Source organism: Thioalkalivibrio sp. ALE21 (genome assembly GCF_003208255.1).
Lineage (GTDB): Bacteria > Pseudomonadota > Gammaproteobacteria > Ectothiorhodospirales > Ectothiorhodospiraceae > Thioalkalivibrio > Thioalkalivibrio halophilus.
In genome coordinates, this window is sequence record NZ_QKMA01000001.1 from 1 (window position 1) to 226132 (window position 226132).

Below are 226132 nucleotides of genomic sequence, written 5' to 3' on the forward strand. Positions count from 1 at the left end.
TCAGTTCATCGACGGCATCGAGCAGACCGAACCGACCAACGACGAGGAATCCTCCATCACCGACCGGAGCGCCGCCTGAACCAGCGATCACTCATACACCAGACTTGACCATAACTCGCTGTTGAGATTGAACCGGCAGTGGAGGTTGTCCAGACGTCCGGTAACGGTCGTGCCCTCGATCTCGATCGGGATGGGGGGTGACTGGCAACCCTCCCACGGCAGTTCCGTCAGGTCGCGCTGTTCTTCCAGCAGATGGATTGCGACGGCTTCCGCACCCCGATTGAGCTGGCGCGCGCGGTCCTGTTCCTGCAGCAGGGTCGCGCGATGGATCTGCTGCTGGTCGCGCAGGGCCATGGTGGCGGCGGTGACCGTGGCGATGGCGACCACCAGCAAGGCGGTGATCAGGGCGGCCCCGGCCTGGCTTTGATGCCCGGGGCGCATCATGGTCGTGCCCCGGTCAGCGGGATACGGCGTTCGATCTCGCCCAGGCCGGGGACCTCGAGACGCACCAGGACCATCGCGGGCAGGCTCGCCTCGTGGCCGGTTTCCAGCGGTGGCCAGGCATCGATTTCCTCCCCGGTGCGCGGGTGCAGGAAATCGAAACGGACCCGTGGTGGTTCGGCATGCCTGTCCTCGCCGGGTTGCGGGGGAAGGAAACGACGCCGCCGTTCGCTTTCTTGCGGGGCCCCGTCCACGCTCGGCCAGGTGATGCGCTCCAGGCCTTCCTCGCCGATCCGCCAGGCCACGCGTCCCAGGCGTTCGTGGCCCCCCAGGCCCGCGCGCACGAATTCGAGCTGCTGCGGGTCGGTGACCGGGCTGTAGCGTAGCGGGGGTTGGCGATCTCCGAACCCGTCGCGCGGGCGCAGGGGCACCGCATGGCGCAGATCGCGCTCGAGGGTGGCCAGGGTGATCTGGAGGTCGGCGAGCCGACGGGTCTGTTCGCGCGTGGCTTCGTCCGCATCGAGCACGCTGCGCAAGCCGCCGATCGCCAGGAGACCGACGATCCCGAAGATCCCCACCGCCACCAGCAGCTCCAGCAGGGTGAACCCGTCCGCGCGGCCTGGCCCGCGTGTGCGTACGCACTGGCTGCGTTCAGGGCAGTGCATAACCGGTCTCGCGCCCCAGCGGGTGATCCGGATCGCCGCCGGTCGGCCATACCCGGATCTCGATCCGGCGTACCGGTGGCAGCTCCAGCGGGGCGTCGAACTGGCGGTTTTCGATCTCCACCCGTGCCTCCCATTCGCGCCCGGCCAGGGTCTCGGAAGTTCGGCGGGTTCCCGGTTCCGCCGGCAACAGACCCGCTTCGTAGTCGGCAAGCACGTTGGCCGCGACCCACTCGGCGAGGGCGCGCTCCTGCAGATAAGCGGTGTTGCGCGCGTGTTCGCTGCCGGCCTTGATCAGCGCCCCGAGCGCCACGGCGAGCACCACCAGGGCCACGAGCAGCTCCAGCAGGGTGAAGCCGCGGCTGCCCATCACCGGTTCTCCCGATCCATGCGGACCCGGCGTGTACCATCGCTGTGCAGGCGCAGCGAGGCTTCATCGCCCGCGCGCTGCAGGATCAGTTCGAACGCCTGGATGTCGCCGGCACTGTTGATGGTGATGAGGTTTTCCTCGGGGCGCTCGCTCAGGCTGGCGCGACGGTCGTCGATCCACAGGCGGGGCTCCAGGCCCAGCGATCCCAGATCACGAGGCGCCAGCGGACCTTGCTCTACCGGGACCCAGGTGACCTGGCGGTCGTCCAGCCACTGGCGTTCGAGGACGGCAAGTCGTTCACGGGCGACCCCTATCGCCAGTGGCTGGCCGGTCAGCAGCGCCTGATCGCGGGCGAGTTCGATCTGTCCGGCCAGCTGGTGTCCGGTTTGTTCCAGGGCTCTTCCGCCCAGCTGGCCGGTGGACAGAAGCGCAGCGCCGGCCAGCACGCCGATGATGACCATCACCACCAGGACCTCCAGCAGGGTGAAACCCGTAACTTGCCGGGCCCGCGTCACAGGTCGTCGATGTTCCAGTTGCCGATCTCGCCTTCGATGCCCTCGCCACCACGCCGCCCGTTGGCGCCGAAGCTGAACACGTCGAAGTCGCCGTGGCGTCCGGGATGCAGGTACTGGTATTCGTTGCCCCAGGGGTCGTTCGGCAGTCGGTCCATGTAGCCGCCGTCACGATACTGGGCGGGTTCGGGGCCGCTCGTCGGTGGCTCCACCAGCGCCTCCAGACCCTGGTCGGTGCTGGGATAGCGGAAGTTGTCCAGGCGATAGAGATTGAGCGCGGATTCGATCGTCCGGATGTCCTGCTTGACCTTGGTCAGGCGGGCATCGTCCGGCCGGTCCATCACGCGCGGGACCACGATGGCGGCGAGGATGCCGAGGATCACGACCACCACCATGACTTCGATCAGGGTGAAACCGGTATTGCGACGGGAGTGTTTCATGGCTCTAGTTCACCAGCTGGTTGAGTTCGAATATGGGCAGCAGTATCGCCAGGACGATGGTCAGCACCACCCCGCCCATGGTCAGGATGAGCAGTGGTTCGAACAGCCCCATGCTCAGGCTGATGCGGGATTCGACCTCCTGCTCCTGGGTTTCGGCGGCGCGTTCCAGCATTTCGGTGAGATTGCCGCTGGACTCGCCGCTGCGGATCAGGTGGACGGTGATCGGGGGAAAGAAACCCGTGTCCTCCAGAGCCCGGCCGATGCTGCTGCCCTCGCGGATACGCAGCGACGCGTTCTCGATCGCGGTGCGCATGGGCCGGTTGGAGACTACCTCGGATCCGGTGCGCAGGGCCTCCAGCAGGGACACCCCGCTGGCTGACAGGATACTCAGGGTGCGCGCGAAGCGTGCCGTATTGATGCCGCGGATCAGACGCCCCACCAGGGGGAGGTGCAGCAGCAGGCGGTGGTACTGCGTGCGCGGGCCGGGGTGGCGCAGCGCCCAGGCCAGCAGTCCGGTCAGGGCCGCCAGGACGATCAGTCCCGCCAGGCCCCAGTCCCGCAGGGCATCGCTGGTGGCGATCAGCCCCCGCGTGATCGCCGGAAGCTCCTGGTCGAGCCCGTCAAAGACCTGGACTACTTCGGGCACCACGTAGACCACCAGGCCGACGGTCACCAGGATGGCGACCACGGTCAGGGCGATCGGGTAGATCAGGGCCAGCAGCACCCGCTGGCGCAGCGCGTGCCGGCTCTCCAGATATTCGGCAAGGCGTTCCAGTACCCGGTCGAGGTGCCCCGAGGCCTCGCCCGAGGCGACGGTGCTGCGGTAGATCTCGGGGAACACCCGGGGAAAGCCGGCCAGCGCGCTGGCCAGGGAGTGTCCCTCCATGACGCGAGTGCGCACCGCATGCAGGATGTTGCGCACCCGCGGTTTTTCGCTCTGGCGTGCGACGGTGGCCAGCCATTCCTCCACCGGCAGCCCGGCACGCGCCAGGGTAGCCATCTGCCGGGTGGCCAGGGCCAGGTCCAGGGGGCCGATGTGCCCCCGGCCGCCGGTCGCGGAACGGCCAACGGTGGCCGGCCGCGGGCCGGCATCGTCGATCTCGCGCAGTTCCAGCGGGGTCAGGCCGTCGCTGCGCAGCTGCGCCCGCACGCTGCGCGCGGTGTCCCCCTCGGTGACACCCTTGCGGGTGCGTCCCCCGGCATCCAGGGCCTGATATTCGAATGCGGGCATGGCGTCAGTCCTCCTGGGTGACGCGCAGCATTTCCTCGAGGCTGGTGGTGCCGTCGAGGACACGGCGGCGGGCGTCCGCGCGCAGGCTGTGGCTGTGCTGCCGGGCGGCCCGGGTCATTTCCTGTTCCCCGGCGTTGTCGTGGATCAGGCCGCGCAGGGTGTCGTCGATCTCCACCAGTTCGTAGATCCCGGTCCGGCCGCGATACCCGAGCTCGTTGCAGGCGGGACAGCCGCGGGGCCGATGGAGCGTGGGTGCCGGGTCGTCGCCGGGGTCTTCCAGTCCCAGCAGGGCGCATTCGCGAGCGCTTGCGGGATACGGCTCGCGGCATTCGGGGCACAGGACCCGCACCAGGCGCTGCGCCAGGATGCCGTTGAGCGTCGAGGACAGCAGGAAGGGCTCGACGCCCATGTCGCGCAGGCGCGTGACCGCCCCGATCGCGGTGTTGGTGTGCAGGGTGGAAAAGACCAGATGCCCGGTAAGGCTGGCCTGTACCGCGATCTGCACGGTTTCCAGATCGCGGATCTCGCCGACCATGACCACGTCGGGATCCTGCCGCAGGATGGCGCGCAGCCCGCGTGCGAAGGTCATGTCGATGCGGCTGTTGATCTGGGTCTGGCCGATCCCGTCGAGGTAGTACTCGATCGGGTCTTCCACGGTGAGGATGTTGCGGCTGCGGTCGTTCAGTCGCGTGAGGGCGGCATACAGGGTGGTGGTCTTGCCGGAGCCCGTGGGGCCGGTGACCAGCACGACGCCGTGCGGCCGCGTGACAATCCGCTCCAGGACCGCGTGGGTCTGTGCCTCCATGCCCAGATGGGCCAGGTCCAGGCGTCCGGCCTGCTTGTCCAGCAGTCGCAGCACGATGCGTTCGCCATGGCCCGAGGGCAGGGTGGAGACGCGCACGTCCACCGGCCGCCCGGCGATGCGCAGGGAGATGCGGCCATCCTGCGGCAGGCGCTTTTCGGCGATGTCCAGACGGGCCATCACCTTGATGCGCGAGACGATGAGAGGTGCCAGCCCTGCCGGAGGGGTGAGGACCTCGCGCAGTATCCCGTCCACGCGCATGCGCACGGCCAGGCGGTTCTCGAACGGTTCGACATGGATGTCGGAGGCGTTCTCGCGGACCGCCTCGGTCAGCAGTGCGTTGATCAGCCGGATGATGGGGGCATCGTCCTCGGTCTCCAGCAGGTCCCGGGGCTCGCCCAGCGATTCCGCGACACTGGAGAGGTCGAGGCTGTCGTCCAGTCCTTCCATCGACTGCATCGCGTCCGAGGAACTGGACTCGTAACGTTCGCGCAGGCGCCGTTCGAAGGTGGCCTCGTCAACCGGGTGCAGACGCAGCGGCTCGGCGCTGCGTCGCCGGAGCTCGGCCAGTCCCTCGGGGTCCGCTCGTGGATGGAGAATGATTTCCCGCTCGCCGTCGCGGACCTCGCCCGGAACGGCGCCGACGCGCCGGGCGAAGCCGTAGCCGACGCTGAAGTCGTCTTCCGTGCTCGGGTCGGGGGCCTGTTCAGTCAGCATGGTCGGTGGCGTAAGCCGGATGCAGTTCTTCGAAGGCCGGGGGCAGCTCGGTCAGCCGGTCCCATTGCGGCAGGACCGGTGTGGTGTCGCCGCGGCCCCGGGTGCGGGCTCGTTCGCGCAGCTGTTCGGCGCGGATGAAGCTGTACTTCTCGCTGGTGAGTTCGGCGCCGTCGGCGCTGTCCCGGACGATGCGCGGGTGGAGGAAGACCATCAGGTTGCGTTTTTCGGTCTGGTTGCGGTCGGCGCGGAACAGCCGGCCCAGGCCCGGGATATTCCCGAGCCCCGGGACGCCGGCTTCCTGGTCGGTCTGCTGCTCCTCGATCAGCCCGCCGAGGACCAGCATGTCGCCGTCATCCACCAGGACATGGGTGGTCAGTGTGCGGGTGTTGGTGATCAGGTCGGCGGCACCCGCGGTGCCGGGCGCCAGCTGCGAGACCTCCTGTTCGATCTCCATGCGCACCGCGTTGCCCTGGTTGATCTGCGGACGCACGCGCAGCTTGACCCCCACGTCCTCGCGCCGGATGGTGTCGAAGGCCTGTCCGGAGTCCTCGATTGAGCGCCCGACCACGAACGGTACGTTCTGGCCGACCACGATCTCGGCCTCCTCGTTGTCCAGCGTGAGAAGGCTGGGGGTCGAGAGGATGTTGGTGGCACTGTCGCGCTGCAGCATGTTCACCAGACCGGCAATGGCGTTGTTTCCGGACTGGCCCGCGCCGCCGACCGTCAGCCCGTCGCTGAGCCCCGGCGGGCTGGCCACCTCGCCCCCGAGGTAGGCATCGATCCCGGCAGCCAGATCGACGATGCCGGTCTGCCTCTCGGAGAAGCTCAGGACTCCGGCGGCGCTGCTGCCGATCGCGCCCCACTGGACGCCCAGTTCCTCGACCCGGTCGGAGGAAACCTCCGCGATCACGGCCTCGACCAGGACCTGGGCGCGCCGGATATCGAGTTGGTCGATAATGTCGTCGAAATCACGCAGGCGCTCCGCCGGGCCCGAGGTGACCACAGCGTTGGTGCTTTCGTGGGACTCGATGTGAACGCGCGGGCCGTCGCCGTCCTCGGTTTCCATGCCCGGATCGTGCTCCGCGATGCTGCGCAGCAGTTCCGCGACGGTTTCCGCGCGGGCATAGCGCAGGTAGTGCACCCGGGTATTGCCCCGATGAACCTCGCGGTCCAGCTGGGCGATCAGGCCGCGCATGCGCAGGCGGTCGGTTTCGTCCCCCGACAGGATGATGGCGTTGCTGCGCGGGTCGGCCTGTGCGCGGGCATCCTGGAGCTCGCCCGGGCGTCCCGGCATCAGTTCGCGCAGGTGTTCGGTCAGGTCCCCGGCGCGTGCATGTTCGAGCTCGATGACATCGAACTCCGTGTCCATGGGGCGATCCATGCGTTCGACGATCCGCTGGAGGCGGCCATGTGGCCGCTCTGGGGGAGGAGAGGGCGCAATGCGGGCACCAGCTGGGTGACGTCGACATGGCGCGCCTGGATGACGTGGGTGACGATCGACGCACCCCGGGTGTCCGGGGCTTCGGCATCCGGCGTCAGCAGGGGCGTGGGCTCCTGCGTGGTCTGACCATCCGGGATGATCCGGGTCGCGCCGTCACCCTCCACGGCCGCGAAGCCATGGATATCCAGGATCTCGTGAAACAGGTCCTCGAGTTCGTCACGCGCGACCGGACGGCTGGAAACCACCGTGACTTCGCCCCGCACCCTGGGATCCACGATGAAGTTGGTGCCCGTTTCTTCGGCCACCAGATCGATCAGGTTGTGGATGTCGGTGTCGCGCAGGTTGAGCGTGAGTGTGTCGGCGGCCAGCGGCGCGGCCGGGGTGGCCAGCAGGGCCGCGGTCAGCCATGCGCTGGCGAGGGACGGGCGGAGTCTCATTCGGTAAACTCGATGCTGAGCGAACGGGCCTGGCCGTCGCGTTCGACGGTGATGTCGACCCGGCGCGCGTCCTGCAGGTCCGCGAGCAGGGTTTCGGGGTCCTCGATCGCGGAGATCTCTCGCCCTCCGACCGAGGTGATGATGTCGCCGGGGCGCAGGCCGGTTCGCTCGAAGTCGCGCCGATTGCGCGTGGGCCGGACTTCGAGTCCGGCCAGCGATCCCTGGCGAATGACGGGGCGGGCGCGTACGGCGTCCATGACCCGTTCGGGATCGTTGAGCCAGCGGTCGCGACTGATACGACCGTCGGCAGAACTCGTTGCAGGCGAAGGCTCCGCACTCCGGTCCGCACCGTTGCCCGCGATGCGCGGATCCTCACCGCGTGGCAGTCGCAGGATCTCGTGTCGGCCATCCCGCAGCAGCACCACATGATCGGGGTGCACCTGGTCCAGCGTGGCCATTTGCTCTCCGATGGTATCGTCGGGCCGGTAGAGCTCGATGTCCCTGCCGCCAGCCGCGATGAACGCGGTTCCGTCGCCATGGCCATCGGCCAGGACACCTTTCAGATCCAGCTGCAGCCGGGTTTCGGGCGCCTGTTCGACTGGCGCGGGCGTGGCGGTTTCGAGCGGGCCGAAAGGTTCATGACGCGCGCTGCGACTGAATCCTGAAGCTCGGTCCTCGCCTGCTTCCGTCGTCGCGCTGGCCGGTGACGAAGAATGTGTGGTGTCGGTGGGTGCTGCGGCGGGATCCGGGGGTGGCAGAACCCCCTCCGGGGCAAGCATCAGCCATACCAGCCCGGCCGTCATCCACGCCAGCATGACCGCCAGCGCCAGGTTGAGCAGGCGGGGCAGACGCGTGTGCATGAACGTTCCGGAATCCGCAATCATGTCCCCGAGTTTACCTGAGCCACAGGGACGTCACAGCCTCATTGAACAGTGTTTCCTTGACCACTGTGACGAGGAGGGAACGCTGACTGGCGGGGTGGCTGGACAGCCCCCCGGGCTTTTGCGACGGTAGCCGGCACGACGACGGACAGCGGCAGGAGCGGGCGTGGAGGCGAGCGAGGAACTGCAGCCAGGGATGGTGGTGCTGCACGGCAACCGGCTGGAGTCGCTGCGCTCGCTGGTGGTCGAGTGGGTGCGGCGGGCGCCGCCGGCGCCGCTGGAGAACGAGACCATCCTGGTGCAGAGCAACGGCATGGCGCAGTGGCTGCGGCACGCGCTGGCGGCCGATCCGGATGCCGATCCGCCCGGCTGCGGGATCGCTGCGGCGCTGGACATGCAGCTCCCCTCGCGCTTCATCTGGTCCGCCTATCGCGCGGTGCTGGGCGCCGAGGCGGTGCCGCTGGAATCCCCGTTCGCCAAGCGCCCGCTGCTGTGGCGGTTGATGCGCCTGCTGCCGGCGCTGCTGCAGCGCCCGGCCTTTGCCCCGCTGGCCGAATTCCTGCGTGACGACGGCCCGGAGGCGGGCGGCGACCTGCGCAAGCGTTACCAGCTGGCCGAGCGCCTGGCCGATCTGTTCGACCAGTACCAGGTGTACCGCGCCGACTGGCTGGCGGACTGGGCCGACGGCCGTGACGTGCTGCGCGGGGCGCGCGGCGAGGAGCCCGAACTGGCCCCGGAGCAGCGCTGGCAGGCCGAACTGTGGCGGGCCCTGCTGGACGACGTGGGCGACGAACAGGCGTGGGTCAGCCGCTCCGCGGTGCACGAGCGCTACATGCGGGCGGTGGGGGATCTCGAGCAGCGCCCCGCGGGAGTGCCGCGGCGGCTGATCGTGTTCGGCATCTCCTCCATGCCGGGGCAGATCCTGGAGGCGCTGGAGGGGCTGGCGGGCGTATGTCAGATCCTGGTCTGCGTGCACAACCCCTGCGAGCACTACTGGGCCGACATCGTGGCCGACCGCGACCTGCTGCGCGCCCGCCGCCGGCGCCAGGCGCGGCGCCCGGACATGCCCGAGGTGCTGGACGAAACCACGCTGCACAGCCACGCCCATCCGCTGCTGGCTGCCTGGGGGCGTCAGGGGCGCGACTACATCGCCTTGCTGGATGAACACGATGAGCCGGCCGCCCGCAACCGCGTGCTGGAGGGGCTGGACTGGGAGCGCATCGATTTCTTCGAGCCGCACGGCGAGGCCTGCCTGCTGCACCAGCTGCAGGAGGACATCCGCGCGCTGCGCCCGCTGGGCGAGACCCGCGAGGCCTGGCCGCCGGTGGACCCGGCCGACGCCTCGGTACGCTTCCACGTCGCGCACAGCCCGCTGCGCGAGGTGGAGATCCTGCATGACCGCCTGCTGGCACTGTTCGACGCCGACCCCGACCTGCGCCCGCGCGACGTGATCGTGATGGTGCCGGACATCAACGTGTATGCCCCGTACATCGACGCGGTGTTCGGTCAGCACGGGCCCGACGAACCCGGGCACATCCCCTACACCCTGGCCGATCAGGGGCCGCGCGGGCGCGACCCGGTCCTGATCGCGCTGGAACGCCTGCTGGCCCTGCCCGAGAGCCGCATCGGCGTGAGCGAGGTGCTGGACCTGCTGGACGTGCCCGCGGTGCGGCGGCGTTTCGGTCTCGGCGAGGACGATCTGGCGGCATTGCACCGCTGGGCCGAGGCCGCCGGCGTGCGCTGGGGGCTGGATGCCCGCCAGCGCGCCGGCCTGGGGCTGCCCGAGGGGCTGGAGCAGAACACCTGGCGCTTCGGCCTGCGGCGCATGCTGCTGGGTTACGCGGTGGGCGACGGCGAGGCCTGGCAGGCAATCGAGCCGTTCGCCGAGAGCGGCGGACTGGCGGCCACGCTGCTGGGGCCGCTGGACCACCTGATCGAGGCGCTGTCCGGGGCCTGGGAGGCCCTGCGCCGCGCGCAGAGCCCGGAGGACTGGGCCGCCTGCCTGCACGGCCTGCTGCAGGATTTCTTCCAGGGGCACGACGAGGACGAGCTGCTGAGCCTGCGGCGGCTGGAGGACGCCCTGGAGCAGTGGCGCGAGGACTGTGACGCCGCCGGTCTGACCGAGGCCCTGCCGCTGACCGTGGTGCGCGAGCAGTGGCTGGCGAGCCAGGAGGAGGCCGGGGTGGGGCAGCGCTTTCTCGCCGGGGCGGTGAACTTTGGCACCCTGATGCCGATGCGCGCGATCCCGTTCCGGGTGGTCTGCCTGCTGGGGATGAACGACGGAGATTATCCGCGGCGCCCGACGCCGGTGGATTTCGACCTGATGACCCGCGACTACCGCCCCGGCGACCGCTCGCGGCGCGAGGACGACCGCTACCTGTTCCTGGAGGCCCTGCTGTCCGCGCGTGACCATCTGCATGTCAGCTGGGTGGGGCGCAGCGTGCGCGACAACGAACCGCGTCCGCCGTCGGTGCTGGTGGCCCAGCTGCGCGACCATCTGGCAGCCGGCTGGCAGCCGGCGGGCGAGGCGTCCCTGCTGCAGCAACTGACGATCGAACACCCGCTGCAGCCCTTCGCGCCGGCGAATTTCCCGCCGGCGGGCGAGGCTTCTGCGCATTTCACCTATGCCGCCGAATGGGAGGCGGTGCATGCCGCCCCGGCGGCGGGCGTTGCGCAAACGGACGCGCCGGCGGAGGACGAAACCCTGCCACCCCCCGCGCCGGAGGCGGAGGACGCCGTGCTCGGGCCGGAGACCCTGGTGCGGCTGCTGAAGGACCCGGTCGAGGTGTTCTTTGGCCAGCGTCTGGGCGTGCATTTCGACGAGGACCCGGGCGCGACCGAGGACCTGGAGCCGTTCGGCGTGGCGGGGCTGGAGGGTTGGCAGCTGCGCCAGCGGCTGGTGGCCACGGCCCTGGAGGACGGCGAGATCGAGGCGGACGAGGACGCGCAGGCATGGCTGCAGCGGCGCCGTCCGACCCTGGAGGCGGAATCCCGTCGCCTGCTGCGCGCCGGGCACCTGCCGCTGGGGGCGGCCGGCGAGCTGCAGCGCACGGAACTGATCGGGGACGCCGAACGACTCCTGGAACGCATCGCCGAACCTTTGCAGGCCTTCCCGCGGCGGGCCCCGGCGCTGCCGGCGGTGCGCGTGGCGGCGGCCGGCTGGCAGCTGGAGGCCCTGCCGGCCGCGCTGCGGATCCCGCCGGAGGGCGCTCCGCAGGAGGCGGCCCTGCAGCTGGAATCCACGGTCAGCCGGCTGAAGGACAAGAAGGCCTGGCGCATCGACAAGCTGACGGGCGCCTGGGTGCGTCACCTGGTCGCCTGCGCCGCGCGCGCCGATGTCGAGACCCGGCTGGTGGGCCTGGATACCGAGTGCCGTTTCGTGGCCCTCGACCGGGCCACCGCCCGCGCGCATCTGGAGACCCTGCTGGAAGGCTGGGCCGCCGCGCTGGAACGCCCGCTGCCGCTGGCGGCCGCGGTGGCCGGGGCCTGGCTGCGGGCCGAGGATGAAGACCGGGATGCGCACGCGGCCGCGCTGCGCGTGCTGGAAGGGGACGGCTACCACGAGGCCGGTGAGCTGGCCCGGCGCCCGGCGCTGGCGCGGGCCTGGCCGGATCCGCAGGCATTGCTGGCGGACCCGGCGATGGCGTACTGGGCCGAGCGCCTGTATCGCCCGCTGTTCGACAGCCTGAGCACCGGGGAGGAGACGGCATGACCCACGCGCCCGGGACGGACACCCACGAGGACGTGCGCAAGCTGGATCCGCTGGCGCTGCCCCTGCACGGCTCGCGGCTGATCGAGGCCAGCGCCGGTACCGGCAAGACCTACACCATCGCCGCGCTGTACCTGCGTCTGGTGCTGGGACACGGCCCGTTGCCCGAGGGCTGCGGGGCGCTGACGCCGCCGCAGATCCTGGTGATGACCTTCACCGAGGCGGCGACCCAGGAGCTGCGCGAGCGCATCCGCGACGGCCTGGCCACCGCCGCGCGGGTGTTCCGCGCCGAAGCCCCGGAGCAGGTCGCCGGCGCCGAACCCGTCCACCTCGATCTGCGCGCGCAGTGGCCGGACCCGGACGAACGCGCGGGTGCGGCTCGGCGTCTGGAGGTGGCCGCCGAGTGGATGGACGAGTCGGCGGTATCCACCATCCACTCCTGGTGCCAGCGGGTGCTGCGCGAACACGCCTTCGCCTCCGGCAGCCCGTTCCGTCAGGAGCTGGCGGCTGACCAGCGCGAACTGCTGGCCGAGGCGGCGCGGGACTTCTGGCGCAGTTTCATGTATCCGCAGAGCGTCGATGCCCTGCTTTTGCTGCGCGGGGCCTGGGGCGCCAGCCCCGAGGCCCTGCTGGGCAAGGTGCGCGCGCTGCTGGGGCGGGTGGAACCGCTGCCGCCGGCCACCGAGGCGCTGACCACCCCGGACGGGCTGAACGCCTGGCTGGGTGATCGCCTGCAGCGGCTGGCGGCGATGAAGCAGCGCTGGAACGAGGACCGCGAGGCCGTGGAGGCACAGTTCCGCCAGCTGCATCGTGACGTGCTCAACGGGACCAGATACAAGAACCCCGAGCAGCTGCTGGAGGCGATGCGCGAATGGGCGGATACCCCGGGGCTGCTGCAGCCGCGCATCGGCGGCAGCACTCCGCTGCTGGAGCGCATGAGCGCGGCCGGCATGGCGCAGGAGGGGTTTCGCAAGAAGGGCCAGTCCCTGCCCGCCGACCTGCATCCGGCGTTCATCGCGCTGAACGACCACGCCGAGGTCTGTGCCGACGAGAGCGAGCGCCTGCTCAAGGCCGCGGCGGCCGCGATCGACCGGCGCTTTCGCCGTGCCCAGCAGCAGCGCGCGCAGATCGGCTTCAACGACCTGCTCACCCGCCTGCGCGACGCCCTGTACGGTCCCGACGGCGAGGCCCTGGCGCGTACCCTGCGCGAGCGCTTCCCGGTGGCCCTGATCGACGAGTTCCAGGACACCGATCCGGACCAGTACCGGATCTTCGACAAGGTGTACCGCATCGAGGAGAACCCGGACGTCACCGGGCTGCTGCTGATCGGGGACCCCAAGCAGGCGATCTACCGCTTCCGCGGGGCCGACATCCACAGCTACCTGCGTGCTCGCCACGCCACCGCCGGGCGGCATTACACCCTGCCGAAGAATTTCCGCTCGGTGGAATCCCTGGTGGCCGGCGTCAACCACCTGTTCGCTCGTGCCGAGGCCTGGCCCGACGGCGCGTTCGGTTTCGGGGGCGGGGAGCTGCCGTTTCATCGGGTCAAAGCCCGCGGCCGCTCCGAGACCCTGACGGAACACGGCACCGCGCTGCCCGCGCTGACCCTGTGGCAGGCCGGCGGCGACGAGCCGGTGGGCATCCGCGACTGGCGGGCGAGTGCCGCGGCGGCCTGCGCCAGCCGCATGGTGGAGCTGCTGAACGGCGGCGAGGACGGTCACACCGGCTTCGTCGAGGGCGGGGACGCGGGCGAGGCCCGCTTCCGCCCCCTGCGCCCGCGCGACATGGCCGTGCTGGTGCGTGATCGCAAGGAGGCCGCCGAGATCGAACGTGCACTGCGCGAGCGGGGCGTGCGCAGCGTGTACCTCTCGGGCGGGGATTCGGTCTACACCACCGCCGAGGCCGGGGACCTGCTGCGCTGGCTGCGCGCCTGTGCCGAGCCCACCAGCGAGCGGCTGCTGCGTGCGGCCCTGGCGACGCCGACCCTGGGACTGCCGCTGGCGGAGCTGCACCGGCTGACCGTGGACGAGCTGCGCTGGGAGGCGCGGGTGGAACAGTTCCGCGCCTATCGCCGGCTGTGGCAGGCGCGCGGGGTGCTGCCGATGCTGCGCGCCCTGCTGCACGATTTCGACGTGCCGCGTGCCCTGCTCGCGGACGAGGGCGGCGAGCGCGCGCTGACCAACCTGTTGCATCTGAGCGAGCTGCTCCAGGAGGCGGATGCCGAGCTGGACGGCGAGCAGGCACTGATCCGCCACCTGGCCGAGCATCGCGATGCGGATTTCGCGCCCGGTGACGAGCAGATCCTGCGCCTGGAGAGCGACGAGGACCTGGTCAAGGTGGTCACCCTGCACAAGTCCAAGGGCCTGGAGTACCCGCTGGTGTTCCTGCCATTCGTCTGCGGTTTCCGTGAGGTGACCAGCAAGGACGTACCGTTCCTGGACCGCTCGCCGGGCGCGGCCCCGCAGTGGCGGTTTCACATGGACGACGCGGCGAAGGAACGCCAGCAGCGCGAGCAGCGCGCCGAAGATCTGCGTCTGCTGTACGTGGGCATGACCCGCGCCCGCCACGCCTGCTGGATGGCGATCGCGCCCGTGCGCCACGGCAACCGCAAGGATAGCGATCTGCACCGCACGGCCGTCGGCTACCTGCTGTTCGGCCCGGAGGGCGTGGAGCCGCCGGCGCTGGCCGCGCGCATGGAGGAACTGCGCGACGACGAAGGCCATGTGCGGGTGGAGCCGCTGCCGCCGCCGGCGGCCGAACGCTGCCGCGCGGGCGAGGCCGCGCCGGCCACCGGGCCCGCGCGGGTCCCGCGGCGCCGGGTGCGCGAGCCCTGGTGGGTGGCCAGCTACAGCGCCATCGCACGGCGCGAGGAGCCGGGCCCGGACGACAGTGCCGCGCTCGCCGATGCCGGCCCCGATGCCCCGGATACCGCCGAGGAGGACATCCTGCGCGAGGATGCCGGTGGGCGTGACCTCGACGCGGACAGCGATCGTGAGTCCGGGGCGGTGACCACGGCCCCGGCCGGCGGGCACCACGATTTCCCGCACGGCCCGGAGCCCGGCACCTTCCTGCACGGGCTGCTGGAATGGGCCGGCGAACAGGGCTTTGCGCGGGTGGCGGGGGATCCCGCGCGTCTGCACGCCGAGGTCGCGCGGCGCTGTGGTGCCCGCGGCTGGGACGACTGGGTGCCGGTGCTGGAGGGCTGGATGCACGACCTGCTGGCGGCCGAGTTCCCGCTGGACGGCGCTGCGGGGTTCTCGCTGGCGGGGCTGGACAGCTATCAGGCCGAGCTCGAGTTCCTGTTCGAGACCCGCTGGCTGCACAGCGACACCCTGGATGCGGCGGTGCGCCGTGATGTCCTGCCCGGGGAGTCGCGCCCGCCGGCCGGGCGCAAGTGGATCAACGGGATGCTCAAGGGTTTCGTCGATCTGGTGTTCCGGCACGGGGAGCGTTATTACGTGGCCGACTACAAGTCCAACCGCCTGGGGGCCGGGCCGGAGGCCTATACCCCGGCGCAGCTGAACGCGGCGGTGCTGGATCACCGCTACGACCTGCAGCTGGTGCTCTACACCCTGGCGCTGCACCGCCTGCTGAAGGCCCGCCTGCCCGGCTACGACTTCGACACGCACATGGGCGGCGGGGTCTATCTGTTCCTGCGCGGGGTGGATGCGCCGGGGCGGGGCGTGTTCCATCAGCGCCCGCCGCGCGAGCTGATCGAGTGGCTGGACCGCGCCTTCGCCGAAGGTCCGGATCGCCCGGCGGTGCGCTCCACGGAGGCCGGGGCATGAGCGCGCCCGCCGCGGCGCGGCCGGATGCCGCCGGCGTGCTCGCGCGTCTGGCCGAATGGGAACAGGCCGGCTGGCTGCGCGGCGTGGACCGCGCGCTGGTGCGCCTGCTGCACGAGGAACTCCCGGAGCTGGATCCGCTGGCCCTGCTGCTGGCGGCGCTGGCCAGCCATCAGGCCGGGCGCGGGCATGTGTGTCTCGATCTGGACACGCTGCTGGAGGCCCCCGACCGCACCCTGGCGCTGCCGCCCGAGGGCGAGGCGGCCACCGCGGTGCTGCCCTCCGAGGCCCTGCGCGGAACCACCCGGGCGGAACTGGAACACGCGCTGGCGGACGCGCGGCTGTGCGCCGACGACGCGCCGGGCGCCAGCCCGCTGGTGCGTGCCCGGGGCCAGCTCTATCTGCGCCGCTACTGGGAGGCCGAGCGCCGGGTGGGCGAGGCGGTGCGCGCGCGGCTGGAAGATGCCCCCGCCTGGCGCGAGGCCCTGGATCCCGCCCGCACCCGGCAATGGCTGGACCGGCTGTTCCCCGCCACGGCACCGGGGAGCGGTCCGGACTGGCAGCGCATTGCCTGTGCCCTGGCGGCCGGCAGCGGCTTCGGCGTGATCACCGGCGGTCCCGGCACCGGCAAGACCACCACCGTGCTGCGCCTGCTGGCTCTGCTGCAGGGCCTGCAGGGCGACGGCGAGGCTTTGCGCATCCGTCTGGCCGCGCCCACCGGCAAGGCGGCCGCGCGGCTCAATGCCTCGGTGGGCGGGGCGCTGGACCGCCTGAACCTCGAGGCCCTGCCCGACGGCGAGCGCCTGCGCAGCCGCATCCCCGCCGGGGTGGTGACCCTGCATCGGCTGCTGGGGGCGCGACCGGGGGCGCGCGGCTTCCGCCATGATGCGGCAAACCCGCTGCCGGTGGACGTGCTGGTGGTGGACGAGGCGTCGATGATCGATCTGGAACTGATGGCCGCGCTGGTGGAGGCGGTGCCGCGCCACGCGCGCCTGATCCTGCTGGGTGATCGCGACCAGCTGGCCTCGGTGGAGGCCGGCGCGGTGATGGGCGAACTCTGTGCCCGTGCATCCGACGGCCATTACACCCCGGAGACCGTGGCCTGGCTGACGGCACATGCCGGTGCAGAGATCCCGGCCGCGCTGCAGGACGGCGCCGGCCAGGCACTGGACCAGCACGTGGTGATGCTGCGCCACAGCCATCGTTTCGATGCCGACAGCGGCATCGGCCAGCTGGCCACTGCGGTCAACGAGGGCCGGGCCGGGGAGGTGCGCCTGCCCACGCCCGATGGCGCGGTGGATCGGCTGACCCTGGAGGCCGGCGACGGGCGTGGCTGGCTGGCGCGGGTGCTGGATGGCGACCCGCAGCGCGAGGCTGCCGGGTATCGCCATTACCTCGAGGCCCTCGCGCGGCTGCGGCCGGCCGGCGGAGCCGCGCGCGGTGCATGGGGGGACTGGGCGCGCGAGGTGCTGCAGGCGCACGGGCATTTCCAGCTGCTGTGCGCGGTGCGTCGCGGCCCCCGGGGGCTGGAGCAGCTGAACCGCCGCATCGCGGCGGCACTGCGGGAGCGGGGCCTGCTGGCGGGCGAGGGGACATGGGTCGAGGGCCGGCCGGTGATCGTGACCCGCAACGACTACGCCCTGGGCCTGATCAACGGCGACATCGGCATCGCGCTGGCCGTGCCACGCTGGCTGGCCGCGGGCGAGGACGGGCCGCAGGGCGACGCAGCCACCTCCGGGCCGGAGTCGCGGGTGCTGCGGGTGGCCTTCCTCGCCACCGACGGCCGGGTGCGCTGGATCCCGCCCAACCGCCTGGAGGGCGTGGAGTCCGCCTTCGCCCTGACCGTGCACAAGGCGCAGGGCTCCGAGTTCGACCACGTGGCCCTGATCCTGCCGGACACCGACAGCCCGATCCTGACCCGCGAGCTGGTCTACACCGCCATCACCCGCGCCAGCCGCCGTTTCACCCTGCTGGAACCCCGCCCCGGCCGCCTCGAAACCGCCGCGGGCCGCCGCATCCGCCGCGGCGGCGGCCTGCACCGCTGGCTCGAGAGCAGTCCGTGACGGTGAATGCCGTGACAGGCGAGACGAGATAGAGTGTGACGCGACGCGAAAGGAGGTCGTAATGGCGGATCTGGATGTGCGCTGGAAACAGCGCCTGACGAATTTCCGGCGGGCCCTGGCACAGCTGGAGAGTGCCGTGCGTCTGGCGCAGCAGCGCGAGCTGTCGGATCTGGAACGCCAGGGGTTGATCCAGGCCTTCGAGTTCAATCATGAGCTGGCCTGGAACGTGATGAAGGATTATTTCGCCTGGCAGGGCAATACCGCGATCACGGGCTCGCGCGACGCGATCCGGGAAGCCTTTGCGAAGGGGCTCGTCGAAGATGGCGAAGGCTGGATGGAGATGATCCGCAGCCGGAATCTGACGGCCCATGCCTATAACGAGAAGGTGGCCCGCGAGATCGCCGAGCAGGTGGTGTGGCGCTATCACGCGCTGTTCGATGCGTTCGCGAGGCGCATGGGCGAGCTGGAAGGGCTGGCATGACGGCAGCGGCCAGTGTTACGAAGTTCGGGTTGCCGGCCGATGTGGTCATGCGCCTGTGCGCGGTGTTCGCCGGCTGGCCGGAGATTACCGGCGTGTTATTGTACGGCTCGCGCGCGAAGGGGACCTGGCGCAAGGCCTCGGATATCGATCTGTGCCTGCAGGCGGATACCCTTGGCGTGCGCGACCTTCTCCGGATCGAGGGCGAGATCGATGACCTGCTGTTGCCGTGGAAGGTGGATCTGTCGTTGTGGCACCAGATCGAGGAAGAAGACCTGCGCGGGCACATCCGCCGTGTGGCGGTGGAGCTGTGCCCTTCGGACATCCTCGCCGGGTGAAGCTGCCCGCACCTCGCCCGGGCATCGGGGTGGATAACCCCTCGGCGGGCGCGGCCGCCGTGGAAATCTCCCGGGGTGTCTCGTACCCTCCGGGGTCGTTCGCCCATCCCGATCCGGAGACACCGTGGCCGATATCCTGAATCCGTACGCCGACGATCAGCCCGAGTCGAAATACATCGTGCTGCGCGCACGCAGTGGCCAGGAGGTCTCCGCCAACTTCACCCTGCAGGACCGGCGGGGGCGCCAGAGCGCGGCGGAGTACCTGTTCCACCTCTACTCCACCATCAAGGAAAAGGTGGGCGAGCCGACCCTGGACACCGCCGCACCCTCGCCGGACGACCAGGACGCCATGCAGCGACTGATCCTCTACACCGCCGGGGCCCACGACACCATGTTCGGCACCTTCAATGCCTCCACGGAAATGCCGGAGGAGGAGCGAAACGAGTTCGTGGAGCTCTTCCTGCTGGCCTGCGCCACGGTCATCGAGGGCAAGCGGATCACCATCGACCTCCAGCGGGGCCTCATCGACGCCGAGGCGGCCTGATTTCGAGGGAACCCTGAGCCGTCCCCCGTAGCGGGCGGACCCGGGGTCCCGTACCGAAAGGGGACCCGGGATGACGCCGAGGACGCTTACGGGCAAGCGTGGACGACCCTCTCGCCCTCCCCGGAGAACTCGATACCGTCCCTCTCGTACTCGACGATGACCCTGAGCGAGCCTTCCTCGCCATATTCAAGTTCGGAATCGAAGTCGATCTCGTATTGATCGCTGAACAGCAGGCTGGTCACTTGCTGAAAGACCTGCTGAAGGTTTTCGTCACCTGCCGCTTCGTAGAACAGGCCGCCCGTCTCGCGCGCGAGCTTTCGCAGATGGTCTTCGTCGAAGTCGCCGAACCCGATGGTGAACACGGGGATGCCGGCCGCGTTGGCCAGTTCGATCGCATCGTCCACATCGGCGTCGGACTCGTTGTCCATGCCGTCGGTCTGGGAGATGATGGCCTTGCGGTCCTTGTCGCGTTCGGTGGTCCGCTCGATGGCCTCGACGGTGGCGTCGTACAAGGCGGTGCGACCGCCGGCACCGTCGGGTTCCTTGTCGATCGCGGCTTCCAGCACGCCTTTGTCCGAAGTGAACTGCGGGGTCATGAGCTCGACCTCAGTGGCGTATTTGATGATGTCTGCTTCATCCTCGGACAGCATCGCGTCGACCAGTAACTTTGCTCCCTCTTCCATGTTGGATACCGCGCCGGGGACGTCGGTGATACTGGCGCTGTAGTCCATGGCGACGCTGAACGCGAGGTTGGTGAAGCTTTCTTCGATCCAGGTGACGTGGACCGGTTGGGATTCCATGCCGGAGCTCTCCACCAGCGTGAAATTTGCAGGGTCCTCGTGCAGCCCCTTGACCGGGTATCCCGCCTGATCGATGACGGAAATATAGGCTTTGTCCAGCTCCCCCGGGCACGCGTTGACCTGGTTGACCTGGACGTTGAGATCCGGATCAATATGGGCATATTCGCCGTCCAGGCTGGCGGCATGCCCGACCGAGGGGGCGTTGGGATCGTCGCTCTCCACGATCAACAGCGCCCGGTGCTCGCCGAAATTCTGCTGGCCGGGGCCGAATGCCACCGCAATGGTGCAGCTGTCGCCGGGGTCGAGTGTCAGGCTCAGCGCGTCGCAGGGGGCGTCACCACCGCCCTGGTCCAGGATGAAGGCGTTCGGATCCTGCCCTGCCAGATACATGTTCGAGATGTCGTAGGACGTCGAACCTTCGTTGCTGATGGTGAATTGCCGCGGGGGCGTGTGTTCCTGGTTGCCCTCCGTAACGACTCCGAAGTCGAAATGTTCGGGCAGTACGTTGACGTCGGTCGAGTCGTCCCCTCCGCTACTGCCACCGCTACTGCCGCCGCTACCGCCGCTGCTTCCGCCGCCCCCTCCGCCGCCGCAGCCAGTCAGGCCGATTGACGCAGCCAGCAGGGCCGGAACCAGGAGTCGGGACTGTCCGATATCAAACCTCATGGTGTTCTTCTCCATCGATGTAGGGGGGACGGTGCTGTTGGAGAAGCCGGCCCATCCGTCCGGCGGCCAGGTTCAGCATCGCAAGCCTTTTCGGAAGTTGCCCCTGCGGGTTTTGTGAAACCGTTCTCTCGGGGGTTCCTGTCCAATGCCCTAGCAAGCCTCAGGCCAGAGAAGATCACCTTCCTGTTTTCAGTAACTTGGTGAGTTGGCTGCGAACGGTTACGAACCGGGATGTAAAATGCGCGGACAGGCTGAGGCTTGTTTGCCCTGCAGGGGCGAGGCAGGCAGCCGCGGTGCGGTACCGGATGCAGTATTCATCCCGGGGCGTCGTCGAAGTCGAGGGCGTGCCTCCCGCCGGCCAGTCGGTGGCTTCCGTGCGCTCCCGCCTGCTCGCACGGGTACCAAAAACGGGACCGGTATTCGGACTCCATTCGAGGAATGGGGCGATGACGGCGTAAACCGGACGGACAGATCGAGATTCAAGATGAGGGGCGCGAGCGCAAGCGAGTGGTGGGCCCGGTTGGGTGGAGGCCGGTCGCGTAGCGACGCGAAGCATGGCTTCGCGAGGCCGGAACGGCGTGCGCCGACAGGCGCGCGACAGGGATAGTCCGACCTGCCCGGCGCGAGCGCAAGCGAGTGGTGGGCCCGGTCGGACTCGAACCGACGACCAAGGGATTATGAGTCCCCTGCTCTAACCAACTGAGCTACAGGCCCGGGTGCTCGGGTGGGTTCGCAGCGGGGCCGCAAACGGATGCGGCGCCATTCTACCCCGAGGGGGCAGGGCGCCGCATAGTGGAGGGGCGGCCCGTCTGCGGGACGGGCGCGAGGTACCGGTTATTCGGCGTCCATGTAGGTGCGCAGCAGTTCGGCGCGGGTCGGGTGGCGCAGCTTGCGCAGGGCCTTGGCCTCGATCTGGCGGATGCGCTCGCGGGTCACGTCGAACTGCTTGCCGACCTCCTCCAGGGTGTGGTCGGTGTTCATGTCGATGCCGAAGCGCATGCGCAGGACCTTGGCCTCGCGCGGGGTCAGCGTGGACAGGATCTCGCGGGTGGCCTCGGTGAGGCTTTCCTGCGCGGCGGACTCGGTCGGGGAGGCGACCTTTTCGTCTTCGATGAAGTCGCCCAGGTGGGAGTCCTCGTCGTCGCCGATCGGGGTCTCCATGGAGATCGGTTCCTTGGAGATCTTCATCACCTTGCGGATCTTGTCCTCGGGCATCTCCATGCGCTCGGCCAGCTCTTCCGGCGTGGCCTCGCGGCCCATCTCCTGCAGCATCTGGCGGGAGACGCGGTTGAGCTTGTTGATGGTCTCGATCATGTGCACCGGGATGCGGATGGTCCGGGCCTGGTCCGCGATGGAGCGGGTGATGGCCTGGCGGATCCACCAGGTGGCGTAGGTCGAGAACTTGTAGCCGCGGCGGTATTCGAACTTGTCCACCGCCTTCATCAGGCCGATGTTGCCTTCCTGGATCAGGTCGAGGAACTGCAGGCCGCGGTTGGTGTACTTCTTGGCGATGGAGATCACCAGGCGCAGGTTGGCCTCGACCATTTCTTTCTTGGCGCGGCGGGCCTTGGCCTCGCCGATGGACATGCGGCGGTTGATCTCCTTGATCTCGGAGATGCTGAGGCTGGCCTCGCGCTCGATCTCGGCCAGTTTCTTCTGCGTGCGCACGATGTCGTCCTCGAGATCACCGAGGGCGTTGACGTACTTGCCCTTGCCTTCCTTCTGGACTTCCTGGATCCAGTTGAGGTTGGTCTCGTTGCGCGGGAAGCCGTCGATGAAGGTCTTGCGCGGCATATGCGCCTGGTTCACGGCCATGTCCATGATCCGGCGTTCGTGCTTGCGGATCCGGTCGATGGTCGTGTGCAGTTCCTGGGTCAGCTGGTCGACCACGCGCGGCACCAGCTTGAACTCCATGAAGTACTTCGCGGTTTCTTCGCGCGCGGTGGCATACGCTTCCATGTCGCCGGCCTCGAAGGCGGCGTGGGCGCGGGCGTGCAGTTCGCGCAGTTTCTCGAAGCGCCGGCGGGCCTCTTCGGGGTCGGGCCCGTTGTCCACCGGCTCGCCGGCCTCTTCGTCGGCTTCGTCCACGGCCTCGGAGATGGCGTCCAGTTCGGGCGAGGCGGCCTCTTCCTTCTTCGGCTGAGGCTGCTCCTTGACGTCGACCTCTTCGGCCAGGCCACGGGCGACGGCCTCGCCATTGGTGCCGTCGGGCTCGATGAAGGACACCACCAGGTCGGTCAGGCGGCTGCCGTTCTCGACGATCTGGTCGTAATCCTTGATGAGCTTGTCGATCGCGCCGGGATGGTGGGCCAGCGCGAACAGGACCTGCATCAGGCCCTCTTCGATGCGCTTGGCGATGCGGATCTCGCCCTCGCGGGTGAGCAGCTCCACGGTACCCATCTCGCGCATGTACATGCGCACCGGGTCGGTGGTGCGGCCGAAGTCGCTGTCGGCGGAGGCCAGCGCGGCGACCGCGTCCTCGGCGTCTTCGTCGGCGGACACCGAGCCGTCGGACAGCAGCAGGCTGTCGGCGTCCGGGGCCTGCTCGTGGACTTCGATGCCCATGTCGTTGATCATCGCGATGATGTCTTCGACCTGGTCGGAGTCGATGATGGTTTCGGGCAGGTGGTCGTTCACCTCGGTATACGTGAGGTATCCCTGCTCCTTGCCCTTGGCAATGAGTTCCTTGAGCTGGGATTGCTGCTCTTCACGGTTCATCGCGATCTGATCTCCGAGGTTCGTCGTTCGGCTTCGAAAAGTGAACCCTGCATTATAGCAGAAGTGTCTTATATTGCTCGCCCCGTGAGGCGCGCGAAAAATGGTTCGTGCAATCAAGTGGATGCGGGCACGAACGGGGATTTCAAGGGGCCATGGGCTGCGGCTGCGGCTGCGGCGCGGTCTCGCCTTCAGCCCTGCAGGATGGAGGTGAGACGCGCGAGTTCGTCGCGTTGTTCCGTATCCAGACTCCCGGAAGCGGTGAGTTCACGGATGCGTTCGCGGCAGTGGCGCCGCAGCAGCTGGTCGGCGGCGTCCAGTGCGACCTGACGGGTCATCCCGTCTTCGCCGTCGTGCAGCTCGGCGCTGGCCAGCGACAGCAGGCGTTCGAAGCGCGGGTGTTGGCGGAATCGTTCCAGCAGCCGCGCGGTATCCGGCCGCGGCTGCTCGCCCAGGGCTTCCAGCAGTCGGCCGAGGGTGCCGGAAGCCTCGCCGCTGGCGGCCGCCAGCTCGCGCAGGGCGGGTGTGTCCCAGTCCAGTTCCGGGTGCTGCAGGATGCGCGCGAGCAGGGCGGCCCACAGGGTCGTGCTGCGGCGCCCGCTCGAAGGCGCGGATTCGCCGCGGGGACGACTGACAGGCGGGCCGTACGGCGAAGGCGTTTCTTCGGGAGGGCTCGCAGGGCCGGTTGTGGCGCGCCCGGCGGCCCCTGCGGCTGCGTAGCTGGCGCTGCCGCTGGCCGTCTCGGTCTGCAGCTGTTCCTCCAGGCGCTCGCGCGGGAGGTGGCTCTCCTCGGCGACGCGTTCGCACAGCAGTTCGCGGAACAGCGGATCGCGTGCGGTGGCGATGCGGCGCACCGCGGCGTGGGCGAAATGCGTGCGCCCCTCGGCAGTCTCGGTGGGGTGCTCTTCGCGCAGCAGCCGCACCAGGGCCTCGGACAGCGGCAGGGCCTGCTCCAGCAGCCGTTCCCAGGCAGCGAGGCCTTCGCGGCGCACCAGGCTGTCGGGGTCGTCGCCCTCGGGCAGGAACAGGAAACGGACTTCGCGCATGCCCTGCATCACCGGCAGGGCCTGTTCCAGCGCGCGCGAAGCGGCGCGGCGTCCGGCGGCGTCGCCGTCGAAGCACAGGGTCAGGTGGCCGACCTGGCGGAACAGTACGTCGAAGTGGCTGCGTCCCAGAGCCGTCCCCATGCAGGCGACGGCCCGGTGGTAGCCGCTGCGCGCCAGCGCGACCACGTCCATGTACCCCTCGACCACCACCAGGTGATCCAGCCGGGTCTGCGCGCGGCGGGCCTCGAACAGGCCGTAGATGGTCTGTCCCTTGTGGAAGACCGTGCTCTCGGGACTGTTGAGGTACTTGGGCTCGCCGTCGTCGATCAGGCGCCCGCCAAAGCCGGTGACACGCCCGCGCCGGTCGCGAATGGGAAACATGATGCGGGCGCGGAAACGTTCGCGCAGGTCGCCGTTGTCGCGGCGCGCGGCGAGGCCGGCATCCACCAGCTGCTGCGGGGAGAAGCGCTCCGACAGCGTCTGCAGCAGGCCCGATTTCGGCGCCCAGCCGAGGCGGAAATCGCGGGCGGTGGCGCCGTCGATGCCGCGGTTCTTGAGATAGTCGACCGCGCGCGGGGTCTCGCGCAGCTGGCGGACGTAGTAGTCCGCGGCGGCCTCCAGCGCGGCGTACAGTGGCCCGGTGGTGTCCTGGCGCGGGCCGTCGTCGTTTTCGCGCGGGACCTCCAGGCCAGCCTGTTCGGCGAGCTGTTCCACCGCCTCGGGAAAGGCGAGGTTCTCGTAATCCATCAGGAAACCGATGGCAGTGCCGTGCACGCCGCAGCCGAAGCAGTGGTAGAACTGCTTCTGCGGGGATACGTAGAACGACGGGGTCTTTTCGCCGTGGAACGGGCAGCAGGCGGCGTATTCGCTGCCGGCCTTCTTGAGGCTGACGCGCCGGCGCACCACCTCCACGATGTCGGTGCGCTCGAGCAGCTCGTCGATGAATGCCTGCGGGATACGGCCTGCCATGGTCCTCGTCGCCGGACGGGGGAGTCCGCCCCGGGGCCGGGGCGTGGCCGAGCATGATACCGCGCCCGCATCCGCAGGGACCATTGGCCCGCCGGAGATAGCGGTTGGAGCGCCGTATCGCGCAGAGGGCTGCGCTCCTACCCCCCACCCACACAGGGGGCGGGCCCGGGCCGTGGGAGGCCGGCCCTCCGGCCGATCAGGCGCGGGGTCAGCGGTATGGCGGGGCGGAGTCCTCGGCGACGGCGTCGGGGTCGATGCCGGTGTAGAGCTCCTCCACGGGCAGGCTCCATTCCAGCTCGGGGAGCTCCAGGCGGTCCTCGGCGCCGAGGTATTCCGCGGCCCAGCCGGCGTTTCGCCGATAGACCTGGACCGCCGGGCGCTGCTGCTCGACGATCAGGTAGGTGGCGAGGCTGTCGAGCCGGGTATAGGCCAGCAGTTTCTCCCGACGGTCGAGGCGTTCGGTGGCCGGCGAGGCCACCTCGGCAATCACCCGAGGCCGCTCGAGATAGTAGCGGTGACGGTCGTCCGGGTCGCAGCCGACCATGACGTCGGGATAGTAGAACAGCTCGTCGTCACCCAGGCGCAGATGCACCTTCATGTCGGCCATGAAGGTCTGGCACGGACCGCCGCGCAGGGCGGCGTGCAGGGCAGCGAACAAGTTTCCGGCAATCAGGTTGTGATTGCGGCTGGCCCCGCCCATGGCATAGACGGTGCCGTTGACGTATTCGTGCCGGATCTCGGTCTCCAGCTCTCCCTGCAGGTATTCGTCCACCGGCGTGAACGCCCGGGCGTTGGCCATTCCCATCGGCTGCCTCCGTACCACGAATGCCGTGACTGCCTCCCAGTATTGCGCTGCGGGCAGGCCGCGTCCAGTGGCGCACGATGCCGCCCGGGCGTGACGGCTCCGCCCGCAAACAGAACGGGCCCCTTGCGGGGCCCGTGACAGGTCAACGTCCGTTGGCCGGGCCCGCTCAGGCCGCCTGGCGCAGGTTGGCCAGCAGACCGCTGAGTTCGGCGGCCTTGGGTTTGACCAGCCAGAAGGAGCCCTGCCAGCTGTCGAACTGTTCGAGGATCTGGCGGCCCCAGGCGCTGTCCGTCTCGTGCACGAACTCGGTGATGAGTTCCTCGAGATAGTTGCGATGGGCCTCCATGTCCTCGGTGTCGAGGCGGTGCAGGTCGATCAGCTCGTTGTTGATGCGGTCGGGGAAGTCGTTCTCCCGGTCGAGCACGAAGGCGAAGCCGCCGGTCATTCCGGCGCCGAAGTTGACCCCGGTGCCACCCAGGATGGTCATCACGCCGCCGGTCATGTATTCGCAGCCGTGGTCGCCGATGCCTTCTACCACCGCGATGGCCCCGGAGTTGCGCACGCCGAAGCGCTCGCCGGCCTGGCCGGCGGCGAACAGCTTGCCCCCGGTCGCGCCGTACAGGCAGGTGTTGCCCATGATGGTGGTGTCCTGGCTGGCAAAGCCCGAACCTTCCGGCGGGCGGATCACCAGCTTGCCGCCGGTCATGCCCTTGCCGACGTAGTCGTTGGCGTCGCCTTCCAGGTACAGGTGCAGGCCGCCGGCGTTCCAGACGCCGAAGCTCTGTCCGGCCGTGCCCTGCAGGCGTACCTGCAGCGGGGCTTCGGCCATGCCCTGGTTGCCGTGGCGCCGGGCAATCTCGCCGGACAGCCGCGCGCCGATGGAGCGGTCGGTGTTACTGCACTTGTAATGGTGCTCGCCGCCGGCCTTGTTTTCGATGGCGTCGAGCATGTCGGCGACCATCTTTTCTGCCAGCTCGGCCTTGTCGAACGGCTCGTTCTTCGGCTCCTTGCAGAAGCGCGGCTTGTCGTCGAGGTCGCCGGTCTCCAGCAGGCGGTCGATGGCCAGGTGCTGCTGCCGGGGCGTTTCGCCCGGCAGGACTTCGAGCAGGTCGGTGCGGCCGATCAGGTCGGTCAGGCTGCGCACGCCCAGTTTCGCCATCCATTCGCGGGTCTCGCGGGCGACGAACTGGAAGTAGTGCATGACCATCTCGGGCAGGCCGATGAAGTGGTTCATGCGCAGCACCTTGTCCTGCGTGGCGACACCCGTGGCGCAGTTGTTCAGGTGGCAGATGCGCAGGTACTTGCAGCCGAGTGCGACCATCGGCCCGGTGCCGAAGCCGAAGCTCTCCGCACCGAGGATCGCGGCCTTGATCACGTCGAGCCCGGTCTTCAGGCCGCCGTCGGTCTGCAGGCGCACCTTGTCGCGCAGGTCGTTGCCGCGCAGGGTCGCGTGGGTCTCGGCCAGGCCCAGTTCCCAGGGCGTGCCGGCGTACTTGACCGAAGTCAGCGGGCTGGCGCCGGTGCCGCCGTCGTAACCGGAGATGGTGATCAGGTCGGCATAGGCCTTGGCCACGCCCGCGGCCACGGTGCCGACGCCGGCCTCGGAGACCAGCTTCACCGAGACCAGCGCATCCGGGTTGACCTGCTTGAGGTCGAAGATCAGCTGCGCCAGGTCTTCGATGGAATAGATGTCGTGATGCGGCGGCGGCGAGATCAGGGCCACGCCCGGATTCGAATAGCGCAGCTCGGCGATCATCTTGTTGACCTTGTGGCCCGGCAGCTGGCCGCCTTCGCCGGGCTTGGCGCCCTGGGCGACCTTGATCTGCAGCACCTCGGCGTTGACCAGATAGTGCGGGGTCACGCCGAAGCGGCCGGAGGCCACCTGCTTGATCTTCGACATGCGCTCGGTGCCGTAGCGGGAGACGGCCTCGCCGCCCTCGCCGGAGTTGGAGCGCCCGCCGAGGCGGTTCATCGCGGTGGCGAGAGCCTCGTGGGCCTCCGGCGACAGCGCGCCCAGGCTCATGCCGGCGGAGTCGAAACGCGGCAGGATGTCGGCCTCGGACTCGACCTCGTCGACTTCGATCGGCTCGATGTCCTCGCGCGGCTTGAGCAGGTCGCGCAGGGTCGCCACCGGACGTTCGTTCACCAATGCCGCGTATTCCTGGTACACCCCGTAGTCACCGGACTGCACCGCGCGGTGCAGGGTCTGGATCACGTCCGGATTGTAGGCGTGGTATTCCCCGCCGTGGATGTACTTCAGCAGCCCGCCCTGCTTGGGCGCCTTGCGCGGATTCCAGGCACGCTGTGCGAGGATGTCCAGGTCTTCCTCGATATCGGCAAAACGGGTGCCGCGGATGCGACTGGTGGTGCCCTTGAAGCAGGTCTCCACGACCTCGTCGGCGAGACCGACGATCTCGAACAGCTGGGCCCCGCGGTAACTGGCGATGGTCGAGATGCCCATTTTGGAGAGGATCTTGAACAGGCCCTTGTTGATCCCCTTGCGATAGTTCTGCGCCAGGGTAAGGGCGTCCACCCCGGGGATCTCCCCGGATTCGCTCATGCCGTGCAGCGCGGAGTAGGCGAGATAGGGGTAGATCGCGGTCGCGCCATAGCCGATCAGTACCGCGAAGTGGTGCGGGTCGCGCACGGTGGCGGTCTCGATGACGATGTTGGCGTCGGTACGCAGGCGCGCGGCGATCAGGGCGTGATGCACCGCGCCTACCGCCAGCGGCGCGGGGATCGGCCGGCGCTCGCTGTCGATCGCGCGGTCGGACAGGACGAGGATCACGGCGCCATCGCGCACGGCCCGGACCGCATTTTCGGTCAGCTGCTTGATCGCCGATTCGAGGTCGAGGCTCTGGCGGTCGTAATTGAGGTCCAGCCGTTCCACGCGGAAGGCATCTTCGGTCTGATTGCACAGCTCGCGGAACTTCACCTCGGACAGCACCGGGGAATCCGCCACCAGCCGGTGGGCGTGTTCCGGGGTTTCCTCGAACAGCCCCTGCTCGCGGCCGAAGCAGGTCTCCAGCGACATCACGATGCTCTCGCGCAGCGGGTCGATCGCCGGGTTGGTGACCTGGGCGAACTGCTGGCGGAAGTAGTCGTACAGCGAACGGGTCTGCTGCGACAGCACGGCGAACGGGGTGTCGTCGCCCATCGAGCCGACGGCCTCCTGGCCGGCCTCGGCCAGCACGCGCAGGACCTGGTCGCGCTCCTCGAAGGTGACGTCGAACAGTTTCTCGTAGGTCTCGAGACGCGCCGCCGGCATGGGTTCGCCGGAGAACAGCTGATTGTCATCCAGCTGGCTCTTCAGGTGATGCACCTGCGCGCGCAGCCACTGCCGGTAGGGCTGACGCTTGCGGTTGATCTGGTCGATGTCCTCGGGTTGCAGCAGCTCGCCGGTTTCGGTGTCCACCGCCAGCATCTGCCCGGGCTTCAGGCGGCCCTTGGCGACCACGTCCTCGGGGGCGTAGTCGTACACGCCGATCTCCGAGGCCAGGGTGATGTGGCGGTCCTTCGTGATGACGTAGCGCGCCGGGCGCAGGCCGTTGCGGTCCAGGGTGCAGCCGGCGTAGCGGCCGTCGGTCAGCACGATGCCGGCCGGGCCATCCCAGGGCTCCATGTGCATGGAGTTGTACTCGTAGAACGCGCGCAGATCCGGGTCCATGTGCGCGACGTTCTGCCACGCCGGCGGGACCAGCAGGCGCATCGCACGGAACAGGTCCATGCCGCCGGCCAGCAGAACCTCGAGCATGTTGTCGAGGCTTTGCGAATCGGAACCTTCCAGATTGACCAGCGGTTCCAGCTCGGCCAGTTCGGGAAGCAGTTCGTTGGCGAACTTGTGCTGGCGCGCGACCGCCCAGTTGCGGTTGCCCTGCACGGTGTTGATCTCGCCGTTGTGCGCGAGGAAACGGAACGGCTGAGCCAGGCCCCACTGCGGCCAGGTGTTGGTGGAGAAGCGCTGGTGGAACACGCAGATCGCGGTTTCCAGCTCCGGGCGCTGCAGGTCGGGGTAGAACACCGGCAGGTTGGCCGGCATCACCAGACCCTTGTACGACAGTACCCGCGCCGACAGGCTCGGCACGTAGAACACCGGGTCCGAAGCCATCGCCATCTCCGCGCGCCGCCGCGCGACGTACAGGGCGCGTTCGAAGGCGTCGCCGTCCATCTCCGCCGGGGCGTTGACGAACAGCTGGAGGACGTGCGGCTGGGTGCGCAGGGCTTCCGCCCCGCAGGCGTCGGGGTCGACCGGGACTTCGCGCCATCCGGCCAGGGTCAGGCCGCCGCGGTCGAGGGCGTCTTCCACCGCGGCGCGGGTCTCGGCGATCGCCTCGGGGTTGATGAACACCAGGCCGGCGGCGAAGCGTTCCGCCAGCGCGATGCCCGCTTCATCCGCGATCTGGCGCAGGAACGGTTCGGGGGTCCGCATCAGCAGGCCGCAGCCGTCGCCGGTCTTGCCGTCGGCGGCGATCGCGCCGCGATGTGTCAGCCGTTCGAGAGCCCGTATTGCAGTTTCCAGTACCCAGTGACTGGCCTGCCCGTCCATGTGTGCGATGAGGCCGAATCCGCAATTGTCGCGTTCGAATTCGGGGCGATGGAGGGTGCCGGTCAGTCGGGTCTGCTGCATCGATAGGCCTCCGGTCGTGGTGCGTATGCACCAGGCTGGAAAAAGGGGCGCAGGAATATACCGGAATGATCGTGTTCCGGCAAACCGGAGGGTGCAATTACACGCGCAGGTGGAGTGGACAGCCTTGCCCGGGGGGGTCAGCGGCGGGCCGCCTCCTGGACCGAACCGATGGAGCGAATCCAGGTGCCGGCGTCCCGGGCGCTGTCCGGCAGCTCGGCAGCCGCCTGTTCCGCAGCGCCCCGGTCGGGGAAGGCGCCGGCGAGGATCACGACGTAGTCGTTCCCGCCCGTGCGGGTGGGGATGTAGCGGATGCCACCGAGATTGTGGCGGTCTGCGTATTCGCGCGCGGTGTCCATGTCCGGCGCGGCCACCAGCTGGATGGTCATGCGCGAGGCATCCTGACCCTCGAGCCATTCCAGGTCGCCTTGCAGGCGCTCGTCGTCGCCCTCGGCGTCGGCCAGGGCTTCGGTGGTCTGATCGGCCGGCTCCGGCTCCGGCTCCGGCTCCGGCTCGGGTTCCGGCTCCGGCTCCGGTTCGGGCTCCGGCTCGGCTTCGGGGGGCGGGCCCGGCTCTTCCGGTGTCTCCGCCGGTTCGTCGGTGGCTGGCGGGGGCAGGATGGGCTCCGGTTCCAGCCGAGCGATCTCCGGTGACGGCTCTTCCGCTTCGAGGGGCGGATCCGGGGCCGCTTCCCGCTCGTCCGGGCGTTCCGGCAGGGGCAGTTCCACTCGTTCTTCGTGTTCCGGGGCGTGCTCGGGCGAGCCGGTCAGCAGTTGCCACAGCAGCGGCGCGGCGATCCCGAAGGCCACGGTGGCGGCTACGGCGGGAACGAACCAGCGCTGGTTCCAGAACGGTTGTGCTTCGGCCGGTGCGAGAGCCGGCTCCTCCGCTGTCGTTTCCGCGTCGGCGTCCGAGGCGTCGCGCTCGCCGCGCAGGGCGAATGCGGCCGGGGTGAAATCGTCGCCGTCGCGGCTCGCGCGGAGGCTTTCTCCGGGGGCGGGTTCGGCTCCGGATGGAGCACCGGCCTGCTCCTCGGGGCGGGTGCCGGACGGCGCCGCTCCGGATGGCGACGCGGATTCCGCAGCATCCCGCGCATCCCCGGCATTGGCGGTGGCTGCCTGGCCGGCGGACGCGCCCGCGGGGGGCGCAGTCGTGCCCGGTGTCGGGCGACATTTCGCTTCCAGCAGGATCCGCGCCTCGCGGTTGAGGGCGCCCGCGAGCCCCTGGCTGTCGGTCTGCAGGCGCTGCACGGCCTCGCGCGGGAGTAGTGCATCCGGGTCTTCGGCGCCGGCGGCCAGCAGGCGATGACGCAGGTAGGCGGCGGTCTGTTCGAGGTTGAACGCGCGCAGGCTCAGGCGGGTCAGCTGGTCCTCGTCTCCCGGGTCCGGCAGGTACAGGCGGCGGCGCAGGAGTCCCGCGCCGCCGACCAGTACGATGCGCGGTGCGCGACCATGCTGCTCGAGGATCTCCGAGCGCATGCGCAGCAGGTTGTTGACGATGTCGGTGCCCACCAGGTGGGCGTCGTCCATCGCGATCACCGGTACGAATCCGTCGACCACCCGCTGGGCGAGCAGTTCGGTCAGCGAGCGATCGGGGTCATCCGCGTTCTGCGAGCGCAGGTAGTTGCGGATGGTCAGGTCTACCGACTCGAAATGGGTGTTGATGCGTGCCTTGAAGGCGATGAGTTCGTAGCCCTCGGGCAGCATGCCGAGCAGGCGCATCAGCTGCAGGCTGCGGCCGGAGCCGTTGTCGCCGGTCAGCAGAACCACGGCACCGGGGTGCTCCAGAGCCTGTCGTGCGGATTCCAGGACACCGTCCAGCAGCGGATCGGTGTACAGGAAGTCCGCGTCGGGCACCTCCGCGAACGGGTCGGTGCGCAGGCCCAGCTGTTCCAGGCATTGGTCGCGGAGTGCCATGGCGGTCAGGTCAGGGTGCCGAGGTCGAACAGGCGGTGATGTTCGCGGATGGCGTGACGGTCGGTCATGCCGGCGATGTAGTCGGCGATGGCGCGTTGTTGTCCATGCGGATCATCCTCGCTCAGGGCGCGGGCGTGGCGCTGGTAGTGCTCCGGCATCAGGCGCGGGTCGCGGTCGAAGGCGGCGAACAGGTCAAGGATGATCTGGCGCGCCTTGTGCATTACGCCATGGACCTGGTGATGCCGGTAGAGGTTTTCCCGCAGGAAGGTCTTGAGCGTGCGGTTGCGTTCGGCCATCTCCGGGCTGAAGCGGATCAGCGGACCGCTCTCCGCGCGCACGGCGTCGATCGATTCCGGGCTGCTGCTCTCGATCGCGTGGCGGCTGGTGGTGACCAGGTCCTGGACCAGGGTGTCGATCATGCGCCGCACGGTTTCGTGCTGTACGCGGCGGGCCTCCAGCCTCGGGTAGCGCGCGCGCACCGCGTCGAGGCAGTCGCGGAACAGCGGGACTTCCATCAGCTGGTCCAGCTGCAGCAGGCCGGCGCGCAGGCCGTCGTCGACATCGTGATTGTTGTAGGCGATCTCGTCGGCGACGTTGGCCAGCTGGGCCTCCAGCGATGGCTGGCCGCGCTGCAGAAAGCGCACGCCCACCTCGCCCAGGATGCGGGCGTCTTCCGGCGAGCAGTGCTTGAGGATGCCCTCGCGGGTCTCGAAGGTCAGGTTGAGGCCGTCGAAGTCGGCGTAATGCGCCTCGAGGTGGTCCACGATCCGCAGCGACTGCAGGTTGTGTTCAAAGCCGCCATGTTCGCGCATGCAGTCGTTCAGGGCGTGCTGCCCGGTGTGGCCGAACGGGGTGTGGCCCAGGTCATGGGCCAGCGCGACCGCCTCGGTGAGGTCTTCGTTGAGGCCCAGGGCGCGGGCGACGGAACGCCCGATCTGCGCGACCTCCAGCGAATGCGTGAGGCGGTTGCGGAACAGGTCGCCCTCGTGGCTGATGAATACCTGGGTCTTGTACTCCAGGCGGCGAAACGCGCTGGAATGCACGATGCGGTCGCGATCACGCTGGAACTCGCTGCGGTGGCGCGGGGCGTCTTCCGGATGCCGGCGGCCGCGTGTCCGCTCCGGGTCGGCCGCCCACGGGGCGAGGCCGACGCCGTTCGGAGTGCGGGCAATCGAGGCGGTCTCAGGCGGCACGGGCGGTCTCGTCGAGGGTGTGTTGCAGGGCGTTGTCGTCGAACTCGGCGGTCAGCTCGGCGGCGCCCAGCCCGCGCAGCAGCACCAGCCGCAGGCGCCCTTCGCTGACCTTCTTGTCGATCCCCATCAGTTCGCGGAAGCGGGCGGCATCCAGTTCCGCCGGCGGGTAGGTGTCGAGGCCGGCGCGGTGGATCAAGGCCTCGGCGCGCGCGGCGTCGGCCGGGGCCAGCCAGCCCATGCGCGCGGACATCCGGGCGGCCATGGCCATGCCGGTGCCTACCGCCTCGCCGTGCAGCCAGGCGCCATAGCCCATGCCGGTTTCAATGGCGTGGCCGAAAGTGTGGCCGAGGTTGAGCAGGGCGCGGCGGCCGGATTCGCGTTCGTCCGCGGCGACTACTTCGGCCTTGCAGGCACAGGAGCGGCGGATGGCGTGGGCCAGCGCCTCGGGTTCCAGGGCGAGCAGGCGGTCGAGGTGTTCTTCCAGCCAGGCGAAGAAATCCGCGTCCTGCATCAGGCCGTACTTGATGACTTCGGCGAGACCGGCGCGCAGCTCGCGCGTCGGCAGGCTCTGCAGGCTGTCGGTGTCGATGACCACCGCGCGCGGCTGGTGGAAGGACCCGATCATGTTCTTGCCCAGCGGGTGGTTGACCCCGGTCTTGCCGCCCACGGAGGAGTCGACCTGCGCCAGCAGGGTGGTCGGGACCTGAACGAAGTGGATGCCTCGCTGGTAGATCGCGGCGGCGAAACCGGCGATGTCGCCCACCACGCCACCCCCCAGCGCGACGATGCGGCTGCCGCGGTCGAAGCGGGCCTCCAGCAGCCGGGTCAGGATCTGTTCGACCGTCGCCAGCGTCTTGTGCGATTCGCCGTCGGGCAGCTCGATCCACAGGGGCTCGCCGCGCACTCCGGCCGCGGTCAGGCTGGCGCGCAGGCGCTCGCCATACAGTGGCCCCACGGTACTGTTGGTGACGACTGCGACGCGCCGCCCCTCCAGCACCGGAGCGAAATGCTCGGCCCGCGCGGCCTCGCCGGGGCCAATGTGGATCGGGTAGCTGCGTTCGCCCAGTTCGACGTTCAAGATTTCCATGGAGTCATCATAGCGTGCACGTCGCGTGCTCGTAAGTCAGGCTCGCGAACGTGCACATTGATCAGCGTTTCCCGAGTCACGGGCTTTTCCAAAGGGGCTGTCCTGGATTATCATGCTCCGTTCTGCATGGCGGGCGTGTGTGCCGGCCATGGCTTAACGTACACCGTTTCGTCGAAACCAATGCTGTAACCGGAGATTGTATGCCGCACGTTCGAGTCCGCGAAAACGAACCCTTCGAGGTTGCCCTGCGCCGTTTCAAGCGCACCTGTGAAAAGGCCGGTGTGGTGGCCGAAGTCCGCCGCCGCGAGTACTACGAGAAGCCCACGGCCGAGCGCAAGCGCAAGGCGGCCGCCGCGGTGAAGCGGCAGCTGAAGAAGAATTCGCGCGACATGACCCGTCGGCCGCGGCTGTACTGAACTCCGCGGAGCCCCGGCCCGACCGGGCCCGTGGCTCGCGCATGAATCCTTGCGAGGAGGGATGCCGAATGTCGCTGAAGGCCCGGTTGCAGGATGACGTGAAACAGGCCATGCGGGCTCGGGAACGGGACCGCCTGGCGATACTGCGTCAGATTCAGGCGGAAATCTCCCAGTTCGAAGTCGACGAGCGCCGCGACGCAGACGACGACGCCGTGCTCGCGATCCTCAATCGCATGCTGAAGCAGCGGCGCGATTCCATCGAGCAATACCGTCAGGGCGGGCGCGACGATCTCGCCGACCGTGAGGCCGCGGAGATTGCCGTGGTGGAGGCCTACATGCCCGAGCCGCTGGACGACGCCGCGCTGGATGCGGTGATTGCCGAGGTCATCGCCGAGACCGGGGCCGAGGGCCCGGGTGACATGGGCCGGGTGATGGGCGTACTCAAGCCGCGGGTCTTCGGGCGTGCCGACATGGGTGCCGTCAGCGGCAAGGTCCGCGCAGCACTGGGGAAATCTTGACCCCGGACGGGCCCGTGTCAAATGTAGTCCTCGTATGACCTGCCGCGCCGGTGCCGGGCCCTCCGGCCGTTGTGGCCCCGACCCCGTTTCGTTGGAGCGACTGACCCATGGCGACCAATCCGATGCAGTTCCTGGACCTCCCGCGCCAGGACCCCCAGAAGACCCCCGCGGAAATCCGCATCCACGAGTTCGGCGAGATCATCGGCCAGTTCGATCCCGCCACCGCCGGCCAGCAGGCCGGGCGCTGCCTGGCCTGCGGCAATCCCTATTGTGAGTGGAAGTGCCCGGTCCACAACTTCATCCCCAACTGGCTGAAGCTGGTCGAGGAAGGCAATCTGTTTGCCGCCGCCGAGATGTCGCACAAGACCAATTCCCTGCCGGAGGTCTGTGGCCGGGTGTGTCCGCAGGACCGCCTGTGCGAGGGTGCCTGCACCCTGAATGACGGCTTCGGCGCGGTCACCATCGGTTCGGTGGAGAAATACATCACCGACGAGGCGCTGAAGGCCGGCTGGCGGCCCGATCTGTCGGATGTGGTGCCGACCGGCAAGCGGGTCGCGGTGATCGGCGCCGGGCCGGCCGGTCTCGGTTGTGCCGACATCCTCGCGCGCAATGGTGTCGAGGCGGTGGTCTATGACCGTTACCCCGAGATCGGCGGGTTGCTGACCTTCGGGATCCCCCCGTTCAAGCTGGAAAAGAACGTGATCCGCACCCGTCGGGAACTGCTCGAGGGAATGGGCGTGGAATTTCGCCTGAATACCGAGATCGGCCGCGACGTGGAGTTCCAGGCGCTGCTGGACGAATACGACGCGGTCTTCCTCGGCATGGGGACCTACAACGCGATGCAGGGCGGTTTCCCCGGTGAGGATCTGCCCGGGGTCTATCCGGCCCTGCCGTTCCTGGTGTCCAACATCCGCGAAGTGATGGGCTGGGAGCACGACGAGAACGGTTTCGTCGACATGGCCGGGCAGCGGGTCGTGGTCCTCGGCGGCGGCGACACCGCAATGGACTGCAACCGCACCTCCATTCGCCAGGGCGCCACCTCGGTGACCTGTGCCTACCGCCGTGACGAAGAGAACATGCCGGGCTCGCGCAAGGAGGTCGTGCATGCGCGCGAGGAGGGCGTGCAGTTCGAGTTCAACGTGCAGCCGCTCGAGATCGTGGGCGACGACAAGGTCGAGGGCGTGAAGGTCGTGCGCACCCGGATGGGTGCACCGGACGAGCGTGGCCGGCGGCGTCCCGAGCCGGTGCCGGGTTCCGAGTACGTGATTCCCGCCGACCGCGTGCTGGTGGCTTTCGGCTTCCGCCCGTCACCATCCGACTGGTTCGGCGAACACGGCATCGACATCGACGAGGGCGGCCGCGTCCGTGCGCCGGAATCCGGCCGGCACGCCTTCCAGACCGCCAACGAGAAGGTCTTTGCCGGCGGCGACATGGTCCGCGGCTCCGACCTGGTGGTCACCGCCGTCTTCGAGGGCCGCCAGGCCGCCGAAGGCATTCTTGAATACCTCGGCGTCTGAGGACTGCATGGCCCAGGAACTTGAAAACGACCGCCTCCTGCGGGCACTGGCCCGCGAACCGGTGGATCGCCCGCCCGTCTGGATCATGCGTCAGGCCGGTCGCTATCTGCCCGAGTACCGCGAGACGCGGGCGCAGGCCGGCAGCTTCATGAGCCTCTGCCAGAATCCGGAGCTGGCCTGCGAAGTCACCATGCAGCCACTCCGCCGTTTTCCGCTGGATGCCGCCATCCTGTTTTCGGACATCCTCACCATCCCCGATGCCATGGGGCTGGGTCTGTACTTCGAGACCGGCGAGGGACCGAAATTCCGCGATCCGGTGCGCAGCCCGGAAGCCATCGAGCGGCTGCCGGTCCCCGACCCGGAGGATTCGCTGGGCTATGTGACCGATGCGGTGCGTCTGATTCGGCGCGAACTCAACGGCCAGGTACCGCTGATCGGCTTCGCCGGCAGCCCGTGGACCCTCGCCACCTACATGGTCGAGGGGGGCAGCTCGCGCGATTTCGCCGAGACCAAGCGCCTGCTGTATGGCGATCCGCAGGCCATGCATGCGTTGCTGCAGAAGGTGGCCGACGCGGTCACCGAGTACCTGAATGCGCAGATCCGCGCCGGGGCTCAGGCGGTCATGGTCTTCGATACCTGGGGAGGTGCGCTGACACCGCGCAGCTACCGCGAATTTTCGCTGGCGTACATGCAGCGCATCGTCGACGGCCTGATCCGCGAGAACGAAGGCCGTCGCGTCCCGGTGACCCTGTTCACCAAGGGCGGCGGGGCCTGGCTGGAGGCGCAGGCCGACACCGGCGCGGATGGCCTGGGCCTGGACTGGACGATCGAGATCGGCGAGGCCGCGCAGCGCGTCGGCGACCGTGTCGCCCTGCAGGGCAATCTCGATCCCTCCGTGCTGTATGCCCCGGAAGCCGTGGTGCGCGAGGAGACCCGGCGTGTTCTTGACGGCTTCGGTCGCGACACCGGCCATGTCTTCAATCTCGGGCACGGCGTGCACCCGGCGATCGATCCGGATCGTGTGGCGGCGATGGTCGACACGGTGGTCAATTACCGCCGCGCCGACTGAGCCGGGAACGGCACCGAATCACCTCTCCCGCTCCGGGAGGGGTGCGGGCGCATCAGAGGCGTTCCGCCTCGCGACCCTCCGTCAGGAGGCGTTCCACTTCTCCGGCCCCGGCCCGGGCCATGGGTTTGCCGTCCACCGGCGAGGGTGGCGCCTGGCGGATCCCGTCCAGCGGAAAGATCGTCAGTTCGACCTCGGTGTCGTCCGGCCCGCGGAAGGCGATGAAGGGCACGCGCTGCTCGCGGCCCTGCCGGCTGCGGTAGCGGCGCTCGCCGGTTTCGCAGTGGATACCGCGGTCGGCCAGGTCGATCAGCACCTCTTCCACGGTCTCGGCGAATCCGTGCAGATTGATCACCGGGAAGCGTTCGATCATCCCCGTGAGCAGCGGTCCGACCAGGCGCGGCTCCAGATGCGACAGGCGCTGCATCACCTGCAGTGCCGCCGCAAGGCGGTCGCGATACGCCTGGCGGCTCTCGTCGGTCGCGAACAGCCGGCTGCGTTCCAGTGCGGCATCCTGGATTTCGATGTTGGCCGGCATGTCGTGGCGTGCGTCCACACCCAGGTGTTCCGCGGCCTTGCGCTTGGCCAGGCCGAAATCGCGGATGCCCTCGTCGAGCAGGATTCGCCCGGCTTCCTGGGCGAGTTCATGACGCAGTCGGGAGCCGTTGCTGCTCATCGTCAAAATACCGATTCGGGTTGCTGGTCGCGACCGTTGCGGTCGTCCCCCGGAATGCTGCGCGAACGCTCGGGAATTTGCTGCGGGAGCAGCCATTCGGTGGTTGCGCGGCTGTCACCGGCGTCGGGGGCGCGCCCGCCGTCGGGCAGGATGCCCACGCGTACCAGGTCGTCCGGCCGTTCCGGAAGGCTTTCTTCGGTGTCCGCCAGGGCGCTCCCCATGAAGCGGGTCCATATTGGCAGGGCGGCCCGCCCTCCGCTCTCGCGGCGGCCGAGCTCCCGGTTGTCGTCGAACCCGATCCACGACGTCGCCACCAGTTCGCCGTTGAATCCGGCGAACCATGCGTCGCGATAGTCGTTGGTGGTGCCGGTCTTTCCCGCCAGGTCCGAACGGCCCAGCTCCTGCGCCCGCCGTCCGGTGCCGGCGTCCACTACGTGTTTCAGCATGCGGCTCATCTGCCAGGCCACGCCGGGCTCCAGGACCGGCACCGGGTCGCGTTGCTGCAGGACCGTCTCGCCGGTGGACAGCGTCAGGTCCTGCCCGGGCGGGTTGTCGCAGGGCGGCGCGCAGCTGCGGGATGCGGGTGCCTGATAGAGCAGCTCGCCATCCACGGTTTCGATCCGCGAAATGATCCAGGGGCTGTGCAGTCGCCCGCCGCTGGCGAACACGCCGTAGGCGGTGTTCAGCTGCAGAGGGGTGAGTGAACCGGTGCCCAGCACCATGGAAAGGTTGCGCGGCTGGCGCTCCGGGTCCAGCCCGAAACGTCCCAGCTGATCGTGCACGTTCTCAACGCCGATCGTGTCGAGCAGGCGGATCGAGGCGAGATTGCGCGAATGCGCCAGCGCGCTCTGCATCGGCGTGTCGCCCTGGAACTGGCGCGAATAGTTCTGCGGACGCCATTCCGCCCCCAGGGCCGGGTCATCAAACACCATCGGGGCGTCCACCAGCGTGCTGCGTGGCCGGTAGCCCTCGCGCAGCGCCAGGGCATACACCAGCGGCTTGAAGGCCGAACCGGGCTGGCGCTGTGCCTGCACGGCCCGGTTGTAATGGTTGTCGAAAAAGTCGAAGCCACCGGCCAGGGCCAGAATGGCGCCGTCCTCCGGCGACTGGGCGATCAGCGATCCGGTCACTTCGGGTTTCTGTGCCAGTCGCCACCCGGATTCTTCATCCGCCCGGATCCGGATGACGTCCCCGCGCCGGAGGTCCGGTGAATCCGCCCATGCCAGACCCTCGGCTGTCAGTTCGACCTCCCCGATGCGGCCGCCGTCGACCCGCAGGGAGCCGTCGTCGCCGGTCTCCAGCACCGCGGCCGGATAGAGAAGGCGTCCGTGTATGCCCAGGTTTCTCAGGGCGCGTTCGCGGGCGTCGGCCGTGGCCATCTGTTCGTCGGACAGCTGCGTTTCCGGACCTCGAAAACCGTGACGTTCGTCATATTTCAGGAGGCCGGCGCGCAATGCCTGATTGGCGGCCTCCTGATAGTCGGGGTCAATCGTGGTGTGCACCTGCAGCCCGCGCCGATAAGCGTCTTCTCCCCAGAGGTTGACGACGATCCGGCGGGCATCCTCCGCCACCCAGTGAGCGTCGATCTCGGTCTGTGCGGTGTGCCGTTCCGACATCACCGGCCGCTCCACGGCCGCCGCGTGCTCCTCGGCGGTGATGGCGCCGGTGTCCAGCATCCGGCCGAGGACGTAGTCACGGCGGATGCGCGCACGCTCCGGACTGGTCACCGGGTTGGTGGTGGACGGTGCCTTGGGAAGGGCCGCCAGAATGGCGATCTCGTCGAGTTCCAGCTCGTCCAGCGAGCGGCCGAAATACACCCGTGACGCCGCTTCCACGCCGTAGGCGCGCTGCCCGAGGTAGATTTTGTTCAGATAGAGTTCCAGGATCTCGTCCTTGCTGAGTTCCCGTTCCAGCCGGATGGCCAGAAAGATTTCCCGCAGCTTGCGCTCGTAGGTGCGGTCCCGGGTGAGGAAGATGTTGCGGGCAAGCTGCATGGTGATGGTGCTGCCCCCCTGGGTTCGTTCCCCGGTGCTCACCAGATTGACCGCGGCACGCGCCAGACCGAAGACATCGATCCCCGGGTGGCGGAAGAACCGCTCGTCCTCGGCAGCCAGAAAGGCCTGGATCACGGGCTCGGGAACATCCTCGATCTCCACCGGAATGCGCCTTTCTTCCGCGAACTCCCCCATCAGGCTGCCATCCGCCGCCCGGATCTGCAGCGGTGTCTGCAACCGCACCTCGCGTACGGCTTCCGGTTCGGGTAGTGTCGGGGCGTAATAGGCGTACAGCCCGAGCAGCGCCGCCGAGCCGGCGATCACGAGGGTCAGGGTTATGGCCGCCAGAGCGGTGACAGACTTCACAATCCGGTGCATGACTCTAAATTTTGTGGGGGGAAGGTGAGGGATTGCCTTCAGAAGGATTTGCAACCCCGAAAACGTCATGTATATTAATCGTTGCTAGCATTCGAGATTGTAACGCTACCAGCTGCAATCATCGGGGTATACAGGGGGATGTGTGCTGAATCTCGGAAAATCCAGGCCCGCACTGCTGGGCGTTGATGTCAGTTCGGCGGCCGTCAAGGTCCTCGAGCTTGGTCGACACGGAAAGGGATATCGGGTCGAGGCATTCGCCGTCGAGCCGCTGCCGGACGGTGTCATGGTCGACAAGGTCTGCCAGGACACCGAAGCGGTCGGTGCAGCGCTTGGACGTGCAGTCAAACGCTCCGGTTCCCGTCTTAAACAATGCGCGATGACCGTACCGTCCTCGGCCGTCATCACCAAGACCATCCAGCTGTCCGCCAGCCTCAGCGACTCGGAACTGGAAGGTCAGGTGTTCGTCGAGGCGGACCAGTACATCCCGTACACCCTGGAAGAGGTCAACCTCGACTTCCAGGTCCTGGGGCCCAACGAAAAGAACCCTCAGATGCAGGATGTCCTCGTCGTGGCCTCGCGTCGCGAGAACGTGGAATCACGTATCGCCATCGCCGAGGCGGCGAAGCTCTCGGTGGAGCTGGTCGACGTCGAGGCCTATGCCATCGAACATGCCTCCGAACGCCTGATGGAGCATATCCCCGACCGGGAGAACAAGCCGATGGTCGCCATCGTGGACGTCGGCTCGTCGGTGACGGCGGTCTATGTCGTCTCTCAGACCGAAGGTGTCGTGTACACGCGCGAGCAGAATTTCGGTGGCCGGATGCTCACCGAAGAAATCATGCGGCGCTACAACATGAGCTACCAGGAAGCCGGATCGGCGAAGATGAGCGGCGACCTTCCCGCGGATTACGTCAGCGAGGTCCTGGAGCCGTTCAAGCAGACGATGATGGATCAGATCCAGCGGCTGCTGCAGTACTTCTATGTGACCCGGCCCCAGGACACCATCGATCACGTGCTGCTGGGCGGCGGCTGTGCCGCCATCCCCGGAGTGGACGAAATGCTGGAGGAAGTGACCTCCACGCCCGTTTCGGTAGCCAACCCCTTCCGCGGGATGGCGCTCTCCCGTCGCATCAACCAGCAACGCTTCACCAATGATGCGCCGGCCCTGCTGACGGCCTGCGGCCTGGCACTGCGGGGGCAAACATCATGATCTATGTCAATCTGCTTCCCTGGCGCGAACGTGCTCGCGAACAGCGGCGCAAGCAATTCTTCGTCTCGGTCGGCGTGGCCGCAGCGGTGGGTGTGGTGCTGGCGTTCGGCGGTTATACCTACATGGAATCCCTGATCGACCATCAGGAAGATCGCAATCAGGTGCTCGAAGAAGAAATCCGCGAGCTCGACCGCAAGATCGCCGAGATCGAGGAACTCGAAGAGAAACGCGAGGACCTCGTGGCGCGGATGGACGTCATCCAGACCCTGCAGGCGCAGCGTCCCGAGGCCGTCCACCTGTTCGACCAGATGGTGGTGACCCTGCCGGACGGCACCTACGTCAACGAGATCACTCAGGACGGCTCGCGTATTCAGATTCGCGGCCTGTCGGAATCCAACACCCGCATCTCCGCGATGATGCGCAATCTGGATGACTCCCCGTGGCTGGGCAGCTCCAACCTGCAGATCATCGAAACCCGCGAGGAAGGCCGTATCCAGGTGAGGGATTTCCGCCTCGACGCACGGCAGACCCGGCCGGACAATGGCGAGTAGGGAGACTGCCCAATGGACCTGAAGAACCTCAACGAGATCGATTTCAACAACATTGGCGAGGCACCCTGGATCGTCAAGGGGGTGATCCTTCTGGTGATCATCGCCGTGATCCTGGGCCTCACCTACTATTTCGTGATCGACGACCAGCTCAGCGATCTGGAACGGGCGGAGCGCGAGGAACAGCAGCTGCGTGACGAGTTCGAGGATAAGCAGCAGCGTGCGGCCAACCTCGACGATTACCGCGAACAGCTCGCGGAAATGGAAGACATGTTCGTGGAGCTGCTGGAGCTGCTGCCGACCAGCGCGGAGATCCCCAGCCTGCTGGTGGATGTGTCGCAGACAGCGCTGCAGACCGGCCTGGAAATCGAGCTGTTCGAGCCGCGTTCCCACCGCGAGCGGGATTTCTATGCCGAGGTGCCGATCCGGCTGCGGCTGCGGGGCGACTACGAGGAACTGGCCGAATTCGTCAGTGGCGTCTCCTCGATGCCCCGCGTGGTCACCATGCACGACATGCGCATCCGCCGCGCGGGTGACTCGGACTTTGATCTGGTCATGAACGCCGAGGCGCGAACCTACCGCTATCTGGAGGACAACTGATGAGTCGGATCTCCGTCAGCCCCCGGGTACGGATCCTGGCGGTCGCCGTGCTGGGCGCGGGCCTGCTGGGTGGCTGCGCCCAGGACAAGAGTGACCTGCACAACTATATCGCCGAGGTCCACGAACGGCCGGGTTCGGGCATCGAACCGATCCCGACGCTCGAGCCCCATGAGCCCTACCTGTATCCGGGGCATACCCGTTCACCGTTTGACTCCAGCGTGATCGAACAGCCTCAGATCGCGGAGGACGAGGGCGAGCCGGGCGATGCCGAAATCGATCCGGACCGGCCGCGGGAATACCTGGAGAGCTACCCGCTGGATTCGCTGTCCATGGTCGGCACCCTGGAGCGCGACAACATGCGCTATGCCCTGGTACGGACTCCGGACCGCTCGGTGCAGCAGGTCACGGTGGGCAACTGGATGGGCCAGAACCACGGTCAGATCGTCGCAATCACGCCCACCCGCATCGAGCTGGTGGAAGTGGTTCCGGATGCCTTCGGCGGGCACATCGAGCGCGACAATTCCATCGCCTTGCAGCGGGCCGAAGATCGGTAGGATCCCGGGAGAGACAAACATGGAAATGACATATCGGCACAATGCCGGCAACAGCAACAGGGGGCTGAACATGGGATCTTCCATGCGCGCACTGGCGGGCTCCGCGATGGCGGGCCTGTTGTTCATGGCGTCCCAGGGCGTTTCCGCCCAGGAACTGGAGGATATCCGGGCTGCCAGCATTGGCGGTGACCGGGTGCAGGTGAACCTGCAGTTTTCGGACACCCCGCCCGCGGACATCCGCGCCTTCGCGATTGATTCGCCGCCGCGGATCGCTTTTGACCTGCCGGATGCCGGCAGCGTGATGAGTGACCGTCGCAAGGAATTCAACGTGGGGCCCCTGCTGGAGGCCACCGCGGTGGAATCGGGCGATCGTACCCGGGTGGTGCTCGGACTGACGCAGCCCTCCGAATATCAGACGCGGGTGGATGGCAACAACTTCATCGTGACCCTCGGGCGCGGCGTGACCGAAGCCGACGCGCAGGACGAAGCCGTGGCCGAGCGCGTCGGCGAACCCGAGCCGCGGACGACCCGTTCCGCGCGGCCGGTTGAGCTCACCGACATCGATTTCCGTCGTGGCGACCAGGGCGAGGGTCGTGTCGAGGTGGGGCTGTCGCGCAGTGGTGGTGCCATCGATGTGCGTGAACAGGCCGGCCGTATCGAAATCGAGTTCGACCGGGCCGCCATCGACGAGTCGATGGAGCGGCGGCTGAACGTGGTCGACTTCGCCACCCCGGTGCAAACCATCGACACGGTCGCCGATGGCGACCGGGTCCGCATGGAAGTGGCCACCGAGGGCGAGTACGAGGTCGTCTCCTACCAGAGCGACCGGCAGTACGTGCTGGAGGTGGCGCCGATGACCGAGGCTGAACGTCAGGCGCGTGAAGAGGAAGAGCGCGAATTTACCGGGGAGCGCCTGTCGCTGAACTTCCAGGACATCGAGGTCCGCTCGGTGCTGCAGCTGCTGGCCGACTTTACCGACCTGAACATCGTCGTCAGCGACGACGTCGACGGCAACATTACCCTGCGGCTGAACAACGTGCCCTGGGATCAGGCGCTGGATATCATCATGCAGTCCCGCGGCCTGGACAAGCGCATGGAAGGCAACGTGCTGTTCGTGGGGCCCGCCGAGCAGATCGCCGCCCGTGAGCGGCAGCGGATGGAGGCCGAACGCGACCGCCAGGAACTGGAACCGCTGCGCACCGAGTTCGTGCAGATCAACTTTGCCCAGGCGGGCCAGATCGCCGAGCTGATCCGGGGCGAGGAAGACCGCTTCCTCTCCGAACGCGGCAGCATGACGGTCGACAGCCGGACCAACACGCTGCTGGTCCAGGATACCCAGCGCCGGATCGAGGATATCCGCGAGCTGGTGCGGAACCTGGACGTGCAGGTGCAGCAGGTGCTGGTGGAGACCCGCATCGTGATCGCGGAAGACAGCTTCAATCGCGATCTCGGGGCGCGTTTCGGGGTGACCGGCACGCGGACTCGCGGTGATACCTCGGCGGCCGGTACGGGCTCGCTTACGGGCGCAGATCAGGCGCGAGGCGGCAGCCCGGACGACGCGGCCCTGGCCAATCGCCTCGGCTCTTCCCTCCCGGCCGACGCGGCCAACGCGGGCGAGTTCGGGTTCAGTATCCTGCGTCGTGGTCTGCTGCTGGACCTGGAGCTGTCGGCGCTGCAGGCCGAGGGTCGCGGCGAGATCATCTCCTCGCCGCGGGTGGTGACGACCAATGGTCAGCCGGCGGTGATCGAACAGGGCCAGGACATCCCGATCATCGTGCAGGACGAGGCGGGCAACCCGAATACCGAGCTGGTCGAAGCCTACCTCTCCACCGAGGTGACGCCGCAGATCACGCCGAACGGCAACGTGATCATGGACATCCGCGTGACCAAGGATGAACCGGGCGACGTGGTCTTCGACGACGTCACCATCAACCGCCGCGCCGTGGAGACCCAGGTGTTCGTGGGTGACGGTGAAACGGTGGTCCTGGGTGGCGTCTACGAGATCGACAGCAGCGAACAGGTCCGCGAAGTCCCGTTCCTGGCGGACATCCCGTTCCTCGGCAACTTCTTCCGCAACCGTTCCAGCTCGGAGCAGAAGGCGGAGCTGCTGATCTTCGTCACGCCCCGCGTGCTGGACTGAAGAACCCGCCCGGGCCCTGGCGGCCTCCGGTGGGTGACAGCGAACCCGGGATCCACGGATCCCGGGTTTTTTTTGGTCCGGAGTCCCGGTAGCCTGCCCGCATGCAGAACATTGTCCTGGTGGGCCCGATGGGGGCCGGCAAGAGTACGATCGGGCGGGGGCTGGCGGGACTTTTGCGCCGGGCGTTCCATGACACCGATGACGAGATCCGCAAGCGTACCGGGGTGGATATCCCGACCATCTTCGAGTATGAAGGCGAGGAGGGCTTCCGCCAGCGCGAGACCGCGGTACTGGATTCGCTGCTGGAGAAGGACGGCATCATCCTGGCGACCGGCGGCGGCATCGTGGAGCGTCCGGAGAACCGGGAACGGCTGAAAGACGCCTTCGTGATCTATCTGCGGGTGCCGGTGGAAGAGCAGTTTCGCCGGACCCGGCGCAGCCGCAACCGGCCTCTGCTGACCCAGTCGGAGGATCCGAGGGCCCGACTGCAGGCGCTGTTCGAGCGGCGGGACCCGCTGTACCAGCAGGTTGCGGACATGGTCCTGGAGGGCCGCGGGCGCCGGGTGCGGGATGCGGTCAACGGGGTGTGCTCGGCGCTGCAGATGAAGCGTCCGGATCTGTGCGAGCGGCGCGCGGGGTCGGAGTAGCCCGCGCGGTGATCAGTGCCGGGTCTGGCTGCCGCCGCCGGCCACGAGCATGCCTTCGGGGCTGGGGTCGGCGCGGCGCCCGTGAGACGCGTGGTGAAACGCCAGCCGCCAGCCGCCGTCGACGCGCCGCCAGGTCTGGCTGATCAGGATGGTGCCGGTGGGTGCCACGTCGCCCGGCCGGGTGATGGCTTCCTCGATCACCATGCCGAGGCTGTCGTCGGTCTCGAACCGGCCGACGATGCGCGGCTCGATGCCGATGTTGAGTTCGCGCGAGAACACCAGCAGCCAGCTTTCCATCACTTCGGCGGTGCCGCGGTGTGCCCGGGGGCTGCCCGGATGGATGCACACGATATCGGGGCGGTCGGCCCACAGGTCCATCATGCGTTCGATGTCCGCCTCGCGGAATGCCCGGTAGTAGGCGTCCATGCAGGCCTCGACGGCATCGCCGGCCATCAGTGCACGCTCCGGCGGTTCCAGCGCGAGCGGGTGGTTGGATCGGGGCTGGCGTGGTGCAGCACCATGTGCCAGCTCAGACCGTTGAAGCGGTAGGCATTGGTGGCCAGGATCACGCCCCGGAGCTCTCCACCCATGTACAGGTGCTCGTGCAGCACGTGGGTGACCAGGTCGCTGCCGCCGAGCACGGTAAGGCCGGAGCGTCGGATTACGGTGTCTTCCATGCTCGCGAGAATGTCGTCCCAGCTGTCCATGACCAGTTCGATCCCCTGCAGGCGCTCGCCGCCGGGGTGGATGCAGACGCAGTCGGGCGTGTCCTGCCAGACCGCACGCATGGCTTCCGGATCACCGGCTTCGAACGCGCCGTAGAATGCCTCTTCGGCGGCTTCGGGGGAGGAAAATTTCGCCATGGCCGTCCTGTCCTTTGTCCAGATGATCACGAACGCTCCGCGAACGCGAGGGCGGGCTCCTTGCGCCGGATTCTTTCAGTCCCCGGTCCGCGCGGCGAATTCTGCCAGTATCCGCACCGTTGGGGATACGGGAATCCGGGGGCGGCGCTGGTCGCCGGGCGGGCGGAACGTCACAATGGCGCCCCTGCGGTTTCGTTTCCCTGAATCCTCCGACCGGAGCCCCGCCCATGGCGCGCATACTGATGACCGGCATCGTCACCCTCGATCACGTGCTGGATGTCGACACCTATCCCGCCGAGGACGCCGAGGTGCGCGCGGACGCCAGCCGCACCCGGCCCGGTGGCAACGCCACGAACACTGCCGCGCTGCTGGCGCAGTTCGGGCACCGGCCGGAATTGGCCGCGGTGGTGGCGGAGGGGGCTGCCGGTGACGACCTGATCCGGCGTCTGCGCGAGCGCAGGATCCACGACCGCCATCTGTTCCGCCGGCCGGGGGCGACGCCGACCTCGCACATCCTGCGCGCCCGCGACACCGGTTCGCGCACCATCGTGCATCACCGGGATCTCCCGGAACTGGCGGCGGAGGACCTGCACGGCGTCGCCTGGGAGGAATACGACTGGCTGCATTTCGAGGGCCGCAACCCGGAGGTCCTGGCCCGGGTGCTGGCCACCGTGCGCGACTGCGTGTACGACGCCCCGGTCTCGCTGGAGCTGGAGAAGCCCCGCGACGGGCTGGAGGCCTGCATCCCGTTCGCCGACATCCTGATGGTCTCGCGCGACTGGGCGCGGGCGCGGGCGGAGCGCACCGGTGCCGGGGGAGACACGGCGGCGACCTGCGAGGCGGCCCTGCGGGCCCTGATGGAGCAACACCCGGAGGCCATCATCACCGTCACCGGCGGCCCCGCCGGTGCCTGGATCGGGTTCCGCGGCCGCGTGGAGCACTGCGCGCCGACGCCGGGCCTCACGGTGATCGACAGCGTGGGGGCCGGGGATGCCTTCAACGCCGGGCTGATCGATGCCATCGCCTCCGGGGAGCCGCCGGAGCGTGCACTGGTCGCCGCGGTGCGTCTGGCCGAACGCAAACTGGCGCAGGACGGCTTCGACGGCCTGGTCCGGGACTGAGGCCCGGTCTCCCGCGACCAGCGGGATCATCGCACCTAGGGAAACACTGATCAATGTACCAACCCCACGAGCCATTGAAAGCAGGGGCTCGGCCGCCCGTTGTTATCAAAGCCAGGCGCGCACACGGCGTTGCGGTTCCCTTGTGCAGAGTGACTGCACGGCAGTCACCGCGCCTTGTTCGCACGCAAAAGCGACTCGAGCGCGAGCGTGTACATTGATCAGTGTTTCCCTAGGCGTGGCCGACGGTGGTGTCGGTGCTGGCGTGGAAGTACTCGCTGTCGCGGGCCAGTTCGTCGACCAGCTCGTGCAGCATGGCCAGGCGGCTCTCGGCATCGGAGAACGGCGAGCATTCCTCGCAGCGCACGTCGCCGCAGGGCTGGCGGCTGTAGAGCCAGAAGTGCACCGCGCCGGCCAGCAGACCGTCGGCGACATCGCCGGTGTCCACCGCGTCACCGTCCTCGGCAAGGCGGTTGGCCAGGTCGATCAGGCGGCGCGCGGCGTTGTTGTAGCTCTCTTCGGGGCTGTCGGTCTCGTTCATCTCGTATCGGGCTCGCGTTGGCGTTGGGGCCCCGGGAGATCATCTCCGCGGGTCCGCGCCCCAGTTTACCGGGAATTGGCCAGCGACCGAAGGAACAGCGGAATGCGGCGCTCCTCGGGCGAGAGTCCGCCGTGTGCGCCGCGGAAGAACGGGCCTTCGTCATCGGCTGGCGGGTCCACCAGGTAGGCATCGGCCGCGGGCAGGAGGAGGTAATCGCCGGCGCGGGCGTGCAGCTCCGGATGCTCCGGCCCCGGGCCCAGAGTGGGGGCGGGCGTGTCACTGGCCATCCAGGCCTCGCGTGGTAGCAGGGCGATATCGTCGCCGAAGGCCTGCGCGACGGCGGCCTCGAACCTGGCCTCGCGGCCCTCGCGCACGTGGGCCAGCGCGGCGCGCGGTTCGCCGGTCAGGCGGTGCCGCAGGCAGTCCTGCACATCCGGGGCCTCGCGCAGGTCCAGACGGCGTTCCACCGGGCGCATGCCGTGGTCGGCGGTGGTCAGCATCACCGCATCCTCGCCGGCGAGCTGGGCGCAGGTGGCGGTGTAGGCGAGATCCAGCTGCTTCAGGTGCCGCTCCACCTCGGGGCTGCCGGGGCCGTATTCGTGGCCCAGGTGGTCGAGTTCCGACCAGTACACGTAGGTGAAATGCGGCCCCGGATGCGCGCGCACGTGGGCGGCGACACGCGCCGGCAGGTCGCTGATGCCGTCGAACCCCACGAAGCCCGCGCCCTCGCTCATCATACGGTTGTAGGGTGCGTGGCCGATCCACTTCGGGCCGATGAAGGTGCTGGGGCATCCGAGGCGGTCGATGATCCGGTCCGGCTGCACCCGGGCGGCGAGTTCGCGGTGGTCCAGCCGCGCGGGCTGGTCGTCGGCGCCGCGTTCCTCCGCCATCAGCACCGTCAGGGTGCGCGCCGGTTCGGCCAGCCGGGTGTTCCAGCCGAGCAGCCCGTGGTGCGCCGGATGCCGGCCGGTGAGGATGCTGGTGATCGCGGTGGCCGTGGTGCTGGGGAACACCGTCTCCAGCGTGGCGTGGTGGTCGGCCTGCATCAGCGGGGTGTGCCGGCGGTAATCCTCGGCGAAGCCGTCGATCAGCCACAGCACCACGTGGGTATCCGGGCCCAGGGCCGGGTCGATGCCGGCCAGGGCACCGGCATGTGCCGGCGCGTCCGGATTGAGGGACGCCTCGATACGTCCCAGCAGGTCCAACAGCCCCGGCCCGTCGTGGCGGGCACGCAGGATCTCGGTGATGGACATCAGGCCTTCGCGCCGCCGTCACCGCCTTCGCAGGGCGGCGAGTCGGGGATCTGGCCGGCGCGTTCGAACCACTGGTCCGGGTCCAGGGTATGCAACGCCAGCGCGTGAATCCCGCCGGCGAGTTCGTCGGCCAGGGTGCGGTTGACCATGCGGTGGCGCGCCACCAGCTTCTGGTCACGGAAGGCCTCGGAGACGATGGTGACCTTGAAATGCGACTCCGAGCCCGGGGGCACGTTGTGCATGTGGCTCTCGTTCTCCACGGCCAGATGCACCGGTTCGAACTCCGCCTCCAGCTTGGCGGTGATCTGTTCCTGCATGCTCATGGGAGACTCCTGTTCAGGGACGTTATGTCGGAAACGACCCACCAGTCTGCCGGGGTGTGCATCAATGTCCAGATCCGTCGCTGTGGGGCGGGCGTTGCCCGCCTCCCGGACAACGGGATGACGCAGCGCTGTGGAGGGTTATACTGATCGGCTCGTTCATGGGCCGGGAGCCATTGATGATGCCAGTGATGCGGAACGCGGGGGCGGGTGTAACCCCGATTCCCTGCCCCGACCGGTTCGCCTCGTCGCTGAAATGAAACGCGTGCAGCACCTCGACGAGCTGGCGACCCTGCTGGAAGCGGGTGTCGACTGGCAGCGGGCCAGCGGGGTGGTGGGTCTGCCCGCCGGCCGCGCCGATCCGGTGCGCGCGCTGGAGACGGCCGGCTGGATCCGCCCCGAAGAGCGGCCGTTGCTGAAGTCCCTGAAGCTGGCCGGGCGGCTGGATCGCGCCCTGCGACTGCTGGCCGAGCGGCTGCATCGCGAGGAGAACATCGAGCGACGGATCCGCACCGGATTGCTGCTGCCGGCGCTGCTCTGGGTGGTGGCGCTGGTGCTCGCGCCCCTGCCGGCGCTGTTCCGGGGCGTGCTGGATGGCCCCGGTTACCTGTTCGCCGTGCTTCAGCCGCTGGTGGTGACCGGGTTGCTGGTCTGGGCCGCGTTTCGTTTCTGGCGTCCGCTACTGCAGGTGTGGCAGCGCTGGCGGCTGCGGCCCGGGCGCCTGCCCGGGGCCGGCCGGCGGCAGGCGCTGTTGCAGGATCTGGGTTTGGTGCTGGCCGCCGGGGTATCGGCGGATCAGGCCCTGCAGGGCCTGGCCGCGGCGGAAACCGGCGAGCTCCGGCGGCGGCTGAACACGGCGGCTACGGCCTGTGCGGAGGGGCTGCCGATGGTGGAGGCACTGCGGCGCGAGGCCCTGCTGGACCCCGACCGCGAACCCGGGCTGCTGTCCTCCGGCGAGGCGGCCGGCCGTCTGCCCTCGGTGCTGCAGTACCGCGCCCGCGAGCTGGACGGGCATCTCGCCCTGCGTCGCGAGATCGTGGCCGAATGGCTGCCGCGCGGGGTGTACCTGCTGGTGCTGGTCTACATCGGCTACTGGCTGGTGGTCTGAGCCGGCAGGAGCCGCCGCGTCAGGCCTTCTCCGGCGCTTCGGACTGCGGATCGTGGAGGTCGAGATCGACCATCAGCTCGTTGGCCAGCGCCTCCAGATCATCCTGCAGGGTGTCCAGGTCCACGCCCTCCGGCACCCCGATCCGGGCGCGGGCGCGGAACATCGGCTCGCCGGTCATCGACCCCGGTTCGACGGCCGTGTCCAGGTTCTCCACGCCCACGCCGTGACGCGACAGCACGGCGGTGATGTCCTGCACGATACCGGGCCGGTCGTGCCCCATCAGGTCCAGCAGCACCTTGTGCTGCGCGGGGACCGGCTCCGGCACCGGCAGGTCGTCGCCCCGCTGGATGTGGATCTGCAGCCCCTCGCCTTCCAGCTCCCGCATCGCGGTCTCCAGGGCGTCGACGCCTGCGGTGTCGGCCTCCAGCATCACCACCCCCGCGAACTGACCGGCCAGCTGCGCCATGCGGCTCTCCAGCCAGTTGCCGCCGGCCTCGCGCGCACGGGCCGCCACCTTGCTGACCAGACCCGGACGATCCGGGCCGATCAGCGTGAGAATTACCGAAGTCTTCATCGTCGATCTCCTGTCTTCTGGCGTCGCAGCGGATCCACCATCGTACGGCAAGTCCGGGCTGGCGGGTATCGTGGTGCCGGGGCAGGGCGAACGTGTACATTGACCCGGTTTCCCCCGAGCCGCACGGGCGCACCATGATCACCGATCCGCAGGCGCAGCAGGAAGCCGTCTCCACCGGGCTGGAAGGCCTGGACCGGGTGCTCGACGGGCTGCGCATCGGCGATAACGTGGTCTGGCGGGTCGACGACATCGAGGACTACCGCCGCTTCGTCGAACCGTTCGTGGCCGCCGCCCGCGCCCAGGACCGCTCCATCATCTATCTGCGCTTCGGCTCCCACCCGCCGCTGGTGGAGGCCGGTCCGGGGATCGAAGTGGTGGCCATCGACGCCCTGCGCGGCTTCGAGCCGTTCACCCGCCACGTCTTCCGCCTGGTCACCGAGTACGGCCGCGGCGCGTTCTATCTGTGCGACTGCCTGTCCGACCTGCTGGATGCCTGGGCCACCGATCACATGGTGGGCAACTTCTTCCGCGCCATCTGCCCGTACCTGTACGAGATGGACACGGTGGCCTGGTTCGCGCTGCATCCGCACAGCCATTCGCATACCACGCTGTCGCGCATCCGTGAGACCACGCAGGTGCTGCTCGACGTGCGCCGCGCCGGCGACGCGGTGCACGTGCAGCCGGTCAAGGTGTGGCAGCGCAGCTCGCCGACCATGTTCCTGCCGCACCGCCAGTGCGGCACGCAGTTCGAGCCGGTGGTGGACAGCAGCGAGGCCACGCGGCTGCAGGCGTTGCTGGAGGAACAGCGCCCCGGCCAGCAGCACGGGCGGCAGCTGCTGGACTACTGGGATCGCCTGTTCCTCGCCGCCTCCGACGCGCTGGCGGAGGGGACGCCGGCGGCCGACCGCGCCCGGGTACAGGACGAGATCCTGCGGGTGCTCATCGGGCGCGACGAGCGCATGCTGGAACTGGCGCGGCGCCACCTCGGGCTGGAGGAGCTGCTGGCGATCCGCAGCCGCATGGTCGGCAGTGGCTACATCGGCGGCAAGGCCGCGGGCATGCTGCTGGCGCGGCGCATCCTGCTCGCGCAGGACCCGCAGCGCTGGGGGCGGGCACTGGAACCCCACGACTCGCACTTCATCGGTGCGGACGTGTACTACGCCTATCTGGTGCACAACGGCTGGTGGCCGCGGCTGATGCACCAGCGCACCGCGGAGGGCTATTTCGACGAGGCGCACGGCCTGCGCGAGGATATGCTGCACGGCGAGATCCCGCCGGAGGTGCGCCGCGAGCTGGAGCGGGTGCTCGACCATTACGGGCAGTACCCGATCCTGGTGCGCTCCAGCAGCCTTCTGGAAGACGGCTTCGGCAACGCCTTTGCCGGCAAGTACGAGAGCGTGTTCTGCGTGAACCAGGGCAGTCCCGGCGAGCGCCTGGCGCAGCTCGAGGACGCCATCCGCCGGGTCTATGCCTCGACCATGAGCCACGACGCGCTGAGCTACCGCCAGCAGCGCGGCCTGGTGGACCAGGAAGAACCCATGGCGCTGCTGCTGCAGCGGGTCAACGGCCGTTACCACGGGCGCTACTACCTGCCGGAGGCAGCCGGGGTCGGGGTCTCGTGGAACACCTTTGTGTGGGACGGCGCGCTGGACCCGTCCGCCGGGATGCTGCGCCTGGTGCTGGGGCTGGGCACCCGCGCGGTGGACCGGGTCGCGCGCGATCATGCCTGCGTGGTGGCGCTGGACCAGCCCGAGCGGCGGCCGTTTCACAGCCGGGACGAGTTGTACCGCTACTCGCAGCACGCCGCCGACGTGCTCGACATCGAGGCCAACCGCGAGGCCGCCGTGCCCGTCCAGCAACTGGCCGAGACCGCACCGGACCTGCCGCTGAACCTGCTCGGCGAGATCGACCGCGAGGCCGGCCGCCGCGCCCGCGAGCAGGGGCGCGAGGAGCGCCTGTGGCGGGTGACCTTCACCCCGCTGCTGCAGCGCACCGGCTTCGCCCCGCTGATGCGCGACCTGCTCAAGACCCTGGAGGCCGCCTATGCCCACCCGGTGGACGTCGAGTTCACCGTGCACCTGGATGCCGAAGGCAACGCCGGCGTGAACCTGGTGCAGTGCCGCCCGCTCGCCACCCTGGGCAGCGACCTGCCGGTGGAACTGCCGGACGGGGTTGACCCGCAGCGCCTGTTTTTCGCCAGCCAGGGCCGCTTCATGGGCGGCAATCTGGACCTCGCCATAGGGCGCGTCATCCGCGTGGACGGCGCACGCTACGCGGTGCTTTCCCGCCCGCAGAAATACGCCGTGGCCCGCCTGGTCGGTGCGCTCAACCGTCAGTACGCCCGTCCCGAAGACTGCGCCACGCTCCTCATCGGCCCCGGCCGCTGGGGCACCAGCACCCCCGAACTGGGCGTACCCGTGCGCTTCGCCGACATCGACCGCGTGCGCATGCTGGTGGAGGTGGCCGACTCCGATGCCGGCATCGTCCCCGACCTCTCGTTCGGCAGTCACTTCTTCCAGGACCTGGTGGAGGCGCGGATCGCCTACGCCGCGCTGTTCCCCGCCGAACCGGGCTGCGAGTATCACCCCGCCTGGCTCGACGGGTGCCCCGCGCACACGCCCGAGGTCGACCCCGAGGTCGCCCTCGGCGAGCCCCTCGACCCCGCCGTACGCGCCACCGTCCAGGTCCACGACACCCGCGACGCCGCCCTGCGGGTGGTCGCCGATGTGGTGCAGCAGCGCCTGCTCAGCTTCGGGGCCGGTCCGACTTTGACGAGTACGGGGTGACGGATCCGTTCCGTCGACGGAACGAGTCAGTCGGCGTAGATCATGCGGCGGGTCATGCCGCCGTCGGCGGTCCAGATCTGGCCGGTGACGAAGCCGGCGTCCGGCCCGAGCAGGAAGGCGGCGAGGGCCGCGATGTCGGCGGGCTGGCCGACGCGCCCGGCCGGGTGCTGGGCGTGGTCCTGTGCGGACAGGGGCTCGGCCTGTTGCTGGTCGGGGCTGCGGGTGTCGATCCAGCCGGGGCGGATGGCGTTGACGCGGACCTCCGGCCCGGCGCTGATGGCCAGGGCATGGGTGAAGGCGTCCAGCCCGCCCTTGCTGGCGGCGTAGGCCTCGGTGTCCGGCTCGGACTGCAGGGCGCGGGTGGAGCTGATGTTGACGATGGCGCCCCGGCGGCGGCGCAGCAGGGGCAGGGCGTGCTTGGCGAGCAGGAAGGCGCCGGTCAGGTTAGTGTCCAGCCAGCGCTGCCAGTCGGCCAGGTCCAGCCCTTCCAGTGGACCGGAGTGCGGGTCGCTGATGCCGGCGTTGTTCGCCAGGGCATCCAGGCCGCCGTGCCATTCCTCCGTGCGCCGGATGGCCTCGCGGACCTGTTCCTCGTCGCGGACATCCAGCGTCATGGCCCGGGCGGCGGGCCCCATGCGCGCGGCCGCCTGTTCACATTCGCGGCCGTCGATATCGGCCAGCACGACCTTCCAGCCATCCTGCACCAGGCGCTCGGCAATGCCGAGCCCGATCCCGCGCGCCGCGCCGGTGACCAGCGCGACCCGAGAATGACTTTGACGGGGCGTGTGCTCAGACATTCAAGGTCACGGGTGAGCCTTGCTGCCCACGGCTGGCGCGATAGGCGGGGCGACATGAGTCATGCGGTTTCGGTCTCGTGCGCGAGCATGTTCATGATCAGGCGGATCATCGTTTCCTTGTTGTCGGGGTCGGATTCCGCCACCAGCAGGGTCAGGGCGGCCAGGCCCACATCGTTGATCACGGGCTCGCCGGCTGGGCTGATGAGACGGTGATTGCGATGCAGGAAGTCGACGAACAGGTAGGCGGCGCTGCGCTTGTTGCCGTCGGAGAAGGGGTGGTTCTTGATCACGAAGTACAGCAGGTGCGCCGCCTTGGACTCGACCGTGGGGTAGGCCGGTTCGCCGAATACGGACTGGTCCAGGTTGCCCAGTAGCGACTCGAAGCCGTCGCCGCGCTCCTGGGCGAAGAGTTCGGTTGCCTGTTTCTTTGCGACCAGGTCTTTCTTTAGCGTGGCGAGGGCGCTGCGCGCCTCGTCGGGTGCTGGAAGTGTGCCCCCACTCTCGGCCCTGGGCTCGGTCAGCAGGCCCTCGTCGTAGCGCTGCAGCAGCAGGAAGGTCTGGGCGTAGCGGGTGACGATGTCGACCAGCCCGCGACCGGCTTCGACGCCCAGTTCCGGGCTGCGGGCGGTACGGCGCACCAGCTCCAGTGCGGCTTCCAGCTCCCGGGCGTTGGTCTCGAAGCGCTGGCGGTTGAGGGTCCAGCCCCGGGTCAGGTGTTCGCGCAGCACGCGGGTGGCCCATTGGCGGAAGCGCACAGCACGGCGGGAGTTGACCCGGTAGCCAACCGAGATGATGGCGTCGAGGTTGTAGTGCTTGATGCGTCGTGAGACCTGGCGAGCGCCTTCCTGTCGAAGTACCGAGGAATCCTCGGTAGTTGACGGTTCATCGAGTTCGTCGTCTTTGTAGATGTTCTTGAGATGCAGACCGACGTTGTCGGTTGAGGTGTCAAAGAGCTCGGCCATCTGCCGCTGCGTCAACCAAACGGTATCGCGTCCGGTGTCCAGTCGGACTTCCACGATGTGGTCGGCATCATCTTCGTAAATGACGATCGGTGTTTCGTCTTCCCGGGTCATGTCGGATCCTCTTCCTTGAGGGGTTGCTGTTTTATAGCTTGTTCCTGGCTGTGTTTCCTGTCACCAGCTGGCCGGGTGGATGCTCTCACCGTATTACTCGCCTGATGTCGGCGGAAGGTTGTAGAAGGCTCGGGCGGTCGCGGTGGTGTGGGCGGCGAGTTCTTCGGTGGTTTCGTCGCGCAGTTTGGCCACGTATTCGCCGATGTGGGGGAGGAAGGCGGGTTCGTTGCGGCGACCGTTGCCGATCTTCTTGCCGGTGCCCTTGGGCAGGCTGCGTGGCAGCAGGTACGGGGCGTCGGTCTCGATCATCAGGCGGCCGCGCGGGATGGTCGGCACCAGCGGGTGCAGGTGGTGGCCGCGGCGTTCGTCGCAGACCCAGCCGGTGATGCCGATGTGGCAGTCGAGGTCGAGGTATTCGGCCAGGGCGTCGGCCTCGCCGGTAAAGCAGTGCACCACGGCGGCCGGCACCTTGTCGCGCCAGCGGCGCAGGATCTGCGCGAAGTCGTGGTGGGCGTCGCGTTCGTGCAGGAACACCGGCAGGCCGAGATCGGCGGCCAGCTCCAGCTGGGCCTCGAAGGCGATGCGCTGCTGCGGGCGCGGCGAGTGGTCGCGGTTGTAGTCCAGCCCCATCTCGCCCATGGCGACGACGTTGTCGTCCGCGCGGGCGAGGTCACTGAACCGCGCGGCGGTCGCGTCGGTCCACTGCTTTGCCAGGTGCGGATGCACGCCCAGGGTGGCGCGGCAGCAGTCCGGGTACTGGTCGGCGATCTTCAGGCACTTCTCGCTCTGGTGGGCGTCGGCGCCGGTGATCAGCATCCAGGACACGCCGGCCTCGCGCGCGCGCTCGAGAACCTCGTCGCGTTCCTTGTTGAAGGATTCGTGGGTAAGGTTGAAGCAGATATCGATCCATTCCATGCGCGGTATGCTAACGGATTGGACGCACAGTGCCAGTTCCCCGGCTCCGTCATCGCGGAAACCCGGTCGTTACAATGACGGCGCTGGCGTCCGGGTTTGGAGTGGATGCAGCGGCGGCGTGTTAAACCACTGGCAATGTTTTTGATCTGGAGTCTGGAATGCGTGATGCGAACCCCCAGCCGGTCTATCTGAGCGAGTACCAGTCGCCGGCGTTCGAGGTCGAGAATCTGGAGCTGGATTTCGATCTGGCCGCGGCGACCACCGAGGTGACGACGCGCATGGCGGTGCGCCGCAACCCGCAGGCGGCGGAGCCGGGGGCGCCGCTGCGGTTGTACGGCGACGGCGTGGAGCTGGTGTCGCTGACGGTGGATGGCGCGGAGCCGGGCGAGGGCATGCTGGAAGAAGACGCCGACGGGCTGCTGTTGCACGGCCTGCCGGAGGCGGCGCGGCTGGAGATCGTCAGCCGCTGTCACCCGGAGCAGAACACCGCGCTGGAAGGCCTGTACGCCTCCAGCGGCAACCTCTGCACCCAGTGCGAGCCGGAGGGCTTTCGCCGCATCACGTTCTTCCCCGATCGCCCGGATGTGCTGACGACCTACCGCGTGCGCCTGGAGGCGGACCGGTCGCAGTACCCGGTGCTGCTGGCCAACGGCAACCGCGTGGAGGCCGGCGAGCTGGACGGCGGGCGCCACTACGCGGTGTGGGAGGACCCGTTCCCCAAGCCGTCGTACCTGTTCGCGCTGGTCGCCGGGGATCTGGCCTGTCAGCGCGATACCTTCACCACCATGTCCGGGCGCGAGGTGGCGCTGGAGCTGTATGTGGAGGCGCACAACGCCGATCGCTGCGATCACGCACTGGCCTCGCTGAAGCGCGCGATGCGCTATGACGAGGAGGCCTTCGGCCGCGAATACGATCTGGACGTGTACATGATCGTCGCGGTGGACGACTTCAACATGGGGGCGATGGAGAACAAGGGGCTGAACCTGTTCAACGCCAAGTTCGTGCTGGCCAGCCCCGACACCGCCACCGACGACGACTTCGTCGCCATCGAGTCGGTGATCGCTCACGAGTACTTCCACAACTGGTCCGGCAACCGCGTGACCTGCCGCGACTGGTTCCAGCTGTCGCTGAAGGAAGGGCTCACGGTCTTCCGCGACCAGGAGTTCACCACCGACTGCACGCTGTTCGGGGTCAAGCGCATCGACGATGTCTCGCTGCTGCGCGCCCATCAGTTCCCTGAGGACGCCGGGCCGCTGGCGCACCCGGTGCGCCCGGATCATTACGCCGAGATCAACAACTTCTACACCCTGACGGTGTACGAGAAGGGCGCGGAGCTGATCCGCATGCTGCGCACCCTGATCGGGCGCGAGACCTTCCGCCGCGGGCTGGATGTGTACTTCGAGCGCTTCGATGGCCAGGCGGTCACCACCGACGACTTCGTGGCCGTGATGGCCGAGGTCAGCGGGCGCGACCTGACGGCATTCAAGCGCTGGTACACCCAGGCAGGCACCCCGCACGTGACCGCCGCCACCGCGCAGGATGGCTCCACTGGCGAATTCCGCATCAGCCTGGGGCAGTACACCCCGCCGACGCCGGGTCAGGAGCACAAGGAGCCGGTGGTCATCCCGGTACGGGTGGCGATGCTGGATGAAGGCGGGCGGCGCATCCGCGGGCGCCTGGAGGGCGGCCCGGAACAGGATGAATGGGTGCTGGAGCTCGACCGCTCCGAACGCAGTTTCCATTTCGACGAACTCTCGGCGACCCCGCAGGCCGTGTCCTGGCTGCGCGGTTTCTCCGCGCCGGTGATCCTGGAGGCCAACCAGAGCGCGACGACACTCGCCCACCTGCTGGCCCATGACGACGATGCCTTCAGCCGCTGGGAAGCGGCGCAGACCCTGATGCGGCGCGCGATCCGGGCGCGCATCGAGGATGACGCCGCCGACCCGGTGCTGGAGGCGGAGATTCAGCACGCCCTGGCGGCCCTGCTGGAGGATCCGGCGATCGAGCCCGTGCTGCTGGCCACGATCCTCCAGCTGCCGCCGCCGCGCGAGCTGGCGGAGCTGTTCGACTGCGTGGACCCGGTGCGCCTGCGGGCCGAGCGTGATGCCCTGGAGGCGCGGCTGTATGCCCCGCTGGCGGACCGGCTGCGTGATCGCCAGCCGAAGCTGGACGACATCGACAACGGCGCGTTCACCGCCGATGCCATGGGGCAGCGGCGCCTGCGCAACCGCCTGCTGGCATTGCGGGTGGCGGCCGGTGACGAATCCGCGGTGCCCGAGGTGCTGGAGCAGTACCGCAAGGCCCGCAGCCAGACCATGCGCATGGGGGCGTTGAACGCCATCAACGACCTGAACCACGAGGCCCGGGCCCTGCTGCTGGCCGACTTCGAGCGGCGCTACCACGACGACCCGCTGGTGCTGGACAAGTACTTCGGCCTGCAGGCGGCCAGCCAGGTGCCGGGCGGCTTTGATCGCCTGGAGTACCTGCTGCAGCATCCCGGGTTCCGCTGGTCCAATCCCAACCGCGTGCGTGCGGTGCTGGGCCCGTTCATGGCCCGCAACGAACGCCATTTCCACCAGGCCGACGGCGAGGGCTACCATCGCATTGCCGGCTTCGTGGAGAAGCTGGACAGGATGAACCCGCAGACCGCCGCGCGTCTGGTGCAGCCGTTGACCCGCTGGCGCAAGGTGGATCCGGCGCGCGGCGAGCAGATGCGCGCGGAACTCGAGCGCCTTGCCGCCCTCGAAATCTCGCGCGACCTGCGTGACGTGATCGAGCGCGCGCTGGCCGACGCCTGAATCGGCCAGAGGGCTGGCCTCCCACGGGCGCTTGTAGGAGCGCAGCCCCCTGCGCGACCCGCCCGCGCCGGGTCCCGGTCCGGAGGTTGCCGCGTCGCCTTCGGCTCCTCGCAACGACGGGGCTGGAGGGGTTCCCGTCATCGCGAGGCGCGCAGCGCCGTGGCGATCTCCGCGGGTGCCCCCGGCGCCGGATTGCAGAATGCCGGGGTTGCGTCCACAGGGAGCCGCGGGTTGTGGTAGTTTCTTGCGTGGTTACCGGGTGGCACCGCCCCTCGAGACGAGGTTTCGACTGACGTGAAACGGGTCTTCCAACAATTGCTGTGCTGGATGCTGGTGGCGGCGATTGCCGGCCTGCCGGCGGTGGCTGCGGCAGTGGGCATGGAAGACGGTCACGTCGGTCATGCGGCGATGCACGGAACCCCGTCCGCCGATGATCCGCACGCCCGCCACGCGCAGGACCATGCCCATGGTGCCGACCGGCACTACCATCATGGGCATGATCGGCAAGCCGGCCATGCCGATGAGTCGCATCACGATCACCATGCCCCCGCGACATCCGATGCTTCCCATGCCGGCGACCCGCTCGGGTACGTTGACTGCGTGGACGCCAGCTGTCTGGCCAGTTGCTCGGCCTGCGGTCACTGCCAGGGTATGCCGACTTCGTCCGGCACCGATGTCCCGGACCCGGTGAAGCAGGCCATGAGCCTGTATTCCTTCCAGAGCGGTCCGCCCGCGGCCGCGTTGTACCGACCCCCGACCCTCTCCTGATCTGACTGCACCGGCCCGAGTGCCGGAGCTGTCCGCACGTCCGGGTTCCACCCGGTGCTGGCGGATGGCAAGGCCGTGTCGCGCGTTCGCGCGGGATGCGGAATCGAAGTCCGATCAAGGAGATTTTCACGATGCGAGCAACCCGATTGCTGCTCCCCGTCGTGTCGGTGCTGTTCCTCGCCGGCTGCGCGGTCACCGCGCCCGAGCTGGATCGCTCCGACCTGGCGGAGGATGTCTCGGTGCAGGGGATCGACCTGCCCGACTCGGAGATGCCCCGACCCTCCGGCGAGCTGACGCTCGAGGAGGCCATTCATCAGGCCCTGTGGCGCAACCCGCGCATGCAGCAGGCCTACGCCGAACTGGATCTGACGGCCGCCGACGTGGTCGAGGCCGCCCAGTTCTCCAATCCCACCCTGTCGCTGTCGGTAATGCGCCCCGAGGGCGGTGGCGGCAACGAAACCGGGGTCGGTCTGGCCTGGGGGATCTCCGGCCTGCTGATGCGCAGTGCGCGTCAGGACATCGCCGAGGCCCACTGGGAGTCCACCCGTCTGCACCTGGCCGAAGGCATGGTGGCCCTGGCCTCGGACACCGAACGTGCCTGGTATGACGCGGTGGCCGCGCGTCAGCGGGCGCAGGTGCAGGCGCTGGAGACCCGTGCCGCGGACCTGGGCTCGCTGCTGGGCGAACGCTTCTATGACGCCGGCAACATCACCGACCTCAAACGTGCCCGGCTGAATATCCGGGCCGCCGAAGCGCGGTTGAAGCTCGAGGACGCGCGTCAGCGCGAGCGCGAGACCCGTCTGCGTCTGGCGCACCTGATGGGGCTGCCCGGTCACGTCGATGACTGGGAGGTCCCCGGCAAGCTGCCATTGCCGCTGGCCGGCGTGGAGGATCGCGAGGCCCTGGTCGAGCAGGCCCTGGAGCAGCGTCTGGATCTGCGGGCCCTGGATCACGCCCTGGAGGGGCTCACCGAGGGCGTGGCCCTGGTGCGGCGCTATCGCTGGTTAGGGGATATCGAGCCCGGTATCGAGTTCGAGCGCGAGACCGACGGCACCCGCCTGTGGGGCGGAGGCATCTCCTTCACCCTGCCGATCTTCAATCAGAACCAGGCCGGCATCGCCCGTGCCGAGGCGCGGCTGGAGGACGGCGAGGCCCGACGGGCCCAGCTGGAGCAGGCCGTGACCGCCGACGTCCACCAGCACTTCTTGCGGCTGGCCCATCAACGGGACAAGTTCAGCACCAAGCGCTACGAGCTGGTCCCGGCCCGCGAGATCGAGGTGGAGCGCATGCAGGAGCGCGTGAACTTCATGTTCGATGATGTCTTCGATCTGCTGGTGACCAAGCAGGAAGAGCTGGCCGACTGGCAGCGCGCGGTGGCCGCGCTGGGTGACTACTGGCGGGCCCGGGTGGATCTGACCTTTACCGTGGCCGGCGAACTGCCGGGCGGGGCGCCGGGTGACGAGGGCTATCTCGAAACCGACGCGCTGGAGCATGACCCGTCCGCGATGGACCACGACCATCATGACCACGGGGACCACGGGGACCACGGGGACCACGGGGACCACGGGGACCACGGGGACCACGGGGACCACGGGGACCACGAGGATCACGAGGATCACGAGGATCACGACCATGGCGATCACGGTGACCACGGCGACAACGGTCACGGAGGGCATCACTGATGAAACGGCGTAATTTCCTGCTGGCCGCCGGCGCGGCAATGCTGCCGGCAACCACCCTGACCCGGGTGATGGCCGAAACGGGTCACGAGCACCACAACGAGGGCGACGCCACGCCCGGCGAGCGCACCGAACAGGGCTACATGCCGGTGCACACGCCGAACGGCTGGACCCTGCCGTATGAAATGAACAACGGCGTGAAGGAGTTCCACCTGGTCGCCGAGGAGATCGAGCACGAGTTCGCGCCCGGTTCGGTGGCGAAGTGCTGGGGCTACAACGGCACCACGCCGGGGCCGACCATCGAGGCGGTGGAGGGCGACCGGGTGCGTATCTACGTGACCAACCGCCTGCCGGAATACACCTCGGTGCACTGGCACGGCATCCATCTGCCCTCGGGCATGGACGGGGTGAAGGGCGTGACCCAGCCACCGATCCACCCGGGGGAGACCTTCGTCTACGAGTTCGAGCTGAACCAGCACGGCACGCACATGTACCACCCGCATGCCGACGAGATGGTGCAGATGGCGATGGGGATGATGGGGATGTTCATCATCCACCCGAAGGACGGCGAGATCGAGCCGGTGGACCGCGACTACGCGATCCTGCTGCACAACTGGGGGCTGCACCCGGGCACGCGCACGCCGGACCCGTCGATCATGGTCGACTTCGACCTGTGGTCGATGAATTCGAAGGTCTTCCCGGCCATCGACTCGCTGGTGGCGAAGACCGGCGAGCGGGTGCGCATCCGCATGGGCAACCTGTCGATGTGGAACCACCCGATGCATGTGCACGGGGTGTCGTTCGAGGTGACCGGCTCCGACGGCGGGCGCTGGCCGCGCGAGCAGTGGCGCAAGGAGACCACCGAGATCGTCGCGGTCGGCCAGACCCGCGATATCGAGTTCATCGCACCCCCGGGTGACTGGGCGTTCCACTGCCACATGACCCACCACACCATGAACCCGATGGGGCACGGCATCGCCAACCCGCTGGGGGTCGATCAGTCCGGTATCGAGGAAGAGATCCGCAGCATCCTGCCGGGCTACATGGCCATGGGCGAGCACGGCATGGCGGATCACCAGGACCACACCGACGGCGGCCACATGCCGGGCCCGGAAAACACCCTGGCGATGGGCATGGGTCACGGGCCGTTCGGCAACATCGGCATGGGCGGCATGTTCACCCTGGTCAAGGTGCGCGACGACCTCGAACCCGGGGATTTCCGCGACCCGGGCTGGTACTGGCACCCGGACGGGGAGGTGGCCCACAAGGTAAGCGACGACCCCGACTTCGGCAGCCCCGTACGTCGCGGCAAGGTCGCGGATGCGGATTCCGACGGGCTCCCGACCCCCAGCCGCGATGCACACGGGCATCACGGTCACGGAGGCCACGGGGACCACGGAGGACACGGCGGCCACGACGGCCACGACGGCCACAACCACTGAGTTTCCACCGGCGCGGGCAGCCGGGGACGCTGCAAGGCGTCACCCGGTGGCCCGTGGCCGGCGGACTCTGACACGACAAGACTGCACCCGAACAACGAAAAGGATGAAATCATGACGATGATCACGCGCAACACCCTGCTGTCCGGCCTTGCGGCCCTGCTTCTGGCCGTTGCCACCCCGTTGCTGGCCCACGAGGGCGAGATGGGGCAGGTGCCCGATGATGGCTCCACGGTCCAGGGCACCCCCGAGGAGATCGGGATCCACTTCGATGGCGCGATGCGCATCACCCAGTTCGACGTGACCGGCCCGCAGGGTCGGGTCTCCCTTGAGAACCAGCCGGGCAATGAGCCGACCGAGGAATACCGCGTGCGGCCGGCCGGCTCGATGGAGCCCGGCAGCTATGAAGTCCGCTGGCGCGGTCTGGCCCGTGACGGACACATGATGTCCGACACCTTCCGCTTTACCGTGGAAGACTGAGCGGTGGCCTGGCTGTCTGCACTGGCCGGTGTGGATGCCTGGACCGTCGCCCTGATGCTGGTGACGGCCGGATTCCATGCCGGCGCCCTCCTGGCGGCCGGGGCGGTGCTGTTTCGCCTGGCGTTTCCGGGTCTGCCTGATCCGGAGCGGCGGGCGGCCAGCCGCACGGGCGCGGTTGCGGCATGGGTGGCGATCGTGCTGGCCCTGGTCCAGTGGCCGCTGCAGGCGGGGTATCTCGGGGGCGGGAATGTGTCCGCCGCGTTCGATCCGGCGATGCTGGGCATGGTGTTCGAAGGGGCGCAGGGGACCCGGCTGGTGCTGGCGGGGGCCGGCCTGCTGCTGGTGCAGGCGATCCTGCTGGATGCCCGGCGGCTGCCGGGGGTGGGTTACGGCCTGAGCCTGGGTGGCGTCCTGCTGGCGATGCTTGCCTTCGTGCAGGTCGGGCATACGGCCGGCGAACCGCGCGTGCTGCTGGGCGGCCTGCTGATCCTGCACCTGCTGGCGGCCGCGTTCTGGATCGGATCCCTGTGGCCGCTTTATCGCCTGGCGGGACAACCCGCCGCGGATCCGGCGGCCGCCCGCATCCTCGACCGTTTCGGGCGTATCGCATTGTTTGCGGTGGGCCTGCTGGTGCTTGCGGGCGCGGTCCTCGCCGTGCTGCTGGCGGGCGGCGTGACACCCCTGTTCACTACCGCCTGGGGACAGTTCCTGCTCGCCAAGGTGTTGCTGGTGGCGCTGCTCCTGCTGCTGGCCGCGCTGAACAAGTGGCGCCTGGTGCCGGCATTCTCACGGGGTGACACCACGGCACCCCGGCGCCTGCGGCGCAGCATCGCGGTTGAAGGCATGCTGGTCGCGGCCGTGCTGGGGGTGACCGCGATCCTCACGGGCATTACCTCGCCGAACGGCTGAGCACCCGTCCGCCGGAGGGGAGGCTTCCCGCGGTCCGGGGGATCCACAGGGCGGGAGGCGGCGCGGCCGCGCCGCATCGCGCAGAGGGCTGCGCTCCCACAAGGGGGGTATCCTGCACCTCGGGGCGGAGTCAGCGCAGGAGCATCAGCAGGCCGGCGAGGATCAGGACCCCGGCGAAGCCGCGGCGCAGCACCGCGACCGGCAGATGGTGCGCCAGCCAGACCCCGGCGCGTACGCTGATGGCGGTACCCGCGACCACCCCGGTGATGGCCGGCAGGTAGAGATACCCCAGGCTCCATTCCGGGGTGGCCGGGTCGCCGGTGGTCCATTGCGGCAGGGCAAACACCAGGGTCGCGCCGATGGAGATGGGCACCCCGAGGGCCGCGGCCGAACCGATGGCGCGGCGCAGTTCCAGCCCCTGACTGACCAGGAAGGGGGTGGTCAGGGTGCCGCCACCGATCCCGATCAGCGCGGATACCGCACCAATGATGCCGCCCCCGCCCAGCCACACGCCGCGGCGCGGGACCGGGGCGCGTGGAGGCTGGAGGTTGAGCAGCATCCAGAGGCCGATCGCGACCTCGAAGGCACCGAAGATCCGCCCGAGGTGGTCGCTGTCGAGCTGGGTGGCCAGGCCGGCACCCAGCAGGGCCCCGCCGATGATCCCCGGCAGCAGCCGGCGCACGGCCTCGCCGTCCACCCCGCCACGGCGGTGGTGGGCCCGCGCCGACAGCACCGCGGTGGGGATGATGGCGCCCAGTGACGATCCCACGGCCAGCTGCACCAGCCCCGTCTCGGGAAAGCCCAAAACGGTGAAGACCGCGACGAACACTGGCACCAGTACCAGTCCGCCACCGATCCCGAACATCCCGGCGGGGATGCCGGTGATCAGGCCGAGGAGAACGAACAGCACGGCCAGCCCGGAGGGCGTGGCCGCGAGTGGTTCGATCAGGGGCATGCCCGCGCGCCGTCAGCGGGCGTCACGAACCGGGTTCCTCGTCGCGGCGTCCGGAGGTGGCAACCACGATGCCCCGGACGACACCGGCGAGGAACATCACCACGCCGGGGATCCCGAACAGGGCGGCGCGTCGGGCATGTTCGAGGAAGCGCGCCTCGCGGAGGGTGAAGGCCCGCGCGTCTTCCATCCCTTCGGCGAGGATCGTGTACGTCCCCGGTTCCGGGAAGTGGAATTGTCCCAGGGAGACCCGTTCGGTCTGCCCTGAGGTGTACGTCAGGGTGGCCCGCGAAGGCTGCAGCCGGGCGGCTTCGTCCCCGTCCGGCGTCCGGGCGACGACCCGGGTTCCGTCCGGAAGTTGCTCGGGGAACTCGCGGAAGGTCCCGTCGACGTAAGTCCGGGTGTACAGCCACAGGCGATAGTCACCGGCGCGCGGGATCTCCACCTCGGTGCTGCCCGGACCCTCGAAGTCTTTGGCCAGGCCCTGAAAGGCCCCGCTCAGCGCGACCCAGGCCAGCGCCAGAAGGGCCAGCCCGGCCGCGCTCAGGGCGACAGGTCCGCGCATCGGTACCGATCCGGTCGAGGGGGATCAGGCGTCCAGCGCCTTGAAGCACTTGCGCGCGGCCTCGATGGTGGCCTCGATGTCCGCGTCGGAGTGGGCGCTGGACATGAAGCCGGCCTCGAAGGCCGAGGGTGCGAGGTAGACCCCTTCTTCCAGCATGGCGTGGAAGAAGCGCCCGAAGGCCGCGGTGTCGCTGGCGGTGGTGCCGGCGAAATCGGTGACCTTCTCCTCGCTGAAGAACAGCCCGAACATGCCCGGGACCTGATTGGTGGTCAGGGCCACGCCGGCCTCGCGCGCGGCCTCCTCGAAGCCCGCGACGACCTTGCGCGTGCGCTCTTCCAGGTCCTCGTGGAAACCCGGGCGGCTGAGGATGTCCAGGGTGCGGATCCCGGCGGTCATCGCGATCGGGTTCCCGGACAGGGTGCCGGCCTGATAGATCGGCCCCAGCGGGGACAGCTGCTCCATGATCTCGCGGCGGCCGCCGAAGGCGCCCACCGGCATGCCGCCGCCGATGATCTTGCCCAGCGTGGTCAGGTCCGGGGTGACGCCCAGATAGCCCTGGGCGCAGTTCGCGGACACGCGGAAGCCGGTCATTACCTCGTCGAAGATCAGCACCGTGCCGTATTCGTCGCACACCTCGCGCAGGGTCTCGAGGAAGCCCGGCACCGGCGGGATGCAGTTCATGTTCCCGGCGATCGGCTCGACGATGATGCAGGCAATCTCCTCGCCCTTCTCGCGGAAGAACTCGCGCACGCCCTCGGGGTCGTTGTAGCTGAGCGTGCTGGTCAGCGCCGCCAGTTCGGCCGGCACGCCGGGCGAGCTCGGCTGGCCCAGGGTCAGGGCGCCGGAGCCGGCCTTCACCAGCAGGGAATCGCCGTGGCCGTGGTAGTTGCCCTCGAACTTCACGATGCGGTCGCGGCCGGTGTAGCCGCGCGCCAGGCGGATCGCGCTCATGGTGGCCTCGGAGCCCGAGTTGGTCATGCGCACCATGTCCATGGACGGGACCAGCTCGCACATCTTCTCGGCCATCTCGCTTTCCAGCCGCGTCGGGCAGCCGAAGGACAGGCCGTTGTTGCAGGCCTCGCGCACGGCCTCGATCACCTCGGGGTGGGCGTGCCCGGCGACCATCGGACCCCAGGAGCCGATGTAGTCGATGTAGCGCTTGCCGTCGGCATCCCACATGTAGGCGCCGTTGGCGCGGTCCATGAAGATGGGGGTCCCGCCGACGCCCTTGAAGGCGCGCACGGGGGAGTTCACGCCGCCGGGGATCCGGTTTTTGGCGGCTTCAAAGAGGCGAAGCGTTTCCTGCATGGCGGTGTCCTGTCTGGAATGGGAGTTGGGACCTGGGGTCGGGGCCGCGGCCCCGACCGTGCAACCCCGCAACCTTAGCGAGGGGGCGGCGGCGGTGCAAAGAGGTGCTAGGTCGTGCGGAACAGTGCGGCGATGCGGCGGGCGGCGGCCTCGGGGTCGGGGGCGGCGCTGATGCCCTGGATTACCGCGACCATGTCGGCGCCGGCGGCCACCACCTGCGCGGCGTTGTCCGCGGTGATGCCGCCGATCGCGCAGATCGCCACGGCGAGTTCGCGTCGGGCCTGGCGGATCAATTCCGGCGTAGCCCGCACCGCTTCCGGCTTGGTCGGTGACGGAAACATCGAGCCGAAGGCGACGTAATCGGCCCCGGCCGCCTGCGCCGCCCGCGCGCGGGCCAGCTCGTTGTAGCAGGACACGCCGATCACCGCCGCATCGCCCAGCCGCGTGCGGGCCCCGGCCGGGTCGGGGTCGTCGCGCCCCAGGTGCACCCCGTCGGCACCGATGCGCGCGGCCAGCTCCACGTCGTCGTTGACGATGAACAGGGCCCCGGACTCCCGGCACTGGCCGGCCAGTGCCCGCGCCACGGTCTCCTGTGCTTCCTCTTCCAGGTGCTTGTCGCGCAGCTGTACGCAGCAGGCCCCGCCGGCCAGGGCGGCTGCGGCCATGCTCGTGTGGGTCTGCAGCGGATCCGCCCCCGGCGGCGGGGCCGGCGTCACGAAATACAGCCCGCGCAGAGGCGCGCGCTCGATGACGGGCTCGGTCACGGGTTCAGTCATGGCTGGCCGGGCACAGGCGGTTGGGCACGTGCTGGCCCTGTCCGGGGGCATAGCCGGTCTGCACCGCGTGGTTCATGAAGTTCTGCGCCTCGATCACCGCCGGTTCCAGGTCGCGCCCGCGGGCGAGGAAGGCAGCGATGGCCGCGGCCAGGGTGCAGCCCGAACCGTGGAAACCGGCCGGGTGACGCGGCAGTTCGAACATGCGCTGGTGGCCGTCCTCGCGGAACAGCCGGTTGCGGATCGGCTCGTCCTCGCCGCCCTCGTGGCCACCGGTGATCAGCACGTTGCGCGCGCCGCGTTCGCGCAGGGCCGGACCCTGACGCTCCGGGGTGTCGTGTCCGGCCAGGGCCCGCGCCTCCGGACCGTTGGGGGTGATCAGCGTGGCGCGCGGCAGCAGGGTTTCGCGGGTCGCGTCGATCACCGGCTCGGTCGCCAGTTCGCCCCCGCCCCCGGCGACCATCACCGGGTCGAGGACCGTCGGGATGTGCGGGTGTGCCCCCAGCAGCTCGGTTACGGTTTCCACGTTCTCCACCGAGCCGAGCATGCCGATCTTGATCGCGCCCACGTCCAGGTCCGCCAGCGTGGCCTCGATCTGCGCGCGCAGCCGGGCGGCCGGCAGCACGCTGGAGTCGATCACGTTGCGGGTGTCCTGCACGGTGATGGCGGTGACCGCCGTCGCCCCGTGCACCCCCAGCCGGGTGAAGGTCGTCAGGTCCGCCTGCAGACCGGCGCCGCCCCCGGGGTCGGAGCCGGCAATGGTCAGGGCGATGGGGGGATGGGTCATCTCGCGGTCTCCCGTGCTATGGTTCGCGCGCCCCGCGGGCCCGGGGCTGTCCATTCATTCGGGAGTGTACGCAGCATGAGCACGGAGTTCGACGTGAAAAAGGCGCAGCCGCTGCTGGCGGTGGCGCGCGGAGAGGCGGGGCTGACCGCCGAGACGGATGCCGCCCTGCAGGCGCTGGAGGCGGAGCTGAACGCGATCGCCGCCGAACTGCAGGTGGAACACGTCGGGCCCGGAGTGGGCATGGCGGACATGAACGCCGAAGGCGCCTACCGCATCGTGGTGCGCGAGCACGAGCACGACGTAACCCGTTGTGAATGGGGCGTGATGGTCTGCGACGCGGCCGACAACTGCGACTACCGGCCGATGTGGCCGATGTCCGGCACCGGGCGGCTGCGGCGCCGCCAGGTGGTCGAGGCCCTGCCCGAACTGGTGGCCGGCTGGCGTGCCGCGGTGAACGAGGCCGGCCAGGCCCTGACCCCGGGGGGGCAGCGCCTGGTCGCGCTGGACACCGTCTTCAATCCCAACTGAGGGGGAGCCCTCAGTCCAGCGCGATCGGTTCCGGTCCGGCCCGCAGGGTGAGGCGGCTCCAGTCCTGCGCCCGGGCATGGGCGTCCAGGGTCGGGTCCGGGTCCACGGCTACCGGCTGTCCCACCCGTTCCAGTAGCGGGATGTCGTTGCGCGAATCGCTGTAAAAGGTCGCCCGCGCCATGACCGCGTCGGGATCGTCGTGGTGTTGCGCGAGGAAGGCGTGCAGCCGATCCACCTTGCCGTGCTGAAAGCAGGGCGTGCCGGCGACTTCCCCGGTAAATCCGCCGTCGCGTTCTTCGGCGATGGTCGCCAGCAGATGGGGCACGCCCAGGCGCTCGGCGATCGGGCCGGTCACGAACTGGTTGGTCGCGGTGATGATTACCAGTTCGTCCCCGGCCTCGCGGTGGCGCTGCAGCAGCGCGTGGGCGGCCGGTGCGATCATTGGCTCGATGACCTCCTGCATGAAGGCCTCGCGCCACGCCTCCAGCCGCTCGCGGGGCTGCTCCGCGAGCGGGGCGAAGGCGAAGCGGCAGAACTCGAAGATGTCCAGCGTGCCGGCCAGGTACTGCTCGTAGAACCGATCATTCCCCGCGGCGAAGGACTCGCGGTCTACCGCCCCGCGGGCGATCAGGGTCTCGTTCCAGGCGTGATCGCTGTCGCCGGCGAGCAGGGTATTGTCGAGATCGAACAGGGCCAGAGTCATGCGGCATCGTCGCGGGTATGCGTGAAGCCGCGCAGTCTACCCGATCCGGTGAAGCCCACGGTACGGGGGCTGCGGCGGAACGTTATTCGGATCTCAGCCAGTTTTCCACCTGCAGGTCCGGGACGCGTCGGAATTCGCGTTCGTTGCCGGTGACCAGGATGAGCTGCGCTGCCCGGGCGTGGGCTGCGATGGGCATGTCATTCGGACCGATGACGGCTCCGGTCCGCTCCAGGTGCCGGCGCAGATCGGCATATTCATGGTCCGCCGGCGGGTCGAACGCCAGGATTTCCATTGCGGAAAGCACTGCTTCCACCTGGTGCTGGAGTCGCAACGACCCGGCCTTGCGAGCACCGAAACGAAGCTCGGCGGCCACGATGATGCTGGTGCAGACAGACTGTTCCCCCTCCCGGGCAATCCTTTGCATCACCGTGCCGTGTGGATCCCGCACGAGCGCCGAGAGCACGTTGGTGTCGAGCAGATAGCGCGCCATGACGGTGTTCTACAGGGACACGTCGTCCGCCGGAGGCAGGCCCTTGTCCACGTCCGGAAAAGGTTCGTCCAGCGGTTCGAGCTCCGCGAGAACGGCCAGCAGTCCCTTGCGTTTCAAGGGCGTGAGCACGAGCTGGTCACCTTCCTTTCGCAGGATCGCTTCATCCCCTTCCAGTTCCAGCCCCCGGGGGATGCGAAGCGCCTGGTTGCGCCCGTTGCGAAACAGCCGGACGCGACGTTCGGTTTCCATCGAGGATCCTCCGATAGCAGGCATATGCTTGAACATATGCCTCATTGGGGCGAGCTATCAACGGTTTGAACGTGCGCCGGTTCAGCGACGCAGGTCTTCCAGCAACGCCTCCAGCAGCTGTTCCTCGTGCAGGGCGCAGCCGCGGTGTTGCAGCGCGTCCTGCAGGGTGTCGTCCCAGCAGGCGGCCACGGGCCGGGCCCTCAGCGGGCGGTCGGAGAGGGTGGCGTGGGCCTCCAGGGTCGCCGTGTCCATTCGCCATGGCCGGGCGCCGAGGCGCTGGATGACCGCGTTGGCGATGGCGATGCCCGTCCAGTCGAAATCGGCGCGAAACAGCAGCTTCGCCCCGGCGTCGCGGAGCTGCTCCAGCAGGACCCAGACCGCGGCGCGGGGGCGTCCCCAGGTGGCGACAAGCGGCGCACAGTCGGTGCCCAGGCGTTCGGTGGCCTCGGAGACCACGGCGGGGTTCTCGCAGACGTGGACGATCCGGCCGTCGACATCCCACTGCGGCGGCTCGCGGAGCAACTGGCGAAGGGTCAGGTAGAGGGGCTCGGCCGCGGCGCTGTGGGCCTCCAGGGCACGGGCGGTGGCCGTGTCGCCGGTGGCCGGCAGGCGGTGGACCAGCACCGTGCTGGTGATGTCCCCACCGATCAGGATACCGGCGTGGGCCCACAGCGTCCGCTCGTCGGGGTCGTCGTCGCCGACACCGCCCCGCCAGTAGCGGTGCAGGGCGTGACGGACCAGGGCGGCCACCGGCTGCCCGGCGTCCAGCGCGTGGGCGTCACCGAGGCAGTGGGCGGCCAGGGTGCTGCGATTGCTTCCGGGCTGTGGCAGTTCCTCCAGCACCATCAGGCTGCGCTCCAGCAGCTCGCGCCCGCGCGCGGGGTCGCGATTGGCAAGACGTTTGACCAGACCTCGATCGACCACCGACTCCAGCCACTGTGCCAGGTCCGCCGCCGCGGCGCGCGGATGCAGAGCCGCGACCACCTCAACCCAGCGCTGCTGGAGCTCGGTCCGTTCCCGCGCGGGATCCCGCAGGGGGCCGTCAAGGACTTCCAGGGCCTCACGCAGGCTCGGCGCCAGTTCGGCCCGCTGCAGGATCCGCTCCATCTCTGCCAGCGACAGGCGCAGACTGTTCCCGGCGCGTGGCGGACGGCCGAGCAGGCGCTCGACGGCCTCGCGTTCCGCTCCACTCGCCCGGGTCAGGGTGATGGTATCGCCACCGCCACGCAGGATCCGCTCGCGCAGGCGCCGGCGCAGCCGTTCCAGCGCGGCGCCGCCGAGCAGGCGATGGAGGCGCTCATGGTTGACGGACAAGCCGGACTCGCTCCTGTGACCATGCGGTGAAGTCGATAAGTCGGGGCCGGGGAGGTCGTCGAGATCCTGGTGATTGCGGGTCGGCACCCGGAGCCCGTCAACCCGCCGGCGCGTGGTTGCCGTCCCACAGCCGCTCGAAGTCGAAGTCGACGGCGCAGTCGGGAAGCTCGAAACGGTGGCGCTCGTCGCGGAAGTCGCCGACCTTGCGGTAGGCGCCGTCCACCAGACGGTAGACCTTGGCCTTGCGGGCGTCGGGGTAGACCAGGACGTAGTGGCTGACGCCCTCGTCGCAGTAGAGCCGGAACTTGGCCTCTTCGTCCCGCCGCGCGGTGTGCGGGGAGAGGATCTCGAAGATCCACTCCGGGGCACGGGTCAGCCGTTCGCCCTCCGGTGGCTGGCAGAGGACCAATACGTCGGGGCGGACCACGGTGTCGCGGGAGAACTCCACGTCGATCTCGAACAGCGCCTCGCAGCGCGGGCAGTCGTCCAGCGCCCCGGAAAGCTGGGTGAAGATCTTCCCGGCCAGCCGTTGGTGCGTGATCCCCGGCGACGGCACCATGGCCAGTGGCACGCCGTCGATCAGCTCCCAGTCGCCTTCCCAGAGGCGGTAGTCGTCCACCGTATAGTGCTCCCGGTAATGCGCTGCTTCCATGGCGTCCACCCTCTGTGCACGGCTGCCTTTCCCTGAATTGTAGGCCGTAAACCGTCCGCCACTGAAATCCGCGGCGCTCAGAACAGCGCCCCCTCTTCCGGTCCCTCCTCGGAATCGGGCGCCGGTGCGCGTTCGGGGCGCTCCAGCGGGGTGCCGGGCTCGGCCTCGCGGATGCGGCGGGCGCCGTCCCAGCGCCAGCGGGAGACGAACACCGCGTCCACATCGTCGCGCCGTACCAGCTGCGCGATGGCGAGCCCCGGCACCTCCGGGTAGCAGCCCCATTCGCGTTCGGAGGTCATCAGGGCGTCGAGGTCGAACTGCGCCAGCAGGCCCATGCTCTTGGCGCGGGCGTCGTCGTCCACGCCGGCGAAGACCTCGTCGAGCATGATCAGCCGCGGCGCCGCCGGATGGGCACTGCCGTAGTGGCTGGCAGCGGCGGCGAACAACGGCAGGGTGATGACCAGGGCCCGTTCACCCCCGGATGCGGGCCCGTAGGCCGGACGCCAGCGGCCGCTCTGCCAGCGCTCCACGGTGAAGCGGTGCCAGTAGCGGTAGTCGAGCCCCCGCTCCAGGATCTCCGGCAGCGCCGCGCCTTCGTACTCCCGGCGCGCCTCCCGGATGCACAACTGGATGAAGTCCCCCACTGCCTGGCGATCCGACGGGGTCCAGGCGTCCATGCTCTGGCGCAGCAGGCGGTCACGGGTGGCCTCCAGACCCGCCGGGATGTTCAATCCGCCGGCGGTCTCTCCCTCGGCCAGCGGCTGCCAGGCGATGCGCAGACGCATGCCGGTGCTGGTGGGCCGCTGGGCGAGCTCTTCGTTCATCTGCCGCACCTGCCGCTCGGTGGCCGCCAGCCGGTGCTGGAGGTGACTGGCGACCTCGTCGATCAGGTAGTTCTCCACCAGCTCCCGTTCCCGGGCGGTGAGCAGTTCGCGGCGGCGCTCCAGCTCCCGGTCGAGCTCCGCGGCCAGTTCGTCGGGCCCGTGGTGGCGGGACTGGAAGGTGACGCGCACCAGCAGCAGATCATCCTGCTGTTCGATCTGCGCGTCGTGGCCGGGCTGTCGCCCCAGGGCGGTCTGCAGGGCGGTGAAGTGCTCGTGGAGCCCCTTCTGGTGGCGCTGCCAGGCGGCGTCGCCGGCGTCGACATCGGCCAGGGCCTGTTCGAGTCGCCGGGCACGCTGGACCGTTGGCTCCGGGGCCCACGAGGCGTCGTCGTCCACGGTGAGTTCGCCGTCGGTGGCCACCGGCATCAGGCCGGCCTCGGCGAACCGGCGCAGCCGCTGGACGGCGTGCTCGCGACGCTGGTCCAGCTCCTCGAGCCGCTGTTCGGCGTTGGCGATATCGCTCTCCAGCGCACCGATCCGCTTGCTGAGCTCCGTGCGCTCCTGCTGCAGGCGCTCGCGCCGCTCGGCCAGCTCCTGCAGGGTGGCGTCCACCTCGTGGAGCTGTCGTTCCAGCGCCGCCACCTCGGCCCCGATGCTCTCGCAGAGGGTGTCACGGTGGGTCTCGGCGTCCCGCGCCTGGCGCTCGGCCTCATCGCGCTCCCGGGTCGCCACGCGCAGCGCCTCATCGGCGCGCTGTGCCTCTTCCTCTGCCCGGCGCAGCCGTTCGGTCTCACGCCCGTGCACGCGCAGGGCGTCGCGCAGCCCGCGGCAGGCGTCGGCATACTCCGACAGGGCCTGGCCCACGGCCCGGAGCTGGCCCTCGGCGGTGGGCAGGTGCAGTTCGGCGGCCCGTTCATCGCGTTCCTGGCGCGCCTGCTCCGCCTCCCGACGGCGAGCCTCGAGGGTCTGGCGGGCCTGTTCGGTTCGTTCGGTCTGGGCCTCCACGGCACGCAACGCCGCGGCCTCGGCCGCGTGGGCATCCCGCAGCGGGGTGTCGGCGGGGCGGCGAGCCCACTCCTGGTCAAGCCGGTCGCTGCGTTCCGTGATCCCGGCCAGTGCTGCGTCGATCTCCTCCCGGGTGGCGCCCAGTTCGGTGAGTTCGGCGTCGATCTCCTCCAGGCGTGCCCGTCGAGCGGCCTCGCGGGCGGTGTGGCCGATGTAGCGCGCGCACTCCTTGTCCCAGTCCCCCCGGGCGGGCCCGAGCTGCCAGCGTCCGTCGACGGCGACCCAGGCAGGCCCCGGCGCGGCGGCCTCTGCGGGCTCTCCCGCGCCGATGCGGGCCAGCAGCGCCGCCACCCGCTCGGGGCTTACCGGCGGGGCGCCGTCGGGCCGCCGGACGTCCGGGACCAGCCAGCGATCCACTGCCACGGCCGGCTCGGGGGCCTCGGTGGTCAGCAGGGTGTCCCGGACCCCCGCGTCCATTGCTGTGCCCTCCGGCAGGATCCATGCGTCCAGCAGCCCGGCGGCCTCCAGTGCCGCCTCCAGCCCGGCCCGCTCCGCCTCGGGCACCTCGTCCCGGAAATCGACGAGTTGCCATAGCGGCGCCCCGGGGCGCTCCGCCCGCTGTTCGTCGGATCGGGTGTGCGGTGCCGGCGGGGCCAGCTCCTCGCCGGTGGTCAGGCGGGCCCGCTCGGCCTCCAGCGCCTCGATGGATCGGTCCACCTGCTGGCGCTGGTGTTCGCGCTCGCTGCGGGCGCCGGCCAGTTCGGCGGTCAGGGCCTGCCGGCGGGCCTCCAGGGTGTTCTCCGCCGGGTTGCGGTCATCCACCCGGGCCACCCAGTCGGCCAGCTCCGCCAGCACCTGTTCGGCGTCGTCCGGGCGTAGTTCGGTGAGCTCGGCGAGGTACGACCGCCACGCCCCCTGCAATGTCTCGCCGGCCTCCTCGGTGGCCTGGCGGGCAGCCTGGTGGGCCTGCTCGACGCGATCCTGCTCGTCGCTGTGGTGCTGCCAGTCCCCCTGGGCGCGGGCCAGCCGGCGCTCCGCTTCCGCCACGGCGTGGTGGTGCTCCTCGAGCAGGGCCACGGCCTCCTGGCGTCGGCGGAGGATCTCCAGCAGCCGCTCGCGCACCCGCTCCGGGGGCTCCGCCGGGGCCTCCCCGTCGGACGCCCCCTCGGCGGTGAGCCCGAGGCGCTGGATCTGCTCACGATGGGCGGAGACAACCCCGGCGCCCTCGGCGCAGGTCTCCAGACGCGTCAGCACCTCCTCCAGCTCGGTGCGGGCCTGCTCGGCCAGCTGCCGCTGTTCGTCGCGCCGCTGTTCGGTCTCCCGGAGCCGGCTCTCGCTCTCCCGGTGGCGTTCGGCCTGTTGATCGGCGTAGCGTCGCTGCTGCCCGGCGGCCTGCTCGGCGTTGTGCAAGGACTCCGCCGAGCGCATGGCGGGGCTGTCCCGCAGGGTGCGCCGGCGCTGCTCGGCCGCGTCCACCTCGGTGCGCAGGGTGCGCTCGCGCTCGCCGGCATCCGCCTCGCGCTCCCGGGTCTGCTCCAGCTCCTCGCGGGCACGGCCCAGCTGCGCCCGGACGTCTTCGTACTCGCTGTGCGCCGCCCGGACCGCGGCGCTCCGGCGGCGGCCGGCTACGGCGGCGTAGCGGCGGTAGTGCTGCAGAAACTCGGCGACGGCGTCCCGCGCCTGTTCCAGCGCGTCGGCTTCGTCGACCATCGCGTCGAGGCTGCGGTAGGCGTCGGCCACGTCGTTGATCACCCCCTGGTCCAGGGGCGGCAGCGCCTCGGTGAGCGCCCGGGAGAGCCTGGACTCATCGGGCGTCTTGGACAGTTGTGGCTGACGGAGCTGCAGCAGCAGGTCGAGGAGGGCCTCGTAGCGCTCGGCCCCGAGCTGGAAGAACTGCTCGTCCACGGCCCGGCGGTAGGCCTGGGCCTGATCGTAGAGGACGCCGGAATCGTCCAGTGCCTGGGCGAGCCGGTCACGCCCCAGGGTGCGGCCGTCCTCCACCAGGAAGAGCGACTCTCCGGGGCGCTGCGGCGTGATGAAGAACCAGGAGCGTACCCCGCGTTGCGCCACCGCCTTGAGGCCGCAGCCGATGGTCCGGTACTCCGGCCCCGCCTCGCCCATCCGGCCGAACTCGAGCCAGGTGTACCCCTGGCGCTCGCCGGCCTGGCCGAGCAGCAGGTTCCACTCCATGCGCTTGCTCGGATCGCCGTCGGGCTCCACGCGCGCCGGGCTCATCTGGCCATCCAGCAGGAAGGGCAGTGTCAGAGCCATGACCTTGGACTTGCCGGTGCCGTTATTGCCACGCAGCAGCAGGCGGCCGTCGTGGAAACGGAACTCCTCGTGGTCGTAGTGGAACAGGTCGACCAGGCCCAGGCGCAGAGGCTGCCAGCGCTCCCCGGTGGGCTCCGGCAGGTCGCCGGCGGGTCCGGTCGCGGGCGTCGCGCTCATGCGTCGGCCTCCCCGGGCACCAGTTCGGCCTGGGCGCCCTCCGGCGTGCGCGGCTCGTCCACCGCGAAGCGCGCCAGGGCCGGCCTGGCCGATACCCGCCCCTGGTCGTCGATCCGGATCAGGCGCAGACCGCGCAGCTGCTCCACCGCCTGCCGGGCCAGGGGCCGCTCGGAACCGGGTTCCAGGGCGTTGCGCCGCCAGTAGCCGCGATACGACTCACGCCATTCGGCGACACGTTCCGCCAGGTGTTCCAGGGTCACCGGGACCTCCCCCAGGCCGGCCAGATAGGCGGCGATCAGCAGGGTGGCGTGCCCCTCGGTACCCTCGCTGGGGATCTGCCGGTCGGTGAGCGACTGCTGCGGATCGACCATGGCGATCCCCTCGGCGCGGACCTCCGCCACCAGGCCGGTGGCCTCCTGGATCCGCCGGGTGATGGCGCCACGCTGGCCGGCCAGGTACTGGCGCGCCGCATCGTCGAGATCGTCCCAGTAGACCACCGGATCGTCCAGCAGCCGTGCCGTCAGATCCTGACGCAGGGCGCGGTTGCGCGCCTCGTGGTTGTCCGGGACGAAGGGCTCGACGATGGCGCGCAGGCGCGCCTCGAAGTCACCGGGGTCACCGTCGAGCACCACCAGGGACGGCCCCCGCAGGGTCACGAGCAGGGCGGCCAGGACGCGGCGATGGATGTCGTAGAGGACGTCGCCGTCCCGCCCCCGGCGGACGAAATCGTCCTCGTTGCCGGCCACCCGGGACAGCACCCCCAGCTCCAGCAGCAGCCGCACCGTCGCCACCAGGTCGCGGCGCTCGTCGCGACCCTCCAGGCCGAAGTCCAGCCCGGCCGTCTCCAGCGCCGGGTCGGCGGCCTCCTGGATCAGCGCCTCGCCCAGCCGCCCGAGGGTCACCTGGTTGTCTCCCCGCTCCAGGTTGGCCAGCGCCAGGCAGAGCAACGCATAGCGCCGCCGATGGAAGGGCGCGCGCTGGGCGCCGCTGCCGGTAGTGGCCGGCCGGGTGGGGTCGCCGAAATCCGCCGGGCGCTTGTGGAGCCGGGCAAACTCCGACTCCACCTGGAGCTGCCAGCCGGTGTTGGCGGCGAGCCAGTCGCGGAGCTCGGTCTGATGGCGGCGGACCAGCACGAAGGCCGGATGCCGGGCGTCCATCAGCGGATTCAGCAGCAGTGCCCGCAGGGCGCGCTGGCGCTCGTCGGCGCGGTTGCGCTCCAGAACATCGGTGAGTGTGGCGTCGTCGGCCATCAGGGCGCGGACTCCAGCTCGGTGATGCGGATGCGGTAGTCGGGGCCACTGAGGGTGCCGCCCGGCGTGTGCAGTACCGCGTGCGTCTCCGCGCCCAGGGGCTCCATCTCGATGCCCAGGGTGCCGTCGCCGCTGACTGCGGCAATGGGTTGGTCAGGGGCATCGGCGGCCGCCAGCGCATCTCCCAGGAGCTGCAGAAAGAGGCCGAAGGCATCGTGGTCCAGATGGCCCATCTCCGACAGACGCAGCATCTCTCCGGTGGCGAGCCTGGCGCGGGCCGCCCGTGCCTCGGCGGACTCGGCGGAGAGCTGGCGCGCCAGCCAGGCCTTCTCCTGGTCACGGCGGCGCATGCGGGGCGGGGCGCCCCGTTTCTGGTACTGCCCGGTAGCACGCAGACGGGCGCTGATGCGCAGCGGCGGCGCCTCGGACCACGACACGCTGGCCGCAACCCGGCGTTCCTGCCAGTGGGCCAGGGTATCGGCATCGACGCCCAGATGGCGGGCTGGCGTCAGCCCGAAGGCCGCCCGCCACAGGCGGTGGGCGTGATCGTCGTCGGGGCACTCCAGGAACCAGCGGGCCAGGGTGCGGAAATCGGCGGAGCGGTCGCTGCGGCCCAGTCGGCGCTCGTTGAGCCGCTGGATGGCCTCCAGCATCTGCGAGATGGAGCGCCGAGCCTGCGCCCGCAGCAGGCTGGCCTGGGCGCGGCGCTCGGGCTGGTCCAGGAACCACGCCTTCAGCCCTTCCCAGTGGCCTTCCCAGTGCGCCAGGGCACGATCGCGCTCGCTGCGCCGGGCGATCTCGGGGTCGCCACCGCCCGCCAGCTCCGGGGCAATGTCCTCACTGTCGCGCTCGGCGGCCAGGCGCAGCAGCGCCGCGATGGGCCGCTCGCCGCCGGCGTTGTCGTCGAGCCGGCGGATGGCGCCGGCGATCTCCGCCGAGGCGGTGACCAGGTCACCGATGAAGCGCTCGATGTAGTCGATCAGCCGCTCCTTGTAGGCGACCAGGCCCTGCTGATCGTCGCCGCGCAGCTCCAGCGTGCGCGACAGTCCGTTCATGAAGGCCCGGGCGTTCTCCGCCAGATCGCTGAAGACGGCGGTGAGGTCGCGCAGCAACAGATGGGCCTCGTTGGCGTCGGGCACATCCTGGTCGGCCAGCTCCTCCAGCGAGCGCAGCCGCAGGCGCACATCGTCCAGGGCCACCGTCTGCAGCGCGCCGCGCCGGCCCAGTTCGCGGTCGAAGAGCCGCAGCGCGGCCTCGGCGGCCTCGCCGGCGCGGGTGAGCTGGTAGAGATAGCGGGCCCGGTAGAACTCCTCGACACTGGTCACCCGTGAGGTATCGGGATCGGCCTCCAGGTTGCCCCACTGGACCAGCTGGCCCAGGGCACTCTGGACCTCCTCCAGGGCGTCCAGTCCGGCGCGTTGCTGAACGTCCTCCGGGCGGAGATGGACTGTGAAGTGCTCCTTGGCCTCGACGAAGGCGGCCATGATCGCTCGGTAGAGCGGAGCCTTTTCGGCAACGAGGTAGTTGAAGGCGGAGTAGGCTCGTTCGGACATGGGTCGGGGCGCCTTGCTTCGCTTTCGGTGAATGCCCCCTAGGTTACCGCAACCCCGATGATGGTGTCGGGCGGGTCCGCCATCCGCACGAGGACACGCCCGGAGGTCTCGCGCGGCGGGAGCGGCAGTTGTCGCCACGGTGGCGCGCCGCTATCCTCGCCGCCATGAATCTGCACGAATTTCAGGCCAAGGCGGCGTTTCGCGACGCCGGGATCCCGGTGCCCGAGGGCCGGGTCGTCGATCATGCGGACGCCGCGCCGGAGGCCTGGCGCGAGCTGGGCGTCGAACGGGCGCTGGTGAAGGCGCAGGTGCACAGCGGCGGTCGCGGCAAGGCCGGCGGGGTGACCCTTGTCGACAGTGCCGAGGCCGCGCGGGATGCGGCGGCCGGCATGCTCGGCACGCGTCTGGTGACTGACCAGAACGCGCCCGAGGGGCAGCCGGTGGAGCGGGTGCTGCTGGAACCGGCGGCCGACATCGCGCGCGAGTTCTACTTCGCCCTGCTGGTCGACCGTTCTCGCGAGTGCCTGACCTTCGTGGTCTCCGCCGAGGGCGGCATGGACATCGAGACCCTGGCCGCCGAGCGCCCGGAGGCGATCCTGACCCTGCCGGTGCACCCGGCGACCGGGATCATGCCGTTCCACGGCCGGCGCATCGCCGCGGCCCTGGGGCTGGAGGGCGCGGCAGCGAAGGCGGTGGCCCAGCTGGCGACCAACACCCATGCACTGTTCTCCCGCACGGATGCCCAGCTGCTGGAGATCAACCCGCTGGTGCAGACCGGGGACGGCGAGCTGCTGGCGCTGGATGCCAAGCTGAGCCTGGACGACTCCGCCGCCTACCGGCAGGCGGCGCTGGTCGAGCTGCGCGATCCGAACCAGCGCGACCCCTCCGAGGAGCGCGCCCGCGAGCACGACCTCAACTACATCCCGCTGGACGGCTCCATCGGCTGCATGGTCAACGGCGCCGGTCTGGCGATGGCGACCATGGACCTGATCCAGCACCACGGCGGCGAACCGGCGAACTTCCTCGACGTGGGCGGCGGAACCACCGTGGAGCGGGTGACCGCCGCCTTCAAGCTGATCCTGTCCGACGACTCGGTGCAGGCGGTGCTGGTGAACATCTTCGGCGGCATCGTGCGCTGCGACCTGATCGCCGAGGGCATCATCGCCGCGATCCGCGAGGTGCAGGTGGACGTGCCGGTAGTGGTGCGTCTGGAGGGCACCAACGCCGAGCAGGGCCGGGAGGCCCTGGCGAATTCCGGCCTGGACGTGATCCCGGCCGCCGATCTGGACGCGGCCGCGCGCGCCGTGGTGGAGGCCGCCGCATGAGTATCCTCGTTGACCGCGACACCCGGGTGGTCTGCCAGGGCTTCACCGGCAAGCAGGGCAGCTTCCACTCCGAGCAGGCCATCGCCTACGGCACCCGCCTGGTGGGCGGGGTGACCCCGGGCAAGGGCGGGCAGAGCCATCTCGATCGCCCGGTGTTCGACACCGTGGCCGATGCGGTGGCGGCCACCGGCGCCACGGTCAGCATGATCTACGTGCCGGCACCGTTCGCCGCCGATGCCATCTGCGAGGCGGCCGATGCCGGGATCGAACTGGCGGTGTGCATCACCGAGGGCATCCCGGTGCAGGACATGGTGCGGGTCAAGCAGATGCTGGCCGACACCGGCACCCGCCTGATCGGCCCCAACTGCCCGGGGATCATCACCCCGGAGGCCTGCAAGGTGGGGATCATGCCCGGCTACATCCACAGCCGCGGACGCATCGGCATCATCTCGCGCTCGGGCACGCTGACCTACGAGGCCGTGCACCAGACCACCGCGCTGGGGCTGGGGCAGAGTACCTGCGTTGGCATCGGCGGCGATCCCATCCAGGGGCTGGATTTCGTCGACTGCCTGCGGATGTTCCGCGAGGACCCCGAGACCGACGGCGTGCTGATGGTCGGCGAGATCGGAGGCGACGCCGAGGAACGCGCGGCGCGCTACATCCGTGAGGAATTCGACAAGCCGGTGGCCGCCTACATCGCCGGGGCCACGGCCCCGCCGGGACGGCGCATGGGCCACGCCGGGGCGATCATCGCCGGCGGGCAGGGGACCGCCGCGCAGAAGATGGACGCCCTGCGCGGTGCCGGTGCCGTGGTGGCGGAGAGCCCGGCCGAGCTGGGTCAGGCCATGCAGCAGGCCCTGGGCGTCTCCGGTCGCTGATCCCCGCACTTCGAACATGACTGCCCAAGCGCCACGCATCGCCCTGGCCCAGTTCAACCCCGTGGTCGGGGCGCTGGAGACGAATGCCCGGCGCATGCGCGAATTCGTCGAGCAGGCACGCGCCGAAGGCGCCCACCTGGTGATGTTCCCCGAGCTGGCACTGACCGGCTATCCGCCCGAGGACCTGCTGCTGCGGCCCGCGTTCCTGGATGCGGTGGACGCGGCGCTGGAGCGCCTGGCGGAGGCCAGTATCGGCATTGACCTGCTGGTGGGCGCGCCACGGCGCGACGGAGAAGGGCTGGCCAACGCCGCAGTGTGGCTGCGCAACGGCGTGATCCACGCGACGTACGCCAAGCACATCCTGCCCAACTACTCGGTGTTCGACGAGGTGCGCTATTTCCACGCCGGCCACGAGCCCTGCGTGGTTCAGCTGGGCGACTGGCGCCTGGGTGTCACGGTCTGCGAGGACATCTGGCAGCCGGCCCCGGCGGCGCATGCCCGCATCGCCGGGGCCGACGTGCTGCTCAACCTCAATGCCTCGCCGTTCCATCGCGGCAAGCCGGCGGAGCGTTCCGCGGTGGTGGCCGCGCGGGTCGCCGAGACCGGGTGCCCGGTGCTCTACGTGAATCAGGTGGGCGGCCAGGACGAACTGGTGTTCGACGGCCGCAGTTTTCTGCATCCCGGCCCCGGGGGCACGCCGCAGGCCCTGCTGGATCCCTGGGAGGAGGGACTGGCGCTGGTCGAGCTGGAGGCCGGTGACGCCGGACGGCCCCGGCCCGTAGTCGTGGCCCCCGAGGCGGCCGCGCCGCTGCCGCCCGCGCCGGCGGCGGTATCCGAGGCCGACAGCTCCGCGCACGCCGCGGATGCGGAAGTCGCGGATCTCTACGCCGCGCTGGTCACCGGCATCCGCGACTACGTCGACAAGAACGGTTTTCCCGGCGTGATCCTGGGTCTGTCCGGCGGCATCGACTCCGGGCTGACGGCGGCCCTGGCCACCGATGCCCTGGGCCCGGAGCGGGTCACCGCGGTGATGATGCCCTATCGCTATACCGCCTCGATGTCGGTCGAGGATGCCCGCGCCCAGGCCGAACACCTGGGGCTGGATTACCACGAGGTGGCGATCGAGCCGATGGTCCAGGCGTTTCTCGGGGGGCTGGAAACCGCGCTGTCGTCGGTTCCGCCGACGCCCGGCGATGTCACCGAGGAAAACCTGCAGTCCCGCTCGCGCGGGGTAGTCCTGATGGGGCTTTCCAACCGCACCGGCCGCATGCTGCTGGCCACCGGCAACAAGAGCGAGCTGGCGGTCGGCTATGCCACGCTGTACGGCGACATGAACGGCGGCTTCGCTCCGCTGAAGGATGTCTCCAAGCAGTGGGTCTGGCGCCTGGCGCGCTGGCGCAATACCTGCGGCGAGGTGATCCCGCCACGGGTGATCGAGCGTCCGCCCAGCGCCGAGCTGGCGCCGGGGCAGGCCGATTCCGATTCCCTGCCGCCGTACCCGGTGCTGGATGCGATCCTGGAGGCCTTCGTGGAAGAGGAGGCCTCGGTGGCGGACATCGTGGCGCGCGGTTTCGAGCGCGAGACCGTGGAGCGGGTCGCGCGCATGGTGCTGCGGGCCGAGTACAAGCGCCGTCAGGGCGCCCCCGGGGTGCGGGTCAGTCCGCGCGCCTTCGGCCGCGATCGCCGCTATCCCATCACCTCCGGCTACCGCCCGGAATGAGGCCGGTGGTCTGGTACACTCAACCGCACACGATTCGCCCGCGGACGCGGGCGCAGACCGGGGGATTCGCATGAAGAAGATCGAGGCGATCATCAAGCCGTTCAAGCTGGAAGACGTCCGCGAGGCCCTGACCGAGATGGGCATCGCCGGGATGACCGCCACCGAGGTCCAGGGCTTCGGCCGGCAGAAGGGCCACACCGAGCTCTATCGCGGGGCCGAGTACGTGGTCGACTTCCTGCCCAAGGTGAAGCTGGAGCTGGTGGTGGACGATGACCGCGTGGATGCCTGCATCGACGCGATCGTGAAGGCGTCGCGCACCGGGAAGATCGGGGACGGCAAGATCTTTGTCTCCGACATGGATCGCGTGGTGCGCATCCGCACCGGCGAGGAGGGCAGCGAAGCCCTCTGACGGGCCGTCTGTCGCGGGGCGCCGCCGTTCAGTTGAAGAACGGCAGGCGCTCGAAGGCGCGCCACAGGCCGCCACGTTCCACTTCCACCGACAGGTGCTCGCCGCCACGCACCGCCACCGCGGCCTCGGCATCGTTCAGTTCCAGCACGCTGAGGGTCGCGTCGGCGTGGTCATCCAGACCCAGCTCGCGATAGGAGTGGTACAGCACCGACAGCGCCTGCGGCATCACGTCGGCGTTGGGGTAGGTCGCCAGCACGTGGCGCGCGCGCTCGGCGGCAGCCACCCAGGCGGTACGCTCCATGTAGAATTCGGCAATGCGCAGCTCGTTCGCGGCCAGGGTGTTGATGATGAACACCATGCGTGGATGCGCATCGGCACTGTACGGGCTGTCCGGGAAGGTGCGGATCAGCCGGTCGAAGTCCTCGTAGGCGTCCATCAGCGGGCCTTGGTCCATCTCGGTGGGATCCATCGGGAACACGTTGCTGAGGAAGCCCTGGTCGCGGTTGAAGTTGATCAGGCCGCGCAGGTAGTAGGCGTAATCGAGGTTCGGATGACGCGGGTTGAGCTGCTCGAAGCGGTCCACCGCGGCGAGCGCGGGTTCCGGTTCGCCGGCCTTGTAATACGCGTAGGGGATCTCGATCTGCGCCTGCTGGGCAAAGCGTCCGAACGGATAGCGGGCCTCCAGCAGCTCGTAGTATTCCACGGCCTGGCTGTAGTTGCCGCTGTCCAGAGCGGATTTGGCCTCGCTGTAGAGCTGGCTGGCCGACCAGCCGGCCGTGGGATCGGCGCGCCAGCTTTCGCAGCCGGCCATGAGCAGGGCCACAATCAGGATGACGAACACGCGTGGCAGGGTGGAAGCTGGGAGCACGGAAACCTCGTTGCGAACCGTTGTGCGCGGATGAAATCCGGATTCTACACCATTGACGAACATTGACGCGGCCTGCCTCCGGAGGGTGAGGGCATGAGCGAACCACGCCGGGCAACCCTGCCCGAAGAAGAGGCCGGGCAGCGCCTGGATGCGGCCCTGGCGCGCGCGTTTCCCGAGTATTCGCGCAGCCAGCTGGTGCAGTGGCTGAAGGCCGGTGACCTGCGCGTGGACGGAGCGCAGCCGCGGCCGCGCACGCCGGTGCGCGGTGGCGAGGCGGTGGAACTGATTCCGCCGGAGACCCCGTCGCTGGAGGATGCCCCGGAAGCCATCGAGCTGGACATCCTGTACGAGGATGCCGACGTGCTGGTGATCGACAAGCCCGCGGGACTGGTGGTGCACCCGGCCGCCGGTCACCGTCAGGGAACCCTGGTCAACGCGCTGCTGCACCACGCGCCCGAGGTCGGCGTACTGCCGCGCGCCGGGGTCGTGCACCGGCTGGACAAGGACACCACCGGCCTGATGGTGGTCGCGCGCAACGCGCAGGCGCAGACCGCCCTGGTGCGTCAGCTGCAGGAACGCAGCGTGCACCGCGAATACCGTGCGCTGGTCCACGGCCGGGTGATCGCCGGCGGCACGGTGGACGCGCCCGTGGGCCGCCATCCGGTGGACCGCAAGCGCATGGCGGTGAACCCTGCGGGCAAGCTCGCGACCACGCATTATCGGGTCGCCGAGCGTTTCCGCGGCCACACCCTGTTGAACGCGCGCCTGGAGACCGGGCGTACGCACCAGATCCGCGTGCACATGGCGCATCTGCGTCACCCGCTGGTGGGGGACCCGGTGTACGGCGGCCGGCCACGACCGGTGCGCGGGATGGACGAGTCGGCGCGCGAGGCGGTGAACGGATTCCGGCGTCAGGCGCTGCACGCGGCGCGCCTGGAATTCCGTCATCCCGCCACGGGCGAGCCGCAGGCCTTCGAGGCGCCGCTGCCCGCGGACTTCGCCTCGCTGCTGGAGGTATTGCGCGCGGATGCCGCCCACGCGGAGGCGCAGGCATGAACGCCGCTGACGCGCTGCCGGACGAGGCCCTGATCACGCCCGACTGGCCCGCTGCCCCCGCAGTCGGGGCCCTGCAGACCACCCGCGCCGGCGGGATCAGCGAGGGCGTGTGGGCCAGTCTGAATCTCGCGCTGCATACCGGGGACGATCCGCAGCGAGTGGCCGGGAACCGGCGCCGTCTGGCGCAGGCGGTGGCCGCGCGGGGCGTGCCGGGCGCCGAGCTGCACTGGCCGGCACAGGTGCATGGCACGCGAGTGGTGCGCGCGGAAGAACTGGCCGCCGCCGACGCGCCGGTGGAGGCCGATGCGGTGATGACCACCCGGCCGGGCCGGGTCTGCGCGGTGCAGACGGCGGATTGTCTGCCGGTGCTGTTCGCCGGTACCGGCGGGGAGGCGGTGGCGGCGGCGCATGCCGGCTGGCGCGGGCTGGTGGACGGGGTCCTGGAGGCCACGCTGGCGGCGCTGCGCGAGGCCCGTCCGCAGGCGGCCTGGCACGCCTGGCTGGGGCCGGCGATTGGCCCCGACGCCTTCGAGGTGGGCACGGAGGTGCGCGAGCGGTTCCTGGCGGTGCAGCCGGAGATGGCCGGGGCCTTTCGCCCGGCCGCGCGGGACGGTCACTGGCTGGCGGATCTGGCGGCGCTGGCGCGCGATCGGCTGCAGGGCGCGGGCGTGGCCGTGCACGGGGGCGGCGAATGCACCTTCAGCGCCCCCGACCGGTTCTTCTCCTATCGCCGCGACGGCACGACCGGGCGTCAGGCCAGTCTGCTCTGGATCCGCCCGGAGGCCGGAGCCTAGGAACCGGTCGTCGGGTCCTTGGGCTCCCCGGCGGTTCCGTCTTTCGAGGCGGGGGTGCCCGCGGGCCTTGCGGCCGGGTCCACCGGTGCACGGGTGAGCGCCTTCACCGGGATGGCGGGTGGTTCGGCGAGCCGGCCGGCGGCCCGCTCGTCCAGGCGTGTCCGCGCCCATGCGACGTGCTCGCGCACCAGCGGTGACGGGTGTTCGGCGCGCGCGGCCAGGGCCTCGCGCGCCGCGTCGGTGGCCGGTCCGTTGCCGAGGGCCACGGCGAGGTTGCGCAGCCATTGTTCGTGGCCGATGCGGCGGATCGCCATGCCGGTGGTGTGTTCGAGGAAGCTCGCCTCGTCCCAGCCGAACAGCTCGACCAGCGAGGCGCTGTCGAGGCCATGGCGGGCGATGAAGTCCGGTTCGGCCGCGACCTCGGCGAAGCGGTTCCAGGGGCAGACCAGCTGGCAGTCGTCACAGCCGTAGATGCGGTTGCCGATCAGCGGCCGCAGGTCTTCCGGGATCGAGCCTTTCAGCTCGATGGTGAGATAGGAGATGCAGCGCCGGGCGTCGAGGTCGTGCGGGCCGCGGAAGGCCTGCGTGGGGCACACGTCCAGGCAGGCGCGGCAGCTCCCGCAGTGGTCCTCGGCCGGGCCGGGATCGAGCGGCAGCGGCAGATCGGTGAACAGTTCGCCGAGGAAGAACCACGAGCCGGTACCGCGGGCCAGCAGGTTGGTGTGCTTGCCGATCCAGCCGAGCCCCGCCTGCTGGGCCAGGGCCTTCTCCAGCACCGGCGCGCTGTCGGTGAAGGCGCGGTAGCCGTGCGGTGCCTCGGCCTCGATCCGGCGGCCGAGTTCGGTCAGTCGCTTGCGCAGCAGCTTGTGGTAGTCGCGGCCCAGGGCGTAGCGCGAGACATAGGCGCCCTCGGGATCCGCCAGCTGGGCGGCCGGACGCCGGGTGCGTGGCGGGAAGTAATCCATGCGCACGCTGATGATGCGCTGCACCCCGGGAACCAGGGCGTCGGGGTCGTGGCGCAGCGCCGCGCGGTCGGCCATCCATTGCATGTCGCCATGCGAGCCACGCTCCAGCCAGGCGTCCAGGTGCCGGCGATCGGCCTCGGGGACCCGCGCGGGGCCGATGCGCAGTTCCGCGAAGCCGAGTTCGCGCCCCCACTGGCGGATGCGATCGGCGAGTTCGGCGCATTGGCGCGGGTCGGGATGGTCAGGCACGATCGACAGGCCAGCAAGGAGAGGAACGGACATGAATGATGCCCCCGCACACCCGTCCCCGGCCAGCCCCGCGCCCGGCGAGCGGTTGTTCGACACCGCGCGCATGCGCGAGCTGGATGCCACCGCCATGGCCCTGCCCGGGATGGCGCCGGGCGAGTTGATGGACCGGGCCGGTGCGGCGCTGCTCGAGCATCTGCAGGAATGCTGGCCGGGGGTGTCCCGGGTCGGGGTGCTCTGCGGGCCCGGCAACAACGGTGGCGACGGTTTCGTGCTGGCCCGCCGCGCGCGGGCGGCCGGGCTGGAGGTGGTGCTGCATGCGGGGTCTTCGCGGGCGCGGGAGGAGTCGGACGGGAAGCGGGCCCGGCGTCTGTGGGAGGAGAGCGGGGGCGAAATCCACCCGCTGGAGACGTTCGATCCCGCCACTGCGGATGTGTGGGTGGACGCGCTGTTCGGTATCGGTCTGCAGCGTCCGCTGACCGATGTCTACGGCGAGGTGATCGAGCGGCTGAACCGTGCGGACCGGGCGGTGCTGGCGGCCGATGCGCCCTCGGGGGTCGATACCGACAATGGCGCGCTGCGCGGGCAGGCGGCGCGGGCGACACGCACCCTGACATTCATTGCCGACAAGCCGGGGCTGCATACGGGGGCTGCGGTGGACTGCGCGGGCACGGTCTGCGTGGCCACACTCGACCTCCCGCATTCGTTGGCGCAGAGCTTCGCACCGGCGGCGTGGCGCATTGGTCCCGGGCACTGGCGGGCGGGTCTGCCGCGGCGGCGGCCCGGGGCCCACAAGGGGGATGCGGGCCACGTGATGATCGTCGGCGGGGCTCCCGGGTTCGCCGGGGCGGGGCGGCTGGCGGCAACCGCGGCGCTGCGTGCCGGGGCCGGGCGCGTGACCCTGCTGACGCATCCCGAACACGCGGCCTTCGTGTGCAATGACCGCCCCGAGATCATGGTGCGCGGGGTGAGCGAAGGCCCGGAGCTGCTGCGCTGGCTGGAGCGGGCGGACGCGGTGGCCATCGGGCCCGGTCTGGATCAGGGGCCGTGGGGGCGTGAGCTGTGGCTGGCGGCGGCCGATTCCGGCCGCCCGGTGGTGGTGGACGCCGATGCCCTCAACCTGCTGGCGCAGACCCCGCGGCGCAGCGACGACTGGGTCCTGACGCCGCATCCCGGCGAGGCCGGGCGTCTGCTGAACCTGGATGCCGCGGCGGTGGAGGCCGACCGACCGGGGCGACTGCGGGAGCTGGTCGTACGGTTTGGCGGCACCGTGCTCCTCAAGGGGGCGGGGACGCTGATCGCCGACACCGATGACGGACCGTACCACTGTGTCACCGACGGCCATCCGGGGATGGCCACCCCCGGCTGTGGCGATGCGCTCACCGGCGTGATCGCGGCGTTGCGCGGACAGGGCCTGGACGCGCGGGGCGCCGCGCGTATCGGGGCGGGCTGGCATGCGGCGGCCGGGCGCGTCGCGGCGCGGCGCCTGGGGGGCACCGTCGGCATGCTGGCGGGGGATCTGATCGCGGCCCTGCCGGCCGCCGCGGGGGGCGACGATGGTTTTTGACCGGGCGGCCTTCGACGGAGCCCCGGTGGAACTGCCGGATGCGGCCGCCACCGAGGCGGCCGGTGCCGCGCTGGCGGCGGTGCCGGGGCTGCGCACGGTCTATCTGGAGGGCGACCTGGGCGCCGGGAAGACCACCTGGGTTCGCGGTCTGCTGCGGGCCCTGGGGCACGCGGGGACGGTGCGCAGTCCGACCTACACTCTGGTCGAGCCGTACGAGCTGGACTCCCGGAAAGTACTGCATTTCGATCTCTACCGTCTGGCGGATCCGGAGGAACTGGAGTACCTCGGCGTGCGCGAGGCGCACGGGGCCGGGGTGCTGTGGCTGGTCGAGTGGCCGGAGCGCGGTTGCGGCTGGTTGCCGGAGCCGGACCTGCGCATGCACCTCGAGGCACATCCGGACGGGCCGGAGTTCGGACGCCGGCTGTGGCTGGAAGGGCCGGCCGCCGAGGCCGCTCGCGCCGCGCTGGCAGCGGCGCCGGGACAGGAATAGATCTGGGAGTGGCCGGTTTTGCCGAATACCACATGTAGTGGGTAATGGTTCGCGGGGTCGCGCGGGGAATGACGCGGAAGGTTGTGAGGGCACACGCAGAAACCTTGGTATCTTCCTAAAAATTCGCGACATTCCGGGTTGCTTTTTTAGAGGATCTGTCCACAATAAGAGTGGAGTCCCTGACCAGCCGGGGTGTGTGCGTGGGCCATCACCGTTCCGACATCGATCCGAATCGCCGCCAGATCCTGCGCGCCCTGGGTGCACTGGGTCTGGCGACGCTGCCCCTGCCGGCGGCGGCCGGGGCGCGCGTCGAGCGCCTGCGCATGTCCGTGGACGGAGAAACCACGCGTCTGGTCTTCGACATGGAGGGCGAGGCCGAGTACGAGGTGTTTCGCCTGCAGTCGCCGGAACGGCTGGTGGTGGATCTGACGAACGCCAGCACCGATGCCAGCCTGGAGGTCAATGATCACCCGCGTTCGGTGATCGACGGCGTGCGCCACGCGCCGCGCAACGGTTCCGATCTGCGCGTGGTCCTGGATCTGCGCGAGGCCGTGAGCCCGCGCAGCTTCCAGCTGATGCCGGCTCAGGGCGCCCCGCACCGGCTGGTGCTGGACCTGACGCGCAGCGGCTCGGCGGGCACGCGGGTGGAAGCGGGGGAGGAGCGCGAACCGCGTCGCGGTCGCTCGCAGGAGGATCTGCGCGACGTGATCGTGGCCATCGATGCCGGCCACGGCGGGCATGATCCCGGCGCCATCGGGCCCAACGGCACGCGCGAGAAGGACGTGGCGCTGGAAGTGTCGCAGCGGCTGGCGGACCTGGTCGAGGATGAATGGGGCATGGAGGCGGTGATGATCCGCACCGGCGACTATTTCCTGCCCCTGCGCGAGCGCGTCAAGCGCGCCCGGGAGGCGGAGGCCGACGTGTTCATGTCGATCCACGCGGATGCCTTCCCGGACCCCAGCGTGAACGGGTCCTCGGTGTACATGCTGTCGGAGGGCGGGGCATCCAGCGAGGCCGCACGCTTCCTTGCCGAGCGCGAGAATCAGGCCGACATGCGCCTGGGCGGGGTGCCGATGAACGGCCGTGATGATTCCCTGAGCAACGTGCTGCTGGATCTGGCCCAGAGCGGCAGCCTCGAGGCCAGTTCCACCCTGGCCGAGCGGATGATCGACGAGCTGGACCGGGTGGGCAAGGTGCGTCGGCCGAAGGTCGAGCGGGCCAATTTCGCCGTGCTGCGTTCGCCGGATGTGCCGTCCATCCTGGTCGAGTCCGGCTTCATTTCCAATCCGCAGGACGAACGTCGCCTGCGCAGCTCCAGCTACCAGCAGTCGCTGGCCGAGGCCCTGCTGACCGGCCTGCGGGCGTACTTCTCCACCCATGCGCGTCCGGGTACGCTGATCGCGGATGGCGGGGGCATGGAGCAGCACATCATCCGCCCCGGCGAGACCCTGTCAGGGATCGCGGATCGATACAGCGTTTCCCTGTCCGATCTGCGCGCGGTCAATGGCGTCAACGGCGACACCATCTATACCGGTCAGGTCCTGGAAGTCCCCTCCCGCGGCAGCTGATTTCCGGTCCGAATCCGGGATTCGGCGAGCACGCACGTGCACATTCGCCGGTGTTTCCTTACCCTGCGCTCCAGTGCTTTCCCGGGACGTGACGTGGGCATCCAGAAACTCTCCAATCAGCTGATCAGCCAGATCGCCGCCGGCGAGGTCATCGAGCGCCCGGCCTCGGTGGTCAAGGAGCTGGTCGAAAACGCGCTGGATGCCGGGGCCTCGCGCATCGAGGTGCGTCTGGAGCAGGGCGGGACTCGCCTGATCCGGGTGACCGACGACGGCTGTGGCATCGCGCGGGAAGAACTGCCGCTGGCGCTGTCGCGCCATGCCACCAGCAAGATCCGCAGCATGGATGACCTGGAGGCCCTGCACAGCCTGGGTTTCCGCGGCGAGGCGCTGCCGTCGGTGTCCTCGGTGGCGCGCCTGACCCTGACCTCGGCGGTGCCCGGCGAGCGCAACGCCTGGCAGCTTTCCGGGGACGGTTCCGATGTCTTCGGCGAGGTGATGCCGGCGTCGCATCCGCCGGGCACGACGGTCGAGGTGCGCGATCTGTTCTTCAACGTGCCGGCGCGGCGGCGCTTCGTGCGTACCGAGCGCACCGAATACGGCCATTGCGAATCCGTGCTGCGCACCCTGGCGGCGGCGCATCCCGAGGTAGCCTTCGTGCTGCGGCACAACGACCGGGTGACCCTGGATCTGCCGGGGGCGCCCGGCGATCCGGCTGCGCGTGTGCGGGCCCTGCTGGGCGAGGCGTTTCTGGCGGATGCGCTCCCGGTGGACGAGCAGCGTTCCGGGCTGGTGCTGTCCGGCTGGCTGGGCTCCCCGGCGCGTTCCCGGGCCCAGGCCGACCAGCAGTATTTCTTCGTCAACGGCCGTGCGATCCGCGACCGGGTCCTGACCGCGGCCGTGCGCAAGGCCTATCAGGATGTGCTCTACCACGGGCGCCATCCGATGTTCGTGCTCGAGCTGGAGCTGGATCCGGCGCAGGTGGACGTGAACGCGCATCCGACCAAGCAGGAGGTGCGCTTCCGCGAGTCGCGGATGGTCCACGATTTCATCTTCCACGCCCTGCACGCGGCGCTGGGGCGGGCGAAGGCCGGTCACGCCGGTGACGTGGCGGGGGGCGGGGCCGGGCCGGCCGTGCCCGACTCCGGTCCTGCCGCCGGCAAGGGTCCCGGGCCGCATCCGGATGCCGGGCCGCGGCCGGGCCTGCTGGACGGTTCGCCCGGCGGTGCACCGGGCCGTGTCGGGGGCGGGTCCGGGGGGGCGGGTGGCGGACGCGCGGACCCCGGGCGCGGTGACGGCTTTGCCGCGGCCTGGGCTGCGTTCCGGCCGCCGGAATCGTCGTCCGCTGCCGGTGTCGGTGAACGTGCCGCGCCGGGTTATGCCGCCGAGGGCGCGGGGCGCACGGACAGCACGGAAAACAACGCTGAGATGCCCCCGCTGGGGTTCGCGATCGGGCAGGTCGCGGATACCTTCGTGCTCGCGGAGAACGCCCGCGGGCTGGTGCTGGTGGACATGCATGCCGCACACGAGCGCATCACCTATGAGCGGCTCAAGCGCGAATGGGAGCGTGAACGCGTGACCGCCCAGCCGCTGCTGGTGCCGGAGGAGGTGGAAGTTACCCCGACGGAGGCCGACCGTGCCGAGGAGCAGGCGGATACGCTGGCCGGGCTGGGCTTCGAAGTGGACCGCTGCGGGCCCGAACGTCTGCGGTTGCGTGCGGTGCCGGCGCTGCTGCGGGGCCGCGATGCACCGGCGCTCTTGCGCGACGTGCTGGGGGATCTGGCCGAAAGCGGCCACAGCCAGCGCACCGAGGCGGCGGCCAACGAGGTGCTGAGCACCATGGCCTGCCATGGGTCGGTGCGGTCGGGGCGCCGGCTGACCGTGCCCGAGATGAACCAGCTGCTGCGCGACATGGAGGCCACCGAGCGCAGCGGCCAGTGCAACCATGGCCGGCCGACCTGGGTGGAGCTGGATCACGCTGCCCTCGACGGGCTGTTCATGCGCGGGCGCTGATGGACGTCCCGCAACCGCCGGTGGTGCTGCTCGCCGGGCCCACTGCCACCGGCAAGACCGGGCTGGCGCTGGAACTCGCGCAGCGGCTGGACGCCGAGATCGTGACCGCGGATTCGGCGCAGGTGTACCGCGGCATGGACATCGGTACCGCCAAACCGGATGCGGACGAGCGGGCGCGGGTGCCGCATCACCTGCTGGACATCCGGGATCCGGAGGAGACCTATAACGCGGCGGCCTTCGCCGCGGATGCCCGTGCCTGCATCCGCGCGATCCATGCGCGCGGGCGCGTGGCCCTGCTGGCGGGCGGGACCCTGCTGTACCTGCGGGCGCTGCTGGAGGGGATCGACCCCATGCCGCCGGTGCCGGAAGCGGTGCGCGCCGCGGTGCGCGCCCGGCTGGAGACGGAAGGCGCCCGGGCCCTGCATGAGGCCCTGGAGGCGGTGGACCCGGCGGCCGCCGGGCGCATCCATCCCAACGATCCGCAGCGCATCCTGCGGGCGCTGGAGGTATTCGAGGCCACGGGGCGGCCGTTGTCGAGCTTCCAGCAGGGGGGCGAGGCGCGGCTGCCGGCGGGCTGGTGCGCGCTGGCATTGTGGCCGGAAGATCGGGAACGTCTGCGTGCGCGGATTGCCGAACGCTTCGATGCCATGCTGGAGGCGGGGTTCGTGGAGGAGCTGCGGGCCCTGCGCGCGCGCCCCGGGCTGACCGCGGAACACCCTTCGCAGCGGGCGGTGGGCTATCGCCAGGGTTGGGAGTGGCTGGACGGCGAGGTCGATTTCGCCACGTTCCGCAGCCGGGCGATCGCCGCGACGCGGCAGCTGGCCAAGCGCCAGCTGACCGGTCTGCGGCGCTTCCCGCTGCACGCGCGGTTGCCGGCGGAAACCGTCGATCCGGAGCAGGCCCTGGCGGCCCTGCGCGAGACAGCATCACGCTGACGATATGCTACTCTTTTTACAGGTTTCGGCCCGCAGCGCGGGCCCCGACGAATGCAACCAGGGAATGTACCGATGGCCAAAGGGCAAATGCTGCAGGAACCCTTTCTCAACGCGCTGCGCCGCGACCGGATTCCGGTGTCGATCTATCTCGTGAACGGCATCAAGCTGCAGGGGCAGATCGAGTCCTTCGATCAGTTCGTGGTCCTGCTGCGCTCGACGGTGTCGCAGATGGTCTACAAGCACGCGATCTCCACCATCGTGCCTGCGCGGCAGGTGCGCATGCCGCTGGATGAAGACAGCGCCGCGGCCAGCGGCGGAGAGGCCGCGGATGAGTAGGGGCGTCCACCTCCGGGGTGGCCCGGGCCCGGATCGGGGGTGGTCGCGCGTTGTTTGAGCGTCCGCAGACCGGTGGCGACCGGGCGGTGCTGGTGGCCATGGCCATCGGCGGTGCGACCGATCTCGAGGTCCAGCTGCAGGAATTCGAGGAGCTGGTGCGTTCGGCCGGGGCCGAGGTGGTGGCCGTGGAATCCGGTTCGCGCCATCGTCCCGACTCGCGTCTGTTCGTGGGGTCCGGCAAGGCGGACGCGATTCGCGATCAGGTGGCGGCGCACGGGGCCGACCTGGTGATCTTCAACCACGAGCTGTCGCCCAGCCAGGAGCGCAACCTGGAACAGCACCTGCAGTGCCGGGTGCTGGACCGCGCCGGGCTGATCCTCGACATTTTTGCCCAGCGCGCGCGTTCTCACGAGGGCAAGCTGCAGGTGGAGCTGGCGCAGCTGCGTCACATGTCCACCCGACTGGTGCGTGGCTGGACCCACCTGGAGCGGCAGAAGGGCGGCATCGGCCTGCGCGGTCCCGGGGAGACCCAGCTGGAGACCGACCGCCGGCTGCTGGCGGCGCGCATCAAGCATATCGAGCGGCGACTGGAAAAGGTCGAGCGCACCCGCGAGCAGGGGCGCCAGGCGCGCCTGCGCAACGAGGTGCCGACCGTCTCGCTGGTGGGCTACACCAATGCCGGCAAGTCGACCCTGTTCAACCGCCTCACCGATTCCGACGTTTACCAGGCCGACCAGCTGTTCGCGACCCTGGATCCGACCCTGCGCCGGCTGGATCTGGCGCCGCACCAGTCGGTGATCCTCGCGGACACTGTCGGGTTCGTGCGCGACCTGCCGCACGAACTGGTGGCGGCCTTCAAGGCGACCCTGACCGAGACCCGCGAGGCGGCGCTGCTTTTGCACGTGATCGACGCCGCCGATCCGGAGCGCGAGCGGCACATCGCCCAGGTGGAGGACGTGCTCGCGGAGATCGGCGCCGAGGACGTGCCCTGCTGGCGGATCTACAACAAGATCGACACCCTGCCGGAGCGCGACGACGAGGCGGCGGAGCGCTTTGCCGGTGGCGAGGGCGAGGAGGCCTTCTGGCTGTCGGCGCAAACCGGCGAAGGGGTGGAGCGGCTGTACCAGCGCCTGGCCGAGTCCTTCACCGAATCCATGCGCCGTGGCTGGGTCGAGGTGCCGCCGTCCGCCGGGCGGCTGCGCGGGCGGCTGTACGACGAGAACGCCGTGGAGGCCGAGCAGACCGGTGATGAGGGTGCGATCCGCCTGCGGGTGCAGCTGCCGGAGCGGCGCTTCCAGGACCTGTTCCGCGAGGCCGGGCTGGATCCGGAAACGGCCTTCGTGGGGCCGGGCGAGGAACCCGGGGACGCCGAGGACGCGCAAGCCGCCGGTGCGCGCGCCCCGGCACCGGGCTCCGGTGCCTGATCGCACCCCCTGACGGGGTCCCGGGCAGCCACGCGGCACGGGATACGCCGCTGGTCACGACGAGGCGGCGCTGCATCGGCCGGTCGCGGAAACCCGCGACGGTGTCCCGGGTGTGGCGCCCGAGGAGCCGGTGGCCGTGGTCTGCGGCAGCGGATACCGTTCCACGGTCGCGGCCTCCATCCTGCAGCGGCTGGGTTATGGCCACGTAATGAACGTCGCCGGTGGCATGGCCGCATGGGAGGCCGCGGGCGCCGGTCACAACCCGACTCCCGCAGGGGTGCGCTTGCCCGCCCCCGGGTGCCCCCCTAGAATGTCCGCTCCCTGTGCCTGATCGGCACATCCCGAGCGATCGACGGAGTCCCTGATTCATGCCCTGGAACGAACCGGGAAACAACAACCGCGACCCCTGGAGCGGGGGAGGCGGTAACCGCGGCGGCAGCGGCGGTGGTGGCGGCCAGCAGCCGCCGGATCTGGAGGAGATGCTGCGCAAGCTGTCGCGGCAGCTCAGCGGCATCTTTGGTGGCGGCAACCAGGGCGGAAGCGGCCTGGGCGGCGGCATGGGGCGCGGTTCCCAGGCCCTGATCAGCCTCGGCCTGATCATCGCCCTGGTGGTCTGGATTGCCTCCGGCTTTCATATCATCTCCGAAGGCGAGCGCGGCGTCGTGCTGCGCTTCGGTGCGTTCCAGGAGGTCAAGAGCCCGGGGCCGGGCTGGCACCTGCCGTATCCCATCGAGCGGATCGAGATCGAGAATGTCGACAACGTGCGGACCATCGAGAGCCGCGCGCTGATGCTCACCGGCGACGAGAACATCATCGATGTCGACATCGCGGTGCAGTACCGCATCCTCGATCTGGTCGACTTCCTGTTCAATGTCCGCAATCCGGATGCCACCGTGCATCAGGTCATGGAGTCGGCCATCCGTGAACGGGTCGGCAAGGGCAATCTCGAATTCATCCTCGGCGAGGGCCGTGGCGAGATCGCCCAGTCCACCCGCACGGTGATGCAGGAAAACCTCGATGCCTACGGCGCCGGGATCGTGGTGACCGCGGTCTCCATGCAGCAGGCGCAGCCGCCGGAAGCAGTGCAGGAGGCCTTTGCCGATGCCATCCGTGCACGCGAGGACGAGGTCCGCTTCCGCAACGAGGCCGAGGCTTATGCCAACGGCGTGATCCCGCGGGCGCGTGGTCAGGCGGCCCGCATCATCGAGGAAGCCGAGGGTTATCGCGATCAGGTGGTGGCCCGCGCCGAGGGTGATGCCTCGCGCTTCGACCAGCTGCTGACCGAATACCGGCAGGCCCCCGAAGTCACGCGTGACCGTCTCTACCTCGAGGCGGTGGAAGCCGTGCTCCAGGATTCGCGCAAGCTGATGCTGGACGTGGGCGCCAGCGGCAATCTGATGATGCTGCCGCTGGGCGAGATGTTCTCCGGCCAGCCGGGCACCCGCAATTCGGGTGGCGCGCCGACGCCGCGTCCACTGGACACTGACCGGCGTGCGATTGAGAGGGACACCGGGATGACCCGTGATACCGAGAGCCTGCGCTCGCGGGAGGTTCGCTGATGCTGCGTATTGCCGGAATTGCCGTGGTGGTCATCGGGATCGTCGTGGCCCTGTCGACCTACACCGTTGACGAGCGCGAGCGCGTGATCAAGTTCGCCCTGGGGGAACTGCGCGAGGTGGACCAGGAGCCGGGGCTGCATTTCAAGTTCCCGCTGATCCAGAACGTCGAGAAGTTCGATGCCCGGATCATGACCCTGAACATCCCGCCGGACCGGTTCCTGACCAGCGAGGCGAAGAACATCATCGTGGATTTCTACGCCAAGTGGCGGATCAACGATGTCGGTCAGTTCTACCGCGCCACCCGCGGTGACGAACGACTGGCCGAGGAGCGCCTGTCGCAGATCCTGCGGGACGGCATGCGTAACGAATTCGCCCGCTACGAGCTGCAGGACGTGGTCGCCGGCGAGCGCCTGACCATCATGGGCGCGGTGCGCCAGGCCGCCCTGGAGACGGCGCTGGAGCTGGGGGTCGATCTGGTGGATGTGCGCATCCGTCGCATGGATCTGCCGGACGAGGTCTCCGAGTCGGTGTTCGATCGGATGCGGGCCGAGCGCGAGCGTGTGGCGCAGGACTTCCGTGCCCGGGGGCAGGAGGAGGCCGAGCGGATTCGTTCGCGTGCCGACCGCGATCGCACGGTGATCCTGGCGAACGCGTACCGTGACTCCGAGGTGATCCGCGGGGAGGGTGATGCCCGGGCTACCGAGATCCTGGGTACCTCCTTCGGCGAAGATGAAGAGTTCTTCCGCTTCTATCGCAGCCTGATCGCCTACCGCAACAGCCTGCAGGGCGAGAACAGCACGTTCGTGCTGGAACCGAACTCGGAGTTCTTCCAGTTCTTCAACGCTCCGGGCGGCGAGCGTCCGTCCCGGACTCCGCAGCTGCCGCAGCCCGCCGAGTGATCGTGCGGCCGGCCCCGCTTCGGGGCCGGTGCGGGCAGGTTCTGCCAATCACAAGCCGGGCCCGCACCGCGGGCCCTTCTTCTGGCCAGCCCGCCTGTGGACGGGTCAGGCCGTGCAGGCAAGGATGACATGACGGAAATCAATCGCTGGCTGCTGCCGGACGGACTCGAAGAGGCGCTGCCGGATTCGGCACGGCGCCTGGAGGGCCTGCGGCGGCGTGTGCTCGACCATTTCGATGTCTGGGGCTACGATCATGTGATGCCGCCGCTGGCGGAATACCTGGAGTCGTTGCTGACCGGTGCCGGCCACGAGCTGGATCTGCAGACGTTCAAACTGACCGATCAGCTGACTGGCCGGCTGATGGGAGTGCGAGCGGACCTGACGCCTCAGGTCGCCCGCATCGACGCGCACCGTCAGCATGTGGCGGGTGCCAACCGGCTGTGCTATGTCGGTACGACTTTGCGTGCCCGTGCCGATGAGTGGTCGGGGTCCCGCAGTCCGCTGCAGGCGGGCGCGGAGCTTTTCGGACACGACGGTCTGGATTCCGACGTCGAGGTCATCCGTCTGATGCTGGCTACGCTGGAGGTCTGCGGTGTGCGCCGGCCCAGCATGGATCTGGGGCACGTCGGGATCTTTCGCAGTCTTGCCCGGGCCGCGGGTCTGGAGCCGGAGCAGGAGCGCGCCTTCTTCGATCAGCTGCAGCGCAAGAGCATCCCCGAGATCGAACAGACCCTGGCGCAATGGCGTGCGGCGGGGCTCGACCCCGATCTGGCCGATGCCCTGCGTGCCCTGCCGGACCTGAATGGCGGGCCCGAAGTCCTGGCGAGCGCGCGCGCCGCGCTGGGCAGGGCACCCGCCGAGGTGCACGCGGCCCTGGACCACCTGGAGGCGATCGTGGGGGCCCTGCAGTCGCTGGGGACCGAGGTGGATCTGCACGTGGATGTCGCGGAGCTGCGCGGGTATGCCTATCACACCGGTCTGGTGTTTGCGGCGTTCATCCCGGGGTCGGGACAGGCGGTCGCCCGCGGCGGGCGCTATAACGAGATCGGCCGCGTGTTCGGGCGGGCGCGTTCGGCCACCGGGTTCAGTACCGACCTGCGCGAGCTGGCCCGGCACGGCGACGCCCGTGGCGATCCGGAGCGCCCACGCCAATGCGTGCTCGCCCCCGCCGGAACCGATCCGGAGCTGGAGGCGGCGGTGTGCGAGCTGCGCGGGCGCGGCGTGCGCGTGGTTCGCGAGCTGCGGGGCGAGACGCCGGTGACGGATGCGGACGCACGCCTGGAGTACCGCAATGAACAATGGACGGTGGTGGAACACTGATGGGACGTTTCGTAGTCGTACTGGGCAGTCAGTGGGGTGACGAAGGCAAGGGCAAGATCGTCGACCGACTGACCGAGGATGCCGCGGCGGTGGTGCGCTTCCAGGGCGGGCACAACGCCGGACACACGCTGGTGATCGATGGCGAGAAGACAGTGCTGCACCTGATCCCCTCGGGCATCCTGCGCGAAGGGGTGGAGTGCATGATCGGCAACGGCGTGGTGCTGTCGCCGGAGGCCCTGCTCAAGGAGATGGACGAGCTCGAGGCCCGCGGCGTGCCGGTGACCGATCGCCTGCGGCTGTCGGATTCCTGTCAGCTGATCCTGCCGTACCACGTGGCGCTGGATCACGCGCGCGAGAAAGCGCGCGGCAAGGCGGCCATCGGTACCACCGGGCGCGGCATCGGTCCGGCCTACGAGGACAAGGTCGCACGTCGCGGGCTGCGCCTGGACGACCTGTTCCATCGCGAGCGTCTGGCGGCCAAGCTTGGCGAGGTGATGGATTATCACAATTTTGCCCTGAAACATTACTTCGGGGCGGCGACGGTGGACCATCAGCAGGTGCTGGAGCAGTGCCTCGAGCATGCCGAGCGCCTCAAGCCGATGGTGACGGATGTCGCCGGTCGTCTGCACGAGCTGCGTGCCGCGGATCGTGACGTGATGTTCGAAGGGGCGCAGGGCACGCTGCTGGACATCGACCACGGGACCTATCCGTTCGTGACCTCCTCCAGCACGACCGCCGGCGGGGCGTCCACCGGCTCCGGGGTGGGGCCGCGCAATCTGGATTACGTGCTGGGGATCACCAAGGCATACACCACGCGGGTCGGGGCCGGCCCCTTTCCCACCGAGCTGTTCGACAATATGGGCGAACACCTCGCGCGCCGGGGCAACGAATTCGGTTCCACCACCGGGCGTGCACGCCGCTGCGGGTGGTTCGATGCGGTGGCACTGCGTCGCGCGGTCGCCGTGAACAGCATTAGTGGCCTGTGCATGACCAAACTGGACGTGCTGGACGGGCTGGAGACGGTGCAGATCTGCACCGGTTACGATGTCGACGGCCGGCGAGTGGCGGTGCCACCGGCGGGTGCCGAGGCCTACGGGTCCTGTACGCCGGTCTACGAAGAGATGCCGGGCTGGCAGGAATCCACCGTCGGGGTGCGCGAGTACGCGAAGCTTCCCGCCAATGCGCGTGCGTATCTGGAGCGCCTGTCCGAGGTGGTGGGTGTGCCCGTCGATATGATCTCCACCGGTCCGGATCGCGACGAGACGCTGGTGATGCGGGATCCTTTCCGGGGCTGACGGATATCCCTTCCGGTCCGGATGCGGGCCGGAAGGGGGGTTCCCGCTCACGGATCCGTCGGCCGACGGACGACCGCGCGCGCGAAAATTCCCCGCAGGCCGTTGCCATGCGAGCTATTGCGGACGTGGGGGCTGCGGATTGCTTCGGGAAGGAAGCGGGAAGCGAATAAAGAATGGTGCCGAGGAGAGGACTTGAACCTCCACGGGGTTACCCCCACTAGCACCTGAAGCTAGCGCGTCTACCATTTCCGCCACCTCGGCACTTGAGGTCGGCCCTGTAAGGGGGCCTGCGCTTCAGGAACGCGTAAGGTAATCCGCGCTGGCGGATCTGTCAAACCCTGCGGCATCCGCAGGTGAAAGAAATGCGCCCGCGCCGCATCGGGGCCATAATGGGCACCGGGCCGGCTCCGGCCTGTCACTGCCGCAGGCACCTCGGGTGCGCGGCACAACACCAGAAGAAAGAGTTCACTGAATGCCAGGAAAACGCAGCAAGCCGCAGATCGACCCCAACCTCGAACGCGAGGCGCAGAAGTACGACAACCCCATCCCCAGCCGCGAGTACATCCTCGACCTGCTGCAGCTCGAGGGGAATCCGCTGTCCTTTGAGGAAATCGCCGGGCGTCTCGGTATCGAGGACGAGGAACGTCTGGAGGCCCTGCGCCGGCGGCTCAAGGCAATGGAGCGTGACGGTCAGGCTCTGTGCAACCGTCGGGGTGCCTACCTCCCGGTCAATCAGGAAGACCTGATCCGCGGGCGCGTGATCGGCCATCCCGACGGCTTTGGTTTCCTGGTGCCGGACGAGCAGGATGACGACCTGTTCCTGTCGCCGAAGCAGATGCGCGGGGTGTTCCACGGGGACCGCGCGGTGGCGCGCGTCATGGGCGTGGACCGGCGCGGGCGTCGTGAGGGCGGCATCGTCGAGGTGCTGGAGCGCAACACCACCCAGGTGGTCGGGCGTCTGCGCATCGAGGACGGCGTGGGCCTGCTGACCCCGGACAACAAGCGCATCACCCACGAGATCCTGGTACCGCCGGACGGTCTGGGCGAGGCGCAGGACGACCAGATCGTGGTCGTGCGCATCCGCGAGATGGCTTCGCGCAAGTCGCGTCTGCGCGGTGACGTGGTGGAGGTCCTGGGCGAGCACATGGCACCGGGGATGGAGATCGACATCGCGATCCGTGCCCAGGGTCTGCCGTTCGAATGGCCGGACGAGGTCACCGAAGCGGCGGACAAGCTGGGTGATTCGGTACCGGAAAAGGCGAAGAAGGGGCGGCTGGATCTGCGCGACAAGCCGTTCGTGACCATCGACGGCAGCGATGCGCGGGACTTTGACGATGCCCTGTATTGCGAGCCCGAAGGCAAGGGCTGGCGGCTGTGGGTCGCGATCGCCGATGTGTCGCACTACGTCGAGCCGGATTCCGCGCTGGACCGCGAGGCGGTCAATCGCGCGACCTCGGCGTATTTCCCCGAGCAGGTGATCCCGATGCTGCCCGAGGCGCTGTCCAACGGGCTGTGCTCGCTGAATCCGGACGTCGACCGCCTGAGCATGGTCTGCGAGATGGAGATCGGTGCCCGCGGGGCGCTGAAGAGCTACCGTTTCCACGAGGGCGTGATTCGCTCGCATGCCCGGCTGATCTATGATGATGTGGCCGCAATGCTCGCGGGCGATGAGGGCCTGCGCGAGCAGAACGCGCAGGTGCTGCCGCACGTGGAGGAACTGCACCGGGTGTTCAAGGCGCTGCACGCGGCGCGCAACCGCCGTGGTGCGATCGATTTCGATTCCACCGAGACACAGATCGTGTTCGGCGAGGACCGCAAGATCGAGCGCATCGTGCCGGTGGAGCGCACCGATGCCCACCGCCTGGTCGAGGAATGCATGATCATGGCCAACGTGGCCGCGGCGCGCTTCCTCAAGAAGCACAAGGTCCCGGCGCTCTACCGCAACCACGATCAGCCGCCCGCAGAGAAGGTCGAGGAGCTGCGTGAATTCCTCAATGGCGCGGGTCTGTCCCTGGGCGGAGGCGACGAGCCGACCCCGCGGGACTACACCGAGGTCCTCAAGGCGGCGAAGCAGCGCACGGACCAGAAGCTGATCCAGACCGTGCTGCTGCGTTCGCTGTCGCAGGCCGTGTATTCACCCGACCTCGGCGGTCACTTTGGTCTGGCGCTGGATGACTACGCGCACTTCACCTCGCCGATCCGGCGTTATCCGGACCTGCTGGTCCATCGGGGCATCCGGCACGTACTGCGCAATGGCAGCAACAAGGGCTTCCCCTATACCCACCAGCGCATGGAGGGCCTCGGCGAGCACTGCTCGATGGCCGAGCGCCGTGCCGAGGACGCCACGCGCGATGTGGAGGCCTGGCTGAAGGCCGAGTACATGCAGGACAAGGTCGGGGATGTGTTTACCGGCATCGTCTCGGGCGTGACCGGCTTCGGCCTGTTCGTGGAGATTCAGGGGGTGTACATCGAAGGCCTGGTGCATGTCTCCAGCCTCGATAACGATTTCTACCACTTCGATCCCAAGCGCCATACCCTCACGGGCGAGCGCGCCGGTCGCGTGTTCCGCATCGGTGACGAGCTCCAGGTCCAGCTGGTGCGGGTAAGTCTGGATGACCGCAAGATCGACCTGGCGCTGGCCGGCGAGTCGAAGCCGGCGGAGAAGGCTGCACCCGCCGCGCGCCCGGCCGGTCGCAAGGGCCCGGGCGGAGGTCCCGGTGCCGGCGGGAAGAAGCGTGGCAGCGCCCGCGACAACGCCCGTCGCAAGCGTCGCGCCAGAGGAGGCGATGCGGAGGCGGGCGGGGGGCCGGCTGCTGGCCCGGATGCGGGCCCGGCGTCCGACGATTCGGCACCCGCCGACAGCGAAGGCGAACACGCAGCCGCGGAATCGGCCCCTGAATTGGCGCCGGAGCCCGCCGGTGACGACGCACCGAAGAAGAAGGGCCGGCGGCGCGGCCGTCGGCGCAGCAAGCCGTCCGCGGAGGAAGGTGACGCCGCCGCGCAGGGTGCCGGCGGGGGTGCCTCCGACGAGGACTCCGCAGATGCCCCGGAGCCGGGCAACGAGCGGCTTCCGGAGGCCGAGGCCGTTCCGGACAAGGATGGCAACACCATCCCTGACGAGGATGCCACCGGCCAGGGCGGCTCCGGAGACGGCGAAACCGGGGGCAAGCCGGGGCGGCGCCGGAGCCGTCGCCGTCGCCCGGCCTCCTCCTCCTGAGTGATGCACGGATGCCTGGCGTTACCGGCGCCGTTGCGGGCGCCATGTCCGTACCGCGACCGAAAGTGCGGGGACGTGCGGGATGAGCCGTAGCGGCGGAAAGGGGCGCTCCCGGGGCGAGGCCTTCGGCGGGATCCATGCGGTGGCGTCGCTGCTCGAGCGTGCTCCGGAGCGGATCAAGAGCCTGCAGCTCGCGCGCGGCGAGGTGGATGCATCCCTGCAGCGCATCCTGGAGCGCGCCGGTACGCGGGGAGTGGCGGTGGAGCGGGTGGCCCGCGAGCGCCTGGACCAGCAGCACCCCGGATTTCAGCACCAGGGCGTGATCGTGCACTGTACGCCCCGCCCGGTGGTGGACGAGCGCGAGCTGCGCCAACGCGTGGAGGCCGGCCTGGATCTGGTGCTGGTGCTGGATGGCGTCACCGATCCGCACAACCTCGGCGCCTGCCTGCGCACGGCGGACGCCGCAGGCGCCGGGGCCCTGGTCGTCCCGCGCCACCACAGTGCTCCATTGACACCGGCGGCGATCAAAGTCGCCTCCGGCGCGGCGGAGACCGTGCCGGTGGTGAGCGTGGGCAATCTGGCCCGCACCCTCGCCGCGCTGAAGGAAGCCGGCATGTGGGCCACAGGGCTGGACGGCGAGGCGCAGCAGGCGTTGTACGACGTCGATCTGCGCATCCCTGCCGCGATCGTCATGGGCGCCGAGGGCGAGGGCCTGCGGCGCCTGACCCGCGAGGCCTGCGATCATCTGGCGCACATTCCCATGGTCGGCACCGTGGAGAGCCTGAACGTTTCGGTCGCCACCGGCGTGTCCCTGTTCGAAGTCCGGCGCCAGCGCCGTGTTGTGACCGCGGGCAACATCGGTTAACGTATTGCGCCTTTCCGCCCGTCGTTAGGGCGGTTCCTTGCCTCACCGGCGCACCGGGAGGCTGTTACCCGCAAGGAGTTGGATATGCGTCACTATGAAGTCGTGTTTCTGGTCCATCCCGACCAGAGCGAGCAGGTCCCGGCGATGATCGAGCGCTACAAGGGTCTGGTGGAAGGCCACAGCGGCACGGTCCACCGTCTGGAGGACTGGGGCCGCAGGCAGCTCGCCTACCCCATCCAGAAGCTGGTCAAGGCCCACTACGTGCTGATGAACATCGAGGCCGACGAGGCCGCGATGGAAGAGCTCGACAGCGCCTTCCGCTTCAACGATGCGGTGCTGCGTCACCTGTCCATCCGCATGGATCGTGCGATCACCGAAGCGTCCCCGCTGGCCAAGGGCCGCGAGGAAGAAGAAGGCAAGGGCAGCCGCCGCCGCGAGGACGCCTCCGCGGACGAGTCGGCCGAAGCCCCCGCCGACGAGTGATCCCGAACCCCACCCCCGTTTACTGAAGGAGATCGGACATGGCCCGTTTCCCGCGTCGTCGCAAGTTCTGCCGGTTCACCGCCGAAGGTATCGAGTACATCGATTACAAGGACCTGAACCTGCTGAAGAATTACATCACCGAGACCGGCAAGATCGTGCCCAGCCGCGTCACCGGCACCAGCGCCAAGTACCAGCGTCAGCTGTCCACGGCGGTCAAGCGCGCGCGTTTTCTCGCGCTGCTTCCGTACAGCGATACGCATTGATCAGCGCCTGAACGCTGCCTGATCGCCGCCCGGGGGGCGGAGTGCAACGGTCATGCAGATCCTCGCCGAATTCGCGATGAAGAGCCGGGGCCGCGCCGTGGGTGCGGTCGCCGGCTTTGGTATTGCCGGGCTGTTCCTGCCGCCGGTATCCATCGTCAGCAGTGCCCTGGTGGCGCTGGTCGGGCTGCGTCTGGGGCTCGGTCAGGCCCTGATCGTCCTCGCGATCGCCTCGGCCCTGCTGGGCGCGGCCCTGTGGGGTGCGAGCCCCGGAACACCGGGACCGGCGGTGCTGCTGGCCGGTGTCATCCAGTGGCTGCCGGTCGCGCTGCTGGCCGAGCTGTTGCGGCGCACGGTGTCCTGGCGCATCACCCTCAAGGCCGGGGCGCTGGTTGCCGGTGCCGGGGTGTTGCTGATGCACGCCCTGGTGCCGGATGCCGAGGCCTTCTGGGTGCGGGCCGGCATGGAGTTGCTGGCGCCGCTGGTGGAGACCGGCGAGGCGGCCGCGCGCGAAGACCTCGAGGCGGTGCTGGCCGACCTCGCGCCCTACCTGGCCGGGCTGCTGGCGGGCATCGTGCTGCTGAGCGTGACCCTGGCGATGCTGATCGCCCGCTACTGGCAGTCGGCGCTGTACAACCCGGGGGCCTTCGGCGCGGAATTCCGCGCCCTGCAGCTGGGGCCGGGCGTCAGCGCCGCCGCGGTCGTGCTGCTCGCGGTGGGGCAGCTGGTGCCGTCGCCGCTGGCGATGGAGCTGGCGTTCATCCTGGGGGTGCTCTTCTTCCTCCAGGGGATCGCCCTGATGCATGCGCTGACGCATGGCCAGGGCATGAGCGTGTTCTGGCTGGTGGGCATGTACGTTTTGATGGCCCTGGCGTTGCCGCAGATGTTCCTGCTGCTGGCCACCATCGGGGTCATCGACGCGTGGGCGGATATCCGCCGGCGCATGGGGATCGGTCGCGAGCGCGATGCCGGCGACGATCCCCCGGAATCCTGAGCGTGTGACGCGCGCGGTTCGGCCGGCGCGGCACACGGTGTAGAATACGGCCCGACCTCGGGTCGCTGGTTCAATCGTTGACGGGAAGACCAAGATGGAAGTCATTCTGCTGGAAAAGATCGACAACCTGGGCGGGCTGGGCGATCGCGTCCGCGTGCGCCCCGGTTTTGCGCGCAACTACCTCCTGCCGCAGGGCAAGGCGGCCTTCGCCACCGCGGAGAACATCGCCGAATTCGAGGCGCGTCGTGCCGAGCTGGAAAAGGCCGCGGCCGAGGCCGTGGCGGCCGCCGAAGCCCGTCGCGAAAAGCTCGACGGCATGGATCTGGAGATCCGGGCCAAGGTCGGTGCCGAAGGCAAGCTGTTCGGCTCGGTGAGCCCGGCCGACATCGCCGATGCGCTGACCGCGAAGGGCGTGGAAGTGGAGAAAAAGGAAGTGCGCATGCCCGAGGGCCCGCTGCGGGCGACCGGCGAGTTCGAGGTGGGTGTTCACCTGTACTCGGGCGTCGACGCGGAAATCCGCGTCATCGTCACCCCCGAGGAGTGAGGCTCCCGATGGCGGACGGGCGGACCGCCGGGCGGGCCGCTGCCGCCGCGGGCCCGCATGATGGCGGCGGGGACACGGCATGGCGATGACCGACATGCCGCGCGTCCCGCCGCATTCCCAGGAGGCGGAGCAGTCCGTCCTCGGCGGTCTGATGCTCGACAACGGGGCATGGGACCGGGTCGCCGACCGCATTACTGCGGACGACTTCTATCGGCATGACCACCGCGTGCTGTTCCGGGCGATCGGGCAGCTGGCGGAGCGCAATGCTCCGTTCGACGTGGTGACGGTTTCCGAACAGTTGGAACGCACCGCCGAGCTGGAAGCCGCCGGCGGCATGGCATATCTCGGCCAGCTTGCCAGTGATACCCCTTCGGCCGCGAACATCGTGGCCTATGCGGACATCGTCCGCGAACGCTCCATACTGCGCTCTCTGATCACGGTCGGCACCGAGATCGCCGATTCGGCGTTCGTGCCCGAGGGCCGCGATTCCAAGCAGTTGCTGGACGAGGCGGAACAGAAGGTGTTCCGGATCGCCGAGCTGGGCGCCCGCGGGGCCCAGGGCTTTCGCGGCATGAAGCCGCTGCTGGCGTCCGCCGTCGAGCAGATCGAGTTCCTCTACGAGAGCACCAGCCCGATCACCGGCATCGCGACCGGTTACCAGGATCTGGACGAGCTCACCTCCGGGCTCAACCCCTCGGACCTGGTGATCGTGGCCGGGCGCCCGTCGATGGGCAAGACCAGTTTCGCGATGAACATCGCCGAATACGTGGCGATGAAGAATCAGGAACCGGTGGCGATCTTCTCCATGGAGATGCCGGGCGAGCAGATCGCGATGCGCCTGTTGTCCTCCATGGGCCGGATCAACCAGCAGAAGCTGCGTTCCGGGCGCCTGGACGACGGCGACTGGCCGCGCCTCACCAGTGCGGTGCAGATGCTCTCCGGGGCGCCGTTGTTCGTCGACGACACCCCGGCCCTGACGCCCACCGAGCTGCGTGCCCGTGCGCGGCGCCTGATGCGCGAGCACCAGGGCCTCAAGCTGATCGTGGTCGACTACCTGCAGCTGATGCAGCACCCCGGCTCCGGCGAGAATCGCGCGCACGAGATCTCCGAGATCTCGCGCTCGCTGAAGGGTCTGGCCAAGGAGCTGGAGGTGCCGGTGATCGCCCTGTCCCAGCTCAACCGTTCGCTGGAGCAGCGCCCCAACAAACGCCCGGTGATGTCCGACCTGCGCGAATCGGGAGCGATTGAACAGGACGCAGACATCATCGCGTTCGTTTATCGCGACGAGGTCTATAACGAGGAATCGCCGGACAAGGGGACCGCCGAGATCATCATCGGCAAGCAGCGTAACGGGCCGATCGGCACCGTGCGGCTGACCTTCCGCGGCCAGTTTACCCGTTTCGAGAACTACGCCCCGGACGTGTACGGCGAGGTGGGCCCGGAGGGCTAGTCACGACATGCAACGGGCGGCCAGCATCCAGCTCGATTCCGGAGCCCTGCGCCACAACCTGGAGGTGGCTCGCGGGCTCGCCCCGGAGGTCGCGATGTGGCCCGTGATCAAGGCCGAGGGCTATGGCCATGGTCTCGATTGGGCGGCGCAATCACTGGGGGAAGTGGCCGACGGGCTGGCCGTGTCCGCGGTGGAGGAAGCCGAGGTCCTGCGGCGGAGCGGATTCGATGGCCCGCTGCTGGTGCTGCAGGGCGGGCGGGACTCCGCCGGGTTTCGCCGTTGTGCGGAGCTCGCGCTGCAGCCGGCGGTGCATGCTCCGGCGCAGCTGGAAGCGCTGGACGCCGCCAGCGTCGTCCTGCCCGAGGTCTGGATCAAGCTCAACACCGGGATGAATCGACTGGGATTCGCCCCGGCCCAAGCCGATGCCGTGGAACGTGCCCTGCGGGCGGCCGGTCACGGCGGGCGCGGCCTGCACTGGATGACCCACATGGCCTGTGCCGACGACCCGGCGGATGACCACAACGCGGCGCAACTGTCGGCCTTCGCCACGGCCGTGGCGGGACGCTCCGGCGCGCGCTCCCTGGCCAATTCGGCGTCGCTGTTCGCCGGCTGGGGGCGCGGGGTCGGCCACGGCGCGGACGAGGCCTTCCGCGCCCGTCCCGGCATCATGCTCTACGGCTGTCACCCGGCCTCGGTACCGGCCGAGACGCCGCCGGAGGGTCCGCACGCCGACCTGCGCCCGGTGATGACCGTGCAGGCCCCGATCATCGGGATCCAGCATCCGGCGCCCGGCGACGGGGTGGGCTACGGCGCCACCTGGACCGCGCATGGCGGCGAGCGCATCGGCATCGTGGCCATGGGCTATGCGGACGGTTACCCGCGCCACGCCCCCACCGGCACGCCGGTGCGGGTACGCGGTCAGCTCTGCCCGCTGGTCGGGCGGGTCTCGATGGACATGCTCGCGGTGGATCTCTCCGACGTGCCCGAGGCCGCGGTGGGGGATCTCGCGACACTGTGGGGCGAGGGCCTGCCGGTGGAGCGCGTGGCGCGTGCTGCCGGCACGATCGGCTACGAGCTGCTCACGCGGGTGGCCGGGCGTCTGCGGCCAGCGTAGCGAGTGCCGGCGGGCATCCGTAAACTGGCCCGTTCACGCGAGCCAGGAAGCCCCGATGCACGAAGAATTCGATCCCGCCGACTACGCCCCCGATACCGTCGCCATCCGCCATGGCTACCGTCGGACCCCGGAACAGGAACACTCCGAGGCGATCTTCCCGACCTCCAGCTTCGTGTTCGACAGCGCGGCGGAGGCCGCCGCGCGGTTCTCGGGCGAGGTCCCCGGCAACATCTATTCGCGCTTCACCAACCCCACCGTGAGGACCTTCCAGGAGCGGCTCGCGGCGCTGGAAGGCGGAGAGGCCTGTGTGGCCACCGCCTCCGGCATGTCCGCGATCCTCGCGACCATGATGGGGCTGCTGAAGGCCGGCGATCACGTGGTCTGCTCGCGTTCGGTGTTCGGCACCACCACGGTGCTGTTCAACAACTACCTCGGGCGCTTCGGCGTGGAGGTGACCTACGTCGAGCTCTCGAACCTCGAGGCCTGGGAGGCCGCGACCCAACCGAACACCCGGCTGTACTTCTGCGAGACGCCCTCCAACCCGCTGGGCGAGGTGGTGGACATCGCCGCGCTGGCGGAGATCGCGCATCGTCATGACGCGCTGCTGGCGGTGGACAACTGCTTCTGCACCCCCATTCTGCAGCGCCCGCTGGATCTGGGTGCCGACATTATCATCCACTCGGCGACCAAGTTCCTCGACGGTCAGGGCCGCTGCCTGGGCGGCGCGGTGGTGGGCGACGCCGAGCGCGTCGGCAAGGACGTCTACGGTTTCCTGCGCACCGCCGGTCCGAGCCTGTCGCCATTCAACGCCTGGGTGTTCCTGAAGGGGCTGGAAACCCTGTCCCTGCGCATGCGTGCCCACAGCGATAATGCGCTGGCCCTGGCGCAGTGGCTGCAGGCCCATCCAAAGGTCACGGCGGTGCATTATCCGGGCCTGCCGGATCACCCGCAGCACGCGATCGCGAAGCAGCAGCAAAGCGGATTTGGCGGGGTGCTGAGTTTCGAGGTCGCCGGAGGACGTGAGGCTGCCTGGTCGGTGATCGACGCCACCCGGTTCCTGTCGATCACCGCCAACCTGGGCGATGCCAAGACTACGATCACCCACCCGGCGACTACCACCCACGGCCGCGTGGACCCGGACAAGCGCGAGGCCCAGGGCATCACCGAAGCCATGGTGCGCGTGGCCGTCGGGCTGGAGGCGGTCGCCGACATCCAGCGTGATCTGGCCCGCGGCCTCGACGCGCTCTGAACCGCTGGCCTGACGGGTCCCGCGGGCATGTCGAGCGACTCGGACAACCGGTGCGTCAAGTCTGCGCGCCGCCGGCCGCGCTGGCGCATTCTGCTGACAGTCGTCATCGGGTTCCACCTGCTGGGGTTCCTTTCGTCGCTGGATGCGCTGATGTCCACCCGGACGCCGCAAGGGGCGGTTGCCTGGATCGTCTCGCTCAACACCGTGCCCTATGTGGCGGTGCCGGCCTACTGGGTCTTCGGCGCCAGCGAGTTTCGCGGCTATGTCGTGGCGCGGCGCGACGAGGACTCGAGTCTCGCCCGCGCGCTGCAGCCGAAGACCGAGGAGCTGTGGTCACACCAGTACGTCGCGCAGGAACCGAGCAAGCACTTGGACGGGGTGCAGCAACTCGCCCGCTGGCCGTTCCTCCACGGCAACGAGGTCGAGCTGCTGGTCGATGGCGAGGCGACCTTCGACAGTATCTTCGAGGGGATCGAGCAGGCCGAGCGCTACCTGCTGGTGCAGTTCTACATCGTGCGCGACGATGCGCTGGGGCGCGAACTGCAGCGGCGGCTGGTGGAGCGTGCGCGGGATGGGGTCGAGGTCTACTTCCTGTACGACGAGATCGGCAGCTATCGCCTGCCCGCGAGCTATCTGGATACCCTGCGCGAGGCGGGGGTGCATGTGCAGCATTTCCACTCGACCCGCGGGCGTGGCAATCGCTTTCAGCTGAATTTTCGCAACCACCGCAAGATCGTGGTGGCCGATGGCGAACAGGGCTGGGTGGGCGGCCTGAACGTGGGGGAGGAGTATCTCGGGCGGGACCCCAAGATCGGGCCCTGGCGCGATACCCACCTGCGCATCGAGGGGCCGTCCGCCCTGGCCCTGCAGTCGGTGTTCCTGGAGGACTGGCACTGGGCCACCGAAGAGATCCCGGAGCTGGAATGGCAGCCGGCGACGATGGCGGACGATGGCGTCCCGGTGCTGATCCTGCCCTCCGGCCCGGCCGACGAATTCGAGACCGCCAGCCTGATGATGCAGCAGGCGATCCACGCCGCCGAGCGGCGCATCTGGATCGCCAGCCCGTACTTCGTGCCGGACGAGGGCGTGCAGGGCATGCTCAAGCTGGCCGCGCTCAATGGCGTCGACGTGCGCGTGCTGATTCCCGAGGTCACCGACAACCCGCTGACCACGCATGCGGCCTATGCCTTCCTGGGCCCGTTGCTGGATGCCGGCGTGCGCGTCTACCGCTATCAGGAGGGTTTCCTGCACGGCAAGGCTTTTGTGGTGGACGACACGGGTGCGGCGGTGGGGACCGTGAACCTCGACAACCGCTCGTTCCGGCTGAATTTCGAGGTCACCGCGCTGGTGCTGGATCCCGGATTCGCCCGCGATACGGCGCGTATGTTCAAGGCGGACTTCGACCGCTCGCGCGAGATGACCCGGCAGGAGGTGGACGATCTGCCGCTTTGGCGCCGGGTGGCCGCGCGGGCTGCTTATCTACTGGCGCCAGTATTGTAATGGGCCGGGCAGTGGGCCGGGATTTGACCTGAACCATGTACGCGCGCGGCGTCAGTGATAAACTTGCTTGAAGAATGCCTCTTTTGGGACGGTCGCGTGTCGCGAGCCCTGCACCATCTGCTGAACCTGCTGATCGTCGCCGCCCTGTTGCTGGCGCCGATCGCCGGTGCCGGAATGATGCACGGTGGCGCCGCGGGCGGCCCCACCCTGGTGGCCGAGTGCGCGGGCGAAGGTACCGGTTCCTTGTCTGATCCCTCACCTTTGGACCCTTCCCCGGCCTCCGTGCCCCAGCCCGAGAGCCCTTCGGCCTGTGAGTTGCCCTGCGCGGTCTGTGGTGCCTGCGGGGTTTCGGCTCTGCCTTCGCCCGCCGGGATGCAGGTCAGCGCGGCTGCGCCCGTTTCCGTCTCCCTCCCTGTCCCCATGGGCCCCGGTACCCCTGTGGCACCGGATCAGCGTCCTCCCCTCTGAGTCCTCCTCGGCCGGCATTCCGTCCGGCCCCGGGTGATCTTCGATCACCCATTCGGTGCGCGGTGTCGCGCATTGCGGTTGTCACTATGTCCCCGGGAGGACTACACCATGATGCATGAGCAATACACGACGATGCATGGCGAAGGCTTTTTCTGGACGACAGCCCTCGGCCTCGGCCATGGCTGGATTGGCCCCCTGATCCTGGTGCTGCTGATCCTCGGGGTTGCGGCCCTGATCATATACCTGATCAGCAAGCGCTGAAGGAGTTGCGTAATGAAGACGGAAACGAAGCCGGCGGACGCCCGCGAGGCGGTGGTGATCGTCCCCGGCATGGGGTCGGACCACTGCGCGGGGATTGTCCGCACGGCGCTGGAGAAGACCCCGGGCGTAGCCTCGGTGGAGACCAATATCGCCCGCCACCGGGTGACCGTGGGATATGACCCCGAGCAGGTGGACCCGCAGGGGCTGCGGGCCGCCGTGGAGGGGGCTGGCTACGATGTTGCCCAGGTCGAAGGCGCGGCGGGCGGTGCCGGTACGGTGCGTCTGGTGGTACCCGGCATGGGTTCGGACCACTGCGCGGGGATCGTGCGTGGTGCGATCGAGAAGCTGGACGGCATCCAGGCGGTGCGGACCAACATCGGCGATCACCGCGTAACCGTGGAACCCGGTCCCGGCGGCCCCGACGCCGAGGCCCTGCGCGCCGCGGTCGAGGGGGCCGGCTATGACGTGGCGGCGGTGGAGACCGAGGAAGCCGGGAGCGAGGCGGACGACGCCGAGATTGACGCGGCCTATCTGAAGCAGGCCTGGCGCCGGCTGTGGATCGCCATGATCCCGACCATCGCGATCATGGCGTTGATGATGCCGCACATGTTCTGGCAGGAGATCCCCGGCTATCTCCTGATCATCGCCGTGCTGGCTTTCCCGGTGGTGTTCCTGGCCGGTGGCGCGGCGACCCACCGTTCGTCCTGGCGCGCGCTGAAAAGCGGCAGCCTGAACATGGACGTGCTGATCTCCATGGGCAGCCTGCCGCCCTATCTGATCGGGCTGGTTGGTTTCGTCTATCCGATGACCTCGTTCATCGAGATGGCGGCGACCATCATGGCCTTCCATATGCTCGGGCGCTATCTGGAGTATCGCGCGAAGGGCGAGGCCTCCTCGGCGATCCGAAAGTTGCTGGATCTGGGTGCCAAGACCGCCCGGGTCGAGCGCGACGGCGAAGAGGTCGAGGTGCCGGTGAAATCGCTGCAGGTGGGCGAGGTGATGATCGTGCGCCCGGGCGAGAAGGTCCCCACCGATGGCGAGGTGGTCGCCGGCGAGAGCACGGTGGACGAATCCATCGCCACCGGTGAGTCGGTGCCGGTGGACAAGGGCGAGGGCGATAGCGTGCTCGGCGCGACCCTGAACCAGCAAGGGCGGCTGAAGGTGCGCGCGACCCGTGTGGGGGCCGACACCTTCCTGTCGCAGGTGATCCGCCTGGTGAACGAGGCCCAGGGCTCGCGGGTGCCGGTTCAGGAGCTGGCGGACCGCATCACCGCGCGTTTCGTGCCGGCGGTGCTGGTGATCGCACTGGCTGCGTTCGCGGCCTGGCTGGCGTTCTCCGGGGCGCTGCAGCCGATCCTGATCTGGGGCGAGGGCTTCCTGCCGTGGGTCGATTCGGAACGGCCGCCGATCGTGCTGGCCATCCTCGCGGCCATTGCCGTGCTGGTTATCGCCTGCCCCTGCGCGCTGGGGCTGGCTACGCCCACCGCCCTGATGGTCGGTTCCGGCATGGGGGCCGAGCGCGGGGTCCTGATCCGCTCGGGCTCCGCGATCCAGACGCTGAAGGACATCCGCGTGATCGTGCTCGACAAGACCGGGACCATCACCCGCGGGCAGCCGGCACTGACCGACGTGATCGCGGCCGAGGGCTTCGATGACGCTCGCGTGCTGCAAGCGGCCGCGGCCGTGGAGGCCGGCTCCGCGCACCCGCTGGCGGAGGCCATCGTGCAGGGTGCGCGCGACCGGGAGCTGGCGATTGCCGAGGTCGAACAGTTCCAGTCGCACACCGCACGTGGAGTGGAGGCGCGGCTGGGTGACGAACGCATCCTGGTCGGCAGCCAGCGGCTGCTGGAAGAGCAGGGCCTGGATCCGTCCGGCCTGCTGGAATCGCTGCGGCGGCTCGAGGATGCCGGCAAGACCGCGATGCTGGTGGCCATCGGCGATCGACCCGCCGGCATCGTCGCGGTCGCCGACACCCTCAAGGAAGAGTCACAGGCCGCCATCGAACAGCTGCACAGCCTCGGCATCCGCTGCGTGATGGTCACCGGCGACAATGAGCGCACCGCCAACGCGGTGGCCGCGCAGGTGGGGATCGACGAGGTCCGGGCCGGCGTGCTGCCGGAGGGCAAGGTCGAGGCGATCCGCGAACTGCAGGCCGAGTACGGCGACCACGTGGCGATGGTCGGCGACGGCATCAACGACGCCCCGGCCCTGCAGCAGGCCAATGTCGGGATTGCGATCGGGGCCGGCGCGGATGTCGCGATCGAGGCGGCCGACGTGACCCTGGTGCGCGGGGAGCTGACCAAGGTGGTCGAGGCGGTCCAGCTGTCGCGGCTGACCTTCCGCAAGATCGTGCAGAACCTGTTCTGGGCCTGGGGCTACAACTCCGCCGCGATCCCGATCGCCGCGGCCGGCCTGCTGCACCCGATGATCGGTGTGGTCGCGATGACCGCCAGCTCGCTGTCGGTGATCGGCAATTCCATTCTGCTGCGCCGGAGCATGCCGGCATCCCGTACTGGAGAAAAGCAATGATGAGACGACGTCAGTTTCTGGGGCTGGCCGCGGCGCTGCCCGTGATCACCACATTCGGCGGCTGGAGCCTGTTCAACCATGCAGTGTCCGCCCCCCGTTTCGACAATGCCCTGTTTCTGCCCGGCGCGGACGGCCCGTTTGCCGTGCTCGCACCCAACAAACCGTTCACCCTGGTCGCGGAGCAGGGGTGGCTGCCGGTGCCGGGGCGCGAGGAGACCCCGTTCCTCTGGTACCGGACGCAGATGAACGGCCATGACTACCAGAATCCGATCCTCTTGTTGCGCACCGGCGATGAACTGGACGTCACCCTGGACAACCAGCTCGACGAGGGCACGATCATCCACTGGCATGGCCTGCATGTTCCGGGCCGGGTGGACGGGCATCCGATCCATACGGTCGACCCCGGTGAGCAGTACGAATACCGCTTTCAAGTGACCAATCGTGGCGGTACCTACTGGTATCACACCCATGCCCATCACCGGACTGCGCGCCAGGCCCACCAGGGGCTGGCGAGCTTCCTGCTGGTGAGCGACGACGACAACGAGGCGCTGAATGAGGCGCTGGGGCTGGAGTTGGGCAAGACCGACCTGCCGCTGGTACTGCAGGACAAGCGCTTCGACCGGCTCGGCCATCTGGTGTACCGGCCGAACCCGATGCAGCGGATGATGGGCTATCTCGGCGACGAGGTGCTGGTGAACATGACGCCGGCCGCGACGCACGAGGTGGAGCGGCGTATCCATCGCCTGCGCCTGCTGAACGGCTCCACCGCCCGGATCTACCGGCTGGCCCTGCGCGCCGAGGGTCAGGCCATTCCGTTCCGGGTCATCGGCACGGACGCGGGGCTGCTGGAGTCGCCCCGGGAGGCCCGGGAGGCCTTCCTGTCGCCGGGAGAACGCCTGGAGGTCCTGGTCGACTTCGCCGCGTTTGCCGGAGGCGACCGGGTCGAGCTGCACAGCCTGGAATTCGACCCGATGGCCGGTGGCGGCATGGGCGGCGGCATGGGTCGCATGATGGGTGGCGGCATGCACGACGGCGATCCGCTCGCATTGCTCGAGTTCGTGGTCCAGGAGGGCGAGGCGGTCACCGCCGAGGTGCCCGAGCGCTTGTCGCGGATCGAGCCCATCGACGTGACGGATGCCGGCCAGCGGGATATCCGTCTGGACATGGCGCCGATGCAGTGGCGCATCAACGGAGAGACGTACGATCCTGACCGGGTGCCGATCGAGGTGGATGCCAACACGCGGGAGGTCTGGACCATCCGCAATGCGGACAGCAGCATGCCGCATCCGATGCATATCCATGGCTTCTCGTTCCAGGTGCTGTCGCGCTCGGGCGGTCCGGACTTCGTGCGCCAGCAGGCCGTGAACGATGAAGGCCTGACCGTCACGGACCTGGGCTGGAAGGACACGGTCCTGCTGTGGCCGGGCGAGACGGTGCGTATCGCGCTCGACTTCACCCATCACTACGCTGGCGATCAGCTCTACGTGTTCCACTGTCATAATCTGGAGCACGAGGACAACGACATGATGGTGAACGTGCGCGTCCGCGCCTGACCGTGCGTAGCGACAGAGGGATGCCATGAGCGAAAGACCGCGGCCGCACCCGGCCGTCTACCGCGCGGCCGAGGCCGCGCTGCGCGAACGGGACCCGGAGACCAAGTGCGAGCGGGCGCTGGAGCTCATGCGCGGGTGGTGGGCGGACGAGCTGGAGGCCGGGAGTGCCCCGGCACCGGAACGCATGGAGGTGCCGGGGCGGCCCGAGCACCCCGTGCTGGTGCACCCGAAGGAACTGCCGCGGCGCGGGCTGCACACGACGGCCGGGCGGGTGGCGCTGGTGCACGCGGTCGCGCATATCGAGTTCAACGCGATCAACCTGGCGCTGGATGCCGTGTATCGCTTTCGCGACATGCCGGCGCCGTTCGTCAGCGACTGGTTGCAGGTCGCGGCGGAGGAGGCGCGGCACTTCCGGCTGCTGCGGGCGCGCCTGCACGAGCTGGGTGCGGACTACGGCGACCTGCCGGCCCATAACGGCCTGTGGGAGGCGGCGCTGGCGACCGATCACGACGTGATGGTGCGCATGGCGCTGGTTCCGCGCGTGCTGGAGGCGCGCGGGCTGGATGTGACGCCCGGCATGATCGAGCGTCTGACGGCGGCGGGCGATCACGCGACCGTGGCGCTGCTGGAGATCATCCAGCGCGAGGAGGTCGCGCACGTGGCGATCGGCACCCGCTGGTTCCGCGAGCTGGCGCATGCGCGAGGGTTCGATCCCGAGCCGCTGTTCCTGGCGCTGCTGGCCGAACATATGCCGGGGCGGGTCCGGCCGCCGTTCGCGCACGAGGCCCGCCTGGCGGCGGGGTTCACCGAGTCGGAGATGGGGGCGCTGGAGGAGCAGGGTCGGCGCTGAAGCAGCCCCGGGGTAACCCCGCGACAGTCTCAGGCGTGGAGCAGGTGTGCGGGGTAGGGCGTTTCGTCCAGCTGGCGCAGGACCGGGCCTTCCGGGCCGAGCTCCAGGAAGCCGGGGTGCTCGTCCCAGGCCGGCAGCACGCAGCGCTGACGCGGCTGGCCGGCGATCTCCAGGTCGTGGATCGCGGGGCGGTGGGTGTGTCCGTGGATCAGCAGCGGCACGTCGCCGTCGCGAAAGGTCGCGGCCACGGCTTCGCCATTCACGTCGGTGATCGCGGCGGCCTTCATCTGCCCGTTGTGACGGCTGGCCTCGCGCATGGTTTCGGCCCGCGCGATGCGCTGTTCCAGTGGCTGGCCGAGGAAATCCCGTTGCCAGGCCTCGCTGCGCACCATCTGGCGAAAGGCCATGTGTTCGCTGTCGTCGGTGCACAGGGAGTCGCCGTGCATCAGGAGGGCCGGGCCGCAGGGCAGCGTGGCGTGCAGCGGCTCGGGGGCGAGTGTCATGCCGGCGCGGGCGGCGTAGTCCGGGCCCACGAGGAAGTCGCGGTTGCCATGGATGAACATGACCGGCGCCTCCAGCGCGGAGAGCGCCGCCGCCAGTTGCTCTGCCGCGGGATGCGGGGCGTCGTCGCCGACCCAGTACTCGAACAGATCGCCCAGGATGTACAGGGCCGAGGCGGTCCGCGCCGGGCCGTCGAGGAACGCCAGCGCGGCGTTCAGCGTCGGGCCGGGTTCGCGCTCCAGGTGCAGGTCGGAGATGACCAGGGCGGGCGCGGTCTCGCTCACGGGATCAGTCGGCGCGGCGGGCGCTTTCCAGGACCACGGGTTCCTGCGGCACGTCCTGATGCATGCCGGAACGGCCGGTGGGCACGCCCTCGATGGTGCGCACGACGTCCATGCCCTCGACCACTTCGCCGAACACCGTGTAGCCCCAGCCCTGCGGGTTGGGTGCGGTGTGGTTGAGGAAGTCGTTGTCGTTGACGTTGACGAAGAACTGGGCGGTGGCCGAATGCGGGTCCTGGGTGCGGGCCATGGAGACCGCGCCGACCTTGTTCTTCAGGCCGTTGTCCGCCTCGTTGCGGATCGGGTCGCGCGTGGGCTTCTGGCGCATGTCCTTGTCCATGCCGCCGCCCTGGACCATGAAGCCGGGGATCACGCGATGGAACAGCGTGCCGTCGTAAAAGCCGTCGTCGACGTACTGCAGGAAGTTGGCGACGGTCTCCGGCGCGGCTTCGGCGTCGAGTTGCAGGACGATGCGGCCGTGCGTGGTTTCAAGCGCGACCTTGGGGCTGGATTCGGCCATGAGGGCTCCCGGAAAGCTGAGGACGAGGATCAGGAGGGCCGCGGCGATGCCGGCCGGCGGAACAGGACGGGGCATGACGACACTCCGGAATCAGGAGCCGGCATGGTAACCGCGGGCCCCCGCCGGTTCCAGTCACCCGGATGCTCGGCTACCATGCGCGCCATGACGACAACCGTGACCCGCACCCGTTTCGCGCCCAGTCCCACCGGGCTGCTGCACCTTGGCAATCTGCGCACCGCGCTGTTCAGCGCCCTGCTGGCGCGGGCGCGCGGCGGGCATTTCCTGCTGCGTATCGAGGACACCGATGCGGAACGCTCGCGTGCGGAGTTCGTCGAGGCGCTGCAGCAGGATCTGCAGTGGCTGGGGCTGAACTGGGACGAAGGATACGGCGCGGCCGCCGGCGACGCCGGCCCCTATGCCCAGTCACAGCGTACGGGACTCTACCAGGCCTACTACGGCCGGCTGATCGAGGCCGGCCTGGCGTATCCCTGTTTCTGCACGCCGGAAGAACTGGAGCGCGGGCGCAAGCGCATGCGTGCCCAGGGCAAGCCGCCGCGTTATCCCGGCACCTGTGCCGGACTGGACCCGGAGGAGGCGCGACGCCGCGAGGCCGAAGGGCAGCGTCCGACCCTGCGTTTCCGCGTGCCGCTGGGGCGCACGGTGCGCTTCGAGGACGGAGTGCGCGGCGCGGTGAAGTTCCGCACCGACGAGATCGGCGATTTCGTGATCCGGCGCTCGGACGGCACGCCGGCGTTCTTCTTCTCCAACGCGGTGGACGACGCCCTGATGGGGGTCACCGACGTGGTGCGCGGCGAGGATCACATCGCCAACACCCCGCGCCAGCTGCTGTTGCTGGAGGCGCTGGAACTGCCGGCGCCCGGCTATCACCACCTGCCGCTGGTCAACGGCGATGACGGGGCTCCGCTGTCCAAGCGCAACGGTTCGGCCAGCATCCGCGAGCTGCGCGAGGCCGGGGTGCTGCCGCTGGCGATCCTCAACCACCTCGCGCGGCTGGGTCATCGCTACGAGGAGGAGGGGCTGCTGTCGCTGGAGGGGCTGGCGCAGGGGTTTGACCAGGGGCGCATCGGCCATTCCGCCGCGCGCCACGACCCGCGCCAGCTGGAGCACTGGCAGGCCGAGGCCCTGCGCGCGCTGTCGGACACGGATCTGCAGGCGCATCTCGCGGGGCTGGGCGTGCTGGACCCGCTGCCGGAAGCGACGCGTTCGGCCTGGATCGCGCTGGCGCGCGACAACATCGCATCGGTGGAAGATGCGCGGTGCTGGGTAGCGGCCTTTGCGGAGGATCCGGCGCCGCTGAGCGACGCGGCCCGCGACGAGATCGCGGGCGCCGGGCCGGCCCTGTTCGAGGCCGCCCTGGAGGCGCTGGATACCAGTACGGACTTCCCCGAGGTGGCGAAGGCGGCAGGGGCGGCCACGGGTCGCAAGGGGCGCGGCCTGTTCATGCCGCTGCGCGCGGCGCTGTCCGGGCAGACCTTCGGGCCGGAGCTGCCGCGCATCCGCGAATATCTGGGCCCGGAGCGCACCCGCGTTCGACTGCAGGCCGCACGCGACGTGGCGGCCGCGGCCGCCGACTGATCCGCCGGGTCAGCGGGGTGGCCGTTCAGGCCGCCTCGTGGGTGCCGAACGCGCGCGCCCGCAGGGTGTTGTCCAGCAGCATGGCGACCGTCATCGGGCCCACGCCGCCGGGGACCGGGGTGATCCAGTCCGCGCGCTCCGCCGCGCCGTCGAATTCCACGTCGCCGCACAGCGTGCCGTCATCGCGCCGGTTGATGCCGATGTCGATGACCGTGGCCCCCGGTTTGACCCAGTCGGCCTTGACCAGCCCGGGCTTGCCAACTGCCGCCACCAGGATGTCGGACTGGCGGGCGATGGCCGCGGTATCCGGGGTGAACCGGTGACAGATGGTCGGCGTGGCGCCGGCCAGCAGCAGTTCCAGCGCCATTGGCCGGCCAACGATGTTGGAGGCGCCGATGATGCAGGCCGTGCGCCCCTTGAACGGCTCCTCGATATGGCGCAGCAGCTGGATGACGCCCCAGGGCGTGCAGGGCCGCAGGCGCGGGATGCGCGCCACCAGCCGTCCGACGTTGTAGGGATGGAAGCCGTCCACGTCCTTGGCCGGGGAGATGCGCTCGATGATGGTCTCCGGGTCGATGTGCTCCGGCAGCGGCAGCTGGACCAGGATCCCGTCGATGGTGCGGTCGGCGTTGAGCTGGTCGATCAGCGCCAGCAGATCGGTCTGCGGCGTGCCCGACGGCAGGTCATAGGAGTGCGAGACCACGCCCACCTGTTCACAGGCCTTGCGCTTGTTGCGCACGTACACCTGCGAAGCCGGATCGGCCCCCACCAGGACCACAGCGAGACCCGGCGGGCGCAGATCGCGCGAGGTCATGGATTCGATCTCGGTGGCGATGCGGGCGCGGTGGGTCTGCGCGATGGCGCGTCCGTCGATGGTCTGGGCTGTCATTCGGTCTAGTCCGGCAGGAGGGCTGAACGCGATGATCCCATGGCACAGCCGGGTCCTCAAGGAAGGTCGGAGACGATTCACGGGGCTGCGACGCGGGCCATGGCTTGACCCGGGGGCCTCCCGGCGCTACGATTTCGCACTCGCTGTGCAGGACCCATTGCGGGAACGGCTCGACGGGGTATAGCGCAGTCTGGTAGCGCGCCTGCTTTGGGAGCAGGATGTCGGGGGTTCAAATCCCTCTACCCCGACCATGGCGGACGCAACCGGCTGGAACAACCCGGATGCCCGGCGGCAAACGCGCTCGTAGCTCAACCGGATAGAGCACCGGCCTTCTAAGCCGGCGGTTGCAGGTTCGAGTCCTGCCGGGCGCGCCAGAGCCCGGATCGGCAATGGCCGAAGCAGTGAAACAATACGGTGGTGACCGTAGCTCAGTTGGTAGAGTCCCGGATTGTGACTCCGGTTGTCGTGGGTTCGAGTCCCATCGGTCACCCCATCCCTCGCTTGTGCTCGTCCGTACCGGGGGCCGTTAGCTCAATTGGTAGAGCAGTGGACTCTTAATCCATTGGTTGAAGGTTCGATTCCTTCACGGCCCACCATCTTTACGTGTCTTTCCGCATGGCGACCCGAGCGGTCCGGCGGCCACCGGCCTCGCAGCCGCGCCATGAGTTCCCTCTCCCTCCCGCATGCTTCCCCCACCGGCGGTTCTGCCCGAAGCCGGATTGCGCCATGCTACATTGATGGCCTCTGCGGCGCGGTGCGGAGCACGATCAATGACGGATGCCCTGACAATCGAGACGATCACCGAGCGGGTCCAGAGGGTGTTCGCGCGTTACCGCGAAGTGGATGCGGTCTTTCTGTTCGGCTCTCGCGCGGAGGGTCGGGCGCGGGAGGGCAGTGACATCGATCTCGCGCTGGTCGGCCCCGCCGGGGCGATCGAGCCGCGCCGCCTGGACATCCTGACGGATCTGGCGCGGGAAGGGCTGGATGCGGTGGATCTGGTGCTGCTCGATGGCGCGGATCCGGCATTGCGTTTCGAGGCCGTACGGCCGAACTGCCTGCTGCATGCCGGGCCCGACTTCGATCGGGGCAGTTACTACTCGCTTGCGCTGCGGGAATACTTCGATTTCGAACCCTACCTCCGTGTCCAGCGCGAGGCCCTGAAGGAAAGGCTGCTCGATGGTCAGGCCTGAAGTCATCCGCAGACGCATCGAGGCCGTCTCTGAGAACCTCGAGGTCCTCGAACGGCTTGCGCGGTACGACGAGGACGAGTTCCTCGCTGACCCGGAGCATTACGGTAGCGCCGAACGCTTCCTCCAGCTTGCGCTGGAAGCGCTGCTGGACATGGGCAGCCACGTGATCGCGGACAATGGTCTGGGCTCGGTGAACCAGGGGCGGGACATCCCCCGTCTGTTCCGCGAACACGGGTACATTGACAGCGCGCTGGAAGAAAAATGGCTGCGGATGATCGGTTTCCGAAACATCCTGGTCCATGCCTACCTGCAGCTGGATCGCAGGCAGGTGTACCAGGTCCTGTGCAATGACCTCGCTGACATTCGTGCCCTGCAGCGGACATTCGCGAGTTTCCTCTGACCGAGTGGGTGCCGTCCGCGTGCGCGCGCAGGGCCGTTACCGCTCCTCGCGGAATTCGCGCGCCGTGCGGCTGGCCGTCTCGCGCTTGTCCTCGATGCGCTGGCGGTCGCGCTCGCTGGCGTCCCCGGCCTCCAGGGCCACCTCGAACTGCCGCACCGCTTCTTCGTACTGGCCGCGATGGAAGAAATACTCGGCCATGGTCTCGTGGCGCAGGGCCTCGCGGCCGGCCTCGCTGGCGATGTTCGCCTGCAGGCGCAGCAGGGCCGGTTCCGGTGCTTCGGTCTCGCGGATCATGCGCGAGGTGATCCGCAGCGCCCGGTCGTAGTTTCCGATATCGCGCTGGACGCGGGCCATGCGCTCGCGCACCACCGGGTGGCCGGGGTAGACGGTGTCCAGGTCCTCGAGGCTGTTGAGGGCTGCTTCGTGTTCCCCGGTTGCGCGTTCCACGGCGATCCGCGCCAGTTCCAGGGTGAGTGTGGGGGCGTCGGGCGCGTCGATACGGTCCAGGAGCTGGCGGGCCTCGCGCGGATTGTCGCGTTCAAGCTGTGCGATCGCGCCCCCGTACAGCTCCGCGGCGGAGGCATCCTCGCCGATTCGGTCCAGTGCGCGCCGTGGATCGCTCAGCGCCCGGGCGCGGGCCTGCATCCAGGCGAATTCGGGGCCCTGGTTGCGCACGCCTTCGGGCTTGTCGCGCGCACGGTTGCGCGCATCGGTGATGCGGTCGAGCGTGACCGGGTGGGTGCGCAGATATTCGGGTACCGCGTCGCCCGCCCCCCGGGAAAGCTCCTGCATGCGCTCGAAGAAATCGGCCATCGCATCAGCGTCGAAATCGCTGGCGGCCAGGATGCGCATGCCGACCCGGTCGGCTTCCGCCTCGTTGGCGCGCGTGAAGTTGATCCGGGACTGCATGCCGCCGGCGACGCCGCCGGTGATCACCGCCTGTCCGAGCTGCGGGTCGATCCCCGCTGCGAGGACCCCGGCGAGGATCGCCAGGCCGGTGCGGAAGTTGATCTCGCGGCCGCGGGCGAACATGCGTGCGAGGTGGCGCTGGGTTACGTGGGCGATCTCGTGCGCCATGACCGCGGCGAGCTCCGCCTCGTCCCGCGTTTCCAGCATCAGCCCGGTGTGCACCCCGATGATGCCGCCCGGCATCGCAAAGGCGTTGACCTGATCGTTGTCGATCGGGATGAAGTGGAAGGTGATGCGTTCGCCGTCACTGTGGCTGGCAAGCTGGCGGCCCAGCGATTCCACGTAGAAGCGGATTTCCGCATCGTCCACGACCGGCAGGGAGCGGCGTACTTCGCGCAGCAGGGAGCGGCCGAGCTCGCTTTCTTCGGCGGGGGTCAGGACGCCGCCCGAGGCTTCGCCGAGGCGCGGGAGGGAGGTATCCGCAGAGGTGCTCGCCGGTGCCAGAAAGAGCACCAGAAGAAGCGGGATCAGGAACGTGAGGAGGGTCTTTTTCATGATACGGGGGCCGGTGGTGGGCCGACCCCCGCAGCGTGATGCTGCCGCTTGCGTATTACTTGCCCAGCCCGGGGGCCGAGGAGTAGGCCCGCATGCTGTCGCGGTCCTTCCACAGCTTCGGTTGCAGCACCGACTCCGGGACCATGAATTTCTTGCGGTCCAGGACCTTGTGGGTGCGAGCAATCTTCACCACATTGTCGTACTTGAGCTTGAACAGCAGGCCCACGTCGCCGCCGGAGGTGTAGCGAACGATCATGTGATCGTCCTCCATGCGATGGACGTAGATGTTCGCCGGGCGCAGCTTGCCCTGGCCATCCTTCATCGTCACGGCGTAGTGGCCGTCTACCTGGAAATCACTCTTTTCCACCGGAAAATCCTCCGCAGGACTGTTTAGGCGGGCGTGACCTTACCACGTCTGACCGCCGCGGGCGAGACCGGTTCCCTCGGCCGGTGTTGCCGAATGGTAACGTCAGTCGCCCGCAGCCATTTGCAATTGTGCGCGGTTTCGATATGCTCCGCGCCCACCGTGTGCGTGGCCTTTATGCATGGGTAGCGCGCACCTGCTACACCGCCCGGAAATCAACCGGAAACTGGAGCTGGCCGTGTACGGATTCTCGGAAATCACCCCGGATGAACTGGAGCAGTGGCGCACTGAGGGTCGGGATTTCCGGCTGGTGGATGTGCGTCAGCCGGCCGAGACCGGCCGCGGGGTGATCCCGGACGCCGAACTCGTGCCCCTGGCGGCCGTGCCGCCGCGCAAGGACGAGTTCAGCGGAGATGAGACCCCCGTGGTGTTCTATTGCCAGAGCGGGGCGCGTTCGGCCCAGGCCTGCGCCTTCATGTCCCAGCAGGGCGTGGAGGGCGTGTATAACCTGCGGGGCGGCATCATGGGCTGGGCGCAGTCCGGCCGCTCGATTGTTACGCCCGATTAGCATCTGGTTGTATTCCGATTCCGTTTCCCCTATAAGGGGGAGTTCGGCGGATCCACGACCGGTAACGGTCAACCATTACGAAGACTCACAAAGGAGAGAAAGCCATGGCCAACTTCGATCAAGAGCTCGACGCCTCCGGCCTGAACTGCCCGCTGCCCATCCTGCGTGCCAAGAAGGCGCTGGCCTCCATGGATGCCGGTCAGGTGCTGCACATCATCGCCACCGACCCGGGCGCGGTGAAGGACTTCCAGGCGTTCGCCAAGCAGACCGGCAACGAACTGATGGAGCACAAGGAAGAGGGCGGCAAGTTCTACTTCCTGGTCAAGAAGGCCTGAGGTCTCCTGACGCATCGAAGCCCGGGGCCGGTCTCGCGAACGGCCCCGGGCTGCCGGTAGACGCGGTTACCGTGAGGTAACTGGATTGATGCCTGGACCCGATCTAGGCTGGCTGCAAGGTCCGTACAAAAGAGGCCTGCTCGCCCACAGCGAAGAGGTGACATATGGCGACATATGCTGAGATGCAGCAAATCTTCGACGACATCCGCGGAGATTTTCGCTACGACCATGATCTCAACGGCTGCCTGAACTGCGGGATCTGCACGGCGACGTGCCCTTCCGCCCAGTTCTACGACTACTCCCCGCGCGAGATCGTCCAGCTGCTCTGGACGGAGAACGTCGAGCAGATCTACGACGCGATGCAGGAAAAGATCTGGGCCTGCGCCCAGTGCATGACCTGCGCCGCCCGCTGCCCGTTCAAGAACTCCCCCGGCGGTCTCGTCGCGATCATGCGCGAGGTGGCCATCAAGCACGAGATGCAGTCGGCCAAGGACGTTCTTCGTCCGTTCGGGCGCGTGATGCTCAAGCTGATCACGACGGGTAACCAGCTTTCGCCCGACATGATCCAGCCCGATCACTTCCCGGACTGGGGTCCCAATATCCAGAAGGTGGAAGGCGATCTCCAGGTGCTGCGCAAGGCCATCCCGGTGAAGACCCTGCAGACCGTGGAAACGGCCTGGGAGGTCTCGCTCAAGACTTCGGTCGAGATGTACACCATCTGGGAAATGACCGGCGTTCTGAAGTCCCTCGAACTGATGGATGAAAACCTCTTTGACGTGATCGAGGACTTCATCGACGAGAAGCGCGAGGATTACGAAGACTGGCTCGAGGAGCAGGAAGAGGAAGACGACGAGTAATCGTCGGCGTCCCTCCGGTTCCGCGACATCAGGAGAAGCGTTATGAGTGAACAGACCCCAGGCAATCACAACCAGAACGGTGAGGGTGCCGGCGCCGGCGCCATGAAGCCGGGCTATCACAACACCGACGGCCAGGGTGTTGCCGGTCACGGCTCCTTCTTCCAGGCGACCGATCTGTCGCAGGAAGAGGCGGTCAAGGCCACCGACTGGGTGCGCAAGCATGTCGACCGCCGCACCATCGACCTCGGCGACCGCATGGATGACGTCCGCGAGCACATGTACGAGCTCGAGAAGGACGGCCAGATCATCATCCACCGGATCAAGGACGAGCACGATCCCAAGACCGTGCAAACCCTGTTCGGCTGGGACAAGCAGATCCCGACCAAGCAGCTCTGGCACCACAAGTCCTGCGGCCAGTGCGGCAACATCCCGGGCTATCCGACCTCGCTGCTGTGGTTCATGAACCAGTTCGGTTTCGAGCCCGGCAAGGACTACCTCGACGAGACCGACCAGACGTCCTGCACCGCGTGGAACTACCACGGTTCCGGTATCGGCAACGTCGAGTCGCTGGCCGCGGTATTCCTGCGCAACTTCCATCAGGCCTATGTCTCCGGCAAGCAGCACGGCCACGAGCTCGGCCACTTCTACCCGCTGGTCCACTGCGGCACCTCCTTCGGCAACTACAAGGAGATCCGCAAGTTCCTGGTGGAGTCCGCGGAACTGCGCGAAAAGGTCACCAAGATCCTCGGCAAGCTGGGTCGCCTGGTCGACGGCAAGCTCGTGATTCCGGAAGAGATCATCCACTATTCCGAGTGGGTGCACGTGATGCGCAACCGTATCGCCTCCGAGCTGCAGACGATCGACGTGTCCAACATCCGGACCACCGCCCACGTGGCCTGCCATTACTACAAGATGGTCCACGAGGACGCGGTCTATGATCAGTCCGTGCTCGGTGGTAACCGTACCGCCATCATCACCTCCACCGCCCAGGCGCTGGGTGCCCAGGTGATCGACTACTCCACCTGGTACGACTGCTGCGGCTTCGGCTTCCGGCACATCATCTCCGAGCGCGAATTCACCCGCTCGTTCACGATGGACCGCAAGATCCGGGTGGCGCGCGAAGAGGCCAATGCCGACGTGATGCTGGCCAACGACACCGGGTGCGTCACGACCATGGACAAGAACCAGTGGATCGGCAAGGCGCACAATCAGAACTTCCAGATCCCGATCATGGCGGAAGTCCAGTTCGCGGCCCTGGCCTGCGGCGCGGATCCGTTCAAGATCGTCCAGCTGCAGTGGCACGCGTCGCCCTGCGAAGATCTGGTCGAGAAGATGGGCATGTCCTGGTCCGAAGCCAAGAAGACCTTCCAGGAGTACCTCAAGGAGGTCGAGGCCGGGAACATCGAATACCTCTACAATCCTGAACTCGCATACGGGGGCAAGGTGTGATGCAAGATACAGTACTGGTTGTTGGCGGAGGTCCGGCGGGCCTGTCCGCCGCCGCGAACGTGACCTCGGCCGGCTACAAGGCCGTCATGGTCGAAAAGGAAGACGTCCTGGGCGGTGCCCCGATCCTGTCGGGCTATGCCAAGCTGGTCCCCTCCGGCGAGTGGGCTTCCGAGGCGATTGGCCGCATGGTCAAACGCGTCGAGGATGACTCCAGCGTGGCCGTGCACAAGAGTGCCAAGGTCGAGAAGCTGGATGGCGAGGCGGGCAACTTCACCGCCACGCTGACCAACGGCGAGACCGTGCAGGCCGGCTCGGTCGTGCTGGCCACCGGCTTCACCCATTTCGACTCGATCAACAAGCCGGAGTGGGGCTTCGGCACCTACGAGGACGTGCTGACCACCACCCAGGTGGAACAGATGGTTGCCTCGGGCAACATCGCCTGCCCCTCCGACGGCCGTGTGCCCGAACGGGTCTGCATCCTGCTGTGCGTGGGTTCGCGTGACCGCCAGATCGGTCGCGAGTGGTGCTCCAAGATCTGCTGCACCGTGTCCGCGAACATGGCCATGGAGATCAAGGAACTGTCCCCCGAGACCGACGTGTTCATCTACTACATGGACATCCGTACCTTCGGTCTGTACGAGGACAAGTACTACTGGAAGTCCCAGGAAGAGTTCAAGACCAAGTTCGTCAAGGCGCGTATCGCCGAAGTGACGTCCTCCGGTGATGGCCGCCTGCTGGTCAAGGGCGAGGACACCCTGGTCAAGCGCCCGATCGTGATCCCGTTCGACATGGTGGTCCACGCGATCGGCATGGACCCCAACGCCGACAACCCGGAGATCTCCCAGGTGTTCGGCGTTGGTCTCGAGAAGCACGGCTTCCTCGAGAAGGCCGAGCAGTACACCAACACCTGCGGTACCACGCGCAAGGGCATCTATGCCTGCGGCGCGGCATACGGCCCCGAGACGATCGACGACTCGATCGCGCAGGGTGCGGCCGCGGGTGGCCGGGCCGTGGCGGACCTGCATGCGCTGGTTCAAAAAGCCGGCTGAGGTGGTCAAGGACGAGGCGGTGCCGGATCTGACGCCGGTACCGCCTCGTGTCACCTTTGACAGGGACATCCTTGCAACGAAGCTGAACACGCTGCAGGAGAACATCGCCGACGCCGGCGGGGTTCAGGGATTGCAGACCTTCATTGAGGCGCTGCAGTCCAAACACGAGGTGTTCGCCGGGGTCGTCGCCAGAGGTGACGAGATCGACGACACCGACGTGCGGACCCTGGGCGGGCTGGTGTTCTCGGTGCGGCGCAAGCTGGGGCCGCTGCTGGCGGAGCGTCAGGGCGCGGTGGTCGAAGGCGTACGCAGCCTGGTACGGCCGGATTTCCATCCGGATGAACGGCTGCAGTCCTTTGCCGATCTCGCCGGCGATGACCGCAAGCTGCGCCGCGGACTGTGGGACTTCGGTTCGGAGATCCTGCACTTTGCGGATCCGGAAGCGCTGCCACTGGCCAATCGCTGGGTCTGGGACTCCGGTACCACGGCCGGCGCGATGCGGGAATTCATCCGCGGGAACGACACCCTGCGGGAGATTCCGATCGACGATGGCTATGCAGCGTTGCTGGGCATGCGGCAATGGTTCTACGAGGCCCTGCACGATATGGGGTTCTACCGTGATCTCCATTTCGTCACGGATCTGCTCTGGGTGCAGGCGTATTCCGACTACGCCAAGTCGCTGTCGATGAGCCTGGGACTGATCGATGCCCAGTTCGGGGCCCGCGAGGATCCGCTGGAGCTTGTGGTGAAACTGCTGGGGATCGATTCTCCCGAGGGGCGCCTGAAGGGCGAGCAGGCTTCGTTGCACTGAATAATAACTGAATCGAGTTTGAGCCTGGTTGGACAGGTTTTCGGAGAGACGTCATGGCAATACACGAAAAGGCACTGATCGAGGACGAGCGGCTCCAGCAGCACGACGAGCTGGTGGTCGACGGCGTGGACGTGTCCGGGCACTGGAACACCATGATTGCCCCGCGCACGGTCCGCGACTACGACGACGATTTCGAGACGAAGATCCAGAGCTACACCGGCGGCGAGTACGTGCACCGCTGCTGGCAGTGCGGGTCCTGCACCAACTCCTGCACCATGTATGCGCAGAACGTACAGTTCAATCCGCGCTACTGGATCTACCTGACCCGGCTGGGCATGAAGGAAGAGCTGGTCAAGGACAAGGACATCATCTGGCAGTGCGTGTCCTGCAACAAGTGCACCAATATCTGCCCGAAGGACGTGAAGCCCGAGGGCGTGATGAAGGCGCTGGCGCACTGGATGGAGGAAGAGGGGATCACCGAGAAGGCCCCGTCCACCATCTTTGACGAAGAGTTCGCGGACCAGATCTACAAGACCGGGCGCATCGAGGACGGCAAGGTCATGCAGAACTTCTTCAAGAAGACCGGCCAGCCATTGTTGCAGGAATGGCTGAAAGTGTTCGTCTTTCGCATGATGAAGCACCTGCCGGTGAAGCACCTGATGGCGATGGGCTTCAATACCGTACATACGCCGCGCACCAAGTCCTGGGGCAAGACCGGGGACGTGCTGAAGAACTACGTGCGCGAACAGAAGGAGGCCGCTCATGGCTAAGGTTGCTTACTATCCCGGGTGTGCCCTCGAGGGCTCCGGCGGTCCCTACGACCGTTCGACCCGCGTGCTGGTCAAGGCGCTGGGCCTCGAGATGGAAAACCTGCGTGACTGGAACTGCTGCGGCGCGATGGAGGTGAAGAACGTTCACCCCATGCTGCAGACCTACCTCTCGGCCCGGAACATGGCCATCGCCTCCGAGCAGATGGGCATGGATACGGTGATGGCGCCGTGTAACGGTTGCTATCACAACCTGAAGAAGGCCGAGTACGAGACCGCGACCTCCGATGACGCCATGAATACCGTTCAGGATCTGGCTCGCAAGTCGGATGACCCGGTGTATTCCGGCGACGTGCGCACCCTTCACCTGCTGGAATGGCTGATGGAGGAACTGGGCCCCGAGGGCATCAAGCAGAAGATGACCAAGAGCCTGAACGGCCTGAAGATCGCGAACTACTACGGGTGCATGTACACCCGTCCCCGGCAGATCTTCCCGGAGAAGGACAACGGCCCGGGTTCGGAGTCCAGTTATCAGCCGCATTTCATGGATGACCTGCTGGGGGCCGCCGGCGGCGTCAACGTTGACTTCCCGCTGAAGACCTCCTGCTGCGGCGGCGCCCATACGCTGTCCGACTCGGATACCTCGACCCAGCTGGTGCTGAACCTGCTGCAGTCGGCCGAGGACTCCGGCGCCGAGGTGATCGCGACTGAATGCCCGACGTGCCACTCCGGTCTGGAGATGCACCAGGTGCGTGCCGAAACCGAGTTCGGCATCAAGACCGACGTGAAGGTGCTTTACTTCACGCAGCTGCTGGGGCTGGCCATGGGCCTGTCGCCGCGCAAGCTGGGCATTCACGAGAACGTGAGTGACTCGATCGGCCTGCTGAAGGAGAAGGGGGTCCTCTGATCCCCTTCTTTCGGCATTCAGGCTTGATACGACAAAACGGGCGCGCTGCGCCCGTTTTTTTGTGGAGCACGGGCGCGCGGGCGTCCGGGAACGAGGCGAATCATGGATTGCAACGGCTGCGAGTTCCATCCTGAACTGTTCTACGACGACGAATACCAGATCTGGCTTCGGCGCGAGGACGACGACACCCTCACAGTGGGGATGACTGACCTGTCACAGACGATCGCCGGCAAGATCATCCATGTGCGGGTGCGCCGGCCGGGGACGCGGCGGCCGCCGGGCAAGCCGGTGGCCACCATCGAAAGCGGCAAGTGGGCCGGTCCGATCCCCAACTTCATCGACTGCAAGATCGTCGAGGGGAACGAGGAGGTGCTGGAGAATCCGGTGCTGCTGAACTCGGACCCCTACAATGCGTGGATCGCGCGGGTCGAGGCGACCAACGGCGCTGATGCGGCACTGGCGGAATTCGTCACCGGCGACAAGGCGCACGAAGGTTACTGCCGGCGGGCGCGGGAAGACGACATCGAGTGCCAGCGCAAGCTGCGCTGAGGGGTAAAGATGGCCGATCTCGACGACGACTACTATCTGGACAACGACGAGCAGACCGTCGTGTTCGTGATGACCTCGGGGCCGTCCACCCCTGGCCGCTGCGCCACGCCGTTCTATCTCGGCGCGGTGATGGCGTCGATGGACGTGGACGTGTACATCTTTTTCACCATGGAAGGGGTGAAGCTGATGGAGCAGGGTGTCGCAGAGAATCTGCGGGCAATGGAAGGCGGCAAGCTCATCAGCGAATTCATTCAGGACGCCAAGCGTGCGGGCGTGCGTCTGCACGTTTGCCAGCCCGCTTTGCCGGGGTATAAAATCGACGCGTCTTCCGATCTCGTCGCCGAGGTCGATGAAGTCAATCGGGCCAGCGAGCTCGCTGACCTGATACTGCGTAGTGACAAAACGATAACTTTCTAGTCTTTCCCGCTTTATTTATCCAGGAGGCATTTATGGGCGCTGTTCGGGGTTGTGATATTCCGGAAGATCTGATGTACAACGTTGAAAACAACGTCTGGGTGCGCAAGGAGAGCGACGGGACCGCGACGGTCGGCCTGACCTCCTACGCCTGCTCGCTGGCCGGTACGATTGTGTCGTACACCCCCAAGAAAGTCGGCAAATCGGTCAAGAAGGACAAGTCCTGCACTACCGTGGAATCCGGCAAGTGGGTCGGCCCGGCCAAGACCCCGGTCACCGGTGAAGTGACCGAGACCAACGACAAGGTCGCGGCGAACCCGGGTCTGATCAACGAAGATCCCTACGGTGAAGGCTGGCTGATCAAGCTGAAGCCGGAAGACTGGGACGGCGAAAGCGCCGAACTCAAGACCGGTTCCGACGCCCTGGCGGCGTTCGAAGCCAAGATGGAAGCGGACGGCTTCGGCGGCTGCTGAAGGTCTTTCGCGAAGGGGCCGTCGTTCCCGAGGGATCGGCGGCCTCTTTTTTGTCACTAATACCGCAGTAAAACGTTCAACAAATTGCGCGCACCCGGAGAGAGCCGATGACGAGCTGGAACGATGTGATCCGGCGGGTTGAACCCCTGGAAGACGTCCCCGTGGATCCGTTGCTGGTGGAGGATCTTCAGGCCCGGGGAGGCGGCGCGACTGCGGGCAGTGACTCGGTCCATTTCTACACCCCGACGTTCAAGTCCTACCAGACCAGCGAGATCGCCGACTGCGGCAAGAGTGCCTGGCCGGCCATGTCGATCACCGGCGGGGACTGCAAGCTGGCCTGCGACCACTGCAAGGCCAAGATCCTGGAACCCATGATCCCGGTGCGCAGCCCCGAAGACCTGTGGCGGGAGGTCAATCAGGTGATCGAATCGGGCGCCCAGGGCATGCTGCTGACCGGCGGCTCGAACCACCGCAACGAGGTGGAATACGACCCCTATTACTCGACCATCCGCCGGATCAAGGACGAGTTCCCGGATTTCCGTATCGCGATGCACACCGCCCTGGTCGACGACGACATCGCGCTGTCCATGGAGCAGGCCGGGATCGACGCGGCGATGATGGACGTGATCGGTGCGCAGGACACCATCACGCAGGTCTACCATCTGCGCCGCAGCGTCGACGATTTCGAGCAGACCCTGGAAAGCCTGGTGAAGACCAACATGAAGGTGGTGCCGCACATCGTGGTGGGCCTGCATTACGGCAAGTTGCTGGGCGAGTGGAACGCGCTCGAGATGCTGGCCCGGCATCTGCCCGATGCGGTGGTACTGGTGGTGGTCATGCCGTTCTATGCCCCGGCCAGTCGGCCGTTCGAAACCCCGGACGTGCACGCGGTGGGCCGGTTCTTCCATGACGCCCGCGAACGCCTGGGCGACACCTCGCTGCTGCTCGGGTGCGCCCGGCCGCCGGGCGAGGCCAAGAGCCAGATCGACAGCTATGCCGTGATGGCCGGGCTGTCGGGGATCGCGCATCCGGCCGAGGGTGTGGTGGAGCTGGCTGCGCGCCTGGGCAAAAACGTCCGCGTCACGCCCGCATGCTGTTCCATCGCGGTGGGCGACGAGGTGATGGCCGAGGCCGCGGACAACGCCAGCGGGGTTGAACTGGATCTGGACACCATCGTTGCCGAAGAGGCCCGCCGGCGCGAACAGGAGCGCAAGGCGCGCGAGGGCCTGGGTGGCATTCGCATCGTGACCGAAGGCGGGGCCGTGGCCTCGGGGGGTGGCTGTCATGCCTGAACGTGATCAGAAGACGCTGCGCATCCTGGATACCGGACTGCGCCCGGCCGCAGAGAACATGGCGTTCAACCGCGCCCTGCTGGAGTGCCACCAGGAGGGCCATTCGCCGCATACCCTGCGCTTTCTTCAGTTCGAGCCCTGCGCGCTGGTGGGCTTCCACCAGAACGTGGATCAGGAGATCCACGCCGATTACTGCCGCGAGCAAGGGATCGCGATCCAGCGCCGGATCACCGGCGGTGGCGCGATCTACTTCGACAGCACCCAGCTGGGCTGGGAGCTTTACCTCGACAAGCAGTTCCTCGGCACCGCCGACATGGGCCGGATCGCCGAACGGATCTGCACTGCAGCGGCCGAGGGCATGCAGAAGCTGGGCGTGGATGCCCGCTTCCGCCCGCGCAACGACATCGAGGTGGACGGGCGCAAGATCTCCGGTACCGGCGGCGCCTTCGACGGCGAGTCCATCCTCTATCAGGGCACGCTGCTGATCGAGTTCGACGTCGAGGATATGCTGCGCATCCTGCGCATCCCCGCGGAGAAGCTCTCCGACAAGGCGATCGAGTCGGCGCGCGATCGCGTCGCCAACATGGCCACCCTGCTCGGCGAGACCCCGGATCTGGACTACGTGAAACGCACCATCGCCGAGGCGATCGCGCGCGAGTTTGCGGTGGAGGCGGCACCGGCCGACCTGCTGGCGGAAGAAGACGCCGCGTTCCGCGAGGCGCTGGCCGAAATCGACAATGACGAATGGGTCTACCAGCGCAACCGTCCCGCGACCGATGCCCCGCTGCACGAAGCGGTGTATCGCTGCGACGGCGGCCTGATGCGCGTGGGCGCGGCGGTGGACCCCGAGCGCAGCCATCTCAAGCAGGTCTGGATCACCGGCGATGTCTTCGTCAAGCCGACCCGCACCATCGCGGATCTGGAGGCCAGCCTGAAGGATACTCCCGTCACCGAGATGGAGGACCGCGTGCGCGCCTTCTTCGCCGAGCGCGAGGTGGAGATGCTGCAGCTGACGCCGGAAGACTTCATCGCCGCCCTGCGCGAGGCCCTGGCGCAGGCGGAAACCGACGAGGCCGCCGAATAATGAACGGTATCCCCAACCCGGCGGGGTGTGCCTGATGCTGCCCGCTTCGGTCGACGTACTGGTGGTCGGGCTGGGGCCCGGCGGGGCCTCCGCCGCCCGCGTGGCGGCCGAAGCGGGGCTGTCGGTGCTGGCGGTGGAACGCAACCGCGCACGCGGCGAGCCGGTGCAATGCGCCGAGTTCATCCCCAACCCCATGGGCGCCTATGCGAAGCCGGACGGCGTGCTGCATCAGCGCATCGATTCCATGCAGAGCTTCCTGCCCTCCGGCGCGGTAGAGCAGTCCGACTTCCCCGGGCTGATGGTGGATCGCGGCGAATTTGACCGCGCAATTATCCGCGCCGCGGAGGCCGCCGGGGCGCAGGTGGCGATGTCCTCTCCGCTGACCGACGTGGATGCGGACCGACGTGTGGCGCGGGTGAAACACGCGGGTGAGGCGGTCGAGGTCGGCTTTCGCTTCCTGGTGGCCGGCGACGGCCCGCATTCCCCCGTGGCCGCGGCCCTGGGCCTGGATCCGCTGCCGGTGGTGCAGACCCGTCAGTACACCGTGCCGCTGCTGCGGCCGTACACCGCGACCGACGTCTGGCTGTCGGATGATTTCCCCGGCGGGTACGCCTGGCTGTTCCCCAAGGGCGAATGGGCGAACCTGGGCCTGGGCGCCGACAAGCGTCTGGAGCGTGACATGAAGACCCCGCTGGAGACGCTGCATGCGCAGCTGGTGGAGCAGGGGCTGCTGGGCACCGAGATCGTGCATCGCACCGGCGGTGCCATCCCGGTGGGCGGTCTGCGCGAGCAGCTGGTCCACGGGCCGGTGCTGTTCGTGGGCGATGCCGCCGGGCTGACCCACCCGATCACCGGGGCCGGGATCGCCGCGGCGGTGGTCTCCGGCGAGGCCGCTGCGCAGGCGGTCGTGGATGATCTGGGCGGCGATGACGAGGCGCTGGAGGACTACGACGACGAGATGCGCAGCCAGTACGGCCCGGCGCTGGAGCGCGCCTGCCGCCGGCGTGCGTTTCTCAATCAGCACTGGCGCACGCCGCGCGCGAACGACGACGCAACGCAGCGCCGTGGATGGATTGCATTTTCCGATTATTTCGACGATGGTGACCGGGCCGCGTAACCGGGCTCGGTCGACGGATGCCCCGCATCCCCGAGACAACGCTGGAGGAAGACAATGAGTGCAAGTGCAGAGGACATGGTCGCGCCGGTAAACTTCTATCGGCCGGACTACCACATCAAGACCCCGGACATGCGTTCGCCGGAGTACGTGCAGATGTCCACGGCGGCCGCGATCACGCTGGGCCTGGTGCCGGGGACCATGCATCGCACGTCCTGCACCCACTGCCTGAACCTGCTGGTTACCTATCCGGAAGGCTGCCGCGCCAACTGCTCCTACTGCGGGCTGGCGCGCCACCGCGAGGAATCGCGTGACTACGCCGACCGCAACTTCATCCGCGTCGACTGGCCCACCGCCAAATACGACGAGGTGATCGAGCGCGTGAAGAACAACGCCGACGCCGGCCAGTTCGAGCGCATGTGCATCTCCATGATCACCCATCCCAACTCCGATGCCGACACCGTCGAGCTGCTGGAGAAGTGGGTCGCCGAGGTGAATCACATCCCGGTGTCGATCCTGTCCAACCCGACCACCATGAGCTATGAAGACCTCCAGCTTCTGCGGGACAAGGGCGCGGACATCTTCACCGTCGCGCTGGACGCGGTGACCCCGGAGATCTTCGAGCGTACCCGCGGCAAGTCGGTCGAGAGCCCGCATACCTGGGACAAGTACTGGCAGTCCATCGAGTGGGCCGCCGAGATCTTCGGCCCGGAGAAGTTCGGCGCCCATCTGATCTGCGGCATGGGCGAGACCGAGGAAGAGATCCTGCAGGTCTGCCAGCGCATCCGCGATCTGGGTGGCCACAACCACATGTTCGCGTTCTTCCCCGAGGAAGGCTCGCTGATGGAGGACTGGAAGCCGGTCCCGCGCGACCAGTGGCGCCGCGTACAGCTGGGCCGCTTCATCATCGATTATGCCGGCGGCCGCATCGACGACATGAAGTTCAACGACGACGGCCAGGTGGTGGACTTCGGTCTGCCGCAGTCCGAGGTTGAGGAACTGATCGCCTCCGGCAAGCCGTTCCAGACCTCCGGGTGCCCCGGCAAGTCGGACGAGGAGGTCTCGGCCTGCAATCGCCCCTATGGTGATTCCAGCCCGACGGACATCCTGTCGTTCCCGTTCGCGCTGAACAGCAGCGACGTCGGATTCGTGAAGCGGCAGATGGATGGCGAAGACGTCGGCACCTTCGACTTCGACGCCGACGATGAGGCCGAGGACGAGACATCGGTCCGGTAAGCAATAACCATCAAGTCCCCGACGAAAGCCCCGCCCTGCGGGGCTTTCGCACGTCAGGGCGCCGATAAGCGGTTTTGAATATTCAGGTTTCGAGCGGCAGGGGGGCCGCCGAAATTTCGCGCGGCAGGGGGCCGCCGAAAAAGATGCCCGTCCGTATGGTCAGCGGTGCGGGTATCCCGAGCCGATGGGGGAGCCAATCCGCCCCCGGCTACAACAAGAAGACCACCAAAGGAGACAACAATGAAAGCACGCTTCATTCGCCGCAGCGCGATCACGATGGCGGTCGGCCTGGCTCTGGGCGCCGCCGGCACTGCACAGGCCACCAACGGCTATTTCGCCCATGGCTACGGCATCAAGGCCAAGGGCATGGGCGGCGTCGGCATGGCCATCTCGCAGGACGCCTACGCCCCGGGCATCAACCCGGCCGGCCTCGCCGGCATGGAAACCCGCTTCGACGGGGCTCTCACCTACTTCCGTCCGGAGCGCTCGTATGAGGTGTCCGGTATGCCATCGGGGCAGATGGGCACTTTTGGCCTGGCTCCGGGCGAGGTCGAGAGCGACAGCAAGAACTTCTTCATCCCGTCGCTCGGCTTCGTCCAGCAGATCGATGAAGACCGCTCCTGGGGCATCGCCTTCCTCGGCAACGGTGGCATGAACACCAATTACCCGGGGTTCGAGAACAGCCAGTTCTGTCAGATGCCCGAGATGAATCCGAACACCGGGCAGCCCACCGGTAACATGCTGCCCATTGGTAGCCAGACTGGTGTGTTCTGCGATGGAGCCGCAGGCGTCGACCTCGAACAACTGGCGATCATCCCGACCTACGCGCAGAAGTTCGCCGACGGCCGGGTCAGCGTCGGCTTCAGCCCGATCATCTCCTATCAGCGTTTCGAGGCGAAGGGGATCCAGACCTATGCCGACATGGGCATGTCGGACGACCCGGACAACTTCTCCGGCAACGGCACGGATGATTCCTGGGGCTACGGCGCGCAGATCGGCATCCAGGCCGAAGTGGCCGAAGGGGTCCGGTTGGGGGGCAGTTATCGTTCGAAGATCCGTAACTCGGATTTCGATGACTATTCCGGACTGTTCGCCGAGGGAGGTTCCTTCGACATCCCGTCGACCTGGGGTATGGGCGTAGCCTGGGAGGTGACGCCCATGGTGACCCTGGTGGCCGACTACCAGCGCATCAACTACTCCGACGTGGATGCGATCTCGAACGACGGACCTGGCCAGCAGGATCTCGGTCAGCCTGTCTTCGGGACCTCCGATGGTCGCGGCTTCGGCTGGGACGATATCAACGTCTACAAAATCGGAGCCCAGTTCGAGCTGCCGAACGACTGGCAGCTGCGCGTGGGTTACAACCGCGGCGACAACCCGATCGATTCGGACGAGGTGACCATGAACCTCCTTGCTCCGGCGGTGATGACGCATCACTACACCGCGGGCTTCACCAAGTCCTTCGGCGACCAGCACGAGCTGAGCTTCGCGGCGATGTACGCGCCCAGCAATTCGGTCTCCGGATCGAACGCGTTTGATCCGGACCAGGACATCGAGATCGAGATGAAGCAGTACGAGCTGGAGCTGGGCTACAGCTACCGCTTCTGAGGTCGGTCCGTCGATCCACCGGCCCCGGGGTTGCGGCCCCGGCCGGGGTCGACGGCGATGTCCCGCTTCCCAATGATCGAAGGAGCAGTACCCATGTCATTGTTTCATCGCAAGCCGCTGCAAACCGGCGGCTCGACCGGGATCGTCCGGTCACTGACGGCCGGGCTGGCGGCCGTGACCCTGATGGCCGCGGCGGCGTCCGCCACCGCGGACGAGTATCGCCCGTTCGTGCTGGCCTGGACCGACGGCGGGGCCGGCGTCTCCGAGGTGGCCGATGAGGCGCGCGAGCGTCTGGAGGGCGCGGATTTCGAGATCCTCGGTGAGTACGACGTCACCGACTCGGCCCGTGTGCTGGTGGCGACCAGCGACGACCTGCTGGAGGCGGCCGCCTCGCATGACCGTGCGGCTTATATCGCGCCGATGCGTGTCGGCATCACCGAGGTCGACGGCGAAGTGCAGGTCAGCTACACGCATCCGGTTTACTTCCAGCACGCTTACCGTGTCGAGGTCCCGCTGGACGGTGTCGCGGCGTCGCTGGAAGAGGCCCTCGGGGCCGAGGAGACCTTCGGCCACGAGGATGGCAAGAGCCAGCGCGACCTCAACCGGTATCGCTATGCGTTCGGCATGGAACGTTTCGACGCGCCCTACGAGCTGGGCAGCCGGGGTTCACGTGCGGAAGCGCTCGAGGCGCTTGGCGCAGGTCTGGAGGAGCGGGCCGGCGGTGTCAGCGAGGTCTATCGCGTGGACATCCCGGGGCGCGACGCAACCCTGGTCGGCGTGGCGATCCGCGCCGTGGACGGGGCCGAGGAGGATGCGTCCGATCGCAACGCCCTGGAGACCGTGGACGTCAACGCACGCCGCCACACCGCCTACGTGCCCTACGAGGTCCTGGTCAATGGCGGCGACGTGGAGGCGCTCCACATGCGCTTTCGCATGGCGCTGCATTTCCCCGACCTGAGCATGCTGGGGTCGAACAGTTTCATCCAGCTGCGCAATGCCCCGGGAGCCGTGGAAGAGGCGCTGCAGGAGGCCGCCGGATTCGCGTCCTCCGGCTTCCAGTGGGACGACTGAACCCCGGCCCGGGAAAAAACCCCTGGTTGCACTCAAGAACCCCGGTCCGCCGGGGTTTCTTACGTACGGGGGCCGGGGTTGTTTATCCTCCCCGTTCACTCGCGGCAGGAAGCAGGCCATGAAATCAATGAAAATCGCCAACATGGGCGAGATCCGCAACGAACTCAACAAGTACAAGAAGGGTCGCAAGCTGGACATCCATCAGTTCAACCAGGTCGCGCGTCAGGCGTGGCTCGGCAAACTGGTGATGCAGCCGCTGGACCTCGAAGATCCCGAATGCAAGGCGTTCCTGGTGTTCGTGCAGGAGCCCGAGGAGCTGGCGCAGCATTTCCTCGACACCGACCAGGAGCTGCTGGGCGGCATGCACATCATCGACGGCCAGCAGGCCGAGGCGCTGGTGGATATCATGCGCACCGGGGTCGAGGAACGGGCCAAGCTGTACGAGGATCTGTCGCGCTCCGACTTCTATTTCCGTTATTTCTACAAGCCGGGGAACGATGACAAGGATCAGGAGCAGCAGGGCGACGACGCGACCTCCGGTCAGCCGTCGGAGGAATAAGGCGCGATGACGACCCCGGCCGCTCCGGAATGGATCGATGCCGGGGAGCGGTCGGCGACGGAGCTGCACGCCCTCTACACCGGGCTGGCGGCATCCACCCCGCCGGATGCTCCGCCGCGCGTGCTGTGGGTGCGCTCGCGCGAGGCGCATGTCTCGGTGGGCGGCAGTCAGGATCCCGAAGCCGATCTCGATCTGGACCACTGTGCCGCGCGCGGCATCCCGGTGGTGCGGCGCCCGCTGGGCGGCGGTTCGGTATGGGTGGATGCCGACCAGGACTGCTTCTTCGTGATCCGGCCGAGCCGTGTCCTCACGCGTGGTCCCCGGCATCTGTTCGCGCAGGGCCTGGCCATGGCCGTGGACGTCTTGCGCGAGCTGGGCCTGCAGGGGGTGGAACCCCGCGGACAGGATGTCTGGGTGCAGGGCCGCAAGATCATGGGTACCGGTGCGGCCACCCTGAACGAGGGCTCGGTATTCGGCGCGAGCTTTCTCGGTCGTTTCCCGGTGGAGGATTTCCTCGCCTGTGTGCGGGCCCCCAGCGAGGGGTATCGGGAATGGCTGCGCCCGGTACTGGAGGCCGGCATGACCGACTGCGCCGGGGAGCTGGGGCGGGCGCCGGATTCCGCGGCTCTGCGCGACTCGCTGCGCCGGGTCACGGAACGCCGCTTCGAGGCGCCGCCGGTGGAGGTGACGCCGGACGCGGCGACCCTGGAAGCCTGGCTGGCGGCCGGCTACGAGGAACTGGACGATCTCGCGGACGGGGATGCGCGCCCGTCCGTGCCGGAGGGGATCCGGGTCAATCGTGACAATCACGTGTTCGAGACACGGGTGGCCTGCGGGCGCCTGCGCCTGCACGTGGAAGGACAGCACATCGCCCGCGTGTGGTGCGAGGACCCCGCGGTGGACCGTGTCCTCGGCGAGCGCGTGGCGGGCGAGCTGCCGGAACGTCTGCATCTGCGCTCGCGCCTGGCCGGCTGCCTCGACCCTGCGGTGGCCGATGCGGTCAGCGCCCGCATCGATGCGCTGTACCGCGGCATCGCCTGAATTTCCAAGGAGACACCGAGATGGCCGAACCGACGATCCAGCGCCGGCTGGAAAAGCGCATGATCCTGATGAGCCGGGACGGCGAGATGACCGAGCGCCTGCGGGCGCCATTGCCCGACGACTGGCACATGGAAGCGACCACCGATCTGGAGGGGCTGGGAGACTGGAACGAGGTCCTGCTGTATCGCTTCATGCTGCTGGACCTGGACGAGATCGAGGTGTTCGATCCGTTGGACGTGATCCGCACCCTGCGCATGGAATACCAGATCAACCTGCCGGTGTTCTGTTTCGGCGGGGATGCGGACATTCGTGACGAGATGCGCCTGGCGCGTGCGGATCGCTTCTTCGACCGGGACGAGATGGTCGAAAAGCTCCCCGAGTTCATCCGCATGTACGACTGGGGCTGAGTGCCCCGTCAGAAAGAAAGGCCTCAACAGAAAAGGCCCCGGGCTCAAGCCACGGGGCCTTTTCGCTTGGTCGGTCCGCGTGTGCCGCGGACAGGCGAATGGCGCGGCCTTCAGCCGATCCAGGCGTGCTCGAGGACGTCGATCCGGATCTTCTGGTGGTAGGTCTCGCCGTTGCCCTCGATCTCCAGGTCACCCATGCGGGTCCCCGCGGTGTCGTAGCTGAACTTGCAGTCGAAGCTGCCGGGCAGGGACACGCTGCTTTCGCAGAGGGTCTCGCCCTCCACGGTGAAGCGGCACTGCGCGGTGCCCGAGCCGTTCAGCATGGCCTGCAGGCGGAATTCCTCGTTCACCGGGCGACGGTACACTTCCGGGTCGCGGTTCGGGTTGTACTGCAGGTTGTTCAGCTTGACGAGTTTGACAAGTTTCATTGCGGGTCCTCTATTTACGCGCTGAATCCGAGTGAACTGGTTGGGTATAATCAAACCCGAAATCATACAACAATCCCCGCGCGATGACGATTCCGGGGGTGCGCCCCCCGGGAATGTGCCCGGAATCGTCATGCGACGCGACATACGAGGCGGCCTACAGGAGCCAGCATGAAGAACCTGATCAACCGCATGCGCGGAGTGGAACGCGACGTCATCGACAAGCCCGGCCAGGATGGCAGCCAGGGCGGCGCGCCCTTCTACAAGCCCCAGGCCGACGAGGTCGAGATCTTCCAGGCGGCCTATGCCAAGCGCCTGCCGGTGATGCTCAAGGGACCGACCGGCTGCGGCAAGACCCGGTTTCTGGAGCATGTTGCGCATACCATCGGCCAGCCGCTGGTCACCGTGTCCTGCCACGAGGACCTCACCAGCTCGGATCTGGTCGGGCGTTTCCTGCTCGAGGGTGAGGAGACCGTGTGGCAGGACGGGCCGCTGACCCGCTCGGTCAAGGAGGGGGCGATCTGCTATCTCGACGAGATCGTCGAGGCGCGCACCGACACCACCGTGGTCATCCACCCGCTGACCGACCACCGGCGCCAGCTGCCGCTGGACAAGAAGTCGCAGATCATCGATGCGCACGAGGACTTCATGCTGGTGATCTCCTACAACCCCGGTTATCAGACCGTGCTGAAGGACCTGAAGCCGTCCACCAAGCAGCGCTTCGTCGGCATCCATTTCGATTACCCCTCGGAAGAGGTCGAGCGGGAGATCGTGGCGAAGGAATCCGGCGGCCTGGACGCCGACCGGGTGGAGAAGCTGGTGGCCGCCGGGCGCAAGGCGCGCGCGCTGAAGGACCATGGCCTGGAGGAGGCGACCTCCACCCGCGCGCTGGCCTATGCCGGGGAGCTGATGCAGGCGGGTCTGAGCCCGCGCGTGGCCTGCCGCGCGGCGATGATCGCGCCGATCACCGATGACCCCGAGCTGATCCAGGCGCTGGAGGAGATCTTCGACGCCCACTTCCCCGAGTCCGAAGCCGCGTGAGCGAGCAGGCCCGCAACGACGGGGGCGCGGATACCGAGGCCGGGGATCTGGTCGAGATCGAGGAGATCCTCCAGCACCTCGAGGACATGAGCTTCGTCGCCCACCGCGACGCGAAGGAGGCCCTGCCGGCGATCCGCGAATTCGGTGCCGGTCCCGCCCGGCGCTGGATCGAGACCGCGCGCGACCTGTTCTTCCACGACCGCGAGGCCGGCAAGAGCTTCATGCGTCACTCCGCGCGGATGGCCGAACACGTCGGCGGCGTGGAGCCGTGGCGCGCACAGGCTGCCGAATTCGCCCGCTGGGTGAATTCGGCCGATGCGCTCGAGGGGTTCATGAGCCAGGCCGACCGGGTGTTCGCCGCCTGGGGCGAGGACGGCGAGCGCGAGTGGTACGCGACCGGTCTGCGCTGGTGCGAGCGCAGCCTGCCGGACGCGCGGGCCTATTTCGAGACCGATTTCGACAAGCTCGCGGCCGGGCGTGGTATCGAGGGGCTGCGGGCCCTGATCGACCCGGCCGAGACCCTGTTCGACGAGCGCGGCCTGACCCTGGACTGCTACCTCGAAGGGGCGCCGATCGCGCGCAACCTGGTCGGCGACGGCGGTCTGCTCTCCTGGGCGCGGCGCGGGGCCGACCTGCTGAAGGCCGGGCGCTCGCGCGGCGAGGCCTATTTCCGCCTGGAAAGCGACGAGAGCCTGAAGCTGCTGCTGGACGCGCTTCCGGGGTTCCGTCCGCGCATGCACGGACGCTTCCTGCGGCTGGTGATGCTCGCCTGGCTGGGCGCCGACATCCCGCTGGCGGATTCCAGCTGGAAGCCCGGCGAGGGCCGGCCGATGCTGGAGACGGACGGTCGGCGGCTGTTCATGCCGGCGGTGATGGACTCGCGCGAGGAGGCCCTGGTGGCCACCCAGCATGCGGCCGCCCACCTGGCGTACGATACCTACGCCCTGCCCCGCGTGGAGCGCCTGTTCGAGCGCGCGGGCAGCGAGCACCCGCCGCTGGACGACCGCTCGCGCATCACCTGGCGGCCGCTGTTCGCCGCTTTCGGCGAGCGCATGTTCCGTTTCCAGATCCTGTTCGACCTGGCCGAGGACCTGCGGGTGAACGCCCGGGTCGCGCCGCGCATCCCGCGCTTTCTCGAACGGCTGGTGCGGCTGGCCGAGGCGTACGAGCGTCCGGCCGAACCGGCCGGCACCTACTTCGATTTCGCCCTGCGGGCGCACCGGGCGCTGCTGGAGGGGCGCGAGCCGGAGGATCCGCGGCTCGCGCGCATGCTGGCGCCCGAGGCCGACGTGGTGACCGCCTGGGAGGTGGCCGAGGAGCTGTTCGCCGACGGGGCCTTTCCCGAGATCACCATCGAAGAACGCGCCGAGGCCTACCTGCCCGGGCTGTCGCTGAACGCGGCGCTGCCGGTCTATCCTCAGCGCGAGCGCAACGGCGAGCTGGCGGACTTCCGCGACCACGAGGCGCACGACGAGCACAAGTTCGAGCACGAGAAGCAGGAAGAGCAGCCGCAGCAGGCCCCGGAGGACGCGCAGAAGGACCCGGACGCCGACATCCAGACCCCGCAGCAGGAGACCTCCGGCACCGGCGGGCGGATCGGCACCGGGATCCCGCAGCCGGCCCAGGTAGCCAAGCGCGCGGCCCCGTACACGCCGAAGAAGGACGGCATCCTGTACCCCGAGTGGGACTATCGCGAGCAGCGCTACATCTCCGACTGGGTGAACCTCTACGAGCGCGTGCTGGACGACGAAGAGCCCGACCGCGCGGCGGAGATCCTGACCCGCCACGCCGACACCCTGAAGCGCCTGACCCGGGGCCTGGAGATGCAGCGCCCGATGCGCCCGGCGCCGCTGCGCAAACAGATGGACGGTGACGAGCTGGATACCGAGGCGGTGATCGATTATGTCGCCGACAAGAAGGCCGGGCTCTCGCCGAAGGCCTTCATCTATCGCCGCCGCGCGGTGCAGCACCGTGACACCTCGGTGCTGATGCTGGCGGACATGTCGACCTCCATCATGGCGCGGCATCCGGGCGGGCAGGGCAAGATCGTCGACCGCGTGCGCGAGGGCATGATGCTGTTCGCCGAGGCCATCGACCGGGTCGGCGATCCCTGTGCGATCGCCGGGTTCGCCTCCAAACAGCGCGATCAGGTCAACTACTACTGGCTGAAGGACTTCAACGAAGACCTGAACGCCACCGTGCGCAACCGCATCGCCGGGGTCTCCGGACGCCTGGCCTCGCGCATGGGCGCGGGCATCCGTCACTCGCTGGAGGCCTTCCGGCGCAGCTCGGCCCAGCGCCGCCTGCTGCTGATCCTGTCCGACGGCCGCCCGGCCGACTACGACGACGGCGGCGACCAGCGCTATCTGCACGAGGATACGCGCATGGCGATGAAGGAGGCGGTGGATGCCGGCGTGCACCCGTTCTGCGTCACCCTGGACCCGTCCGGCTCGGAATACCTGCCGGCGATCTTCGGCCCCGGCCACTACACCATTATCGACCATGTGGACGAGCTGCCGCGCCGTCTGCCCGAGATCTACCTGAGGCTGCGCCAGTGAGTGCCACCCCTGAAACCGCCCCCGTCACTGCCCCGGACGCCGCATCCGGTCCGGCGCGCCGCCACGCGAAGCTGCTGCACGCCCCGCGCTATCGCGGGCACAGCTACGGCGACAACCATCCGCTGGGGATCCCGCGGGTGTCGCTGACCATCGACCTGATCGAGGCCTACGATGCCGTCACCCCCGGCGAGATGGCGGTGACCCGCAAGGCCATGCCCGCCGAGCTCGAGTGGCTGCATACCCGCGACTACGTGACGGCCATGCAGCGCGCCGAGGCGCTGGGCAAGGTGTTCCAGCGCTACCGCGACCGCCACAACATCGGCAACTTCGAGAACCCGTTCTTCGCCGGCTTCTTCTCTACCCCGGCCACGGCCACCTATGGTTCCATCCAGGGTGCCGAGGTCGTGCTGGAGGGCGGCATGGCCTTCAATCCGGCCGGGGGCATGCATCACGCCGCCCCCGACCAGGCGCGCGGCTTCTGCTACTTCAACGACTGCGCCCTGGGCATCATGCGCCTGCGCCAGAGCGGGGCACGGGTGCTGTACCTGGATATCGACGCCCATCACGGCGACGGCGTGGAAGCGGCATTCGCCGACGACCCGGACGTGCTTACCGTGTCCCTGCACATGGATACCGAATACGGCTATCCGTTCCAGGGCGGGCGTATCGAGGACACCGGCCGGCTGGGGAACACGGTCAACCTGCCGCTGCCGAAAGAGACCAACGACACGGAATTCCACAGCGCCTTCAGCCGCATCTGGGAGGCGGCGCGTACCCGCTGGCAGCCGGATTACGTGGTCGTGCAGGCCGGCACCGATGCGCTGCTGCCGGACCCGCTGGGCAAGTTTGGTATCTCCACCCAGTGCTTCCTAGCCTGCATCGACGACGTGATCGAGACCAGCCCGCGTCACGGCGACGGCACGCCGAAGCTGCTGGTGCTCGGGGGCGGCGGCTACCACCCGCTGGCGCTGGCCCGCTGCTGGACCGGCGTGTGGGCGCAGCTCACCGGCCGCGAGCTGCCCGCCGCGCTGCCCGAGGCCGGGCAGGCCCTGCTGCGCGAGGTCGACTGGGACATGGACGAGGAAGAGGAGTGGTACGACAACCTGTTCGTATCCCGCCTCGACGCGGACCGCAGCGGCCCGGTGCGCGCCGAACTGGAACAGCGCCTGGAGCGCCTGTTCGCGACCCATCCCCTGCTGGTGCTTTCCTAGCGCACGTCGACCACGCGGCTGGCGCGCTGGAAGCGGACGTGCCAGCCCTGCCAGGCGGGCAGTTCCCAGCGCTTCGGGTCGTCGCGGCGGTTGCCGTCGATCTTCTCTGCGGTGACGGTACGCCGGGCGACGTCATAATGGATGCGCATGTGCAGGCCGGAGAGCCGCACCTCGCGCGGATAGCGGCGATCGAAGCGTTCGCGTTCCCACTCGGGTACGCCCTCGAACGCCAGATCCTCCGGTTCCAGCAGGGCCACGTCCTCGTCCGATTCCACGCCCAGGGTCTGCAGGCGACGGGCCAGCCAGTCGCGGGCGTCCGGGACCTCGCCCTGCTCGAACCCCAGTGCGAGATACAGCGCCCAGGCGTCCAGGTCGTCGCGCAGGCGCGAGCCGGCGGGGGCGAGCAGCCGGTCATCCAGGATGAGCGCGGCCAGTGCCTCGCGTGCCGCTGCGCCTGCGGGGCGGGTGCGGTCGCTGCGAAGTACGCGCCCGGCATGCCACCAGTCGCGGCGGACCACGAGTCCGTCGGCGGACCATTCGGGATCGGCGATGGCCGGCGTGGCCACCCCCGCGTCGATCAGGGCATCGGGCTCCAGCGGCGCGAGCACCGTGGCGATGGTGCGGGTGTCGCGGGTGCCCTTGCCGGGCAGGCTGTGGCTGTCGAACACTACGGCCGCCTCGGCATCCTCGGCCAGCAGCGAATCGCGACCGATCTCCGCCTCCTCGCCGCCGTTGCCCAGCGCGAAGCGGCGGCGCTCGCGGCGCACGAACGCCAGCTCGGGGGCGGCGGCGACTGCGGCGGTCAGGGCCCGGGGCGCGGTGGCCGCGAGGGGCTCGGACTCCGGTTCCTGCTGCGATTCCCGGGCGGGCAGGCCGGCCAGCTCGCGCACCTGACGAGCCAGATGGTGGGCCTCGCGGCGTTCCTCCCGGCGAATGCGAACCCTGTCGGGTGCGTGGCCGCGCACGGCGGCGACCCGCAGCGTCGCATCACAGGCCCGGCCGAGGGCGGTGAGTGCATCCTGCCGCTCGCGTTCGTCGTCGGGCGGCACCGCGACCGCGCGGCGGCTGCCGAGGGCGCCGGCGAGATCGGCCATGAACGCGGCCGTCGCCGCATCCGGCATGGCCAGCACCAGATGGGCCAGCGCGGTGTCCACCGGCAGGGCGAACAGGCGTCGGCCGTGTTCGGTCGCGCGGCCGTCCGCGTCGATCGCGTGCGTCGCCCGCAGCCGGTCTTCGGCGCGTTCCAGGGCCTCCTCGCGCGGGGGATCGGGGAATGCGAGTTCGCGCGCCGGGCGGTCGCAGCAGGCGGCCGCCAGTACCGGTTCGGTGAGGTCCTCGCGCTGCAGCTCCGGCGGCGTGTTCGTGGCCAGCGGGGCATTGCGCCCCCACAGCCGCAGGCACAGCCCCGGCGCGGTGCGGCCCGCGCGCCCGCGGCGCTGCTCCGCGCTGTCGGCGGCGATCGCCTGCAGCGCGAGCACGGTGCGGCCGTTGCGGCGACCCGTGCGGCGCTCCAGACCGCTGTCGACCACGGCGGTGACCCCGGGTATGGTCACCGAACTCTCGGCGACGTTGGTGGCGAGGATCACCCGGCGTTCCTGGCCCGGCTGCAGGGCATGGCGCTGGGCCTCGGCGCTGGCGCCGGCGTGCAGCTCGATGCAGGCCACGGGCTCGTCCTTCAGGGCCCGCGCCGCCGCGGCGATTTCGCCGCGCCCGGGCAGAAAGGCGAGGACATCGCCGTCGGTACGCGCGAGTGCGGTGCGTACGCCTTCGGCCACGCGCGTGGCCAGGTCCTTCGCATGAGGCATTGCCTGCGGGTCTGCGGCAAGGTGTTCCAGCGCGACCGGGTGGGAGCGGCCGGGGCTCTCGAGGTGGGTGCCGGCGAGCTCGCGGGCGAGGCGCGCGCCGTCGATGGTGGCCGAGGTGATCACCAGGCGGTGGCGTCCGGTCTCGGTCAGCAGGGCGTAGAGGAGATCGGTGTCCCAGCGGCGTTCGTGGAACTCGTCGAGGACCACCACCGCGAAATCCGCGAGGCCGTTGTGCGCCAGCCATTGCAGGGCCATCCCGGGCGTGGCGAACACGATCTGCGTGTCGCGGTCGCAGCGCACCTCGCCGCGCACGGCGAAGCCCGCTTCGCGCCCGGGTTTGCCGCCGAGCAGGCCGGCCACCCAGTGCCCCAGGCTGGTGGCCGCCACTCGGCGGGGTTCCACCACCAGCACGCGCCCCTGGTTCCGCGCCCACACCGGCAGGCGCGTCGACTTGCCCGAACCGGTCGCCGCCGACACCACCACCGGCCCGTCGGCCAGCGCCGCGGCAAAGTCCCCGTGCAGGGCGTCGATGGGCATCTCCTCGCTCATGCGGCCGAAGTGTCCACACAGCGACCGACCTATCAAGAGGGCGCGCCGGGATCAATGGCCCGGCGCCGGCATTCACTCTCGAGCCCTGGCCAGCGAGATCCCGGATCGGGGCTGGCTGCGCCCGGACCTCATGCGGGTGCCGGGCGCCGGGCGTGCGTCAGACGAACCCGGGTCGGGACCTCCAGCGGGCCCTCCAGGGCCTGGTGGATCGGGCACTGGGCCAGCATGCGTTCCAGGCTGGTCTGTTCGCCTTCCTCCAGACCGATCGGCAGGCGCAGCTCGCTCTGCAGGGTGGAGACCCGACAGCGTCGGGCATCGAAGGTCCAGGTGACCTCCAGCTCCGCGGCGCGCGGGTAGCCGCGCCGGCTCAGGAAGCGGTCGCAGAACTCCAGCAGACAGGAGCCCAGGCTGATGGCCAGGTGCTGCAGGGGGTCGTATCCCAGCGCCCCCGGCTTGTCGCTGTGGTCGGCACTCCTCATCGCGAGGTTTCCGTCATGGTCGCGCCCGAGAATCAGGCTGCGGGTCGAATCATTCGCCATGCTGTCTCCATGCAGTTGCGGGCGGAAGGGTCACGGGACCGGGGTGTTCAGCCTGCACCGACCGGCAGCGGGTGATCGAAGGCCGGGACCGACGGGGGCTCCCTGCGGATGTGCCGGGCCTGGGCGGTTTCCTCGCTGCATGCGGCCAGGGCCTGGTTCACGCGCGCCAGGTTGCGCTGCAGTTCCGCGCGGCGCTTTTCCAGGGTCTGGCGGTCGGGTCGGGACGGGATGGTTTCGGTCTTCATGGTCTTTCTCCTGCTCGGGTGTCGGATGGGTTCCGAGGCCTCGAGAAAGACTCTAGAGGGATATATATAGAATGGAAAAGAATAATAAATTCTGTTTTAATGTCAAAATTGAATAAAAGGGTCGTGCTTCCCGGCCCGCAACCGGTCGAGAGATCACACCCGGGCCATGAAACTGCAACAACTGCGCTGTCTGAAAGCGGTGGTGGAATCGGGCCTCAACGTGACCGAGGCCGCGGAGCGGCTGTTTACCTCCCAGCCCGGGGTGAGCCGGCAGATCCGCATGCTGGAAGACGAGCTGGGGGTGCTGATCTTCCAGCGCAGCGGCAAGCACCTGACCCACGTGACGCCGGAGGGACGCCAGATCCTGGCCCGCGCCGAACGGATCCTGGCCGAGGTCGACGGCATCCGCTCCCTGGCGGCGGATTTTTCCGATGAACGCCGCGGACTGCTGCGACTGGCGACGACCCATACCCAGGCGCGTTACTTCCTGCCACCCCGCATCGACGCCTTCCGTCACGATTACCCTGAGGTCAGGCTGCAGATCGAGCAGGGCGGCCCCGCGGACATCGCGCGGATGGCTGCGAGCGGCGAGGTCGATTTCGGCATCGCGACCGAGGGTGTCGCCCAGAACCGGGAGCGGGTGATGCTGCCGGCCTACCGCTGGCATCACTGCCTGGTGGTGCCCCGCGACCATCCTCTGGCCCGGACGCCTCCGGCGGATCTGGCGGCGGTGGCGGCCCACCCGCTGGTGACCTATGTGCACGGATTCACCGGGCGCGGTCAGCTGGAGCGGGATTTCCGGGCCGCTGACCTGGAGCCGGACGTCGTCCTGAGCGCGGCGGACTCCGATGTCATCAAGGCCTATGTCCGCCTCGGCCTGGGCGTGGGCCTCATCGCACGCATGGCCTACGAGCCGGACGAGGATGCCGACCTTGTCAGTATCGACGCCCGCCACCTGTTTACCGAGCAGGTAACCCGGGTCGGCTTCAACCGCGGGATGTTCATGCGCGGCTACATGTACGACTTTCTCGCCCTGCTGGCCCCCCATCTGACCCTGGAACGGGTCGATCGCGCCCTGCATGCCGCCGACCAGAAGGGGGTGGACGCCGTCTTTGCGGATGTGGCACTGCCGCGCTACTGACGGCGGCAGGGGGGCGGATGGAGCCAGGCCCGGGGAAGCACGGCACCGGCGGCTGACGCGCGAATCGATTGGGCGCTCAGCCTGTCGGTTGGCGCCGGCGCCAGCGGCGGATGCCGCGCCACAGCACGAAGGCCGCTCCGGCCGCCAGCAGGGCGGCGACGACCCATTCCCCGATGACGCGGGCCATGGAAGGTTCGCTCTGTTCGCTCAGATAGTCGACGATCGGACCGCGCTCGCCGAACCCGACCCCGGCGCCGTTGACCCAGTTCATCCGCGTGACCGTGGCGTGCCAGCCCAGGCGCCCGAACCCGGCCTCGCTGAGGGTGCGTTCGCCGTGGCAGTTGAGGCAGCGCTGTTCGACCAGTTGCCGGCCCTCGGGGGATTGCGGCGCATCATCGGCACGGGTGGTGGCTTGCGGGGTGTCGTTGTCCGCGCCGTCGGCTGCCGGGGCGGATCCGGCCGCGAGCAGGAGGATCAGGGCCGGCAGGGTCAGTGCCGCCCGGGGCCGGCTCGACGGCATGGGCGGCGGGCGGTCACTCACGCGACTTGCGGGCCAGGGCATCCTGCTGCTGCTCCAGTGACAGGTGCTGGTGGACGTAGTCGCGGGCGTCGGCGGCCGAGGGGTGTCCCTGGTCGGCCGCGCGCGAGAACCATACCCAGGCCTCGACCAGATCCTGTTCCACGCCATGGCCTTCGGCCAGGAAGATGCCCAGGTTGTACTGCGCCTGCATCTGCCCCTGGCGGGCCGCCAGCCGGTACCAGTGGGCGGCCTCGCGCTGGTCCCGGGCGATCCCGTGACCGCGGTCCAGCAGCACGCCCAGGTTGGTACGCGCCGCGGGATGGCCGTCATCGGCGGCGACGCGATACCAGTGCGCCGCCTGCGCCGGATCGCATTCCACTCCCTTGCCGTCGCGGTACAGGTTGCCGAGGCGGGCGGCGGCCTCGCCGTCGCCGTCCTCCGCGGCCTGGCGGTACCAGCGTACGGCCTCGGCCAGATCGGCGATCACGCCGTGCCCCTGTTCCAGCAGCTGGGCGAGGTTGCAGGCCGCCCGGGCATGACCGGCGCCGGCGGCCCGCGTATACAGCCGGCCGGCTTCGGCGGGGTCGGCAGCGCAGCCGCGGCCGGTTTCGTACGCCACGCCCAGACTGTTCAGGGCATCGGGGTCGCCCTGCTCGGCGGCTTTCTCCCACCAGGCGACGGCCTCCGCGGCGGCTTCCGGGCTGATCTCGCTGGCGAAGCGCAGCACGCCCAGGTTGTACTGGGCGTTCGCGTGCCCGGCCTCCGCCGCGCGGCGATACCAGGTCTCGGCCTCCTCTGCGGGATCACCCTCGGCGATCCCCTGTTCGGCCAGCAGGCCGAGGTTGAAGCAGGCATCCAGCAGGCCCAGCTCGGCCGCGCGTTTCCAGTGCTCGCGGGCCCGCTGCACGTCCGATTCGACGCCCAGGCCGCTGGCGTACAGCACGCCCAGGCCGAGATGGGCGCCGGCATACGGTCCGTCGGCGCGCTCGCTCCAGATTCGATGGGCTTCGGCAAAGTCGCCGCGTTCCAGGGCCTCGAAGCCGGCCTCGTCTTCCGGTTCGACGGTGGTCTGCGGGGCGTGTTCGGGGTCTTCGGGGGCGGTCATCTCGGACGGTATTCCGGGCGGCACGATGGGTTTGCAAGCTTCGCAGCATTCCGGGGGTGGCCGCAAACGACCGGGGGACGCCGGACAGGCACCCTCCGTCTGTCGAGGGAAACGTGCACATCGAGCGGTGTTTCCCTAGGATTCGCATTCCCGATGCGATGCGCCGGAAGACCAGGATCCGGCGGTTGCCCTTGTTGCGGCGGTTCGAGAGAGGAATATGGAAGCTTCGCAGAAACTGATTCCCGGCTATGCCAACGCCAAGGCGACGCGCAAGTATGCCGAGTCGTTCCTCGCCGACGGGCGCGCGGCCGAGGGCCATTACAGCGAGTTCTCGCGCGCGCGCATGCGCCTGTCGAGTCTCGGCATCGGGACCTTCGGCGGGGCGGCTACCGCCGAGGTGGATGCGGCGATCTCCGCGATCGTGGCCCGCGGGCTGACCGAGGGCATCAACGTGGTGGATACCTCCGCGCATTACCGCTATGGCCGTTCGCTGGCGGCCGTGGGGGCGGGCGTGCGCACGGCGCTCGAGGCCGGGGTCCCGCGCGAGGCGATGTTCCTGATCTCCAAGGGAGGCTTCCTGACCCTGCGCGGCGGTCAGCCGGACGACATGGACGCCTGGTTCCAGCGCGAGATCGAGGCCCCGGGCATGGGCACGAAGGAGGACCTGGCCAAGGGCGCGCATCTGCTGACGCCGGAATACATCCACTACCAGATGGAGCTGTCGCGCTCGCTGATGGGCGTGGAGACCCTGGATGCGTTCATCATCGACCAGCCGGAGGTGCATATCCACGAGATCGGCAAGGAACGCACCAACTGGAAGCTGGAGCCGGTGTTCGAGATGCTGGAACGTGCGGTGCGTGACAAGAAGATCCGCGCCTACGGGATCTCGACCTTCGAGGGTTTTCGCGAGGAGACCGATGCCCCGGTGTTCCAGTCGCTGACCTCCATCCAGGGGCTGGCGCAGCGCGCGGCGCAGACTGTGACCGGGGACGATTTCGCGCGTGATCATTTCAAGATCGCCATGCTGCCGTTCAACCAGGTGATGCTGGAGGGGTTCACCCGCTTCAACACCGCGACCGGGCAGGGCAACGTGGCCAGCCCGCTGCAGGCGGCGCATCAGCTGGAGATCTACATGATGGCCTCGCACACGATGCTCAAGGGGCATCTGGCGCAGCAGTCGGTGGACGTGGTCGAGCGCGAACTGGCGGGGCTGGCCAGTCCGGCGCAGCGCGCGATGCAGTTCAATCGCTCCACGCCCGGTCTGGGGACCTCGCTGGTGGGCATGAGCACGCCGGAGCATCTGGACGACATGCTGGCGGTGATGCGCGAGCCGATGCTGGACAAGAAGGCCTACCTCGGCATGTTCAAGAAGGCCGAGGAGTAGGCCGGGCCATCGTTCCTTCCCTGTGGGAGCCGGTAGAGATTTCATGAACAAGGGGATGTGATGCAGGTCGATCTGAAGGCCCTCGAATTTCCCGCGATCCAGCGCCTGCTGGAGCGCCTGACCGCCACGCCCTACGGCGCCGATGCTGCGCGCGGGCTGGAGCCTGCGCCCAACCTGGAGGCCGCGCGCGCGCTGCAGAAGGCGGTGACGGTGGCCCGCCAGCGCCTGGACGCGGGCACGCTGCCGCGCCTGGGGCAGCTGCCGGACGTGCGGGCAGCGCTGCGCCAGGCGGGTAATCCGGGTTCGGCGCTGCCGGTGCAGGCGCTGCACAACCTGCAGACCATCATGCGCCATGCGCGCGAGCTGGCCGACCAGCTGAAAGACACCCCGGAAATCTACCCGGCGGACCTGAACAAGCTGTATCCGCCCGAGGGGCTGGAGCAGCGTCTTTCGGGCTGCCTCAATCCGGGCGGTTCGCTGCGCGAGGATGCCAGCGAGTCGCTGGTGGACTCCTTCGGCGAGCGCAATCGCCTGCGTGGCGAGGTCGAAGCCGTGGTGCAGAAGCGTCTGTCCGCGTCGGATGTCGCGCAGAAGGGCGACGAAACCCTGAAGGTGCAGTGGCATCAGGAGCGCGCGGTGATGGTGTTGCGCGGCGATGCCGCCGGCGCGGTCAAGGGCGTGCGCCGGGGCACCGCGATGGGCGGGCGCGATCACATCATCGAGCCGATCGAGGCGGTCCCGCTGAACAACCAGCTGGATACCGTGAACGGGCAGATCAACAACGAGCAGCAGCGGCTGCTGCGCGAGCTGACCGACACCGTGCGCGAATACGGCGAGCCGCTGGATCTGATGCTGACGGCGCTGACCTGGATCGACCTGGCCTCGGCCGCTGCGCAGCTCTCCGCGCAGATGAATGCCCATGCCCCGGCCCTGGAAGACCGCCCCGGGGTGGAACTGGACGAGGCCTACCACCCGCTGTTGCTGCTGCAGTTCGCGGAGGGCAACGGGCCGCAGCCGGTGCCGCTGTCGATCCGCCTGGACGACGAGCAGCCGCTGCTGCTGATCACCGGCCCCAACACCGGCGGCAAGACCGTGGCCTTGAAGACCCTGGGCCTGCTGGTGACCATGGCCTGGTGCGGGCTGCACATCCCCGCGGAGCAGGATTGCCGCATCGGCCGTTTCGACCAGGTGATGGTGGACGTGGGCGACAACCAGAGCCTGCTGCACCACCTGTCGACCTTTGCCGGGCACGTGGCGGTGCTCAAGCGCATCCTGGATAACGCGGGTCCGGAGAGCCTGATCCTGCTGGACGAGCTGGGGACCGGTACCGACCCGGACGAGGGGGCCGCCCTGGCCATGGCGATGCTGGACGAGCTGCGCTCGCGGGGCACCCGCGGGATCGTCAACACTCATCTTGCGCCGTTGAAGGATTACGCCGCTCAGCAGGCGGGCATCGTTAACGCCTCGATGCAGTTCGATCCGGACACCCTGTCACCGACCTACCGCCTGCTGATCGGCGAGCCGGGGGTGTCCTTCGGGCTGACCATCGCGGAGAAGGAGGGACTGCCGGGGGATCTGGTGGCGCGGGCGCGCCAGCATTTCGCCGAACTGCCCACCGCCCAGGCGGGCGGTTCCGAGGGAAGCTGAGCGGGGCGCAGGGCCCTTGCCTGCGGGAGACCGCCCCCCCCCCGGGGGAAGCCAATCCTGTGGGAGGCGAGCCTCTCGTCGTTCCGGGCGAGGTTGCTCCCGTCGGCCAGAGGGCTGGCCTCCCACGGGGCTGGACGCTCCATGGTTCGCCACCGGCAGGGTCCGCGCGTGCGCCTGCTGGCGTGAAGCGCGGGCGATTTCATATTAGTATGGTGGGCTATTTTGATTCGGCGTGTCCGCTCGGATCACGATCGCCCGACAGCCCCTGGTAAGGAACAACCGTCATGTCCGAGACCTCTGCATCGTCCACCGCCATCACCGGTGCCGAAATCTTCGTCCGCAGTCTGCAGGCTGAAGGCGTCGATCTGGTATTCGGCTATCCCGGCGGCGCGGTCCTGCACATCTACGATGCGCTGTATCAGCAGAGCGAGGTCTCGCACGTACTGGTCCGTCACGAGCAGGGCGCGGTGCATGCCGCCGAGGGCTATGCCAAGTCCTCCGACCGGCCCGGCGTGGCCCTGGTGACCTCCGGCCCGGGCGCGACCAACGCGATCACCGGCATTGCCGACGCCTACATGGATTCGGTGCCGCTGGTGGTGTTCACCGGCCAGGTGCCGACCAGCATGATCGGCAACGACGCCTTCCAGGAAGTGGACACCGTGGGCATCACGCGCCCCTGCGTGAAGCACAACTTCCTGGTCAAGGACGTGAAGGATCTGGCGACCACCATCAAGAAGGCCTTCTACATCGCCACCACCGGCCGGCCCGGTCCGGTGGTGGTGGACATCCCCAAGGATGTCACCGCCGACAGCTGCGAGTTCGAGTACCCCGAGAGCATCCACATGCGCTCCTACAACCCGAAGACCCGCGGCCACACCGGTCAGATCCGGCGCGCGGTCGAGCTGATCCTGTCGGCAAAGCAGCCGATGATTTACACCGGCGGCGGGGTGGTGCTGGGGCACGGCTCCGAGGCGCTGACGGAATTCACCCGCAAGCTGGGCTACCCCATCACCAACACCTTGATGGGCCTGGGCGCCTATCCGGCCTCGGACGATCAGTTCCTGGGCATGCTGGGCATGCACGGGACCTATGAGGCCAACATGGCCATGCACCATGCGGACGTGCTGATCGCGATCGGCGCGCGTTTCGACGACCGCGTGACGGGCAACATCGAGAAGTTCTGCCCCCATGCGAAGATCGTCCACGTGGACGTCGACCCGGCCTCCATCTCCAAGAACGTGAAGGTGGACGTGCCCATCGTCGGCGAGGTGGAGCCGGTGCTGCGCGAGCTGATCCGCGCGCTGGAGGAAAACGGCGGCCAGCCGGACGCCGATGCGCTGAAGGCCTGGTGGGACCAGATTCGCGAATGGCGCGGCCAGGACTGCCTCAAGTACGATCGCGATTCCGAGCTGATCAAGCCGCAGTACGTGGTGCAGAAGTTCTGGGAGCTGACCGGCGGCGACGCCTTCGTGACCTCCGACGTGGGCCAGCACCAGATGTGGGCGGCGCAGTTCTACGGTTTCGACAAGCCCAACCGCTGGATCAACTCCGGCGGCCTGGGAACCATGGGCGTGGGACTGCCGTTCGCGATGGGCGTGCAGTTCGCGCATCCGGACGCCACGGTGGGCTGCATTACTGGCGAGGCCAGCATCCAGATGTGCATGCAGGAGCTGTCCACCTGCTATCAGTACCAGCTGCCGCTGAAGATCCTGAACCTGAACAACCGCTATCTCGGGATGGTGCGGCAGTGGCAGGAGTTCTTCTATCAGGGCCGTTATGCGATGTCCTACATGGATGCGCTGCCCGACTTCGTGAAGCTGGCGGAGGCCTATGGTCACGTCGGCATGCGGATCGACAAGCCGGCCGACGTGGAAGGCGCGCTGAAGGAGGCCCTGGCACAGAAGGACCGCCTGGTGTTCCTGGACTTCATCACCGATCAGTCCGAGAACGTCTATCCGATGATTCCGGCCGGTGCCGGTCAGAACGAAATGATCCTGGTCTGACAGGGAAGGATTCCGTATGCGTCACATCATCAGTGTCCTGCTGGAGAACGAATCCGGCGCCCTGTCCCGGGTCGCGGGGCTGTTCTCCGCGCGCGGCTACAACATCGAATCGCTGACCGTCGCGCCCACCGACGATCCCACGCTGGCGCGCATGACCATCGTCACCAGCGGATCCGAGGAGATCGTCGAGCAGATTACCAAGCAGCTGAACAAGCTGATCGACGTCATCAAGCTGCTCGATCTGACCTCCTATCCTCACATCGAGCGCGAGATGGCGATGATCAAGGTCAGCGTGGACGAACCCGGCGATCGCGAGGAGGTGAAGCGCCTCGCCGACATCTTCCGCGGCCGCATCATCGACGTCACGCGCAAGACCTACGTCATCGAGATCACCGGAGAGGGCTCCAAGCTGGACGCCTTCCTCGAGGCCCTGGAGCCCTTCCCCGTGCAGGAAGTGGTGCGCTCCGGGGTCATGGGCATCGCGCGCGGGGACGTCGCGCTCCAGATCTGAACACCTTTCACTGATTGCCAAGGAAACCGCAATGAAGCTCTACTACGACAAAGACGCCGATCTCTCCATCATTCAGGGCATGAAGGTGGCCATCATTGGCTACGGCTCGCAGGGGCATGCCCATGCGAACAACCTGAAGGATTCCGGCGTGGACGTCACCGTCGGCCTGCGTGCCGGTTCCGGTTCGCGTGCCAAGGCCGAGGAAGCCGGCCTCAAGGTGGCCGACGTCTCCGACGCGGTGGCCGCCGCCGATCTGGTCATGGTGCTGGCCCCCGACGAATACCAGGCGAAGCTCTACAGCGAGGAGATCAAGCCCAACCTCAAGCAGGGCGGGACCCTGGCGTTCGCCCATGGCTTCACCATCCATTACAACCAGATCGAGCCGCGCGGCGACCTCGACGTGATCATGATCGCGCCCAAGGCGCCGGGTCACACCGTGCGCTCGGAATTTGCCCGTGGCGGCGGCATCCCCGACCTGATCGCCATCGAGCAGGACGCCTCCGGCAAGGCGCGTGACATCGCGCTGTCCTATGCCTCGGCGATCGGCGGCGGCCGCACCGGCATCATCGAGACCAGCTTCCAGGACGAGACCGAGACCGACCTGTTCGGCGAGCAGGCGGTGCTCTGCGGCGGCGCGGTGGAGCTGGTCAAGGCCGGCTTCGAGACCCTGACCGAGGCGGGCTACGCCCCGGAGATGGCCTACTTCGAGTGCCTGCACGAGCTCAAGCTGATCGTCGATCTGATGTACGAGGGCGGCATCGCCAACATGAACTACTCGATCTCCAACAACGCGGAGTACGGCGAGTACGTGACCGGCCCGAAGGTCATCAACGAGCAATCCCGTGCGGCCATGCGCGAGGCCCTGCACAACATCCAGACCGGCGAGTACGCCAAGCGCTTCATCCAGGAAGGGGACACCAACTATCCCTCCATGACCGCGAATCGCCGCCGCAACGCTGCCCACGAGATCGAGCAGGTGGGCGAGCGGCTGCGTGCGATGATGCCCTGGATCCAGGCCAACCAGCTGGTCGACAAGTCGCGCAACTGATCCGCGGCACCACCGGCCCCGGGTGCGGGCCGCGGAGGGGACATGCTGTTTCCGGTAGCGAAGGAAGGCCGCCTGTTCGTCATCGTCACCGCCTGGATGGCGGTGATTACGCTGCTGTCCGGGCTGGCGGATCTGGGTCTGTTCCTGGTCATCCTGATGCTGGCCCTGATGGCCCTGTTCCGCGACCTGCGGCGCCGGGCGCCGGCCCAGGCCCTCGGCCTGGTGGCCCCGGTCGACGGCGTGGTGGAATCGGTGGAGACCACCACCGACCCGTTCACCGGGCGCGAGGCCGAGCGCATCCGCATGCGCCAGCGCTATCTCGGCGAATACAATATCCATGCCCCGCAGGAGGTCGAGGTGCGCGAGCGCGTCTGGCCGGGGCAGGAATCGGATCGCGAGCCCGACCTGCAGCTCGCCGGTCGGCTTGCGTTCGCCCTGGCCACCGACGAGGATGACCGCATGACCCTGGCTCTCAGCGTGACGCACTGGCCGCGTTTCATCCGCATGGTGGAGGTGCTGCCCGGCAATCGGCTGGGGCGCGGCAAGCGCATCGGCTTTGCCGGCTTCGGCGGGCGTGCGGAGCTGTGGCTTCCGCGGGGATCGCACGTGATGGTGCGGCCGGGGCAGGTCGTGCTGGCGGGGACCACCCTGCTGGGCGGGCTCCCGCCGCGCGAGCCGGGCGATCAGGGCGGCGCCGTGGAGCTGGCCGAATGAATCCCGACGAAGACCCCGACATCATCCGTGGCGAGGACGAGCTGGACGACGATCGCCCGCGGTCGCGGCGGCGGCGCGGGGTGTTCCTTCTGCCCAACCTGTTCACTACCGGGGTCCTGTTCTCCGGATTCCTGGCGATCGTCTCCGCGATCGACGGGGAGTTCATTACCGCGGCCATCGCGGTCTTCGTGGCCATGGTGCTGGATACCCTGGACGGCCGCGTCGCGCGCATGACCGATACCCAGAGCGAGTTCGGCGCGCAGTTCGATTCGCTCTCGGATCTGGTCTCCTTCGGTCTGGCCCCGGCGCTGGTGGTGTACCTGTGGCAGCTGCAGGACCTGGGCAACTTCGGCTGGGTGGCCGCGTTCTTCTTTGCCACGGCGGCGGCGCTGCGCCTCGCGCGTTTCAACAGTCGCCTGGCGGTGACCGACAAGCGCTTCTTCCAGGGGTTGCCCAGTCCCGCCAGTGCGGCGCTGCTGGTGGGGACCGTCTGGGTGGTCGAGGACCTCGGCATGGCCGCGGAGCTGGGGGACACCGGGGCGGTGGCGGTGCTGATCATCACCGTGCTCGCCGGGGCGGCAATGGTCAGTAACCTGACCTATTTCAGTTTCAAGGACATGGACTTCCGCCACCGGGTCCCGTTCCTGGCCATGCTGGGAGTGGTCGGGGCGCTGATGCTGGCGGCCCTGGATCCGCCCAAGATGCTGCTGGCCGGGTTCGTGGTGTACGCGCTGTCCGGGCCGCTGCTGACGCTGGTGCGCTGGCAGCGCCATCGGCGCCGCGGCCGTGCCCCGCAAGCCTGAGCGGGGAGGCGGGCGTGGAACTCTCGCGGCGCAAGCGGCGCATCCTCGCCGACATGGGCATCCCGTTGTGGCGGGCGCGCCCGTCGGCGGATACCGGCGCCGCGCCGGAAGCGTCTCCGGAGCCACCACCTGAACCGGTGGCCGGCCTCACCGTGGAGCAGGAACCACGGGAGTCGTCCGTCCCGGCCACGGGCATCGACTGGCAGGCCCTGCGTGACGAAGTCGCGGGCTGCACTGCCTGCAGCGAGCTCGCGGCCAGCCGGCGGCAGACGGTCTTCGGGGTGGGCGATACTGGCGCCCGCTGGCTGTTCGTCGGCGAGGCCCCGGGTGCCGAGGAGGACCGTCGCGGCGAGCCCTTCGTCGGGCGGGCCGGGCAGCTGCTGGACAACATGCTGGCGGCGCTGGGACTGGATCGCGAGCACGATGTGTTCATCGCCAATATCCTGAAGTGCCGGCCGCCCGACAATCGGGATCCGAAGCCGGAGGAGGCACGGGCCTGCCGCGGATTCCTGGATCGCCAGATCGAGGCGATCGCCCCGGAGGTCATCGTGGCGCTGGGGCGGGTCCCGGCGCACCAGCTGCTGGAGACCGAGACCGCGGTGGGGCGCCTGCGCGGGCGCGTCCACGAGTATCGCGGCATTCCGCTGGTTGTGACCTGGCACCCGGCCTATCTGTTGCGTTCGCCGCGGGAAAAGGCGCGGGCCTGGGAGGACCTGCAGCGGGCGCGTGCGTGCCTGCCGTCCGCGGCCACCGACTGAACCACCGGCTCCATCCGGGGGGGCGACTCCTGCACGAGGGAAGATGACCGATGAGTGCCGAAGCCCGAACCCGACCTGAACTGCGGCGCATGCAGCTGGCCGACATCGATCGCGTGATGGTGATCGAGCGCCAGGCGTATGACTATCCCTGGACCGCGCGGATCTTTCAGGACTGCCTGAAGGTCGGTTACGACGGCTGGGTCCTCTCCGTGGATGGCCGCCAGGTGGGGCATGCGATCCTGACCGTGGCCGCCGGCGAGGCGCATCTGCTGAACCTGACGGTGGATCCGCGCTGGCAGGGCTACGGGCTGGGGCGTTTCATGTTGCGCCGTCTGCTGGGCTACGCATGCGGCGAGAGGGCCGAGGCGCTGTTCCTGGAAGTGCGCCCGTCCAATGCCGCGGCCGTGCAGCTCTACCGGTCGGAGGGCTTCGAGCACATCGGCACCCGACCGCGTTACTACCCGCTTCCCAGCGGCCGCGAGGATGCCTGGGTCCTGCGCCGCAGCTGCGAGGAACCGGCGGGGGCCTAGGGAAACGCTGATCAATGTGCGCAAAAATGCATCGCCGGTTTTGCGGTTCCCCCAGCATGTGTCTATTCTCAGGGTCTTACGACTGACTCCGTATCGAGGCCGTGATGAAAAAGTCCCTTCTTGCCCTGGCCGCGGCCCTGCCGCTCGTGTTCACCGCCGGCCCCGCAGCGGCCACCGAATTCGGTTACGACGAAGCCGAACGTCAGCAGGAACTGCTGGGCGTCTGGTTCGGCATCCGTGAACGCAATGCGCAACGCGGCGACCGTGACGCGCAGTTCGACGTGGGCATGGCCCATTACACCGCGCGTGGCACCGAACAGGACGACGCGGCGGCGGCCGAATGGTTCGCGCGGGCCGCCGAGCAGGGGCATGCGCGCGCGCACTACTTCCTCGGCTACCTCCATGCCACCGGACGCGGGGTTCCCGTGGACGCGGAGAAAAGCGGCGAACACTACCGTCGCGCGGCGGAACTGGGCGACATGGATGCCCAGTATCACCTCGGGCGCGACCTGCTGGCGGATGAATCGGCCGATCCGGCCGAAGCCGCGGAATGGATCGAACGCGCCGCCGGTCAGGGGCTGGCCTCCGCCCAGTATCACTGGGGCTACCTGCTGGAGACCGGGCGCGGGGTCGAGCGTTCGGTGGACGACGCCGTCGAGTGGTACGTGCTCGCGGCGGAGCAGGGCAACGACCAGGCCCAGCGCGGGCTCGGGCGCCTGCACATGGCCGGCCGCGGCGTGAATCGTGACCGGATCCAGGCCTGGGTCTGGTACAGCCTCGGCGACGACGCCGAGCACGTGGAACGCCTGGAGTCCCGCATGAGCGAGGCCGAACTGGCGGCAGCGCGCGAGAGCCTCGCCGAGCAGCGCACGGCCATGCGCACCGAAGCCGCCGTACGCTGAACCGCTTCCGCGGCGGGCGAGGCCTCGCCCCTGTCCGGTCGCCCAAAGCGGGGGGCGGAATACGTTAGAATGCCGGGCTTTCTCCCCGTACGGGACCCGACCGATGTCCTTTGTCGACGAGACCGCCCGCCGCCGGACCTTTGCGATCATCTCGCATCCGGACGCGGGCAAGACCACCATGACCGAAAAGCTCCTGCTGTACGGCGGCGCGATCCAGCTCGCCGGTACGGTCAAGGGGCGCAAGTCCGCGCGCCACGCCACCTCCGACTGGATGGCGATGGAGCAGTCGCGCGGGATCTCGGTCACCTCCTCGGTGATGCAGTACCCCTACAAGGGGCGCATGGTGAACCTGCTGGATACCCCGGGGCATGCGGACTTTTCCGAGGATACCTACCGCACGCTGACCGCCGTGGATTCCGCGCTGATGGTCATCGACGCGGCCAAGGGCGTGGAGGACCGCACCATCAAGCTGATGGAGGTCTGCCGCCTGCGCGACACCCCGATCATGACCTTCGTCAACAAGATGGACCGCGAGGGGCGCGAGCCGATCGAACTGCTGGACGAGGTCGAGGAGGTGTTGAAGATCCAGTGCGCCCCCGTCACCTGGCCGATCGGCAGCGGCAAGCGTTTCCGCGGCGTCTATCACATTCGCCGCGATGCGGTGCACTTGTACGACCCGGAGCAGGGCGGCAAGAAGTCCACCGGCGAGATCATCGAGGGCCTCGACAACCCGCGCCTCGACGAGGTCCTGGGGACCCAGGCCGAAGAGCTGCGCGAGGAACTGGAGCTGGTGCAGGGCGCCTCGCACGAGTTCGACCCGGACGCCTATCTGCGCGGTGAGCAGACCCCGGTATTCTTCGGCTCGGCGATCAACAACTTCGGCATCGAGGAGCTGCTGGACGACTTTGTCGAGTACGCCCCGGGGCCGCTGCCGCGTCCGACGTATTCGCGCAGGGTGGAACCCACCGAGGAGAAGTTCACCGGGTTCGTGTTCAAGATTCAGGCGAACATGGATCCCAATCACCGCGACCGCATCGCGTTCATGCGCATCTGTTCCGGCACCTTCGACAAGGGCGCGAAGCTGCGTCACGTGCGCATCGGGCGCGACGTGAAGGTTCCGGACGCGCTGACCTTCCTGGCCTCCGATCGCGAACACGTGGAGACCGCCTATCCCGGCGACATCATCGGCATCCACAACCACGGGACCATCCGCATCGGCGACACCTTTACCCAGGGCGAGGATCTGACGTTCAAGGGCATCCCCAACTTCGCGCCCGAGCTGTTCCGCCGTGCGCAGCTGAAGGATCCGCTGAAGATGAAGCAGCTGACCAAGGGGCTGCAGGAGCTGTGCGAGGAGGGCGCGACCCAGCTCTACCGCCCGCTGACGAACAACGACCTGATCCTGGGGGCGGTGGGGGTGCTGCAGTTCGACGTGGTCGCCGAACGCCTGCGCACCGAGTACAAGGTGGAGGCGCAGTTCGAGAACGTGAACGTGCAGACCGCGCGCTGGGTGGAAAGCGACGATCCGAAGAAACTGGCGGAGTTCAAGGAAAAGGCGGCGAACAACCTCGCCCTGGACCACGCCGGAGATCTGGTCTATATCGCTCCGACACGGGTCAATCTGCAGATGGCCGAGGAAAAATGGCCGGAGATCCGGTTCCTCGCCACCCGCGAGCACGGACAGCCGGGCGACTGACCCGCGCCGATCGCGGCGCGGCGCTGGAGGCAGCGATGATATTTCGACACCGGGCCGCACTGGCGGTCGTGATGGTTCTGGCCCTGGGGGGCTGCTCGCTGGAGACCGGGGAGCGCGGCGGCAACGGCTTCGAGCCGCGGCCGGGAACGGTCGAGGAGCTCGAGCCGTTCCATGCCTTCATCGACACCCGCCCGACCCCCGAGGAATTCCGGAGGGTCTATCCCGACGTGACGCTGGTGCTCCCGGGCGACATCGCCACGCACGAATACCGTACTGACAACAGCCGCTTTTTCGCCGAACTCGACGATGAAGGTCGTATCGTCGACGGCGAGTTCCGCTGAGCCTCCCGATGCTGAAGATCTCCGGTAATGTGAGCATCCCCGACGCGGAGATCGAGCTGACGCCCATCCGCGCGCAGGGTGCCGGCGGGCAGAACGTCAACAAGGTGGCCACCGCCATCCATCTCCGCTTCGACATCCATGCCTCCGCGAGCCTGCCCGAGGTCTATCGCGAACGCCTGCTGCGCCGGCGCGACCGGCGCATCACCCGTGACGGCGTGATCGTGATCAAGGCACAGCAGTACCGCACGCAGGAGGCCAATCGCGAGGATGCCCTGGAGCGCCTGGCCGAGCTGCTGCGCGAGGCCGGACAGCCGGTGAAGAAGCGGCGCCCGACGCGACCGCCCCGTGCTGCCAAACTGCGCCGACTGGACGCCAAGACCCGCCGCGGGCGCAGGAAGGCCCTGCGCGGCCGCGTCGACCCCGGCGACTGAGCTCGTCAGGGCAGCAGCGCTTCCAGGCTTTGCGCGGGCATGGCGCGGTGGAACAGGAAGCCCTGGAAACGTCTGCAGCCGCGCTGTCCGAGGAAGTCCTGCTGGGCGGGCGTCTCGACCCCTTCGGCCACGACCTCCAGCCCCATGGTGCGAGCAATGGCGAGGATGGTGGTCACGATCTCGGCGTCGCCCGGATCGTGTTCGAGGTCGCGCACGAAGGAGCGGTCGATCTTCAGTTCGGTCACCGGCAACCTCTTGAGATAACCGAGCGACGAGTAGCCGGTGCCGAAATCGTCCAGTGCGAGGCCGATGCCCAGCGCCCGCAGCTCCTGCAGGTTGGTCATTAACTGTTCGGATTCGTCGGCCATCACGCTTTCGGTGATCTCCACGACCAGGCGTTGCGCCGGGGCACCGGTTTCGTCCAGCAGCTGGCGCACCTCGTCGAGCAGCCGGGCATCGCGCAGGTGCGGAGCGGAGAGATTGACCGCGAGCTGCAGGGCCTCGGCGCCGGGGATGTTGCGCCAGCGGGCCAGGTGCTCGCAGGCCTGGCGCAGGGCCACCCGGCCGATCGCGAGGATCTGACCGCTCTGCTCTGCCACGGGGATGAATTCGGCGGGTGAAACCTCCCGGGGGTCGCCCGGGTTCCAGCGCATCAGGCCTTCGGCACCGATCAGGTGGCCGTCGGCGTCCACCTGCGGCTGCAGGTGAAGGAGCAGCTCATCGGCATCCAGTGCGTCCCGCAGGGCCCGTTCCAGTTCCGCCCGCCGCTGCAGCTGACGCTGCATCTCCGGGTCGTAGAAGCGCATTGTGTCGCGACCGTCATGCTTGGCCTGATACATCGCGAAATCCACCTGCTTGAGCAGTTCCTCGCTGGTGTCGCCGCCCTGCGGGAACACGGTGACGCCGATGCTGGCCTGGATGACATGCTGGATCCCGTCCAGTATCAGCGGCTCCCGAATATGGTCCAGCAATTTGGCGGCGAGCTTGCCGGAATCTGCGACCGCCTGATCCTGGTCGGGCTTGAGCTCTTCCAGCAGGACCACGAATTCGTCGCCACCGATGCGCGCCACCGTGTCCTGCGGGCGAACCTGCCCCTGCAGGCGCTGTGCGACCAGCGTCAGCAGCCGGTCGCCGACCGAATGGCCGCGAGTGTCGTTGAGGGTCTTGAAGTTGTCGAGGTCGATCAGCAGCAGGGCCGAGGGCTGCCCGGACTGTTCGGCGGCGCGGATGGCGTGGTCCAGGCGCTCGTGCAGCAGTCGGCGGTTGGCCAGGCCGGTCAGCGGATCGAGAAAGGCGAGGCGGGCGTCTTCTTCGACTTCCAGCATGCGCCGCAGCCGCTCCACCATATCCAGGGTGGCTCCCTGCAGGGTGGCGACTTCCTGCAGCCGCGAATCGCGGCGGATGCGGGTGGTGAACCGTCCCTGGCCCACGTCCTCGAGAGTGGCCACCGCCTCGCGCAGCGGTCGCAGGGCGCGCCCCAGCCAGAAGTACAGCGCCCAGCCGATCAGGAGGAGGGCGACGATTGCGCCGGCCCGGGTCGCCGTGTTGATGAAGCGCTGGGTCGTGACCGAATCGGTGATGTCGCGGATGACCACAACGTTGCCCGTGACTTCCTCGCGGCCGAACGGGGTCAGGGGGAGATGTACCGCGAGTTCATGGTGCCCGCCCGTGGTCGTCCGTCGGGTCGCGGCCCGGTTCAGCATGGGGCCGGGGTTGGGCAGGGCCGCTGCGGGTGCGGTGTGTTCCACCCGCCCCCCGGCGTCCAGCAGCGCCGCGCGGGTATCCGCCTTGCCCGCCAGGGTGTCGAGGGCGGACCCGCCCAGCGATTGTAGCGGCACGACTACGCCGACCAGCTGTCCCTGGTCGTACAGCGGGATGGTCAGGCCGGCGAAATAACGCCCCTCCGGAGTACGGTGCAGGCCCTGGTGGATGCGGCCGTCGTCCAGCGTGGCACGAGCCAGCGGACACTCGGTGGAATCCTCGAGAACGGAGTCAAAGCGGCGTTCGCCGTCGGCGTCATAAATGACCAGGCCGCTGGCGACGCCCGCGGCGGTCAGTCGGTTGTGCAGCGGGTCGGCATAGCCCGCCACCGGTTCGTCGCCGGCAAGCGCCTCGCGCAGCGCCCGGTTGCGGGTGACCGCGGTGGCTTCGCTGCGCAGCGCCTGCAGTTCGGCCTCCAGCACCTGTTGCCAGGCGGCTTCCTGGGTTTCCATGGCAAAGCGGTCGAGCCGCTGGTCCGCCTGCTGCAGGGCCAGATGGGCGCCGGTAGCCAGCGCGGCAGCCAGCAGGGCCAGGCCGGTGAAAACAGCCAGAGCAATCGCTGTTCGCAGCCGAATCACCCGCGCCTCCGCTCCGGACTCCATCTCATTCGAAGGGGTAGTTCCGGCGGCTCCACTCGGGGTAGCCACCGGGGAAGTAGTGGAGGTCGTCGAAGCCCCATTCCAGTGCGCGGCGGATGGCGGCCTCGGTGCGCCAGCAGTCGAATTCGTTGCAGTAGAGGACCACCGGCCGGTCCCGGCCTCCGGCGACTTCGAGCAGGGCCTCGCGGGTGAAGCGGTTCCGCGGGTCGTCGGCGTCGCGCATGATGGTCAGGTTGATGGCTCCGGGAATGCGGCCGGCGCGATAATCCGCGGCCAGCCGCACGTCCACGAACGGTACCCCTTCGCGAAACAGTCTCCAGGCGTCGTCCGCATCGATCCGGGTGGTGTCCGCGATGGATTCCGGGGCCCGGTAATCGTCATCGGCATCGGCGGTCGCAACCGTCAGGGCCAGCAGACACCAGAGCAGGAGGATCGGGGGGTTCATCGCCACCGCGGTTCACGAGTTTTGAGAAATGTATCACGAGTTGTCGGTGAATTCCGAGGCGTCACCGGCCTCGGACTGCTGGTGGTGCCACAGGCGCGCATACGTGCCGTTGCGGGCGAGAAGCTCGTGATGGTTGCCGGTTTCGGCCACCCGACCGTGCTCCAGGACCACGATGCGGTCGGCGTGCTTTACCGTGGACAGGCGGTGGGCGATCACCAGTGTCGTGCGGCGCGCGGAGACCTCGTCCAGCGCTTGCAGGATGCCCTTCTCGGTGTCCGAGTCCAGCGAGGAGGTGGCTTCGTCGAACACCAGGATGGGCGGGTCCTTCAGCAGCATGCGGGCGATCGCGATGCGCTGTTTCTCGCCGCCGGACACCTTCAGGCCGCGTTCGCCGACCACCGTGTCCAGGCCATCGGGCAGACGCGCGATGAACCCTTCCAGATGCGCCAGGCGCGCCACCCGCTCGATCGCCACGTCACTGGCGGACGGATCGCCGTAGGCGATGTTGTAACGGATGGTGTCGTTGAACAGCACGGTGTCCTGCGGAACCATGCCGATCGCCCGGCGCACGCTGGCCTGGGTCACGTCGCGCAGGTCCTGACCATCGATGGTGATGCGCCCGCCGGTAACGTCGTAGAAGCGGAACAGCAGGCGTGACAGGGTCGATTTGCCGGCCCCGCTGGGGCCCACCACTGCAATCCGTTTCCCGGCCGGCAGGTCGATGTTCACGTCCTCGAGGATCGGACGTTCCGGTTGGTAGTGGAAATCCACGTGCTCGAAGCGCACGTGCCCGGCGCCGACTTCCAGGTCCGGCGCATCCGGCCGGTCCTCGACCTGCACGGGCTTCTCCAGCAGCCCGAACAAGCGCTCGATGTTGGCCAGCGACTGACGGATCTCGCGATAGACGAAACCGAGGAAATTCAGCGGAATGAACAGCTGGATCATGTAGGCGTTGACCATCACCAGGTCGCCCAGCGACATCGAGCCGTCGGCCACCCGCGCGGCGGCGAGCAGCATCATCACCGTGATGGCTACCGCGATGATCAGGGCCTGCCCGGAGTTCAGCAGCACCAGCGACAGCACGTTCTTCGTGCGTGCCTGCTCCCAGGCCGCCAGTCCGCGGTCGTAGCGTTCGGCCTCGTAATCTTCGTTACCGAAGTACTTGACCGTTTCGTAGTTGAGCAGGCTGTCGATCGCCCGGGTATTGGATTCGTTGTCGCGCTGGTTGGCCTCGCGCACGAAGCGCGTGCGCCACTCGGTGATCCAGATGGAGAAGGCTGCGTAGACCGCCACCGCGATCAGCACGGTGAACATGAACACCGGCCCCACGGCGAACAGCAGGATGACGGCCACCAGCAGGATCTCGATCAGCGTCGGCAGGATGTTGAACACCATGAAGCGCAGCAGGAAGCTCATGCCGCTGGTGCCGCGCTCGATGTCGCGGGCCAGGCCGCCGGTCTCGCGTGCCAGATGGAACCCCAGCTCCAGCCGGTGCAGGTGCTGGAAGACCCGCAGCGAGGCGCGCCGCATCGCGCGCTCCGCCACGCGCACGAACACCGCGTCGCGCAGCTCGCCGAAGAAGGTCCCGCCGAAGCGCAGCAGCCCGTAGCCCAGCACCAGCGCCACAGGCACGGTCACCAGCGCCTCCGCCCCGGCGTCCTCGAAGTGCTCGACAATGTACTTCAGGGCCACCGGCACGGCCACGGTGGCCAGCTTGGCCAGGGCCATCAGGCCCAGCGCCAGGAACATCCGTCCGCGGAATTCGGACAGATACGGCAGCAGGCTGCGGATGATGCGCCAGTTGACCGCGTTGTCGGGGGCGTCGTGGACCGAAGAGCCGAAACCGCGCATGGAAAGTCACCCGGATGAAGGGAGCGCGTAGCCTACTATGCACACCGGGAAGCTGCCCGTTCTTGCGCCCGGCGCGGGGCCTGGGGCAGTCTGAACAGCTTCATGGCAACGCAGGTGGACCGTCCGGTGGAAGGGAATCAGACCGCAGCAACACCGGCGCAGGGAAGCGCCCCGGAAACCATCCTGCGCGAGACGTTTGGCTACCAGGCCTTTCGCGGACAGCAGCAGGCGGTGGTGGAGCATGTCGCCGGGGGCGGCGACGCCCTGGTGCTGATGCCCACCGGAGGGGGCAAGTCGCTCTGCTACCAGATCCCGGCACTGGCGCGGCGTGGCTGCGCCATCGTCATCTCGCCCCTGATCGCGCTGATGCAGGACCAGGTGCAGGCCCTGCGGCAGAACGGCGTGGCCGCGGCCGGGCTGGATTCGGGGCAGGACGAGGCCACCGCGCGCGGCGTGCTGGCGGCGCTGCATGCCGGGGAGCTGGATCTGCTTTATCTCTCTCCGGAACGGCTGTTCGCCCCCGGGATGCTGGATCGCCTGGAAGGGCTGGAGCTGGCGCTGTTCGCGATCGACGAGGCGCATTGCGTATCCCAGTGGGGGCACGATTTCCGTCCCGAGTACGGGCGCCTGGCGGTGCTGGCGGAGCGTTTCCCGTCGGTGCCGCGCATCGCCCTGACCGCCACCGCGGACGAACCCACGCGCGAGGAGATCCGCGAGCGCCTGCGCCTGGAGTCGGCGCGGATGTTTGTCAGTTCCTTCGATCGGCCCAACATCCGCTACCGGGTCGGGGCCGCCGACGGATCGTCCGGCCCGCCGCGCGAGCGCCTGCTGCGCTTCATCCGCGAGGAACACCCGGGCGAGGCGGGCATCGTTTACTGCCTGTCGCGGCGCAAGGTGGACGAAACCGCCGAATGGCTGGCGGCGCGCGGCGTGACCGCGCTTCCCTATCACGCCGGCTTGCCGGCGGCGACGCGCGCCGAGCACCAGCGTCGCTTCCTGCGCGAGGATGGCGTGGTGATGGTCGCGACCATTGCCTTCGGCATGGGCATCGACAAGCCGGACGTGCGCTTTGTCGCCCATCTGAGTCTTCCCAAGAGCCTGGAGGGCTACTACCAGGAGACCGGCCGTGCCGGACGCGACGGGCTGCCGGCCGATGCCTGGATGCTCTACGGGCTGCAGGACGTGGTCACGCTGCGGCAGATGCTGCAGGACTCGGATGCCGGCGAGGAGCGCCAGCGAATCGAGCAGCAGAAGCTGGAGGCGATGCTGGGGTTCAGCGAACTGACCACCTGCCGCCGTCAGGCCCTGCTCGCGTGGTTCGGCGAGACCCTGCCCGAGCCCTGCGGTTACTGCGACAACTGCCAGGACCCGCCGGCCACCTGGGATGCCACGGTGGCGGCGCAGAAGCTGCTTTCATGCATCTACCGCACCGGCGAGCGCTTCGGCGCCGGTCACGTGATTGCGGTCCTGCGCGGCAGCCGCAGCGAGCGGCTCACCCGCCTCGGCCACGACCGGCTGAGCACCTTCGGGATCGGGACCGAACTGGATGAGCGCCAGTGGCGCGGCATGGTGCGCCAGCTGCTGGCGCGCGGCCTGCTGCGTCTGGATCCCGAGGGTTACGGCGGGCTGCGGCTGGATCCCGCCTGCCGCGGCGTACTGCGTGGCGAGGAAGCCCTGCATCTGCGCCACGAGGCCGCCGCCGGGGGGCGTCCCGCGCCCGCCTCGCGCCGCGAGACGGCGCGTTCGGTCGCCGGTCTGGATGCGGAAGACCGGGCCTTGTGGGACACTCTGCGCAGGCTGCGTCAGAAACTCGCGGCGGACCAGGGCGTGCCGCCCTACGTGATCTTCAACGACGCCACCCTGCTGGAGATGGTGGCCGGCATGCCGCGTACCCCCGATGAGCTGCTGGGCATCTCCGGGGTCGGGCAGCACAAGCTGGATCGCTACGGCGAGGCCTTTCTGGCGGCGATCCGCGAACACCTGGGACTGGAAGTCCGGGAATAACGAGAACGAAGTTCGGGGAGAGTCGAGTGACCCGCATATCATTTCTGGAAGATTTCTACCGCTATCAGGACGGGCAGCTCGTGGTGACCCCGGAGCAGGGGAGCCGGTTTGCCAAGGCCGTGGCCGGGGACTTCAACCCCATCCATGACGCCGATTCGCGGCGGTTCTGCGTACCCGGTGATCTGCTTTTCGCCCTGGCGCTGGACGCCTGGGGCGCCAGTGCCTCGATGAACTTTCGCTTTACCGGCATGGTGGGTGGTAACGCCCCGGTATATTTCCCGGAGACGCCCGGCGAACAGGTGGCGATTACCGACGAAAACGGCAAGAGCGTGGTCGAGATCGAGCGTTCGGGAGCGGTGGTCGATGACCCGGCCGCGATCGAGTCGCTGATCCGCAGCTACGTGTCGTTCTCCGGGCAGAATTTTCCGCACGTGCTGGTGCCGCTGATGCGCGAGCATCAAGTGATGGTGAACCCCAAACGCCCGCTGGTGATGTACGAGCGCATGGGGTTCGAGCTGCCCGAACCGCTGGCGGCCGCGGACGCGCGGCCCGAACCGCGCCTGAAGGACGCGGTCATGACGGTCAATGGCAAGCGCGGCGAGATCCGGCTCGACTACGAACTGGTGACCGACGGTGCGGTGGTCGCCCGTGGCAGCAAGCACCTGGTCCTGAGTGGCCTGCGGCCGTTCGACGAGGCCGATGTCGAGCAGCTGGTCGCGGACTACGAGGGCTGGAAGGCGGCCTGGGCGCAGTCGGGGTCGGCGACCGCCTGAGAATCCGGGCGGCCGCCGGTGCCGCCTCAGGCGCGCACCGCCTCCGCGAACTGCTCTTCTTCCATCTCCCGGATCTTCCTCTCCAGCGCGTCGAGGTGGTGCACCACGCTGCGCGAGGCCTCCTCCAGTGCCTCCATGTGCATCCGGATCAGCGGTTCGTTCCGCTCGTGCTGGCGCCGGGCGAAACCCAGCAGTTTCGAAAACATCGAGGCGTTCTCTTCCTCGGTGACCAGCTTGAAGATCTCGGCGTACGCCTGATGCAGGTGGCGGTGGGCCTCGTCGATCGATTCGAACTCGGGAAAATCGTTGAGCGCCTGCCCGTCACTGAAATACCACTGCCCGAATGGGCAGTCGGTGTGCAGCACGGGGATCTGATCCTTTTCCACCGGTACGCCCTGGGTGAGAAGTTCGGCGCGGCCGACCCAGGCGAGGTGGGCACGTTTGGCCTGGTGCAGACGGTCCAGGACTTCCTGCTTTTCCATGTCGTTGTCCTCGTCAATGAGCACGATTCCGGGCGAAGGCCGGAAATTGATCCCACACTAGCAAAGTCCATTTGATTATTGAAGGAATAGGCGTGCATTCATGTTGCACGCGCCTGCATGTTCTCCGGGGGGCGGGACCCTCGGGCCCAAAAAAGCCCGGGTCCCCCAAGGGGAGCCCGGGCCGGAAGCTCGCCGGAATCCGGCCATCGCGGCCGGATCCGGTGAGGGGCTGCCTCAGTAGCGGTAGCCGAAGGCCTTCTCGAACTTGTCGGCGAATTCCTCGGCCGAGAAGTGGTGGTTCTGGGTGCCGGAGTGGGCGATCTTGATGGAGCCGATCAGCGACGCGATGCGGCCGGTCGTCTCCCAATCAAAGCCCTTCTCCAGGCCGAACAGCAGGCCGGCACGGTAGGCGTCGCCGCAACCGGTCGGATCCTTGATCGCGGCCGGCTCGACCGACGGGATGGTGATCTTCTTGCCGCCGGTGTAGATGTCGGAGCCGTCGCCGCCACGGGTGACGATCATCGCGTCGACCATCTCCGCCAGCTGCTCCATGCTCATGCCGGTGCGATCGGCGGTCAGCTGCGCCTCGTAGTCATTGAACGCCGCATAGGTGGCGTTCTCCATGAAGCGCTTCAGGTCGTCGCCGTCGAACATCGGCAGACCCTGGCCCGGGTCGAACATGAACGGGATGCCGGCGTCGGCGAACTGCTGGGCGTGCTCGATCATGCCGTCACGGCCGTCCGGGGAGACGATGCCGACCTTGATGCCGTCGGCGTCGGTGACCTTCTGCTGGTGCGAGAAGCCCATCGCGCCCGGATGGAAGGCGGTGATCTGGTTGTCGTCCTGGTCGGTGGTGATGAAGGCCTGACCGGTGTAGGTGTCCCGCAGCTCCTTCACGAACTTGCGCGAGATGCCGTGCTTGTCCATCCAGTCGGCGTAGGGGGTGAAATCGCCGCCCACGGTGGCCATCACGGTCGGATCGGCGCCCAGCAGCTTCATGTTGTAGGCGATGTTGCCGGCGCAGCCGCCGAACTCGCGACGCATGTCCGGGACCAGGAAGGACACATTCAGCATGTGCACCTTGTCCGGGAGGATGTGGTTCTTGAAGCGGTCGGGGAACACCATGATGGTGTCGTAGGCCATGGACCCACAGATCAGAGCGGACATGTTGACTCCTTGCGTTGTTGAAGCGGTTCGGATGATGCCGATGTGGCGTCAAAACGGCCCTGCGGCGCGCGATTGCGGGGTGCGCGGCGCGTCTGCGGCGGGCCGGACGGTGCGCACAGGGTAAATATTTGGGCGCAAAACAACAAATCGACGCCGCGTGACCCTCGTTCCCGTACCCGCGGGGGGCTTCAGTTTCCCGTGTTGCCGGGGACCTCGATCGCCAGGCGGTCCCGGGCATAGCCCCGAAGGCGCTGGTAATCGGTGTGCATTCGGTCGGTGAAATGACAGGCGCGTTGCAGGGCCGGGGCCAGGTCATCGGGGTTCTCGATGTACTCGTGGACCAGCCGGTTGCGCAGATGGCGCATCTGTAACCAGTCATCGGCCTGCTCGATGAGCCCCAGCTTTTCCAGGCGTGCCAGATTGTCGATGGCCGGTCCTGGTTTCTCGCCCGCACAGGTGAGAAAGGCCGGGACCAGCTTGTCCATGATCGTGTCCTGCATCCGCCCGAACTTGGCACCGAAGGATTCGAGCCGGTCGATGCCGCTGTCGGCAGCAAGGATGCCTCGCACACGGTCGGGGGAAACCGAACAATCACCCGCGAGGAGCCGCTCCCGTACCCCCAGCAGGTGTTCGTCTTCGCGATCGACCAGGTTCAGCAGCCGGGCCAGGCGTGCAGGCGAATCGGTGGTCACAGCGGGAGTCCGGTGCGTTGGGCGTGAGTGTCGATGGGCCGCGCGGGAGCACCGCGCCGATGGATGACGAGGTCCACGCGGCGTTCGCCAAGCCGCCGCTGCAGGGCGGCATGCAGCTTCAGTTCGCCCTCCAGAAGTTCGTCTGGCGTGCCCTCGGCCTCAACGTACAGGTCGATGTCACCTCCCCGCGCCGAGTCGTCCGTGCGGGACCCGAAAAGGCAGACCCGGGCGTCCGGGCCGAATGCACGGGCCACTTCCTGACGGATGACGGTTTGCTGTTCCGGGGACAGGCGCATATGACCAAGTATATCAGTGCTTCATCGGGATGAAGCGCCGGTCGCGACCACCACGGGTGGCGCCGGCGGCCCGAGCGACGCCGTTCGTGCCCCGGTCATTACGATCCGTCATTGCGAGGAGCTGAAGGCGACGTGGCAATCTCCGGACGTAACCCCGACATTGGCCTGGCCGGGGGTGTGGCACTGCTTTTGGCGACGCCGTGCCGGAGGCTTTGTGGCAGCATTGGTATATTGCCGCGAGCGAGGGCCTGTCCGATGAAACCACGCATCCTGATCCCGATTCTGATCCTCCTGCTGTTGCTGCTGAGCCTGTGGTCGGCGGGCCTCGACGGCAACGGCGGCGGTCTGCTGCCGGGTGCGCCGGACAGCGGGGCGGCCCCGGCGGCCGAACCTCCGGCCCCGGTGGCGCGGGTAACCTCGATTCCGGGATGAACGCCATCCCGGCCCCGGCCGCCGGTTTCGGCCGGCGCGAGGTCATCTTCCATGCGAGCGGGGTGACCCGGGTCTATCTCATGGGCGAGGTCACCATCCGGGCGCTGCGTGGGGTGGACCTGGAGGTCTACGCCGGCGAGCTGGTAGTGATGCTGGGCGCGTCGGGCTCCGGCAAGTCGACGCTGCTGAACATCATGGGCGGGCTGGATACCGCGTCCGAGGGCGAGGTGCGCTACCGCGACCAGGACCTGGCACAGGCCTCCGAGCGCACGCTGACGGCCTTTCGCCGTGACCATGTCGGCTTCGTGTTCCAGTTCTACAACCTGATCTCCAGCCTGACCGCGCGCGAGAACGTGGCCATTGTCACCGAGATCTCGCGCGACCCGATGCCGCCGGAAGACGCGCTGGCGCTGGTGGGACTGGAGGACCGTATGGACCACTTCCCCTCGCAGCTCTCCGGCGGCGAGCAGCAGCGTGTGGCCATCGCCCGCGCGATCGCCAAGCAGCCGGCGGTGTTGCTGTGCGACGAGCCGACCGGCGCGCTGGACTCGAAGACCGGCATCCGCGTGCTGGAGGTGCTGGCGCACATCAACGAGCGGCTGAACACCACGGTCGCGATCATCACCCACAACGCGGTGATCGGCGAGATGGCCGACCGGGTGATCCATCTGCGCGACGGCCGGGTCGATTCCATCGAGGAGAACCCGCAGCGGGCGGACCCGGCCACCCTGCGGTGGTGACGCGTACCCGTGCGCACCCTGCATCTCAAGGTCCTGCGCGATCTCGCCCGGCTGCGCGGACAGGCGGCGGCGATCGCGCTGGTCATCGCCAGCGGGGTGCTGACCCTGGTGTTCTCGGTGATGGGCCATGACGCACTGAGCCTGACGCAGGAACGTTTCTACGCCGAGCGCCACTTTGCCGATGTCTTCGCCGAGGTGAACCGGGCCCCGCGGCGGATCGCCGATCCGCTGCGCGAGATCCCCGGGGTGGCCGAGGTTGAGCCGCGGGTGCGCGCGCCGGCGCGGCTGGAACTGGACGGCTTCGACGACCCGATCCGTGGCCAGGTGCTGTCGCTGCCGGACGGGCGCCAGCCGGCCCTCAACCAGCTGCACCTGCGCGAGGGACGCCTGCCGGAACGGGCCCGCTCCGACGAGGTGGTGGTCAGCGACGGCTTTGCCGAGGCCCACGGGCTGGTCGCCGGGGACGCGCTGCGGCTGATCATCGGGGGGCGGCTGGTGGAGGTGCGCGTCAGCGGCATCGCACTGTCACCGGAGTTCGTCTACCAGGTCTCGCCGGGGCATCTGATGCCGGACTACGAGCGCTACGCGATCCTGTGGATGAACGAAAGCGCGCTGGCTGCCGCCTGGGGCATGGAAGGGGCCTTCAACAGCCTGAGCGTGAGCCTGCAGCGCGATGCTGACCGCGACGCGGTGATCGAGGCGCTGGACGTTGCCCTCGCGCGTTATGGCGGCACCGGGGCCCATGGCCGCGACGAGCTGTTCTCGCATGAGTTCGTCACCCTGGAGATCCAGCAGCTGGGCATCATGGCGGTGGTGGTGCCGGCGATCTTCCTGCTGGTCTCGGCGTTTCTGCTGCACGTGGTGATGGGGCGCATCATCCGCGGCCAGCGCGACCAGATCGCGATCCTCAAGGCGTTCGGCTACGGCAACCTCGCGATCGCGTGGCATTACGTGCTGCTGACGACGCTGATCGTGCTGGCGGGCAGTGTCGCGGGGATCGCCCTGGGGGCGTGGACCGCGCACGCCCTGGTCGACCTGTACATGGAGTACTTCCGCTTCCCGGAGCTGAGCTTTCGCCTGCAGGGCTGGCTGGTGCTGCTGGCGGTGGGGGTGGCGATGGTGGCCGCCCTGCTGGGCACCCTGCAGGCGGTGTGGCAGGCGGTGCGCATGCAACCGGCGGAGGCGATGCGTCCCCCGGCACCCGAACGCTTCCGCCGCGGCTGGCTGGAGGATTCGGCGCTGATGCGGGGGCTGGGGCAGTCCTCGCGCATCATCCTGCGCAATCTCGCGCGCCACCGGCTCAAGGCACTGGCGTCGGTGATCGGGATCGGCCTGTCCGGCGGGCTGCTGCTGATCGGGGCCTATCAGCTGCAGGCGGTCAGCCACATGATCGACCAGCAGTACCGCATGACGCTGCAGATGGATGTCGACGTGGCGTTTACCGATCCGGTGCCGCCGCGGGTGGCGGGGGAACTGCGCCACGAGCCGGGCGTGCTGGCGGTGGAGACCTGGCGCAGTGCGCCGGTGCGCCTGCATGCCGGGGCGCGCAGCGAACGCATCGGGCTGTTGGGGATGGACCCGGAGCCGCGCCTGCGCCGTTTGCCCTCCGCGCAGGCCGGGGAGACCGGTCTGCCCGCCGCGGGCGTGGTGCTGACCGACTATCTCGCCGACCAGCTGGGGCTGGAGGCCGGCGATGCGCTGGAGATCGAGTTCCTGGAAGGACGCCGGCGCACGGTCACCACGCAGCTGGCCGGCGTGGTCGACGAGCCGATGGGTACCGGGGCCTATATCCGGCGCGACGCGCTGCATCGGCTGAAGGGCGAGGGTCCGGCGGTGACCGGCGCCTGGCTGCTGGTCGACTCCGAATATGAGGACGCGCTGTATGCCTCGCTGTCCGAACAACCCGAGGTGGCCAGCGTGGAGCGGGTGCGCGAGGCCGAGGCCAACGTGCGCGAATACATGGAGGAAACGGTGCTCGCGTTCGCGGCGGTATTCGTGCTGCTGGCCGGGTCGATCGCCTTCGCGGTGACCTACAACAACGCCCGCATCGCGTATGCCGAGCGCGAACGCGAGCTGGCCACGCTGGAGGTGCTGGGCTATTCGCGGGCGCAGGTCAGCTGGGTCCTGCTGGGCGAGATCGCGCTGGTCAGCCTGGCCGCCATCCCGGTGGCCTGGGCCAGCGGTACCGGGTTCGCCTGGCTGCTGAACCAGGCCCTGACGCTGGAATTCGTGCGCCTGCCGTTCATCATCACGCCGCAGCTGTACGGCTTCGCCGCGCTGGGGGTCATCGTGGCCTCCACGCTGTCCGGCCTGCTGATCCTACGCCGGCTGCGCGGCCTGGACCGCGTGCAGGCCCTGAAGGCCGCGGAATGACCCGCGGTGTCCGGAACGCTCGTCTGCGGCGCGCGAGCGCGGGATCTGCGAGACTGAGGAAATGGCGTTGAAGAAGCGAATCACGGCGGGACTGGTGGTGCTGGCGGGGGCGGCCGCGCTGGTGTGGGCGCTGAGCCCGCGGCCGGTCGCGGTGGCGGTCAGCGAGGTGGAGTCCGGGCCGTTCACCGAGACCCTGCGCGAGGAGGGGCGCACGCGGCTGCGCGATACCTGGGAGGTGTCGGCGCCGATCGCGGGGTTCCTGCATCGCGTGCACCTGGAAGAGGGCGATGCGGTAGCCGCCGGCGATGAACTGTTCCGCATGGAGCCGCTGCCGGCGCCGGGGCTGGATGCGCGCTCGCGCGAGCAGGCCCGCGAGCACCTGGCCGCGGCACGCTCGCGTCTGCAGGGGGCGCGGGCCAGCCTCGAGGAACTGCGGGCCGAGGCGCGGCTGGCGGAATCGGAGTACCGGCGTCACCGCGAACTGTTCGAGGACGGGGCAGTGTCCGCCAGCGATCTGGAGCGGGTGGAGACCCGGCGTGATCGTGCCCGCTCGGCGGTGGAGGCGGGCGAGTCGGCGGTGGAGGTCGCACGCAGCGAGGTCGAGGCGGCGCGGGTGATCCTGGACATCGCCACCGGCGAACGCAGCGAGGAGGAAACCGAATCGCTGGCCGTGCGTGCGCCGGCCGGCGGCGTGGTGCTGCACCGGCATCGCTGCTGCGAGGGCACGGTCGCGGCCGGCGAACCGGTGCTGGAGCTCGGGGATCCGGCGGATCTGGAGGTGCAGGTGGACCTGCTGTCGATGGATGCGGTGCGGGTGACGCCGGACATGCGCGTGCGTCTCACCGACTGGGGCGGCGATGAGGCGCTGGAGGCCCGGGTGCGCCGACTGCGGCCGGCGGGCTTCACGCGGACCTCGGCCCTGGGGGTGGACGAGCAGCGCGTGCCGGTCCTGCTCGAAGTGGATGCGGAAGAGGCCCGCAAGGCGGGGCTGGTGGTGGGCTACCACGTGGAGGCCGAGTTCCTGCTGTGGGAAGGCGAGGACGTGCTGCAGATCCCCACCAGCGCCCTGTTCCGCGAGGACGGTGAATGGGCGGTGTTCGTGGTGGAAGAAGGCCGGGCGCAGCCGCGCCGGGTCGAGGCCGGCCGCCGCAGCGATTTCACCACGCAGATCCGCGAGGGTCTGGAGGCCGGGGACCGGGTGGTGACCCGCCCCGGGGATCATGTGGAGGCGGGGGCCCGGGTGGCCCCCGACTGAATGCGGGTGTGCTGAGTCCGGGCGTGGCCGTCAGGCCTTGCCCTGCAGCTGCGGGATGACCGCCTCGTTCTCCAGGGTGGAGGTGTCCGAGGTGATCTCCTCGCCCTTGGCGATGGAGCGCAGCAGGCGCCGCATGATCTTGCCGGAACGGGTCTTGGGCAGGCCGTCGGCGAAGCGGATGTCGTCGGGCTTGGCGATCGGGCCGATCTGCTCGCCCACCCATTCGCGCAGTTCCTTGACCATCTTTTCGGCTTCCTCGCCGGTCAGGCGGTCACTCTGGAGGATGACGAAGGCGACGATGGCCTCGCCCTTCACATCGTGTGGACGGCCGACCACTGCGGCTTCGGCGACTTCCTGGTGGGCCACCAGTGCGGATTCGACTTCCATGGTGCCCATGCGGTGCCCGGAGACGTTGAGGACGTCGTCGATGCGGCCCATGATCCAGAAGTTGCCTTCGGCGTCGCGACGCGCGGAGTCGCCGGCGAGGTAGTACTTGCCGCCGAACTTGGGCCAGTAGGTGTCCTTGTAGCGCTGGTCGTCGCCCCACACGGTGCGCAGCATGGACGGCCAGGGCTTCTTGATGACCAGGTAGCCGCCCTCGTCGGCGCCCAGGCTGTTGCCGTCCTCGTCCACTACGTCGGCGTCGATACCCGGAAGGGCGCGGGTGCAGGAGCCCGGGACCAGGGTGGTGGCGCCGGGTATCGGGGCGATCATGTTGGCGCCGGTCTCGGTCTGCCACCAGGTGTCCACGATGGGGCAGCGCTCGCCGCCGACCTCGCGGTAGTACCACATCCACGCCTCGGGGTTGATGGGTTCGCCCACGGTGCCCAGCAGGCGCAGTTTCGACAGGTCGTACTGCTCGGGCAGCTCGGGGCCGGCCTTCATCAGCGCGCGGATGGCGGTGGGGGCGGTATAGAACACGGTCACGCCGTGGTCCTGGCACATCTTCCACCAGCGCCCGGCGTCCGGCACGGTGGGCACGCCCTCGTAGACCACCTGCGTCGCGCCCACCGCCAGCGGGCCGTAGGCGACGTAGGTGTGGCCGGTGATCCAGCCGACGTCGGCAGTGCACCAGAAGATATCGTCGCCCTGCAGGTCGAACACCCATTCGTTGGTGATGATCGCGCCCAGCAGGTAGCCGGCGCTGGAGTGCTGGATGCCCTTGGGCTTGCCGGTGGAGCCGGAGGTGTAGAGCAGGAACAGCGGGTGTTCGGATTCCACCCACTCCGGTTCGCAGTCGACCGATTCGCCGTCCACCGCCTCTTCCCACCAGACGTCGCGGCCTTCGTGCATGGTCACGTCGTTGCCGGCGCGCCGGCAGACGATGACCTTCTCGACCTCGGCGGGGTTGCTGGCCAGCGCCTTGTCCACGCCCGCCTTCAGGCCCACCACCTTGCCGCCGCGCTCGCCGCCGTCGGCGGTGATGATGACGGTGGCGCCGGAGTCCACCACGCGGTCGCGCAGCGCATCCGCGGAGAAGCCGCCGAACACCACCGAGTGGATCGCGCCGATGCGGGCGCAGGCCTGCATGGCGATCACGGCCTCCGCGTTCATGGGCATGTAGATGACCACGCGATCGCCCTTCTCGACACCCATGCCCTTGAGCGCGTTGGCCAGCTTGCCGACCTCGTTGTAGAGCTCGCGGTAGGTGAGGTTGCGGGTATCGCCGTTTTCGGCCTCGAAGCGGATCGCGGTCTTGTTGCCGCGGGCCTCCAGGTGGCGGTCGATGCAGTTGTAGGAGACGTTCATGCGCCCGTCGGCGAACCAGCGGAAATGCGGGGCGTTCGAGCTGTCCAGGCCCTCGGTGAAGTCGGTCTGCCAGTCGATCTTCTGCCGGGCCAGATCGCACCAGAACCCCTCGTAGTCGGCCCGCGCCTTGTTGTGCAGGGCCTCCACGTCCTCCGGCTTCAGCCGGGCGTTCGCGGTGAATGCCGCCGGCGGATCGAAATGGCGGGTCTCGGTCAGGGTGGACTCGATGGTGTCGCTCATGCGGGCCTCCATGTTCTGCGTGGTTCCAGCGGATTCGTCGGGGTTGGGTCTCACGGGCGCGAGGATAGCATGCCTGCCGGCCGTGTCCGGCCTACCAGAGCCGTCGCGGCCGGAACAGCACGCGTCCCAGCGGCAGCTCGCCCGTCGGATCGCGTTCGGCGATCAGCGCGGCGAACAGTTCGGCGGCCCCGAGTGCGTCCAGCAGGGCGTCGTGGGTGCGCCGGGCGGGCAGATTGTATTCGCCGCGCAGTACGTGCAGCCGCAGCCCCCGGGCCGGGATCGGGCGGCCGGCGCGCCGCCGCGAGGTTTCGGCCAGACGCAGGGTGTCGACCACCGCCAGTGGGGGGCGCGTGCCGTAGTGACGTTCGCAGGCGCGGGCCAGAAAGCCCAGCTCCAGGGCTGCGTGATGGGCGATCAGCACGCGGCCGTCGAGGGCCCGGAACAGCGCATCCAGGGCCTCGCCGGGCGTGCCGCCGGTCGCTGCCCGGTGGTCGGTGATGCCATGGATCACCGCACTCTGTTCCGGTACCTCGCGTTGCGGTCGTACCAGTACGTGTCCGGCGGTTGCCAGGTCGATGCTGGTGCCATCCAGCGCCACCCAGCCAATGCTCAGGATGGCGTCGCGTTGCGGGTCCAGACCGGTGGTCTCGATGTCCACCGCGAGAAAGCGGGTGCGGGCTACCGGCTGTGACGGGGCGGGCGGCGGCGTGTTCAGGCAGTCCCTCAGCGCCCCGGCGGGGGCCTGGCTCCGGGCGTGGTCTCGCGCACGGCAGAAGCGCCAGTAGCCCGGCGCCAGCCAGAACGCGGCGCGACCGGGGGCGCAGGCCTCGCGTTGCGGGGCGGCGGCGCGGGTCATACCTCGCCTTCGCCTCCCAGGGCCGCCCGGGTGGCTCGATCCACGCGCACGAAGGCGGCCTTCAGCCGGCTGCGTTCCAGCCCGGAGAGTTCCGTCGGGTCCACGTGGTTGTCCGGGGCTTCGCCGGCGGCGATCCGTCGCGCCTGATGGCGGGCCCGGACCCCGGCAATGAAGCGGAATGCCTCTTCCAGCTCCCGGGTACTGTCCGGGTCGAGGACCCCGGCGTGAGCGGCGGCGCGCAGGCGTTCCAGGGTCCCGCGGGCATCGGCTCCGGCGCGCAGGGCGCAGACCCGCGCCAGGGCCACCACCGGTAGCAGGCCGCGTTTCTTCAGGTCCAGGGCCGGAGTGTGCTCGCCATCGTGTTCGAGCACGAAGCGGCGGAAAAAACCCAGCGGGGGGCGTACTTCGCGGGCCTGCACCGCCATGGCCGTGTGCGCCGCCTCGTGGCGGCAGCCGTCGTCCAGCGCCTGCTCCCGCAGGGGCGTGAAGAGATCGCCACGGCCGTGGATTACCCGCAGGTCGAGGTAATGCGCGGCCAGGCGGGCCTCCTGCGCGTCCGGCCGGGTGAAGGCGCGCCGGAAGGTTTCCTGCCAGGTGCTGGCGGGGCCGCGCCAGGCCGCGTGGGTGGGGTCGACGCCGCCGGGGCAGCGCCGGATGCCGCAGGCGTCCAGCCCGTCGGTGACCTCGCGCGCCAGTTCGGCGAACCAGTCGTCGGCGTCGTTCGGGGCACCGTCGTCCCAGATGAGAGCCGTGTCCTGGTCGGTATGGGCCAGCTGTTCGTGGCGGCCCTGGCTGCCGCTGGCCAGCCAGGCCCATGCGGCCGGAGCGGGCCCCAGACGGGCTTCGGCCAGTTCGATCAGGCATCGGGTCAGGGTGTCGACCACCAGCGTGATTACCTGCGCGGTGCGCAGGGCGTCCACTCCGGCCTCGGTGAGCCGGACCTGAAGGCGGGCCAGGGCCTGCATGTGCTGGCACAGTTCTTCCTGCGAGCCGGCCCGGCGCAGGTCACGGATCAGATGCACCGCGCTGGTGCCCTGGTGCCGGATCAGGTCGGTCCCGGAGAGGATGCCGGCCAGACGGCCTCCGCCCGGTTCCACCACTGGCAGGTGATGGATGTCGCGGCGTGCCATCTCCAGCAGAGCCTCGAAGACCGGGGTTTCTCCGGTAACGGTGACCAGATGCCGGGCCATGCACTGATGCACCGGGGTGTCCGCGGGCAGGTCCTGCGCCAGGGCATGGCGCAGGTCGGTATCGGTGAGCAGGCCGGCGGGTCGGTCCGGGTCTTCGGCCGTGTGCAGGACCAGGGCCGAGACATCCGCGTCGGTCATGAGCCGGGCCGCCTCGTGCAGCGAGATGTCCGACTGCCCCTGCAGAACCTGCGGGCTCATCAGGGTGGAGACCGGCGTGGTCAGCAGGGCGTCCGGTCCGCCCTCGGTGGCGTGCATTACCGCGTTCTCGCCGTCCGGTGCCACCGGCGCGCCCGTGGTACGCAGGAAATCAGCCAGTTCCGGATGACGGGTCGCGAGGTCCTCGGCGCGGGGCCCGGGAAGGTGATAGACCAGTGCGTCCTCGGTCACGCGTCCGTGCTCACCGGCCACTCCGCTTCCCCAGGCGCCGTCGGCGACCCGGGCCACGTCGCCTTCGCCCAGCCGGTCGTGCAGCCGGTCGCCGGCGTCCAGCAGGTCGATGGCGCCGGTGTGCACGATCCACAACCCGTCGCTGTCCCCTTCGGGCGGGAACGGCGCGCCGTGGCGCAGGTAGCGCAGGGTCAGGCGGCGCACCATCGCGGAGCGGGTCTCCGCGGACAGCTCCGCGAGATCCGGCGACTGATCGAGGAATTCGCGGATCTCATCGAGTTCGGCGTTCATCCCGGTACTCCGTGGATGGCTGGCTGGGGTGTCGCGAGGATCGTCCGCAAGCCCACCCGCGTGGATTTGCGGACGATCCCCGAGAGAAATACCTCGGGGATCGTCCCGGGCCCGGCCTGGTGGCCGGCCCCGGAAGCGGATCCCAGGAACGGATCAGTCGGCGCGCGGCACGCGCACGCTTTCCACCAGGTCCTGGATGTCCTTCGGCGGCGGAGCGGTCATCTTCATCACGATGAAGGCGGTGATGAAGTTCAGGGCCGCACCGATGGGACCGAAGCTGGAGGGGTTGATCCCGAAGATCCAGCCCTCCGGCGTGTCCGGCAGCATGGCGGTCTCGGGGAAGAAGAACCAGCCCTTGTACATGAAGATGTACAGCAGGGTGCTCACCAGACCCACCAGCATGCCGGTGATCGCGCCTTCGCGGTTCATCTTCTTCATGAAGATGCCCATCATCAGGGTCGGGAACAGCGACGCGGCCGCGAGTCCGAAGGCCAGTGCCACCACCTCGGCCGCGAAGCCCGGTGGATTGAGCCCGAGATAGCCGGCGAACAGGATGGCTACGGCCATCGCTATGCGTCCGGCCAGCAGCTCGCGCTTCTCGCTGATCTTGGGCGTGAAGACCCCTTTCAGAAGGTCATGCGAGATGGCCGAGGAGATCGCCAGCAGCAACCCGGCCGCGGTGGACAGCGCCGCCGCGATCCCCCCGGCCGCCACCAGGGCGATGACCCAGCCCGGCAGGCCGGCGATCTCGGGATTGGCCAGCACCATGATGTCGCGGTCCAGCTCGACGATCTCGCTGCCTTCCCAGCCGTATTCCTCCTCGGCCATGGCGGCGAATTCTTCGTTCTCGTCGTTGTAGTACTGGATCACGCCGTCGTCGTTCTTGTCCTCGAACTCCAGCAGGCCGGTCTGTTCCCAGCGCTCCATCCAGGCTGGCTTGTCCTCATAGGCCAGGTGGCCTTCCTCGGTGCCGATCTCGCCCGGATGCACGGTGTTGACCAGGTTCCAGATGGCCATCGCACCCACCGCCGGCGCGGTGGTGTAGAGGATGCCGATGAAGACCAGCGCCCAGCCGGCCGACTTGCGGGCATCCCGCACGCGCGGGACGGTGAAGAAACGGATGATGACGTGCGGCAGGCCCGCGGTACCGATCATCAGCGCCAGGGTCAGCAGGAACATGTTGAGCATGCTCATGCCGCCCTCGGTGGCGGTGTACTGGGTGAAGCCCAGCTCCACCATGGTGTTGTCCAGCGCTTCCAGCAGGTAGGTGTCGGAGCCCTGCAGGGTCGACCCCAGGCCCAGCTGCGGGAGCGGGTTGCCGGTCAGGGTGATCGCAATGAAGATCGCCGGCACCGTGTAGGCGAAGATCATGATCACGTACTGCGCGATCTGGGTGTAGGTGATGCCCTTCATCCCGCCGAGTACGGCGTAGATGAACACCACTGCCATCCCGGCGACCAGGCCCACTTCCAGCTGCACCTCGAGGATGTTGGAGAAGGCGATCCCGACGCCGCGCATCTGCCCGATCACGTAGGTGATGGACATCGCCAGCAGCGAGATCACGGCCACCACGCGGGCCGGCTTGGAGTAGAACCGGTCGCCGATGAATTCGGGCACCGTAAACTTGCCGAACTTGCGCAGATAGGGGGCCAGCAGCAGGGCCATCAGCACGTAGCCGCCGGTCCAGCCCATCAGATAGGCACCCCCGGTGAAGCCGAGGAAGGCGATCAGGCCGGCCATGGAGATGAAGCTGGCCGCGGACATCCAGTCGGCCGCCGTGGCCATGCCGTTGGCGACCGGGTGGACGCCCTTGCCCGCCACGTAGAATTCGCTGGTCGAGCCGGCGCGGGCCCAGATCGCGATCCCGATGTAGATCGCGAAGGTGATGCCGACCACGATCAGGCTGAGAGTCTGTTGATCCATGGCCGGATTACTCCTCGTCGACGTTGAACTTGCGGTCCAGCACGTTCATGCGCCAGGCATAAACGAAGATCAGGACGATGAAGGTGTAGATCGAGCCCTGCTGGGCGAACCAGAAGCCCAGCGGATACCCGCCCAGGTGGATGTTGTTCAGTGGCGCGGCGAGCAGGATGCCGAGCACGAACGACACGAAGAACCAGATGCCGAGGCAGATCGCCAGAAGGCGAAGATTCGCCTTCCAGTACGCCTCGCGACTGAGGTCTTGCGACATGGTGTTGCTCCTCTTTTCGTAGGTATTGGCTGTGGTGGCCTCACAGCTGGTACTGCACCGCAAGCTGCCCCTGCAGCTTGCGGGCCTGGCGGAAGGATTCCTTGAGCACCCGTCCCTCCAGGGCGCCCAGTTCTTCCGGCCGGATGCGGCTGTCGTCCTCGCGGCCCTCGCGCAGGGCCTTCTGCTGCGCCCGCAGGCGCAGCATCTGCAGATAGCGCAGGGCCGCGTGATAGTCGGCGGCATCGCCGGGGCGCATGGCCTCGGCACTGACGGCCTGATCCATGCGCTCGTGGCTGCCGGTGGCCGGCAGTTCGGCGGCCAGAGCGATCACCCGCGCGCCGTCCACGAACGGGGTCAGGCCCTGTTTCTTCACGTCGATCCCTTCGGCCCCGGCGCGGATCTCGCCGAACAGACCCAGCGGCGGTCGGAAGGCCTGCTGGTTGGCGGCCATCTGCCGCCGAAAGCGCGAGTTGTAGGCGGTCTTCTGCAGCAGGAAGGTGCGCAGTGCCTCCACCGGCGAGGCGTCGCCGTCCACCGCGCGCAGGTCGAAGAAGATGGTGCTCTTGAGCAGGTGTTCCGGGGTGCCCTGTTCGATCCAGCGGGTGAAACGGGCCTCCCATTCCGGGCCGCTGAGGCAGCACTCCGGGTTGCCGGCCATGATGTTGCCGGGGCACAGGGTGAAACCGCATTCCGCCAGCGCCCGGTTGACGGCCTGCGCCCAGGGCAGCAGGCGTGCGCGGACGGCGTCCTCGTCGCCCGGCTCGGCATCGAACAGGATGCCGTTGTCCTGGTCGGTGATCAGCGCCTGCTCCTCGCGGGCCTGCGAGCCGAACGCCAGCCAGGTGAAATCGATGCCCTCGATGTCGTACTGCGGGCGCAGCAGGGCCAGCACCCGGCGGGTCGCGTGTTCGTTCAGGCGAGTGATCAGGCGCAGGACCTGGTCCGCCTCGGCGCCCTGGGTGATCACCGCCTCCACCAGCCGCGGGACCTGGCGCAGACGCCCGGCGATCTCGTCGACCGTGGTCGCCTGGCGGATCTCGCGCACAAGGCCGTCGAGGGTCAGCGGCTGGCGGGTGAGCAGATCGCGTTCGCCCAGCACCCCGGTCAGGCGGCCGTCGCGGACCACGCACAGGTGGGTCATCCCGTGCTCGGTCATCGCCTCGATGCCCTCGAAGCCCGGGGCATTCTCTTCCAGCGCGACGGGGTCCGGGGTCATCACCGCGCGCACCGGCGTGTCCAGTCCGACGCCTTCCAGGGCCACTCGGTTGAGCAGGTCATGCAGGGTGAAGATGCCCACCGGTGCGGCCTGGTCGTCCACCGCGACGATCGATCCCACCCGCTGGTCGCGCATGGTGGTCAGGGCCTCGCGCAGCGGGGTGTCCGGGCGGCAGGTGACCGGTTCGCGCGCCAGGCGCAGTGCCAGCGGGGTGTTCAGCTGGCCGCCGCCGGCCGCGTCATGACTGGCGAGACTGTCGAGGCCCTGATGCAGGCGGTCCAGCAGGTTGGCCAGACGCCGCGTGCAAAAGTCGTTGAATACCCGCGAGCGGGCCCGCAGGCGGTCGAAATCCTCAAGGCTCAGTTCCAGGCACAGGGTGTCCTCCGCCGCGCGATGCACGGTATGCACCGCGCGGCGGCCGAGCAGGGCCCCGATCGGGAAACACTCGCCGGGGATCAGTTCCCAGGCGTTCCCGGAGAGCTGTTCGTCCTCGCTCGGGCTCTCCCCGCGGATGCGTCCCTGACGGATGATGTGGAAGCGCTGCGCCGGGCCCGCTTCCGGGTCGGTGATGCGCGCCCCCTGTTCGTAGAAGCGCGTCTGCAGACGCGGCAACAGGAATTCCAGCGCCTCGGCCTCGAGCTGGTCGAAGGGCGCGTGGGCGCTGAGGAACTCGCGGGTGCTGTCGAGGGCGTCGGACATCGTGTCGGCTGCGGGAATCGGCGTCCCGCGCCTGTTGCAAGTCACGGGCCAGTGATTCCGGTCCCGTAAAAACAGTGGCTTGTGAAGCAGAAGGGGGTTACGGGTGTTACGCCACGTAACACCCGTCGTTACGCCGCGTAACGGCCCGTAACGGCCCGGCGTAACACCCCGGTTGACCCCCTCGCGGGGGGTATCGATGATGGGAGCCCGTCCCACAGCCACCGGAAGGTCCCCATGCGCCGCTTCGTGCTGGACACCAGCGTCTTCACCAACCCGCACGTCTCGGCGCAGTTCGGCGAGACCCCCGAGGCGGTCCTGCAGCAGTTTCTCCGGCTCGCGCGCGACTGCAGCGCGGAGTTCTACATGCCGCTGTCGGTCTACGAGGAATTCCGCACCATGCGCGACCTCGAGCCGCTGGCCGCCGATTTCGAGACCGTGGTGTGGGTCCGTTCGCCGCGGCGTTTCGCGCTGACCCTGCCCAGCGACATCCTCTACGAATTCATCGACGAGGTGCGCACCCGGATCGACCGGGGCCTGCGCATCGCCGAGGAGCACACCCGCGAGGCCGGCGCGGCCGAGTCCCTGCGCCCCGAGCTGATCACCCAGCTGCGCGAGCGTTTTCGCGAGGCGATGCGCAAGGGCCTGGTGGATTCGCGCGAGGACGTGGACGCGGTGCTTCTGGCGATGGAACTGGATGCCGAACTGGCGACCGCCGATCAGGGGATGCGCAAGCTGGGCAATCGCATGGGGGTCAAGCTGGTGACCGCCGAATACCTCGCCGGCGTGATGCAGAACCTTGCCGAGGGCGCGGGTTTCACGCGGGGCTTGTCCGCGGGGTCGTGACAGCCAATACTGGGCCCTGGTCCCCCTGCTGGATGGTCGCCGCGTCCATGAACCGCCGTACCCCTGCCCTGCTGGCAATCCTGCTGCTCGCGCTGCTCCCGGCCATTCCCGGGGGCGCGTTCGCCTCCGAGTACGAGTATCTGCCCACCCCGCTGAAATCCGCGATCGATGCGCAGGGCCTGCCACCCGGGTCCGTGGGGCTCTGGATCCAGCGCGCCGGGGACAATGCCGTGCTCGCGCAGCTTAATGCCGACCGGCTGTTCAACCCGGCTTCCACGCTCAAGCTGGCGACCTCGCTGGCGGCGCTGGACCAGCTGGGGCCGGACTACACCTGGAAGACCGAGCTGTGGGCCGTCGGCGAGCTGCGCGAGGGGGTTCTGGACGGCGACCTGGTGGTGCGCGGCACCGGCGACCCCGGCATGGTCAATGAGGAGCACTGGCGCATGCTCGGGCAGCTGCGTCAGGCGGGCGTGGAACGCATCGCCGGCGACGTGATCCTGGACGCCTCGCATTTCGACGTGGGGCCGCAGGATCCTTCCGTGTTCAACGGGAAGCCGCTGCGGGCGTATAACCAGGGCGTGTACGCCCTGCACGTGAACTCCAACGCCCAGCGCATTCGTGTGCGGCCCGGGCGCAATGGCGAGGCCGTTCGGGTGAGCCTGGATCCCCCGCTTCCGGACGTGGAGATCGACAACCGGCTGCGGCCCGGGCGTGGTCGTTGCGGTGACTTTCAGCGCGGGATCGAGATCGATGCCGACCGCAGCAACGGACGCCTGACGCTCAGGGGCGAGTATCCCGTGCATTGTGGTGAATACGAATTGCTGCGTTCGGTAACCGAGCCCGAACGCAATCACGCCGGGCTGTTCCGTCTGCACTGGTCGCAATGGGGCGGGGAGCTGGACGGCGAGATCCGCCCGGGGCGCATGACGCCCCTGCAGGAGGAGCCCCTGGTGACGCACCGCTCGCGGCCGCTGGCGGACCTGATCCGGGTCTCCAACAAGTGGAGCTCCAACGTGATGACCCGGCATCTGATGCTGAGTCTGGGCGCGGAGCGCCACGGCGCCCCGGTGACCAAGGAGCGTTCGCGTCAGGCACTGCTGCAGGCCCTGCGCGAGCTGGACGTGAACCCCGGTGGCATGCGGGTGGACAATGGTTCGGGGCTGTCGCGTGACGCACGCATGTCGCCGTACCAGCTGGGGCAGATCCTCAAGGCCGGGTGGGAACATCCACTGCGGCCCGAGTTCCAGTCCTCGCTGGCCCTGGCCGGGGTCGACGGCACCCTGCGCAACCGCTTCAACAACGGGGCCGAACGCGGGCACATGCATCTGAAGACCGGACACCTGCGCGAGGTCTCCGCGGTGGCCGGCTACGTGCGTACGCAGAGCGGGGATGACGTGCGCGTCGTTCTGCTGGTGAACGACCCGCGTGCCCATATCGGGCCGGGGCGCAGCCTGCAGGAGGCCGTTCTCGGCTGGGTACGCGCGCTGTAACCGGTGCGGTCAGGGCGTCCGGTCAGCAGTCCGGTGCGTCGTCGTCTTCCGTTGCGTTCCCCGGGGCCACCGGACACACCTGCCAGCGTGACAGGATGGGCGACCGTGATACCCGAACCTCCAGTTCGGCCAGCCACAACGCGATCATGCGGTTGGAATTGTGGCGCAGGCTGTACGGAATCGGGTGCCGCACGAACGCCATGTCCCACACGGCCATCTCGCGCCGGTCGTCCTGCCCCGTGCGCCACAGTTCTTCCAGATCCTCGCGCAGTGCGGCGGCCTCGTTGGCATCGACCGTGAGGGCAAGCACCTCGCGCACCGGGACCCGGAGGTCACGTCGCAGGGCTTCTTCCGGATGGTCGCCGGCAAGCACCTGGCGTCCCAGCGCGGCCCGGGTCGGCCAGGCCAGCGCGGCCAGCGCGCTGAAGGGCCCGGTACGGCGTTCGGCATAGAACCGCCAGTCCCCGTAGGAATAACGCAGCCAGTGCCGGCCGTCCGCGTCCGGCAGCAGCAGACTGCTGTGTCGTCCATGGTCGATGATCAGCACCTGTGTCGCGGGGTCCGGATCGGGAGGCGGCTGCACCTGTACCGGTGCGCAGCCGGCGAATGCCACCACCAGCAGGACCAGGAGAACGGTCCGGGGGGCGCGGAGGTACGGGACAGCGGGCCGGGGCATGGGTCGCTCGCGGTTTCCGTCAGTGACGTTCCAGCTTGCCCAGTTCGCTCAGGATGGACTGCACCAGGTTCTCGCCCTGCGGACCCATGCCCTGACACAGCACCTCAGGATCGCGTTCGCCATCCACCAGGCGCTTGGCGATACCGCCCAGGCGGGCCATGTCGCCGCCCGCGCGGGTCATCTGCTCGGCCATCTGCGACAGCCAGTGCAGCGACTGCGGATCGCCGCGGGATGCTCCGTGGATCATCTGGGCAAGGCCCGGCGCGGCCTGCGCGGCATCGGCGGTCTGGTTCGGGTCCGGCAGCGTGGCCGGGTCCTGCAGGCCGGTGAGAATGGACGAAAGAATGGTGTTGTCTTCCTCGTCCAGACCGTTCAAAAGAGACGGGTCGCGCTGGCCGTCCAGCACCTGACGGATGCGGGCGACCAGGTCCGTCCAGCCGCCCTGGATCGCCTGTTCCAGGACGGGCTCCAGCTCCTGTCGGCTCTGCGGGTTCTGGCAGGCCTGCACCACCAGATGGATCAGCGTGGCATGGGCCTGCCGGATCTGCTGCGCGCGCGGCGAATCCTGCATCGTGGGAATCCTTGCTTTCCGGGGGTTTGTGCGAGGGTAGCATGTGCGTTCGCACGGAGCGTGGGGCACAATGGCCCCGGGACGCCCCGGGGAAAGGCCCGGGGCTCCGGAAGCAACGCCGGCGGCGCGCCGGAGCGAAAAAAGGTGACAGCGGTGGAAGAACAGACGGCAGTCGGGCTGTGGGTGGCCCTCGGCATCCTGGCGATCGTGGTGGCGGCGCTGGTCGGCTTCTGGGTCGGTCGGGTGACCAGCGACGAACGCAAGCTGATCCGTCAGCTGGAAGAAGAGCTGGATCAGCGCATGCAGGAGCTTACGCGCTACCGCTCGCAGGTGAACGATCATTTCGACCGTACGGCCACGCTGTTCGCCAGCATGGCGGGCACCTACCGCGATCTCTATCACCATCTGGCGCAGAGCGCCGAGGAGCTGGCCGACAAGCCCACCCGCGAACGCCTGGAGGATCGGGCGGGCAAGATGCTGGCGAACACCCACCAGCGCGATTTCGATCCGGGTCAGGGCGGCGGCGAATCTTCGGAGTCGGGCGACCGGGGCCCGCAGGAGTCCGGACGCCTGTCCGATGCCTCCGATCCGGAAGAGGCCGGGCAGCGCGAGCGCCGGTCCGATCCGGAGCGCCCGCGCCCCGATTGAGCCGCTCCCGGTCCCGCCCCGGAACCGACCCGTGCGGATCCCGGGCTACCGGCGCGAGAGCTCGGCCCGGATCTGGTCGTCCAGGTTCTCGATCCAGCGGTTGTAGTTCGGGTGGATCTCGCCGTTGGTGTGGTTGAGGTTCGTGCTGTCCTTGTAGTCGATGCGGTATTGCCCGGCGGAATACGGGATCTCCACCACGGCCGTGTGATCGCGCACGCGGATTGCCCCTTCCATCACGCCCGGTTCGACCTCCTCCATGCGCCAGCCGAGCCGTGCGCCGGCATCGCGGATTGCCTGCGACATTACCTCGGCACCGGGACGTTCGCCCTGCGCATTGGTGATGGTGGTGTCGCTGACGTTATACACCGGGGCGGTGCCCCGGCAGCCGGCGATCAGGAAGAGGCCGGCGATGATCACCAGGATCAGGGTTCTGTATCGCATGGTTCCCTCCGGGATCTGTTTGTACATCGCATGGGATCCTTGAGTGTAGGGCGAGGATCAGGGGCTTTCCACGGGGTCTTCGACGGTCGGCCGGCGCAGGGAGCGCCACAGTCCGAGCGGGCGCATTCCGCGGCGCAGCAGGTGACCGGCGACCATGAAGATGATGCGCAGGGTATCGGCCGCCGGGCGGAAATGGCTGGGGCGGCGATCCTCGGGATAGATGCAGCGTACCGGTACCAGACGCGCCGGAAAGCCGTGCCGTTCGGCCGCGATCAGCGCCTCGCTCTCGAACACGAACGAGCGGCCGCGCCCGTGGGGGATGCGCATCTGCCGCAGCAGATCGGCGGGGTACAGGCGAAAGCCCGACTGCGAATCGCGCAGCGGCTGCGCCGAGGCCCAGCCGATCCAGAAATCCGCGACCCGGTTGCCGAACAGGCGCAGCGGCGGGGTACTTTCGCGCTCCTTCAGCCGGGCACCGAGGATCAGGTGTCGGGGGTGTTCCCGCCAGGCGGCGATCAGCGCCGGGATTTCCGTGGCGTCGTGCTGGCCGTCGCCGTCCAGGGTGACCACCGCGTCGGCGCCTGCGGACACCGCCTGCTGCATCCCGGCCCACAGGGCACCGGCCTTGCCGCGATTGGGTTCCAGGCGCAGGACCTCGGCATGGGTGGCTGCCAGGGTGGCGGTGTCGTCGGCGGAACCGTCGTCCACCACCAGTACCCGGTCGACCTGCGCCCGCGCGGCGGCGGCCACCGCCTCGATGGTCGCGGCCTCGTTGTGGGCCGGGATCACGGCGAAGACGACGGGCTCGGTCATGGTTGCGCGGTCCGGGGCATCAGGCCAGAGCACCGTTGATGCCGATGACCTGCCCGGAGACGTAGCCGGCGGCCTCGGAGGCGAGATAGCCCACCAGCCCGGCGACCTCGGCGGGCTCGCCGGCGCGCTGCATGGGCACCATGCGGCGGATGGTGTCGGCATCGAACGCGGATTCGCTCATCGGGCTCTCGATGATGCCGGGCGCGACCGCATTGGCGGTGATGCCGCGACTGGCGACCTCCTGGGCGAGCGACTTGATCGCCCCGTGCAGCCCGGCCTTGGCGGCGGCATAGTTGGCCTGGCCGCGGTTCCCGGTGACACCGGCCACCGAGGTCACCGCGATGACCCGGCCCCAGCGGGTGGTGATCATCGGCAGCAGCGCCGGCTGGATCACGTTGTAGAAGCCGTGCAGCGAGACCTCCAGCGGTCGGCGCCACTGTTCCGGGGTCATGCCGGCCAGCGGGGCATCGTCGTGCACCCCGGCGTTGTGCACCAGGATCTGGAACGGTCCGCGGGCGATCTCGGCCTCCAGCGCCGCGCGGGTGGCGTCGGCGTCGGTGATGTCGAAGCCCAGCACCTCGGCCCGCCCGCCGTCGGCGCGGATTTCTTCGGCAATGCTCGTGGCGGCCTCGGTATTGCGGTTGGCATGGACGAAGACCTCGCAGCCGGCGGCGGCGAGATCCCGGGCGATGGCCGCGCCGATGGCGCCGCTGCCGCCGGTGACGAGTGCGCGTCGCGTCATGGGGTTTCTCCGGATTCCAGGATGACCGTGGCGCGGGCCGCCAGCAGGCGTTCGCCGCCGGCTTCCACGGCGAGATCGTAGATCGAGCTGCGGGCGTCGGCCATCACCCGCTGCGCGTGGATGTCCAGTGCGGTTTCGACGGTGTCCAGGCGCCGCGCGTGGATCTGCAGGTCACGCACTGCAGCGAGATAGCCCGCGCGGGGTGGTGCGCTGTCCGCCGCGCCCAGGCTGCCGTGCACGGCCATCGCCTGGGCGCCGTATTCCAGTGCCGCCAGGGCGTGCAGGCCGGGTTCGCCGCGCAGCGGGTTGTCCGGATCACGGTGCGAGCGGGCGCGACAGTGGATGCGGTCGGCATCGTGGGCCACGACCTCGTCGAGCAGGCTCATCGCGCCGGCATGCGGCAGGCGCTCGCGGATGGCGGCGGCGTCCAGGATCATGGCGTGGCTTCCTCCACGTGCAGCCCGAGTACCCGCCCGGCGGGGGCTTCCAGGACCACTGCGTCGTGGTGGGCGCCGGCCAGACGTTCCAGCAGGGGCAGGGCCCGGGCCGCGGGATTGGTGGCGCGCAGGGCTTCCAGCGCCGGCGCCCGGCACGGGGTATCGGGACCGTTCCCCCCGGGGTCCAGGCGCAGCTGCCACTGCGCGCCCGCGACCGGTCCCAGGCGCAGGCCAAAGGCAAAATTCTCGGTGACCGGGCGGACCTCGCGGAACAGCTCCATGGACGGGACGTCGTAGCAGACCAGCAGGACCTCGCCGCCTTCGGACAGCTGCAGGGTGACCGCCTCCAGCAGCCCGGCGGCCACCGTACCGGTAAAGCCGGACAGGGCGGTGGCCGGTGCCGGGTTGCGGGTGGCAATGGACCAGTTGCCGGCCGCGGCGTTGTGCACCGAGTTGTGAAACTGCATGGGCGAGACCGCCGGGTCCGGGTGGGTCAGCGCCTCGCAGATGCGGTCGATGATGTCCATGTCGCCGCTGGAGGAGGCGAACACGCTGCGCATCGACGTGCGGTCACCGCCCTCGCTGGCCTCCTCTGCCGCACGCAGGGCCAGACGGATGGTCTGTGTGGTGCGACGGCGTTCGTTGGCCGGAAGCAGGCTGGTGGGCGGGATCTGCACCGGTGCGTACAGGTGCTCCTCGCGCCCGGCGAGGATCTCCCGCGCCGACGGGAAATCCGCCAGCCCGGGCCCGATCAGCCCGACCGCGTGGATGCCGACGGGATTCAGCACGGGGCCTCCAGCAGCAGCGAGCAGTTGTTGCCCCCGAAACCGAAGGCGTTGAGCAGCACCCGGCGCACCGGGCGTTCTTCGCTGGCCGCGCGCGCATCCAGACCCAGTTCGGGGTCCGGGTCGGTCAGTCCGGCAGTGCCGGGCACGAAGCCGCCGGCCAGACTGGCCAGGGCCTGGGCCGCGCCCACCGCCCCGGCCGCGCCCAGGGTGTGGCCGGTGAGGCCCTTGGTGCCGGCGCAGCGTGCCCGCGGGCCCAGGACATCGGCCAGCGCACGCGCCTCCGAGCGGTCGTTGGCGGGGGTGGCGGTGGCATGCATCAGCACGTAGTCCAGTTCGTGTCCTTCGCGCCCGGCGCGCTGCAGGGCCTCGCGCATGGCCCGTGCGGCGCCCGCACCCTCGGGGTGGGGCGCGGACATGTGATGGGCGTCGCTGGACTCGCCGTGACCGGTCAGGCGCGGGGCGTCCGCCGGGGCGTCCTCGGCGCGTTCCAGCAGGAAGAAGCCGGCGGCCTCGCCGATGGAGATGCCGCGACGCTGACGATCCAGCGGGGTGCAGGGCTCCGGCGCCACCAGCTGCAGCGCATTGAAGCCGTACAGGGTCATGCCGCACAGGGAATCGACCCCGCCGACGATGGCCGCGTCGCAGATGCCCGCGTGAATATGGCGCCAGGCATCGGCAAACACCTTGGCGCTGGAGGAGCATGCGGTGGAGACCACCATGGCCGGCCCGCTCAGGCCCAGGCGCGTGGCCACGTAGTCCGCCAGCGAATACATGTTCTGGGTGTGACGGTAGTCGTAGTCGGGGGGCAGGGCGCCGGTCGCCGGATCGCGTCGCCGGTAGGCCTCCTCCGTGGCCGCGATCCCGGAGGTGCTGGTGCCCAGCAGCACCGCGATCCGGTCGGCCCCGTGGCGACGTATCGCGGCATCCACCGCGGCGAGGAAGCCGTCCTGCTGCAGGGCGAGTTCGGCCAGGCGGTTGTTGCGGCAGTCGAACGCCGCCAGCTCGCCTTCCAGCGGGTGATCTTCCAGGCCTTCGACGCGGCCGATGAAGGTCTCCAGATCCACGTCGGGCAGGTCGCAGCGCCGCAGGCCACTGCGGCCCGCGCGCAGCGCGGCCGCGCCCGCGGCGTTGCCGGTGCCGGCGGCGCTGGTCTGGGTGTGGGCGGTAATGGCCAGGGCATTCATGGAGTCGGGTTCTTCCTCGAGCGCAACAACCCCGGCCCGGGGCCGGGGGCCTCGGGCGTCGGGGACGGGTTCACGGGACGGGCCAGCAACAGGGCCGCCACGTAGGAAAATACCACGCCCAGGGCCACGGTGAGACCCAGGGCGCGCAGCACCGGCAGGCTGGACAGGGCCAGGAGAGCAAAAACCAGACCGGTGGACAGGGCGCACAGGGTCACCGAGCGGCGGGTGCGCCGGGCCTCGTCCGGTTCCATGGCGCCCGGGCGGCCGAGGAATACCGCGTAGTCCAGCCCCAGCCCGATCACCAGCATCAATGCGATCAGGTGGAACAGGGTCAGCTCGATCCCGAGCAGCAGCAGGCTGGCGGTAGTCAGCAGCAAGCCGGCCGCGACTGCAGTCACGATGCGCAGGCTGCGCCCGGGATCGCGCGTCAGCAGCCACAGCAGGGCGGTGACCGCCAGCGCGGCCAGGGCCAGGCGGGTCAGGGCCGCCGTGCGGAAATCCGCGACCATGGCCTCGGTGGTGGCGCGCAGGTCGACCAGCCCGATTTCCGCCCCGCCGGCCGGGGCGTCGGCGTCGAGGCGCTGGCTCACGGCGCCGGCGTCGCTCAGCCCGCGCAGCAGCACCTGTCCGATCCAGGCCCGTTCATGGCCCGCCGCCGAATGTTCGCCCGGGGCCAGCAACAGCGGTTCCAGCGCCTGGCGCAGCGGCCCGTCGGGCAGGCTGTCAGGGGTCACCGGGTCCATCTCGCGACTGCGTTCCACGTCATCGAGAAACGGCGTGAAGGCCTCGGCCTGAAAGCCGTGGTCCCGCACGGCCCGTTCCACGTGTTCGGCCAGGGTGTCGCGCTCGGGCAGGGCCGCCTGGCGTTCGCGCTGGGTCACGATATCCGGGAGGATCCGCGCGGGATGGTCGAAACCGGTGATTGCCCCCGCGTCGCGCAGCGCCTCCAGCGGTTCGTCCAGCGCGTGCGCGGCCTGCAGCACGGCGTCGGCGGATTCCCCCCGGATCAGCACCAGATGGCGCACGTCCGGCAGCCCCAGCGCGTCGCGCAGTTCGCGGTCCAGGGCGATGGCCTCCTCGGGGACCGGATTGAGCGCGGTGAGCTGGTCGTTCCACGGGAAGGGGTCGCGGCTCAGCAGCACGGCCAGCGCCGCGATCACCGCCACCAGCAGCAGCCCGAGGCCCGCTCGCTGTCCGCGCGGCCGCAGCGAGGGCAGGGGCAGCCGCGGTTCCGGCAGGCCCCGTTCGCGTGCGCCGCGTGGCAGCAGGGCCGGCAGGACCCAGCGGGTCACCGCGGCGGCGACCAGGATCCCGGTCAGCACGAAGAGACCCAGCTGGGCCATGCCGGGGAACGAGGTCGCGGCCATCAGCGCGTAGACCAGCGCGGTGGAGCCGGCGCCCAGCACCAGCGCCGGCCACAGTTCCCCGGCGACCCGTGCGGCAGCCCGGCGGCCGGCGTGTGCGAACAGATGCAGGGGGTAGTCCAGTGCGACCCCCAGCACGGTGATGCCGAAGGCCAGCGCGATCCCGTGCAGATGGCCGAAGACCAGCGTGACCACGGCCGCGCCGGCGAGGATCCCGCTGCCCAGCGGGATCGCCGCCAGCCACACCGGATGGGGGTGGCGGAAAACCACCAGCAGCAGCACCGCCAGCGCCAGCGAGGCGGCCAGGCTGAAGGCGGTGACCTCGGCGCGGATGCGCTCGCGCGATTCCACCGCAATCGCGGGTGGCCCGGCCTGCAGCAGATTCAGGTCATCGGCGGCCAGGGCCGTGAACTCGCGGTCGACGCGCTGCAGCAGTTCCGTCTGTTCCTCCAGGCCCGCGGCCTCGGGCGCGATGCGTACGACCAGCAGGGCCCGCTCGCCGGCCGGGTCGGTCCATACGCCGTGCTGCCCGCGGGTTGCGTCGCCGAACGGGTCGCGCAGGCGCTCGCCCAGTTCCAGCAGTTCGCCGGTGGGGTCGCGCGGGATCAGCTCGCGCGGCATCGTTGGCACCGCGCTGGAGAGGTCGTCGCGGCGCTCGGCGAACGCGGTGTCCAGGTGTTCCCGGGAGAAGCGCTCGGGCGTGACCGCCGGGCTCAGCAGATAGCGCAGGTCCAGGATGGCTTCCAGCGCCTCGGGGTCGAAATCGCCGCGTCCGTTGTGGACGCCGGCGACCGCCGGGTCCTCGCGCAGGGCGTCGGCGAGTCCGTCGGAGGCCGTGGCCCGCCGTGCGGCATCGCCGCCCTCGATGGCCAGCAGCAGCTGGCGGGCGCCCGGCCCGGCGTCGACGTCCAGCGGCAGCCCGGCCTCGGCTCCGGGGTCGGGCATGAAGCGTCCGAGATCGGTGGCCATCTCGCCGCGCAGGCCGAGGATCAGGGCCGCGATCAGCAGGCCGGCCAGCCACAGCGTGACCGCGGCACGCGAGGGGAGGGACGACATGCGTGGTCAGTCGCGTTCGCTGGGCGGGTCGCCGGATGCCGGTGCTTCGAAATGCATGCGGCTGGTGCGGTTGCCGGATTCCCAGGTGTCCATGCGCCGGATCTCGCCTTCGCGGCCGCGAATGGTGATCTCGATGATCGCCCGGCGCAGCGCGCGGTCGCGCGGGCGCAGCTCCAGTTCCCAGGCTTCGAGATCGCCGTCCAGTTCGACCTCGAAGCCCGCTTCCAGGGCCTCGCGGTCGCCCTGCAGCAGGCTGCGGAACAGCCCGGCGAAGGCCTCCAGCCCGGGTTGTTCGTCCAGACGGATCTCGCGCACCGAATCGCCCCGGGTCAGGGTCAGCTCCCGGCCCTCGATGCGCACGTGCTCGCCGCGCCGGCCGTCGGTCTCGCGGATCAGGGTATCCGGGGGCTCGAAGGCGATGCGGCCGCTCTGGCGGTCCTCCGACTGCAGCATGGGGTCCTGGCGGACTTCGCGAAAGGCCATCTCCGCGGGGGCGTCGAGGCTCAGGGCCGCCAGGATCGCATCCAGGGTGTCCGCGGCGGCCGGCAGCGGCAGCCACAGCCAGGGCAGCAGGGCCAGCCATGCGAGCCGGGCGGGCCCGCGGGTGCGGAGGTGGTCAGTCGTCATGCCAGAAATCATAGAAGTTGAACCAGTTCCACGGGGCGTCCCGCACATGGGCCTCCAGGCGTTGGGCATAGTGGCAGGTCCACTCCTGCAGCACCGCGTCGCGGTGTGCCCGCGGCGCCTCGATCGCGTCGGCAAAGTGTTCGAAGACGATATCGTAGCGGTTGCCGCCGCGATAGAGTCCGAAACACAGGATCACCGGCACCTTCAGCACCGTCGCCAGCAGCATCGGCCCCATGGGGAAGACCGCGCGGTCGCCGAGAAATTCGCATTCCACGGTGCGGTCGTTTTCCACCACCCGATCGCCCAGCATGCCCACCATCTCGCCGCGTTCCACCGCCTCGCGGGCGCGGATCAGGGTGTCGGTGCGTCCCAGCGGGATCACGCTGTGCGCGACCTCGGGGTTGAGCGAGTCCAGCAGCCGGGTAATGACCTGGTTGTGGTCGGCGTCCATCAGTACCCGGACAGGGAAGTCGTGATGGCCGACGGCCAGGGCCCGCAGGGCCTCGAAACTGCCCAGATGGGCCCCCAGCAGGATCGCGCCGTCCCCGGAGTCCAGTGCCTGGTGGAAGATGTCGGCGCCGTGCACGCGGATGTCCAGGGCCTGCTCGCGCCCGGCGAGCAGGAACACCCGGTCGAGGATCACCGTGGCGAAGCTGTGCAGGTGGCGGGCGACATCGCGTACGCGCGGCGGATGCCCCAGCACCCGCCGCAGATACTGCCGGCTGTGGCGCCGCGCGCGCGGTGCCAGCAGCAGGAAATAGGCGGTGATGGGGTACAGCAGCAGGCGCCCGGCCGGGCGCCCCAGGCGCAGCGCGACCCACAGGATGATGCGCAGGGCGAGGGGACTGCCGCGTTCCTCCTGAGCGCGCCAGTCCCCGCTCATGACGGGTCGGCCGGCGGTTCGGGGTCCAGCTGTCCCGCGCACAGCAGGGTGGCGGACCCGTCATCGAGGACGCAGCGGAAGGCCCGAGAGCCGCGGCGCCCGGGCTCGTCGATCTCCACGCGGAACGGTGCTTCGGGGTGCAGCGGCGCCACGAACTTCACCTGCGGGAACCGGCCGGGGGCGGCCAGCCCCAGTTCTCCGGCTGCGTCCAGCACCTGTTCCAGGATGATCACGCCGGGCACCACGGGGTTCCCGGGGAAATGACCCGGAAGTGCCGGGTGGTCCTGCGGGACCCGGCGGGGCTGACTGGTCAGGGTGGGCATCTCAGACGGGCTCCCCGTGGCTGGCAAGCAGCTCCAGCAGTGCCTGACGCGGCAGCTTGCCGGTGGTCGAGCGCGGCAGGTTGTCCACCCGTACCAGCGGGCGCGGAAGGAACGCCGGGTCGAGGCGTTCGGCGAGCTGCTCCAGGATGTCGGTCTCGCTCAGCTCCGGGGCCACCACCAGCGCCGCCAGCCGGGCGATCCCGGCGGCATCCGAACTGTCTGCGGGCGGAATGAACACCCCGTCCTCGACTCCGGGGAGGGTCTGCAAGTGGCGATTCAGTTCGACCAGCGAGGCCCTCTTGCCGGCGATATTGAGCATGTCGGCCAGGCGTCCGGTCATGCGGAAGCGGCCGTCCTCGGCGACCTCGATGCAGTCCGGCAGGGGAACCGGCTCGCGATGCTGCGGACCATGCGCGAGGGCCAGACCGGAGGCATCGCCGTCGGCGCGGACATGCACACCCGGGTACGGGGTCCAGTGGTGTTCCCGGACCGTGCGGCGGGAAGCGATGGCACCGGCCTCGGTGCAGCCGTAGATCTCGTTGACCGGGGCGCCAAAGTGCGCCTCGAGCTCCTTCGCGGTGCTGGCTTCCAGCGGTGCGGTGGCGGAGAGGATGCGGCGCGGCGCGGACGGGGCCGACTGGCCGGAACGCAGGCAGGTCCCCAGGTGGAAAGGCGTGGAGATCAGCACCGGACGGGTCTCGCGCTCCAGTGCCGCGTGCACGTCGGCAGGGTAGAACGGACGTTCGGCGAGCAGGGTATTGGGGCCCAGCAGGGCCGGGAGCACCGTGGACTCCAGCCCGTACATGTGCTGCGGCGGCACGGTGGCGACCAGGGTATGCCCGGGGGTGCGGTCCAGCTTCAGGCGCTGCAGCGCCTGCTTGGTGACCGCGACCAGATCCCCCCAGCGTCGTGGATGGGCGGTGGGCGTCCCGGTGGAGCCGGATGAAAAACCGAGGATCGCAGTGCGATCCCGGGGGATCATCGGGATGTCCGCGGGACGGTCTTCGTTCCCGCCCCCGGCGTCGCCACGCGCGCTGACCGCCAGGGTGTGCAGGGGGAAGTCCTCCTCGCAGGAGTCCACCAGTGCGACCGCTTCGGGATAGCCACGGGCGATCTCGCCCAGCACCGTGCGCCCGCGCGCCGGCGGCAGCAGGTTCATCTGTCCGCGCAGCAGGATGGCGCCGAACGCGACCGAGAACCGGTAACGGTCCTCGCACAGGTTGAAGGCCGCCGGCGCCTCGGGCAGGCGGGCGGCCAGTTCGCGGACGTCGGCCAGCCAGGCGGCGCGCGACACCGGGCGTCCGCCGACCCGGGCCAGAGGCGTGTCGGCGTCCGTCAGCAGCGGGCAGGCGAGGGCAGCGGCTTCGCTCATGGCTGCCTCAGGAGACGTCGATGATCGGCCCGCGCCAGCTGCATCAGATAGGCGACAAAGCCTTCGCGGGGTTCATCCGGCAGGAAACGGGCACGCAGCGGATATTCCAGCATGAACAGGACTCCCAGCAGAAGATAGTTCAGGCCGTTGGCCACGACCGCCCATACGGTCGTCGGCGCGAACAGCGACAGTCCGGCGGACACTAGCGCCAGCAGGGCGCAGGTACTCGCCCAGATGGCGGTGATGATCCGGGTATAGCGATGGACCGCGGGGCTGTCCGAGGCCCCCATTTCCAGGGCATACCGCGTGATCAGTGGCGTGGAGCCGGACCGCAGCGAGCGCGCGAACAGCGCCGCGATCAGGCCCGGGACCAGCACCGGCACCGCGTGGATCAGCCACTCGCCGGCCGGGGTCAGACCGAACAGCGCCAGCGCCGCCAGCAGCCCCGTGCCCAGCAGCATGCGTGCCCGCGGGCGCAGCGACGTGGCCACGGCGAGAAACACCAGCAGCGTCAGCAGGACCAGCGGCAGCGGCTGCAGCTCGACCCATTGCCCGGCGATCACTGACACCGGGTAGGCCAGCGCGACCGCAGCGGCCGGCCGTGCCGTCACGAGGACGTCCGGTTCGCCTCGATATGTTCGCTCAGCGCACGCAGGGATGCGAAGATCCGCAGGTTGTCCTCGTCGTCCGAACGGATCTGCACGCCATACGCGCGACCGATCGCCAGAGCCAGCTCGAGGGCATCGATGGAATCCAGCCCCAGACCCTCGCGGAACAGCGGGGCCTCCGGCTCGATGTCTTCCGGCGCCGTTTCCTCGAGGTTCAGGCTGTCCACGATCAATCGGGCGACTTCCTGCTCGAATGCCGTCTGCGCCCCCATAATTTCCCCCTGATGTCCCTGGTCGGAGGCGATGATACCGGTAAGACCCCGGGCTTGGTACCCTTCAAACGAAGGTGTTACGCCGGCGGCGGGTTGTGTCAGCCTTCGGCAAGGCCCGGATGCCGATCATTCTCATACTGATCATGGAGGTCACATTGGCGCAGCATCGCCGGGTAACCCTGGAACGCGTGGGTACGGACGGGCTGGCGATGTTCGCGCTGTCGCAGGTCGTGATCCTGGCGACCCTGGGGATCAGCCTGCTGCTGGCGTGGCACGGCGTGCGCTGCACCGCGCATGCAGCCTGCCGGCCGCGGGAGGTGGGTACCGTGCTGGTGGCGGGGATGCAGCTGGAAGAGGGGCATCCGACCCCCGGATATCGCCTGCGGCTGCTACGGGCGCTGCGGCTGCTGCGCCGGCATCCGCAAGCCCGGGTGCTGCTGCTGGGCGGGCAGACCGCGGCACAGGGGCCCAGCGAGGCGGCGGCCGGGGCGGCGTTCCTGCGTGAACGGGGCGTCGCGAACGCGCGCATCCGCATCGAGGACCGCTCCACGCATACCCTGGAGAACCTGCGCCATGCGCGCGATTTGATGCGCGAGGAGAGCGCCGGCTCGGACGATCCGCCGGCGGTGCTGGTGACCAGCCGCTATCACCTGGCCCGGGCGCTGGCGATCGCGCGCGGGCTGGGTCTGCACCTGCAGCCGTGCCCCGCCGAGCCCGGCCGTCATGCTGCCCGGGGACCGGTATTGTGGCGCGAGGCCTGGCTGCTGCACTGGTACCACACCGGGCGGGTATTCGCCCGGGTGTTCCGCCGGCGCGGCATGCTCCGGCGGATCACCTGACCACGGACGCGGGTCCGGGTCAGCCGCGGGCGGCGAGGGCCTCCTCGTTGTAGGCGGCGTCGATGGTGGTGATGGTCTTCTCCACCAGGCGGAAACCCTCCACCGGGGCATCGTCGGCCATGTACTTCAGGCGCACCGGGCCGATCGACTTGACCGCCTCGGCACGCTCCAGCGTGGTGTCGGGGCCGTCGGCACCGGCCCCGTCCATCAGCGCGGTGAGGATTTCGGCCACGATCGGGTCCTTGTGTTCGCCGTTGCGGGCCTTTGCCAGGGTGCCGGCGGCATCGCCGTCCAGGAATTCCGTGTCCATGTGCCGATCCAGGTAGTTCAGCAGTTCGCTCAGGGTCATCAAAGCCTCCTCGGGTCGTTTGTTCAGCCGGTGCTGCCGGTGGCATCCATGCGGGCATAGGCCGCACGCGCCGCCGCCATCGCCCGGCCGGGTTCCACCACACCACGATCCGCCAGTACCGCCTCCAGAGCGGACAGGCAGGTCAGCACGTTGCGTTCGTTCGCGCCATAGCCCATCAGGCCGATGCGCCACACCTTGCCGGCGTACGGCCCCAGGCCGGCACCGATCTCCAGGCCGTAGCGTTCCAGCAGCTCGCCGCGCACAGCCGCCTCGTCCACGCCCTCGGGGACATATACGGAATTGAGCTGCGGCAGACGGTGTTCCTCGGCCACCAGGAATTCGAGGCCCATGGCCTCGAGGCCGGCGCGCAGAGCGTCGTGGTGACGGCAGTGGCGCGCCCAGCTGTTTTCCAGGCCTTCTTCCTGCAGGATCACCAGTGACTCGTGCAGGGCGTACAGGGCGTTGATCGGGGCGGTGTGGTGATACGCGCGCTTGCTGCCGCCACCCCAGTAGCCCATGACCAGGTTCAGGTCGAGGAACCAGCTCTGCACCTTGTGGCTGCGCGCCTGGATACGGTCCACCGCGCGCTGGCTGAAGCTGACCGGCGACAGGCCGGGGGTGCAGGACAGGCACTTCTGGCTGCCGGAGTAGATGGCATCCACGCCCCATTCGTCGACCTTCAGCGGGCTGCCGCCGAGGCTGGTGACCGCGTCCACGATGGTCAGGCAGTCGTGCTCGCGGGCCAGCCGGCACAGGGTCTCGACGTCCGAGCGCGCGCCGGTGGAGGTTTCGGCGTGGACGAACGCGAGGATCTTTGCATCCGGATTGCCCTTCAGCGCGTCCGCGACCTTGTCCGGGGAGACGGGGTTGCCCCAGTCGTCTTCCACCACCACGGCGGTGCCGCCGCAGCGTTCCACGTTCTCCTTCATGCGGGTCCCGAACACGCCGTTGATGCAGACGATGACCTTGTCCCCCGGTTCGACGAGGTTCACGAAGCAGGTCTCCATGCCGGCCGAGCCGGGGGCGGAGACCGGCAGGGTCAGCGCGTTTTCGGTCTGGAAGGCATACTGCAGCAGGCCCTTCATCTCTTCCATCATGCCGACGAACACCGGGTCCAGGTGGCCGATGATCGGGCGACTCATGGCGCTCAGCACGCGCGGGTTCACGTCGGAGGGGCCGGGCCCCATCAGGGTGCGTTGCGGCGGAAGAAAGGAGGAGGTGGTCATGATTTAACCTTCTGCAGTACTCGGGAATCGGATGGCGCGAATGTAGGCCCCGCCCGGGGTGCGGGCAAGCGCCCCCACGGCGCGGCGGGAGTTCCCCGCGCCGGTTCATGGTCACCCTTCCCGGCGGTGGCGGTCCAGCAGGCTCAGCCAGTGTTCCACCCCGCGTTCGGTGCCCGACTGCAGGTGACTCAGGCAGCCGATGTTGGCCGACACGATGCGCGCCGGGGCCGCGGCCTCCAGGTTTGCCAGCTTGCGGTCGCGCAGCTGCCGCGCCATGGCCGGCTGCGTGATGGAATAGGTCCCGGCCGAGCCGCAGCACAAATGCCCCTCGGCGACCGGCAGCACCTCGCAGCCGGCCGCCCGCAGCAGCGGTTCCACGCGTCCGGCCAGGCCCTGGCCGTGCTGCAGGGTGCAGGGGGCGTGCCAGGCGATCCGGCGGTCCTCGTCGGCGACCTCGATCCCCAGCGCGGTGACGGTATCGGCGTCGAACAGCTCGGCCGGGTCGCGCACCAGGGCGGTGAGCTCGCGCGCCCGCTCCTGGTATTCGTCGTCGCCCTCCAGCAGGTGGGCGTAGTCGCGTAGCATGGCCCCGCAGCCGCTGGCGGTGGAGACCACCGCGTCCACCCCGCGATCCAGTGCCGGTGCCCAGGCGTCGAGATTGGCGCGCAGCCGGGCATGGGTGCGCTCGGTGTCGCTCAGATGATGCTCCACCGCACCGCAGCAGCGCGCCGCGGAGACCTGCACGACCTCGATGCCGCGCGCGGCCATCAGGCGCTGGAAGGCCGCGTTGATGCGCGCGTCGATGGCGTCGTGCACGCAGCCGGCCAGCAGCAGTACGCGGCCGTGCTCGAAGGGTACGGCCCCGCCCTGCAGCACTGGCCCGCCGGCGGGTCGCCCGGGGCGCGGCGGGGCCGGAAGGGCGGCCGGCACCTTGGCCCGCAGTTCGCCGCGCAGCAGCGGGCGGGCCAGGCGCCCGGCGCCCAGGGCCAGGCGGAACGGCCACCCGGCGGGCAGGGCCCGCTTGAGGGCCGCGCGCAGCAGGCGTTCGCGCCAGCCGCGCGGGATGTCGCGTTCGACCGCCTCGCGGCCGAATTCCACCAGATGCGCGTAGTTGACCCCGGAGGGACAGGTGGTCATGCAGTTGAGGCAGGTCAGGCAGCGATCCAGGTGGCGCCCGGTGGCCGCATCGGCCTCGCCCTGTTCCAGCACCTGCTTGATCAAGTAGATGCGCCCGCGCGGGCCGTCCAGCTCGTCGCCCAGTTCCTGATAGGTAGGGCAGGTCGCGTTGCAGAAACCGCAGTGGACGCAGTTGCGCAGGGCCTGTGTGGCGATGCGGGCGGTCGGGTCGTCGGCGTAGCGTTCGTGGATACGGGTGTCCATGGGAGTGCTCGCTTCAGGTACCGGTGGCGCGGGCCGGGGAGCCGGGCAGCAGCGGACTGTGGAACATGCCTTCGGGGTCCATGGACTGTCGCACCCGGGCCTCCAGCCCCTCCAGGGCGGTGCCGCGCGGATGCAGGCGCGGCGCACCGGCCGGGTCCCCGTGCCAGATGCGGGCGTGTCCGCCGGCGGCCTCCACCGCCGTGCGCACCCGCGCCGGGTCGGTCTCGCTGCGCAGCCAGCGCTCCCCGCCGCCCCAGTTCAGCAGCCACTCGCCGGGCAGTTCCGGCGGGGGCGTGGCCGGGGGCACGACGATGCGCCACAGGCGCTCGCCGGGCGCGGGTTCGCGCGTGAAGGGTTCCGCGCGATGGTCGCGCAGACCGCTCCAGAAGCCTTCGCCATCCGCGGCCGGGGCATCCCCCAGGCGCTCGGCGGCTTCCGTGACCGCCTGTTCTCCGCCGCTCAGACGCAGGTACATGCGGCCGTCGTTCCACGCCAGCCCGGAAAGGGGCAGGGCCGTACGACCGAGCTCGCGACAGGCGTCGATGAAGCCGGCGGCGTCCAGGTTCCGCTGCAGGGTGAGCTCGTGAGCGGGGCGCGGCAGGAGCTTGAAGCTGACCTCCAGCAGGACCCCGAGGCCGCCCAGGCTGCCGGCCATCAGGCGCGAGACGTCGAAGCCGGCGACGTTCTTCATGACTTCGCCGCCGAAGCGCAGGATCTCGCCGGAGCCGTTGATCACGCGGGTGCCCAGTACGGCATCGCGCAGGCTGGCGGTCCACGGCCGGCGCGGACCCGACAGTCCGGTGGCCACCATGCCCCCCACGGTGGCGCCCGGCCCGGGATCCCCCGGCTCGAACGGCAGCATCATGCCCACCGCCGCCAGCTCGGCCTGCAGTTCGGCCAGCGGGGTGCCGGCCCGCACACTGACCACCAGTTCGCTGGGGGCGAGATGGGTGATGCCGCGGTGCGCGGTCACGTCGAGGGTCTCGACGTCCGCGGGCAGGGTGTCGGGGCGGGCGATCGCCGCCCGGGTCCCGCCCCCGGCGATCCACAGCCGGCGGCCGCCATCAGCGGCCTCGCGTACCGCGCGGGCGAGTTCCTGGCTGTGGTCGGCGGTCTCGGACATCGGTCTCCCGCGGGTTTCGGGTGGCGGCGCGCGGGTGCGTTCGGCATCCGGCCGGTCGGGGGCGGCCCCGCGCGGTTCAGGCCGGGAGCGTCGGCGCCGCCGTTGCCGGGCCGGGCCCCGCAGGCGGATCGCGCCGCCGCTGGTTCCACACCACCACCAGCCCCAGGGCCAGCGCCGGCAGATAGAACCAGTACGGGCTCGGCCGGTCGGTGGGCACCAGCACCGCGGTGATCTCCCAGCCACCTTCCAAGCCTACGCGGGCGGCGGGACTGCCGAAAGCAACCGTGCGGATGCGCGTTCTTTCCTCCGGATCCACGTCCAGACCGGCCTCCGACAGGCGCTCCAGCGGGTCGTCACGGCGCTCGCTCAGGGGGAACATCACCGTGCGGGTGACCTCGCGTCCCTCCAGATCCAGGCCGGTCGCTCGCAGGCGCAGGCTGGCCCCGTCCGGAGCCGCGTCCACCACCTCGGTCAGGGTTGCCGGATCCTCGCTGACATGGGCCGGCGCGATGCGGTCCATCAGCACCGTCGGCGCGAGCAGGGTGAAGGCCACCACCAGCAGCAGCGCGGACTCCCAGTAGCGGCTGCGGGTCAGGAACCAGCCCTGGGTGGCCGCGGTGAACGCCAGGATCCCCGCCAGCGAGCCGAAGAACACCAGCGCCAGCTGGAACACGTTGTCCACCCCGATCAGCAGCAGCTGGCTGTTGAAGATGAAGAAGAACGGCAGGGCCACGGTACGCAGGCTGTAGGCGAAGGCCTGGAGGCCGGTGCGCACCGGGTCCGCCTTCGCGACGGCCGCGCCGGCGAACGAGGCGAGGCCGACCGGCGGGGTGACATCGGCCATGATGCCGAAGTAAAAGACGAACAGATGGGCGGCGATCAGCGGGATCAGGACGTCGTTCTGGGCCCCCAGCTCGACCACGATCGGGGCCATCAGCGTGGCCACCACGATGTAGTTGGCCGTGGTCGGCAGGCCCAGGCCCAGGATCAGGCTGATCACGGCCGTCAGCAGCAGGACCAGAAGCAGGTTGCCGCCTGACAGAGTGTCGACCACGTCGGTCAGCACCAGCCCGAGCCCGGTCATCGCCACCGTGCCGACGATGATTCCGGCCGCCGCCGTGGCCACCCCGATCCCGATCATGTTGCGCGCGCCGGTGGCGAACCCGTTGAACAGCTCCCAGACCCCGACCCATGCGGCCTGCAGCAGGCCGCCCGTGCCGCGCATCAGCGCCACCAGCGGCCGCTGGGTCAGTACGATGAAGATCATGAAGGCCACCGCCCAGAACGCGGCCAGGCCGGGGGACAGGCGCTCCACCACCAGAGCCCAGACCAGCACCACCAGCGGCAGGATGAAATGCATGCCCGCCAGCACTGTGGGGCCGATGCGTGGCAGCGGGCGGTCGGTGTCCAGCGGCTCGGGGTCCGGCTCGCGCGCGGCGATCCACAGCAGCACCAGATAGGCCGCGAACAACAGACCGGCGATGATCCAGGCGGCGCGCTCGCCCGCCACGTCCTTGATCCAGCCGAGCCCCCAGTACACCGCGGCGGCGAGGATGATCAGGCTGGTCAGGGTCAGGCCGAACGCGATCAGGCGTCCGCGCAGGGTGCCGCCAACCGCGCGCTGCAGGCCCTCCATGCCGCCCTTGCAGGCCTCCAGATGCACGATGTAGAGCAGCGCGATGTAGGCGATCAGGGCCGGGAGGATGGCGTGCTTGAGGACCTCCACGTAGGTGATGCCCACGTACTCCACCATCAGGAACGCGGCTGCGCCCATCACCGGCGGCATCAGCTGGCCGTTGACCGAGCTGGCGACTTCGATGGCCCCCGCCTTGTGCGCGGGGAAGCCGACGCGTTTCATCAGCGGTATGGTGAAGGTGCCGGTGGTCACGGTATTGGCGATCGAGGAACCGGAGACCAGTCCGGTCATGCCCGAGGCGATCACCGCGGCCTTGGCCGGGCCACCGCGCATATGCCCCAGCAGGGCGAAGGCCACGCGGATGAAGTAGTCGCCGGCCCCGGCGCGTTCCAGCAGCGCGCCGAACAGCACGAACAGGAACACGAAGCTGGTGGAGACCCCCAGGGCGATCCCGAACACCCCCTCGTTGGACAGCCACTGCTGGGCCATGGCGCGCGGGTAGCTGGCGCCGCGATGGGCGATGATGTCCGGCATCAGCGGCCCGGCGAAGGTGTAGAACAGAAAGATTGCCGCGATGAGGGTCAGCGCCGGCCCCAGCACCCGCCGCGCGGCCTCCAGCAGCAGGATCAGGCCGACGCCGGCGAGGATCAGATCCACCTCCGTGGGGGCCCCGGCACGCTGGCCCAGGGCCTCGTGGAACAGGTACAGGTAAAGGGCGCTGAATGCCGCCACGCCGGCGTAGATCCAGTCGGTCAGCGGAACCCGGTCCAGCGGATCGCGCCCGCGCAGCAGCGGCCAGGCCACCGCCAGCAGGGCCACGCCCAGCGCGGCATACACCTCGCCCAGGCGCTCCAGCCCGGCGAACTGCCACGCGCCCAGTGCCAGCAGGGCGAGCCCGCCAAGGCCATAGGCGAAGCCGAAGGCGCGGGTCGGCAGGGCGCGCCGCGCGGTGGGCCGGAAGGCCGGGAACAGCAGAAAGGCGAGGAACACCGCGAACGCGAGATGCACCGCCCTGGCATCGGTGTCGGACACCGTGAACCAGTCCAGCGCATCCGGCAGCGGCGAGGCGATCCACAACTGGAACAGCGACCACGCGACCGCGACCACGAAGATCAGGCTGCGCGTCGCTGTTCCGGGATGGCGCGCACCGGTCTCGATCTCCTGCGGGGCGGCGGATTGCGGGGGTGTGCGTTCGGGCTCAGTCATGGATCCATCCTGCCTCGCGGAAATAGCGCCGCGCCCCCGGATGCAGCGGCGCGGACAGGCCTTCGTCGACCATCGCCTCGCGCTCCAGTCCCGCGAACGCCGGGTGCAGACCGCGGAAGGTGTCGAAGTTCTCGAACACCGCGCGGGTCAGGGCGTAGGCGGCCTCGTTGCTGGTGCGCTCCGAGGTGACCAGGGTCGCGCCCACGCCATAGGTGCGGATGGTGTCTTCCTGTCCGGGATAGGTCCGGGCCGGGATCTCGGCGGCCATGTAATACGGGGTTTCGTTCACCAGCCGGTCGATGGCTTCGCCCTCCAGCGAGACCAGCCGGGCGTTGCAGGTGGCGATGGGTTCCTGGATCGCGGCCGACGGGTGCCCGACCGAGAACACGAAGGCATCCACGCGGTTGTCGCACAGCGCCTGGGTCTGTTCGCGCGAGGGCAGTTCGGCGACCCGGGCGAAGGTGTCGTGGTCCCAGCCGAGTTCGTCCAGCAGTTCTTCCATCATCGCGCGCTGACCCGAACCGGGGTTGCCGATATTCACCCGCTGGCCGCGCAGGTCATCCAGGCTTTCGATGCCGGAATCCGGGTGCACCACCAGGGTCAGCGGTTCGGGGTGCAGGCTGAACATCGCCCGCAGGTGACGCGCCGGGCCGAAGGCCTCGAAGCGTCCGCTGCCGTGGTAGGCGTGGTGCTGCAGGTCCGACTGGGCCACGCCGAAGTCCATGTCGCCCGAACGGATCATGTTCAGGTTGAACACCGAGCCGCCGGTGCTCTCGGCGGTGCAGCGCATGCCGTGTTCGTCGCGCGCCGCATTGAACAGCCGGCACAGGTGCTGGCCGGCGGGGTAGTAGACCCCGGTGACCCCGCCGGTGCCGATGTTCACGAAGGCCTGGCCGGCCGCAGCCGGCAGGGCCAGCAGTACCCCCAGCAGGCCGAGCAGCAGGGCCGGACCGTTGCATCCGCCGTACCGGTTCATTCGCGTTTCCTCGTGACGCCTGATCGACGGGAGTCTAGGGAAACGCTGATCAATGTGCACGCTCGCGTTGACGCCTGTCACGGCGGGGCGTTCAATGAGCACCCCGCGACCGGCGTGAGGCCGGTGCGCGCCATGCGACCAGGAGTGAAGGATGTCTGAAGGAGAGCCCGCAGGGGCGGTGGCGCAGCAGCTGGTCGACGAGTGGCAGCGGCGCCTCGAACGCTGCCCCGGGCCGGTGCGCGGCCGCGTGCGCGAGCTGGCGGAGCAGCACCGTGCCTCGCTTGCGGAACGGTTCTACGCCGAGATGCTGGCGGACCCGGATGCCTGCGTGTTCCTCGACCACGAGGACGTCAATTCGCGGCTGAACGCGTCGCTGCAGGAATGGATCCGCGGCATCTTCTCGGTGGAGAGCGGCAGCGGCGTGGAAGAACAGGCCGCGCGCCAGGCCCATGTGGGCGGCATCCACGCGCGCATCTCCATCCCCATCCATCTGGTCATGCGCGGCGCGCGCTGCGTGAAGGAGCAGTTCCTGACCCTGCTGGAGCTGGATTCCGCGATGGGGCACGAAATGCGGCTGCAGGCGGCGCGTCACGTCTCCGACAGCATCGACATGGCGATGGAGCTGATGAGCCACGCCTATTCACGCTCGCATGAGCGCAACGCCCGCGCCGAGGAGGCCTACCGTCTGTTCGCGGTGTCGGAGAACCTCGCCAGCGAGAAAGACCGCCAGCGGGCCTGCCTGCTGGACTGGGAGAACGGGCTGATGTTCGATCTGGCCATGGGGGCCTCGGGTGATCAGCTTCCGCGACTGTCGGCCTCCGAGTTCGGCCTGTGGTTCCGGCACAAGGGAGTGGACGCCTTTGGCGGGGCCGCGGAAACCGAGCGGGTGCTGGAGGCCATCGCCCGCATCGACGAGTTCCTGCTGCCGTCGCTGGTCTGCGTCGAGGCCCGACAGCGGCAGGATTACCTGCGTGACGTGCGCGAGCAGGTCCGCAGCATCGACTACCATCTGGGTCAGCTGTTCGAGCGCAGCAACGAACTGGAGTCCGGGCGCGACGTCCTTACCCGGACCCTGAACCGCAAGTTCCTGCCCGTGGTGCTGGGGCGGCACATCGCCAGCGTACAGCAGACCCATGCCCCTTTCGCGGTACTGGCCCTGGATATCGACTATTTCAAGCGGGTCAATGACGAACATGGCCACGAGACCGGCGACCGCATCCTGCAGCAGTTCGCCACGCTGCTGGTCAGCAACTCGCGGGCCGGCGATTACCTCTTTCGCCTGGGCGGCGAGGAATTCCTGATGATGCTGGTGGACGTGGTCCCGCGCGATGCCGAACGCATCGCCGAGAAACTGCGCACCGCGGTCCGTGCCGAGCCGTTCCAGGGTGCCCATGGCCAGCAGCTCGGGCTGACCGTGAGCATCGGACTGGCCAGTCACGACGGCCACCCGGACTACCAGCGCCTGGTGCGCCGGGCCGACGACGCCCTCTACGCCGCCAAGAACAGCGGCCGCGATCAGGTGGCCGTCGCGGACTGAAACCGCTTCCCGACCGGCAGCGGCCGGCCGGCGGTCAGTACATCGCGGCCATCATCTTGCGGCGGTACTGGCTGACCAGCGGATTGTCGTTGCCGAGGGCGTTGAAGGCCGCCAGCAGCCCCTTCTTGCCGGCGTTGTCGCCCTCGTTGTCCTTGTAGTCCGGATGCTGTTTCATCAGTTCCAGGTACAGGCCCAGGGCCTCCTCGTAGCGGCCGTGCAGCATGGAATACGCGGCCAGGGTTTCCAGGGTCTCCGGCGCCGGATCGCCCTGCTGCATCTCCTGTGTCAGCGCCTGCGGGTCGGCGCCGGCGGCTCGGCGGGAGAACCGCAGGTGGGCGCGCAGGGTCTTCACCGCGTCGTCCTCCGCGCGGTTCAGCGGCAACTGGTTGAGCTGCGCCTCGGCGGTATCGGGGTCGCCCGCCTGGGACAGCGCGCGCGCCAGCTCGATGCGCAGATCCGGGTCCTCGGGGAAGGCCTCCAGCGCGGTTTCCAGGGTGGTGCGGGCGGCCGCGGTGTCACCGGCGCGGATCTGCGCGCGGGCCAGTTCGGAGCGCAGGTCCTTGTTGCCCGGATCGACCGCCACGGCCTCTTCCAGCGCGCGCACGGCACCTGCCGCATCCCCGGCCTGCAGGGCGGCCAGGGCCTGCTGGCGGTGGGCGTCGGAGGGGCGCTCGACGTGGCGATCGATCATCTCGCGGATGGTGGACTCCGGCTGTACCCCCATCTGCTGATCCACCACCTCGCCGTGACGAAAGCACATGATGGTGGGCAGGCTGCGCACCCCGTACTGCCCGGCCAGCTCCTGGTTCTCGTCGCTGTTGACCTTGGCCAGCCGGAACGCGCCGCCATAATCTTCGGCGATCTTCTGCAGCAGGGGCATCAGCTGTTTGCAGGGTCCGCACCAGGCGGCCCAGAAGTCGACCAGCACCGGACGCCGGTGCGATTCGTCCAGCACCGCCTGCTGGAAGCTGTCGCGGGTGACGTCGAGAATGGCATCGCCGGTGGCGTTTTCGGCTTCGGTCATCGGAAACCTCCTGGAAGATCGGAATACGGGATATGCGGTGCATTGTTGGGATCGTCCCGGCGATTGCAAGCAGCCCCGCCCCCGCGAGCTCTGGTACGCTGCGCACTGTGCGGCGCGCGGGGCCGCGGGTTTCGTCCGGGGAGTGCTGTTCAGCAGGCCGGGGCCGGCAAAGGGCACGATCAACAAAGGGGTTCCTGAGTGAGCTATTCCGCATCCGACATCGAAGTCCTCGAGGGGCTGGACCCGGTGCGCAAGCGCCCGGGGATGTACACCGACACCGCGCGGCCCAATCATCTCGCCCAGGAGGTCATCGACAACTCGGTGGACGAGGCGGTCAGCGGCTACGCCAGCCGTATCGACGTGGTCCTGCACAAGGACGACTCGGTGTCCGTCACCGATGACGGGCGCGGCATGCCGGTGGATCTGCATCCGCGCGAGAACCGCCCGGGGGTCGAGGTCATCCTGTCCACGCTGCATGCCGGCGGGAAGTTTTCCGACAAGAGCTATCAGTTCTCCGGCGGGCTGCACGGGGTCGGGGTATCGGTGGTCAACGCGCTGTCCGAACGCCTGGACGTGGACATCCGGCGCGACGGTCGGCGCTGGCAGATGGCCTTCGCCGGTGGCCACAAGCTGCAGGACCTCGAAGCGGTCGGCGAGGTCGGCAAGCGCAATACCGGCACCACGCTGCATTTCTGGCCCGATGCGCAGTACTTCGACTCGTCGAAGTTCTCGGTGCCGCGGCTCAAGCACATCCTGCGCGCCAAGGCGGTGCTGTGCCCGGGGCTGAGCGTCACCTTCCGCGACGAGACCTCCGGCGAGGCCTGCGAGTGGTGCTACCAGGCCGGTCTGCGCGACTACCTGGTGGAGGCCCTGGAGGGGCTGGAACGCCTGCCGGAAGAACCGTTCATGGGTTCGGTCTCCGGCCACAGCGAGGCGGTGGACTGGGCGGTGACCTGGCTGCCGGACGGCGGCGAGGTGGTGTCCGAGAGCTACGTGAACCTGATCCCCACGACCCAGGGCGGCACCCACGTGAACGGCCTGCGCACCGGGCTGACTGACGCGGTGCGCGAGTTCTGCGAGTTCCGCAATCTCATCCCGCGCGGGATCAAGCTGGCGCCGGAGGACGTGTGGGAGCGGGTCTCCAGCGTGCTGTCGTTCAAGATGCAGGACCCGCAGTTCGCCGGGCAGACCAAGGAACGGCTGTCCTCGCGCCAGGCCGCGCCGTTCATTTCCGGGGTGGTCAAGGATGCCTTCAGCCTGTGGCTGAACCAGCACCCGCAGCAGGGCGAGCGCATCGCCGAGCTGGCGATCCAGAACGCGCAGAAGCGCAGCCGCGCGGGGCGCAAGGTGGTGCGCAAGAAGGTGACCCAGGGCCCGACCCTGCCGGGCAAGCTGGCCGACTGCGCCAGCCAGGAGCTGGCGCGCACCGAACTGTTCCTGGTCGAGGGCGACTCCGCCGGTGGCTCCGCCAAGCAGGCGCGCGACCGCGATTTTCAGGCGATCATGCCGCTGCGCGGCAAGATCCTGAACGCCTGGGAAGTGGAGCCCGATCAGGTGCTGGCCTCGCAGGAGATCCACGACATCGCCGTGGCGCTGGGCGTGGATCCGGGGACGCAGAGCCTGGAGGGGCTGCGCTACGGCAAGATCTGCATCCTCGCGGACGCCGATTCCGACGGCGCTCACATCGCCACGCTGCTGTGCGCGCTGTTCCTGAAGCATTTCCGCCCGCTGGTGGAGCAGGGCCACGTGTTCATGGCCATGCCGCCGCTGTACCGAATCGACGTCGGCAAACAGACCTTCTATGCCCTGGACGAGGACGAAAAGGCCGGAGTGCTGGAGCGTATCGAGGCGGAAAAGCTGAAGGGCAAGGTCGCGGTGACCCGTTTCAAGGGGCTGGGCGAGATGAACCCGATGCAGCTGCGCGAGACCACCATGAATCCCGACACCCGCCGGCTGGTGCAACTGACCCTGGATTCGGCCGAGGAGACCGGCAGCCTGATGGACATGCTGCTGGGCAAGAAGCGCGCCGGGGAACGCCGCGCCTGGCTGGAGGGCAAGGGGCACCTGGCCGACGTGGACGTGTGAACGGAGGCCCGTATGTCGCGGCTTTCCATCGACCTGCACGAATGCTTTCGCGATGGCCGGCGCATCGATCAGGCGCTCAACGGCGCGATCGACGAGGCCTGCGAGAAACGCATCAAGACCGTGGAGATCATCCACGGCAAGGGCAGCGGGCAGCTGAAAAAGCGGGTGCTGCGTTTCCTGCAGCAGCCGGAGGTCAAGGCGCGTTACCACCGGGTGGAGAAGGATTCGAAGAATCACGGCCGGCTGTTCGTGCATTTTCGCCACTGAATCCGCGCCGCCGCGTCGGGGCATGCGCGGTACCGGTGGCCGTATGCGATAGGATGCGCGCCATGCCGACCGTCCTGCGCCTGTTCGACCGCCTGCCGCTGTGGCTGTTCGCCCTGATCGTGGCAACCGTGGGCCTGTGGCCCTGGCAGCCCGAGCCGGCGATCGCCGGACTGGTGCGCGACCTGCTGGCCGGTGAACTCGCCGGTGCGGCAGGCTGGGGCGGTCTGCTGCTGCACGGACTGCCGTGGCTGCTGATGGCGCTGCGTCTGGCCCGCCAGAGCCGGAACGGTGCCTGATCGGGTACGCTGCGGACTGCTGCAACAACAACGGGCCCGTCGGGTCCGCCAACCGGCCGCAAGGCCGACACGCGATGACACAGGAGAATCGACCATGCGCTTTATCGTTGCCGTTACCGCCGGAACCGATGACCCCACCCGCGCCACGCTGGGCATGATCGCCGCCAAGGTGGCGAAGGATCAGGGCCACGACGTGACCGTATGGCTGCAGGGCGAGGCGGCGAACATCGCCAACCGCAACGTCTACGACAAGATCGTTGGCCACAACATGCCGGCGATGAAGGACATCGTCGAGGATCTGGTCGACGCCGGCGTGCCGCTGTGGGTCTGCGAGGCCTGCGGCCGTGGTCGTGACGTGACCCCGGACAACTTCCTGGCCACTGCCGAATACGCCGGCATGGGCCACTACGTGCAGGCGGTGGCCGAGTTTGATCGCTCGATGAGCTTCTGATGCCGGCGGGTTGAGCCTTTCGCCCGAACAGTCCGGCCGGCGCCTGCGCGCCGTCCCCGGCGGGGTCCGCGTCCTGCTGACCCTGCTGCTTCTGAACGGGTTGTTCCTGGCCCTGGACATCCCGCGCCACGCGGGTCCGGGTCCGGGGTGGCTGGCATGGGAGGCCGTGGTCCTGGCCGGACTGTTTGCCGTCCTTCCTCCGATCACGGCCCGCGTGCTGGAGCGGGTCGTGGCCGCTGCCCTGCTCGCGCTGGCGGTGCTGGCGCTGTTCGATGCGCTGGCCCGGGTCAGTCTCGCCCGTCCGCTGAATGTCTACGTGGACATCGGCCTGCTGGATGCCGTCTTCCGGCTGCTGACCGGCAACCTCCCCACTTTCGGCGTGATCCTGGCCGTCGCGGCGCTGCTGGCCGTGATCGGACTGGCGGTGTGGTCGCTGGCGCGTCTGCTGGCGCGCCCGGTCGTGCCCCGGGGCGCGGGTTTCGTGCTGCTGGGCGCGGGCCTCGCCGGGCTCGCGGGCCACGCGGTGGGTGTGGAGCCGCCGCGCACGGCGGCGCCGGCGGTGGCGCTGGTAACGGAGCAGGTCGACGGCATGCGCGAGGCGCGGCGCGAGGACCGCGCGCTGGCGCACCGGCTGGAAGAGGATCCGCGGCTGGCCGAACCCCGGCCGCTGGAGGGTCTGGCCGGTGTTGACGTGGTGGTGGGCCTGATCGAGTCCTACGGGGTCTCGGCGCTGGAGATCCCGCGCTATGCCGAGGTCATCGAGCCGACGCTGGAGGATCTGCAGCAGGATCTCGCCGCGCGGGATCTGCACGCGGTGACCGGGGTGATGAAGGCCCCCGTCGCCGGCGGACAGTCGTGGCTGGCGCACGCCACCCTGCTGTCGGGCGTGGCCGTGCGGCACGCCGGCCAGTATCGCCGGCTGCAGGGGCGGGAGCGGGCGACCCTGGTGCAGGACTTCGCGGCCACCGGCCATCACACGGCCATGCTGGCCCCGGCCATCACCCTCGACTGGCCACAGGGGCGCTGGTTCGGCTGGGACCGTATCCTGGACCGCGACGGCATGGACTATCGCGGCCCCCCGTTCTTCTGGGTCACCATGCCCGACGAATTCACCTGGTGGCGCTTCGAACAGGACGTGCGGCCGCACCCGCAGGGCGGGGAGGCGCCGGTGTTCGCGATGCTCGCGCTGGTCAGCAGCCACGCCCCGTGGACCCCGGTGCTGGACGTGCTGGACGACCCGGATGCGATGGACGACGGGCGGGTGTTCCACGAACAGGCCGGCGCCGGGCCCGCCCCCGAGGTGCTGTGGCGGGACTTCGACCGCGTGCGCGACCATTACGCCGGGGCGGTGCGCTACTCGCTGGAGGTCAGCGGCCACTGGGCGCGCGACCACGTGGACGAGGATACCCTGTTCCTGATGCCGGGCGACCACCAGCCCGCGGCCCTGGTCACCGGCCCGGACCCCTCGTGGGCGGTGCCGGTGCACGTGATCTCCGGGGACCCGGACCTGCTGGAGCCGTTCCGGGCCCGCGGCTTCCACGACGGCTTCGAGCTGCCACCGGCCACCGGGGACAAGGACATCCCCGGGTTCGAGGACCTGCGCGACTGGCTGCACGAGGATTACACCGAGCGCCCCTGATCAACCGGTGGCTGCGTAATCGTTTTGTCGCGCTTTCTCTTTTTTGTAACAAAAATGTTTCGCCTGAATCGATTTTGTTGCAATCTGGGGCCATTGAATATCCAGGATTCGGCGTATGAGCCCATTGGGTTATCGGTGGCTGATTCGTGCGTTCGGACTGCCGTCCGCGTCCCTGCCCGTGTCTTCGAGTCTGGGCACGCGCCTGCGTGAGACATGGCAGGAGGACGGGACGGTCCAGTATGAGTACCCGCCGCAGTACGCAGCCGGTGACGCGCTCGCGAACCAGCTTGAATTCGCGCTGAAGCACGAGGGCGTGAATCTGGCGGTTCTGGCGGACCTGTTTCGCGCCTGTGGTCCCGCACCGATCGAGGCGGCGGTAAGCGAAAAGCCCACCGGGCGTTATCGGCGGCTGATGGGGTTCTTCTACGAACGCCTGACCGGGGAGCGCCTTGCGCTGTCGCGGGCAGTGGGCGGCAACTATGTGGACGCACTGAACCCCGACCATTACCTGACCGCAGCGGAGCCGGAATTTGACCGGCGCTGGCGGGTCCGGGACAACCTTCTTGGCAATGGTGATTTCTGTCCGGTCATTCGTCGGACGCAGCGGCTGGAAGACGCCCTGGCCCAGCCGCTGACCGAGGAGCTGTCCGGATTGATCGGGGCATTTCCATCGGAACTGTTTGCCCGGGCCAACGACTATCTCTACCTCAAGGAAACGCGCTCGACCTACGGGATCGAACATGAGCCGGAACCGGTCTCCGGGCGTCTCGAGCGCTTCGTGGCATTGCTGCGTGAAGCAGGGCGGGTCCCGCTCGCGGAGCTGCTGGACGAGGCCGGCCTGACACGGCGCCAGAATCTGGTGGTGGACCCGCGCTATGCGGAAAGCGGTTTTCGCTCTGTCCAGAATTACGTGGGCGAGCAGCGGCCGGATTTCACGCAGCGTGTGCACTACGTATGCCCCCCGCCCGGATGGCTGGCCTCGATGATGGAAGGCCTGGCGACGGTGGCTACGCGGAGTCACGGACTTTCGCCGCTGGTTCGCGCCGCGGCCGTGGGGTTCGGCTTTGTCTTCATTCACCCGTTCGAAGACGGTAACGGGCGGCTCCATCGCTTCCTGATCCACGATCTGCTGCATCGCGACGGATTCGTGGAAGGCGATCTCATGCTTCCGGTATCAGCCACCATGCTGCGTCGGATTACCGAATACGACGCGGTGCTGGAGCGTTACTCGCGGCCGCTGATGGAGGAGCGGATCGACTACCATCTGGAGCCGGACGGACGTCTGGAGCTGCGGAATACGGAAGAAGTGGCCAGTTACTATCGCTACCCCGATCTGACGGCCCAGACCGAATACCTCGCGGAAACGGTGGCCCGCACCGTCCGGGAAGATCTGGTGGAAGAACTGCGTTTCCTTCGTGGTCATGACGCTGCACGCCGCGCGGTGCGCGAGATCGTGGATCTCCCGGATCGGCGCCTGGATCTGTTGCTGCGTTTGCTCCACCAGAACGAGGGCCGGCTGTCACGGAACAAGCGCGGTCAGTTCGGCGAGATCGAGGATCATGAACTCGAACGGATCGAGCAGGTCTGGCAGCAGGCATTCATGCTCACGGACGGCTGACGGGAGGTAGAGGCATGCGCATCGTGGTCGCTCTGGGAGGCAACGCCCTGCTGCAGCGGGGCGAGACGCCCTCGGCCGCGAATCAGCGGCACAACGCGCGGCGCGCGGCCGCGACCATCGCCGGCCTGGCGGCGGAGCACGAGGTGATCGTGACCCACGGCAACGGCCCGCAGGTGGGGTTGCTGGCGAAC

204 protein-coding genes, 6 tRNA genes and 3 pseudogenes (1 of these 213 cut by a window edge) are annotated in these 226132 nt (G+C 68.8%); 121 read left to right on the forward strand and 92 right to left on the reverse strand.

Going from position 1 to position 226132, the window contains the following annotated elements:
* Positions 1 to 117 precede the first annotated feature (117 nt).
* The 9 genes and pseudogenes from D893_RS00005 to D893_RS00045 form a co-directional block, all read right to left on the reverse strand.
* Positions 118 to 441: pseudogene (locus tag D893_RS00005) on the reverse strand (type II secretion system protein GspK); the annotation flags it as partial.
* A complete protein-coding gene (gene gspJ / locus D893_RS00010; protein ID WP_018946765.1) occupies positions 441 to 1106 on the reverse strand; it encodes a type II secretion system minor pseudopilin GspJ in 666 nt (221 codons plus the stop codon). The pseudogene D893_RS00005 and the gene gspJ, both read right to left, overlap by 1 nt.
* The gene (gspI, locus tag D893_RS00015; RefSeq protein WP_024329114.1) at positions 1093 to 1473 is read right to left on the reverse strand and encodes a type II secretion system minor pseudopilin GspI; all 381 of its coding nucleotides are present in this window, start codon (positions 1471 to 1473) and stop codon (positions 1093 to 1095) included. Before gspI ends, gspJ begins: the two co-directional genes overlap by 14 nt.
* Positions 1473 to 1988 carry a prepilin-type N-terminal cleavage/methylation domain-containing protein gene (locus D893_RS00020; protein WP_018946767.1) on the reverse strand — a complete coding sequence of 172 codons (516 nt, stop codon included), beginning with the start codon at positions 1986 to 1988 and terminating at the stop codon, positions 1473 to 1475. The genes gspI and D893_RS00020 overlap by 1 nt, the downstream gene beginning before the upstream one ends.
* Positions 1985 to 2425 (reverse strand): type II secretion system major pseudopilin GspG, encoded by a 441-nt coding sequence (gspG, locus tag D893_RS00025; protein ID WP_018946768.1) that lies wholly within the window; start codon positions 2423 to 2425, stop codon positions 1985 to 1987. Before gspG ends, D893_RS00020 begins: the two co-directional genes overlap by 4 nt.
* Before the next feature lie 4 nt (positions 2426 to 2429).
* Complete coding sequence (gene gspF / locus D893_RS00030) at positions 2430 to 3656, reverse strand: type II secretion system inner membrane protein GspF (protein ID WP_018946769.1); 1227 nt, start codon at positions 3654 to 3656, stop codon at positions 2430 to 2432.
* Between the two features lie 4 nt (positions 3657 to 3660).
* Positions 3661 to 5175 carry a type II secretion system ATPase GspE gene (gene gspE, locus D893_RS00035; protein ID WP_077244830.1) on the reverse strand — a complete coding sequence of 505 codons (1515 nt, stop codon included), beginning with the start codon at positions 5173 to 5175 and terminating at the stop codon, positions 3661 to 3663.
* Positions 5165 to 7053 (reverse strand): annotated as a pseudogene (gene gspD, locus D893_RS00040) (type II secretion system secretin GspD). Before gspD ends, gspE begins: the two are co-directional and overlap by 11 nt.
* Positions 7050 to 7913: a type II secretion system protein N gene (locus D893_RS00045; RefSeq protein WP_018946772.1), complete on the reverse strand. Its 864-nt coding sequence runs from the start codon at positions 7911 to 7913 to the stop codon at positions 7050 to 7052. Before D893_RS00045 ends, gspD begins: the two are co-directional and overlap by 4 nt.
* A gap of 187 nt (positions 7914 to 8100) precedes the next feature.
* Between D893_RS00045 and recC the strand changes: the two genes are divergently transcribed.
* The 6 genes from recC (at position 8101) to D893_RS00075 (ending at position 18851) form a co-directional block, all read left to right on the forward strand.
* Positions 8101 to 11646 carry an exodeoxyribonuclease V subunit gamma gene (gene recC / locus D893_RS00050; protein ID WP_110618796.1) on the forward strand — a complete coding sequence of 1182 codons (3546 nt, stop codon included), beginning with the start codon at positions 8101 to 8103 and terminating at the stop codon, positions 11644 to 11646.
* Positions 11643 to 15431 (forward strand): exodeoxyribonuclease V subunit beta, encoded by a 3789-nt coding sequence (gene recB / locus D893_RS00055; RefSeq protein ID WP_110618799.1) that lies wholly within the window; start codon positions 11643 to 11645, stop codon positions 15429 to 15431. Before recC ends, recB begins: the two co-directional genes overlap by 4 nt.
* On the forward strand, positions 15428 to 17491 hold the full coding sequence (gene recD / locus D893_RS00060; protein ID WP_110618801.1) for an exodeoxyribonuclease V subunit alpha: 2064 nt from the start codon (positions 15428 to 15430) through the stop codon (positions 17489 to 17491). The genes recB and recD overlap by 4 nt, the downstream gene beginning before the upstream one ends.
* A 61-nt stretch (positions 17492 to 17552) precedes the next feature.
* Positions 17553 to 17972, forward strand: a complete 420-nt coding sequence (locus D893_RS00065) for a nucleotidyltransferase substrate binding protein (RefSeq protein WP_018946776.1) — start codon at positions 17553 to 17555, stop codon at positions 17970 to 17972.
* The gene (locus D893_RS00070; protein ID WP_026288955.1) at positions 17969 to 18307 is read left to right on the forward strand and encodes a nucleotidyltransferase domain-containing protein; all 339 of its coding nucleotides are present in this window, start codon (positions 17969 to 17971) and stop codon (positions 18305 to 18307) included. The genes D893_RS00065 and D893_RS00070 overlap by 4 nt, the downstream gene beginning before the upstream one ends.
* A gap of 124 nt (positions 18308 to 18431) precedes the next feature.
* Entirely contained in the window at positions 18432 to 18851 is a 420-nt protein-coding gene (locus D893_RS00075; protein ID WP_110618803.1) for a hypothetical protein, read from the forward strand.
* A gap of 86 nt (positions 18852 to 18937) precedes the next feature.
* Here the strand turns inward: D893_RS00075 and D893_RS00080 are convergent, their stop codons facing one another.
* The 9 genes from D893_RS00080 to aroB all read right to left on the reverse strand — a co-directional run bounded on the left by D893_RS00080 (position 18938) and on the right by aroB (position 34672).
* Positions 18938 to 20317: a VWA domain-containing protein gene (locus D893_RS00080; protein ID WP_110618805.1), complete on the reverse strand. Its 1380-nt coding sequence runs from the start codon at positions 20315 to 20317 to the stop codon at positions 18938 to 18940.
* A gap of 637 nt (positions 20318 to 20954) precedes the next feature.
* Positions 20955 to 21031: transfer RNA gene (locus tag D893_RS00085), tRNA-Ile, on the reverse strand.
* A gap of 120 nt (positions 21032 to 21151) precedes the next feature.
* Positions 21152 to 23035 carry an RNA polymerase sigma factor RpoD gene (rpoD, locus tag D893_RS00090; RefSeq protein WP_110618807.1) on the reverse strand — a complete coding sequence of 628 codons (1884 nt, stop codon included), beginning with the start codon at positions 23033 to 23035 and terminating at the stop codon, positions 21152 to 21154.
* A gap of 188 nt (positions 23036 to 23223) precedes the next feature.
* A complete protein-coding gene (gene dnaG / locus D893_RS00095) occupies positions 23224 to 25047 on the reverse strand; it encodes a DNA primase (RefSeq protein WP_110618809.1) in 1824 nt (607 codons plus the stop codon).
* Positions 25048 to 25255: 208 nt separating this feature from the next.
* Entirely contained in the window at positions 25256 to 25852 is a 597-nt protein-coding gene (locus D893_RS00100; protein WP_018946782.1) for a Uma2 family endonuclease, read from the reverse strand.
* A 166-nt stretch (positions 25853 to 26018) separates the two neighbouring features.
* Positions 26019 to 30479: a glutamate synthase large subunit gene (gltB, locus tag D893_RS00105; RefSeq protein ID WP_110618811.1), complete on the reverse strand. Its 4461-nt coding sequence runs from the start codon at positions 30477 to 30479 to the stop codon at positions 26019 to 26021.
* A 137-nt stretch (positions 30480 to 30616) separates the two neighbouring features.
* A complete protein-coding gene (locus D893_RS00110; protein ID WP_110618813.1) occupies positions 30617 to 32392 on the reverse strand; it encodes an SPOR domain-containing protein in 1776 nt (591 codons plus the stop codon).
* Positions 32393 to 32397: 5 nt separating this feature from the next.
* A complete protein-coding gene (locus D893_RS00115) occupies positions 32398 to 33585 on the reverse strand; it encodes a deoxyguanosinetriphosphate triphosphohydrolase (RefSeq protein ID WP_018871001.1) in 1188 nt (395 codons plus the stop codon).
* On the reverse strand, positions 33575 to 34672 hold the full coding sequence (gene aroB, locus D893_RS00120; protein ID WP_110618814.1) for a 3-dehydroquinate synthase: 1098 nt from the start codon (positions 34670 to 34672) through the stop codon (positions 33575 to 33577). The genes D893_RS00115 and aroB overlap by 11 nt, the downstream gene beginning before the upstream one ends.
* Before the next feature lie 200 nt (positions 34673 to 34872).
* Here aroB and rpsU point away from each other — a divergent pair, with 200 nt between their 5' ends.
* From rpsU to hemE, 4 genes are all read left to right on the forward strand, one after another.
* Positions 34873 to 35088 carry a 30S ribosomal protein S21 gene (rpsU, locus tag D893_RS00125; RefSeq protein ID WP_018870999.1) on the forward strand — a complete coding sequence of 72 codons (216 nt, stop codon included), beginning with the start codon at positions 34873 to 34875 and terminating at the stop codon, positions 35086 to 35088.
* Positions 35089 to 35156: 68 nt separating this feature from the next.
* The gene (locus tag D893_RS00130) at positions 35157 to 35606 is read left to right on the forward strand and encodes a GatB/YqeY domain-containing protein (RefSeq protein WP_018870998.1); all 450 of its coding nucleotides are present in this window, start codon (positions 35157 to 35159) and stop codon (positions 35604 to 35606) included.
* 107 nt (positions 35607 to 35713) lie between these two features.
* A complete protein-coding gene (locus tag D893_RS00135) occupies positions 35714 to 37123 on the forward strand; it encodes an FAD-dependent oxidoreductase (RefSeq protein WP_018946786.1) in 1410 nt (469 codons plus the stop codon).
* 7 nt (positions 37124 to 37130) lie between these two features.
* The gene (gene hemE / locus D893_RS00140; protein ID WP_024329098.1) at positions 37131 to 38192 is read left to right on the forward strand and encodes a uroporphyrinogen decarboxylase; all 1062 of its coding nucleotides are present in this window, start codon (positions 37131 to 37133) and stop codon (positions 38190 to 38192) included.
* 52 nt (positions 38193 to 38244) lie between these two features.
* On the opposite strand, the gene D893_RS00145 is transcribed toward hemE, so the two are convergent.
* The gene (locus tag D893_RS00145; RefSeq protein WP_024329097.1) at positions 38245 to 38865 is read right to left on the reverse strand and encodes a hypothetical protein; all 621 of its coding nucleotides are present in this window, start codon (positions 38863 to 38865) and stop codon (positions 38245 to 38247) included.
* A gap of 2 nt (positions 38866 to 38867) precedes the next feature.
* The gene (locus D893_RS00150; protein WP_110618817.1) at positions 38868 to 41237 is read right to left on the reverse strand and encodes a PBP1A family penicillin-binding protein; all 2370 of its coding nucleotides are present in this window, start codon (positions 41235 to 41237) and stop codon (positions 38868 to 38870) included.
* A 142-nt stretch (positions 41238 to 41379) separates the two neighbouring features.
* On the opposite strand from D893_RS00150, the gene D893_RS00155 reads away from it, so the two are divergent.
* The 6 genes from D893_RS00155 to D893_RS00180 all read left to right on the forward strand — a co-directional run bounded on the left by D893_RS00155 (position 41380) and on the right by D893_RS00180 (position 46936).
* Positions 41380 to 42447 carry a pilus assembly protein PilM gene (locus D893_RS00155; RefSeq protein WP_024329095.1) on the forward strand — a complete coding sequence of 356 codons (1068 nt, stop codon included), beginning with the start codon at positions 41380 to 41382 and terminating at the stop codon, positions 42445 to 42447.
* Complete coding sequence (locus D893_RS00160; protein ID WP_018946791.1) at positions 42444 to 42998, forward strand: PilN domain-containing protein; 555 nt, start codon at positions 42444 to 42446, stop codon at positions 42996 to 42998. The genes D893_RS00155 and D893_RS00160 overlap by 4 nt, the downstream gene beginning before the upstream one ends.
* 12 nt (positions 42999 to 43010) lie before the next feature.
* Complete coding sequence (locus D893_RS00165; protein ID WP_024329093.1) at positions 43011 to 43595, forward strand: type 4a pilus biogenesis protein PilO; 585 nt, start codon at positions 43011 to 43013, stop codon at positions 43593 to 43595.
* Positions 43595 to 44149 carry a pilus assembly protein PilP gene (locus D893_RS00170; protein ID WP_018946793.1) on the forward strand — a complete coding sequence of 185 codons (555 nt, stop codon included), beginning with the start codon at positions 43595 to 43597 and terminating at the stop codon, positions 44147 to 44149. The genes D893_RS00165 and D893_RS00170 overlap by 1 nt, the downstream gene beginning before the upstream one ends.
* 19 nt (positions 44150 to 44168) lie before the next feature.
* Positions 44169 to 46289, forward strand: coding sequence for a type IV pilus secretin PilQ (pilQ, locus tag D893_RS00175; RefSeq protein WP_110618819.1), 2121 nt, complete (start codon positions 44169 to 44171; stop codon positions 46287 to 46289).
* 101 nt (positions 46290 to 46390) lie between these two features.
* Positions 46391 to 46936 (forward strand): shikimate kinase, encoded by a 546-nt coding sequence (locus D893_RS00180; protein ID WP_018946795.1) that lies wholly within the window; start codon positions 46391 to 46393, stop codon positions 46934 to 46936.
* Positions 46937 to 46948: 12 nt separating this feature from the next.
* Here D893_RS00180 and D893_RS00185 read toward each other — a convergent pair whose 3' ends face one another.
* Complete coding sequence (locus tag D893_RS00185) at positions 46949 to 47389, reverse strand: nuclear transport factor 2 family protein (protein ID WP_077244673.1); 441 nt, start codon at positions 47387 to 47389, stop codon at positions 46949 to 46951.
* Positions 47389 to 47799, reverse strand: coding sequence for a nuclear transport factor 2 family protein (locus D893_RS00190; RefSeq protein ID WP_077244674.1), 411 nt, complete (start codon positions 47797 to 47799; stop codon positions 47389 to 47391). Before D893_RS00190 ends, D893_RS00185 begins: the two co-directional genes overlap by 1 nt.
* A gap of 227 nt (positions 47800 to 48026) precedes the next feature.
* Here D893_RS00190 and D893_RS00195 point away from each other — a divergent pair, with 227 nt between their 5' ends.
* Positions 48027 to 48920, forward strand: coding sequence for a PfkB family carbohydrate kinase (locus D893_RS00195; protein ID WP_077244675.1), 894 nt, complete (start codon positions 48027 to 48029; stop codon positions 48918 to 48920).
* Between the two features lie 229 nt (positions 48921 to 49149).
* Here the strand turns inward: D893_RS00195 and D893_RS00205 are convergent, their stop codons facing one another.
* From D893_RS00205 to D893_RS00215, 3 genes are all read right to left on the reverse strand, one after another.
* Positions 49150 to 49458 carry a hypothetical protein gene (locus D893_RS00205; protein ID WP_018870983.1) on the reverse strand — a complete coding sequence of 103 codons (309 nt, stop codon included), beginning with the start codon at positions 49456 to 49458 and terminating at the stop codon, positions 49150 to 49152.
* A gap of 65 nt (positions 49459 to 49523) precedes the next feature.
* Positions 49524 to 50711 (reverse strand): alkaline phosphatase family protein, encoded by a 1188-nt coding sequence (locus D893_RS00210; protein WP_110618823.1) that lies wholly within the window; start codon positions 50709 to 50711, stop codon positions 49524 to 49526.
* Positions 50711 to 51034: a BolA/IbaG family iron-sulfur metabolism protein gene (locus tag D893_RS00215; RefSeq protein WP_018946800.1), complete on the reverse strand. Its 324-nt coding sequence runs from the start codon at positions 51032 to 51034 to the stop codon at positions 50711 to 50713. The genes D893_RS00210 and D893_RS00215 overlap by 1 nt, the downstream gene beginning before the upstream one ends.
* Positions 51035 to 51287: 253 nt before the next feature.
* Here D893_RS00215 and D893_RS00220 point away from each other — a divergent pair, with 253 nt between their 5' ends.
* On the forward strand, positions 51288 to 52139 hold the full coding sequence (locus D893_RS00220; RefSeq protein ID WP_018946801.1) for a type II secretion system F family protein: 852 nt from the start codon (positions 51288 to 51290) through the stop codon (positions 52137 to 52139).
* A 19-nt stretch (positions 52140 to 52158) separates the two neighbouring features.
* On the opposite strand, the gene D893_RS00225 is transcribed toward D893_RS00220, so the two are convergent.
* Positions 52159 to 52713: an ACT domain-containing protein gene (locus tag D893_RS00225; RefSeq protein WP_018946802.1), complete on the reverse strand. Its 555-nt coding sequence runs from the start codon at positions 52711 to 52713 to the stop codon at positions 52159 to 52161.
* A 134-nt stretch (positions 52714 to 52847) separates the two neighbouring features.
* Between D893_RS00225 and D893_RS00230 the strand changes: the two genes are divergently transcribed.
* A complete protein-coding gene (locus tag D893_RS00230; RefSeq protein WP_110618825.1) occupies positions 52848 to 55499 on the forward strand; it encodes a PEP/pyruvate-binding domain-containing protein in 2652 nt (883 codons plus the stop codon).
* A 26-nt stretch (positions 55500 to 55525) separates the two neighbouring features.
* Here D893_RS00230 and D893_RS00235 read toward each other — a convergent pair whose 3' ends face one another.
* From D893_RS00235 to D893_RS00245, 3 genes are all read right to left on the reverse strand, one after another.
* Positions 55526 to 56296, reverse strand: a complete 771-nt coding sequence (locus D893_RS00235; RefSeq protein ID WP_110618827.1) for an SDR family oxidoreductase — start codon at positions 56294 to 56296, stop codon at positions 55526 to 55528.
* Between the two features lie 59 nt (positions 56297 to 56355).
* Positions 56356 to 57369 (reverse strand): RhuM family protein, encoded by a 1014-nt coding sequence (gene rhuM / locus D893_RS00240; RefSeq protein WP_110618829.1) that lies wholly within the window; start codon positions 57367 to 57369, stop codon positions 56356 to 56358.
* A gap of 93 nt (positions 57370 to 57462) precedes the next feature.
* The gene (locus D893_RS00245; RefSeq protein ID WP_110618831.1) at positions 57463 to 58284 is read right to left on the reverse strand and encodes a TatD family hydrolase; all 822 of its coding nucleotides are present in this window, start codon (positions 58282 to 58284) and stop codon (positions 57463 to 57465) included.
* 158 nt (positions 58285 to 58442) lie between these two features.
* On the opposite strand from D893_RS00245, the gene pepN reads away from it, so the two are divergent.
* Positions 58443 to 61082, forward strand: coding sequence for an aminopeptidase N (gene pepN, locus D893_RS00250; RefSeq protein ID WP_110618833.1), 2640 nt, complete (start codon positions 58443 to 58445; stop codon positions 61080 to 61082).
* Between the two features lie 252 nt (positions 61083 to 61334).
* Here pepN and D893_RS13855 read toward each other — a convergent pair whose 3' ends face one another.
* Entirely contained in the window at positions 61335 to 61580 is a 246-nt protein-coding gene (locus tag D893_RS13855) for a hypothetical protein (RefSeq protein WP_246863858.1), read from the reverse strand.
* Between D893_RS13855 and D893_RS13875 the strand changes: the two genes are divergently transcribed.
* The 5 genes from D893_RS13875 to D893_RS00275 all read left to right on the forward strand — a co-directional run bounded on the left by D893_RS13875 (position 61461) and on the right by D893_RS00275 (position 66357).
* The gene (locus tag D893_RS13875; protein WP_246863859.1) at positions 61461 to 61850 is read left to right on the forward strand and encodes a hypothetical protein; all 390 of its coding nucleotides are present in this window, start codon (positions 61461 to 61463) and stop codon (positions 61848 to 61850) included. The genes D893_RS13855 and D893_RS13875 overlap by 120 nt on opposite strands.
* Positions 61851 to 61996: 146 nt before the next feature.
* Positions 61997 to 63532 (forward strand): TolC family protein, encoded by a 1536-nt coding sequence (locus D893_RS00260; RefSeq protein ID WP_110618836.1) that lies wholly within the window; start codon positions 61997 to 61999, stop codon positions 63530 to 63532.
* Positions 63532 to 64971, forward strand: a complete 1440-nt coding sequence (locus tag D893_RS00265) for a copper oxidase (protein WP_110618838.1) — start codon at positions 63532 to 63534, stop codon at positions 64969 to 64971. Before D893_RS00260 ends, D893_RS00265 begins: the two co-directional genes overlap by 1 nt.
* Positions 64972 to 65079: 108 nt before the next feature.
* Positions 65080 to 65448: a copper resistance CopC family protein gene (locus tag D893_RS00270; RefSeq protein WP_026279540.1), complete on the forward strand. Its 369-nt coding sequence runs from the start codon at positions 65080 to 65082 to the stop codon at positions 65446 to 65448.
* Between the two features lie 3 nt (positions 65449 to 65451).
* A complete protein-coding gene (locus D893_RS00275; protein ID WP_110618840.1) occupies positions 65452 to 66357 on the forward strand; it encodes a CopD family protein in 906 nt (301 codons plus the stop codon).
* Positions 66358 to 66487: 130 nt separating this feature from the next.
* On the opposite strand, the gene D893_RS00280 is transcribed toward D893_RS00275, so the two are convergent.
* The 5 genes from D893_RS00280 to thiD form a co-directional block, all read right to left on the reverse strand.
* Positions 66488 to 67312 (reverse strand): sulfite exporter TauE/SafE family protein, encoded by an 825-nt coding sequence (locus D893_RS00280; RefSeq protein ID WP_018946813.1) that lies wholly within the window; start codon positions 67310 to 67312, stop codon positions 66488 to 66490.
* 22 nt (positions 67313 to 67334) lie between these two features.
* Positions 67335 to 67874 carry a hypothetical protein gene (locus tag D893_RS00285; protein WP_110618842.1) on the reverse strand — a complete coding sequence of 180 codons (540 nt, stop codon included), beginning with the start codon at positions 67872 to 67874 and terminating at the stop codon, positions 67335 to 67337.
* A gap of 24 nt (positions 67875 to 67898) precedes the next feature.
* A complete protein-coding gene (hemL, locus tag D893_RS00290) occupies positions 67899 to 69182 on the reverse strand; it encodes a glutamate-1-semialdehyde 2,1-aminomutase (RefSeq protein ID WP_077244686.1) in 1284 nt (427 codons plus the stop codon).
* Between the two features lie 107 nt (positions 69183 to 69289).
* Positions 69290 to 69958, reverse strand: coding sequence for a thiamine phosphate synthase (gene thiE, locus D893_RS00295; protein ID WP_110618844.1), 669 nt, complete (start codon positions 69956 to 69958; stop codon positions 69290 to 69292).
* The gene (gene thiD / locus D893_RS00300; protein ID WP_110618846.1) at positions 69951 to 70742 is read right to left on the reverse strand and encodes a bifunctional hydroxymethylpyrimidine kinase/phosphomethylpyrimidine kinase; all 792 of its coding nucleotides are present in this window, start codon (positions 70740 to 70742) and stop codon (positions 69951 to 69953) included. The genes thiE and thiD overlap by 8 nt, the downstream gene beginning before the upstream one ends.
* 75 nt (positions 70743 to 70817) lie before the next feature.
* Here thiD and D893_RS00305 point away from each other — a divergent pair, with 75 nt between their 5' ends.
* Positions 70818 to 71270: a hypothetical protein gene (locus D893_RS00305; RefSeq protein ID WP_018946818.1), complete on the forward strand. Its 453-nt coding sequence runs from the start codon at positions 70818 to 70820 to the stop codon at positions 71268 to 71270.
* A gap of 10 nt (positions 71271 to 71280) precedes the next feature.
* Here the strand turns inward: D893_RS00305 and D893_RS00310 are convergent, their stop codons facing one another.
* The 8 genes from D893_RS00310 to D893_RS00345 form a co-directional block, all read right to left on the reverse strand.
* The gene (locus D893_RS00310) at positions 71281 to 71973 is read right to left on the reverse strand and encodes an HAD family hydrolase (RefSeq protein ID WP_110618848.1); all 693 of its coding nucleotides are present in this window, start codon (positions 71971 to 71973) and stop codon (positions 71281 to 71283) included.
* Positions 71974 to 72055: 82 nt separating this feature from the next.
* Positions 72056 to 72463, reverse strand: a complete 408-nt coding sequence (locus D893_RS00315) for a type II toxin-antitoxin system VapC family toxin (protein WP_110618850.1) — start codon at positions 72461 to 72463, stop codon at positions 72056 to 72058.
* Between the two features lie 9 nt (positions 72464 to 72472).
* Complete coding sequence (locus D893_RS00320) at positions 72473 to 72712, reverse strand: AbrB/MazE/SpoVT family DNA-binding domain-containing protein (protein ID WP_110618852.1); 240 nt, start codon at positions 72710 to 72712, stop codon at positions 72473 to 72475.
* Between the two features lie 81 nt (positions 72713 to 72793).
* Entirely contained in the window at positions 72794 to 74026 is a 1233-nt protein-coding gene (locus tag D893_RS00325; RefSeq protein WP_110618855.1) for a TIGR02679 family protein, read from the reverse strand.
* A 97-nt stretch (positions 74027 to 74123) separates the two neighbouring features.
* Entirely contained in the window at positions 74124 to 74678 is a 555-nt protein-coding gene (locus D893_RS00330; protein WP_018946823.1) for a Uma2 family endonuclease, read from the reverse strand.
* A 77-nt stretch (positions 74679 to 74755) separates the two neighbouring features.
* Positions 74756 to 78955 carry a TIGR02680 family protein gene (locus D893_RS00335; protein ID WP_110618857.1) on the reverse strand — a complete coding sequence of 1400 codons (4200 nt, stop codon included), beginning with the start codon at positions 78953 to 78955 and terminating at the stop codon, positions 74756 to 74758.
* The gene (locus D893_RS00340) at positions 78952 to 80205 is read right to left on the reverse strand and encodes a TIGR02678 family protein (RefSeq protein ID WP_110618859.1); all 1254 of its coding nucleotides are present in this window, start codon (positions 80203 to 80205) and stop codon (positions 78952 to 78954) included. Before D893_RS00340 ends, D893_RS00335 begins: the two co-directional genes overlap by 4 nt.
* Positions 80205 to 81758 carry a TIGR02677 family protein gene (locus D893_RS00345; protein WP_024328697.1) on the reverse strand — a complete coding sequence of 518 codons (1554 nt, stop codon included), beginning with the start codon at positions 81756 to 81758 and terminating at the stop codon, positions 80205 to 80207. Before D893_RS00345 ends, D893_RS00340 begins: the two co-directional genes overlap by 1 nt.
* Before the next feature lie 164 nt (positions 81759 to 81922).
* Here D893_RS00345 and sucC point away from each other — a divergent pair, with 164 nt between their 5' ends.
* The 4 genes from sucC (at position 81923) to D893_RS00365 (ending at position 86090) form a co-directional block, all read left to right on the forward strand.
* On the forward strand, positions 81923 to 83083 hold the full coding sequence (gene sucC, locus D893_RS00350) for an ADP-forming succinate--CoA ligase subunit beta (RefSeq protein WP_018946827.1): 1161 nt from the start codon (positions 81923 to 81925) through the stop codon (positions 83081 to 83083).
* On the forward strand, positions 83080 to 83961 hold the full coding sequence (gene sucD, locus D893_RS00355; RefSeq protein ID WP_110618861.1) for a succinate--CoA ligase subunit alpha: 882 nt from the start codon (positions 83080 to 83082) through the stop codon (positions 83959 to 83961). Before sucC ends, sucD begins: the two co-directional genes overlap by 4 nt.
* A gap of 16 nt (positions 83962 to 83977) precedes the next feature.
* On the forward strand, positions 83978 to 85681 hold the full coding sequence (locus tag D893_RS00360; protein WP_110618862.1) for an NAD+ synthase: 1704 nt from the start codon (positions 83978 to 83980) through the stop codon (positions 85679 to 85681).
* Positions 85682 to 85751: 70 nt separating this feature from the next.
* Positions 85752 to 86090: a P-II family nitrogen regulator gene (locus D893_RS00365; RefSeq protein ID WP_018870362.1), complete on the forward strand. Its 339-nt coding sequence runs from the start codon at positions 85752 to 85754 to the stop codon at positions 86088 to 86090.
* A gap of 28 nt (positions 86091 to 86118) precedes the next feature.
* On the opposite strand, the gene D893_RS00370 is transcribed toward D893_RS00365, so the two are convergent.
* Positions 86119 to 86958 carry an outer membrane protein assembly factor BamD gene (locus tag D893_RS00370; protein WP_024328701.1) on the reverse strand — a complete coding sequence of 280 codons (840 nt, stop codon included), beginning with the start codon at positions 86956 to 86958 and terminating at the stop codon, positions 86119 to 86121.
* A 93-nt stretch (positions 86959 to 87051) separates the two neighbouring features.
* On the opposite strand from D893_RS00370, the gene rluD reads away from it, so the two are divergent.
* Together rluD and pgeF are read left to right on the forward strand one after the other, a co-directional pair.
* Positions 87052 to 88014, forward strand: coding sequence for a 23S rRNA pseudouridine(1911/1915/1917) synthase RluD (gene rluD / locus D893_RS00375; RefSeq protein WP_018946831.1), 963 nt, complete (start codon positions 87052 to 87054; stop codon positions 88012 to 88014).
* Positions 88011 to 88808 carry a peptidoglycan editing factor PgeF gene (gene pgeF, locus D893_RS00380; RefSeq protein WP_110618864.1) on the forward strand — a complete coding sequence of 266 codons (798 nt, stop codon included), beginning with the start codon at positions 88011 to 88013 and terminating at the stop codon, positions 88806 to 88808. The genes rluD and pgeF overlap by 4 nt, the downstream gene beginning before the upstream one ends.
* Here pgeF and queG read toward each other — a convergent pair.
* Positions 88805 to 90055 (reverse strand): tRNA epoxyqueuosine(34) reductase QueG, encoded by a 1251-nt coding sequence (gene queG, locus D893_RS00385; RefSeq protein WP_110618866.1) that lies wholly within the window; start codon positions 90053 to 90055, stop codon positions 88805 to 88807. The two genes, pgeF and queG, sit on opposite strands and share 4 nt — an antisense overlap.
* Here queG and D893_RS00390 point away from each other — a divergent pair.
* From D893_RS00390 to D893_RS00445, 12 genes and pseudogenes are all read left to right on the forward strand, one after another.
* Entirely contained in the window at positions 90054 to 91586 is a 1533-nt protein-coding gene (locus D893_RS00390; protein ID WP_110618868.1) for an NAD(P)H-hydrate dehydratase, read from the forward strand. The two genes, queG and D893_RS00390, sit on opposite strands and share 2 nt — an antisense overlap.
* On the forward strand, positions 91576 to 92076 hold the full coding sequence (gene tsaE / locus D893_RS00395) for a tRNA (adenosine(37)-N6)-threonylcarbamoyltransferase complex ATPase subunit type 1 TsaE (RefSeq protein ID WP_168409919.1): 501 nt from the start codon (positions 91576 to 91578) through the stop codon (positions 92074 to 92076). Before D893_RS00390 ends, tsaE begins: the two co-directional genes overlap by 11 nt.
* A gap of 194 nt (positions 92077 to 92270) precedes the next feature.
* Positions 92271 to 93644 (forward strand): N-acetylmuramoyl-L-alanine amidase, encoded by a 1374-nt coding sequence (locus D893_RS00400; protein WP_051073631.1) that lies wholly within the window; start codon positions 92271 to 92273, stop codon positions 93642 to 93644.
* Between the two features lie 93 nt (positions 93645 to 93737).
* The gene (gene mutL, locus D893_RS00405) at positions 93738 to 95654 is read left to right on the forward strand and encodes a DNA mismatch repair endonuclease MutL (RefSeq protein ID WP_110618872.1); all 1917 of its coding nucleotides are present in this window, start codon (positions 93738 to 93740) and stop codon (positions 95652 to 95654) included.
* The gene (gene miaA / locus D893_RS00410; protein WP_077244506.1) at positions 95654 to 96589 is read left to right on the forward strand and encodes a tRNA (adenosine(37)-N6)-dimethylallyltransferase MiaA; all 936 of its coding nucleotides are present in this window, start codon (positions 95654 to 95656) and stop codon (positions 96587 to 96589) included. The genes mutL and miaA overlap by 1 nt, the downstream gene beginning before the upstream one ends.
* A gap of 72 nt (positions 96590 to 96661) precedes the next feature.
* Positions 96662 to 96925, forward strand: a complete 264-nt coding sequence (gene hfq, locus D893_RS00415; RefSeq protein ID WP_018870352.1) for an RNA chaperone Hfq — start codon at positions 96662 to 96664, stop codon at positions 96923 to 96925.
* Positions 96926 to 96975: 50 nt separating this feature from the next.
* Positions 96976 to 98349: a ribosome rescue GTPase HflX gene (hflX, locus tag D893_RS00420; protein ID WP_018946840.1), complete on the forward strand. Its 1374-nt coding sequence runs from the start codon at positions 96976 to 96978 to the stop codon at positions 98347 to 98349.
* A gap of 37 nt (positions 98350 to 98386) precedes the next feature.
* Positions 98387 to 98680, forward strand: a pseudogene (locus D893_RS00425) (rhodanese-like domain-containing protein); the annotation flags it as partial.
* 37 nt (positions 98681 to 98717) lie between these two features.
* Positions 98718 to 99908, forward strand: a complete 1191-nt coding sequence (gene hflK / locus D893_RS00430) for an FtsH protease activity modulator HflK (RefSeq protein WP_110618874.1) — start codon at positions 98718 to 98720, stop codon at positions 99906 to 99908.
* Complete coding sequence (hflC, locus tag D893_RS00435) at positions 99908 to 100807, forward strand: protease modulator HflC (protein WP_018946842.1); 900 nt, start codon at positions 99908 to 99910, stop codon at positions 100805 to 100807. The genes hflK and hflC overlap by 1 nt, the downstream gene beginning before the upstream one ends.
* Positions 100808 to 100936: 129 nt before the next feature.
* Positions 100937 to 102127, forward strand: coding sequence for an ATP phosphoribosyltransferase regulatory subunit (locus tag D893_RS00440; protein ID WP_110618876.1), 1191 nt, complete (start codon positions 100937 to 100939; stop codon positions 102125 to 102127).
* Positions 102127 to 103422, forward strand: a complete 1296-nt coding sequence (locus tag D893_RS00445) for an adenylosuccinate synthase (protein ID WP_018946844.1) — start codon at positions 102127 to 102129, stop codon at positions 103420 to 103422. Before D893_RS00440 ends, D893_RS00445 begins: the two co-directional genes overlap by 1 nt.
* Positions 103423 to 103596: 174 nt before the next feature.
* Here D893_RS00445 and D893_RS00450 read toward each other — a convergent pair.
* Positions 103597 to 103683: transfer RNA gene (locus D893_RS00450), tRNA-Leu, on the reverse strand.
* 211 nt (positions 103684 to 103894) lie between these two features.
* Between D893_RS00450 and rnr the strand changes: the two genes are divergently transcribed.
* The 15 genes from rnr to D893_RS00520 all read left to right on the forward strand — a co-directional run bounded on the left by rnr (position 103895) and on the right by D893_RS00520 (position 120759).
* Positions 103895 to 106639, forward strand: a complete 2745-nt coding sequence (gene rnr / locus D893_RS00455) for a ribonuclease R (protein ID WP_110618878.1) — start codon at positions 103895 to 103897, stop codon at positions 106637 to 106639.
* Between the two features lie 82 nt (positions 106640 to 106721).
* The gene (gene rlmB, locus D893_RS00460; RefSeq protein ID WP_018946846.1) at positions 106722 to 107504 is read left to right on the forward strand and encodes a 23S rRNA (guanosine(2251)-2'-O)-methyltransferase RlmB; all 783 of its coding nucleotides are present in this window, start codon (positions 106722 to 106724) and stop codon (positions 107502 to 107504) included.
* Positions 107505 to 107588: 84 nt separating this feature from the next.
* On the forward strand, positions 107589 to 107987 hold the full coding sequence (gene rpsF / locus D893_RS00465) for a 30S ribosomal protein S6 (RefSeq protein WP_018870343.1): 399 nt from the start codon (positions 107589 to 107591) through the stop codon (positions 107985 to 107987).
* 38 nt (positions 107988 to 108025) lie between these two features.
* On the forward strand, positions 108026 to 108250 hold the full coding sequence (gene rpsR, locus D893_RS00470; protein WP_018870342.1) for a 30S ribosomal protein S18: 225 nt from the start codon (positions 108026 to 108028) through the stop codon (positions 108248 to 108250).
* A 52-nt stretch (positions 108251 to 108302) separates the two neighbouring features.
* On the forward strand, positions 108303 to 109241 hold the full coding sequence (locus D893_RS00475; protein ID WP_110618879.1) for a DUF2232 domain-containing protein: 939 nt from the start codon (positions 108303 to 108305) through the stop codon (positions 109239 to 109241).
* Positions 109242 to 109335: 94 nt separating this feature from the next.
* Entirely contained in the window at positions 109336 to 109785 is a 450-nt protein-coding gene (gene rplI / locus D893_RS00480) for a 50S ribosomal protein L9 (RefSeq protein WP_018946848.1), read from the forward strand.
* A gap of 85 nt (positions 109786 to 109870) precedes the next feature.
* Entirely contained in the window at positions 109871 to 111235 is a 1365-nt protein-coding gene (gene dnaB, locus D893_RS00485; RefSeq protein ID WP_024328719.1) for a replicative DNA helicase, read from the forward strand.
* A 7-nt stretch (positions 111236 to 111242) separates the two neighbouring features.
* Positions 111243 to 112349, forward strand: coding sequence for an alanine racemase (gene alr / locus D893_RS00490; RefSeq protein ID WP_110618881.1), 1107 nt, complete (start codon positions 111243 to 111245; stop codon positions 112347 to 112349).
* 55 nt (positions 112350 to 112404) lie between these two features.
* Entirely contained in the window at positions 112405 to 113598 is a 1194-nt protein-coding gene (locus D893_RS00495; RefSeq protein ID WP_110618883.1) for an O-succinylhomoserine sulfhydrylase, read from the forward strand.
* 27 nt (positions 113599 to 113625) lie between these two features.
* On the forward strand, positions 113626 to 115098 hold the full coding sequence (cls, locus tag D893_RS00500) for a cardiolipin synthase (protein ID WP_110618885.1): 1473 nt from the start codon (positions 113626 to 113628) through the stop codon (positions 115096 to 115098).
* A gap of 96 nt (positions 115099 to 115194) precedes the next feature.
* Positions 115195 to 115566, forward strand: coding sequence for a hypothetical protein (locus D893_RS13880; RefSeq protein WP_110619003.1), 372 nt, complete (start codon positions 115195 to 115197; stop codon positions 115564 to 115566).
* 108 nt (positions 115567 to 115674) lie between these two features.
* Positions 115675 to 115827, forward strand: coding sequence for a hypothetical protein (locus D893_RS13790; protein ID WP_168409918.1), 153 nt, complete (start codon positions 115675 to 115677; stop codon positions 115825 to 115827).
* A 12-nt stretch (positions 115828 to 115839) separates the two neighbouring features.
* Positions 115840 to 118356 carry a heavy metal translocating P-type ATPase gene (locus D893_RS00510; RefSeq protein WP_110618887.1) on the forward strand — a complete coding sequence of 839 codons (2517 nt, stop codon included), beginning with the start codon at positions 115840 to 115842 and terminating at the stop codon, positions 118354 to 118356.
* A complete protein-coding gene (locus tag D893_RS00515; RefSeq protein WP_210434070.1) occupies positions 118353 to 119909 on the forward strand; it encodes a multicopper oxidase domain-containing protein in 1557 nt (518 codons plus the stop codon). Before D893_RS00510 ends, D893_RS00515 begins: the two co-directional genes overlap by 4 nt.
* 25 nt (positions 119910 to 119934) lie before the next feature.
* Positions 119935 to 120759: a ferritin-like domain-containing protein gene (locus D893_RS00520; RefSeq protein ID WP_110618889.1), complete on the forward strand. Its 825-nt coding sequence runs from the start codon at positions 119935 to 119937 to the stop codon at positions 120757 to 120759.
* A 29-nt stretch (positions 120760 to 120788) separates the two neighbouring features.
* Here the strand turns inward: D893_RS00520 and D893_RS00525 are convergent, their stop codons facing one another.
* The gene (locus D893_RS00525) at positions 120789 to 121544 is read right to left on the reverse strand and encodes a UDP-2,3-diacylglucosamine diphosphatase (protein WP_018946859.1); all 756 of its coding nucleotides are present in this window, start codon (positions 121542 to 121544) and stop codon (positions 120789 to 120791) included.
* A gap of 4 nt (positions 121545 to 121548) precedes the next feature.
* The gene (locus D893_RS00530) at positions 121549 to 122061 is read right to left on the reverse strand and encodes a peptidylprolyl isomerase (protein WP_026288965.1); all 513 of its coding nucleotides are present in this window, start codon (positions 122059 to 122061) and stop codon (positions 121549 to 121551) included.
* A 153-nt stretch (positions 122062 to 122214) separates the two neighbouring features.
* Between D893_RS00530 and gltX the strand changes: the two genes are divergently transcribed.
* A complete protein-coding gene (gene gltX, locus D893_RS00535) occupies positions 122215 to 123657 on the forward strand; it encodes a glutamate--tRNA ligase (protein ID WP_110618891.1) in 1443 nt (480 codons plus the stop codon).
* A gap of 25 nt (positions 123658 to 123682) precedes the next feature.
* On the opposite strand, the gene folD is transcribed toward gltX, so the two are convergent.
* Positions 123683 to 124546: a bifunctional methylenetetrahydrofolate dehydrogenase/methenyltetrahydrofolate cyclohydrolase FolD gene (gene folD / locus D893_RS00540; protein ID WP_018946862.1), complete on the reverse strand. Its 864-nt coding sequence runs from the start codon at positions 124544 to 124546 to the stop codon at positions 123683 to 123685.
* A 174-nt stretch (positions 124547 to 124720) separates the two neighbouring features.
* Here folD and D893_RS00545 point away from each other — a divergent pair.
* The 6 genes from D893_RS00545 to D893_RS00570 all read left to right on the forward strand — a co-directional run bounded on the left by D893_RS00545 (position 124721) and on the right by D893_RS00570 (position 126136).
* Positions 124721 to 124797 (forward strand) — tRNA-Pro (locus D893_RS00545).
* 46 nt (positions 124798 to 124843) lie between these two features.
* Positions 124844 to 124920, forward strand: a tRNA-Arg gene (locus tag D893_RS00550).
* A 43-nt stretch (positions 124921 to 124963) separates the two neighbouring features.
* A tRNA-His gene (locus D893_RS00555) sits at positions 124964 to 125039 on the forward strand.
* Positions 125040 to 125066: 27 nt separating this feature from the next.
* A tRNA-Lys gene (locus D893_RS00560) sits at positions 125067 to 125142 on the forward strand.
* A 174-nt stretch (positions 125143 to 125316) separates the two neighbouring features.
* The gene (locus D893_RS00565) at positions 125317 to 125736 is read left to right on the forward strand and encodes a nucleotidyltransferase domain-containing protein (RefSeq protein ID WP_018946863.1); all 420 of its coding nucleotides are present in this window, start codon (positions 125317 to 125319) and stop codon (positions 125734 to 125736) included.
* Positions 125723 to 126136, forward strand: coding sequence for a DUF86 domain-containing protein (locus D893_RS00570; protein ID WP_018946864.1), 414 nt, complete (start codon positions 125723 to 125725; stop codon positions 126134 to 126136). Before D893_RS00565 ends, D893_RS00570 begins: the two co-directional genes overlap by 14 nt.
* 36 nt (positions 126137 to 126172) lie before the next feature.
* On the opposite strand, the gene D893_RS00575 is transcribed toward D893_RS00570, so the two are convergent.
* Complete coding sequence (locus D893_RS00575) at positions 126173 to 127600, reverse strand: M48 family metalloprotease (protein WP_018946865.1); 1428 nt, start codon at positions 127598 to 127600, stop codon at positions 126173 to 126175.
* A gap of 55 nt (positions 127601 to 127655) precedes the next feature.
* The gene (locus D893_RS00580) at positions 127656 to 127967 is read right to left on the reverse strand and encodes a hypothetical protein (protein ID WP_018946866.1); all 312 of its coding nucleotides are present in this window, start codon (positions 127965 to 127967) and stop codon (positions 127656 to 127658) included.
* A 235-nt stretch (positions 127968 to 128202) separates the two neighbouring features.
* Between D893_RS00580 and D893_RS00585 the strand changes: the two genes are divergently transcribed.
* The 20 genes from D893_RS00585 to D893_RS00680 all read left to right on the forward strand — a co-directional run bounded on the left by D893_RS00585 (position 128203) and on the right by D893_RS00680 (position 145555).
* On the forward strand, positions 128203 to 128532 hold the full coding sequence (locus D893_RS00585) for a rhodanese-like domain-containing protein (RefSeq protein WP_024328731.1): 330 nt from the start codon (positions 128203 to 128205) through the stop codon (positions 128530 to 128532).
* A 104-nt stretch (positions 128533 to 128636) separates the two neighbouring features.
* Positions 128637 to 128867 (forward strand): sulfurtransferase TusA family protein, encoded by a 231-nt coding sequence (locus D893_RS00590; RefSeq protein ID WP_018870325.1) that lies wholly within the window; start codon positions 128637 to 128639, stop codon positions 128865 to 128867.
* A 182-nt stretch (positions 128868 to 129049) separates the two neighbouring features.
* Complete coding sequence (locus D893_RS00595; RefSeq protein ID WP_018870324.1) at positions 129050 to 129724, forward strand: 4Fe-4S dicluster domain-containing protein; 675 nt, start codon at positions 129050 to 129052, stop codon at positions 129722 to 129724.
* A gap of 42 nt (positions 129725 to 129766) precedes the next feature.
* The gene (locus tag D893_RS00600) at positions 129767 to 131173 is read left to right on the forward strand and encodes a heterodisulfide reductase-related iron-sulfur binding cluster (RefSeq protein ID WP_018946868.1); all 1407 of its coding nucleotides are present in this window, start codon (positions 129767 to 129769) and stop codon (positions 131171 to 131173) included.
* The gene (locus D893_RS00605; protein WP_018870322.1) at positions 131173 to 132222 is read left to right on the forward strand and encodes an FAD-dependent oxidoreductase; all 1050 of its coding nucleotides are present in this window, start codon (positions 131173 to 131175) and stop codon (positions 132220 to 132222) included. The genes D893_RS00600 and D893_RS00605 overlap by 1 nt, the downstream gene beginning before the upstream one ends.
* Positions 132197 to 133033, forward strand: coding sequence for a hypothetical protein (locus tag D893_RS00610; protein ID WP_024328732.1), 837 nt, complete (start codon positions 132197 to 132199; stop codon positions 133031 to 133033). Before D893_RS00605 ends, D893_RS00610 begins: the two co-directional genes overlap by 26 nt.
* Positions 133034 to 133086: 53 nt before the next feature.
* Complete coding sequence (locus D893_RS00615; protein ID WP_024328733.1) at positions 133087 to 133803, forward strand: 4Fe-4S dicluster domain-containing protein; 717 nt, start codon at positions 133087 to 133089, stop codon at positions 133801 to 133803.
* Positions 133796 to 134707 (forward strand): CoB--CoM heterodisulfide reductase iron-sulfur subunit B family protein, encoded by a 912-nt coding sequence (locus tag D893_RS00620; protein ID WP_018946872.1) that lies wholly within the window; start codon positions 133796 to 133798, stop codon positions 134705 to 134707. The genes D893_RS00615 and D893_RS00620 overlap by 8 nt, the downstream gene beginning before the upstream one ends.
* Before the next feature lie 102 nt (positions 134708 to 134809).
* Entirely contained in the window at positions 134810 to 135256 is a 447-nt protein-coding gene (locus tag D893_RS00625) for a glycine cleavage system protein H (protein ID WP_018935767.1), read from the forward strand.
* Positions 135257 to 135265: 9 nt separating this feature from the next.
* A complete protein-coding gene (locus tag D893_RS00630) occupies positions 135266 to 135673 on the forward strand; it encodes a DsrE family protein (RefSeq protein ID WP_077244522.1) in 408 nt (135 codons plus the stop codon).
* Positions 135674 to 135705: 32 nt separating this feature from the next.
* On the forward strand, positions 135706 to 136143 hold the full coding sequence (gene gcvH, locus D893_RS00635; protein WP_077244523.1) for a glycine cleavage system protein GcvH: 438 nt from the start codon (positions 135706 to 135708) through the stop codon (positions 136141 to 136143).
* A 107-nt stretch (positions 136144 to 136250) separates the two neighbouring features.
* Entirely contained in the window at positions 136251 to 137435 is a 1185-nt protein-coding gene (locus D893_RS00640) for a radical SAM protein (protein WP_110618893.1), read from the forward strand.
* The gene (locus D893_RS00645) at positions 137428 to 138519 is read left to right on the forward strand and encodes a biotin/lipoate A/B protein ligase family protein (RefSeq protein ID WP_110618895.1); all 1092 of its coding nucleotides are present in this window, start codon (positions 137428 to 137430) and stop codon (positions 138517 to 138519) included. The genes D893_RS00640 and D893_RS00645 overlap by 8 nt, the downstream gene beginning before the upstream one ends.
* A gap of 34 nt (positions 138520 to 138553) precedes the next feature.
* Positions 138554 to 139636 carry an NAD(P)/FAD-dependent oxidoreductase gene (locus D893_RS00650; RefSeq protein WP_026288966.1) on the forward strand — a complete coding sequence of 361 codons (1083 nt, stop codon included), beginning with the start codon at positions 138554 to 138556 and terminating at the stop codon, positions 139634 to 139636.
* A gap of 54 nt (positions 139637 to 139690) precedes the next feature.
* Positions 139691 to 140869 (forward strand): radical SAM protein, encoded by a 1179-nt coding sequence (locus D893_RS00655; protein ID WP_026288967.1) that lies wholly within the window; start codon positions 139691 to 139693, stop codon positions 140867 to 140869.
* A 240-nt stretch (positions 140870 to 141109) separates the two neighbouring features.
* Positions 141110 to 142477: an outer membrane protein transport protein gene (locus tag D893_RS00660; protein ID WP_110618897.1), complete on the forward strand. Its 1368-nt coding sequence runs from the start codon at positions 141110 to 141112 to the stop codon at positions 142475 to 142477.
* Between the two features lie 93 nt (positions 142478 to 142570).
* On the forward strand, positions 142571 to 143548 hold the full coding sequence (locus tag D893_RS00665; protein ID WP_110618899.1) for a hypothetical protein: 978 nt from the start codon (positions 142571 to 142573) through the stop codon (positions 143546 to 143548).
* A gap of 118 nt (positions 143549 to 143666) precedes the next feature.
* A complete protein-coding gene (locus tag D893_RS00670; protein ID WP_110618901.1) occupies positions 143667 to 144107 on the forward strand; it encodes a hypothetical protein in 441 nt (146 codons plus the stop codon).
* Positions 144108 to 144113: 6 nt separating this feature from the next.
* Positions 144114 to 145148, forward strand: coding sequence for a lipoate--protein ligase family protein (locus D893_RS00675; RefSeq protein ID WP_110618903.1), 1035 nt, complete (start codon positions 144114 to 144116; stop codon positions 145146 to 145148).
* 20 nt (positions 145149 to 145168) lie between these two features.
* The gene (locus D893_RS00680; RefSeq protein ID WP_018946882.1) at positions 145169 to 145555 is read left to right on the forward strand and encodes a hypothetical protein; all 387 of its coding nucleotides are present in this window, start codon (positions 145169 to 145171) and stop codon (positions 145553 to 145555) included.
* A 110-nt stretch (positions 145556 to 145665) separates the two neighbouring features.
* Here the strand turns inward: D893_RS00680 and D893_RS00685 are convergent, their stop codons facing one another.
* Complete coding sequence (locus D893_RS00685) at positions 145666 to 145983, reverse strand: hypothetical protein (RefSeq protein ID WP_018870306.1); 318 nt, start codon at positions 145981 to 145983, stop codon at positions 145666 to 145668.
* A gap of 168 nt (positions 145984 to 146151) precedes the next feature.
* Here D893_RS00685 and D893_RS00690 point away from each other — a divergent pair, with 168 nt between their 5' ends.
* The 3 genes from D893_RS00690 to D893_RS00700 are packed head-to-tail and all read left to right on the forward strand — an operon-like array spanning position 146152 to position 150790.
* Positions 146152 to 147021, forward strand: coding sequence for a CbbQ/NirQ/NorQ/GpvN family protein (locus tag D893_RS00690; RefSeq protein WP_024328742.1), 870 nt, complete (start codon positions 146152 to 146154; stop codon positions 147019 to 147021).
* Positions 147018 to 149579, forward strand: a complete 2562-nt coding sequence (locus tag D893_RS00695) for a VWA domain-containing protein (RefSeq protein WP_110618905.1) — start codon at positions 147018 to 147020, stop codon at positions 149577 to 149579. The genes D893_RS00690 and D893_RS00695 overlap by 4 nt, the downstream gene beginning before the upstream one ends.
* The gene (locus tag D893_RS00700; protein ID WP_110618907.1) at positions 149576 to 150790 is read left to right on the forward strand and encodes an acetoin utilization protein AcuC; all 1215 of its coding nucleotides are present in this window, start codon (positions 149576 to 149578) and stop codon (positions 150788 to 150790) included. Before D893_RS00695 ends, D893_RS00700 begins: the two co-directional genes overlap by 4 nt.
* Here D893_RS00700 and D893_RS00705 read toward each other — a convergent pair.
* The 3 genes from D893_RS00705 to D893_RS00715 all read right to left on the reverse strand — a co-directional run bounded on the left by D893_RS00705 (position 150787) and on the right by D893_RS00715 (position 153928).
* Positions 150787 to 153132, reverse strand: coding sequence for a helicase-related protein (locus tag D893_RS00705; protein WP_110618909.1), 2346 nt, complete (start codon positions 153130 to 153132; stop codon positions 150787 to 150789). The genes D893_RS00700 and D893_RS00705 overlap by 4 nt on opposite strands.
* Positions 153133 to 153272: 140 nt before the next feature.
* Positions 153273 to 153683, reverse strand: a complete 411-nt coding sequence (locus tag D893_RS00710) for an OsmC family protein (RefSeq protein WP_110618911.1) — start codon at positions 153681 to 153683, stop codon at positions 153273 to 153275.
* A gap of 47 nt (positions 153684 to 153730) precedes the next feature.
* Positions 153731 to 153928 (reverse strand): hypothetical protein, encoded by a 198-nt coding sequence (locus D893_RS00715; protein ID WP_077244876.1) that lies wholly within the window; start codon positions 153926 to 153928, stop codon positions 153731 to 153733.
* A 166-nt stretch (positions 153929 to 154094) separates the two neighbouring features.
* On the opposite strand from D893_RS00715, the gene cysB reads away from it, so the two are divergent.
* A complete protein-coding gene (gene cysB / locus D893_RS00720) occupies positions 154095 to 155069 on the forward strand; it encodes an HTH-type transcriptional regulator CysB (RefSeq protein WP_110618913.1) in 975 nt (324 codons plus the stop codon).
* Between the two features lie 76 nt (positions 155070 to 155145).
* Here the strand turns inward: cysB and D893_RS00725 are convergent, their stop codons facing one another.
* Together D893_RS00725 and D893_RS00730 are read right to left on the reverse strand one after the other, a co-directional pair.
* Positions 155146 to 155610 carry a hypothetical protein gene (locus tag D893_RS00725; protein WP_231363040.1) on the reverse strand — a complete coding sequence of 155 codons (465 nt, stop codon included), beginning with the start codon at positions 155608 to 155610 and terminating at the stop codon, positions 155146 to 155148.
* Entirely contained in the window at positions 155603 to 156694 is a 1092-nt protein-coding gene (locus tag D893_RS00730; protein ID WP_018946891.1) for an SEL1-like repeat protein, read from the reverse strand. Before D893_RS00730 ends, D893_RS00725 begins: the two co-directional genes overlap by 8 nt.
* A gap of 217 nt (positions 156695 to 156911) precedes the next feature.
* Between D893_RS00730 and D893_RS00735 the strand changes: the two genes are divergently transcribed.
* From D893_RS00735 to arfB, 13 genes are all read left to right on the forward strand, one after another.
* Complete coding sequence (locus D893_RS00735) at positions 156912 to 158078, forward strand: aldo/keto reductase (protein WP_018946892.1); 1167 nt, start codon at positions 156912 to 156914, stop codon at positions 158076 to 158078.
* 60 nt (positions 158079 to 158138) lie between these two features.
* Positions 158139 to 159725: a DNA mismatch repair protein MutS gene (locus tag D893_RS00740; protein ID WP_018946893.1), complete on the forward strand. Its 1587-nt coding sequence runs from the start codon at positions 158139 to 158141 to the stop codon at positions 159723 to 159725.
* A 284-nt stretch (positions 159726 to 160009) separates the two neighbouring features.
* The gene (gene ilvB, locus D893_RS00745) at positions 160010 to 161728 is read left to right on the forward strand and encodes a biosynthetic-type acetolactate synthase large subunit (RefSeq protein WP_110618915.1); all 1719 of its coding nucleotides are present in this window, start codon (positions 160010 to 160012) and stop codon (positions 161726 to 161728) included.
* Between the two features lie 16 nt (positions 161729 to 161744).
* Positions 161745 to 162239, forward strand: coding sequence for an acetolactate synthase small subunit (gene ilvN / locus D893_RS00750; protein WP_018946895.1), 495 nt, complete (start codon positions 161745 to 161747; stop codon positions 162237 to 162239).
* Positions 162240 to 162270: 31 nt separating this feature from the next.
* The gene (gene ilvC / locus D893_RS00755; RefSeq protein WP_018946896.1) at positions 162271 to 163287 is read left to right on the forward strand and encodes a ketol-acid reductoisomerase; all 1017 of its coding nucleotides are present in this window, start codon (positions 162271 to 162273) and stop codon (positions 163285 to 163287) included.
* 42 nt (positions 163288 to 163329) lie between these two features.
* Positions 163330 to 164001: a phosphatidylserine decarboxylase gene (locus D893_RS00760; protein WP_024328753.1), complete on the forward strand. Its 672-nt coding sequence runs from the start codon at positions 163330 to 163332 to the stop codon at positions 163999 to 164001.
* Positions 163998 to 164804 (forward strand): CDP-diacylglycerol--serine O-phosphatidyltransferase, encoded by an 807-nt coding sequence (gene pssA / locus D893_RS00765; protein WP_018946898.1) that lies wholly within the window; start codon positions 163998 to 164000, stop codon positions 164802 to 164804. Before D893_RS00760 ends, pssA begins: the two co-directional genes overlap by 4 nt.
* A gap of 14 nt (positions 164805 to 164818) precedes the next feature.
* Complete coding sequence (locus D893_RS00770; RefSeq protein ID WP_110618917.1) at positions 164819 to 165562, forward strand: uracil-DNA glycosylase; 744 nt, start codon at positions 164819 to 164821, stop codon at positions 165560 to 165562.
* A 50-nt stretch (positions 165563 to 165612) separates the two neighbouring features.
* Positions 165613 to 166092: a ribosomal protein S18-alanine N-acetyltransferase gene (gene rimI, locus D893_RS00775; protein ID WP_024328755.1), complete on the forward strand. Its 480-nt coding sequence runs from the start codon at positions 165613 to 165615 to the stop codon at positions 166090 to 166092.
* Between the two features lie 104 nt (positions 166093 to 166196).
* A complete protein-coding gene (locus tag D893_RS00780; RefSeq protein WP_024328756.1) occupies positions 166197 to 166994 on the forward strand; it encodes a tetratricopeptide repeat protein in 798 nt (265 codons plus the stop codon).
* 103 nt (positions 166995 to 167097) lie between these two features.
* The gene (locus D893_RS00785) at positions 167098 to 168690 is read left to right on the forward strand and encodes a peptide chain release factor 3 (RefSeq protein WP_018946902.1); all 1593 of its coding nucleotides are present in this window, start codon (positions 167098 to 167100) and stop codon (positions 168688 to 168690) included.
* A 35-nt stretch (positions 168691 to 168725) separates the two neighbouring features.
* Positions 168726 to 169031, forward strand: coding sequence for a hypothetical protein (locus D893_RS00790; RefSeq protein ID WP_110618919.1), 306 nt, complete (start codon positions 168726 to 168728; stop codon positions 169029 to 169031).
* An 8-nt stretch (positions 169032 to 169039) separates the two neighbouring features.
* The gene (arfB, locus tag D893_RS00795; protein ID WP_018946904.1) at positions 169040 to 169462 is read left to right on the forward strand and encodes an alternative ribosome rescue aminoacyl-tRNA hydrolase ArfB; all 423 of its coding nucleotides are present in this window, start codon (positions 169040 to 169042) and stop codon (positions 169460 to 169462) included.
* Between the two features lie 5 nt (positions 169463 to 169467).
* Here arfB and D893_RS00800 read toward each other — a convergent pair whose 3' ends face one another.
* From D893_RS00800 to D893_RS00810, 3 genes are read right to left on the reverse strand one after another with little or no spacing between them, the layout of a single operon-like run.
* A complete protein-coding gene (locus D893_RS00800; protein ID WP_210434071.1) occupies positions 169468 to 171825 on the reverse strand; it encodes an EAL domain-containing protein in 2358 nt (785 codons plus the stop codon).
* 1 nt (position 171826) lies between these two features.
* Positions 171827 to 172267, reverse strand: coding sequence for a rhodanese-like domain-containing protein (locus D893_RS00805; protein ID WP_110618921.1), 441 nt, complete (start codon positions 172265 to 172267; stop codon positions 171827 to 171829).
* A gap of 33 nt (positions 172268 to 172300) precedes the next feature.
* Positions 172301 to 174118, reverse strand: coding sequence for an ABC transporter ATP-binding protein/permease (locus tag D893_RS00810; RefSeq protein WP_110618923.1), 1818 nt, complete (start codon positions 174116 to 174118; stop codon positions 172301 to 172303).
* Between the two features lie 126 nt (positions 174119 to 174244).
* On the opposite strand from D893_RS00810, the gene recQ reads away from it, so the two are divergent.
* Both recQ and D893_RS00820 read left to right on the forward strand, forming a co-directional pair.
* The gene (recQ, locus tag D893_RS00815; RefSeq protein WP_024328760.1) at positions 174245 to 176122 is read left to right on the forward strand and encodes a DNA helicase RecQ; all 1878 of its coding nucleotides are present in this window, start codon (positions 174245 to 174247) and stop codon (positions 176120 to 176122) included.
* Positions 176123 to 176148: 26 nt separating this feature from the next.
* Positions 176149 to 176895 (forward strand): DUF3581 family protein, encoded by a 747-nt coding sequence (locus tag D893_RS00820; protein ID WP_018946909.1) that lies wholly within the window; start codon positions 176149 to 176151, stop codon positions 176893 to 176895.
* A gap of 26 nt (positions 176896 to 176921) precedes the next feature.
* On the opposite strand, the gene D893_RS00825 is transcribed toward D893_RS00820, so the two are convergent.
* From D893_RS00825 to D893_RS00840, 4 genes are all read right to left on the reverse strand, one after another.
* Positions 176922 to 177377 (reverse strand): CZB domain-containing protein, encoded by a 456-nt coding sequence (locus D893_RS00825; protein WP_029681198.1) that lies wholly within the window; start codon positions 177375 to 177377, stop codon positions 176922 to 176924.
* A 234-nt stretch (positions 177378 to 177611) separates the two neighbouring features.
* The gene (locus tag D893_RS00830; protein ID WP_077244531.1) at positions 177612 to 178544 is read right to left on the reverse strand and encodes a carbohydrate kinase family protein; all 933 of its coding nucleotides are present in this window, start codon (positions 178542 to 178544) and stop codon (positions 177612 to 177614) included.
* Between the two features lie 188 nt (positions 178545 to 178732).
* Positions 178733 to 179236, reverse strand: a complete 504-nt coding sequence (locus D893_RS00835) for a hypothetical protein (RefSeq protein WP_110618924.1) — start codon at positions 179234 to 179236, stop codon at positions 178733 to 178735.
* Complete coding sequence (locus D893_RS00840) at positions 179233 to 179532, reverse strand: nucleotidyltransferase domain-containing protein (protein ID WP_110618926.1); 300 nt, start codon at positions 179530 to 179532, stop codon at positions 179233 to 179235. The genes D893_RS00835 and D893_RS00840 overlap by 4 nt, the downstream gene beginning before the upstream one ends.
* A gap of 255 nt (positions 179533 to 179787) precedes the next feature.
* Here D893_RS00840 and D893_RS13795 point away from each other — a divergent pair, with 255 nt between their 5' ends.
* From D893_RS13795 to D893_RS00855, 4 genes are all read left to right on the forward strand, one after another.
* Complete coding sequence (locus D893_RS13795; protein ID WP_018946912.1) at positions 179788 to 179964, forward strand: hypothetical protein; 177 nt, start codon at positions 179788 to 179790, stop codon at positions 179962 to 179964.
* Positions 179961 to 180704, forward strand: coding sequence for an ABC transporter ATP-binding protein (locus tag D893_RS00845; protein WP_110618928.1), 744 nt, complete (start codon positions 179961 to 179963; stop codon positions 180702 to 180704). Before D893_RS13795 ends, D893_RS00845 begins: the two co-directional genes overlap by 4 nt.
* A 9-nt stretch (positions 180705 to 180713) precedes the next feature.
* On the forward strand, positions 180714 to 183077 hold the full coding sequence (locus D893_RS00850) for an FtsX-like permease family protein (protein WP_110618930.1): 2364 nt from the start codon (positions 180714 to 180716) through the stop codon (positions 183075 to 183077).
* 61 nt (positions 183078 to 183138) lie between these two features.
* Positions 183139 to 184332, forward strand: a complete 1194-nt coding sequence (locus D893_RS00855) for an efflux RND transporter periplasmic adaptor subunit (RefSeq protein ID WP_110618932.1) — start codon at positions 183139 to 183141, stop codon at positions 184330 to 184332.
* A gap of 30 nt (positions 184333 to 184362) precedes the next feature.
* Here the strand turns inward: D893_RS00855 and acs are convergent, their stop codons facing one another.
* The 6 genes from acs to D893_RS00885 form a co-directional block, all read right to left on the reverse strand.
* Positions 184363 to 186321: an acetate--CoA ligase gene (gene acs, locus D893_RS00860; protein ID WP_024328764.1), complete on the reverse strand. Its 1959-nt coding sequence runs from the start codon at positions 186319 to 186321 to the stop codon at positions 184363 to 184365.
* Between the two features lie 91 nt (positions 186322 to 186412).
* On the reverse strand, positions 186413 to 187177 hold the full coding sequence (locus D893_RS00865) for an exonuclease domain-containing protein (protein ID WP_018946917.1): 765 nt from the start codon (positions 187175 to 187177) through the stop codon (positions 186413 to 186415).
* Positions 187174 to 189045, reverse strand: a complete 1872-nt coding sequence (locus tag D893_RS00870; RefSeq protein ID WP_110618934.1) for a putative nucleotidyltransferase substrate binding domain-containing protein — start codon at positions 189043 to 189045, stop codon at positions 187174 to 187176. Before D893_RS00870 ends, D893_RS00865 begins: the two co-directional genes overlap by 4 nt.
* 153 nt (positions 189046 to 189198) lie before the next feature.
* Entirely contained in the window at positions 189199 to 190968 is a 1770-nt protein-coding gene (locus tag D893_RS00875) for a sodium:solute symporter family protein (protein WP_110618935.1), read from the reverse strand.
* Between the two features lie 7 nt (positions 190969 to 190975).
* Entirely contained in the window at positions 190976 to 191236 is a 261-nt protein-coding gene (locus tag D893_RS00880; RefSeq protein WP_018870270.1) for a DUF4212 domain-containing protein, read from the reverse strand.
* 40 nt (positions 191237 to 191276) lie between these two features.
* Positions 191277 to 193151: a DUF294 nucleotidyltransferase-like domain-containing protein gene (locus D893_RS00885; RefSeq protein ID WP_110618936.1), complete on the reverse strand. Its 1875-nt coding sequence runs from the start codon at positions 193149 to 193151 to the stop codon at positions 191277 to 191279.
* Positions 193152 to 193385: 234 nt separating this feature from the next.
* Here D893_RS00885 and D893_RS00890 point away from each other — a divergent pair, with 234 nt between their 5' ends.
* A complete protein-coding gene (locus D893_RS00890; RefSeq protein WP_018946921.1) occupies positions 193386 to 193994 on the forward strand; it encodes an RNA ligase partner protein in 609 nt (202 codons plus the stop codon).
* A 47-nt stretch (positions 193995 to 194041) separates the two neighbouring features.
* Positions 194042 to 195484, forward strand: a complete 1443-nt coding sequence (gene dacB / locus D893_RS00895; protein ID WP_110618937.1) for a D-alanyl-D-alanine carboxypeptidase/D-alanyl-D-alanine-endopeptidase — start codon at positions 194042 to 194044, stop codon at positions 195482 to 195484.
* 22 nt (positions 195485 to 195506) lie between these two features.
* Here the strand turns inward: dacB and D893_RS00900 are convergent, their stop codons facing one another.
* Both D893_RS00900 and D893_RS00905 read right to left on the reverse strand, forming a co-directional pair.
* Positions 195507 to 196160, reverse strand: a complete 654-nt coding sequence (locus tag D893_RS00900) for a DUF2459 domain-containing protein (RefSeq protein ID WP_110618938.1) — start codon at positions 196158 to 196160, stop codon at positions 195507 to 195509.
* Between the two features lie 19 nt (positions 196161 to 196179).
* On the reverse strand, positions 196180 to 196731 hold the full coding sequence (locus tag D893_RS00905; protein ID WP_024328771.1) for a hypothetical protein: 552 nt from the start codon (positions 196729 to 196731) through the stop codon (positions 196180 to 196182).
* Between the two features lie 153 nt (positions 196732 to 196884).
* Between D893_RS00905 and D893_RS00910 the strand changes: the two genes are divergently transcribed.
* Complete coding sequence (locus D893_RS00910) at positions 196885 to 197379, forward strand: YhcB family protein (protein WP_018870263.1); 495 nt, start codon at positions 196885 to 196887, stop codon at positions 197377 to 197379.
* Positions 197380 to 197424: 45 nt separating this feature from the next.
* Here the strand turns inward: D893_RS00910 and D893_RS00915 are convergent, their stop codons facing one another.
* From D893_RS00915 to D893_RS00975, 13 genes are read right to left on the reverse strand one after another with little or no spacing between them, the layout of a single operon-like run.
* Positions 197425 to 197820 carry a hypothetical protein gene (locus tag D893_RS00915; RefSeq protein WP_110619006.1) on the reverse strand — a complete coding sequence of 132 codons (396 nt, stop codon included), beginning with the start codon at positions 197818 to 197820 and terminating at the stop codon, positions 197425 to 197427.
* Between the two features lie 57 nt (positions 197821 to 197877).
* Positions 197878 to 198633 (reverse strand): glycosyltransferase family 2 protein, encoded by a 756-nt coding sequence (locus tag D893_RS00920; RefSeq protein ID WP_110618939.1) that lies wholly within the window; start codon positions 198631 to 198633, stop codon positions 197878 to 197880.
* A gap of 19 nt (positions 198634 to 198652) precedes the next feature.
* The gene (fabG, locus tag D893_RS00925; RefSeq protein ID WP_018946927.1) at positions 198653 to 199375 is read right to left on the reverse strand and encodes a 3-oxoacyl-ACP reductase FabG; all 723 of its coding nucleotides are present in this window, start codon (positions 199373 to 199375) and stop codon (positions 198653 to 198655) included.
* Complete coding sequence (locus D893_RS00930; RefSeq protein WP_018946928.1) at positions 199372 to 199812, reverse strand: hypothetical protein; 441 nt, start codon at positions 199810 to 199812, stop codon at positions 199372 to 199374. The genes fabG and D893_RS00930 overlap by 4 nt, the downstream gene beginning before the upstream one ends.
* The gene (locus D893_RS00935; RefSeq protein WP_038036161.1) at positions 199809 to 200597 is read right to left on the reverse strand and encodes a beta-ketoacyl synthase chain length factor; all 789 of its coding nucleotides are present in this window, start codon (positions 200595 to 200597) and stop codon (positions 199809 to 199811) included. Before D893_RS00935 ends, D893_RS00930 begins: the two co-directional genes overlap by 4 nt.
* Positions 200594 to 201784 carry a beta-ketoacyl-[acyl-carrier-protein] synthase family protein gene (locus D893_RS00940; RefSeq protein WP_077244358.1) on the reverse strand — a complete coding sequence of 397 codons (1191 nt, stop codon included), beginning with the start codon at positions 201782 to 201784 and terminating at the stop codon, positions 200594 to 200596. Before D893_RS00940 ends, D893_RS00935 begins: the two co-directional genes overlap by 4 nt.
* Positions 201781 to 204204 carry an MMPL family transporter gene (locus D893_RS00945; RefSeq protein WP_110618940.1) on the reverse strand — a complete coding sequence of 808 codons (2424 nt, stop codon included), beginning with the start codon at positions 204202 to 204204 and terminating at the stop codon, positions 201781 to 201783. The genes D893_RS00940 and D893_RS00945 overlap by 4 nt, the downstream gene beginning before the upstream one ends.
* Before the next feature lie 6 nt (positions 204205 to 204210).
* Entirely contained in the window at positions 204211 to 204831 is a 621-nt protein-coding gene (locus D893_RS00950) for a LolA-related protein (protein ID WP_110618941.1), read from the reverse strand.
* Positions 204821 to 205714, reverse strand: a complete 894-nt coding sequence (locus D893_RS00955; RefSeq protein WP_110618942.1) for a lipid A biosynthesis acyltransferase — start codon at positions 205712 to 205714, stop codon at positions 204821 to 204823. Before D893_RS00955 ends, D893_RS00950 begins: the two co-directional genes overlap by 11 nt.
* Positions 205711 to 206037 carry a hypothetical protein gene (locus D893_RS00960; RefSeq protein ID WP_018946934.1) on the reverse strand — a complete coding sequence of 109 codons (327 nt, stop codon included), beginning with the start codon at positions 206035 to 206037 and terminating at the stop codon, positions 205711 to 205713. The genes D893_RS00955 and D893_RS00960 overlap by 4 nt, the downstream gene beginning before the upstream one ends.
* A 1-nt stretch (position 206038) precedes the next feature.
* On the reverse strand, positions 206039 to 207409 hold the full coding sequence (locus tag D893_RS00965; protein WP_077244354.1) for an AMP-binding protein: 1371 nt from the start codon (positions 207407 to 207409) through the stop codon (positions 206039 to 206041).
* Positions 207406 to 208020, reverse strand: coding sequence for a ketosynthase (locus D893_RS00970; protein ID WP_110618943.1), 615 nt, complete (start codon positions 208018 to 208020; stop codon positions 207406 to 207408). The genes D893_RS00965 and D893_RS00970 overlap by 4 nt, the downstream gene beginning before the upstream one ends.
* Complete coding sequence (locus D893_RS00975) at positions 208017 to 208289, reverse strand: phosphopantetheine-binding protein (RefSeq protein ID WP_018870250.1); 273 nt, start codon at positions 208287 to 208289, stop codon at positions 208017 to 208019. Before D893_RS00975 ends, D893_RS00970 begins: the two co-directional genes overlap by 4 nt.
* Before the next feature lie 119 nt (positions 208290 to 208408).
* Here D893_RS00975 and D893_RS00980 point away from each other — a divergent pair, with 119 nt between their 5' ends.
* Positions 208409 to 209128 (forward strand): YdcF family protein, encoded by a 720-nt coding sequence (locus D893_RS00980; RefSeq protein WP_077244353.1) that lies wholly within the window; start codon positions 208409 to 208411, stop codon positions 209126 to 209128.
* Between the two features lie 19 nt (positions 209129 to 209147).
* Here D893_RS00980 and D893_RS00985 read toward each other — a convergent pair whose 3' ends face one another.
* From D893_RS00985 to D893_RS01010, 6 genes are all read right to left on the reverse strand, one after another.
* Positions 209148 to 209477 carry a hypothetical protein gene (locus D893_RS00985; protein WP_018946938.1) on the reverse strand — a complete coding sequence of 110 codons (330 nt, stop codon included), beginning with the start codon at positions 209475 to 209477 and terminating at the stop codon, positions 209148 to 209150.
* 23 nt (positions 209478 to 209500) lie between these two features.
* Positions 209501 to 210703, reverse strand: a complete 1203-nt coding sequence (locus D893_RS00990; protein ID WP_110618944.1) for an alanine--glyoxylate aminotransferase family protein — start codon at positions 210701 to 210703, stop codon at positions 209501 to 209503.
* 111 nt (positions 210704 to 210814) lie between these two features.
* The gene (glcF, locus tag D893_RS00995) at positions 210815 to 212083 is read right to left on the reverse strand and encodes a glycolate oxidase subunit GlcF (RefSeq protein ID WP_110618945.1); all 1269 of its coding nucleotides are present in this window, start codon (positions 212081 to 212083) and stop codon (positions 210815 to 210817) included.
* 13 nt (positions 212084 to 212096) lie between these two features.
* Positions 212097 to 213206, reverse strand: a complete 1110-nt coding sequence (glcE, locus tag D893_RS01000) for a glycolate oxidase subunit GlcE (protein WP_110618946.1) — start codon at positions 213204 to 213206, stop codon at positions 212097 to 212099.
* A 76-nt stretch (positions 213207 to 213282) separates the two neighbouring features.
* Positions 213283 to 216048 carry a TRAP transporter permease gene (locus D893_RS01005; protein WP_110618947.1) on the reverse strand — a complete coding sequence of 922 codons (2766 nt, stop codon included), beginning with the start codon at positions 216046 to 216048 and terminating at the stop codon, positions 213283 to 213285.
* Complete coding sequence (locus D893_RS01010) at positions 216041 to 217024, reverse strand: TAXI family TRAP transporter solute-binding subunit (protein ID WP_110618948.1); 984 nt, start codon at positions 217022 to 217024, stop codon at positions 216041 to 216043. The genes D893_RS01005 and D893_RS01010 overlap by 8 nt, the downstream gene beginning before the upstream one ends.
* A 178-nt stretch (positions 217025 to 217202) precedes the next feature.
* Here D893_RS01010 and D893_RS01015 point away from each other — a divergent pair, with 178 nt between their 5' ends.
* On the forward strand, positions 217203 to 218561 hold the full coding sequence (locus tag D893_RS01015; protein ID WP_018946944.1) for a diguanylate cyclase: 1359 nt from the start codon (positions 217203 to 217205) through the stop codon (positions 218559 to 218561).
* Between the two features lie 34 nt (positions 218562 to 218595).
* Here D893_RS01015 and trxA read toward each other — a convergent pair whose 3' ends face one another.
* The gene (trxA, locus tag D893_RS01020) at positions 218596 to 219585 is read right to left on the reverse strand and encodes a thioredoxin (protein WP_018946945.1); all 990 of its coding nucleotides are present in this window, start codon (positions 219583 to 219585) and stop codon (positions 218596 to 218598) included.
* A gap of 198 nt (positions 219586 to 219783) precedes the next feature.
* Between trxA and parE the strand changes: the two genes are divergently transcribed.
* The 7 genes from parE to D893_RS01055 all read left to right on the forward strand — a co-directional run.
* On the forward strand, positions 219784 to 221670 hold the full coding sequence (gene parE, locus D893_RS01025) for a DNA topoisomerase IV subunit B (protein WP_110618949.1): 1887 nt from the start codon (positions 219784 to 219786) through the stop codon (positions 221668 to 221670).
* Positions 221671 to 221682: 12 nt separating this feature from the next.
* A complete protein-coding gene (locus D893_RS01030) occupies positions 221683 to 221937 on the forward strand; it encodes a Smr/MutS family protein (RefSeq protein WP_018870239.1) in 255 nt (84 codons plus the stop codon).
* A gap of 62 nt (positions 221938 to 221999) precedes the next feature.
* Complete coding sequence (locus D893_RS01035) at positions 222000 to 222233, forward strand: hypothetical protein (protein WP_024329014.1); 234 nt, start codon at positions 222000 to 222002, stop codon at positions 222231 to 222233.
* Positions 222234 to 222327: 94 nt separating this feature from the next.
* Positions 222328 to 222684, forward strand: coding sequence for a DsrE family protein (locus D893_RS01040; protein WP_018870237.1), 357 nt, complete (start codon positions 222328 to 222330; stop codon positions 222682 to 222684).
* A 10-nt stretch (positions 222685 to 222694) separates the two neighbouring features.
* A complete protein-coding gene (locus tag D893_RS01045) occupies positions 222695 to 224323 on the forward strand; it encodes a hypothetical protein (RefSeq protein ID WP_110618950.1) in 1629 nt (542 codons plus the stop codon).
* A 115-nt stretch (positions 224324 to 224438) separates the two neighbouring features.
* Positions 224439 to 225941 carry a Fic family protein gene (locus D893_RS01050; RefSeq protein WP_246863860.1) on the forward strand — a complete coding sequence of 501 codons (1503 nt, stop codon included), beginning with the start codon at positions 224439 to 224441 and terminating at the stop codon, positions 225939 to 225941.
* A 14-nt stretch (positions 225942 to 225955) separates the two neighbouring features.
* Positions 225956 to 226132, forward strand: the beginning of a protein-coding gene (locus D893_RS01055; RefSeq protein ID WP_110618951.1) for a carbamate kinase. Its footprint extends 717 nt past the window's final position; the window shows 177 of its 894 coding nt (coding positions 1-177); its start codon is at positions 225956 to 225958; its stop codon lies beyond the right edge, outside the window.

What these genes read in the sequence shown, in the direction of transcription:
- gspJ (WP_018946765.1), bottom strand. Translation starts at nt 1,106, where the DNA reads ATGCACTGCCCTGAACGCAGCCAGTGCGTACGCACACGCGGGCCAGGC.
- gspI (WP_024329114.1), bottom strand. Translation starts at nt 1,473, where the DNA reads ATGGGCAGCCGCGGCTTCACCCTGCTGGAGCTGCTCGTGGCCCTGGTG.
- gspG (WP_018946768.1), bottom strand. Translation starts at nt 2,425, where the DNA reads ATGAAACACTCCCGTCGCAATACCGGTTTCACCCTGATCGAAGTCATG.
- gspF (WP_018946769.1), bottom strand. Translation starts at nt 3,656, where the DNA reads ATGCCCGCATTCGAATATCAGGCCCTGGATGCCGGGGGACGCACCCGC.
- gspE (WP_077244830.1), bottom strand. Translation starts at nt 5,175, where the DNA reads ATGCTGACTGAACAGGCCCCCGACCCGAGCACGGAAGACGACTTCAGC.
- D893_RS00045 (WP_018946772.1), bottom strand. Translation starts at nt 7,913, where the DNA reads ATGCACACGCGTCTGCCCCGCCTGCTCAACCTGGCGCTGGCGGTCATG.
- recB (WP_110618799.1), top strand. Translation starts at nt 11,643, where the DNA reads ATGACCCACGCGCCCGGGACGGACACCCACGAGGACGTGCGCAAGCTG.
- recD (WP_110618801.1), top strand. Translation starts at nt 15,428, where the DNA reads ATGAGCGCGCCCGCCGCGGCGCGGCCGGATGCCGCCGGCGTGCTCGCG.
- D893_RS00065 (WP_018946776.1), top strand. Translation starts at nt 17,553, where the DNA reads ATGGCGGATCTGGATGTGCGCTGGAAACAGCGCCTGACGAATTTCCGG.
- D893_RS00070 (WP_026288955.1), top strand. Translation starts at nt 17,969, where the DNA reads ATGACGGCAGCGGCCAGTGTTACGAAGTTCGGGTTGCCGGCCGATGTG.
- D893_RS00080 (WP_110618805.1), bottom strand. Translation starts at nt 20,317, where the DNA reads ATGAGGTTTGATATCGGACAGTCCCGACTCCTGGTTCCGGCCCTGCTG.
- rpoD (WP_110618807.1), bottom strand. Translation starts at nt 23,035, where the DNA reads ATGAACCGTGAAGAGCAGCAATCCCAGCTCAAGGAACTCATTGCCAAG.
- dnaG (WP_110618809.1), bottom strand. Translation starts at nt 25,047, where the DNA reads ATGGCAGGCCGTATCCCGCAGGCATTCATCGACGAGCTGCTCGAGCGC.
- D893_RS00100 (WP_018946782.1), bottom strand. Translation starts at nt 25,852, where the DNA reads ATGGGAATGGCCAACGCCCGGGCGTTCACGCCGGTGGACGAATACCTG.
- gltB (WP_110618811.1), bottom strand. Translation starts at nt 30,479, where the DNA reads ATGCAGCAGACCCGACTGACCGGCACCCTCCATCGCCCCGAATTCGAA.
- D893_RS00110 (WP_110618813.1), bottom strand. Translation starts at nt 32,392, where the DNA reads ATGGCACTCCGCGACCAATGCCTGGAACAGCTGGGCCTGCGCACCGAC.
- aroB (WP_110618814.1), bottom strand. Translation starts at nt 34,672, where the DNA reads ATGGAAATCTTGAACGTCGAACTGGGCGAACGCAGCTACCCGATCCAC.
- rpsU (WP_018870999.1), top strand. Translation starts at nt 34,873, where the DNA reads ATGCCGCACGTTCGAGTCCGCGAAAACGAACCCTTCGAGGTTGCCCTG.
- D893_RS00130 (WP_018870998.1), top strand. Translation starts at nt 35,157, where the DNA reads ATGTCGCTGAAGGCCCGGTTGCAGGATGACGTGAAACAGGCCATGCGG.
- D893_RS00135 (WP_018946786.1), top strand. Translation starts at nt 35,714, where the DNA reads ATGGCGACCAATCCGATGCAGTTCCTGGACCTCCCGCGCCAGGACCCC.
- hemE (WP_024329098.1), top strand. Translation starts at nt 37,131, where the DNA reads ATGGCCCAGGAACTTGAAAACGACCGCCTCCTGCGGGCACTGGCCCGC.
- D893_RS00145 (WP_024329097.1), bottom strand. Translation starts at nt 38,865, where the DNA reads ATGAGCAGCAACGGCTCCCGACTGCGTCATGAACTCGCCCAGGAAGCC.
- D893_RS00150 (WP_110618817.1), bottom strand. Translation starts at nt 41,237, where the DNA reads ATGCACCGGATTGTGAAGTCTGTCACCGCTCTGGCGGCCATAACCCTG.
- D893_RS00160 (WP_018946791.1), top strand. Translation starts at nt 42,444, where the DNA reads ATGATCTATGTCAATCTGCTTCCCTGGCGCGAACGTGCTCGCGAACAG.
- D893_RS00165 (WP_024329093.1), top strand. Translation starts at nt 43,011, where the DNA reads ATGGACCTGAAGAACCTCAACGAGATCGATTTCAACAACATTGGCGAG.
- D893_RS00170 (WP_018946793.1), top strand. Translation starts at nt 43,595, where the DNA reads ATGAGTCGGATCTCCGTCAGCCCCCGGGTACGGATCCTGGCGGTCGCC.
- pilQ (WP_110618819.1), top strand. Translation starts at nt 44,169, where the DNA reads ATGGAAATGACATATCGGCACAATGCCGGCAACAGCAACAGGGGGCTG.
- D893_RS00180 (WP_018946795.1), top strand. Translation starts at nt 46,391, where the DNA reads ATGCAGAACATTGTCCTGGTGGGCCCGATGGGGGCCGGCAAGAGTACG.
- D893_RS00185 (WP_077244673.1), bottom strand. Translation starts at nt 47,389, where the DNA reads ATGGCCGGCGATGCCGTCGAGGCCTGCATGGACGCCTACTACCGGGCA.
- D893_RS00190 (WP_077244674.1), bottom strand. Translation starts at nt 47,799, where the DNA reads ATGGCGAAATTTTCCTCCCCCGAAGCCGCCGAAGAGGCATTCTACGGC.
- D893_RS00195 (WP_077244675.1), top strand. Translation starts at nt 48,027, where the DNA reads ATGGCGCGCATACTGATGACCGGCATCGTCACCCTCGATCACGTGCTG.
- D893_RS00205 (WP_018870983.1), bottom strand. Translation starts at nt 49,458, where the DNA reads ATGAACGAGACCGACAGCCCCGAAGAGAGCTACAACAACGCCGCGCGC.
- D893_RS00210 (WP_110618823.1), bottom strand. Translation starts at nt 50,711, where the DNA reads ATGTCCATCACCGAGATCCTGCGTGCCCGCCACGACGGGCCGGGGCTG.
- D893_RS00215 (WP_018946800.1), bottom strand. Translation starts at nt 51,034, where the DNA reads ATGAGCATGCAGGAACAGATCACCGCCAAGCTGGAGGCGGAGTTCGAA.
- D893_RS00220 (WP_018946801.1), top strand. Translation starts at nt 51,288, where the DNA reads ATGAAACGCGTGCAGCACCTCGACGAGCTGGCGACCCTGCTGGAAGCG.
- D893_RS00225 (WP_018946802.1), bottom strand. Translation starts at nt 52,713, where the DNA reads ATGAAGACTTCGGTAATTCTCACGCTGATCGGCCCGGATCGTCCGGGT.
- D893_RS00230 (WP_110618825.1), top strand. Translation starts at nt 52,848, where the DNA reads ATGATCACCGATCCGCAGGCGCAGCAGGAAGCCGTCTCCACCGGGCTG.
- D893_RS00235 (WP_110618827.1), bottom strand. Translation starts at nt 56,296, where the DNA reads ATGTCTGAGCACACGCCCCGTCAAAGTCATTCTCGGGTCGCGCTGGTC.
- rhuM (WP_110618829.1), bottom strand. Translation starts at nt 57,369, where the DNA reads ATGACCCGGGAAGACGAAACACCGATCGTCATTTACGAAGATGATGCC.
- D893_RS00245 (WP_110618831.1), bottom strand. Translation starts at nt 58,284, where the DNA reads ATGGAATGGATCGATATCTGCTTCAACCTTACCCACGAATCCTTCAAC.
- pepN (WP_110618833.1), top strand. Translation starts at nt 58,443, where the DNA reads ATGCGTGATGCGAACCCCCAGCCGGTCTATCTGAGCGAGTACCAGTCG.
- D893_RS13875 (WP_246863859.1), top strand. Translation starts at nt 61,461, where the DNA reads ATGGAAGACGGTCACGTCGGTCATGCGGCGATGCACGGAACCCCGTCC.
- D893_RS13855 (WP_246863858.1), bottom strand. Translation starts at nt 61,580, where the DNA reads ATGCCCATGATGGTAGTGCCGGTCGGCACCATGGGCATGGTCCTGCGC.
- D893_RS00265 (WP_110618838.1), top strand. Translation starts at nt 63,532, where the DNA reads ATGAAACGGCGTAATTTCCTGCTGGCCGCCGGCGCGGCAATGCTGCCG.
- D893_RS00280 (WP_018946813.1), bottom strand. Translation starts at nt 67,312, where the DNA reads ATGCCCCTGATCGAACCACTCGCGGCCACGCCCTCCGGGCTGGCCGTG.
- D893_RS00285 (WP_110618842.1), bottom strand. Translation starts at nt 67,874, where the DNA reads ATGCGCGGACCTGTCGCCCTGAGCGCGGCCGGGCTGGCCCTTCTGGCG.
- hemL (WP_077244686.1), bottom strand. Translation starts at nt 69,182, where the DNA reads ATGCAGGAAACGCTTCGCCTCTTTGAAGCCGCCAAAAACCGGATCCCC.
- thiE (WP_110618844.1), bottom strand. Translation starts at nt 69,958, where the DNA reads ATGACTGAACCCGTGACCGAGCCCGTCATCGAGCGCGCGCCTCTGCGC.
- thiD (WP_110618846.1), bottom strand. Translation starts at nt 70,742, where the DNA reads ATGACCCATCCCCCCATCGCCCTGACCATTGCCGGCTCCGACCCCGGG.
- D893_RS00305 (WP_018946818.1), top strand. Translation starts at nt 70,818, where the DNA reads ATGAGCACGGAGTTCGACGTGAAAAAGGCGCAGCCGCTGCTGGCGGTG.
- D893_RS00310 (WP_110618848.1), bottom strand. Translation starts at nt 71,973, where the DNA reads ATGACTCTGGCCCTGTTCGATCTCGACAATACCCTGCTCGCCGGCGAC.
- D893_RS00315 (WP_110618850.1), bottom strand. Translation starts at nt 72,463, where the DNA reads ATGGCGCGCTATCTGCTCGACACCAACGTGCTCTCGGCGCTCGTGCGG.
- D893_RS00320 (WP_110618852.1), bottom strand. Translation starts at nt 72,712, where the DNA reads ATGGAAACCGAACGTCGCGTCCGGCTGTTTCGCAACGGGCGCAACCAG.
- D893_RS00330 (WP_018946823.1), bottom strand. Translation starts at nt 74,678, where the DNA reads ATGGAAGCAGCGCATTACCGGGAGCACTATACGGTGGACGACTACCGC.
- D893_RS00335 (WP_110618857.1), bottom strand. Translation starts at nt 78,955, where the DNA reads ATGAGCGCGACGCCCGCGACCGGACCCGCCGGCGACCTGCCGGAGCCC.
- D893_RS00340 (WP_110618859.1), bottom strand. Translation starts at nt 80,205, where the DNA reads ATGGCCGACGACGCCACACTCACCGATGTTCTGGAGCGCAACCGCGCC.
- D893_RS00345 (WP_024328697.1), bottom strand. Translation starts at nt 81,758, where the DNA reads ATGTCCGAACGAGCCTACTCCGCCTTCAACTACCTCGTTGCCGAAAAG.
- sucC (WP_018946827.1), top strand. Translation starts at nt 81,923, where the DNA reads ATGAATCTGCACGAATTTCAGGCCAAGGCGGCGTTTCGCGACGCCGGG.
- sucD (WP_110618861.1), top strand. Translation starts at nt 83,080, where the DNA reads ATGAGTATCCTCGTTGACCGCGACACCCGGGTGGTCTGCCAGGGCTTC.
- D893_RS00360 (WP_110618862.1), top strand. Translation starts at nt 83,978, where the DNA reads ATGACTGCCCAAGCGCCACGCATCGCCCTGGCCCAGTTCAACCCCGTG.
- D893_RS00365 (WP_018870362.1), top strand. Translation starts at nt 85,752, where the DNA reads ATGAAGAAGATCGAGGCGATCATCAAGCCGTTCAAGCTGGAAGACGTC.
- rluD (WP_018946831.1), top strand. Translation starts at nt 87,052, where the DNA reads ATGAGCGAACCACGCCGGGCAACCCTGCCCGAAGAAGAGGCCGGGCAG.
- pgeF (WP_110618864.1), top strand. Translation starts at nt 88,011, where the DNA reads ATGAACGCCGCTGACGCGCTGCCGGACGAGGCCCTGATCACGCCCGAC.
- D893_RS00390 (WP_110618868.1), top strand. Translation starts at nt 90,054, where the DNA reads ATGAATGATGCCCCCGCACACCCGTCCCCGGCCAGCCCCGCGCCCGGC.
- queG (WP_110618866.1), bottom strand. Translation starts at nt 90,055, where the DNA reads ATGTCCGTTCCTCTCCTTGCTGGCCTGTCGATCGTGCCTGACCATCCC.
- tsaE (WP_168409919.1), top strand. Translation starts at nt 91,576, where the DNA reads ATGGTTTTTGACCGGGCGGCCTTCGACGGAGCCCCGGTGGAACTGCCG.
- miaA (WP_077244506.1), top strand. Translation starts at nt 95,654, where the DNA reads ATGGACGTCCCGCAACCGCCGGTGGTGCTGCTCGCCGGGCCCACTGCC.
- hfq (WP_018870352.1), top strand. Translation starts at nt 96,662, where the DNA reads ATGGCCAAAGGGCAAATGCTGCAGGAACCCTTTCTCAACGCGCTGCGC.
- hflK (WP_110618874.1), top strand. Translation starts at nt 98,718, where the DNA reads ATGCCCTGGAACGAACCGGGAAACAACAACCGCGACCCCTGGAGCGGG.
- hflC (WP_018946842.1), top strand. Translation starts at nt 99,908, where the DNA reads ATGCTGCGTATTGCCGGAATTGCCGTGGTGGTCATCGGGATCGTCGTG.
- D893_RS00440 (WP_110618876.1), top strand. Translation starts at nt 100,937, where the DNA reads ATGACGGAAATCAATCGCTGGCTGCTGCCGGACGGACTCGAAGAGGCG.
- D893_RS00445 (WP_018946844.1), top strand. Translation starts at nt 102,127, where the DNA reads ATGGGACGTTTCGTAGTCGTACTGGGCAGTCAGTGGGGTGACGAAGGC.
- rnr (WP_110618878.1), top strand. Translation starts at nt 103,895, where the DNA reads ATGCCAGGAAAACGCAGCAAGCCGCAGATCGACCCCAACCTCGAACGC.
- rlmB (WP_018946846.1), top strand. Translation starts at nt 106,722, where the DNA reads ATGAGCCGTAGCGGCGGAAAGGGGCGCTCCCGGGGCGAGGCCTTCGGC.
- rpsF (WP_018870343.1), top strand. Translation starts at nt 107,589, where the DNA reads ATGCGTCACTATGAAGTCGTGTTTCTGGTCCATCCCGACCAGAGCGAG.
- rpsR (WP_018870342.1), top strand. Translation starts at nt 108,026, where the DNA reads ATGGCCCGTTTCCCGCGTCGTCGCAAGTTCTGCCGGTTCACCGCCGAA.
- D893_RS00475 (WP_110618879.1), top strand. Translation starts at nt 108,303, where the DNA reads ATGCAGATCCTCGCCGAATTCGCGATGAAGAGCCGGGGCCGCGCCGTG.
- rplI (WP_018946848.1), top strand. Translation starts at nt 109,336, where the DNA reads ATGGAAGTCATTCTGCTGGAAAAGATCGACAACCTGGGCGGGCTGGGC.
- dnaB (WP_024328719.1), top strand. Translation starts at nt 109,871, where the DNA reads ATGACCGACATGCCGCGCGTCCCGCCGCATTCCCAGGAGGCGGAGCAG.
- alr (WP_110618881.1), top strand. Translation starts at nt 111,243, where the DNA reads ATGCAACGGGCGGCCAGCATCCAGCTCGATTCCGGAGCCCTGCGCCAC.
- D893_RS00495 (WP_110618883.1), top strand. Translation starts at nt 112,405, where the DNA reads ATGCACGAAGAATTCGATCCCGCCGACTACGCCCCCGATACCGTCGCC.
- cls (WP_110618885.1), top strand. Translation starts at nt 113,626, where the DNA reads ATGTCGAGCGACTCGGACAACCGGTGCGTCAAGTCTGCGCGCCGCCGG.
- D893_RS13790 (WP_168409918.1), top strand. Translation starts at nt 115,675, where the DNA reads ATGATGCATGAGCAATACACGACGATGCATGGCGAAGGCTTTTTCTGG.
- D893_RS00510 (WP_110618887.1), top strand. Translation starts at nt 115,840, where the DNA reads ATGAAGACGGAAACGAAGCCGGCGGACGCCCGCGAGGCGGTGGTGATC.
- D893_RS00515 (WP_210434070.1), top strand. Translation starts at nt 118,353, where the DNA reads ATGATGAGACGACGTCAGTTTCTGGGGCTGGCCGCGGCGCTGCCCGTG.
- D893_RS00520 (WP_110618889.1), top strand. Translation starts at nt 119,935, where the DNA reads ATGAGCGAAAGACCGCGGCCGCACCCGGCCGTCTACCGCGCGGCCGAG.
- D893_RS00530 (WP_026288965.1), bottom strand. Translation starts at nt 122,061, where the DNA reads ATGGCCGAATCCAGCCCCAAGGTCGCGCTTGAAACCACGCACGGCCGC.
- gltX (WP_110618891.1), top strand. Translation starts at nt 122,215, where the DNA reads ATGCGCGCCATGACGACAACCGTGACCCGCACCCGTTTCGCGCCCAGT.
- folD (WP_018946862.1), bottom strand. Translation starts at nt 124,546, where the DNA reads ATGACAGCCCAGACCATCGACGGACGCGCCATCGCGCAGACCCACCGC.
- D893_RS00565 (WP_018946863.1), top strand. Translation starts at nt 125,317, where the DNA reads ATGACGGATGCCCTGACAATCGAGACGATCACCGAGCGGGTCCAGAGG.
- D893_RS00570 (WP_018946864.1), top strand. Translation starts at nt 125,723, where the DNA reads ATGGTCAGGCCTGAAGTCATCCGCAGACGCATCGAGGCCGTCTCTGAG.
- D893_RS00575 (WP_018946865.1), bottom strand. Translation starts at nt 127,600, where the DNA reads ATGAAAAAGACCCTCCTCACGTTCCTGATCCCGCTTCTTCTGGTGCTC.
- D893_RS00590 (WP_018870325.1), top strand. Translation starts at nt 128,637, where the DNA reads ATGGCCAACTTCGATCAAGAGCTCGACGCCTCCGGCCTGAACTGCCCG.
- D893_RS00595 (WP_018870324.1), top strand. Translation starts at nt 129,050, where the DNA reads ATGCAGCAAATCTTCGACGACATCCGCGGAGATTTTCGCTACGACCAT.
- D893_RS00600 (WP_018946868.1), top strand. Translation starts at nt 129,767, where the DNA reads ATGAGTGAACAGACCCCAGGCAATCACAACCAGAACGGTGAGGGTGCC.
- D893_RS00605 (WP_018870322.1), top strand. Translation starts at nt 131,173, where the DNA reads ATGCAAGATACAGTACTGGTTGTTGGCGGAGGTCCGGCGGGCCTGTCC.
- D893_RS00610 (WP_024328732.1), top strand. Translation starts at nt 132,197, where the DNA reads ATGCGCTGGTTCAAAAAGCCGGCTGAGGTGGTCAAGGACGAGGCGGTG.
- D893_RS00615 (WP_024328733.1), top strand. Translation starts at nt 133,087, where the DNA reads ATGGCAATACACGAAAAGGCACTGATCGAGGACGAGCGGCTCCAGCAG.
- D893_RS00620 (WP_018946872.1), top strand. Translation starts at nt 133,796, where the DNA reads ATGGCTAAGGTTGCTTACTATCCCGGGTGTGCCCTCGAGGGCTCCGGC.
- D893_RS00625 (WP_018935767.1), top strand. Translation starts at nt 134,810, where the DNA reads ATGGATTGCAACGGCTGCGAGTTCCATCCTGAACTGTTCTACGACGAC.
- D893_RS00630 (WP_077244522.1), top strand. Translation starts at nt 135,266, where the DNA reads ATGGCCGATCTCGACGACGACTACTATCTGGACAACGACGAGCAGACC.
- gcvH (WP_077244523.1), top strand. Translation starts at nt 135,706, where the DNA reads ATGGGCGCTGTTCGGGGTTGTGATATTCCGGAAGATCTGATGTACAAC.
- D893_RS00640 (WP_110618893.1), top strand. Translation starts at nt 136,251, where the DNA reads ATGACGAGCTGGAACGATGTGATCCGGCGGGTTGAACCCCTGGAAGAC.
- D893_RS00645 (WP_110618895.1), top strand. Translation starts at nt 137,428, where the DNA reads ATGCCTGAACGTGATCAGAAGACGCTGCGCATCCTGGATACCGGACTG.
- D893_RS00650 (WP_026288966.1), top strand. Translation starts at nt 138,554, where the DNA reads ATGCTGCCCGCTTCGGTCGACGTACTGGTGGTCGGGCTGGGGCCCGGC.
- D893_RS00655 (WP_026288967.1), top strand. Translation starts at nt 139,691, where the DNA reads ATGAGTGCAAGTGCAGAGGACATGGTCGCGCCGGTAAACTTCTATCGG.
- D893_RS00660 (WP_110618897.1), top strand. Translation starts at nt 141,110, where the DNA reads ATGAAAGCACGCTTCATTCGCCGCAGCGCGATCACGATGGCGGTCGGC.
- D893_RS00665 (WP_110618899.1), top strand. Translation starts at nt 142,571, where the DNA reads ATGTCATTGTTTCATCGCAAGCCGCTGCAAACCGGCGGCTCGACCGGG.
- D893_RS00670 (WP_110618901.1), top strand. Translation starts at nt 143,667, where the DNA reads ATGAAATCAATGAAAATCGCCAACATGGGCGAGATCCGCAACGAACTC.
- D893_RS00675 (WP_110618903.1), top strand. Translation starts at nt 144,114, where the DNA reads ATGACGACCCCGGCCGCTCCGGAATGGATCGATGCCGGGGAGCGGTCG.
- D893_RS00680 (WP_018946882.1), top strand. Translation starts at nt 145,169, where the DNA reads ATGGCCGAACCGACGATCCAGCGCCGGCTGGAAAAGCGCATGATCCTG.
- D893_RS00685 (WP_018870306.1), bottom strand. Translation starts at nt 145,983, where the DNA reads ATGAAACTTGTCAAACTCGTCAAGCTGAACAACCTGCAGTACAACCCG.
- D893_RS00690 (WP_024328742.1), top strand. Translation starts at nt 146,152, where the DNA reads ATGAAGAACCTGATCAACCGCATGCGCGGAGTGGAACGCGACGTCATC.
- D893_RS00705 (WP_110618909.1), bottom strand. Translation starts at nt 153,132, where the DNA reads ATGCCCATCGACGCCCTGCACGGGGACTTTGCCGCGGCGCTGGCCGAC.
- D893_RS00710 (WP_110618911.1), bottom strand. Translation starts at nt 153,683, where the DNA reads ATGGCGAATGATTCGACCCGCAGCCTGATTCTCGGGCGCGACCATGAC.
- D893_RS00715 (WP_077244876.1), bottom strand. Translation starts at nt 153,928, where the DNA reads ATGAAGACCGAAACCATCCCGTCCCGACCCGACCGCCAGACCCTGGAA.
- cysB (WP_110618913.1), top strand. Translation starts at nt 154,095, where the DNA reads ATGAAACTGCAACAACTGCGCTGTCTGAAAGCGGTGGTGGAATCGGGC.
- D893_RS00730 (WP_018946891.1), bottom strand. Translation starts at nt 156,694, where the DNA reads ATGACCGCCCCCGAAGACCCCGAACACGCCCCGCAGACCACCGTCGAA.
- D893_RS00735 (WP_018946892.1), top strand. Translation starts at nt 156,912, where the DNA reads ATGGAAGCTTCGCAGAAACTGATTCCCGGCTATGCCAACGCCAAGGCG.
- D893_RS00740 (WP_018946893.1), top strand. Translation starts at nt 158,139, where the DNA reads ATGCAGGTCGATCTGAAGGCCCTCGAATTTCCCGCGATCCAGCGCCTG.
- ilvB (WP_110618915.1), top strand. Translation starts at nt 160,010, where the DNA reads ATGTCCGAGACCTCTGCATCGTCCACCGCCATCACCGGTGCCGAAATC.
- ilvN (WP_018946895.1), top strand. Translation starts at nt 161,745, where the DNA reads ATGCGTCACATCATCAGTGTCCTGCTGGAGAACGAATCCGGCGCCCTG.
- ilvC (WP_018946896.1), top strand. Translation starts at nt 162,271, where the DNA reads ATGAAGCTCTACTACGACAAAGACGCCGATCTCTCCATCATTCAGGGC.
- D893_RS00760 (WP_024328753.1), top strand. Translation starts at nt 163,330, where the DNA reads ATGCTGTTTCCGGTAGCGAAGGAAGGCCGCCTGTTCGTCATCGTCACC.
- pssA (WP_018946898.1), top strand. Translation starts at nt 163,998, where the DNA reads ATGAATCCCGACGAAGACCCCGACATCATCCGTGGCGAGGACGAGCTG.
- rimI (WP_024328755.1), top strand. Translation starts at nt 165,613, where the DNA reads ATGAGTGCCGAAGCCCGAACCCGACCTGAACTGCGGCGCATGCAGCTG.
- D893_RS00780 (WP_024328756.1), top strand. Translation starts at nt 166,197, where the DNA reads ATGAAAAAGTCCCTTCTTGCCCTGGCCGCGGCCCTGCCGCTCGTGTTC.
- D893_RS00785 (WP_018946902.1), top strand. Translation starts at nt 167,098, where the DNA reads ATGTCCTTTGTCGACGAGACCGCCCGCCGCCGGACCTTTGCGATCATC.
- D893_RS00790 (WP_110618919.1), top strand. Translation starts at nt 168,726, where the DNA reads ATGATATTTCGACACCGGGCCGCACTGGCGGTCGTGATGGTTCTGGCC.
- arfB (WP_018946904.1), top strand. Translation starts at nt 169,040, where the DNA reads ATGCTGAAGATCTCCGGTAATGTGAGCATCCCCGACGCGGAGATCGAG.
- D893_RS00800 (WP_210434071.1), bottom strand. Translation starts at nt 171,825, where the DNA reads ATGGAGTCCGGAGCGGAGGCGCGGGTGATTCGGCTGCGAACAGCGATT.
- D893_RS00805 (WP_110618921.1), bottom strand. Translation starts at nt 172,267, where the DNA reads ATGAACCCCCCGATCCTCCTGCTCTGGTGTCTGCTGGCCCTGACGGTT.
- D893_RS00810 (WP_110618923.1), bottom strand. Translation starts at nt 174,118, where the DNA reads ATGCGCGGTTTCGGCTCTTCGGTCCACGACGCCCCCGACAACGCGGTC.
- D893_RS00825 (WP_029681198.1), bottom strand. Translation starts at nt 177,377, where the DNA reads ATGGAAAAGCAGGAAGTCCTGGACCGTCTGCACCAGGCCAAACGTGCC.
- D893_RS00830 (WP_077244531.1), bottom strand. Translation starts at nt 178,544, where the DNA reads ATGTCCGCTCTGATCTGTGGGTCCATGGCCTACGACACCATCATGGTG.
- D893_RS00840 (WP_110618926.1), bottom strand. Translation starts at nt 179,532, where the DNA reads ATGCGCCTGTCCCCGGAACAGCAAACCGTCATCCGTCAGGAAGTGGCC.
- D893_RS13795 (WP_018946912.1), top strand. Translation starts at nt 179,788, where the DNA reads ATGAAACCACGCATCCTGATCCCGATTCTGATCCTCCTGCTGTTGCTG.
- D893_RS00845 (WP_110618928.1), top strand. Translation starts at nt 179,961, where the DNA reads ATGAACGCCATCCCGGCCCCGGCCGCCGGTTTCGGCCGGCGCGAGGTC.
- D893_RS00855 (WP_110618932.1), top strand. Translation starts at nt 183,139, where the DNA reads ATGGCGTTGAAGAAGCGAATCACGGCGGGACTGGTGGTGCTGGCGGGG.
- acs (WP_024328764.1), bottom strand. Translation starts at nt 186,321, where the DNA reads ATGAGCGACACCATCGAGTCCACCCTGACCGAGACCCGCCATTTCGAT.
- D893_RS00865 (WP_018946917.1), bottom strand. Translation starts at nt 187,177, where the DNA reads ATGACCCGCGCCGCCGCCCCGCAACGCGAGGCCTGCGCCCCCGGTCGC.
- D893_RS00870 (WP_110618934.1), bottom strand. Translation starts at nt 189,045, where the DNA reads ATGAACGCCGAACTCGATGAGATCCGCGAATTCCTCGATCAGTCGCCG.
- D893_RS00875 (WP_110618935.1), bottom strand. Translation starts at nt 190,968, where the DNA reads ATGGATCAACAGACTCTCAGCCTGATCGTGGTCGGCATCACCTTCGCG.
- D893_RS00880 (WP_018870270.1), bottom strand. Translation starts at nt 191,236, where the DNA reads ATGTCGCAAGACCTCAGTCGCGAGGCGTACTGGAAGGCGAATCTTCGC.
- D893_RS00885 (WP_110618936.1), bottom strand. Translation starts at nt 193,151, where the DNA reads ATGTCCGACGCCCTCGACAGCACCCGCGAGTTCCTCAGCGCCCACGCG.
- D893_RS00890 (WP_018946921.1), top strand. Translation starts at nt 193,386, where the DNA reads ATGCGCCGCTTCGTGCTGGACACCAGCGTCTTCACCAACCCGCACGTC.
- dacB (WP_110618937.1), top strand. Translation starts at nt 194,042, where the DNA reads ATGAACCGCCGTACCCCTGCCCTGCTGGCAATCCTGCTGCTCGCGCTG.
- D893_RS00900 (WP_110618938.1), bottom strand. Translation starts at nt 196,160, where the DNA reads ATGCCCCGGCCCGCTGTCCCGTACCTCCGCGCCCCCCGGACCGTTCTC.
- D893_RS00905 (WP_024328771.1), bottom strand. Translation starts at nt 196,731, where the DNA reads ATGCAGGATTCGCCGCGCGCGCAGCAGATCCGGCAGGCCCATGCCACG.
- D893_RS00915 (WP_110619006.1), bottom strand. Translation starts at nt 197,820, where the DNA reads ATGCGATACAGAACCCTGATCCTGGTGATCATCGCCGGCCTCTTCCTG.
- D893_RS00920 (WP_110618939.1), bottom strand. Translation starts at nt 198,633, where the DNA reads ATGACCGAGCCCGTCGTCTTCGCCGTGATCCCGGCCCACAACGAGGCC.
- fabG (WP_018946927.1), bottom strand. Translation starts at nt 199,375, where the DNA reads ATGACGCGACGCGCACTCGTCACCGGCGGCAGCGGCGCCATCGGCGCG.
- D893_RS00930 (WP_018946928.1), bottom strand. Translation starts at nt 199,812, where the DNA reads ATGATCCTGGACGCCGCCGCCATCCGCGAGCGCCTGCCGCATGCCGGC.
- D893_RS00940 (WP_077244358.1), bottom strand. Translation starts at nt 201,784, where the DNA reads ATGAATGCCCTGGCCATTACCGCCCACACCCAGACCAGCGCCGCCGGC.
- D893_RS00945 (WP_110618940.1), bottom strand. Translation starts at nt 204,204, where the DNA reads ATGTCGTCCCTCCCCTCGCGTGCCGCGGTCACGCTGTGGCTGGCCGGC.
- D893_RS00950 (WP_110618941.1), bottom strand. Translation starts at nt 204,831, where the DNA reads ATGACGACTGACCACCTCCGCACCCGCGGGCCCGCCCGGCTCGCATGG.
- D893_RS00955 (WP_110618942.1), bottom strand. Translation starts at nt 205,714, where the DNA reads ATGAGCGGGGACTGGCGCGCTCAGGAGGAACGCGGCAGTCCCCTCGCC.
- D893_RS00960 (WP_018946934.1), bottom strand. Translation starts at nt 206,037, where the DNA reads ATGCCCACCCTGACCAGTCAGCCCCGCCGGGTCCCGCAGGACCACCCG.
- D893_RS00965 (WP_077244354.1), bottom strand. Translation starts at nt 207,409, where the DNA reads ATGAGCGAAGCCGCTGCCCTCGCCTGCCCGCTGCTGACGGACGCCGAC.
- D893_RS00975 (WP_018870250.1), bottom strand. Translation starts at nt 208,289, where the DNA reads ATGGGGGCGCAGACGGCATTCGAGCAGGAAGTCGCCCGATTGATCGTG.
- D893_RS00980 (WP_077244353.1), top strand. Translation starts at nt 208,409, where the DNA reads ATGCCGATCATTCTCATACTGATCATGGAGGTCACATTGGCGCAGCAT.
- D893_RS00985 (WP_018946938.1), bottom strand. Translation starts at nt 209,477, where the DNA reads ATGACCCTGAGCGAACTGCTGAACTACCTGGATCGGCACATGGACACG.
- D893_RS00990 (WP_110618944.1), bottom strand. Translation starts at nt 210,703, where the DNA reads ATGACCACCTCCTCCTTTCTTCCGCCGCAACGCACCCTGATGGGGCCC.
- glcF (WP_110618945.1), bottom strand. Translation starts at nt 212,083, where the DNA reads ATGGACACCCGTATCCACGAACGCTACGCCGACGACCCGACCGCCCGC.
- glcE (WP_110618946.1), bottom strand. Translation starts at nt 213,206, where the DNA reads ATGTCCGAGACCGCCGACCACAGCCAGGAACTCGCCCGCGCGGTACGC.
- D893_RS01005 (WP_110618947.1), bottom strand. Translation starts at nt 216,048, where the DNA reads ATGACTGAGCCCGAACGCACACCCCCGCAATCCGCCGCCCCGCAGGAG.
- D893_RS01010 (WP_110618948.1), bottom strand. Translation starts at nt 217,024, where the DNA reads ATGAACCGGTACGGCGGATGCAACGGTCCGGCCCTGCTGCTCGGCCTG.
- trxA (WP_018946945.1), bottom strand. Translation starts at nt 219,585, where the DNA reads ATGACCGAAGCCGAAAACGCCACCGGCGATGCCATTCTCGACGTCACC.
- D893_RS01030 (WP_018870239.1), top strand. Translation starts at nt 221,683, where the DNA reads ATGTCGCGGCTTTCCATCGACCTGCACGAATGCTTTCGCGATGGCCGG.
- D893_RS01035 (WP_024329014.1), top strand. Translation starts at nt 222,000, where the DNA reads ATGCCGACCGTCCTGCGCCTGTTCGACCGCCTGCCGCTGTGGCTGTTC.
- D893_RS01040 (WP_018870237.1), top strand. Translation starts at nt 222,328, where the DNA reads ATGCGCTTTATCGTTGCCGTTACCGCCGGAACCGATGACCCCACCCGC.
- D893_RS01050 (WP_246863860.1), top strand. Translation starts at nt 224,439, where the DNA reads ATGAGCCCATTGGGTTATCGGTGGCTGATTCGTGCGTTCGGACTGCCG.